This is a genomic window from Agaribacterium haliotis, from assembly GCF_002312815.1.
GTDB lineage: Bacteria > Pseudomonadota > Gammaproteobacteria > Pseudomonadales > Cellvibrionaceae > Agaribacterium > Agaribacterium haliotis.
This window is the reverse complement of the sequence record NZ_NKQJ01000002.1, coordinates 115,344-346,029: the sequence shown is the minus strand read 5'-3', so window position 1 is coordinate 346,029 and position 230,686 is coordinate 115,344. Positions and strand designations below refer to the sequence as shown.

The window sequence follows — 230,686 nt, the reverse complement described above, 5'->3', positions numbered from 1 at the left end:
AATAAACCGCGTCGATAACAAAGCGGTAAATCTGGCCACTTGTTCCATCGTCGTAGTCGACGTCTGAGCCTTCGATCTTAAATGCCGCTCCCGGAGTAAAGTCCCAGCGCACTCCGAGCGTGTTGGTGGTGCGATCGACAACAGCAAAGCGCTCGGCGAGCCCGTTTACTGCAAGTTTTGCCCCTGCACTTTGCGCCGAGAGCTCAGCGCCCCAAACTCCCGGGTCCAATACGGTGATGGTATCGGCGATTGCCGCCACGTCGTCATCAGCGCGGCTCTGAGTAACATGTAGCAGCACCGGGCCGATGTTGTAGCCGAGACTGACGTAGTTTCGATTTTGCTGATCAGTTAGGCCGGATTCAGCTTTGAGTTCGGTTGCTTCGGCAACAAAAAGAATATTGTTCCATTCAATTTTAATGGCGATCTCATCAAAGGTGTATTCGACGTCCTCAACACTTAGGTTTGATGCAGCTTGGGCATAACCCTGATCTCCGGTAACCGCTGTCAGTGTCTCCAAGCCATCTTGTAAAGCGCCAATGCTGCCGACAACGGGTATTGGGGCATCTTCAAGGCCAACAAAGTTTACCTTGGCTGCGTAGTGGTGGCTCGCTCTGAGTGTCAGCCACTCCCAGTTTAAGGTTAGTGCGAGGCCGGCTTGGTTGCGGATATCGGTTTCGACGGGCTCGCCGCTAACGGTAAATTCGCTGTCGACTGAACCGCCGTAAAACTGTGCAGTGAAGTCGGTGGCGCCAAGCGGGGTGTTGTAAACAACGTCAAAGCCGTCGATGCTATCTGCTGGAAGAGAGTAAACATCATTCGGTGGGCTGATCCAGTGGTAGGCATAACCGACTTCGAGAAAGTCAGAATAAAGATAAAAAGGAGTTCGGAAGCGCCCGAGCCTGAGTGTTGTTTTATCCGTGGCTTTATAGCTCAAATAGGCCCAGGAGACGTCGACCTCCATATCTTCGTCGCCGCGTGCGACGATCTGGCCTGTGGCGCTGAGTTTATCGCTAATATCCCCGGTTAGTTGCAGGCCGAGTATGCTTTCATTGTTGAAGGTCAGGTCTTCTTCGTAGCCGAAAAGGCCGTCCTCTGAGGCCATACCGCCGCCAGCGGTAATAAAGCCGTTCCACTGTAGCTCGGCTGAAGCTTGCGCTGCAGCGAGGCCAAGGCATAAGCTTCCCGCCAGTGCAATGCTGGCTTTATTATTGGTGCTCATGTAAATCTCCTTTTTATTAAAAGAGGGGGGTTAAACTTTGAATTGACTGGTGATGTGTTTGAGCTGCTCGGCCTGGGTGTGCAGGGCTTCACTGCTATGGCTCAGGGCTGCGGTTTGCTGATCGGCCTCAACGGCGATGCTATCGACATGCTCAACGTGCTCTAAAATGCTTTGCGCTAGTTGTTTTTGGCCTTCGACCGCGTGGGCAACCTCTGCGCTAACGCCTTGAATATTGGCCATTGAGTTGGCGATGAAATTCAGTTGCTCGCTCGCCAGGTGAGCTTCTTCGACACTTGCGCGCGCTTGTTCGGTTGAGCTTTTCATCGAGCTGCTAGCGCGCACCGCATTTTGCTGCAGCTGGCTGATTAGAGTGTCGATCTCTTCGGTGCTCTGCTGGGTTTTGGATGCAAGTGAGCGCACTTCATCGGCAACAACGGCAAAACCACGGCCCTGTTCGCCAGCGCGAGCGGCCTCGATGGCGGCGTTTAGAGCCAGTAAATTTGTCTGTTCGGCAATGCCGCGGATGACCTCGAGTATCATGCCAACTGAGCCAGTATCGGACTCGAGTTGGCTGACAACACTTGAGGCTTCTTCCATCGCATCGGCGAGCCGGCTGATATTGTCTGCAGTGCTGTTAACAACTCGCTGACCTTCGCTGACTTTGTCGTTGGCGAGCGTGGCTTCGTGAGAGGCCTGATCGGTATTGCTGGCAACGCCGCCGATATTGTCGTTGACTTCCGCCGCAGCGCGAGCCGCTTCGCTACTTGCCGCCCGCTGCTCTGAAATTTGCCGCGTAGTTTGGTCAACAACGCGGTTTAGTTCACTGGCAACATCGCCAAGTGGCGCCGCGCTGTGTATCACCTCTTTAAAGGTTTGCTGCAGCTTTTCCATAACGTTGTTAAATTGGCGAACAAGCTGGCCAACTTCGTCTTGGCTTGCCTGGTGGATGCGGGTAGTTAGGTCGCCCGAGCCCTGAGCCATATTTTTTAATGAATAGCGAACGGAATTTAGGTTGTGGCGAACATTAAGTGCGATAGGAATGCCAACCATGCACAAAATAATGAGCGTGCCGATGCCGATGCTCACGCCCATCATCAGGGCCCGGCTATTGCTTTCATTGGCCTCGTCAACCAGTGCTTGTAGGCTTTCTTTTTGAACTTGCTCGAGTTCGGTCAAGGCTTCGGTTACCGACCTAAATGCACTGGCTTTATTTTGTGAAAGCCCACCCACTTGACTGAAATCAATGGTGTCTTGAACGATGCCGCTGCTGAGTTCGTGAGCTAAACGAAAGTAGTGTTCTTCAGCGCGAATCAGGCTGTCGATTCGTTCGCCGGGAAATAAAGACTGGATATTGCGCAGGCTTTCATCGAGTTTGGCTTTGGTGGTTTCGGCTTGAATAATTTGTTCGGTCTCACCGGTTGTTACCGCCAGCTGTAATTGATCATCAATGCGCAGCAGCAGGTTTGAAGCGTTCTGAGCTTCAAGTAGCAGGGGTACCTGCACCTCGCCAATTTGTGTCAAATTATTTTTGTTGACCGAGGTTGAGAACATATTTGCCACAACGTACAGAGCAAAACCTAAGCTCGCGGTGACAATAATTAAAATGATTTTGTTAAAAATACTTAAGCGCAAAACAAGCCTCGTGCTCTAAAACGCGATATACCATTTAGGTATAGTCGAAGCTTGCTAAATGCGCGAGTGTTTAGCTCAATTGTAATAATCGATGGCGCCGAGACCGAGTTCGCGAATTTGTTCTTGCAACGAGGCAAATTCATATTCGCTCAGGCCACAGTATAAAAGTACGTTGTCTTTTATTTGCAGCCACTCGTGATCGATTTCTTGTTGGCCGAGTACGCGGTAACTGGCGCAGCAGTGCTCTGCCATCTTGAGTATGGTCAGCAGGGTTTTTTTAGTGCTATCAGCTTCGTCCTTTTGCAGCACCTTAAGCACGTGATGGTGTTCGTGGATGGCTTCGCACATATAGCGCGGAAGATTCCAGCTTTTGCCGACGTAATAACCGACAACAGCGTGATTGGTTTTTATTAGTTGGTTTTCGGTTTCGGTGATGCGGCGGTACTCGCAGGCATAGGACTGTTGAATAACGTCGGCGTAATTATTGATGCGGCTCATCAGTAAGGGGACACCGGCATTGTGAAAGAGGCCGAGCGTGTAGGCTTCATCAACTTGATTAAAGCCGATTTGTTTGGCGATAACCGTCGACGCTTGGGCAATCTCCATGGCGCTGTCCCAAAAGCGGCCGAGAGAAATAATATCGTCGTCGCTGAGTGCCCCTTTAATTGAGTGGGCGTTGACAAGATTAACCACACTGTTCACGCCAAGCAGGCTAACTGCCTGTTGAATGGAGGTGATGGTGTTGCTCAGTTTGTAAAACGGGCTGTTGACGATTTTTAATATGGCGCCGCTTAGGCCGACGTCTTGCGAGATGAGTTTGGCAATGTTGCTAATGTCGCAGTCGGGGTTTAGTTGTTCCATTTGCAGATCGACGAGGATCTGCGGTTGAGGCGGAATGCTGATGCCCTGAAGAATGCTTTGTATTTGTTCCTGGCTGAGTTCTGGAGGCATGGCCACTGCTCGACACGCTGACTCTTATGAGTCTAGCCTAGCCTAACCGAGCAGCAAGCTTGCCCAGTGCTTAAATCAGTGACTTAAGTTGCTTGTAAAACGCGCTTAAAACTTGCTTTTGCTGTTCCGCATCCAGGCTTTGCATGTGCTCTGCCTGCAGCTGGCTCTGGCTTTGTTTTATGACTTGCGCAAGTGCGTCGTATTCGGGGTTGGAGTAAAAAGCTAAGGCAGCATTAAAGCTTTGCACCTTGCTCACCTGGCTTTGAAAGGCTGCAAACAGAGCTTGCTGAGCCTCGCTGTCTTCAGTGTTGCTGAGTTGCTGTTGCAGTTGGCCAAGCGCCAGCAGTGTCTGCGTGAGCCCGGCAGAAATTGCCGTGCGAATAGATTGCACCTGTTGCTGCGGAGTTAGTAGCTGCCAGCTTGCTCGGCTTTGTTCTTGTTTGCTGAGGCTCTGTTCTAGTCGCTGGCAGTCCTTGACCAGCAGTGAGGCCTGCAGTTTTAACAGTTGCCTGCGGCGCATGCTCGGCAGCTCATCGACAGAGCTAAACTGCTGCTCAAGCATTTGCTGGTCGAGCTCAGTATAAGCCCGGTAATCTTCGCTGCCGCGCTTTTGCTCTTCGCCAAAAAGCATAAATTCGATAGCGTAGAGGCCGAGTACGACCTCTTCGCGGTCGGTGAGGCCGTGCTGGTTGCGCAGTTGGGGCTCGTTGAGTTCAACTCCGATATCGTAGACCAGGCCGGAATATGGGTAGGGGCCAAAGCGGTCTAAATAACCGGGTTGGATCGGCTGTGCGGCGACATCGTAAAGTCTTAACTGAACCGGGCCAAAGGCGGTTGCTTCTACCAGGCTTAGTTGCTCAAGTAAGCTGAGCTGTAAAAAGCTCTGTTCGGCATCGCGCCAGGCTTGCTGGGCGGCGACAAGATGCGCTTGATCGCTGTTTTGTAATAGGGCGTCAATGGCGCTTTGTAAAAATTCGGCGCGCAGCAGGGCTTGTTGCGCTGCCGCTGCAAAACTTGCCCAAAGTGTGCTGTTGGCTGAATCGAGGTTTAACTCCGTTTGAGTTACCTGAGTTTGTTTTTGTTGCTCTTGTTTTTCGCAGGCGCTGAGTATGAAGGCAAAGCTCAGGGCAATAACGATATACAGCTGTTTCACGCGGTGATCCTGGTTGGGCATTAGGCTTGTTCGCAGCTAACGCAGGCTGAGTATAGGCCATGAGGCGCTTGTCGCGCTTTGCTTTAGCGTCGGGTCTGGGTCGACCGCCCTGGGTTTGCCAACCAGCTTCAGCAGCGGCAGATCGTTGAACGAGTCGCTGTAAAAATAGGCCTCGGCCAAATCAAAGTCACACTCTTGTTGTTCTAGCCAGGCGTTGAGCCTAATAACTTTGCCTCCGGCGTAACACGGCGTGTCTGCAATATTGCCGGTGTAGCGGCCGTCGATTATTTCGCCTTCACTGGCGAGCAAGTTGGGGATGCGCAGCTTGTTGACGATGGGCTCGGTTACAAATCGGTTGGTGGCGGTAATGACTAGCAGCGTGTGCCCAGCCTGACGGTGCTCGTCGACCAGGGCCTCGGCCTTGAGCAGCCAGATAGGCAGGATTTTTTCTGCCATAAATTCGCTGTGCAATGTGTTTAGCTGTTCGCTGCTGAACTGAGTGAGGGGCTCGAGAGCAAAACGCAAATAGGCTTCTATATCAAGCTCGCCACGGCAGTAATCTTCGTAAAAACGATCATTGCTTTGTTTGAAGCGCTCGCTGTCGACAAGCTGTTTTTCGACAAGAAACTCTCCCCAGAGGTGATCGCTGTCGCCCGCGATCAAAGTGTTGTCGAGATCAAAAATGGCTAAGGTCACGGTGTGCTTAATTCCTGAATCTGGCTCAAGCCGAGCTTGCTTATCTAAGTAAAATTGCTGATGAAGAGCGATATTTGTGAAACAATAGCGGAGGATTGTAACAGTTATAGGGGGAGCAAGGGTGCTCGATGCTGATGGTTTTCGCCCAAATGTAGGGATAATACTTGCCGACCAGCAAGGGCGTTTACTGTGGACCCGACGCATAGGCGGTCAAGACGCCTGGCAGTTTCCTCAGGGTGGTATCGATAACGACGAGGCGCCTGAAAGTGCTCTTTACCGCGAGTTAATGGAAGAAGTTGGGCTGAGCCCGGCCGATGTCAAAATGCTCGGGGTGACCCGCGGCTGGCTGCGTTATCGATTGCCAAAGAAACTTGTGCGGCCTAAAGAGCCGCAGTGTATTGGCCAAAAGCAGAAGTGGTTTTTGCTTGAGTTAGTAAGCGAAGAGCGGGCCATCGACCTGAATACAAATGGCAAACCTGAGTTTGATACCTGGGATTGGGTTAGCTATTGGTACCCACTTTCCAAGGTTGTCTCTTTTAAGCGCGAAGTTTATCGCAAAGCCTTAAAAGAGCTCAGCCCCATCTATCATCGCCGTTTCGGCGAGCTTAAATCCGGGCACAGAAGCGGTACACATTAATGCTCGACTCATTGCGACGCATAGTTCAGGAGGTCAATACGGCCGCCAGTTTACGCGAGGTGTTAAACATCATCGTCGCGCGTGTGCGCTCGGCAATGGATACCGAGGTGTGCTCGGTCTACCTGCGCGAAGGCAAAGAGCATTTTGCGCTGATGGCGACCGAGGGCTTGCGCGCTGAAGCTATAGGTAAAGTCAGGCTTGAGCGCGGCGAGGGCTTAGTCGGTTTGGTTGCCGCTCGCGAAGAGCCGCTGAACCTCGATAAGGCCGATTCCCATAAAGCTTATCGCTATTTCCCAGAAACCGGCGAAGAGGTGTTCAGCTCGTTTCTCGGTGTGCCGATTATTCATCACCGCCAGGTTCTCGGGGTGTTGGTGGTACAGGAGACCAAAAACCGCAAGTTTGACGAGGGCGAAGAAGCTTTTTTGGTGACCATGTCGGCGCAGCTCGCTGCGGTGATTGCTCATGCAGAAGCGACCGGTGGTTTGGCGGAGATAGGCCAGAAGGCGGAGGCGCGCTTTCTCGGGGTCGGCGGGGCACCTGGGGTTGCGATTGGTAAGTGTGTAGTGATTACGCCGGTGGCCGATTTAAAGGCCGTGCCGTTTGCAAAAAGTGACGACGTCGACGCCGAGCTTCAGTATTTTTACGACAGCATAGAGGCTGTTAAGAAAGATATCAGCGGCTTGAGCGCCCAACTTGAAAGCCACCTCAATAAAGAGGAGCGCATCCTCTTTGACGCATACGCCGGCCTGCTTGACGATGCCTCGGTTGGCGGAGAGGTGGCCGAGCGTATCCGCAGTGGCTTAAGTGCTCAGTACGCCTGGTCGGAAGTGATACTCGAGCACGTTGCGGTTTTCTCGCGTATGGATGACCCATATCTGCGTGAACGGGCCAGCGATGTGCGCGACTTGGGCGCCCGGGTGCTGGCTTATTTGCAGCAAGCTTCGCCAGAAGACAAGCAGTATCCCGACAACACCGTGTTAGTTGGCGAAGAACTGACGGCGTCGAACTTGGCCGAGGTGCCGGTCGATAAGCTGGCGGGCATTGTGTCGATACGCGGGTCTTCGAACTCCCACATCGCTATTTTGGCGCGCTCGCTCGGCATACCGACGGTGATGGGGGCTGTTGACCTGCCCTTTACCCGCCTCGAGGGGCACGAAATTGTTGTCGACGGTTATCGCGGCGCGGTATATAGCGATCCAAGTGAGCAGGTAAGGGTCCACTACGAAGAGATTCTCAACGAAGACAAGCAGCTGGTTGCGAGCCTTGAATCGATAAAAGATTTGCCGTGTGAAACGGTCGACAAGCACCGCGTTGAACTGTGGGTCAACACGGGCTTGGTGGCGGATGCGATGCTGTCGCTTGAGCGCGGGGCCGAAGGTGTTGGCCTTTATCGCACTGAAATACCTTTTATGTTGCGCGAGCGCTTCCCCAGTGAAGAAGAGCAGCGCGTGGTTTATCGCGAGCAATTGAGCACCTTTGCGCCGCGCATGGTCACAATGCGCACCCTCGATATTGGTGGCGATAAAGCCCTGCCGTATTTCCCTATTAGTGAAGACAACCCTTTTCTCGGTTGGCGCGGTATTCGGGTGACGCTCGATCACCCTGAAATTTTCCTCGGTCAAGTTAGAGCCATGCTCAAGGCCAGTGAGGGGCTCGATAATTTGCGCATTATGCTGCCGATGATCAGCAATGTGCCCGAGCTCGAAGTGGCGCTCATGCTTATTTATCGCGCCTACGACGAAATCAAAGACGAGGGCTATGAGGTTAAGATGCCCCCGGTTGGGGTGATGATTGAAGTGCCCGCGGCGGTTTATCAAATTGACGCTATTGCCGACCGGGTTGATTTCCTCTCAGTCGGCTCCAACGACCTGACCCAGTATTTACTTGCGGTGGATCGCAACAACCCGCGTGTGGCGGATCTGTATCACAGCTTGCACCCGGCGGTGCTCAAAGCGCTGGCGACTATTGCCGCAGATGCGCGGGCAAAAAATACGCCGGTCTCCGTCTGCGGTGAACTCGCCGGTGACCCGGCTGCGGCACTGTTGTTGGTGGGCATGGGATATGACATGCTGTCGATGAACGCCACAAACCTGTTAAAAGTTAAATCCGTTATTCGCGCCGTCAGCTCCGAGCAAATCCGCATCTTGCTCAGCGATGTGCTCGGCCTTACCGATGCCCCCAGCGTTAACCGCCGCCTTGAAGAAGCGTTCAAGCGCGCAGGTTTAAGCCGGGTCATGCGTTTTGGCTCGGAATCTCATTTTGTCGATTAAAAGTCATCTTTAACGCGCAGACTGAGCCTTTTCTATTTATGGAGCCCCTATGTTTACCTACCCGGAAATAGACCCCGTTGCGATAGCGCTCGGGCCGTTGAAAATTCACTGGTACGGAATTATGTACCTGCTGGCCTTTGCCTCGGCGCTCGGTCTTGGCCTGTTGCGCGCGCGCAAAAGCTGGAGCCCGGTTAAGCCCAAGCAGATGGAAGACGCGGTGTTTTACGCTGCTGTTGGTGTTGTTGCCGGGGGCCGCATCGGCTATGTGGTGTTTTACAATTTTGCAGATTTTGTTGCCGACCCTCTGTGGTTATTCCGTTTGTGGGAGGGCGGCATGAGCTTTCACGGCGGCATGCTCGGTGTGGTGGTGGCGATGTGGCTCTATACGCGCAAGATAAAGCAGCCGTTTTTGAAGATGATGGACTTTGCTGCACCTTTGGTGCCCGCGGGGTTATTTTTTGGCCGTATTGGCAACTTTATTGGCCAGGAATTGTGGGGGCGGCCAACGGACAGCGCTTGGGGCATGATTTTTCCTAAAGATCCCGAGCAGCTTAGTCGCCACCCATCCCAGCTTTACGAGGCTTTTCTCGAGGGCATTGTTATATTTGTCGTGCTGTGGATTTACTCGCGCAAACCGCGCCCAACGGCGGCGGTCAGTTCGCTGTTTTTGATTCTCTATGGCAGCTTCCGTTTCACGGTTGAATTTTTCCGTGAGCCGGATGCCCATATTCAGTTTGATCTGTTTGGCTGGATGACTCGAGGGCAAATCCTCTGTGTTCCGATGGTGATCATAGGGCTTATATTTTTTGCAGGTGCTTATATCAAAGCAAATAGAGATGGGGCGGCCAAGGTGCAAGATAATAGGAGCAACGCGTGAAACAGTATCTCGATTTAATGCGCCACGTTCGCGACAACGGGGTTAAAAAGTCAGACCGGACAGGCACCGGTACCATCAGTGTTTTTGGTTATCAGATGCGCTTTGACCTAAGCGAAGGCTTTCCCCTTGTCACCACAAAAAAATGCCATTTAAAAAGCATTATTCACGAGCTGTTGTGGTTCCTAAAAGGCGATAGCAATATCAAGTACCTCAACGACAATGGCGTTAGTATTTGGGATGAGTGGGCGACAGAGACCGGCGAGCTCGGCCCGGTGTACGGCGTTCAGTGGCGTTCTTGGGCGCGTGGCGACGGCACTACGATTGATCAAATTTCTGATGTTATTGAACAGATAAAAAATAAGCCCGATTCGCGCCGTTTGATTGTTAGTGCGTGGAATCCCGCGCTGTTGCCCGATGAAGGTGTCGCACCGAATATCAATGCCGAGCGAGGGCTGATGGCCCTGCCTCCGTGTCACACACTGTTTCAGTTTTATGTGCTCGATGGCAAATTGAGCTGCCAGCTCTACCAGCGCAGTGCCGATGTATTTCTCGGGGTGCCATTTAATATTGCTTCGTATGCTTTGCTTACCTTGATGGTGGCCAAGGTCTGCGACTTAGAACCGGGGGATTTTGTGCACAGCTTTGGCGATGCGCATTTGTATTTGAACCATATGCAGCAGGTTGAAACGCAGCTCCAGCGCGAGCCTTTTGCCAAGCCAACGATGCATTTAAACCCGTCAGTTAAAAATATCTTTGATTTTAGTTACGACGATTTTGAACTGCGCAATTACCAGTGTCACGAGCGCATCAGCGCGCCAATTTCGGTGTAAATATTATGGAAATGCATATTGTTGTAGCGATGGCGCAGAACAACGTTATTGGAGTTAACAACAGCTTGCCGTGGAAATTACCTGCGGACCTGAAGCATTTTAAGGCGTTGACGATGGGGCACCCGATGGTTATGGGGCGCTTAACCTATGAAAGCATCGGCCGACCGTTACCGGGGCGCACCACCATAGTCGTAACCAGGGATGAAAAGTGGCGGGCAGCGGACGGTGTCATCGTTTGTCACAGCTTAAATGAGGCGCTTTCCTGTGCAACCGAGCTCGCAGCGGACGACGGTTTAGACAAGTTTATGATTGTAGGTGGCGCCAATATATACACTCAGCTTATCGAAAAAGCCGATGTTCTACATGTTACCGAAGTTGAACTTGACATTGAGGGCGATGCATTTTTTCCGCAAATAAACAAGGCTATTTGGAAGGAATTTGATCGACAGCAATATCCCGCCAGCTCTGGCTCAGAGCCGTCTTACGCCTTTGTAAGCTACAAAAAAATGGCACCCTGAATAGAAACTGAGCTAGTGTTACCTCGGTGTTACCCGGTGCGGTAACTGGGTCTGATTGTGTTACCTTTTGTTATGCTTGGCGTGACCTCTTATAGGGCTTCCTTATTAAGGTTTGAATGTTACAAAGAGGTCTTATTAGAATCGTTCGTCTGAATTTTAGGCTCCGGGCTGACTATACTTCAGTGATATTTGGCCTAGAGTCAGTAGTTTGCCGTTCCAAGTTATTGGAATTCTTTTTTTGTCTTAGTACCCAGGTTGGGGGGAATATGAACAAACATCAGCGAGTAAAGGCGGTACTCTTGGGTACAGCCGTTTCTGCCGGGGCAATGTTTAGCAGCGTTGCACTTGCAGATAAAGATATCGACAAGGTTTTGGCTGCCAGTCAGTCAAAAACCGTTGCCGCACAAAAATCTCAGCAGCGCATTAACAAAATGGCTGAGGAGTCCGGTGATCTGCTGCAAAAATACAAATTGGTCAGCAAAGACATTGAAGGCCTCAAAGTCTACAACGCTCAGCTGAGCAAGCAGATCGAAAAGCAGCAGCAAAAAATCCAGGAGCTAAACGACTCCATCAATAACATTACCGTGCTGCAGCGTCAGATTCCGCCTCTGGCTGTCCGCATGCTTGATGCCCTGGAGCAGTTTGTTGAGCTCGATATGCCGACTCAGCTGGATATGCGCCTTGAAGAGATTGACAAAGTCCGCGACAACATGGATCGCGCCGACTTCTCTATCGCTGAAAAATTCCGCCAAGTTCTTGAGCTCTACGCTATTGAAGGCGAAAGCGGCCGCAAGCTTGAGACCTATACCGACACGTTGAACATCGGTGGCCAGGATCGTGAAGTAGACGTGTTGGCCATCGGTCGCATAGCCCTTGTCTACCAAACTAAAGACACCAAGTTGACCGGTGCCTGGAATAAAGAAAACGGTGCTTGGGAAGAACTCGATGCAGGTACTTACCGCAACGCCATTCGCCAAGCCATCAAGATTGCTAATAAACGTGCGTCTATCGACGTTCTGCAACTGCCTATCATCGCTCCGGAGGCTGCGCAATGAGAACTGTTAAATCCGCAATTGTAGGTCTCGTTACCGCCGGCCTGATGTCTATGTCTTTTGGCGCCTTTGCCCAGGATGACAAAGCGGCCTCTCTCGATGAGCTGCTGAAAATGGTAAATCAGAGCAAGATCGGTGAGACCAAAGAAAGTCGCAGCCGCGAAGCTCAGTTTAAAAAGCAGCGCGCTCAGCAAGCTAAGTTGCTCGAGCAAGCAAAAGCCGAAAAGGCCGCTCAGGAAAAACGCTCCGAGCAGTTAGAGGCACAAGCAAAAGAGCTTGAAGCTGAAATTAAAAAAGCGCGTACTTTGCGTGAAGAGCGTTTAGGTGCTCTGAACGAGCTCTTCGGTCACATGACTTCAACCGCCGGTGACTTGCGCTCTAACATTGAAAGCTCTCTGGTCAGTGCTCAGTTCCCCGGTCGCGAAGAGTTTCTGAGCGAGCTGATTGACAAAATGAACAGTGAAACCAAGCTGCCTACTACGGCTGAGCTTGAAAAGCTGTGGAGCCTCTTGCTTCAAGAAGTTATTGAGTCGGGCAAAGTGACCAGCTTCAGCGCCAGCGTGAGCGACCCTTCTGGTAACCAGAATCAGCGCACTGTTGTTCGCATCGGTAATTACAACCTGGTTTCAGACGGCAAGTACCTCGAATTTAACCCTAAGTCGGGCAACTTAAGTGAGCTTGCTCGTCAGCCTGCCAACAACAACAGCTTGGCTTTGCAGAACGCGACTTCTGGTTTTACCAAAGTCGGTGTTGACCCTACCGGCCCTGCTGGAGGTCAGCTGCTCAAAGCCTTGATCGATACACCTAACCTCAAAGAGCGTTGGCAGCAAGGTGGTTTTGTTGGTACTTACTTCATTACCCCAATTTTTGTTATCGGTCTGTTGATTGCATTCATTCGCTTTATTGCCCTCGGCGGTATTGGTGCGAAAGTAAGCAAGCAGCTTAAGTCTAAGAAGGCCAACCCGAACAACCCACTTGGCCGCGTGTTGAAAGTTGCTGAAGACAACCCTGGCATCGACACCGAGTCACTTGAGCTCAAGCTTGAAGAGGCCGTATTGAAAGAGCGCCCGGCAATCGAAAGTTTGCTGCCAACGCTGAAGATTATCTCTATGGTTGCACCTCTGCTGGGTCTGCTCGGTACGGTTACCGGTATGATTGTGGTCTTCCAGGCCATCACCATTTACGGTGCGGGTGATCCTAAAGCTATGGCTGGCGGTATCTCTAGTGCTCTTGTAACCACGGTAATGGGTCTGATTGTTGCGATCCCAACCGTACTGCTGCACACCTTCTTGAGCGGTAAAGCCAAGCGCATCACTCATATTCTCGAAGAGCAAAGCGCCGGTATCATTGCCAGAAAAGCCGAAGGCTAAGAGGAGAGTCCCATGCTCGTATTGATGGACCTGTTTGCCGATGTTTTAGATTTCGTCAACCGGGGCGGATGGGTTCTCTATGTGATTGCCTCTGCGGCATTCATTATGTGGACCCTACTATTCGAGCGCTTTTGGTTTTACAAGGGAGAGCTGAACCGTGTTGTTAACGGTGCGCTCTCCAGCTGGGAGGCGCGTCCTGAGCGTAAAAGCTGGAACGCGCAGCAAATCCGCCGCTCAATGATCTCTGAGGTCAATGAGAAAATTAATGCCAATCTCGAGTTGATTGCGACCATTGTGGCTCTTTGCCCTCTGCTCGGTCTGCTCGGAACCGTGACCGGAATGATCGAGGTCTTCGGTGTATTGGCTGCTACAGGTGGTGGTGACGCCAAGTCTATGGCTTCGGGGGTGTCTAAAGCGACGATCCCAACGATGGCCGGAATGGTGGCAGCGCTGTCAGGCGTATTTGGCCAGACCCTTGTTAACCAGATTGCGACTCGTGAAAGTCAGTTGCTTGAAGATCATCTGACGATGGATCACTAAGGCACTGGAATCGAGGCTAATTAACGAGAAATCTTATGGCTAGAAGTCAATCAGCAGGAGATGAGGAAGCAGGGGCCATTGACCTGACCCCGATGCTCGACGTGGTTTTCATCATGTTGATCTTCTTCATTGTGACTGCATCATTTGTAAAAGAGCCGGGCATTGAAGTAAATCGCCCGGACGCGACGATGGTCGACAAAGTCAAAACCCCGATTCTGATCGCCATTAGCGATGAAAACGTAGTCTGGGTAAATAAGAACGAAGTCGATGTTCGCGGCGTGAAGCGCCAAGTCGAAGCTCTGCTAGCTGAAACCCCTAAAGGCAAGGTTGTGATTCAGGCTGATAAAGAAGCCAATATCAAAACTATGGCGGAAGTGGCTCAGGCGGCACGAGAGGCTGGCGTTGGTGAAATCACTGTCTCAGCCGGTTCAAACTAGGAGGAAATACCCATGTTAAGAATTATTTCCTCCGCTATTCCCGCCGTCATTGTGACGATGGGTTTGTTGCTGACGATGCATTTATTGATCGCCAGTAATATGACCGAACCGAAAGAGGTAGAGGAGTTTAAAATTCCTGAAATTACGATGGATAATCGTGAAGTCAGTGAAGAGTTCGATACAGCTAAGGTTGAAAAACCGGAAGAGGTTGAAGAGCCGCCACCGGAAATTCCCGAGCCCGAGTTTGAAGCGCCAGACATCGACAATAGCATCGCTATTGCCCCTGAAGTTGGTGTGAAAGTAAATATCGGTGCTGTTGGTGGTTTTTCTTCTGACGGTGATTATTTGCCTATCGTAAAAGTTGCGCCGAAATACCCAGCTCGTGCTGCGAGTCGAGGTGTAGAGGGTTACTGTACTGTGAAGTACACCGTAACGACGACGGGTGAAACCAAAGATATTGTTGAGGCAGACTGCCCGAACCGCATCTTCTTGAGCGCCTCTATCAAGGCCGCAAAGAAGTTTAAATATAAGCCTAAAGTCATTGACGGTCAGGCTATTGAGGTTCCGAACGTGCACAACCGCTTCACTTATAAGCTGGCTGAATAGGAGAGAGTATGAAATCTTTGACGATGACGGCAAAGTCGCTCGCTTCTGCAACCGCCCTTGCTGCTGCTTTATTTGCCGGCCCAACGCTGCTTGATAACCTCGCTCGCCAAAGTGGTGGCGAGCTTGGTTTGGCCAGCGCTGAGGCTCAGGCGACACAGCAAAAGCGTCGAGCTCTGCCTGGTATTAGTGAAAAAGTATTTAAAGGCCTGGGTAAGGCCAGTGAATACGCAAACCCGGATCAGGAAAAAAACCCTGGTAAGAAGCCGGATTTCCCGCGCGCATTAAAAGAGTTGAAAAAACTCGAAAAAGCTTGTGAAGAGTGTAATCGCTACGAGAAATCGCAGATATACAACATGAACGCCTATGTCGCGTATTCGATGGAAAAGTACAACGACGCTGTAGAAGCCTACAAAAAAGTCGTTGCTCAGAGCCCGGAGATTCCGATTGCGGTTGAGTTGCAAAGCATGATGTACATCGCTCAGCTGAGCTTCCAACTTGAGAAGTTTCAGCAGAGTATTGATTACCTCGATCGTTGGATGAAGCTTGCTAATGAGACAGGCACCGAAGTTGGCGCTGAAATCTGGCAGTTGAAGTCGGTGATTTGTTACCAGAACAACCAGCAAAAATGTGCTTTAGACTCGATTAATAAAGCGGTAAGCATGGTCGAAGCTAAAGGCAAAATTGCTGAAGAAAGCTGGTACAACTTGCAGCGCGCGATGTACTTGGACAAGGAAGATTTTAAAACTGCGACCAAGATTCTCGAAAAGCTGATTCGCAACTACCCGAAAAAGTCTTACTGGGCTCAGCTCGGTTCGATGTACGGTATGATCGGTCGAGAGAAAGACCAGTTGAACTCAATGGAAGTTACCTACTTAATGGGTGGCTATACCAAAGAGCGAGACTTGGTAACTTTATCGAAAATCTACCTCGCTGAAGATGTGCCTTATAACACTGCAAAAATTCTCGAAAAGGGAATGAAAGAGAAAAAGATTGAGCGCAATGAGAAAAATCTCGAGTTGCTTGCTCTAGCTTTGCAGCGCGCCAAGGAAAGCAAAAGAGCGATTCCTGTTTTGCAGGAAGTTGGGAAAATGAGTAAATCTGGTAATTTTTACGGTCAGCTGACCGGCGTTTACCTGGATTTAAACAACCCAGCAGAGGCGATTAAGGCTGGCAAGAGAGCCCTGAATAAAGGCAACTTTACTCGCGATATGGACGGCGAAGTACATATCAATATGGGTATCGCTTATTTTGATTTGCACCAGTTTGGCAATGCAATTAGTAGTTTTGAAAAAGCTGCAAAAATCAAAAAGCACCGCCAGTTTGCCAACGGTTGGTTGCGTTATGCTCGAAATGAGAAAAAACGCTACGACGTGTTGAAGAACTCGCTCGCTGATGATGGCCTTGATATTGAAGAGGTTATTCGATAGCGCTAGCTTATCTTCAGAGCTAAAAACGCAGCACTAAGCTGCGTTTTTTTTTGCCCGGTGTTTATGCTTCTGGGCTTTTATATGCAGAGATGCTTATTTGGGGAGATGGTAAGAGAGGCGAGCTGAAAGGCCCGCAGAATGGGCAAGGCTCGAAGCGCATAACAGGTGGCGCGAGCGCCCAATAGGACGCATCGATTAAGATGCGCCCCATTAGTTGGCTTTATTAAATATCTTCGAGTTTAGTTAAGTCGCGCACGGCGCCTTTATCTGCGCTGGTGGCGAGCATGGCGTACGCTTTCAGCGCGGCACTGACAGCGCGGGGGCGCGCCTGAGCTGGCTGCCAGCCAATTTTATCCTGCTGCGCGCGGCGAGTGGCGAGCTCCTCATCGCTGAGAAGAACGTCAATGCTGCGATTGGGGATGTCAATTTTAATTAAATCACCGTTCTTCACTAAGCCGATCGCTCCACCAGCAGCAGCCTCCGGCGAGGCGTGGCCAATACTCAGGCCCGAGGTTCCGCCGGAAAAGCGCCCGTCGGTTAGCAGGGCGCAGCTTTTGCCGAGGCCCTTGGATTTGAGGTAGGAGGTGGGGTAGAGCATTTCCTGCATGCCCGGCCCGCCCTTGGGACCTTCATAGCGAACAATGACAACGGCGCCGGCTTTAACCTTGTCATCGAGGATATCGGCAACCGCTTGATCCTGGCTCTCGCAAATATGGGCGGGGCCTTCAAACACAAGAATACTCTCGTCGACACCGGCGCTTTTTACAACGCAGCCGTCTTCGGCGATATTGCCTTTGAGCACAGCGAGGCCGCCTTCAAGGCTAAATGCATTGTCGAGTGAGCGTATGCAGCCCTCCGCTCTGTCGGCATCGAGACTGGCCCAGCGCGTGCTTTGGCTAAACGCCTGCTGGGTAGGGATGCCTGCCGGCCCGGCTTTAAAGAATTCAGCGACGCTAGCATCCTGGCTTTGCATAATGTCCCACTGTTTGAGCGCATCGGCCATCGTGGCGCTGTGCACGGTGCTGCACGAGCTGTCGAGCAGGCCAGCGCGATCGAGCTCACCCAAAATAGCCATGATACCGCCGGCGCGGTGCACATCTTCGATATGGTACTTTTGAGTATTCGGCGCAACTTTACAAAGCTGGGGGACTTTGCGGCTCAAGCGGTCGATATCTTCCAGATCAAAATCGACCCCGCCTTCACGGGCGATGCCGAGCAGATGCAAAATGGTATTGGTGGAGCCGCCCATGGCGATATCCAGGGCCATGGCGTTGTTAAACGCGGCTTTGTTGGCGATGTTGCGCGGCAATACAGATTCGTCATCGCCCTCGTAATACTGTTTACAGAGTTTTACTGCAAGGCTGCCGGCGCGTTCAAACAGCTGGCGCCTGTCGCTGTGGGTGGCGAGTGTTGTGCCGTTGCCGGGCAGGCTAAGGCCCAGCGCTTCTGTTAGGCAGTTCATCGAGTTAGCGGTAAACATGCCTGAACACGAGCCGCAGGTCGGGCATGCGCTGCGTTCATACTCGGCGACTTTTTCATCACTGGCTGAGCTGTCCGCGGCGATAACCATGGCGTCAACGAGATCCAGGCCGTGATCGGCGAGCTTGGTTTTGCCCGCTTCCATTGGCCCGCCGCTTACAAATACACAGGGGATATTAAGGCGCATAGCGGCCATTAGCATGCCCGGCGTGATTTTGTCGCAGTTGCTGATGCATACCATTGCGTCGGCACAGTGGGCATTGACCATGTACTCGACACTATCGGCAATCAGATCGCGGCTCGGCAAGCTGTAAAGCATGCCGTCGTGGCCCATGGCGATGCCGTCATCAACGGCAATAGTATTAAATTCTTTGGCGACACCGCCGGCTTTTTCAATTTCGCGGGCAACCAGCTGGCCCATATCCTTCAGGTGTACGTGGCCCGGTACAAATTGAGTAAAGGAGTTGACCACGGCGATAATCGGTTTTTGAAAATCGTCGTCTTTCATTCCGGTTGCGCGCCACAGGGCGCGGGCGCCGGCCATATTTCGTCCTTCGGTAGTGGTGCGGGAGCGATAACGAGGCATAAACTTTCCTGAAGTGGGCTGTAGAGCAAAAGGGGGAGCAAGTTTAGCAAATTTGCTCAAGGCAGGGCAGAGTTGCGCGCTTTAGGTGCCAGGACTGCGCTGCAACTACAGTAGGTCGGGCATAAACTTGCCGACTTGCTTAATAATGAAACTGTAGCGTTTATGGGCTTTGTGCTGCTCGTCGAGGCTGCCGATCGCTTTGAGGCTGCGCCTGACCAGCCCCGTGGTGTGGTCGTCGCGACCACTGCGCTCGACGTGGGCGAGCACGGCCTGAATCAGGTTGAGGTTTAAGCCTGTGTGATTGGGGTAGGCGGCTAGGGCTTCATTAAAGACTTCAACAGCTTGTGCATAGTCTTTGCTGTCGTAAGCGCCAATGCCGTCTTTGGTGAGTTGAGTGGCGATGGCGCGGCCTTCATCGCTGATGGGCTCGCTGGTAATGCTGTCGATAATGCCCATTAACTCTTCGTTTCCACTGTGGCGCAGGGCCAGGTCTTTGAGCAGAGAGCGAGCTTCATCTTCTTCGTCAAAGGCGTGCAGCGTGCGCGCAAACTCCAGGCTCGCGTCGACATTTGGCGTTTCGAGCTGGCCGTACATGGTGCGCGCCTTGCTCAGCGCACTGCTGGCTCTTTTCTCATCGCCAGAAGCGCGCGCGAGCTGGCTTTCAACCATCTGCGCCTGCACTGCAATTGCATCATTGTTGCTGTAGCGCTTGCGGGCCCGGTCGAGCACACTGTTAGCTTGCTTGATCAGTGCTTTGCTGTCGCTGTTGCTGCTGCCCGAGGCAACATGTGCGGCTTTGCGCGCGTAGTTAAAATAATCCTGGTCGCTCTCGTGAACGGAATTCAGCCCCCACTTAATGGTCTGCTGATAGCTTTTGAGTGCTTGGTCGTCGTCGTTATTGAACTCGGCGAGCTTGGCTAAACGGCGGTGGCGCAACACACTTTTGGGGCTGACTTCTGTGGCTTTTTCCACGTGGCGCTGCGCTGCGAGAAAGTCTTTTTTGCGCTCGTTGAGCTCGGCGAGCATATCGTGAGCTTCGACATAACGCTCGTCTTCATCGAGTATGCTCTGAAACATCTCTTCGGCGCCGTCGAGCTTGTCGAGCTCAAGCAGGGTCTTGCCCATGCCGAGTTTGGCCCAGACCACGGGTTTTTTACTGAGTATGCTTTCGTAGACCGATTCGGCTTCTTTTAACTGTTTTAACAAAAAGTGCAGTTGGCCTTTTATTTTTAAGATTGCGGTGCCGTAGCGCGTGCCCTCTTTGATGGCGTCGTTGCAGTACTGCAGGGCCTGGCGGTAGTCGCCATCGCTGATGGCTTTTTTAATGTGCAAAAGCGCTTGATGGCGCACAACGGCCTTGTTCAGGCGAACCTTAAGCGAGGCCTGGGTGTAGGGTTTGGTAATGTAGTCGTCTGGCTGGCATTCAAGCGCGCCGAGCACCATTTCCCGGCTCTGTTCACCGGTGATCATCACAAACAGGCTGGTCATCATCAGCACTCGTAAAAAGCGCACTTCTTCGAGCACTTGTTGGCCGTCTTTGCCAGAGCCGAGGTTGTAATCGCAGATAACGATGTCGTACTTTTTATTTTGGCAGAGCTTAATGGCCTCTTCACCGTCGGCGGCGGTGTCGACAGCCTGGGCGCCAAAGTTTTTTAGGGTGCGGGTAAGAGAGCCTCGAATTTCTGGAAAGTCATCGATAACCAAACAGCGCTTATCGCTGAAAATCTTGACGATGTCGATTTGTTTTAAGCCGTCTGCCGCCTGAAGCATTCAAAGTCGCCTGTTATTTGCCCACAGTTTGGGATCATTAGCAGAAGTTTAGGCGAGGTTTAGCGGCTTTGCCGCCGCGCACTAGGCATCGAGCGCGGCTTATTCGTTGCTGTTTAAATCGATCGTGGTTGCTGTGACATTGATACGCTTGCTAAAAACTTTGCTTTTGCGCTGAAAGTTGTAGAGCTTTTGACGTTCTACCGGCAGCATATCGAGCGCTGTCTCAATAAAGCCCTGCTCTAAAAACCAGTGAGACGTTTGTGTTGTTAATACAAACAGGGTCGAGGCTCCGAGGCGGGCACTCTGGCGCTCGACGTGGGTTAGCAATTTGCTGGCGCGGCCGCCACCGCGGTAGTCCGGGTGCATTGCCACACAGGCGATCTCGGCAAATTTACTGTTGGCAATTGGGTAAAGTGCCGCGCAGCCAATAATCATGCTGTCCTTTTCCATGACGGTAAAGCAGCTGATTTCGGTTTCAAGCAGTTCGCGCGAGCGTTTGACAAGCACGCCCTGTTGTTCGAGCGGTTCGATCAGCCCGAGTATGCCGGCAACGTCTTCGATACGCGCGCGGCGGATGGTTTCATAACTATCGCGGTAAATCATGGTGCCGGCGCCGTCGCGGGTGAATAGCTCTTTGAGCACGGCGCCGTCTTCGCGAGCGCTGACGATATGCGCGCGCGGTACGCCCAAATCACAGGCTTGGTGGCAGGCCTCTAGGCTGAAATAGCTGTGGCTCTCACTGTGGCGCTGGGTCTCAACTAAAAACTTCTTACACTGCAGCAGGGTCATCTCCCGAAAGCAGTGATTGTTGGCATCGCGTATGCGCCCGTCATCGTTGTAGGCGATAAGTTTGTCTGCTTTCACTGCCTTGGCGACAGCAACGGCAACATCGGCAAAACTGACATTAAACATCTCGCCGGTAAGCGAATAACCGAGCGGGCTGATCAAAGCCAGCGAGCCGTTGTTGATCTCTTCAATAATGCCTTCGCCGTCGACCGAACGCACTTCTCCGGTATATTGGTAATCGATGCCGTCGATAATGCCGCGCGGTTTGGCGCTGACAAAATTTCCGCCGCGAACTTTTAAGCGTGAGCCGTGCATGGCTGAATTGGGCAAGCCGCTGCTGAGCTGGGCTTCGAGTTTAAAGCGCGTTTCGCCGACGGCCTGAATAACGGCATGCATGTGTTCGCTGGCGGTGATGCGCACGCCGTTGTGGTAGTCGGTATCGAGCTTGGCGTTTTTGAGGGCTTGCTCAATCTGCGGTCGCGCACCGTGCACAAGCACAAGCTTGATACCGAGGCTGGTTAGCAGGGCGAGGTCACTGGTGATATTGCACAGGGCGTCGTCGTCAACAAACTCCCCGGGAAGCATGATCAGGGCAATTTTGCCGCGGTGTTTGTGAATATAGGGAGAGGCTTGTCTGAGCCAGCTGATATCACTCATTTCCTGCACGAGTGCCTTCCTTTTAGTTAGTTCGCCTGGGCGCTATTGTGCTTGAACTGCATCTATAAGCAATAGCGTTTTATGGCGCTTTTGACGATGTTCACGGCGGGTTTTATCTGGTCAAAATGCAAAAACTCATCGGGTTGGTGGGCCTGGTCTATGCTGCCCGGGCCGAGTACAACCGTCTGCATGCCGAGTTTTTTCAAAAAGGGCGCCTCTGTTGCAAAGGCGACAGTTTCAGCGCTGTGGCCGCTGAGCTCTTCGGCCAAGCTGATCAGCTCGCTGTCTTTGTGCTCGGCAAAGGCGTCGACCCCGTCAAAGAGCTTGTCGAGCTGAAGTTCAACGCCGCGGCGTTCAGCGATAAGCTGTAAGCGTGCATCGATAGCTTCTTGCAGTTGCTCCAGCTCCATGCCCGGTAGCGGCCTTAAATCAAAGTCGAGTTCACAGCTGCCGCAGATGCGATTTGGATTGTCTCCGCCGTGCACACAGCCTAGGTTCATGGTTGGGCTGGCAATAGCAAAGGCCGGGTTTTGATGCTGTTTTTGCATGTCTGTGCGAAAGCTCAGCAGTTCGCCGATGACCTCGTGCATTGCTTCGATGGCATTGTTGCCGAGCTCGGGGTTGCTGCTGTGGCCTGCGCGGCCTTTAATATTCAGCCGGTGCATGCCTATGCCTTTGTGCATGTAAATTGGCACAAGCCCGGTGGGTTCGCCAATGATGGCGTAGCGGCTGTTGAGCAGGTCGGCGGCGCACAGCGCGCGCGCGCCACTCATGGAGCTTTCCTCGTCGGCCGTCGCCAGCACGATCAGCGGTTTTTTTAGCTCGCTGATCGTTAGTTGAAGTTCGTCGAGCGCTGCCAGTATGACCGCAAAAAAGCCTTTCATATCGCAGCTGCCGAGGCCAAAAAAGCGCGAGTCTCGCTCGTCGACAGCAAGCGGGTTAGATTGCCAGCGGCTCTCGTCAAAGGGCACTGTATCGCTGTGGCCACTGAGTACCAGGCCGCCGCTGCCCCGGCCTAAGCAGGCAATTAAATTGGCTTTGTTTGGCTGAAGTTCTTGAATGCGGCAGTCAAAACCCTTGTGTTCGAACCACGATGAGAGCAGATCGATAGCCGGCCTGTTGCTCATATCGTGAGAGGCGAGTGTGCAACTTACCGACGGTGTTGCGATCAGAGAGCCAAGGCGTTGTTTAAATTGTTTATACATTGTTGTGAGCCGCGTTTTTGATTAACGTCCTGTTAATGAGTGGAGGCATAAAAATCACTTGCGAGCCAGGTTTGCTAAAGCTAGGGGCCAGGTTCAAAAATCCGGAAGCTCCATGGTGCTTTGCATTAAGCTCAGGGCTTTGCCGCTGATAAAAATTCTATCCCCTTGCAGTTCGAGGCCAACACTGCCGCCGCGCTTGCTTAATTGTCGTGCGCGCAGGCGCTTTTTGTCGAGTTTATCGGCAAAAAGCGGGCCGAGCTTTGTGTAAGCGGAGCCGGTGACGGGGTCTTCATCAATACCGTAGGCGGGGGCAAAGACTCGGCAGGCAAAGTCATAGCTCTGGCCGTGGGCTTGCGCTGCGATAATCAGGCCGCGATACGGCAGCTTGGCGATTGCCGGCAGTTGCGGTTCGAACTCGCGGACCTGCTGCTCGTCGGTAAGAATTGCGATGAGGTCTTCGTTGGCATACAGTTCCGCCGGTCTGGTAGCGAGGCAGGCATTGATCACAAGGTCATCGCCCAGCTTTTTTGGGGCTTGCAGGGGAAAATCCATTGATATCTCAGCGCCGTCGAGCATGCAGACAAGCGTGCCGCTGAGGCTGTGAAAACGGATTGGTATCGCGGCGTGCTTAAAGTGCTGGTAGAGCACATGGGCACTGGCGAGCGTTGCGTGGCCGCACAAATTGACTTCTCGATTTGGCGTAAACCATCGAATACGGTAGTCGCCGTCGGCGCGGGGCACAACAAAGGCTGTTTCGCTGAGGTTGAGTTCGGCGGCAATAGCCTGCATAAGTGGCTCGGGCAGCCATTCGTCGAGCACAGCGACGGCCGCTGGGTTGCCGGAAAATACCTGTTCGGCAAATGCATCGACGTGGAAGAGCTTTAGTTTCATCATCAATTTCCCGGACGGTAGCTTTTGCTTGGCGTAAGCGCCTAAACTATTTCTACAAATTTATAACTATTTTATTAACCGGGCTTGGCCCAATTATTTTCTGCCGCCCACGTTTTTTTGCAGGCTTTAGGTTTAAGCATGATAACAGCCCCCGATCGTATATTGGATTTACGCAACACTCTAAAAGACCTGGTTGAAGACGGTTTGCTCAGCCAGGGTGATGCGAATGTGTTGCTCGGCACTTCGCGCAGCCGCGAGCAGGCAGCGATGCACCCTCTGACTTATATCGCCAGCCAGCGCCTCGATCACGCCTCGGAGCCCGGCGTGCTGTTAAATGAAATGTACCTAAGCCAGTGGTTGGCGGACAAAGCGCGAGTGCCGCTGTTTCATATCGACCCGATGAAAGTGCCGGTGGCCAAGGCGAGTGCGGTGATGGGGTTTAAGTTTGCCAAAGCGCACGGCCTGCTCTGCGTGGATGTTAACCCGGATGTTGTCACTATCGCATCGACCCAGCCCTTTGCCCACGAGTGGGAGCTGCAGTTGGCGCAAACGGTGCGACAGAGCATTAAACACGTTGTTGCACTGCCGTCTGACATCGAGCGCTACCGCATTGAGTTTTATTCGCTTGCCCACTCTGTTACCGGGGCCGAGGACAACAACAGCAATAAAAGCTCGGGGGTGACAAACTTTGAACAGTTACTAGAGCTCGGCACGCTTAAAGACCCTGAGGCCAATGATCAGCACATCGTTAATATTGTTGATTGGCTGCTAAATTACGCCTTTGATCAGCGCGCCAGTGATATTCATATCGAGCCGCGCCGCGAACACAGTCGCATGCGCTTTCGCATCGACGGCGTCCTGCACAATATTTACGAATTTCCGGCGACGGTGGCGACGGCGATTGTCAGCCGTTTAAAAATTCTCGGTCGCATGAATGTCGCCGAAAAACGCAAGCCGCAGGACGGCCGCATAAAAACTGTTAGGCCGGATGGCTCTGAAGCCGAACTGCGACTGTCGACGATGCCGACGGCTTTTGGTGAAAAACTGGTTATGCGCATTTTTGACCCTGAAATTTTATTGCGTACCTTTGAGCAGCTCGGTTTACTCGGCGACGATCTCGAGCGCTGGCAGGGCATGGTCAAAAAACCTCACGGCATTGTCTTGGTTACCGGGCCGACCGGCTCGGGCAAGACCACCACGCTCTACTCAACCTTGCGCACCCTGGCCACCGATGAAGTCAATGTCTCTACGGTTGAAGACCCGATAGAAATGCTCGAGGAGTCATTTAACCAGACTCAGGTGCAGCACAATATTGAGCTGGATTTTGCCGCGGGCATACGCACGCTGATGCGCCAGGACCCAGATATTATTATGGTTGGCGAAATTCGCGATGTTGAAACGGCGCGCATGGCTGTGCAGGCGGCGTTGACCGGTCACTTGGTTATCTCCACGTTACATACTAACGACGCGAGTTCGGCTATCAGCCGCCTATTGGATCTCGGTGTGCCGAGTTATTTGTTGCGCGCGACAGTGCTTGGGGTAATGGCCCAGCGCCTGGTCAGAACCTTGTGTCCGCACTGTAAAAAAGAGACGGCGCTGCAAGAAAAAGATTGGCAGGACCTGGTGAAGCCCTGGAAGGTTGGCAAGCCGGCGCAGGTGTATGAGGCTGAAGGTTGTCTTGAGTGCCGCAACACGGGTTATCTCGGTCGCCAGGGCATCTATGAAATTCTGAGCTTAAGCGAAAGTGTGCAAGAGCTTATCGACGACAACTGCGATTTGATGAAAGTTCGGCAGTTGGCTATGCGCGAAGGTATGCGCACCTTGCGTTTAAGTGGCGCACAAAAAGTTGCCGCAGGTTTGACGACTGTCTCTGAAGTGTTGAGAGTGGCTCCCCCTGCGGAAAAATATTAAGGAAGGTTAGTGGATATAATTTACGGTGTTTTAGCTCTGCTAAGTGCAATGCTTGTCTCTTCTTATTTTGAAAAAAAAGTGATGCCGTTGTCGAAAAAAATTGCGGCCGCAAGTGCAGTGCAGCTTGTTTTTTTACTGTTGTTAGGTGGGCTCTGGAGTTTTTTGGGTTGGGGGTTCTTTGCCGAGCTCAACAGTGTTGAAGATAAAATAAAACGAGTCGTTGGTTTAAGTGTTTTTGTTGCGTTTTTAGTGGGAATGAAAACCTGGAACAAATCTCGAATTCGCGAACAATAAGCTTGCTAAATCTTGCGATTTGTTGCTCTGATCAGTTGGACGTTAGCTTTTCGGCGTTTGTGTTGCGGCAACATCAAGCCCCAGGGCTGGGCTGGTCAGTGGCAGCTTGAGCTCAAATTGAGCGCCGTTAGCATTGGCTAAACAATCTATACTCCCTCCTAGCTGTTGAATTAAATTAAAGCAAATATGCATGCCCAAACCGCTGCCGCCCTCGCTGCGGCGGGTGGTGAAAAATGGGTCAAATATCTGTTCGCGCACAGCGCTGTCAATGCCGCAGCCATTGTCTCGATAGAGTATGCGGCAACACTCATCGTCGCTGTCGGCACTGATATATACGCGCGGAGAGCTTTGCTCGGCAAAGGCGTGCACCATGCTGTTCATAATTAAATTGGTAATGACCTGGCTTAGCATGCCGGGGTAACTATCGAGTTCAAGGCTGTTGTCGATATCGAGCTGCAGTTCTATGCCCTGCTGTTTGGTGTGGTGGTAAAGCGTATCCCAGATTTCCAGGCAGTAGGCGTGCAGGTTGAAGTGACGCCGTTCTTCGCTGCTCTGATCAACGGCGACTTGCTTAAAGTTGCGAATAAGATCGCTGGCGCGGCTGAGGTTTTTAAGTAGCAGCTCGCCGGCATCTTCATTTTGTTCAATAAACTGTTCAAAGTCTGAGCGCTTGAGTTCACCGCTTTGATAGAGTTTTTTAAAGTGTTCGAAACTGTCGCTGAGGTGGCTTGCGGCAGTTACGCCGACGCCGAGCGGCGTGTTAATTTCATGGGCAACACCGGCAACCAGTGAACCCAGCGCCGCCATTTTTTCAGACATAACGAGCTGCTGCTGCGTTTCTTTTAGTTTAACCAGGGTGTGTTCAACTTGTTTTTTACTCAGCTCAAGCTTGTCGTAGGCATTTTTGCGTGCGCGGCTAATTCGATAAAGTGCGGCACCAAAGGCGAGCACAATAAATAACGTGATGGCAGAGCCTGCGAGCAGGTAGGTTTGTAGGCGAATTTTACTGCCCTGGTTTTTGATTGCTTCGAGTTGGGACTGCAGCTCCTGCTCCTGGCTGCCAAGTGCTGCGCGCTGTTGCTGAAGTTTATTGGCCTGCTCGGTCAGCATATTTTTATTTTCGTCGATAAGCCGGTTGAGCGCACTGATGGAGCTCTCTTTGTGCGCGAGCTCATTTTGTTGGTTGCTTAGAATGTTGTTGTTCTGCAGCAATTGCTCGCGGCTGCTATCCAGGTTTTGAATAAGTTGTAGGTATTCGCTTTTAAGCTTGTCAAAGCGCGTTTGAGTGCTGGCAATTTGCTGCTGTTGCTCTGTCAGGGCCTTGCGGTTTTGCTGAAGCTCGTGCTGCAGTTGTTTTAGTTTTTTTCTATCGCTACCGAGTTCGTCGAGTTGGCGCCTCAAAGTGTGATTGAGTTCGTTCAAGGCCTCGGCAATGTCGACTTCAGAGCCGCCGAGTAACAATATATCGTTGCTCAGTTGCAGCCCGGCGCTGATGATCTGGTAGCGGTTTAACTCAAAACTGATGCGTTTTTTATCCGGGTAAATAAAATTCACCATCAGCAGATTCTTTTGTTTGGCGGTATCGCTTATCACTAGAGTGCCCTGGCGCTGCATGGCGGCACTGACTTGCTCGAGGCGCTGGCTAAACTCGGCGTCGAGCACCAGCGCCTCGAGATTTTGCGCATCGGCGAGCTTGTGCAAACGCTGCAGTTTTATTTGGCGGCCGTGCAGGCTTCGCTTGTGCAAAAGCTGCAGCTGCTGCCACTGTTGCTTGTCGGCGCCGAGATAAGCAAGGTCAAAGGTTTCGCTGCTCGGCGGCCACTTTATTTGCTCGAGGATCTTGTAGACCAGGGCGGCCTTGTAGGTCTCGCTGCGGTTTTGTGCATGGCTCGGCACACTCGCCGCAGTGCACAACAGGGTCAAGTAAAGGGCGCTCGCCCGGCAGCCGCATATTCGTTTTATTTGCCGTGCGGGCGTGGGGTAAAAGCGTAGGCGTCGGAGCATTGCGAAGAGCATGGCGGCTCGATAGTCCTGCGAATGGATATTCTCGTTTTTATTGCACCTATCAGTGTAGACCGAATACAGCGCGGCTAGGGTCGTCTGTGCTAGAATCGCGCGCCAGAACAGTCAACGAGTAAAGCCATGCATTGCCCTTTTTGCAGCGCCAACGATACCAAGGTTATCGACTCCCGCCTCGTCAGTGACGGCGCCCAAGTTAGGCGCCGCCGCGAGTGTGTTGCCTGCCACGAGCGTTTTACCACTTTTGAGGCGGCAGAATTATTGATGCCGCGGCTGATCAAACAAGATGGCTCACGCCAACCTTTTGATGAAAACAAGTTGCGCGCAGGTATGCAGCGCGCACTCGAAAAGCGCCCGGTTAGCGTTGAGCAGATAGAAACCGCCATTGCCAATATCAAGCACGGCCTACAGGCGATGGGCGAGCGCGAACTCGACTCGCGTCGAGTCGGGGAAATGGTTATGGACGAGCTGCGCAAGCTCGATCAGGTTGCCTACGTGCGCTTTGCATCGGTCTATAGAAGTTTTCAGGATTTAAGTGAATTCCAGCAGGAGATCGACCGGCTGCAAGCGAGCGAAGGCAAATAAGAAGGCAAGCAATGAGTTCAGAAATATTAGCCAATTCCGCCCCCAGCTTATCGGCCACAAAAGCTGACCGCGACTTTATGCAGCAAGCCATCGCGCTCGCCAAACACGGCTTAAACAGTTGTGCGCCCAACCCGCGAGTCGGCTGTGTCTTAGTGCGAGACGGCGCCGTTGTCGGGCGCGGCTGGCACCAGCGCGCGGGCGAAGCGCACGCCGAAATCAACGCTCTGGCCGATGCCGGTGATAACGCTCGCACGGCTACCGCTTATGTCACGCTAGAGCCGTGCAGTCACCAGGGGCGCACAGGGCCCTGCGCCGATGCGTTGATCGCGGCCGGTATCAGCCGCGTAGTCTACGGCATGCTCGATCCGAATCCCGAGGTCAGCGGCGCCGGCCTCGCTAAATTGAAACAAGCCGGCGTCGAGCTGCTCGGGCCGCTGCTGGAGGATGAGGCGCGAGCCTTAAACCCCGGTTTTATTAAGCGCATGGAGCTGGGCCAGCCCTATATACGTATTAAAAGTGCTATGAGCCTAGACGGCCGCACAGCCATGGCCAGCGGCGAGAGCAAGTGGATTACGGCACCGGCCGCGCGCGAAGATGTGCAAAAATTGCGCGCGCGCAGCTGTGCGTTGATCACCGGTGTCGGTTCGGTCGTTCACGACGACCCATCGCTGACGGTGCGCCTTGGCGACGATGACAGACAGCCGCTCAGAGTTATTGTCGACAGCAGCGCGCGCTGCCCGCGCCGCGCACAAATCTTCGAAAAGCAGGGGCGCACAGTGATCGCCTGCCTGGAAAGTGCTGAAATTGCCGCCGATGACGAGCGCGAATTTTGGCGCTTGCCCGAGCGCGACGGCAAGGTTGATTTACACGCTTTGGTTAAGCGCCTGGCCGCTGAAAACTGCAATGAGATTTTAGTCGAGACCGGCGCCGAGCTTGCCGGAGCGTTTGTTGGCGAGGCCTTGGTCGATGAATTTATTGTTTATATCGCTCCGAAGTTTATGGGCTCTCATGCGCGGCCGCTGTTTGAGCTGCCAATCTCGACCATGAGTGGTCATCTGCCGCTTATTATCAAAGATATCAGAGCCGTCGGTTACGACTGGCGCGTTACTGCGCTGCCAGATCCCGACAGTTAAGGAAGGCCATGTTTACCGGAATTATTGAAGCAGTCGGTACCGTTAAAGCCAGCGAACGCCAAGGCGGTGACCTGCGTTTACATATCGAGGCAAGTGAGCTCGACTGGGGTGACGTACAGCTCGGCGACAGCATAGCGACAAACGGCGTATGCCTGACTGCGGTCGAGTTGCCGGGCAACGGCTTTGTTGCCGACGTCAGCATAGAAACGCTTGATTTGACTTCGATTGGCCAGTTAAAAGTTGGCTCCAGAGTCAACCTTGAAAAGGCGATGATGCCCAAAAGCCGCTTTGGCGGCCACATAGTCAGCGGCCATGTCGACGGATTAGGAGAGGTCGTCAGCCGCCAGCCTGATGCTCGCTCCGAGCGTTTTGTTTTGCGTGCGCCGGCGGAGTTGGCGAAATACATCGCTCACAAAGGCTCAATTACCGTCGATGGCACGAGCTTGACCGTTAACAAAGTTAACGGCGCCGAGTTTGAGTTAAATATCGTGCCCCACACCATCGCTCACACCATTATTGGCGACTACCAAAGCGGCCGCCGTGTGAATTTGGAAGTGGATGTGATCGCGCGCTATCTCGAGCGGCTGCTGCTTGGTGAAAAAGCCGCAGAGCCCGAAGGCAGCGCTAAACTTACCGAAAGCTTTCTCGCCGAGAACGGCTACCTGCGTTAAAAGGCCTTAGTATGGAATTGGACAGCATCGCTGACATTATTGACGACATTCGCCAGGGTAAAATGGTCATCCTTATGGATGACGAAGACCGTGAAAATGAAGGTGATTTGGTCATGGCCGCCGAGCAGGTCAGGCCCGAAGATATCAACTTTATGGCGACCCATGCGCGCGGTTTGATCTGTTTGACGCTGACGCCCGAGCGCTGTCGGCATTTAGAATTGCCGCTGATGGTTCGTGAAAACCACAGCGCCCACGCGACAAACTTCACGGTGTCGATTGAAGCGGCCGAAGGTGTAAGTACTGGCATTAGCGCCGCCGACAGGGCGCGCACGGTGCGCGCGGCAGTGGCCAAAGAAGCCTCCGCTAAAGACATTGTGCAGCCGGGCCATATTTTTCCGCTGATGTGCCAACCCGGTGGTGTGCTCAGTCGCGCCGGCCACACTGAAGCCGGCTGCGATCTCGCCCGCCTTGCAGGCTATGAGCCGGCGGCGGCAATTGTTGAAGTTATGAACGAAGACGGTACGATGGCGCGCCGGCCGGAACTGGAGCAGTTCGCCAAGCAACACGGCATTAAAATAGGTACTATTGCCGACTTAATTGCCTACCGCGCGATTAACGAGCGCACGATCGAGTGCATCAACGAGCGCCAGGTGCAAACCGCCTACGGTGAATTTAAGCTTAAGACCTACCTGAACAAGGCCTTGAACGAGCGTCACTTTGCGTTAATCAAAGGCGACATCAGTCAAGAAGAAGCCAGCTTAGTGCGGGTACATGTTGGCAACACCGTTCGCGACGTGCTGAGCATCAGGCCAAATTCCGATGATTACAATGTCTGGGATTTTCACGCGGCGATGAAATATATCGCCGAGCACGGGTCGGGCGTGCTGGTCTATATCTGTCACAGCGAAACCACGGAAGAAATTGAAGAGGGCATAGACTGGCTTTTAAGTGGCAAGCAAATTCGCCCAAAACAGGATGTAGCTTACAAGCAGGTCGGCACCGGTTCTCAGATTCTGCAGGATCTTAAGGTGCACAAAATGCGCTTGTTGAGCGCGCCGTTTCGCTTTAAAGCGCTGAGCGGCTTTGATTTGGAGGTTGTGGAATATATCTGCAACGAGCAATAAAGACTTAAAAAGAGATGACTATGTCTATCACCACCATCGAAGGAAATTTTCAAAATTGCAGCGGCAAATATGTATTGCTGGTAAGCCGCTGGAACAGCTTTGTGGTCGAACACTTAAAGGACGGCGCGATTGATACCTTGCGCCGCCACGGCATCGCCGACAGTGATATCGACGTGGTATACGCACCCGGTGCTTTTGAGTTCCCGCTGGCGGCGCAGAAGCTGGCTGAAAGCAAAAAATACGATGCCGTTATTGCGTTGGGCGCGGTAATTCGCGGCGGCACGCCTCACTTTGACTACGTCGCCGGCGAATGTACAAAAGGCCTGGCTCAAGTCAGCTTAAATACCGGCCTGCCTATCACCTTTGGTGTATTGACGGTCGACAGTATCGAGCAAGCTATTGAGCGCAGCGGCACAAAAGCGGGCAACAAAGGCGCCGAGGCTGCCAGCACAGCGCTGGAAATGGTCTCTTTGCTAAAAAATATCTGAGTTTAATTTCATGAAAGTAAGTGCAGCTGCGCGCGGTCGCGCGCGCCGTATTGCGATGCAGGCGCTCTATCAGTGGCATATGACTGCCAATGCCCTGCACGTGATTGAAGCCGAGTGCCATGTCGAAAACGAGATGGACAAAGTCGATACCGAGTACTTCTCGGCAATTTTTCACGGTGTCGCTAAAAACAAAACCGAGATCGACGAGATCTTCCGCCCCTATCTGGTCGGTGTGACCTTAGAACAAGTTGACCCGATCAGCTTGGCTGTATTGCGCATGGCTACCTGGGAGTTAAAAGAGCGCATTGATGTGCCTTACCGGGTGGTTATTAACGAGGCGATCAACCTGACTAAAAAGTTTGGCGCCGCCGACAGCCACAAGTTTGTTAATGGTGTGCTCGATAAAGTTGCGCCAAAGCTCAGGACAGCGGAAACCCAGGCGGGTAAATAGTGGATGAATTTGGCCTGATTAAGGCGTTTTTCAGTGCTCACGGCAGCGGCGCTAGTGTGCGCCAGGGTGTCGGGGATGACTGTGCCGTACTGACGCCACCTTCGGGTCACGAGCTGCTGTGCAGCGTAGATACCGTCGTCGCCGGGCGCCATTTTCCCGCCGAAGCGCGGCCCGAACTGGTTGCCTCGCGGGCAGTGCGCACGGCTTTAAGTGACCTCGCGGCGATGGGCGCTGAGCCGCTGTGGATGACACTTGCGTTGACACTGCCGCACGCTGACGAAGCGTGGTTAAAGCTTTTCAGTCGCGGTTTGTATGAGGTTGCCGAACACTACGGCGTGAGCCTGGTTGGCGGCGATACCACCAAGGGGCCGCTGTGTATCAGTGTGCATGTCACTGGCTCCGCGCCTCAAGGCTCGGCCCTGTTGCGCAGCGGCGCCAAGGTTGGCGATGAGATTTTTGTCAGCGGCAGTCTCGGTGATGCCGCGGCAGGTTTGCAGTTACTGCTCGGCGATTTGGATACCGATGCGCAAAGTGCTCAGCAGCTCAAGCGCGCGTATTGGAAACCGGAGCCGCGTATCAAGCTCGGGCAAGAGCTGCGCGCTCGTGCCAGTGCCTGCATCGATATCAGTGACGGCCTGCTTGCCGATCTCGGCCACTTGGCTGAGGCCAGTGCGGTCAAGGCCGTTGTTGACAGCACCCGTATTCCGCTGTCGCAGGCGCTGTTGGCTTCCGCGCCAACACGCCAGGCGCTCGAGTACGCCTTGAGTGGTGGCGATGATTACCAGCTGTGCTTTACCGCCGGCGGAGCCGAAGCGGAGCAGTTAAAACAGGCCGGGCGCAGTCGTTCGCTCGATGTGACCCGCATCGGTGAGATCGTCGAGGGGCAAGGTGTGGTCGAGGCATCCAGCGGCGCGCCGTTTTTTGTTAAACAACAGGGGTTTCAGCATTTCTGATGGCTTATAAACGCAGCCCCATGCCACCTGCGCGACAGGTCTTTAGTGACTGGCGCATGTTCTTAGCTTTTGGCTTTGGTTCCGGCCTGGCCCGCATTATGCCGGGTACCTTTGGCACCCTGGCGGCGGTGCCTTTGTATTTGTTGTTTGCCGAGCTGCCGCTGTGGCTTTACGCTGCGCTTGTGGCCGCAGCTTGGCTGTTTGGCAACCACATCTGTACTTACGCCTCTAACAAGCTCGGCGTGCACGATCACGGTGGCATCGTCTGGGATGAGTTTGCCGGTTTTTGGCTGGCAATGTTTGCCGCGCCGGCTGGTTGGCACTGGTTACTGATTGGCTTTGTTCTGTTTCGCTTTTTTGACATGGTCAAACCCTGGCCAATTAGCTGGCTCGACCAGAAGGTCAAAGGCGGTGCCGGAATTATGATTGACGACATTGTCGCCGGGCTCTTTACCTTTGTTTGTATACAGGCTTCCGTTCATTTTTTTGCTTTGTAGGCCATACTTGATTCAAGCACTTGTGCTTAGTGCTTTTGAATAGAGATTGGTCACATGCATCGTTCCGCCGTTCTGCGCATCTTTTTGTGTTTGTCGTGTTGTTTGGCTCTCGCGAAGGGCTTCGCCCAGCCGCAAGCTTCGCGGCCAGATATCGTCGTCAAAGGCCTGATGCCCAATGCTGCAGTGCTGGTGATAAACGGCCGTCAGCACTTTCTCAAGGCCGGGAATAGCTCGCCTGAAGGGGTCAAGCTTATTCAGGCAACGAGTAAACAGGCGCTTGTGTCGTATCAGGGCCAGCGTTTTGAGCTCGGCTTGAGCCGCCAAATTGGCGCCAACTATAAACAAAATGAAGCGCGTGAAGTCAGGCTTGCCAGCCAGCGCCAAGGCCACTATTTCGGAACGGCAGTGATTAGAGGTTACAACGTGCCTTTTCTTGTCGATACGGGGGCGACGTCGATTTCTATGAGTTCGCGAATGGCCGATAGGCTCGGTTTGCGGTATAGGGATGGCGAGCTGATTCGTGTTGCGACGGCGCAGGGAGTAACTCTGGCTCACGAAATCCTGATTGCCAGTGTCAACGTTGGCGGCATTGTTGTAAACAACGCCAAAGCCACTGTGATCGAAGGGGATTTTCCAATCGACATGCTGCTTGGCAATAGCTTTTTGTCCAAGGTTGATATGCGCGTCGAGAGCGGCGTCATGATTCTGCAGAACCGCATTCTGCCCTGACTTGACGCTCAGCCGAGCAAAAGAGTATCGTGCCGGCCTTGCTGTAAAAGCTGCGGCGACCTATTGGAGTTTTTGTGTCGGTCAAATATGTAGAGTCATCCAAATTGCCCACCCCTTGGGGCGTATTTAGCATGCACGGTTTTGTTGATGAAACCAATGACAAAGAGCACGTGGTGCTCAGCTACGGTGATTTACACAACAGCGAAGAGCCGGCGCTGGTGCGCATTCACAGTGAGTGTCTAACTGGCGACGCTCTGTTCAGCCTGCGCTGTGACTGCGGCGCTCAACTACAGGCCGCCATGCACAAAATTGCACTTGAAGGTCGCGGTGCGATTTTTTATCTGCGCCAGGAAGGTCGGGGCATCGGCCTGATCAATAAGATCCGGGCGTATAAACTGCAAGACTGCGGGCTCGATACTGTTGAAGCAAACGAGAAGCTTGGTTTTGGTGCGGACATGCGCGACTACAGCATGCTCAAGCCTATGTTTGAACACCTCGGCATACAAAAAGTCCGGCTGATGACCAACAACCCTCGCAAGATTAAAGCTCTGGAACAGATCGGCGTTGAGATAGTCGAACGCCGCCGCCACGAAACCGGCCGCAACCCACACAACGCCCAGTACCTCGAAACAAAAAAAGGCAAACTTGGCCACTTGCTTGACGGCGAAGAGAGCGAGCCCTAGCTGCTAATAGTCGCTTTTTATTGATTTGAATATTTGCGTGCCAAAAAAAATTTTATTAATATCGGCGCGCAATTCTTCTTGTATTGAATGGATCTAGCACCGTAACTACAAATTAGTTGCGGCCCTGCAAATGGAACTTGGAGCGCGTAGTTATTTTTTAGGCGTTTTTTTCCTTTCTGTAGTACTTCTCTATTGCTCTATTTGAGTTGCGCATATCTCCCACGTTAGCGTTAAGGCGGCTGGGTGTTTCACAATTAAAAGTAATTAAATGGATATAAATAATGCGTATTTTATTTATTGTTTTCTTTGGGGTTATTTTTGCCAGTGGCTGTGCCACGACTAAACAGCAACCGATCAACTATAGCGAAACAACTTTACACAAGGATGCCAAGATTGGTATTGCGGTAGCGCCGCTGCCAGATGTGCAGATTACCTATCCCGGGGCAAGTTGCTTACTGTGCTTAGCTGCTGCAGCGGCTGCAAATAGCAGTTTAAGCAAACACGTAGATAGCTTGAGCGCTGATGATTTGAAAGAAATCCCTTTGCTGATTAAAGCAAAAGTGGAAGAGCTTGGTTACGACGCGAAGATTATTGAAGCCCCACTTGAGTTGAGTGAGCTGCCTAAGTATTCCGGCAAGCTGCCCAATACCGCACCGCGAGACTTTTCGTCTTTTAAGCAAAAGTACGACGTAGACTACCTGATTGGTGTTGAGCTTAATTATGTTGGGGTTCAGCGTAACTATTCTTCGTATGTTCCAGTAAGCGACCCGCAGGCGCTAATTAGCGGTCTGCAGTTTGTTGTTCGAGTTGAAGACAATACTTTTACCTGGTTTAAACCCTTGGACTTTCGCAAGGGCGCTGAAGGTGAGTGGAAACAAAAACCTGATTTTCCAAACTTAACTAACGCTTATTACCAAGTTGTCGAGTCAACCCTGGATGAGGTTGTAAACACCAAGCGCGGCAAAATTAATGAAGGTGAAGTCATTGACCCTGAAACAGGGGAAATTGCCCAGGTTGACTTGAGCAAGCAATAAAAGAAAAGGCCTGCATTGCTGCAACACTGTTCACTTAATGATGGAACGAGATGGTAGGAGCGAAGCTGAAGTGGGTTTGATTGGGTCTCTGCCGCACGGATGCGGCGGCGAAGCCCCCATGGACGGGTTTACGGCGTCCCGAGAAAACCCGCATCAGCTTCGTTCCGGGAAGTTTGCACTTAAGTGAACAACATTGAGGTAATGCTGGTCTTTTTTTGGGGGGGGTTGTGAATGAAATTTTTAGTTTATATTGCCATACTATTTAATGTTGTTGCATGCGGCAGCCAAAACCCAGTAAAAGAATCATATGAAGCGTTGGAGCCTGTTGACTCCAGTCGTGTTTACCTGCGTTTTCCTCCGCTGGAGGAAATTGCCTTCTACGGCAAGCCCGATAGTGACAACGAAGCTAGATCTAGCGGAGCCATGCTGTACCCAGGCTATGACATGGTTAGCTTTATTGCTGGTATTGCCACTCACGCGGCAGTTCAATCGAGCATGGAGGCGCAGCGAGATAAGCAGCGTGAAGAAATGGCCAATCGTATAGTTGATGGCTATCGTTCTGTTGTCGAACGTATCAACGCAAAGAGCATTGTGGGTTCAGGCCGTTTTATTGAATACGGGCAAGAGAAAGTTGAAGTTTTTTTGGCCTCTCAGGAGGCACATATTCCAGAGGCCCATGTTTATATAGCGCAGGTTGCACCAGCATTTTATCTTACCCAAGACAACGCGGATCTTATTGCACTAAATACGGTTGTTTTTGTTTCGAATAAAGACGATTCGCTAAGGTCTAAAAATATACAGGTCGAATATCTTATTCCGGCCAAGTCCCCTGACCCCCAAGCCTACTGGGCGCAAGATGATTACCAGGTGTTTCGCCAGGCGGTGCGCAGCGCGTTTCTGAAAACCATTGAGATTGCCTACAGTCAATATCGACAGCAAGGTGCTGGCTTATCGATGAAGCAGAGGACCGTGCGCTACAAAGAAGACGGTGAAAAGCGTGTGGAGCGCGGTTGGGTTGTTAATGAAAGTTGTGATCGAATAGAGTTTGTTACGCTGAATAAGTCTTTTAAGTCGGTGCCAAAGTTTCGAGCATCAGCGTGCGAGCTTGAGCCGGTCGCGCAGCTTGATTCAAGTCAGTAAATTAATGCCCGTTCACGGGCATTAACAAATTTAGCGCATAGCACAGTAGTTTGGCAGCTGCTCAATACGCTTAAACCAAGTTGTGATTGCGCGGTAAGGTGTTAAGTCAAAGCCGCCTTCATCGGCGACGTGGGTGTAAGCATAGAGACTGATATCGGCAATGCTACAGGTGTCGCCACAGAGAAAGTCGCATTGTTGTAGCTGCTGATTCATAAGCGCAAGGGCGCGATAGCCCCCGTCTTTTTTACTTTCGTATTCGCCGCGGCGCTCTTCGGGCAGACCGAGATAGGTTTGAATGAAGCGGGCGACAGCGATATATGGCTCGTGACTATATTGCTCAAAAAAAAGCCATTCAAAGACCTTGGCTTTTTGATAGCTATTTTGCGGTAAAAAATCGGTGTTGTCGGCGAGAAAAGCCAGTATCGCATTGGATTCACTTAAGTAGCGACCGTCGTCGAGCTTAAGTACTGGCACTTTTGCGTTGGCGTTCATTGCCAAAAAATCTTCGCTGTGCGTTTCTTTTTTTAGAATGTCGATATCTTGCCAGTGGTAGTCTAGCCCTAACAATTCGAGCATTAATTTTATTTTGTAGCAATTGCCGCTAATTTTGTCGCCGTAGACGGTGTACATAAAATCACTCTTGTTGTGTGAGGCTTTGGCCGCCAAGTTGGAAGCAATAAACGTAAGCCAACGATACAGTGGCCTTGTAGCTGTGCCAAGGGTGAAGTTATTCTGTTGGGCTGAAGGCTGGCCTAAACCAGGGCCTGGTGAAAAATAAATACTCTAGGGTGCTGGTGCTTGTTTTAAGTTACTGTCTTAAGGTAGTTAATCTAAGCGTCTTTACTTTTGTGAGCTAGAGTAGCGGCGTTTGCTTCCCAGTTCCTTCCGTCAAATTTATTTATATGTACGCTCTTGGGCTTTTGCTCCAGGCAGCGAAGGTTAACGTCAATGCCGTCGGGGTTTGAGCGGGGGATGTAAAAAGCTTTAATGCCACAGACCGAGCAAAAGTAGTGCTTGGCGATTTTTTCATTAAACTGATAGCAGCTTAGATATTGCTCGCCGCTTAAAAGTTTAAATTTGCTTCGTGGAAGAATCAGGTGAAGAAAGCCTGTTTTCTCACAGATCGAGCAGTTGCAATCTTCAACCTCAACGTATTCTGGGGCTTCGATTGAAAATTGCACCTTGCCACAGTGGCAGCCGCCGTTATATAGCATATTACCTATCTTCCTTGTCTGGATTCTGGCCGAGTATTAGTGGCTCAGGTGTGCTGTCGCGCTGTTGCCTGTAATTGTCAATCAGTTCACACATAAGTGTCGCACCTTCGGCAATGCGGAATGTGTGCCTGTGCAGTAAATCGGGGTCGATGGTTTTTAACTGCTGATTTTTTACTGCACTTAAGCTTGTGAAGCGCAGCCACATATCGAGCTTGTCATCGTTATCTTTCGAGCCGGTAATAATTATCTCGGGGTCTGCGCTTAGCACACTTTCAAAGCTTAAAGTGGGGGCGACAGCTTTTGCTTGGGCGGCAATATTTGTTCCGCCACACAACTCGATGACCTGGTGAATAAGTGTTGTATTGTTTAAGCTTTGCAGAGGGTCGTGCCATACCTGATATAAAATACGCACCTTAGCTTGGTGTTGATATCTTTGTCTTAGTGCGGCAATTTTTTTATCAAAATCGTCTGCGCGAAGTTGGCCTATTTGAGGTTTTTTTGAGAAAAGTGAAAGCTTGCGGACATTGTTGCTAATGTCATCAAAGTTGTGTGCATCGCTGGTGTAAACTGTTAGGCCTAGATCTTTCAGGCGCTGCATTTCAATATCTTTATTGGCTCCGGCCCAAGCGAGAATCAAGTCAGGGTTTAAGCTGACTATGCTTTCAATGTTGATAACCGAACTGTTGCCTACGCGAGGAAGTTTTTGAACGGCTTTGGGGTAGTCGGCATAGTCCACTGCGGCCACCAGAGCCGTACCGATTTCGGCAGACCACGCTTGTTCAGCCAGATGTGGAGCAAGAGCGACTACCCGCTTGGCTGGTTGCTTGAGGTTTACCTGTCGGCCGCTATCGTCTGTTACTACAATGTCAGCAAGGCATGAGCACGCAGCAGCTGCAGCTGTAAGTAACGCGAATAAATATCTAATCATAAAAACTCAGAAGCTTTTTCCCCGTGATTGGGTGTTGAACAAATAGTGCTTTTTTTTCAAATACATCACTAAACAGTTTTTCATTGAGGCAGGTCTCGGTTGGGCCGTGCTGTACTAAATGCCCCCGATGAAGCATCAATAGTGAATCTGCATATTGGCTAACTAAATTAAAATCGTGCATCACACAAATAATGCTGCATCCCTCGTTAGCCATCTCTTTGAGTTGGTTCATCAGGTTGTATTGATGTTTGATGTCGAGCGCACTACTGGGTTCGTCCAGTAGCAAAACCCTGAGTGTAGAATCTTGCTTGCGCCAGAGCTGAGCAAATATGCGGGCGAGTTGGCAGCGCTGCTGCTCGCCGCCACTTAGTTCGGTATAGGCTTTATATTTTAGCTGTATTAAATCGCAGCTTTGCAGCGCTGCGTGCACCACATCGTTATCTACCCGTTGACCACTGCTGTGCGGTGTGCGCCCGAGTTTGACAACTTCTTCGACGCTAAATGCAAAGTGTAAATTGCTTTTTTGTGGCAGTACTGCAAGCGATCGTGCCCTTAGTTGTTCAGGCCAAAGCTCAAGTTCTTTATCTCCGAGCTGTATATGGCCGGCGCTTATTTTTAACTCGCCGCTTAAACAATTTAATAAAGTACTTTTGCCTGCGCCATTGGGGCCGAGTATGGCGTGTAGGCCAGGGCCTAGGTCAAAACTAATATTGTTTAATATTTGGCTTTTTTCGCGCTTAAAACTTAAGTTTCGGCAGCTTAACATTTCGGGGCCTAATAGCTGTATGCAGGGCGTTTGCGCAGTAATACAAGAAAAAACGGTGCACCGATAAATGCGATAAGCAAACCAACGGGCAGTTCGCTGGGCGCCAGTAACAGGCGCGCGCCGATATCTGCTGCCAGTAGTAATAGCGCACCGCAGACCGCTGACACCGGTAATAAAATACGGTGGTCGGGGCCCACCAGTAAGCGACACAAATGGGGGATAATCAAACCGATAAAGACGATGCTGCCAGCCAGTGCCAGCGCTGAGCCGGTTGCCACCGCGACAACAACAATAAGCAAATGTTTGCTCTGTTCAACTTTGATGCCTAGGTGGCGGGCTTCACTTTCTCCAAGTAAAAAGATATTGAGTACGCGGGCTTGGCGATACAGTAAAACAAAACACAGGGCTGCTAAGCTAATCGCCGACACTGCGCGCAACCAGTCGCTGCCGCTTAAGCTGCCCATGTGCCAGAGGCTCATTTGGCGCAAAATTTGATCGGTTGAAAAAAATTGCAGCAGCTGATTGATGCCCGCGGCAAGCGCACTCAAAGCCATGCCAGCCAGAAGCATGGTGCTGACACTGACATAACTTCGGTGTTTGGCGATGTGGTAAACCGCAAGCACCGCCAGTGCTCCGCCGAAGCTTGCCCCTAAGGCTGAGCCACCGAGACTGCCAATGTGGCCTATCGAATACGGAGCGAGTTGGGCGCTAAAAAAAATAAATAAGCTGGCACCGAGTGAGGCGCCGGCACCGACGCCAATAATCGACGGGTCGGCTAAGGCATTGCGAAATAAACCCTGCATCGCGCAGCCGCTTGTCGCCAATAAGCAGCCGACACCGATTGCCACCAAGGTGCGTGGCAGGCGCAGTTGCAGAACGATGTTTTGTTGCTGCTCGGAACTAAATAGTAAGCTGAGCTCGAAAGAGCTAGAGCCCAGACTGAGCGACGCGAGAAGTAAAATCGCACCGAGCAACAGCAAAGTGATGGTCAGCTTTGTTGTTGCGACGCGGCCCATTAAAAGTCAACGCCCCGGCGGGCTTTTATGCCGGCCTTAAATGCGTGTTTTACCTCTTTAACTTCAGATACCGTATCAACTAAATCTTTTAAGGCGGAGCCGCCGCCGCGCCCGGTGACAACAACACTTTGCTGCTCGGGGCGGTTTTTGATGTAGTTGAGTATCATCTGCTCATCTAGATATTTATAGGCGATCATATAGGTCAGCTCGTCGAGCACGACCAGGTCGATACGGCTGTCTGTCAGGGCCTTTTCTGCATGCGCCCAGGTGGTTTTGGCCGCGGCAATATCGGCTGTTCTATCTTGCGTATTCCAGGTAAAACCCGTGCCCATTTGATAGAAGTCGATATCGGGGCAGCAATCGCGAATATAGATTTCTTCGCCGCTTAGCTGCTGGCCTTTAATAAACTGGATTACGGCCACTTTTTGACCGTAACCCAAAGCGCGCATGACCATGCCAAAGGCCGATGAGCTTTTGCCTTTGCCGCTGCCGGTTAGCAGCACACTAACGCCGCGCTCGGTAGAGGCTTCGGCAATATGGGCATCGACTTTGGCTTTTTGTTTTTGCATCGCCTGGCGATGCTTGTCATTGCGCTTGTTATCGTTCATTAGAAATCAAAACGTATGCTAACTTTAGCGGCCTGGCCGGGAACACTGTAACCGTCGCTCAAGGTGTAATCCTGGTCGGCAACGTTGCTAATTTTCCCCGCGAGGCTCAGGTTTTGATTGACACTGTAATTCATATACAGGTCAAACACACCATAGTCGGCAATGTCCTTGTCGCCGTTTTCCCGCTTGCCCTGGTACAGGCCAATCACACCGTAGTCAACTTTATCGCGCTGGTGCGAAAGCACAAAACTAAACTTTTCTTTGCTGCGTTTGGTCAGTGTTTCACCGGTTGTTTTGTTTTCGGGTTCCACATAGCTGGCAGTCGCGCTGAGCTTAATTGCACCAAAGCTAGCTCCGCTGCTAATGTCGATGCCGCGGATGGCCGCTTCATCGACGTTTTCCGGCTGGGTAATACCGCTTTCGCTATCGGTGCTGCTGAGAATTAAGTTGTCGATCTCGTTGCGATACAGAGCGGTTTCAATATGCCAGTTGCTCTGGCGGAATTTATAGCCAATTTCGTAGTTTAACGATTCTTCCGGTTTTAAATCTGGGTTGCCTTTGTAGCCCCAGGCTTCGGGCCAGTAAAGCTCGTTAAAGTCCGGAGCTTTAAAACCTTCGGCGACGCTCATGTAAAGGCGGTTGTTATTATTCACGGCAAGGCCGAGATTAAACGACGCAGTGGTGTGAGAGCCAAAGGCGCTGTTGTCGTCGCTGCGTACACCAAGGCTGTATTCAACGATGGAAACTTGCCCGAGGTACTGAGCAAATACCGCGGTGTTGTCGCGCTCGTCTTCGGTATAGGCGGTTGAGCTATCGACTTTATCTTTGTTGTAGTCGAGGCCCAGGCTCAGGGTGTGAGCTGCGCTAAAACGAAAATCGTTTAACCACAGCGCAGATTGGCGCTTGGTTTCAAATTTACTGGTCTCGCCGATAACAGTGCTGCCATTGACAAAATCATAGTTCTTGTTGCGGTCTGCACTTAAGCCGGCATTTAAGCGGCTTGCATATAAACCGCCGTTGTCGAAAGCGAGGCTCAGCTGGTTGGCGCTTAATTGTTGTTTGGTCGAAGGCAGCTTGTCTGGGCTCCAGAGATTGTCATAACTGCTGTCTGCGCGGGCATTGAGTGAAGTAAAGCTCAGTTCAAAGGCGGCGCCCAGCTGTTGTTGCAGGCTCAGCTCTGCCGAACGGTTGCGGTAGCCGTCGTCATCTTTGTTGTTGCCGCTGTTGTCGACGGTGGCGTCAAAGCCGTCGCTGTCTGTTGATGCAAAGCCGATGGAATAATCGGTACTTTCAGCGAGCTTGCCTTTTGAGCCGGCAGCGGCGCGGGTGCTGTTAAATGACCCCGCTTCAAAAAGGCCCCAGCTGTTGTTTTTATCTTTGTCGCTGAAGGTAAAAAATTGAAGTACACCACCGATGGCTTCGCTGCCGTAAATAGATGAGCGCGAACCTTTGACATACTCGGTTCTGGATATCAGAGCTGGATCAATAATGCGAAACGATGATGTGCCGCTGGTTGCCGATGAAAAGCGCTGGCCGTTGATCAGCATCAGAGTTTGATCGCTGTTGGTACCGCGTGTGAAAACGGAGGTAACCGAACCCGGGCCGCCGTTGCTGGTCACATCGGCACCACTGCTAAGAGCAAGCACCTGAGCAAAATCCGTTAATTGCAGCGCTGCGATTTGTTCTTTGTTATAAACATCAACCGAAGCCGCGGTTTCAAACACGCTGCTTTCTTTTAAATTAGCGGTGACAACAAGCTCTTCCGTGCGATCAGTATTTTCCGCTTGAGCTAAAGCGCTAGTGGCAGTACTAACCGCGAGGCTGAGTAACAGGGGTTTGGTAATGGTCATGGTAGCATCCATATTTGCTGAAAATATGATGCACGGGAGGGAAACGAAGGCGGCGCCAGGTACTTGTTGTTTCTGCGGCGCTGACTACGGATGTCGCCCACCGCAACATCGTGATTAAGGCTAAATCGCCTTGCTATTTTCAGGGCCGGTATCCGGGCTTGAGGCTTGAAGACTTTCTTCGTTTGTGTCGCCTTCCCGTGTGTTTACACAGTGGCCAAAGACACAAATTTACCTCTTACCGTTGCGGGGGCAGCGCAGGATTTACACCTGCTTCCCGTTTAACTGCGCAGAGACGGTTGGCGTTTGCGCAGCACCTTAAAAACGGCGGCATTATAAGCTGCATAAGAGCGAATGCAATAATAGGTGCCTAAATATAGTTGCCCCCGGGGCTAATAATTTGAGGCAGGGCAAGTTAAGCTAGCAAGCTTTAATAACAGCCCTAAATCGCAAATATATTAACGTCAGCTTGTTGTTTTAATGAATCGTGGATTCACTCTGATAGAGTTAGTCGCCGCGCTAGCGTTGCTGGCGATATTGGCGGCAAGTATCGCCTCCCGTTACGCGGATCTGCAGCAAGAAGCTCGCTCCGTGCAGCTTCAGGCAATGGCCGATGCTGCCGGTGCCGGCGCCAGGCTTATTCACGCCCAGGCGGCGCTCGAGGGGCTAATTGAGGGGCGCCAGAATATTGATCTGGACGGCACGGTTGTACAGTTGCACAGCGGGTATCCGCGCGGGCACTGGAACAATGCTGTGCGTTACATGATTACGCTCGACAATGTGCGTTTTACAAATGCCACAACCGTTTGCGCAGATACCTGGTGCGGGCGGGGTAATCAGCGCAATGTGCCCGGCTACGGATCAACGCCTGGCCGAGGCGCAAAAATCTGGCCCAGAGGTTATCGCTGGAGCGATCGCTGCGGTGTCTTTTACATCAATCATGAAGATGGGCGCGACCCGGAAGTCGGCGTAGATGAACTCGGCTGTTAGCCGGTTTGCATCTTTGGGCCTGGAGCTTTGCCGTGAGCCTACTGACGCTTGGCCCTAAGGGGGTAGCATGAGCAATGTACAACTTATTCTCGGAGATATTTCGGCGGCCGGCTGCGATGCCATCGTCAACGCCGCCAACCCAACACTGCTCGGCGGGGGCGGTGTCGATGGCGCTATTCACCGGGCGGCGGGGCCCGCTCTATACGAGGCCTGCTTAGCTGTACCGCCGCTAGGCAAACAGCGCTGCCCGACGGGCGAGGCGCGTATTACCGCAGCTGGCAAGCTGAACTGCCGCTACGTGATTCACACGGTCGGCCCGGTTTATCACAGCGACGAGCACAGCGCGCCACTGTTAAAGCGCGCTTACGAAAATAGCCTGTTATTGGCGCTGGCCAACGATTGCCGCAGCCTTGCTCTGCCCGCGATTTCTTGTGGTGCCTACGCTTATCCGCTGACGAAAGCGGCGGCCATCGCGCTAGGTCTTGCGCTGGAGCCTCGCTGGTCGCAGCTGGACCTGCGTTTTTATCTCTACGAACAGCAGTCCTTTGACAGCTGGCAGCAGGTGTTTAAGCGGCTTACTTGAGCTTAAAGCGCTGCATGATTAAAAAACTGACGACAAACAGGCCGGCGAGTATCAGTTTACTAAAGGCCAGGGCGCTGCCGATGGAGACATTGCGCGGGCCCTGATTCTGGATTAGCCAGGTCAGGCCAAGTGCCAGCGCGGCGCTTATGAAGGCCTGTTCGATTTTCATGGCATTGCGGCCATAAAAAACCCAAGCAAGTGCCGGTGCGCATAACCAGATTGGGCCTTGGCTCCAGTTGAAGTATGGGCTTACATCGCCGAGGCTGCGCAGGCAGACAATCATAAATAAGGTGCAAATTAGAGTGTCAAATACGGTTTTCACAGGTTGCCTCGCTCAGTCTGGGGCGACGATTATGCTAAGCTAGGCGTTTTTTACAAGCCCGCTGTTATTGTTGTTGGCGTCGATAGCGCGGCAGTTTCTGTGTGCAGGCCTCGGAGGCTTTGTTTTGCCTTTTCTAAAAACAAGCTCGCGGCTCGCCCAGTTTACGGTGTCGCAGCGGCGCGAGCTTAGCTACCGCTGCTTAATAAATAAATCCTGGCCGGTCATTCTCGCCAATGCCGCCGTGCCCCTGTTGGGTTTGACCGATACCGCAGTTATCGGTCACGTCGGCAGCACCAGTGAACTGGCCGGGCTCGCCGTCGCCGCGCTGTTGTTCAATTTTATTTATTGGACGCTCGGTTTTTTGCGCATGGGCACTACCGCTCATGTTGCCAAGCTAGATGGCGACAACCGCGCCATCGCCGTGGTGCTGGCACAAAGCGCTTTGATCGCGCTGTGTTTGGCTTTGCTTATATTACTTGCACAGCGCTATCTGTTACTTGGCGGGCTGCAATTATTGGCGCCGCCAGCTCAGGTCGGCGCTACGGTTGAGGATTATTTTCAGCTGAGAATCTGGGCCGCCCCTGCAGTACTTCTGAACTATATTGCTCTTGGTTATTTTATCGGCAGTGGCCACAGCCGCACCTTGTTGTTCTTTCAGCTGTTGTTAAATGTCAGCAATGCTGTGCTCGATATTTTGTTTGCGGTGTATTTTGATTGGGGCTTAAAAGGCATTGCCCTGGGTACAGTGATTGCGGAGTATGTGAGTGCAGCGCTCGCTTTAGTCGTGGTTATTCGGCGAGTTAAAGCGCCGTGTTTTCTGGCGCTAAAGAAAGCTCAATTATTTGAGCAGCAAGCGCTGTTGGCGCTTTTTAGCCAAAATCGGGATTTGTTTATCCGCACCTTGTTTTTATTGCTCGGTTTTGCCTTGTTCACCCATATCGGCGGCAGCTTTGGCGAGGCGACACTCGCGGCTAATCACCTGCTGCTACAGTTTCTGGCTTTTGCGGCTTTTTTTCTCGATGGATACGCCTATGTACTCGAGGCGTACGCCGGCCGGGCTTTGGGGCGCGGCAACTGGCTTTATTTGCGCGAGGCCTTAGTGCGCACTTCACTGCTGGCTTTAGTGACCGCGCTGCTACTGGCCTTGGTATTTTATGGTTGCGGGCCAAGCCTGGCTTTACTATTTACCGATAAAAGCGATGTGTTAGCGCTTATACCAGCGCTGTTGCCATTTTTAGCTCTTTATGTGTTGTTGGCGGTCGCAGCATATCAATTTGACGGTTTGTTTATCGGTGCAGGCTTTGCATCGGCGATGCGAAATTGCTCGCTGATATCTTTTACAGGTTTTGCGGCAGTGTATTACGGGCTGGGTTCAGCGTGGTTAAACCTTGGCTTATGGTGGGCCTTTATTGCTTTTGCTTTGTTTCGCGCTGTTAGCTTGGCGCTGTATTTGCCGGCACTAAAACAACGAATACTTACTTATGTTTGATAAACAACAGTTAATAAAAATAGCAAATTTTCGTATGCCTTTTGGCAAGTACAGTGGTACACGCTTAATTCACATTCCCGAAGAGTATTATTTGTGGATGCGGGCCAAGGGCTGGCCGGCCGGTGAACTCGGCGAGCTGATGTCGCTGTGCCTTGAAATAAAAGTTGAAGGCCTGGAAAAACTGATTGAGCCGCTTGTGCAGTATGAGCCGAGCGAGCGCGATGATTACCCGGGTTAGGAACCTAGAGCGAATAAGAGCGGAGCAAAGAACATGCAAGTGCTAACAGAGAAAACCGTACTCACCACATCAAGCGGCGATATGCAGGTGGAGATCTTCCGGCCAAACGCGCCCGGGCGCTTTCCCAGTATTATTTTTTATTCTGAAATATTTCAGATTACCGCGCCGATCGCCCGCAGCGCCTGTTTAATGGCCGGTCTAGGTTTTGTTGTTATTGTGCCCGAGGTCTTCCACGAGCTTAATGCCATGGGCACGGTGCTGGCGTACGACGATGCCGGCAAAGACAAAGGCAATAGCGACAAGTTTACCAAGGCGCTGGAGAGCCACGACAGCGATACCCAGGCGATTGTCGAGTGGAACCAGCAGCAGAGTTTTACCGCTGGCTCAATCGGGGCAATGGGGGTATGCATAGGCGGCCACCTGGCATTTCGCGCGGCGTTAAATAAGAGCATCGCCAGCGCTTTTTGCCTGTATGCAACGGATATTCACAGCAATACTCTACCCTGCAAAGAAGGTAACGACAGCCTTAGCCGCGCCGCCGATATTAACGGTGAAGTTTTTATGGTCTTTGGCAAGCAGGACCCCCACGTTCCGGTTGACGGGCGGCTCAAGCTCTATCAGCATTTTCAGGCCTGTGGTTTGAATTTTAACTGGTTGGAAGTCAACGCCGTGCACGCTTTTATGCGCGATGAGGGCGACAGGTATGACCCGGCATTGGCTCTGGATATGTATGCGCGCGCGCGCGAATTTTTCCAGCGCACACTCTAATTAATTTGTGGCAGGGGGCTTAGTAGGCAGCGTATGTTTATAGTTGATTTAACTTATATTGTCGATTTAGAGCTGGTCGAGCCTCATATGCAGGCGCATATGGCCTGGCTAGAGCAGAATTATCAACAGGGAGTGTTCTTAGCTTCGGGAAGAAAAAATCCGCGCAGCGGAGGGGTGATTCTGGCTAGTTGTGAAGATCAGCGGCAACTACAAAAAATACTTCAACAAGACCCCTTTGCGGTGAATAAGCTTGTTCGCACCAACATTACTGAAGTGTTGTTAAACAAGTCCGCCATTGGCCTTGAGCCGCTTATTAATTGTTAAATCTATGACAACAGCGTTAGACGTATTACAACACACCTTTGGTTACGATCAGTTTCGTGGTCAGCAACAGGAAATTATCGAAGCGCTTGCAGGCGGCGAAAATGTTTTGGTGTTGATGCCAACCGGCGGCGGTAAAAGCCTGTGTTATCAAGTTCCAGCGCTGCTGCGGCCCGGTGTCGCAATTGTTGTATCTCCGCTGATTGCACTGATGCAAGACCAGGTCGATGCACTTGATGAGCTGGGCGTAAAAGCCAGTTTTTTAAATAGTAGTTTGAGCTTTGACGAGTTAAAACAAGTCGAAGCTCAGCTTTTAAATGACGAGCTTGATCTGCTTTATATTGCCCCGGAACGCCTGCTGCAAGAGCGTAATCTGGCCTTGCTTGAGCGCTGCCATCTATCGCTGTTTGCGATAGATGAGGCGCACTGTGTCAGCCAGTGGGGGCACGATTTCCGCAGGGATTATTTGGCATTAAATCAGTTGCGTCAGCGTTTTCCGGCCGTGCCGATGATTGCGTTAACGGCAACGGCCGACGAGCGTACCCGCGAGGAAATTGTTGAGCGCTTGCAGCTTCAAAACGGGCGCCATTTTGTCTGCGGTTTTGACCGGCCCAATATTCAATATCGCATTCAGCAAAAACAGCGCAGTCGCGAGCAGTTGTTGAAATTTCTTGAGCAGGAGCAGCAGGGCAATAGCGGCGTTGTCTATTGCCTGTCGCGCAAAAAAGTTGAAGAAACTGCGCGCTGGTTGAGTGAGCGCGGCTACCGCGCTCTGCCATTTCACGCAGGCCTTGGCAGCGAAGAAAAAAAGCAAAACCAAACGACTTTTTTGCGCGAAGAGTCTGTGATTATTGTTGCGACCATCGCTTTTGGCATGGGCATAGATAAACCCGATGTACGTTTTGTTGTGCATATGGACATGCCCAAAAGCATTGAGGCGTATTATCAGGAAACCGGGCGCGCGGGTCGCGATGGTGAAGCGGCAACGGCATTGATGTTTTACGGTATTGAGGATGTGGTAAAACTCAAGCAGATGGCTTCGGCATCTGAAGCCGGCGAGCACTTTAAACGCCTGGAACAACAGCGCATCAATACGCTCTTGGGGCTGTGTGAGTTGCACACTTGTCGGCGCCAGCTGCTGCTGCGCTATTTTGGTGATGAGCTCGACCAGGCCTGTGGCAACTGCGACAACTGTCTAGAGCCGCCGCGCAGCTGGGATGCGACGGAGGCGGCGCAAAAAGCACTGAGCTGTGTCTATCGCAGCGGTCAGCGCTTTGGTGTCGGCCACCTAATTGATATTTTGCGCGGTGCCAACAACGAGCGCATTCACAAGTTTGGCCATCACCGGCTCAGCACCTGGGGCATAGGCAAAGAGCACAGTGCTGAACAGTGGCGGGTAATTTTCCGCCAGTTGCTCGCGCGCGAATTGCTTGCGCTCGATGATGAGGGCTGGGGAGTGCTGCACCTGACTGAGTCCGCCAGGCCTATTTTGCGCGGCGAGGAAGTGCTCGAACTGCGCGAAGACGTTAAACAAAAACCGAGCCGGCGCGAAGCCCGGCGCATTATCGATGAAATCGAGCCGGCGGATATGCCTCTGTGGCAAGCGTTGCGCGCCTGCCGCAAGCACTTGGCTGAAGAGCACGGCGTGCCGCCCTACGTGATATTTTCTGATGCAAGCTTAAAAGAGATGTTGGTGCACCGCCCTGTCAACGCCGAAGCCATGCTGGCAATTAACGGAGTTGGCGATAAAAAAATGCGCAATTTTGGCCAGGATTTTATTGATGTTGTAATCGCACACCAGTACGAATAAGCCAGCCCGGAGCCTGTTTGTTTATTGCCGTGTTTTATTGCACTGAAATAAGTATTAAATATTTGACTATATCTTAGCTGCTTCATCCTGAAAGTAATAACTGCTTGCTTCAATTTGACCTCGGTCAAGCCTTTCATGCATTGTCGAGATAACGTAAGCTGAAACTCCAGCCCCAGTCTTGTTGCCACAGCGTATTTGGCAGGGATGTTTTTACTCTGGAGTTTGAAGCACTACGAGAGATGGATATGAAAGAACTGATCACCCTTGGCGAATTTGTCATCCAGCAGCAGCACAAACACAGTGATGCAACGGGCGACTTAAGCCAGATTTTTGGTGCGATTAGGCTGGCGTCGAAGCTGGTTCATCGTGAAATTAACAAAGCGGGCATTGCTGACATTACCGGTGCTATTGGCCAGGAGAATATTCAGGGCGAACAACAGCAGAAGCTGGATGTCTATGCCAATGAAAAATTTAAGGCCGCTCTGGCCGCGCGCGGTTTGGTCTGTGGCATAGCCTCTGAAGAAGAGGAGAGTTATGTTTCGTTTGATCAGGACATAAACCACGGCAGTAAATATGTGGTGTTAATCGACCCGATTGACGGCTCGTCAAATATTGATGTCAACGTTGCGGTTGGCACTATATTTTCTATTTATCGGCGCAAATCCCCTCACGATGGCCCGGTGCAGTTGGAGGACTTTCTGCAGCCGGGCACGGCGCAGGTCGCCGCCGGTTACGTTATATTCGGCACCAGCACGATGCTGGTCTACACCACTGGTGAAGGTGTCAATGGCTTTACATTTGACCCGAGCATTGGCGTGTTTTATCTCAGCCATGCGAATATGCAGATCCCCAAAACCGGGCGTATTTATTCGGTGAATGAGGGCAACTACGTTCATTTTCACGATGGTGTTAAACGGTATATCAAGCACTGCCAGGAATTTGATCCGGCGACAAACCGGCCCTATACCTCGCGTTATATAGGCTCGCTGGTTGCCGATTTCCACCGGAATTTATTAAAAGGTGGTATTTATTTTTACCCGAGTTATGCCAACCACCCTATGGGCAAGCTGCGCCTACTTTACGAATGTAACCCTATGGCCTGGCTGGCAGAGCAAGCCGGCGGTCGCGCCAGCGACGGCAGCGGCACGCGCATACTCGATATCAAGCCGATGGAGCTACACCAGCGAACGCCTTTTTATGTTGGTTCGAGCTCGATGATGGATGATGTAGAGGGTTTTATAGCGAAGGAAAAAGCCCGCCTACAGCAGATGGCGGAGCTGGTCTAAACGAGTGAGATTCCGGTTCCGCCGCGCGCAGTTGCTGTTGATTTAGCTTTCAGCTGGCCCGCCGCAAATTTTATTTATCGAGCGGGCCGGGTTTTTCTTGTTTGTTTTTTTGAATAGCTTGTCTTTGCCTTCGGGCTTACCTTTCCAGGGCTTCTCGCATTTGTTTTTCTTTTAAGCGCGTTTTTATGCGCTCTATCGTGCCTTGGTCGGTATGGATCTCAAGTGCGTGGGTGGCGGCGCTGACGGTTGCCGAAACGATGACCCCGGTAAACATAATGCCGAGCACAGCAATGAGCACCGCCATAATCCTAGACGGCCGGTGCAGCGGCCGCATATCGCCGTAGCCGACGGTGGTGGCGGTTATCGCGGCCCAATAAAGGGTGTTTAACAGGCTCCACTTTTCATAGCGCTTTGCCACAAATGCCGCAGCGACAATAAGCACAGACAGTAGCAGCAGTATGGGAGACAGCAGCGCCAGGAAGGCTAGCAGCAGCTCAATAAACGATATTGCAAAATCCATGTATAAGTTCTAGTTGATCAGTCGACAATGGTGTTAAGTTTGAGCAGCTGGCCCTGGCGCCATACAGAAACGTCAATGCGCTCGCCCTTTTTGCGGCTTTTGAGGTAATTCCAGATATAAGCCAGGCCCTCTTCATCAATGCTGACAGGCTGATCGCCGATGCTGATAACAATATCGCCGCCGAGCACAAGCTCTATGCCGCCGAGATTGGCCGGCAGCTCGCCGCCCTGAATGCCGAGCTTAGCGCCGAGGCCGCTCGGCGCGGTGTGTTGCACCAATAAACCGTTTTTATAGGGCACGTTGAGTGCACGCATCAGCAGGTCGTTAAGTGGCACCTGTTCCATGCCCATCCAAACCGGCGGATTATTGAGGAAAATAGTTTTTGCCATATTGATACTGCCGGCAAAACCAAGGCCTTCACTGCCACCGCTTTGGCTCAGTATGTGGCTGACGATGCCGATCACTTCGCCGCGCGAATTAAACATAGGCCCGCCACTGTTGCCTTTGTTAATGGCTGCGTCGGTTTGTAGAAACTCAAGTTCAAATACATGGGCCGGGCCTTGTTGCTGGCGGCGGCCACTGATGTGGCCAATGCTGAGGCTCTGGCTGACACCGTAGGGGGCGCCGATAATCATAATCTCTTCGCCAATCTGGGCTTTGTCTGAATCGCCAATTTTAGCGACTTGTAAATTATCCGGCGCGTCGAGTAAACGAATAATGGCAAGGTCGGCCGGTGCAATCGAACTGATGGTCTGAGCTTTAAAGCTGCGCCCGTCGGTCAGTTTAACTTCGAGTTTGTCTTCGGCGTGGACAACGTGTGCGGCGGTAAGAATATGGCCGTTGCCGACCAGCACGCCCGAGCCAAGGCTCGATGAACTGGTATCAACTTTACCGCTTACCGTCTGCGCAGCACTTGTGCGGCTAGTATGAATAGTGACAACGGTGTCTTTAACCTGTTTATAAGCTCGGCTGTAGTCGCGAGCGTAAATGTTGGTGCTAAGCAGGCTTAATAAACAAATCGATAAAAGGGTGCAGCGAGTGAACATCTTTTTTCCTTCGCACAGTTGTTGTGGTGAGCCTGCTTAGGGCTTGTAGCAAGCTTTGTTATGATGCGGCAGATTATATGCTAAAGCCGTAGTCGAAAGGGGATTCTGTGAACCGACATTTGAGCATTTCTTATCTGGGGCTTCGCCGCCTAATTGGTGTTATCGCCATCGTGCACCCAGCGCTGCTGTACTTCGGTGGTTTGTTTATTTTTGGCCTGAGCCTGCAGCCGTCGATGAGCCACTACTATTACACTGGCATGAGGGATGTATTTGTCGGCATCGATGTGTGTACCGGTGTGTTTTTGCTCTGTTATCACGGTTACAGTTGGCAAGATAGACTGTTATCGCTGCTTGCCGGCGTCTCGGCGATTATTGTTGCCCTCTTTCCTACCTTGCCACTTGGCGAGGCGAGCGATTTACAGAAAACCATCGCCGCTGTGCACGCTGCAGCGGCAATAGTGTTTTTGATATGCCTGGCTGTTTTTTGTTTAGTTTTATTTGTGCGCAGTGATGCCGGGCAAGTGATAAGCCGGCAAAAGCGCTGGCGCAACCGCCTGTATCGCTTGTGCGGGGCTAACATTGTTTTGGTTTTAGTTGTGCTCGGGCTTTATGGCTGCTGGCCTACAATGCAGGATCGCCTCAGTCAGACGCCATTTATTTTTTATTTGGAATGCCTGGCATTTTTGAGTTTTGGTTTGGCGTGGCTGGTTAAAGGGCAGGCTTTGCTTGCCGATGTGAACCAGCAGCACGCCAGCTCGCGCTAACGCGGAGCTGGCTGAATGCAGCGCATCAGGTAGTTTAATTCTGCACTGTTTAAGCTCGGTTGCTTGAGAAATTCCGGGTAGTATGTAGGTGCGCTGACAACTTGGCGTTCAACCAGCTCATCAATCACATCCAGGTAGGCAAAACCGGTTTTACCGACGTAGAGGTTGCGAATATCGCGCTGACTGTGCAGCGCGAGGGCCTGACTGACACCATTTAAATACAGGTAATCCTTGGTGAAGCCGCCGCCGCGATGCACCCTCACAGCGAGCGTCCAGGCTTCGTCGTGTGCCATACGCTGCTCTTCAACCAGGTAGGCCCAGGTGTGACGAAAATCGCCGTGCTTGAGCATGGCTTTTACCGCTAAAACTCGAAGGCCCAGGCCCTGCAGGCGTTTTAAATTAATATTGCCGCTTTGGTATTCATTGAGTATGGCCAGGCCCTCTTGGCTTAAGGTATTGCCGGGAAGGCCGAGCGAAAATACTTTTAAGCGCTGTTGCAGTGCATTTAAGGTTGTTGCCATATGCACGCCGAGCTCGTGGTGTAGCAGGGCATTGGCTTCAAGCTCTGACACTTTTATATTTTTAGAAATAATTACCGCGCGGCGGCTGTTGCTGACCATGGCGGAGGCGACAAGCTTGTTGCTGATCTCTGTTTTGCATTGCATGTTCCACTCTAAGGCCTTCTGCTTAAAGCGATCTAGTAATATTTTGCAGTCAATATCTCTTTGTTGTTCGCTATCATCGAACTGGTTTGCGTGTAATAAAAAGCCTGCATTCTGTTCGTCTGCGAGACTGGGCTCGCCGTAGTATGCCAGCGACTCGTAGACAAAACCCGGTTTACCCGCGCGTACCAGCATGGCAATTTTCTGGCTCAGCGATTCAATTACATCGCGGTAGAGGTTTTGTATGGTTGGGTCGCGCAAGTCGTCGATGGGTAAACGATACAGCTGCTCGCGAAAACGATAGGGGTCAATATCTAATTGGCGATAGTGGAAGTCGGGCTGGTAGTTCGCATTTTTTTTGAAGAATTGTTTTTTTTCTGCGGCAATATTTATCGGGTTGATGTAGTGCAAAGTATCGAGCTTTTTGGCCAGCTGATACAACGCGCGATCAAACTTTATAATCGCAGGTTCGATGCCATCCGCTAGCATGTCGGTTTTGCGCGCTCGGCGCTTACTGGTAAAGCGCCTTGCAAACCAAGTGCTGAGCTCAACCAGAGCGTCCTTCATTTGCTGCTTCAGTGCCTGCATTACCAGCGGGTAGGGTTCACCGCTAAGCTCATCAATAAAGACTTTTTTTATCGCAAGAGGCAGAACCAGGGTGTTTTCATAGCGGCTGCTGACATGCAAACTAAGATAATTACTTGCTTGTACGTGCTGTTCTGCGACATTAACGGGCAAATTGGGCAGCTCAATACGACTTAGATATTGCAGACACAGATCAACCGCTTTGGGCCAGCGTTCGCTGTTAATATGTTCGCTTAACAGTTTAAAGCTCGCGTCATTTGCAGTGCCGCTATCGTTTGGGTACGCATTGATATCAAATATAACCAGTGCGCCAAAACGGCGCTCAAGTTCGCTAATCAGAATATCGAGTATGCGATAAAATGCTCGGTGTTTATCTACGCTGATGCCTCGCTCTTTTGGCGGTAGGCGTTTGTGCCAGAGCTTTTTGCCGTTTATTTCATTGTGGATGCAGTTGGAAAGCGGTCGGCTGAGGTCGTACTCTAGGTGAGAGTCCTGAGCGATCAGGGTAATAGGCATGGCTTGAATAAGCTGATCGCTGTACGGTGCTTCGCTTTTCAGGCGCAATTCTTCACTTGCCGCGCACAGGGGGTGAAGTTTGCCGCGCAGCTTGTGCCCGGAATTTAACGCTGTGCACAAGCTCGGTGCCCAACTTTCAATTTTTAAACTAAAGCCCGAATCGCTACTTTCACATTCAAAACACTGACCGGCGTGAATCAGCTCAATAATTTTTTGTTCAGAGAGTTTCTGCATCTTCGATGGCCTTGCGGAAGGCATTCTTTCGCTCAATTACGAGATCGCGCGCGGAAACGACGTTCTCAATAAAATCCATAATTTGTTTTTGTAACTTACAGCGATTTAATTTATTGATGCGGGTAATGCCGCCAGGGCTGAGGACATTTACCTCAATTAACTTGCCGTTGATTATGTCGAGCCCAGCAAGGTACAGTCCGTCGCGTACCAGTTGCGGGCCGAGTGCTTTACACAGGGCTTTTTCTTCTCGGCTCAGGCTGTGCTTTACCTCTTTGCCGCCAGCGCTGATGTTTGAACGTATATCCTTAGAGCTGGGGACGCGGCGCATTGCGCCTATGGGTTCGCCGTTTAACATCAAAACACGTACATCACCTTGGTCTGCACCTTCAATATAATCTTGCAGGATGACATAGTTGCCCTGATCACTACCGATATAAAATTCAAGCAAAGAGCGGAAGTTCTGTTGTGCGCTTTTTTCAATAACAATCACACCCTGGCCGCCAAAACCGTTCAGAGGTTTCATAATCATCTTCGGGCTGTCGCTTTCATCAAAAACTTGCTCAAGGTAGTCCTGGCTTTTACTCACGTGAGTGGCCGGTATAAAGCGAGCGGCCTCACCGCTGAATGACGCGGGGTAAAGTTTGTTGTTGGCGATGCGCAAGCCGTCAATGTCGTTCATGATAAAAACGTCATTGCGCACCGAATCGAGAAAGTTTAATGCTGTTGTGTCCAGCGGCGGGTTTGCACGCATAACAATCGCGTCAAAGCCGGCGAGCGGCAGCTTGCAGCGCTTAAAGCTCGCATTTTTATAGAAGTTTGGAACGCTGGCACTGACCTTGTCGCCTTTTTTTAACACATTGCAAAAGGCGTACGGCACGCTGTCGCGGATTGATAGATTGTTTGGTGTGGTTAGCGCGACGGTCATTGAGCGGCTGGCCGCTTCGTGAATCAGGCGCAAGGTGGAATCGTTTTCGGCATCGATACGATCCCACGGGTACATTAAAAAACAAATTTTCATCTTACAGTTCTTCTAGGTCCAGGGCGGTTTCGCCGTCGTTATCTGAATTGCTGGGCGCTTGTTGTTTGCCTTGGCTGCCAAAGGCAGATATAGACAGGCGGGTATCGGTCTTTTGGCAAAAGCGCAGCCAGGCCAGTTCGTGTTCGCTTTCAGCGCACAGTTCGCCTTTGCAGACGAGTACAAAGCGCTGTTCTTCATCATTTACCGGTTTGCGCTTACCGCTACTGAGCTCGGCGTAAGCTTGACCGCAGTTTTCGAGCAATGCGCTTTGTTTACTGTTGTAGTCGCCGCTGCGGGCCAGTCCGTAGGGGTAGTGGTCGTTTGCGTAGAACTTTCTGCTACTGTGAAATGAGGCTGGATTGGACATATCGATAAATATACTCAATCGTTGGGTGAACAATAGGCGCGATTATCTTGAAGCACTATTGGGGTGTAAAACAAAGAGTTTTTGTGGTTGACGATAGAAAATTTTGATTGAAAATGGGGGTATGAATACTGAGTTATTACGCACCTTTCTTGAGGTGGCTAAAACACGCCATTTTGGCCACGCTGCCGAGAATCTCTTTCTCACCCAAAGTGCGGTGAGCTCCCGCATTAAACTGTTGGAAGAGGCGCTCGGCGTGCCTCTGTTCACCCGCAAGCGCAACAATATTTTACTGACGCCAGCCGGTGAGCGCCTGTTGAGCCACGCCGAAAACATGCTTGCCACGTGGCAACTGGCGGTGCAGGAAGTCGGTGTGCCGAGCAAAAAGAATATGCAACTTGCGCTAGGTGGCACGTCAAACTTGTGGGATACCTTTTTACAGGCCCTGTTACCACAGCTGGCTCAGCGTTTTCCCAAGCTGTATATGCGCACGGAGATTAATAAACCCCAGCATCTGATTCGCTCCTTACTCGGGGGGCGCTTGGATGTTTTCACTGTGCTTGATGCGCCGAGCAGTCTCGATATTGAAGCGCGTAAGATAGGTGAGTTGCAGCTGATAATGGTGAGCAATAGCCGCGGTGTGCGTTTGCAAGATGTACCGGCATTGGGGCAGGTATTTGTCGACTGGGGCACGGCGTTTAATTTCCAGCAGGCCAGGCTTTTTCCAGAGCCGGTTGCGCCGGTGCTGCATACGGGGCAGAGCCATATCGCCCTGGAATTTATTTTGAATCATCGCGGCGCGGCGTTTTTACCCAAGACTATGGTTGAGCAGCACCTGCTCGATCGGCGCTTGTTTCAAGTTGAAGATGTGATACAGAGCAACCAGGCTGTGCACTTGGTTTATGCCAAGGGTGCAGATAAATCACCGGCTCTGGGGCCGGTGATTCATTTTATTGAAAACTTAAGCCTCGCGGCGACTAGGCGCTAATGAAAAGCAGCTGGCACCATCTTGATCAAGCACTTTCAAGATTGGCTTCAGCGAGTTGCTGCAGGGCTTTTTCTAAATAGTACTGAACCACATCCGGACACTCCTGCAAGAGCATGTCCACATCGCGAGCCGCTGGTGAGCGCTGGCGTTCAAGTGAACAGAAGTTATGTGCCGCGTTTTCGAGCAGTTCACTTAAATTTAAACCCTCGTCAAATTGTACATTTGCATATTTTTCACAGAAGCGGGTAAAGGCCAGCAGGGTTTCAATAATTGCGCTTTTGTAATAGTGCGGATGTAACTGCTGAATACTGTCATCGATCAGCTTGGCAAATATCTCTTCGCCGCTGGTCATTGAGCGGCGCACAACATCGCAGTCAATAACACATTCCTGGCTGCCGGCATCACCAAAGACCATGGTGCGTGTATGGCTCATGCTCTGCCATATCGCTTCGAGAAAGTCCCTGTCGAGGCTGACAATTAAACCGCGTTCAACTCGCCACTCAAACCAGTCGGTGTCGACTGCGCTCTGGGCTTCGCCGCTTTTTAATGCCGCCGTTGGGAATTCTTTTTTCAGGCCTTCTTTGTAAACGCTGCGCTGCTTGTCGAGTACGGTTTCAATATTCTGGAACAGCGCCCCGGGATTTAGCTCGCCGAGCGCCATCGCCGATTCCGCCGTCCAGTCGTCGGCCGGGTGTTCGCTAGAATAGCGCAGAAGGTGCTGCAGTTGTATCGAGCGCAGGCCGGCAAATAAACGCGGTTGCGTGCGCTGCAAAGAGCCAATGGCGGCCAGAGTTTCCTGCAGTAAACAGTGCTCGATTTCGCTATTGCTGACGTCTCTTAGGCAGCTGACAATTTCATCGTTGCTCATGCTTGGGTTTAAACCAAATTCACCGCTGTCGCTGCTGCCGATAATAATATTAAAGTGGCGTGCGGCGAGCACAGTCATATAGTCGGCGAGGTCGGCGTGCTCTTTGCCGCGCAATATAAAAGCCAGGCGCGCAATTAACCACAGATTTTTTCTCTGCGCCTGCTCGTAAATATAAGTGAGCCAGTACTGCTTGTCTTTGTGGCTGATTGGTTCGTTTTCAACAAAGTTAAGTAGTTTATCGTAGGCCTGGCGCTGGTCTTTGCAGCTGAGCACGGCGTAGACTTGTTTGGGGCCGGTGTTTATTTGCGGTACTTGCTCGCCGGCACTGCGTATTGGGTTTAGGCAGATGTTAGGCGCGTGCAGCTGGTTTTCACGCGATGCGCGATAGGCCAGGCTCGCCGAAGCATAGCCGACATTACTGTGTTGGGTTCGCAGCTGTAGGCCCTTGAGTGTGGCGTAGAGCATATGGGCATTTTTACTTTCGCACAGCTCTTCGGTCATCATCAAGGTAAAGACAGCGGCCTCAGAGTTCAGCCAGTGTTTGCGAATATGGGCAATTTCTTTTTCGAGCTTGTCACAGACGAGTTGCGCATCGCGCATGCGGTAGTCGTCTTCTTCACTTTGAATCCAGCTTAAGCACAGGCAGCGTTGATTGTTGATGTCGTAAGTTTGTGACGTGGCCAAACTCTGTAAGCGCCGGCGCGGGCGCCCGGTTAAATTGAGCGCCGCGTTGGCACCCACCTGGGCGTAAGCTTCAACCAAATGCGGTGCGCTGATCACTTTAATCGGTGCGATATCGTCGATGCTTTCGGCGATAATGCCGTTTTCGGCCAGCGTGTGTTTAACCTTGTCGCTCTCGGCGAGCACCACAAGCGCAACCTGGGAGTGATTAAACTGAGTGGTGTTGGAGCGCAGTTTGACACCATCGAGGTCGTCGAGCTCGATTAAACCCTCATCGATCATCAGTGCCGTGTAATAAATGCTTTGCGCCCATACCAGTGGCAGGTTGTCGTTGGGCACTCGCTCTTGCGAGCCCGGATCGTGTTTTTCTGCGGCGACATTTTCTTCCGGCAAATAATAAAGCTCGGGGATCAGTTGGCAGCCGTCCTTTTCGACCATAACGGTTTCGATTTTGTGGCGATAAAACTTTGCGGTGGCTTCGTTTTTGCGAAAGAGCGCATTGATATAGAGGTAACAGAAAAACAGCGGCCACTCACTTTCAACGTGCTCAAAGTTTGCAAGTTCTGAGTGTTCGTAATAAAGGCGGTTTGGGTCTTCAATACTGGTTTGATGGCCGTCCCACAAAAAGCGCTTGCAGCCGTATTTGCCGCCGAGTTTCTTTAGAATTTCATCGCGCGTTTTGGTGACCAGCTCGTTGTCGCCCACAGCAAAAGCTGGAAAACCAATAACACTGAGCAGGGCGGAGTCGACTTCTTTTGACATCGATTCGCGCGGCAAAAGCTGTGCGAGGCTGTTGCGGGCAAGAGAAATGGAGTCGGCAACGGTGTGCACAACAGCGCGTTCGCTTGCGCCTTTGCCAAACAGGTTCAAACCATCCAGCGCTTGCAGAGCGGCTTTGGCCATGCCGAGTGAGCTGGCGTTAATTTCAGTTTTGCCGTTGTTAATTTTATTGCCGCGCTCCCAGATGCCGTAATCGGGGCTGCGATAAGCAGAGCTTACGTAATAAATTAAGTTCTGTACAAAATCGACTTCATCATAGGTGCGCACGATACGAAGGCCGCTGACCGTCATCTGCGCCATCATCAACAGAAAAATAGATGTCGCGTCAATTTGCAAGTGGCCCCAGGCGTCGTCGGCGACAACGGTTAAACCGGTGGCGGTTTCGTACTTTGCGTGCAGGGCGTCGAGAGGATTGAGGCTGTGTTTAAACTGCTCGACTTTATCGGCCTGGCGCATCATAGATTGCAACAGGCCGTGCATTAATTTAATAGTGGCCTGTTCTAACTCATCCTGGCGCTCTTTATGTCCTGCTCGTTTCATCGCCATGCTCAGCGCCCAAGGGGCGAGGATAGAGTAGACGTTGTCTCTGACCCAGGCGTCGGTGTAATCACCGTGGGCGTTGACGGCGGTGCTCGCCGGTAACAATCCTGTGACCGGGTTTTGGCGTTTTAAGATGACGGTGTTTATCTCTGCGTACAGCTTATTGAGTCTATCCTGAGCGTTCATCATGCGTCTTCTATCTGTTGGGGCGGCGATAATGTGGCAGTGTAAGCTGCTCGTCAATGCTGAATTTGACGCCAGCGATCAGACTTTTATTATGTGTCCTCGGCAAGCGTTTATCGGCAAATTTATTGTCGAGCCATCGTAGTTTAGCTCAGACTGTGCTGCATTGATTTGACCGAGCTAATACAGCGCAAAGCGATACTCATCAGCGTTTGCTTTATTTGCGGCTAAATTTTAATGGCGTGTACATAAAAGGCCGCACGTTCTCACGATAACGCTTCTTTATTAAACACCTTAACGTATTGCAAGGAATAGGCCCATGAGTCGTTTAGCTCGGCTGAGCAATGTTATTTTTGTATTATTTCGCCACTATGGTCGACGCTTGCTGGCGGCGATGTTTACCCTGGCCGTGCTGATGATGCTTACCTTGGCTGGCGGCAAAATCTACCAGCATATAGACAGGCATCCCGACCGTGGTGCGATGGCGCTCTCAGATAGTGCGTTTGGCGATCACTACACAACGCCGATGTATCTCGACCAGGGCTGGGGCCGAGCCGATAGCCTGTGGTTTTACAACACCACCCAGGGCTCGAACCTGTTGCCCTACGCTATGTTTTTGGCGCTCGAAGATGCCGATAGCCAAGAGCCATTTGTGCGCACGGAGAATATTGACCGCTGGCGCTATTTGCCGCAGGTGGCGACTATCTTCAACCCCGATGCCCTGCCGGTTGGTTTTGTTAAAGATAGTTATCGCGGTAAAGACTATGTCGGCTTGACCTGTGCGGCCTGCCATACCGGGCAAATAAATTATCGCGGCCAGGCGCTGCGTATCGACGGTGGCCCGGCGCTGGCAAATATGGCGCTGTTTATGGAAGAGCTTGAGCGGGCATTGCGCGAAAACTTGCAATCGCCTGAAAAACAAAAGCGCTATCTTGATAAGGTTGTTAAAACCGGTGCGTACGAGAGCTCGCAGCAGGCGCTTGAACAGCTTGAGCTGTGGTACAAAATTCGTCGCCAATACAATATCGTCAATCACAGTTCGGTCGATTACGGTTATGGCCGACTCGATGCCTTTGGCCGTATCTACAATCGTGTACTGCAATACGTGATTGACAGCCAGCAGCTGCATAGTCATCTGCGCACCGCTCGGTACGCCAATGGCGAGCGTATGTTTAGCGCCGCTCAGGTCGACAAAATGATGGACGGTATCGACCAGTCGGTTGTCACCCGCGATCAGTTTATGCTGTTGATTGAGCGCCTGATGAGCGATGCCGAAGGCATGCCCAAACTCGGCTTAAAACACTTATTGCGCTTGCGCGATCAGGTATTTAATGAGCCCAACGCGCCGGTGAGTTATCCGTTTTTATGGGATACCGCTCACTCTGATTATGTGCAGTGGAATGGCATAGCCAAAAATGCTGGCGCCGGCCCGCTGGGCCGCAATGTTGGCGAAGTGACCGGGGTGTTTGCCAGCCTCGACTGGAGTGCCGAGCAGCCCTGGTATGCACCGTTAAATATTGCCGCGCGGGTCAGTGGTCAAGACAGCAAAAAAGAAATTATTAAGTTTCGCTCGTCTGTTGATTTAATTAATTTACAGCGCCTGGAAAATGCCCTTAAAAATTTGAAATCGCCCAGCTGGCCGGGGGCCGATACCGTTTTGGCTAACGGCCAGCCCGGGCCACTACCGGCCATAAATAAAAAACTTGCCGACAAGGGCCAGGCCTTATTTGCAGAATACTGCCAGAGTTGCCACCAGCTTATCGATAGAAATGATTGGGATAGAAAAGTTGTCGCGTCGATGTCGTCGCTGGCGTCGATAGGAACAGATCCTGCGATGGCAGAGAATTCGGTCAACTATGTTGGCAGCAGCGGCAACTTTAAACAAACATACCAAAAAACCGCCGTCGGTACGGTGATTATGCCCGAGCAGGCGCCGGTAGCGATGATATTGTCGGCTGCAACAGCCGGCCTTGTCGCTACGCCCGATAGCGATAAATGGTGGATACGCCGGCAACTCGACTGGCTGTATTTAATGGCGGCATCGTTTTTTGACAACGATATCGAGAGCAGTGTGCAAAGCGGCAACTATCAGCCCAGTACAACAGCCGAGCCATTTCGCAACTTACTGGCGTACAAAGCTCGCCCTTTAAATGGTATTTGGGCCACGGCTCCGTACTTGCACAATGGTTCCGTGCCGACACTTTACGATCTTTTGTTACCAGTAAAAAGAGAGGGCGACCCGGAAAACGGCGAATACCGACCCGACGAGTTTATGCTCGGCAGCCGCGAGTTTGACGCCGCCAAAGTGGGTTTTGTATACAGTGGTTATCAGGGGCAAAAATTTAGCACCGCCGGCAGGGGCAACCTTAACAGCGGCCACGAATATGCCGCCGGCCGCACGCCTCAGCTCAACGGCGAAGTTCTACCGGCGTTAAACCGCGAGCAGCGCTGGGCCCTGGTTGAATATATGAAAACCCTATAGCGATCTTGCTTTCACAAAAATGGGTTAAATACTGCTGCCGCGCTGTTCAAAGATAGTTAGCGCATCTTTGTAGGCGCGAAGCAGCAGTAAGCTTATTAGCAACCAGGCGACGGTTAGGGCAATATTAAAATACATTAACTTGCTCCACGGCAGTGCTAACCAGTGTATGCCCAGAGCCACCGTCAGCGCGGCAAGGCCATCGCCGAGGCGAACATAAAGCGTGTCGATGGCCGGCTTGCAGTGAAACTTAGTGCTCGAACTGATCGGCAACCACAAAACCTGGCGGGCTGTGTTGTTGATGGAGTAGTCGCAGGCATCGTCGGCTACTTTCATAATTTTGACCATCAGCAGCGCCGGTATAAACGCAATGACACTGTAGGAAATTAAACTGACTACAGGCATTAGCAATAAAACTGCCGCAAAACCGCCAAATTTCAGTAAGCGCGAAGCTACAAAAGCCTGCAGCACAGTTGCACAGATGTTGACCCAAAAATAAAAACTACCATAAAAACTTGTTGTGCCATCGCGAACAAAGTGCTGCGTATCGCTGCCACTAGCAACACCTAGGCTCTGAGCTTGCTGGCTTAAATAATCTTCGACAACACTGAAGAGCAGATTTTCACCATTGGTATTTACCCAGCTGGTTAACAGCGTGGCGATTGCGGCGAGCAAAAGTAACTTGTTGGCACTGATCAGCTTTACACCGGCGAGTAAACCCGCGTGTTTTTCTGGCTTTTTTTTGCTGGCGGTGGTGCGGTTCAGGTCTATGCAGCGCATAAGCGCGATGGATAAAAATAGTGGTATGGTTGCAACTAATAACAGCCACTCGGTAGGTACAATTTTGTGCTCGATTAATAACTCAACGCTTAGCGCACCGAGCGCGGCACCGGAAGTGGCGCCGAGCGCTATAAATGGCAGTAGCCGTTTACCGTCGTCATCGGCATACAAATCTGCGCAAAATGTCCAGAACTGGGCAACGACAAATACGCCAAAAATACCAACCCACAAATAATACGCGAGGCCGGAATAGGGCAGGTGCTCGATAAAAAAATTTGGCTGAATTAACCAGAATATCAGCATGTTGCTGATACAAAAAAGTGTGGTGCGAGTGAACAGCTCACTTTTAAGCCAGCGATCAGATAAGCGCGCGTAAAAACCTACAATAAATAGCAGAGCAATGCTCTGCAAAAAGCTCGAATAGGCCTTTACTTCAACACTGCTAAGGCCCTGCACCTCAGAAATTGCGATCCAACCCTCACGTATTGGTTTGACAAAATAGTAGGCCATTAAAATTAAAAACACGTTGGTAAACATCAGCCAGGCGGTTCGGCCTTCGCCAGGTTTTATCTCGGTAAATAAGCGGAGAAGTTTTTCTCCGGTGTTAAGCTGCGACATTGTTCGACTGCGGATATTCAAAAATTGTACGACATATTATTGGTTTTATTGGGGCTTTTATCTTCTTCCGGATCAAGCTGTGTATTCAGTACAGCCGGGCCCGGCTGGTGCTCTGCTGCATGGTTTGGCTGAGTGTTGGCGAGCGTTGCTGTAGCGCTCGTGTTTGAGCTAGTTTTAAGGCCGGGCTCGGTAGTGGGGCTGGTTTTGGAGCTGGGTTTTGCAGTAGGCTTGGGGCTAGGCGGCGCATGTCTCTTTTCTATCAAGCGGTGAATACGTGTTGCCAGTGTTTGATGGTCGACAGCTGAGTTCTTCTTAAGTACATTGGAGATCAGGGTAACAATGTAAAATAAATCGGTTGTGCCAGCTGGGCTCTCGACGATGGCAACCGAGTTCATATAGTTTTTGATATTGCCCATATATTTACCGCAGTGAAAACCCTCTTCTTTTTTACAGCTGTATAGCGAGCCCGATTTAAAATACACCGCAGAGCGGTACAGAGCCGGTGACGAGGCATAGCGAATACGGTGCTCGGTAACATACAGCAAGCGTTTGATTTGCAGGCTGCTCCAGCTATCAACCAATAAACCCTGCTCGAGTTTTAAGCTGTAGTGCATCAGCGCTTTTGCGGTGCCGTAGCTGTTGCCGCCACCCCAGAGTGCGCTGTTGCCGCCGGAAGTAAAAAAACTGCCCTGGCGCAGCTGCTCAATATCGAGGCCGTTGTCGGTCACCGGTTGCCAAAACGTTCGTTTGTAGAGTTCGGTCAGCTGTGATCTCGGTGTTTGTTTAAAAAATTCGTGAATTTTTTCATTGCTGAGGGGGTAGTCTTTGCCGAAATGGCGCAGCAACAGCGATTCGCGCATCATCATCGACGCGGCGGCGTTGGAGCTGACCGAAAGCATCCAGTCGAGGTATTCCCACAAATTGCCGGTATTGCCAATTTTCATCGGTTGGCGGTGCATGACCTGAGCTTCGACATCGTAGACTTTTATTGGGTGGATATCGCGCTGAGAAAAAGCATCGGCCGTTACAATCGTGTTTTTTAGTATTTGTTCTCGCTTGTCAATATCGTTGGGGTAGGCGTCGGCCAGCGCTTGAAAAAAACCAAGGGCGACAACCAACTTGCCGACACTGCCAACATTTTGTTTGTAGTCGGCATTGTACTCGGCGTAGCTCGGCTGCTCCGGGTCACTCAGATCAAGTACAGCTATGCCGTAGTCATCTTTTTTTTCACCGAGCAAAGCAATGATCGCTGCGGCGAGATCTTCATCGTTATCCGGCAGCGTTAAACCTTGCTGCTGATTTAAACGCAGTTGTACTTGCGAGGTATTCAGGCGCGCACCAATGGGTTCTTTGGGGCCTTTGACTTTGCCTTCGCTCATCAAGCGATAGCCCTCTACGCGGCGTATACCCGTATCTTCATAGCCATCTAGTGGGTAGGCTGCACACAGCGTGCTCAACAAGCAGGTCAGCGTGGTAAAGTTTGTTAGCGCGAATACAATGCTGTTTTTAATCATGGTTCACTGGCCTTTGCATATTTACGTGCTGTTGAGGATGGTTTTGCGCCTGTTGATCTAATTGGCGCAGATAGAGGTTGGCTTGTGCTTGCTGGTTTTGTAAAAACGGACGCAGTTGGAACAGGTGCAGCTCGCCATTTAAAAAGCCAAATTCGACATCAGCGGCTGCGCTATTACCTTTGGCATCGACGATGGGGGGAAAGTGCTGGGGAAGATTTTTGGCAAATTCAACCAGCTTGTTTATTTCGTCTTTTTTTAGTACCCACTGCGAACCGCTAACCGGTAATTTTTCCAGGCCGCCGCTGGCTTTGGGTTCGCGGCGCCACGGCGCACTTGCGGTGGCGAGTAATTTAACCTTGGCGCTGTCCATATTTATACGCAGGGACTCGGCCGACTGGCCGTCGACGGCGCCGCCGACGCCTTCATTGACCGCAACGGAAATAGTATTGCGATCGCCGTTGTCGACGTCTTCGGTCACCATGACGCCGGACTTGTCGTTGGCGACACTTTGCAGCAATAACACCGCCGGGTAGACGTGTTGTGGCTCTTGCATATGTGACTGGCGCCAGGCAAAAGCCCGTTCAGTAAATGGCGAGGCCCAAACTTGTTTAATAGCAGTTAACACATTTTCAAAGCCGACGACATTGGGCAGGGTTAAATTTAGGCCCGCGCCGGTAAAACCGGGTAGGTCCTCAACGTTGGTGTCCGAGCGCACAAATACGCCAAGCTCGGTGCTGGCAAAGGTAGTTTGCATGCCGCTTTTAAGTTGGCTGACAAAACTTCGGCTAAATTCGGCGTTGGCAATCAGGCTGTAGAGTTCGCTGCGAAAAGCCTCGCTTTGTTTGGCGCGCTCGGTGGAGTTTGCCGGCAGACTTTGTAGATGTTTATATTGATCGACCATCCAGTCAAAAACACTCTGTTGTTTGTTGCCGCGCTCACCTAAATACAGTGTTCCACTGTAGCTTTTATCGAGCACCGTCTCGCGAAATAAACCAAAGGGGATGGCCAGGCCTTTGGCAACTTTGTCGGGGTAGTGATGAGCGAGCTCGCCGAGTTTGGCCGCCTTGGGGCCGACAATTCGGCCGGAGTCTTCGGCTCTGAGTTCACGCAAGTTAATAAACTTGCGCACCGATAAATCGAGCTTGTTGAGATCGGGTCGTATCACCACTTGCTTATTATTTTGTTGTTTAAACAGTGTTTGCCAGCGCGGGCCGTCGGCAGCGAGTTCAACCAAGCCGGAAGGGCTGACCGCAAGCACCACTTTTTTACCGTCGTATTTGGCGAGTTTTTTAATTAAGCGAGTATCGACAGTGACATTGGGAATACCGAGGTTGCGCGCTAAAAGCTGCACATGCGATAAAGGGTTGCCTTCGCCCGCAGTTAATATGCCAGCCAGTGGCGGTAGGTCAGATACCGTCTCGGGCAAGACATAAATGCCATCGCTTTTGATGTCTTGTAATTGACTCATATCGGTCTTGATATGTAAGGTGCCGCGCGCGAGCCCTGGGTTTAGCGCGTGGAAGCCACTGTCAATGTCTTCGCCAAACACATGGTGTTTAATACCGGCGAGTTGGTTGGCGTCGCGCGAAAGAGCATCGAGATTTTGCGAGAAAAACAACAGCGCACTGCTGCGCAATTGGTTTTGAATAAAACCCATGGCCAGGGGCTCTATCTCGGCCAATTTATTCATGGATTCATAAAACTGAAAGCGCAAGCTCTGGCTGGCCCAGCCGGGCACCCTACCCAGGTATTTAAGTTGTTGGCGATAAAGGTTAAGTTCAATCTCACTGCTGTTGAGTTTCTGCATGGCCTCTTGCGCTGCCTGCAGGCTGCGCTCGTTAATAAGCCCAGTGCCGTAACTGGCCAACAGCGAAGCCTGCATATAGCTGAGTAATTGCTGGCGCTGTCCGCGTTTGATCTCGGCGCGCAGGCGGCTGGCAGCTTTGAGGTGTTCGTTTTCAATATTGAGGCTAAGATCCAGCAGTGCGAGGCGACTTTCGCTCGAACTTACCTTTTTTATCTGCTGGCGAATACTGGCCAATACATCTGCCGTGAGAGCGAGTTTTTGTGCATCATCGGCTTTGGCAAAATCTGTCGCTGCTGTTTGCAGTTTTTGTTTAAGTGCCGAAGGGCCTGTAAGCTTGGCACTTAGCTGCGACAGCTGCTTCGCGAGCTTGTCATTTTGATAAAGTTTATCGATGTCGTCGGCGAGCTTTAAATAAGCTTCGGGGCTTTTTTTGTTTTTTGCATATTGGCGAACCCGCTCGGCATCACCGGCATCGGGTGAGCCGTGAATTTTCACCCGCAGTGGCATAAAAGCTTTATCTTGTTGCGAGAGTGTTTGCGCCTGTTCCCTGACGCTTTCAGCAGAGGCGCTGTCGCGGCCGTGGGCAAGCAGGCGCGCGCCGCTGTACAAACCCGCGTAGCGCAAACCCAACCACTCGTCTTTGGCGCTTAACAATAACAGAAGTTTGCGCGCAGACCTGCGCTCGCCTTCTTCTTGCAAAGCGCCGCGATAAAACTGTGCTTTTCGCAAAATCCAGCCGTCGTCGGCACCGCGTAAAAAGCGTTCGATCAATAACTGGTTGTAGCGGTCGTTAAAGTTTGGCTCGGCGATCAGTGCCGGCAGGTCAACACCGGATAATATATTGGCGATGTAATAACCCTGCTGGCGCAAGGTTTTAGTTTGCTCGGTGTACTCACCGTGCTGAGCGCCACCGCCGTGTTCGCTGCAGCCGTAGGGTTTGGGGGGAAGTACAGTACCGTCGGCGCAGAACCAGCGGATGCGCAAGAACGGGCCGCGCTCGGCCTGCTTCATCGCCTGTATCCATTGGCGATATTGCTCAAGCTGGCTGTCCGCAAAAGCGGGGTTAATCAAAACAAAGTAGCTTAATAACAGTAGCAGTTGTTTTTTCATGCTTGTGAAGGCCTTTTTGCAAGCAGTGGGCTTAGTTTATGGTTTTATTTTCCTGGCTATAGTGTGTTGCAATAATTTGTTCGAGCGGCAGGGCCAGCTGTTCAAGCCAGCGGCCGCCGTCGCGACTCTGGGCGAGACCGACGGCGATGTAGCGGTAATTTTCGGCTTCGACAAGTACGCTGTCGGCGTGAAAGTGTTTCCAGGTGCCCGATTTACGATATAAATTCAGCCCCTGAACTTGGCTTAAACCTTTGACAAATTTGTGATTGATACCGGGCTTGACCAGGATTTCTTTCATCTTGGCGCTCAGTTCGGGCTCTACCAGGCGACCGCTTTCAAGCAGGTAATAAAAACGTGCTGTCTGCATGGCACTGGCGCCGTGCGATAAGTTATTTAAAGGGTCGCGCGCATAGGCGGGGCTTTTGTCGTAGGCTTTGCCCAGCCACAGGCCACCGCCATGTTGGCGATCGTAGAGGGCAAAATCTTGTTCCTGTAAAATGTCGATAAGTTGTTCGCGACCGACCTTATTTAATACCCGTGTTGCCGCGGCGTTACTCGAATGGCGAATCATGTCATTCATGTCGCGCCAGAGCTTATCGCTAAGTGTTAACTGTTTGCGCTCAATCTCGACAAACGCGGCAAGTAAAATAGTGAGCTTGGGCAGGCTGGCAGCGTAATACATTTGTTCGCCATTCACGCTTGCAACCCGGGGCTTGTCGATGTCGGTGATGTCGACAAAGCTCACCGCCAGTTTATCTTCGGCGACGGCGCTGCCCAGTTGGAGTTTGCTGATGACCTGTTCAAGCTGCGCTTGCAGCCGCTCATCTTTGGCTTGCCACAGGGATGCTTGCGCCAACAAGTTGCTGCTGGCTATAGACAAAAGCACAGTTAAATACAGGCTGAACGCTGTTTTCATTTCCTTGTACCGCCTTCCGTTTGCGGTGAAGCGAAAAGACACCCTCACCGTGGCGTAAATAGTTGCTATAAAGCAGCTGCCCAAAGGCCCGGCTGCCAAGCCCTGCTAAGTAACTCGTTAAGTACCTTGTGTTCTCGCCCTGTAAACAGCAGCCGGGCGAGAGATTAAGCGCCATATAGAGCGCTTGCCGAGCGTGTCTTACTGTAAATATCTTAAATTGCGCATACGTTACTGTATAGCTTTCTTTTATTTTGATTTGATTTTGTTGGGTTTTGTTTATTGGCTGAAGCCAGTTTGTGTCACTTTGATACAGGCTCCCCGTCGAAGCGTTGAGCCATAACGGACTCTTATTGTCGACTGGGCTGGCACCTGATTTGCTCTTAGCTATATGCAAGCGCAAAAAAACGCCGTGCAACAAAACTATCGCACCAGCTTTGCGCGCTTGCACTTTGGGCTGCACTTATCTGCAGCGCTCTACCTTTAAATTGGTTTGTAATTTTTGTTAAAGAGGCAGGTCTATGGACAAGCAATTAATGACAGATATCATCATTAGTAAAAAAGCGGAAAAAGGTTTGACCTGGGAGGCAATAGGCGCCGAACTGGGTATGAGCCCCGTTTGGCTCGCCTCGGCCTGCCTGGGTATGAACAGCGCACCGCCGGAAAAAGCCGCAGCCATTTGCAGCTTTTTTGGCCTTGAAGACGAAGTTAAAAGCGCGCTTGAAGCTTTTCCAACAAAAATTTGGGATCAAGCGGTACCGACCGACCCGCTTATCTATCGCCTTTATGAAGTGGTTGGTGTCTATGGCGATACCTTAAAAGAAGTTATTCAGGAAAAGTTTGGCGATGGCATTATGAGCGCCATTGATTTTTCAATGGAGGTCGACAAAATCGAAGACCCGAAAGGCGATCGGGTACTGCTGACGTTAAACGGTAAATTCCTGCCTTATAAGAGTTGGTAACGATGTCGGAAGCTCGCCCCCCTCTGCCGCCTTTTAGTTTTGCCGATGCTCTGGTAAAAGTTCGCAAAGCAGAAGATGCCTGGAACAACAAAAACCCCGCCGCTGTTGCGCTTGCTTACAGTGAAGATAGCCGCTGGCGCAACCGCAGTGAATTTATTCAAGGTCGCGCTGACATAGCCGATTTTTTAACTCGTAAATGGGCTAAAGAAAATGACTATCGTTTAATTAAGGAGCTGTGGGCACACGGTAAAAGCTGTATTGCAGTGCGCTTTGCTTACGAGTGGGTTGATAACAGTGGGCAGTGGTTTCGAAGTTACGGCAATGAAAACTGGCGCTTTGATAATCAAGGTTTAATGTGTGAACGCCACGCCAGCATTAACGATCTTGAAATTAGTGAAGAGCAGCGCTTATTTCGCTGGCCAAGTGGGCCGAGGCCAGAAAACCACCCGGGCTTGAGTGAGCTCGGACTTTAGCGTTTTTTGTTCGCAAATCCTAACGAGCTGACATTTATGCATGTCTATGCGCACAGCAAGCTGCTGTGCGCTCAGCATAAGAGTCAGCTTATTTGATTTTTATTTGCTGTCGCCTTTTTGTTTTTCGATCGTTTCTTTGGCTTGCCTAACCGCTGTAAAGGCTTCGTCGCGATTGGCAAATTCAAATATTTTATCTATCGGGCAGCGGCCGTTGCGGGTAGTAATATAGGTGCTGCCGCCACAGGCTTCGCTGAAGCGGCTGTCAAACAGCGCGCGCGGTGCGAGATCTATATTCTGGCAGGTGTAGAGGGTTGTGGCGATGTAGTATTTGGGGCGCGCATCAATATTAATTTGATTCTGGCCGTCCATGCCGTAGCCGCGAATATCGCTAGTGCGTATGCAGGCGCGGCCGTTCTGGCCGGTTTGCTCAGCAAGGGCCATGGCCAATTGCTGGCTGCTGGTTTTGCTGCTGCCACTACTGCTGCAGGCACCGAGATTGAAACTTAGGCCGAGTGCTAGCGCACTTGTTAGCGCCGCTTTTACTGCACGCTTTGTATTCATAAGGCTCTCCCTTTGCCGATATTCGCCCACTGTTGCGAGGTACTACAAAAAACGCTGACCCGGCGCTGCGCTGTTTTGCAGCGCCGACTATTACGCACAGCCACTAAATTAGAGGCTGGTGTTTTTCTCTACTTTGCGCTCGGTGTCCAGCCAGGAATTTAACTGAACAACATCGTCTTCAACCAACATGCCGGCGACTTGTTTCAGAGTCAAGCTACTGATCACATAGGTGTAAAGCGCCGCATAATAGTCGCGCTTAGCTTGGTAGAGACCGCGCTGGGCGTTGAGTACATCAACCAAGTCGCGGGTACCGACACTGTAACCGGCCTGAGTGGCTTCAAGTGCACTGGCGTTGGAAACAATAGCTTGTTTTCGCGCTTTTACTGTAGCGACAGTGGTGGTGACCGCAAGGTGTTGGGTGCGCGCAGCTTGCACAACGTCGCGCTTGGCTTTTAACCACAGCTCGCGCGCCTGGATGCTCTGTTGCGCAGCCTGGCGGCGCGAAGCGCTGACGCCGCCACCGTTGTAGATGGGGATGGTTAGGGTCACGCCGATCTGGGTGCTGTCGGTGTCGTAGTCATTTTTACCGGCGGGGTTGTCTTGGTAGGTAAAATCGCCATCGTTATTTCTGCTGCTGTAACTTCCGTCGAGGCTGAGCACCGGGTAGTGGCCGGCTTTTGCGGCCTTGGCTTGATGACGACTGGCTTCGGCATTGGCTTCGGCGGCGGCGAGATCGTAGTTGCCTTCAATAGAGCGCTTGACCCACTCTTCGCGCGCTTCAGGCTGGGGTTTGCTGACCACAAAATCGTCTTTGAGCGGGTTGATTTCGTAATAGGTTTCACCGGTTAATACTTCAAGGGCCTCAAACGCGATGCCGAGCTGGCCGATGGCAATTAATTTTTCTGCAACAGAGTTGTCGTACGAAGCCTGCGCTTCGTGCACATCGGTAATGGCACTTAAGCCAACTTCAAAGCGCTGTTGCGTCTGTTCGAGCTGATGCTTAAAGGCGTCTTCTTCGGCGACACTGGTCGATAAATTATCGGCCGCTTGCAGGGTGTCGAAGTAGGCTTGAGCCGTGCGGATAATCAGGCTTTGTTGATCGGAGCGAAATTGCGCTTCGGCAATATTAGCTGCGTCTTTGCCAGCTTGATAAGTATTCCACGCGGCCATATCAAATAGTGGCTGAGAGAGCGTCAGGCCGTAACCGCTGTCGGTTGCGTTGGTTTCATTGGGCAAGAGCAATTGTACGCTCTCGCCGTCTTGTTCGACGTCGTTATTGGCGTACGATGCATTGGCATTAAATTTCGGCAAAATACCGGCGCGGCCCAGGCCTTTGTTTTCCAGGCCCGCTTGATAGGCGGCGTTTGCAGCGGCAAATTCGTGGTCGTTTTGTACCGCTAATTGGTAAATACTGTATAGGTCTGTAGCAAAACTGCTGCTCGATGCGAAGCTCAAGCAAGCAGTGAGGCCGAGGCGGCGAAGGACAGTGATACTCATTGATCTTCCTAGTCAAATTAAAGGCGGGATCCTTAAGCGGCCTATCATAACGCGAGAGTTTTGCCTACGTCAGCACTTTTGCGACTGACTGCAGCGTGGACAGGCCGAAAAGAGCTGCCTACACTGGCGCCTTAACCGGAGAGTGAGCGATGACCGATCTGCAACAAAGTGAACTCGGCCGAGCTGATGTTGAGCTCGTCGAAAAAAGCACCATATTTCAGGGCTTTTTTTCCATGCTCAAGTTCCGCCTTCGCCACCGCCTTTTTCGCGGAGGCTGGAGCGAAGAGATCAGCCGTGAATTATTCCAGCGCGGCGAAGCCAGTGCCGCGGTTCTTTACGACGCTGAGCACGACCTGATTGGGCTGGTAGAGCAGTTTCGTGTCGGCGCGCTCGACTCAGAGTTTGGCCCGTGGTGCCTCGAAGTTGTCGCCGGCATGATAGAGCAGCACGACAGCGCCGAAACAACCATCGTCAAAGAGATTCGCGAAGAGGCCGGTATCACTGAGCTGAAGCTCGAGCCAATTAGTGAGTATTACAGTACTCCCGGCGGCTGCAGCGAGAAGATTCATTTATTTTGTGCGCTGTGTGACCTAAGTGAAGCCGGCGGCATTTACGGTTTAGATGAAGAGGGCGAAGATATTCGCTTTCAGGTTTTTAAGCCAGACGAGGTCTTTGCCCAGATGTATCGCGCGCGCACTAACAACGCCGCTACCTTAATTGGCCTGCAGTGGCTGCAACTCAATCGCCAGCGCCTGCGCGCGGAGTGCCAGGCATGAGCCAGTACCGGGCAATTAAAGCGCGGCGCGCGGCTTATTCCGTCGACCTAAGCGGTCACGTTCACACGTGTGAGCTCAATTACCAGCGCCTGCTTAGCATGTTGCCTGGGTTGCGCGATGGCACCGAGCACTGGCAGTTTGAAGCCGGTGATAAAGCCGCCATTCTTATTAATGTTGAGCTAAAAGAAAGTGCGCCTTATACCTCGGTGGTTGAAATCAAACAGCAGCGCGAGGGCATGACTTTGCCGTCGCTGCAGCTGCGCATCTGCCACGACGCTGCGGTAGCCGAGGTGATTGTTTTTGAGGGGCACAGGCACTGGCAAAGTCGCTATGAGTACCCGAATAAACGCATGTATCACCGCGACGAAAAGCTCGAGCTCAACCGCTTCTTATATGATTGGTTGGTATTTTGTCGCAGTCATGGCTTAATGCAGCCAAGTAATTGTGATTTAGTTCCCATTCAGGCAAAGAGATAGCTTAATTTTTCAGCGTTTCGAGCGACACTGTGGCGTATGAAACCGGAGATGGACGCTCTTTTTAACCTATCATAGGCCAAAACGGTGTCAGCCCCAGTGGCTTACATAGCAATTTGGTCTTTGCAATTGGCCAACTCGGACGGACAATGAATAAGAACATCGCTCCACTGAGCACACGTGCGCGCAATTCCTCGATGAATCGATTTAGGCTGTTACAAATTACTGATTGCCACCTTGGCAGCTCGCCTAGGGAGACTCTTCTGGGTATGGATACCGATCAGAGTTTCTACGACGTATTGGCAACCGCCCAGGCCGCGGAACAGCCCGATATGATTATTTGCACCGGCGATATTAGCAACGATGCCGGCGCACTTTCTTACGCTCGTTTTTTGAGCATGATGGAAGACTATTTCCCCGATGTGCCGCTGGCTTGGTTGCCCGGCAATCACGATGACCCGGATAATATGCTGGTGGTCGGTCGCCACCCGATCTCTCACAGCCACTGTGTCAACGGCTGGCAGATGATTATGCTTGACTCGCGTATTCCGCGCGAAGAGGGCGGCCGCCTCGGGCCCAATGAACTGGCGCGACTAAAGCGTTTGTTGGATGCTCACCCGGATATGCCGACGGCGATTTTTCTTCACCACCAGCCGGTTCCAGTTGGCTGTAAATGGCTCGATCAATACGTTGTCAGCGACGCCGATGCATTTTTTGAACTCGTTGATCAGTACCAGCAAGTGAAGATGATTAGCTGGGGCCACGTGCACCAAGAGTTTTATCGCGAGCGCAATGGCGTAGCGCTAATTGGTACACCATCGACCTGCATACAGTTTCTGCCCAATAGCGACGAATTCAAACTCGATACGCGTATGCCGGGTTATCGCAACTATGTGTTAAATGAAGACGGCAGCTTTGAAAGCGAAGTGCGCCGCAGCGAAGCCAAAGCCTATGCGGTAGATATGACGGCAACCGGTTATTAATTAAGCGGCTAAATTTTAGCTAAAAAAATTACAAATAAAAAAGGCGCTGAATGCGAATATCGCTTCAGCGCCTTTTTTATTTGCAAACGTCTGTGCGGCGGCTTTAGAAAGCCCAGGTTACACCCGCGGTCAGTTGCTGTTGCAGCCACAGGCTACCGTCGATGCCGATAAAACAGCTGTTGTTTTGACAGAAAATCGTGGTCGAACTATCGATGACCGTACCAAAGACACGGGCGTCAAGGCGAATAGCGAGCTGGTCCATTACCCAAAAACGGGTGCCGAGTGCAAGGCTGCCCGACAGATACGTTTCGCTGTCTGAACTATCTGGGCTGTAGTGGCTGCCGCCGATGGTCATGGCGAAGTAGGGGTCAAAAACTTTTGGGTTTTCTGCCCACTCGTAGGTGCCGCCAATTTGAAAGTGCTTGGCCGCTATGCTGCTGTCGTAACTGTCGGAGCCGGCTTCAACATCAACATCAATACTGTTTTGGGCGTAGAGAAATTCGTAATACAAACGTGCGCCGTCGCGGTTGCCTTTTTGAAACTTGTGCGCGACAAGTTGCAAGGCGGTGCCGCTGTCCAATTCCATTTCACCGTTGTCATCCTTTGACGGATTGCTCGCATAGCTTGGGCCGCCAGCGACGCTGAGGCGCCATTCCTGTTGAGCGAGGGCGGGGCTAGTTACAGTCGCCAGCAGGGCGGTAGCAGTCAGCAATTTTTTCATGGTTATTCCGTGTTTGCGCGCTATGGGCTGTTATTGAGCTGCTATTGTAGCCGCTCTTGTGCGCTTTTGGGGCGATGTTTTTGTGAGCTTTATTGAATTGTGAGGCTTTTACAGAGCTTTAGCAGTGCCTTTGTCGCTTGATCTTGGTTGAGCTTTTCGCAGTCGAGCCGCTGCTCGGCCCAGTGGCTATAAAGTTTTTGGCGCTCGAGGTAGAGCGCTTCAAGGTCTTGCCCCGGCGCCCTTGCCAGGCCGCGGCTGGCAAAATTGGTGATGCGCTTGTCGATGCTGCTCAAGCTCAGGTCGAGGTGGACCAGGTGGCCGATATGTTTGAGGTGCTGCATGGCTTCGCTGCTGTATACGGCACTGCCGCCGGTTGCAACTATGCTGTTGCTGCAGTTGAGCTCGCCGAGCACCTCGGCCTCGAGTTTGCGAAGCGCCATATGCCCGTGTTGGTCGACAATCACTTGCAGCTTTTGTTGGGCGCGTTGTTCAATTAATTTGTCGGTATCGATAAACTCGCGTTGCAGCTCACTGGCACAGGCGCGGCCCAAGGTGGATTTACCGGCGCCGGGCATGCCGATCAGGATCACGTTGTTTTTCATATCTTTACAGCTGTGTTGGTGAGCGAAGCACTTGTTACTAACAGGTAAGGCTCTGGTGTTAACAGGCTCTAGAGCTTATTGCTTGCGGCACAAGATAATAAGTGAAAACCCGGCTGGGTGAAATACAGCGGCGCCACTGTGCGTGTTTTGCTCGAGATAGTGATATGTATTTAAGTTTGTTGCTCGCAAGCTGCCTGGCCTGGGTCGATGCTTGCCAAGTGACGAGCCAGGAGCAGCGGCTATAAGTTAGCAGGTCGTTGCAGTGCACAAGCACTCACAAATTAAAGTAAAGTGTATGAATGATAAACACCTTGTATATATTCACGGCTTTTTGAGCTCCCCGCTGTCAAAAAAAGCCGAGCTGACTCGGCTCTGGTTAGAGCGGTATCGGCCCGATATTAGCTTTTACTGCCCTCAGTTGAGCTCGTATCCAGATTTGGCTCGCGATGAGTTAAGCGCTTTATTTAGCCGGCTTGATCAGGCTGTTGCCATTGGCTCTTCCCTTGGCGGTTTCTGGGCTTCACATTTTATTGAGGCGGGTAAAATAAAAAAGGCTGTGCTGGTCAACCCTGCGGTAGCACCCCACACACGTTTTCAACACTATCTTGGTCAAAGCCTTAAAAGTTATTACAGCGATGATCACTACGTGCTTGAACAAAAACATCTGGATGTATTAGCGGCCTGTGAAAGCCGGGCGCTGGCAGATAGCAGCCGCTATTGGTTGATGCAGCAAAAAGGCGATGAAGTACTCGACTGGACGATGGCGCAAAAACGCTATGCCCAGTGCCGCAGCTTAATTGAGGACGGCGGCTGCCACAGTTTTGACGGCTACGAAAAGCACTTGCCGCAAATCATCGATTTTTTGTTTGAGAGCAGGCCCTAATTCTGATTTTGTTTTTTGTATTCCAACCACGCTCTCCAGCCGCCAAAATCAGTGATGTCTCTGGCGCCCTCTAAACCTGAGTGTTCGCAGATAAAGCCGCTCAGCCATAAACCGTCGCTGGTTTCGACTTTGCCGATGCCAAGGGGCGCGGGGATGCCATCGACAAAACTGCCAAAATTTTCTTCCGGCACGGACCAAACCTCTATCTCTATTTTTTTGCCGTTGCGCTCATCGCGGGTCATCGCCGGGCGCTTGCCATCACGTAAGGCCCAGAGTTTATAAGCTGCGGCGCTTGTGCCGCGCTGTTTGATGCTGGCGCCGCGTTCAATTAATTGCCAATTTAATGCCTGCCCGCTTAGATGGGCGCCACAGACGATCACATCAATCGTTTTACTTTGCTTAGCTTGAGCATATAAGGGCGACGCTGTATGCATTTTGCCAGAGTGTGAGCTTTCAGGTAGGGCATGGCCTGTTGCGCCCATGCTTAGATTTAAATTTCGCTGCAATTGGGCGCCAATGTTCAGCAATTTAATATCGTTAAATGCGTAACTAAATAAGGTGACGCCCCAGTGCACTTTATTTTTACAGGCGCCGACAGGCACAGCGACAGCGCTGTAATCAAGCAAATTCATAAAATTGGTATAGGTACCTAAGATACTATTGTTTTTAATTGGCTCGGCATCAATCTCTGCGCGAGTAAACTGTGTGGGTGTTGTTGGTGTTAAAACAAAGTCGACGTCGCTAATGCGCTCATCACACAGGCGTTTGTACTCAGCCAGTTGGTACTGTGCGGCAAATACCTCTGTTGCAAGGGCCTGATTGCCGCCGCCAATAATGCTTTGGATTTCAGTTAGCATTGCATCGAGCTTAACTCTATTTGAACCGACAGTGGCCAGCCAGCGCTCGGCGACCCAGGGGCCCTCGTAAAGTAACAAGGCCGCCTTAACAAAAGGCTCAAAATCAATACGCGTTAGTTCACCACCGAGTTCTTGTAGCCGGGCAACGGATTGTTCAAACAGAGCTTCACATTCATCATCGCCAAAAAAGTTAAGCTTCTGCGGAATTGCAAAACGAAACGATGTTTTTGTAGCTGTTCCTTGATTGGCATTTTTTTCTAAGCTTTGTTTTGAACTGGCCGAGAAAAAACGCGAACTATTAGTAAGCGTATTTTCCCTGGCATAGGCATCGTGTTTGTCGTAGTTGGCTGCGATATCAAATACCTGGGCCGCGTCCTCGCAGTTCAGTGCAAAAATACTTACCGCATCTAAGCTGCGGCACGCGGGAACAACACCTCGGGTACTGATTAAACCCTTAGTTGGTTTTAGGCCTATAAGGTTGTTAAATGCTGCGGGCACCCGGCCAGAGCCTGCGGTATCGGTGCCGAGCGCAAAACTAACTTGACCGAGGGCGGTGGCGATGGCCGAACCGGAGCTGCTGCCGCCGCTGATATAATCTTTGTTAAATACATTTTTTGCCTGGCCCCACGGCGAGCGCGTGCCAACCAGGCCTGTGGCAAACTGATCCATATTGCTTTTGCCCAGGGGGATGGCGCCTGCAGCGATTAGATTTTTAACTACCTCGGCGCTTTGCTCCGGTATATAACGGAACTGCTCGCATGCTGCAGTGGTGGGTACGCCGGCAAGGTCGATATTGTCTTTTATCGCAAATGGAGCACCGTACAGCGGCAGTTGATTGATGTCGGCTGAATCCAGAGCGCCAAAATAAGGCTCGAGCTGCTCCATCGTTAGCAGTGTAATCCAGGCCTTGTACTCGTGCTGTTGCTCTGCTTGAATTAAAAGCTCAGCGAAGAGCTTGCGCACTTGCAGCTCACCGCTAAGATAGGCTTGGCGTAAATTCTGTAAACACAAGTTAAACATTGCTGGCCTCCAACCAAAAAAGGCTTGATCCGGTTTGTAGGGCCTGGCCCTGTTGGCGATGAACTTTTAATATGCGTGCGGCGCACGGAGCGTGTATTTCAATTTCCATTTTCATCGACTCAAGCACCATTAGTACCTGGCCTTTTTCTACCTGTTGGCCCTCATTTACTTGCACTTGCCAGACACTGCCTGCGACGGGGCTATCGACGGATATCGCCTGTTCGGGTAACTGTTCATCGTGCTTGTCGCTGTTTTGCTGCGGCGGCGCTTCGAAACTGAGCTGGCCGTCGATGCGCCACTGTTCGAGCTCCCGCTCAAAGGCGGCCTGCCTTAATTGCTGGAAAGCCGCTATTTCATCAGCTTTATCGCGAAGCATGGTTTTATATTCGTCGAGGCAGAACTGCTGCTCTTCAATGCGAAGTTGGTATTTGCCGAGGGGAAAGTCGCGTCGAATTTGCTCAAGTTCTGCGTGGCTGACTGGATAAAATTTAATTTGGTCAAAAAATCGCAACAGCCAGGGTTGTTCAAATTCACGCGTTTTACGATAGCGGTTCCACATCTGTAGGGTGCGGCCAACAAATTGATAACCGCCAGGGCCCTCCATGCCGTAGACACACATATACGCGCCGCCGATGCCGACAGAATTTTCTGCCGTCCAGGTGCGCGCCGGGTTGTACTTGGTGGTGACCAGGCGCTGAGTTGGATCAATGGGCGTTGCCACCGGCGCGCCTAGATAAACATCACCGAGGCCCATAACTAAGTAGTTGGCGTCAAACACAATATCTTTGACGGCTTCGACTGAATCTAGGCCGTTAATGCGGCGAATAAATTCGAGGTTGCTTGGGCACCACGGCGCCCCCGGCCTTACACTTTGCGTATATTTTTCTATCGCTTCGCGGCAGGCGCTGTCATCCCAGCTAAGTGGCAAATAAATAATGCGGCTCGGTAGTTTGTTTTGTTTGTTTTCTTCTAGCTGCTCAGCTGCCTGTTTTACCAGTTGGCAAAGCTGTGCACAGCTTAGTTGCTGCGAATCGTAGTGAATTTGCAGCGAGCGAATGCCGGGGGTGAGCTCGCGCATGCCGGGGCGGCGCAATTGCTCAAGCTTAAGCATGAGTGCGTGAATTTTAAAGCGGCGTTCAATATCCAACTCGAGCGGTCCGAGCTCAACTAATAAAAAATGATCGCCAGCTGCACGCATACAGAGTTTTTCTTGCTGATAACGCGCCTCGAATACTATTGGTGATGTTATGTATTTTGTTACTGGGTATTCTTTCGCAGAGTATTTTGTTACTGGGCCTTCACTAAAGCTCAGCTTGTTAATTTTTTGTTGCTGCAGCTGTTCGGCTTTAACCGCTTGTTCAAGGCTGACAGGAATAAAACGCACACTTGCTCCGGCTTTGAGCTGGCCGAGTTTCCACAGGTCCGCTTGAATAACGGTTGCCGGGCAGACAAACCCCCCGAGAGAGGGGCCGTCGGGCCCGAGGATAACAGGCATGTCTCCGGTGAAATCTATACTGCCAAAGGCGTAGGCATTGTCGTGAATATTTGATGGGTGCAAACCGGCTTCGCCACCAGTTTCGCGCGCCCAACTCGGTTTCGGGCCAATTAAGCGCACGCCGGTGCGGCTGCTGTTGTAGTGCACCTGCCAGCTTGAGGAAAAAAATTCGTCGATGGCCTCGTCGGTAAAAAAATCCGGAGCGCCGTGAGGGCCATAAACCACACGAATTTGCCACGAGTCATCAATAAACGGGCGCTGTGTTATAGCTAGGCTTTTACTGCTGCTGATGTCAGTGGCAGTGTTTGTATTGGTTGCCTGGCCCAGAGGCAATACATCGCCAACGGCTAAAGCGCGGCCATTGTGGCCGCCAAACTGCCCGAGGCTAAAGGTGCTTTTTGAGCCTAAATAATCCGGGCACAAAAATGACCCGGCAACGGCGAGATAGCTGCGTGCGCCGGCGCCGATAATATTTCCAAGTTCGAGCAGTTGGCCCGCTCTGACTTCAATTTTTTGCCAAAATTCAATATTTTGGCCATCGAGTGTGGCCTGCATCGCTGCGCCACAAAGTGCGATGCTGGCATCGCTTAAAAAACGTAGGCTCGGGCCATTTAAGGTCAGCTCAAGTGCCGCAGCCCCTTCACTGTTGCCAACCAGTAAATTTGCCAGCCTGAAGCTTGCGCTGTCCATGGGGCCGGATGGCGGCACGCCGATATGCCACAGGCCGCTGCGCCCCGGCCAGTCTTGTACGGTGCTCATGGTGCCGCCAGCTTCGACGCGAATTGCCGCCTTGCTGAAACTAAAGTTGGCAAGAGTCGAAGTTAATAATTGGCCCGTTATTGCCTCAGCACTGGCCAAAATAGCCTGTACATAAGCGCTGTTTGTTTCGATGCCGTACAGGGTAGTGTTTGCCAGCGCTTGTTGCATGGCCGCCAGGCTTTGCTCGCGGTTTTCGGCGTGACAAATAAGCTTGGCTAACATAGGGTCAAACAGCGCCGGTACCTCAGTGCCGCTCTCAACCCAGGTATCTACACGCAAAGCATCTTGCTTCGCAAAATCAACCTTAGATAGCAGCCCCGCACTTGGGCGAAAATCCTGTTGGCTGTCTTCGGCGTAAATGCGAACTTGCAGAGCGTGGCCGCGACATCGGTATTGATTTTTTAATTGATTAAAATCTTGCTGCTCAGCGGCAATAAGCAGCATTTGTTCTACCAGGTCTATGCCCCAGACTTCTTCGGTAATGCCGTGTTCAACCTGCAGGCGGGTATTGACTTCAAGAAAATAAAAGCGCTGGCTGTCGACATCAAAAATAAATTCAACCGTGCCGGCGTTTAAGTAGTTGACCGAGGTCATCAGTCGCTCGGCGGTAGAGCACAGCGCGTGCCTTAGTTCATCACTTAAGTTTGGCGCAGGTGTTTCTTCAATAACTTTTTGGTTGCGCCTTTGGGCTGAGCAGTCGCGCTCGCCAAAACTAAGTGCCTGGCCTGAGCCGTCGCCAAGTATTTGCACTTCCAGGTGGCGAGCCCGGGCAATGTATTTTTCAATAAAGACGCCGTCATTGGCGAAGTAGTTTTGACTGAGGCGTTTAACACTGGACCAAGCCTTGCGCAGTTCGCTGTCGCTGTGACAGACCTGCATGCCTATTCCGCCGCCACCTGCTGTGCTCTTGAGCATAACTGGGTAGCCGATGTCGGCAGCAAATGCGCAGGCTTGGCCCTGTTCTTGTAGTAACGGTGAGCCGGGCACAAGGGCGACGCCCGCAGCTTGCGCCGCCTCACGCGCCTGGTGCTTTAAACCGAAGAGTTCGATGTGTTCACTGCGCGGGCCAATAAATACTAAGCCTTCTTGCTCGCAGCGTTTAACAAATTCGGTATTCTCACTTAAAAAACCGTAGCCTGGATGTATGGCTTGAGCGCCGCTTTGTTTTGCTGCATCGATAATGACATCGATATTTAAATAGGTTTGTGTCGCTGAGCCAGCGCCGAGGCAAATGCTTTTTTTAGCTCTTTGTACGTGCAGGCTCTGCCGGTCTTGTTCGTGAAAAATGGCAACACTGTCGATGCCAAGCTTATCTAAGCTGCGGATAATACGCGTGGCAATGGCGCCGCGGTTGGCGATTAATACTGTATCAAACATAAGTTCCGTTTTGTGGGGCCGTCCCCTAAGGTGTTCTCGCCGCGGGTCGTCCCGCGAGCTGAATTAAATTGGCTTAGCATCACAGGCCCTAGTTGTGCCAAATATGAATGGCGACCGGTGTTGGGTTGTAACCATTGCAGGGGTTGTTGAGCTGCGGGCAGTTTGACAGCAGCACGATGCTGTTCATCAGTGCGCGCAGCTCAACGTATTTGCCCGGTGCGCTGATGCCATCTTCAAAACTCAAACCGCCTGTTTCAGTCACCGGGACATTCATAAAAAAATTAATATTGTGAGTGATGTCGTCTTTGTTTAAACCGAGCTCTTCATGTTCCTGTATGGCCAGCATCCAAGAATCGCGACAGGCGTGCATGCAGCGCTTTTCCAGATCGTAGCGCACGGTATTGCTTTCTGTTGCGCAGGCGCCGCCGACGGTATCGTGACGACCACAGGTATCGGCGACAATCTCTAGCAAGTCGCGGTTTTCATTTGTTTTTAACACACTGCCGGTGCTGAGATAAATATTGCCTTGTTCGCGAACGGTATCCATGGCGCTATAGCGTTCGCTCGGGTCGTCTGCGTTATAAAACAGCGTATCGGCCGCCTGATTACCGTACAGGTCGGTAATACGTATGATTTCGCCGGCCTTAACTGTGTGGATAAAATAGTCGCCCGCAGCGACTTCAAATTGCTTGTCGGAAAGTTCGGTTTTTAATGTGCTTTCTTTAATCATTGTAAAGTCCCGTTTAGTTTTTTCCGTAATTTAACTGCCGAGGTGATACAGTGCATTATTTTGAAAGCCGCGTTTGTTTTCCTCGCGGAAGTTCATGCAAAAATCGCCCTCGCGTACGGGTTCGGCTAAGCTCAGCTGTAATTTAACTGGCGTGTGTGGATATTCACTTGCGTTATTTAATGGGTGAGGGCAGGTATGCAAGAGCACCAGGGTATCCATTTCAAAGCGCAGGCAAAGGCTGTCACCGGCTTCTGCCTGGCGCGCTAAGCGTAACTCGCCACTGGCATCGCAGCGCACTTCGCTAAACAAATTTAAATTGGCAGCCATGGCTTTGCGGTCGAGGCCGTATTTTGCCAGCTCAACCAAAAACGCATCGTAGCCGTTTTGTTTCCAATTATTGCTGTCGCACTGATAATCTCGCGCGCCCCAACGCTCGCGAATATGTGAAGCGTGACTGTTGCCGCAAACACTTTCGTGCCAGCCAAAAGTATCTTCAATGATTGATGCGAAAATTCTGCCCATGTCTGAATACAGGCAGTGGCCGGAGCTTAATTTAAATGTGTGCTGGCACTTAAGTGTATCGGGAGCGTTGTATTTTTCGTGCAGCAGATAAGGGTTGTAAAATAGAACGCCAACATTGGCGCCGCCTTGAATATCTTCAATTTTTAGCTGGGTACCGCGCCTGGCGATAAAGCTCCAGTGGCTGCCGCCAGCAATAGTCGTTGAGTAGTTATCCAATTTCATACGCTCAGCTCTGTATAGGTGGGAGAGGGTGCACTTGCGGTAAAATGGCACTGCTTAGTTGTAACTTTCCGGTAATAACTCCCCGGTTGGCCTTCATTTTATTTAGAATTCGTTTGAGTGTGGCGCCAGGGCCCTGAACCAAAATAACGCTTAAGGTGTAGGGATGGGTAAGGTTTACATTCAGGCTGCTAATGACTTCGTCTAGATATTTAAATTGAAGTTCGGCCAAGTTGTGCTGCAGCTTGCTGACGCTGTGGTCGTAGACCAGGGTAATTGTTCCGGCCATTATTTCGTTGCCGAGCTCTTCTTTGTCGGCAATGAGCTCTTGGCGAATTAAGTCATTTAACACTTGCGAGCGATTGGCCTGTTTTCGCTCGGCGATAAGCTCGTCAAAACTGGCGAGTAGTTGCTCGGGCACGGTCATGCTAATGCGCACAAGTTTTTCTTTATCGTTCATTGTTAACGCTGTTTGTTGGCAGGTGCTGTCAGTTTTAGAATACGCTCGGCACATCGTCGTGTACGTGTACCATGCGCACCATATTCAGGTGATCTTTATTCATCTCAGTTTCGTCGTCGGGGTGCACCAATGCTTCAAGCCGGCGCTTGCAGGCTAAAAATTCCTGGCTGTGCAAGTGCCCGGCGTTGCGCGGCTGCGGAACCGCCACTTCGATGACCTCCTGTACTTCACCCGGATGAGCTTTGAGCACCAATATGCGATCGGCTAAATACACAGCTTCGTCCAGATCGTGGGTAATAAAGACAATGGTGATATCAATGTTCTGCCAGATTTCCATTAGATGGCTTTGCATCTTTGCCCGGGTTTGCGGGTCGAGCGCGCCAAAAGGCTCATCCATTAAAAGAATCTTGGGCTGATTGGCCAATGCTCTGGCGATGGCAACACGCTGTTTCATACCGCCGCTGAGCTGAGAGGGGTAGTTTTCGGCAAATTTACTTAGGCCAACCAGGTCTATCCACTGCATGGCCTGCTCTTCTGCCTGGGCTTTGCTGTGGCCGGCTCGGCGCAAACCAAACATGACATTTTGTTTGACGCTAAGCCACGGAAACAAGGTGTAACCCTGAAATACCATGCCCCGATCGGAGCCCGGGCCTGTTACTTCGCTGCCGTTGACTAAAATGCTGCCCTCGCTGGCTTGTTCGAGCCCGGCAAGGGTTCGTACAAATGTGCTTTTGCCACAGCCCGAGGGCCCGATAACACAAACAAATTCACGGCGGTACGCTTTAAAATTAATATTGTTAAGAGCTGTTACCTCGCCTTTGGGGCTTTGAAAACGCTTGCTTAAATTTTTCACTTCAAGCGCGACGGGGCGCTTTTTTAGGCGCTCAAAACGGTTTTTAACTGCGGTGCTTTGTTGTAAGTATTCTAAATCTTTCATAGCCTAAGCGTTGCCCCCTAGTTACCTGCGTGTGTTTGTTGCCACGGGAATAGACGCCGGCCCAGGGCTGCGAGTATTAAATCGATGGTGAGGCCGATAATGCCGATAATAATGATGGCGGCAAAGACGTTGTCGAAGTTTTTGTAGCGCGCTTGCTGGGTAATAAACCAGGTAATACCCGAGCTGGTGCCGATCAGTTCGGCAACAATTAAATAAGTCCAGGCCCAGCCGAGTAAGATGCGCATATCGCGATAGAGATCGGGTAAAACGCCGGGTATCACGACCTTAAACAATTGTGCGCGACGATTTGCGCCGAGTGTTTGCGCCGCTTCGAGCAGTGACTTATCGAGCTTTCGTGTGGTATTGGCAATCACCAGTACTTGCTGAAAAAACGTGCCGATAAAAATAATCGCTATTTTAGGTGCGTGGTAGATGCCGAGTATGGCAACGGCGAGCGCGCCAAAAGCCGGCGCCGGAAGATAGCGGAAAAATTCGATAAACGGTTCAAATAAACGCGAGAAGAAATCAAAGGTTCCGGCCAAAATTCCCATCGGTACGCCAACCAGTGACGACAACAAAAACCCCCAGAAAATGACTTGTATGCTGTCCCAAAGGCTTTCGTGCAGCCATTTTTCGCTGCGGCGCTTGGGCTCTGTGGTGAACGAGCTGTAAAGCGCAATGACAACTTCGTGTGGCGCGGGCAGGTAGATGGGGTTTGCCCGCTTGCCACTGGGCAGTGCTGTGCCATCTTGTTTTTTTTGTTCAAGCTCTTGCTCAAAAACAGCCCGGTCGATCAGCATATCTTTTTTAAAGTAGGCGACGCTGCCGGGCTGCTCGATTTTAATCATCGGGTGCCATATAAACGGCGTGTAACTGACAATGGCCCACAGAGTTATTGGGACTAAGAAACTCAATAAAGCCAGCGTCCGGCGCTGTTTGCTTGGCAGCGACGTTCGAACGTTAAGCAGCGAAGCTGTGCTCATATAGTTTCCTTTATCGAAGTGTTAACGGCTTTTAAGTTTATTGCGCGGCGTTAATTCAGCTTGTTTTTGCCAAGTGCTGTTAATCTGCGTTGAGTAGTTGTTTGCTGTTACCTTACAAGGCTTTATTGCCGATTGAGCAACAATAAAGCCCGCTGGTTCTTTACAGTGACTTCATTAAACTAAGGTCGATGTAGTCATCGATATTGAGCGGTGTTTTATACACGTCGTTGGCGACATTAAATTCATCTGAAATTTTTGATGAGCCGTAGAGCGATGTAAAACCTTCGGTTTTACTAAAAAATGCTTTGGCTTCATCTAGCGTCAGGATTTTGGTGCCGGCGATAAACTTCTTATAGGCTTCGGCTTCGAGGCCGACACGTGCAGCCATAATTGCTACGGCTTCTTCGTGGGTTTTGGGGTCGTTGAGATAAGCTACAGCCTGATACCAAACCTTTACAACTTTTTGCCAGTCTTGCTTGCGCGCGGCCAGGCTTGCAGGTGAAACCGAGAGCGCATCGTAAATAAGCCCCGGCTCGTCGGCGCTGGTGTAGATGGCTGTTGATCCAGGTACAAGTTCAAGTGCCTGGCCGGAATTTGGCTGCCAGGCGACAATTGCATCGACGTCGCCACTGGCGAGTACTTGCGGTGTCTCGTTGGTCGGCACATTGACCAGCGTCACATCACTCTCTTTTAAGCCGGCTTTTTCCAGGGCGTTGAGTAAAAGCAGGTGGCCGACAAAACCAATCTCGACACCAATTTTTTTACCTTTAAGTTGTTCAACGTTCTTAATGCCAGGCCGGGCAACCAGCATGTCGTTGCCGTTGCTGTAATCGTTGATCAACACCATAACACTCGGAGCACCGGAGGCACCGGTAACTAAAGTGTCGCCGTTGGTCATGGTTACCGCGTCGAGCTGGCCGGCGGCAAAAGCGTCCATCGAAGCGACGTAATCAAACCATTCAAACTGAACGTCGACGCCGGCTTTTTTGAACATGTCTTTTTCAATGGCAATTTCCCAGGCTACCCAGCCGGGCCAATCGGAATAGCCAATTTTTAACGGTGCGGCTGTGCAGTTTGCCGCGCTTAGTAAAACAGCAAAAAAAGTAGCTGCAATAGCCTGTAGCAAGTTCTTAGTCATACGTGCCCCCTGAGTACGCTATCGGTATTACAAAAATTGAAATTCGTAATACCAATAGCGCAATTCATATGCCAGCCCCGGGGAGGGCTTGTTAAGCGTATGTTTTTAAAAGAGAAAGTTACGTGGGCGAGGCTGGGCTGGCAGGCAGATGGGCGCGGGCTTATCCCAACTTAAGTGCGCATAGACAGTGTTGTGCAAGATTTGGGGGCAGGAAAGGGGCGTTTAACTTGTGCTGTTTGCGGGCAAAGTTAAACGCCTTTTTTGGTAGTGCTAAAGCTGGGTTTAGCTCGCTTCGACAGCAAGTGCTGCCAGCTCGTCGTCGACGATGGCGCCGAGCTCGGGCACACAGGAGCCGCAGTTGGTGCCACATTTGAGCAGCGCACCGAGTTTTTCTACACTGTCGGCACCTTCAGCGATTGCCGCGCGAATTTGGTTTTCACCAACCTGGTAACACGAGCAGATAATGGCTCCGGGACTCTGGCTGTCGTCGGCGGGGCTGCCGGCAAGCACGGTAAAGCGGTCCTGCAGGCTGATTTCTTTGCCGAGCATCGAGCTCAGCCACTGCATATTCGGCAGCGCTTGTTTGTTTTTGTCGATCAGCAGGGCAACGCTGAGCACGCCACCCCGAAAGCCGGCGTGGCGAACAAAATGGCCATCGCTGTCTTCGAGGCTGATCCAGTCTTCAATTTGCGGGTAGAGCTCGTTTAACCACTCGGCCCAGTTGGCAACGCCCCGACTGTCGGCAATTGCGTAGTTAAAACCTGCGTCGAGGGTCATCTTGGCCCAGTAATCACTTTTTGGTGTGACTTCAAAACTAGACAATAAATAACCCTGCCACGCCGCTGGGTAAGCCTTGGTCTTGACCGGGCTGTGTTTAAACTCGGGCTGGCCGCAGATCGGGTCGGTAATGGCGTTGACCAGCGCATCGGCGCGGCCGTGGGAGGCGTAGACCTTGTTCCAGTGCATCGGTACAAACGCTTCGCCGCGGCGCTGATCGTCGCTGATTAATGCGCGCCCCAGATAGCGGCTGTTTTGATTCTCAAGTTCAACCAGGCCGCCCTCTTTAATGTTAAAAAGCTCGGCGTCTTTAGGGTGCACCTGTACATAGGGCTCTTCGGTGTGGGCGAGCAGACGCGATGCCTTGCCGGTGCGGGTCATGGTGTGCCACTGATCGCGAATGCGGCCGGTGTTCATCACCAGCTGGCCCGTTTGAGCTTTGAGTTTGGGCAGGCGGGCGTTAATCGGAATAAACTGCGCGCGCTTATTGGGGGTAAAAAACTGGCCGTCTTCAAACAGGCGCAAAGTGCCTTCGGGTTTGTTGGCGGTTAAGGGCCAGCGGCGCGGCGCAAAGTTTTCGTAGTCGTCGAGGCTGATATCGGCCAGGGCGCTGATATTAAAGGCGCGGGTATCGTTGTTGTCGAGGCCGCTGAGCTCGGCGTGCTCGCGGAAAATTTCAACCTGGTGTTGATAGTTAAAAGCATCGCCAAAACCTAAGCGCCTGGCGAAGTCACACATAATGTCCCAGTCGTGGCGGGCCATGCCGGCTGGCTGCATAAAACCTTTTTGCAAGCTGATGCAGCGCTCACTGTTGGTAACGGTACCGTGCTTTTCGCTCCAACTGGTTGCCGGCAGCAGCACATTGGCGGTGGCGGCAGTGTCGGTATTGGCCATGCAGTCGCTGACAACCACCAGCTCACACTTTTCCAGGGCCTCTTTAACTTTGTTGGCCTCTGGCATGGACACCACCGGGTTGGTCGCCATGATCCAGATCGCCTTGATCTTGCCGTCGTTAACGGCTTGGAACATGTCGACAGCTTTCAGGCCCTCTTTTTTGGATATATTGGCCGCATTCCAGAATTTCTCAACTCGCTCAATGGCGTCTGGGGTAAAGCCCATGTGTGCGGCAAATTGATTGGCGAGGCCGCCGACTTCGCGCCCGCCCATGGCATTGGGTTGGCCGGTGATCGAAAACGGCGCTGCGCCGGGCTTGCCGATTTTGCCGGTGGCCAGGTGGCAGTTGATGATGGCATTGCCCTTGTCGACACCGGAACTGCTCTGGTTGATGCCCTGGGAAAACAGCGTGATTACGCGCTCGTTATCGGCAAACAACTCGTAGACCTTGGCAAGCTGCTCTTGCTCCAGCTCGCAAACCTCGGCAGCGCTTTTTAAATCGGGCACCTGAGTTTGCGCGGCCTCGAGTGCCGCTTCAAAACCGTCGCAGTGTTTGGCGATGTAGTCGGTATCGAGTTTGTTGTTAGCCGCTAAATAACTTAGCAGGCCGTTAAAGAAAAACGCATCGGAACCGGGGGCCAGCGGCAGGTGAATATCGGCGATATCACAGCTGGCTGTGCGGCGCGGGTCGAGCACGATCACTTTGAAGTTGCGCTCTTTTTTGGCTTTGACAATGCGCTGATAAACAATCGGGTGGGCGTAGGCGGCGTTGGAGCCAACCATTAGCAGCACATCGGTCTGCTCCAGATCTTCGTAGCTGGCCGGCACCGCGTCGGAGCCAAAAGCGCGTTTGTGTGCAACCACGGCGCTGGCCATGCACAGGCGGCTATTGGTATCGATATTTGAGGTGCCGACAAAACCTTTAAGCAGCTTGTTGGCGACGTAATAGTCTTCGGTAAGTAACTGCCCACTTAAATAAAAAGCGACGGAATCCGGGCCGTGTTTGTCGACAATGGCTTTCCAGCGCTCGGCAATGTGATCGAGCGCTTCATCCCAGCCGGTCTCGCGGCCTTCAATCTGCGGCTTGAGCAAGCGGTTGTCGCTGTCGAGGGTCTCGTGCAGGGCCGAACCTTTTACACACAGGCGGCCTTCATTGGCGGGGTGGTCTGTGCGACCTTTGACGCCGACCAGGACATTGTCTTTGACTTCGGCGCTAACGCCGCAGCCAACACCACAATAGGGGCAGGTTGTGTGGTGGGTTCCGCTTTTTGCAATCAGTGAGCTCATGGTGTAATCGGTCCGCCTTAGGCTGCTAATTCTTTATCGCCGGGGCTTTCGGCAAATTCCTGGCCAAAGATAAGCTGCGGTAAGTCCGCACTTACATTTTTGCCGGCCTGCATTAAATCGAAGTAGTGGGCGCCGGAGCGTACATCACCAAAGAGCACAACACCAACGATACGGCCCTGATCAATGATGAGTTTGCGATAGATGCGCGCTTGTTTGTCTTCGATCACAACAGCGCGCTGCCCGGCTTGCTCTTGCACCTGGCCGGCGGAGAAAACCTGTACGCCGCTGACTTTGAGCTTGGTGGCGATGGCCTGGTTTTCAAATGGCACAAGCTCGCGATTAACCAGGCGTGCGGCCAGCGTTTCAGCTTGACGCCAGAGTGGATCGACAAGGCCAAAGGTTGCGCCCCGGTGCTCGATACACTCGCCCAGAGCGCTGATATTGGCGGCGCTGCTCTGCATAAAGTCGTCGACGTCGATCGCGCGCTGACCGTTGAGCCCGTGCTCGAGGCCGAGCTCGGCATTCGGGGTAATGCCGGTGGCGACCACGGCGAGTTCGGCGCGCAGCTCGCGGCCACTTTTCAGGCGCGCGCCACAAACGCTGCCGTTTTGTTCGCGGAAGCTGGCTATTTCATCGCCGAGACAAAACTCTATGCCCATGTCCTGCATGACGGTTTTGAGCATGGCGCCGGCTTGTTTGTCGAGCTGGCGATTTAGCAGCCAGCCGCTGCGGTGCACAAGCGTGACCTTGATACCGAATTTGGCCAGGCCGTAGGCCGCTTCAAGGCCGAGTAACCCGCCGCCGACAACGACGGCACTGCTGGCACCAGCGGCAACTTGCATCATGCCCTCGGTGTCGGCGATGGTGCGAAATAAGAAGATGTTGTTGAGGTCCAGGTTTTCCGCTGGAATACGCGCAGCGCGCGAGCCGGTGGCGAGTACCAGCTCGTCGTAACTAACGCGCTGGCCGCAGGCCGTTTCAACCCACTTGGCTTCGCGCTCGATGGCCGTTACCGGGCTGCCGGAAATAAAACGTATGCCTTTGCTCTGATACCAATCGTGGTCTTTTTGTACGATGGCTTTGACGCTGGTGTCTTTGGCGAGCACTGAACTGAGCATAATGCGGTTGTACGAGCCGTGAGGCTCGGCGCCGATAACGGTAATCTCGTAGTGTTTTGCACCGTCGCGGTTTTGCCGCTCGAGCAGTTCGTCGAGCAGGCGCCCGGCCACCATGCCGTTTCCGACTATCACAAGAGAAGGTAGAGAAGTGCTGTGTGCGCTCATAAATATCTTGGGCCTCTTGGGCGATAAAACTAGCTCAGTCCGCCGCCATCGGCGCGGCTTTAACGTGTCTTACTTTGCATTGCCCTAGATGGGCGCAAAGCCTTTGCTCGAAAGGGCAGGAATTGTACCAACTTTTTAGGGTTGGGCAAAAAATACACAGGGTGGCGTGTCTTGGCGCTATTTTGCGTAATATTGGGGCGCTTTTCTAGTTCTGGCTTAGGCTGCTCAACTGGCTCTGATACATGAGCCTTAACTTTTTAGCTTTGCAGTGTTCTTAGTTGGTGCGCTTTGCCTGCTGTGTTTGTTTTTGGTGCAATTCGCTGTGTGGGGGTTTCTTGTGGCGATTGCTGATGGCCGTCTCTTTACTTCGATGCTGCCCCCGCTATGCTATGCGCTTTTGCTTAACTACATTGCTTAACTCGTCGCTTAACTACAACGAGAACGAGCGACACCACTGGCGCAGAGCACTATGGCGAACTACTCAGCTGAAGACATTGAAGTCCTATCGGGCTTGGACCCGGTCAAGAAACGTCCGGGCATGTATACCGAGACCACGCGGCCCAACCACTTGGCCCAGGAAGTTATCGATAACAGTGTCGACGAAGCGTTGGCCGGTCACGCCAACAAGATTGATGTTGTGGTTTACAAAGACGGCTCCATCAGTGTCGCCGATAACGGTCGCGGCATGCCGGTCGACATACACCCGGAAAAAGGCGTGCCCGGGGTTGAGGTGATACTTTCTACACTGCATGCAGGTGGTAAGTTCAGCAATAAAAACTATCAGTTCAGTGGCGGTTTACACGGTGTCGGCATCAGTGTGGTCAACGCCTTGTCGAAGGTACTTGAAGTGACCATTCGCCGCGACGGCCAGGTTCATCGCATCGGTTTTCAAAACGGCGACAAAGCCAGCGATCTCGAAGTGATAGATAGCTGCGGCAAACGCAATACCGGCACCACGGTGCGTTTTCTGCCCGACCCTTCATATTTTGACAGCGCCAAATTTAGCATTGCCCGGCTAAAACACTTGCTGCGAGCCAAGGCGGTACTGTGCCCGGGCCTGGAAGTGAACTTGCACGATGAAGCCGGCGCAGAGAAACACAAGTGGTACTACGAAGACGGTCTTAGAGACTATTTAGTTTCGGCGACGCAAGGCTGGGAAAACCTGCCAGCTGAGCCGTTTATCGGCAGTTTTAAGGGTAATACAGAGGCGGCCGATTGGGCGGTGCAATGGCTGCCCGAAGGCGGCGAGCTGACCCAGGAAAGCTACGTGAACCTGATTCCGACGGCCCAGGGCGGCACCCACGTCAACGGTTTGCGCACCGGCCTGATGGATGCGATGCGCGAGTACTGCGAGATTCGCAACTTGATTCCGCGCGGGGTCAAGCTCGCGCCGGACGATATCTGGAACAACTGCTGTTATGTGCTCAGTTCAAAAATGGCCGACCCTCAGTTTAGCGGTCAGACCAAAGAGCGCCTGAGCTCGCGCGAGGCGGCGGCTTTTGTCAGCGGTGTTGCCAAAGATGCGTTTAGCCTGTGGCTCAACCAGCACACAGATGAAGGCGACAAGCTCGCCGAATTTTGCATAAGCAATGCGCAAAAACGCGTGCGTTCGAGCAAAAAAGTTGCGCGCAAAAAAGTCACCCAGGGCCCGGCCCTGCCTGGCAAACTTGCCGACTGCTCCAGCGCCGAGCCCGAGCGCGGCGAGCTGTTTTTAGTTGAGGGTGACTCGGCCGGCGGCTCGGCCAAGCAAGCCCGCGACCGCGAATACCAAGCGATTATGCCGCTGCGCGGCAAGATCCTAAATACCTGGGAAGTCGACAGTGCCGAGGTGCTCGCCTCGAAAGAGGTGCACGATATCAGCGTTGCGCTGGGCATCGACCCGGGCGTCGACAACCTCGAAAAGCTGCGTTACCACAAAGTGTGTATTTTGGCGGATGCCGATTCCGACGGTTTGCATATCGCAACGCTGATTTGTGCCTTGTTTGTTCGCCACTTCCCGGCTTTGGTTAAGGCCGGCCACGTATTTGTGGCAATGCCACCGCTTTTCCGCATCGACATCGGTAACGACGTTTACTACGCGCTGGATGAGGCTGAGAAAAACGGTGTGCTTGATCGCATTGAAGCGGAGAAGAAAAAAGGCAAGGTCAATGTGCAGCGCTTTAAAGGCCTGGGTGAAATGAACCCGCTGCAGCTGCGCGAAACCACGATGGCGCCGGATACGCGCCGTTTAGTGCAGCTTACAATGGAGCCGGGCGACGATACTCATTCGGTGATGGATATGCTGCTGGCTAAAAAACGCAGCTCGGATAGAAAAGCCTGGCTCGAGAGCAAAGGCGACTTGGCTGAAGTTGGTTAAGTTGTTAATAAGATTAAAGGTGCGTATCGCACCTTTAATCTTTGCTGCGCTTTTGGCGCTTAGCCCTCTGGCATTTGCGAAGAGTGGTGCTCAACAATCTTCCACTGCTGGCCGTTCCAGCGGTAAACATAAGTGAAGCGCGCTTGAACTTTAGCGCCGTCGCCAAAGGTAAAGGTATAAACCCCGGAGTTGATAGCGACATCACCAAAGCTGCGAATGTTGGCTTCGTCGATCTTTCCGACCGGTTCTTTGGCTAAGAACGCAACAAAATAATCCTCAATTTCTTCATGGTTATGGCGAACCTTGTTGGAAACTGTCGGCAGTAAAATGGCATTGCTTTCATAAAGGGCAGCAACTTTTTTCGGGTCTCGTGTTTGCAGGGCGCTGTTCCAGGCGTCGAACAGGGCTGAGATTTCGTCTTTATTGACCACGGTTATGCTCCTCGTGAATTGGTTGACAAGAATCGGTCGGGCAAGGGTACATAGGACTGGCGCATTTTCAAGGTTTTTTGGCACTGTTGTAGGCGTTTAGCGCAGGTATGGCCGCTAATAAAAGAGCCGCTACCGCGATGCTGAGCAGCAGGTAAAGGCTGTTTGGCGAAAAGATATTACTGCTAATGCTCAGGCCAAAGTGGCTTAAAATAAAACTGTGACTGAGGCTCAAGCTTGCAGTGAGTGTCAGAGTTGCCAACAGCATGCTTAGCAAGCAAATTATCAGAGCCTCGAGTTCGATTAATAAAAATATAAAACCCGGCGGTGCGCCAATAATTCGCAGCAGGTGAATTTCGTGCTTTCTATCGCGAATAGAGGCCATAAGCATGGCACTTAAACCGAGAATCGCAGCGACAAAAACCAGGCTGGCAACAAAGCGCAGGCTGTTTTCCATCAGGCTCATCATCTGCCAGAGCTCGGCGAGCGTGGCACCGGGTAAAATTGCGCTCAATGCTTCGCCGCGATAATTATTGATTTCGCGCTGAGTTTTAAATACCGCTAAGCGCGAGTTTAAGCCAAGCATAAATGCGGTAATGCTCTCGGGTTTTAACTGCTGTGTTGGTGTGCCGTTTACAGCTGAGCCGGGCTGTTTTACTCCGTGTTGCCAGCCTGTGTGAATGGCTTCGATTCCGGCGAGGCTGACATAGAGACTCTGATCAATCGGTGTGCCCGTTGCTTCGAGTATGCCGACCACAGTAAAAGGTTTGTCGTCGTGCATGCTAAAGCTGGTTTTGGCAACGCCGTGAGCGAGCACAATTTTGTCGCCCAACTTGTAATTCAGTTTGGCGGCAAGTTCAGCGCCGATAACAACATCGTAGAGTTTTTCAAAGGCTGCGCCTTCGGAAAATTTTAATTTGTGTTTATTGCCATAACTAAAGTGTGTGAAAAAATCAGTGCTGGTGCCGATAACCCGATAACCTTTGTGGGAATCGCCGAGAGAAATCGGTACGGCCCAATCGACTTGTTTAATTTGGGCTATTTTTTCGTAGCTGGCCCAGCTGATATTGTTGCTTGGTGAGCCGATATGAAAAACAGAATAAAGCAGCAAGTTCAGGCTGCCGGTTCTTGCGCCGACAATTAAATCGACGCCGGATACCGTGCTGGCAAAACTTGCCTTGCTTTGTTGGCGAATATGTTCGACCGCCAAAAGTACAAAAATGCTGACGCTCATTGCCAGTACGGTTAGTACAACTGAGCCGGCGCGATTTTTCAGGCTTTTTTGAGCTAACTTAATAAACATCTCAGTTGGCCTCAACCCGGTTAATATCTGTCATGGCTTCAACTCGGGGAAAATAATGCTTAAGGCTCATATCGTGGCTGACAAATAACAAGCTTATATTGTGCTCTTTGCTTAGCGACATCAGCAGCTTCATAAACATATCGCGGTTGTGGTAATCAATAGAGCTGCTGGCTTCGTCGGCAATAAGTAATCTCGGTTTGTTGACAAGTGCCCGCGCAATAGCGATGCGCTGTTGCTGGCCAATGCTGAGCTTGCTACATGGTTTGAGCCACAGGTTCTCGGCAATATTCAACTCTTTTAGTAGCTCTTGAATAAATCTTTTATCAGCTTTTTCACCGCTCGCGAAATAATTGCCCAGCTCTATGTTCTCGATAGCGTTAAGGTAGGGGATTAAATTAAACTGCTGGAATACGTAGCCGATATTCTGTGCGCGAAAACGATCGCGCTGGCGGCTTTTCATTTGGTGGAGCGCGTGTTTAAGTACATAAACGTCGCCACTGTCGGGGCTTTGCACTCCACTGATTATATTAAGCAGGCTTGACTTGCCGCTGCCGGAGGGCCCGTGAATAAATACCTGTTCTTGCTCGCCGACCTGCCAGTGATCTATATGTAATACTGTTTGATTCGGGCTGTCTTTATAGGTAAAACGCAGATTGCTCAGTTCAATACTCATGGACTACATTCACTGTTTTTACGTTGAACAAGGCGAATGATACACGCTATCATTCTGGCGCGTAATGCTTAAGCTCGGTCGTGTTAGTGGTGAGGTCAGTAATGATGGTTGGTTTGATATGAACTGTAAATATGTTGTTATAAGCCTCACATTTAGCTTGTTTCTAAGTGCTTGCGGCCCAAATAATGACCAGGCAAACGACGCAGACCAGGCGAACGATGCCGAACAGGAGCCGGCACAGGGCAGTGCGGCGCTGCAAAAGCCGCTCGATAAATCTGCCTATCAACAAGTTGAGTGGGTTGAGCTGATGCCCAAGGACGACCTTGACGCCCTGCTAAATCCGCCCGCTTATATCAGTGAGATCGAAGAGGGTTCGAGCGACGATCAGCTGATAGATGAATTGCAGGGCAGTATTTCTTCCGAGGTCAGTGAAGACAGATATCAACAGGCTTTGGTGTCTACGCGTATTATCGAGGCGATGGATGGTCGCGCTATTCGTATCCCCGGTTTTATTGTGCCCTTGGAATTTAATGATGAACAGGCGATCACCCAGTTCTTTTTGGTGCCGTTTTTTGGCGCCTGCATACATTCGCCGCCACCGCCGCCAAATCAGATTGTCTTTGTTGAATATAAACAGGGCTTGGCGATGGATGATTTGTACGACCCGTTTTGGATTTCCGGCATTTTAACCGCATCGGTAACCGAAAATGAGCTGGGTACGGCGGCGTATTCAATGAGCCTGGATTATATTGAGGCCTACACCGATTATTAGGTGTAATCTTCGTTCAAACACGCCATCAATTGTTCTTGCCAGCTTGCGTCTTCCCGGTCGGCAATAATTTCGATGCGGCTTTCGAGGCAGTCGTCCAGTTCCATTTCGGTCAGGGCATCAGAGCTTAAATTGTAGGCAAAAACGCCTTGCTCGGTAATAAATACCGCCTTCATACGCTCTGCATGTAAACCACTTAGAAAAGCAAATAATTTGTCGTAGCTAAAAACGTGCTGGGGTGAAATGCGCCAGCCACTGCTGATAAAACCTTCCCCTTTGTTACAGGCTTTAAGAAAACCACTATCAGGCATGGGTAGGTCTGCGACAAGCTCTTTATTTGCAGTGTGGCCCGAGTGGTGATGGCTAGAACTTGCCGTGGCAATAGAGGCGGATGTTGCGCCATCAAGTAGCTGGGGGGCAAACTGGCCGTTTTGGCTAAAGACTAGCGCCACTTCTGGCCGGGCATATTGCCTGGCGTAATCCTCGAGCAAGAGCTGTTCATTGCCGCTATATAGATCCTGTTTGTTGGCAACCAGTACATCGGCGATGGCAATTTGCTGCTGAAAGGTGCTGTGTTCGCGGTAGCGGGCATCGGCAAGCTTGCGGGCATCAACCAGGGTAAGAATTTTTTGCAGCGAAAGCACATCGCGGTAGTGTTCACTGGAAAGTACTTCAAGTACTTCTTTGGGGTGGCCAAGGCCGGTTGGCTCAATTAATAAACGGTCTGGTTTGGCGCGGCTTAGTAATTGATTTAATGCGATTTGCATCGGTAAACCCGCAGCGCAGCACATGCAGCCACCGGGAACTTCACGAATAAATACTTCTTCTGATTCCGGGTGTTGCCCTGCAAATAAACTGCCGTCGACGCCTATTTCACCAAACTCATTTACCAAAACCGCCCAGCGCTCGTCCGCCGCTTTGTTTTTTAATAAGTGCAGGATGGCTGAGGTTTTACCCACACCTAAAAAGCCGGTAATGATGTTTGTTGGTACTGCGTGGATGGCTGTTGTGTGTGCTTTCATGACGGCTGCGAATGTTGTGGCTATTGCTATTCTCAGTGCTGCTCTTAGCTCTGCCCAATGCTGTGAAACTAAGTTCTGCGGTCGTGTGTTTGGTTACAGCGGCGCGCTAAACAAGGCTTGTAAAACTTAGCTGCTTTGAATGCGAGCGCGCTGCTGATCGGCTTCGATATGTAAATAAAAGCAGTGCTTGCGGCCGGTGTGGCAAGCTGCGCCGCGCTGCTTGACTTTGCACAGCAGTGTATCGCCATCGCAGTCGAGCTGCATTGAGACAAGCTCTTGAATGTGGCCGCTGCTTTCACCTTTTTGCCACAATTGTTGGCGGCTGCGAGACCAATATACCATGCGTTTGAGCTTTATTGTCTGGCTAAGTGCTTCGCGGTTCATCCATGCAAACATCAATACTTCACTGGTGTTTGCGTCCTGACAAATGACGGGCAGCAGGCCCTGGTCGTTAAAGGCAATATTAGCCAGCAGCTCGTCGAGCTCGATTAAGCTGTTATCGGAAAGTTTTTCGAGCTGCTCAAAATAGGGGCGTTTCATAAACTAGCTACTGTGCTTAGTGATCTGTGCAACGCTCATGGGTGTCGCAGTTTTGGCTTTGGCGGCACAGGCGATAATTTAAAAAGTGGCCGGTGGCAATCAATACTGAACCAACAGCAGTAAAGATCTTTTCACCCCGCTCGCCTAACACGCTTTCGCCGAGCATCACCGCCAGTACCAGCAGGCTTAGCCCTGCGGCGCCAATGGCGAGCAAATAGTAGCGTTTGTGTTTTTTGCAGCCCATCGTCAGCGCGTATATGCTTGTTGGTAATACTGCGGCAACCATCCAAAGGTGAAAGGCTTCGTTATCGAGGTGTAAGGCGGCAAGGCTGGGTAGTAATATCAGCATTAATGGCATGGCCAGGCAGTGCAAGGTGCATAAAAAACTTAAGCTGATGGCAAGTTTATCGGCAACAATCGATGGGTTTTTCATAATCTAATCCTGTTTAATGGTGCTTTTTTTTGCTGCTGTTTTGTTGTTTTTTTCGTTAGCGCAGTCTTTGCAAATACAGCTGATCTCAAGTTGTGCTTTGGCTATTTGGAAGCCTGATTTTTCAACATTGTTGTGTACTTCGTTGCAAACCTCGGCACTTGAGCTAATTTCTTTGACCTTCTGGCACTGACTGCAAATAAGAAATTGGGGTTGGCTGTGTTGATAGTCACAGTGAATATGCTCACAGGCGACATATTTATTGGCCAGCTGTAAACGGTGAGCAAGCTGCTTCTCGTCGAGAAAATCTAAAATACGATAGACCGACATCACCGGTATGCTTTCTTCAAGCTCAGTCTGATAGTTCTCTACAAGCTCATATGCAGAAAGCGCTTTGCCGGCTTTTAATAAAATGCGCAAAACATTTTTACGCTTATCGGTTAATCGGCTACCTTGTTTTTTACACTGGATCTCAGCGTGCTGGATTAGGCTGTCTATGTGGCTTGGTGCTGTCACGTTTTTCATGTGTTGCACTGCGGTTTTGTTCACAGCCGAATATCGGTGTTTTGCCGATCCAAATGAGCTGCGCCCTGTTGCGAGCTAATCCACTGCGCTTCGATTCGTTCGAGTTTGGGGAATAAATCAAAGAGCTTTACCGAAACGGTTTTGGTTGTTGTGGCTTTTTTGCAAATAAAGCGGTAGTGCGCACTTATTTCGCTGTGCTCACTGTGTTTATGCTTGTTGTGGCTTTCGGAGTTGTGTTGATGTGCGTTATCTAAATACTCTGAAGCTAAGAGCTGCGACACGTCAACGTCGGCCATGTTTAGTTTGCAGTGCTCGGGCTTTACTATAAAAATTTTATCGGCCTGCTGTAATTGATGCTGAACCCGGCGCACAGTTTCTATCTCTTCAGTTTTTTGCGCGCGGTGTTCAAAGCCGACTAAGTTGGCGGCTGGGCTTTCAAATAAAATTTCAAGTGTATCGCCTTCTACAGCGAGGCTTAAATCGGCAAGGCCGTGCGCGTGGGCCTGGTGCTGCTCATGCTGATGCTCTGTGTGCTGTTCTGTATGTTGATGCTCGCTATTGTGTAGGTGTTCACTACTGTGTTGGTGTTCACCTGCTAAGGCACTATTGCTAATTAACAATAAAAAAATCTGCCCTGCAATTGCGAGGGCAGCATAACGGAGCGCACTAGTTGCTCGACTCGTGTACAGCACGGTGTTACCTATTCTGAAAAATCCAGGGTTAATAAAAGGCGCTGCTCATCGGTGCCCAAAGCCGGAGAGCGGTGCACAAGGCCGGCGCCCTCGTTGCCGAGCCAGCGCTCGCCTTTTAACAGGGCGACATCACCGCTTGTTAAGCGCTGGATATCGTCTTGCTGTTTAAATAGCCCTGAGTCTTCATCTGCCAGACCACGGCTGCCGGCACCGAGCTTGCTGCGCTCGACCTTGCTGTGTTCAAGCCATTCGCTAGCCCGTCCTGCGAAGGTTGAGACTAGACGGCAAGGCACCTTATCGACGTGAAATTTGGGGCACATGGCGCGGTCGAGAACCGTCAGCCTTAAACCCGCTCGCTTGAGCTCAAACAGGCAGCAAAACATATCGACCAGGTTGGCAATGTCGCGGCTCAACAACAGGTAACTCGTTTTTTCACCAAAGGCGTCGAGCAGTTGCTGCTCTGCCTGTTCCGGAGAGAGGCTCAGGGCCAGTTGAAAGCCGGGCTTGCGGCTGAGCAATTGTTTGATTTCGCTTTGCAGCGCTGAGTCTAATTGGCGTTGCCATACGGCCAGGTTGACATCATCGCGATAAATATCGGTTAAAACCTTGGCTTGAGTATGCTGCACTGCGTGACGCGAAGTGCTGATGGCGGCGGCTGTGTTCATTTGTAAAGCTCTTAGGTTTGCTTTTACCGGTATTGGTTGAGCGTTCCGGGCTGGGTGGAATAGCTGGATATGTTACAACGTATCATTTTTGTTGGAAAGTATGAATTGATGTGCTGTGAACTGGTGGGGGTAAAATCGCCCTATAGCACCGGTGCGGGCTATAGGGCTGGGCTCGGTTTAGCTAGTCAGTCTAGCTAAGCTGCTTAGTTATGCAGGTCAAAACGATCGGCATCCATCACTTTGACCCAGGCTTTGACAAAGTCTCGAACAAACTTTTCTTTGTTATCGTCTTGCGCATAGAGCTCGGCGATGGCGCGCAACTGGGAGTTGGAGCCGAAAATTAGATCGACCCGGCTCGCACTCCACTTGGCTTTGCCGCTGCTGCGCTCGTAGCCGGTGTAGACTTCAGCGTTTGGACTGTCGGCCTTCCACTCAATATCCATGGAGCAGAGATTCACAAAAAAATCGTTGCTAAGCAGGCCGGGCCTGTCGCTTAGTACACCGTGTTTTGAGCCGTTGTAGTTGGCTCCGAGCACACGCAGGCCACCGATAAGTGCAGTCATTTCGGGCGCAGTTAAATTCATCAATTGCGCTTTATCCAGCAATAGTTCTTCGCTTGCGACTGAATAGGTGCCTTTGCTGTAGTTGCGAAAGCCATCGGCGATTGGCTCGAGCACTGCAAACGATGCCGCGTCGGTTTGTTCCGCGCTGGCGTCGCCGCGGCCCGGGTTAAACGGTACTTGAATATCGTAACCGGCACTTTGCGCGGCCTGCTCAATGGCGGCGCTGCCTGCGAGCACAATTAAATCGGCAAGCGATACGTGTTTGCCAAAGTCTCGCTGGATATTTTCAAACACGGCCAGTGCTTCTTTTAATTGCTCGGGTTCATTGACCGGCCAGTCGATTTGAGGCTTAAGGCGCAAGCGCGCACCGTTGGCGCCGCCGCGTTTGTCGGAATTCCTGTAGCTCGACGCCGAAGACCAGGCGGTGTAAATCAAGCGGCTGTTGCTTAAGCCGGAATCCAATAGCTTTTGTTTGAGCTCGGCAATATCGCTGTCGCTGAGTTGGCTGCTATTTTCGGGGATGGGGTCTTGCCACAGCAGTTCTTCACCGGGCACCTCTTTGCCAAGGTAGCGACAGCGCGGGCCCATATCGCGGTGGGTTAACTTGAACCAGGCGCGGGCAAAGGCTTCGGCAAACTGCTCAGGGTTTTGGTGAAAGCGCTTGGATATCGGGCCGTAAATCGGGTCCATACGCAGCGCCATATCGGCGGTGGTCATAATGGTGCTGACTTTTTTGCTGGCGTCGTGGGCGGCCGGGGCGAGGTGCTTGTCGTCAACAGCAACAGGAATCCACTGCCAGGCGCCGGCCGGGCTTTTTACTAAATCCCAGTCGTAGCCAAACAGTAAGTCGAAATAGCTGTTATCCCAGCGGGTGGGTGTTGGTGTCCAGGCGCCTTCAATACCGCTGGTAATGGTGTCGTCGCCTTTGCCCGACTCGTATTGGCTCTGCCAGCCGAGCCCCATCTGCTCTATCGGCGCGGCTTCAGGTTCGGGGCCGAGCAGGGCGGCATCGCCGGCGCCGTGGGTTTTGCCAAAGGTGTGGCCGCCGGCAATCAGGGCGACGGTTTCTTCATCGTCCATGGCCATGCGGGCAAACGTTTCGCGTATATCTTTACCGGAGGCAAGCACACTGGGTTCGCCGTTGGGGCCTTCGGGGTTGACGTAAATTAGCCCCATTTGAACGGCGGCCAACGGCTTTTCGAGATCGCGCTCGCCGCTGTAGCGCTCGTCAGCGAGCCACTCAGATTCGCTGCCCCAGTAGACATCTTCCTCCGGCTGCCAGATATCTTCGCGGCCGCCGCCAAAACCAAAGGTCTTCAGGCCCATCGATTCGAGTGCGACATTGCCGGCGAGAATAAATAAATCGGCCCAGGATATGCTGTTGCCGTATTTCTTCTTTACCGGCCAGAGCAGGCGGCGAGCTTTGTCGAGGTTGGCGTTATCGGGCCAGCTGTTTAGTGGCGCAAAACGTTGATTGCCGGTAGAGGCGCCGCCGCGGCCGTCGGCGCTGCGGTAAGTGCCGGCGGCGTGCCAGGCCATGCGTATCATAAATGGCCCGTAGTGACCGTAATCCGCAGGCCACCAGCTTTTAGAGTCGGTCATTAGCTCGGCGAGCTCTTGTTTGAGCGCATCTAAATCAAGTTTGTTAAAGGCCTCTGCGTAGTTAAAGTCTGAGTCTTCCGGGTTCGCCTTGCTGCTGTGCTGGTGAAGAATATTTAGATTCAGCTGCTGCGGCCACCAATTCATATTTTTTGTCTGAGTACCACCTAGCTGCGTATTGGCGCCGTGCATGACAGGGCACTTGCCTTGGTTGTTGCCGTTTTGCATGTTAAGTCCTCTTTAAAATTGTTAGCTTGGCTAAGAGCCTAAGTTGCCGGGGCTGCTGAAGTACAATTCAATATCTATATTTGGGCGATCAAGAATATTAATGGTGCCAGTACAGTTTTTTGCTTTGGCCAAAATGGTGATAAAAAATGTAGTTTATAAGAGGCTATTTGAATATTGGCGCCGTATTGTTAGTTTTTGATTAAGCGTAAGCAGAGTTTTTTGCGCAGAACACTCTCTTTTAAAGCCGCTAAGCAAGGCTGGCCGATATTGTGGTTCTTTCTGTTTTTTTCGTCGTTATTCACTGCAGCATTAAGATTTATTTTGGCAGCTGTTTTCACAACACCGCCACGATTTAAAGGAGTGAGTGTCGTTGCAGCGCCGCAGCCCCATGTCAGAAATTATTCAGCCGCCAAGTCTTGCACCCTACCTTGAACAACTTGTTGAGCTTTTGTTAGACAGTGTTAACCACGGCGCCTCCATCGGCTTTATTGCACCGCTTAGCAGCGAGCAGGCTCGCGGCTATTGGCGCGCTTTGGAGCCGGAAGTCGTTGCCGGTCATCGTAAAATTTTGCTGGCGGTGAATGCACAGAAGCTTGTTGGCAGTGTGCAGCTTGCCTTGTGCACAAAGATGAATGCATTGCACCGGGCAGATGTAGAAAAGCTGATGGTGCACACCAGTGCCAGAAAGCAGGGGCTGGCGTCATTGTTGATGCAGTACTTGGAGCAACTTGCTCTTGCCCATCAGCGCCGGCTGTTGGTGCTCGATACCCGCAAGGGGGATGTCGCTGAGAACTTATATCGTGCCCGAAATTTTCAGTTGGCAGGAGAAATACCGGGTTTTGCCGCAAACGCTGAAGGCGGCTTTGATTCGACGCTGTATTTTTATAAGGCCTTGTGATGTTTCTCTAGGTTTAAGCACCTGCAAACTGTTTATGACCTTGCTGCTTATCTGAAACTACATTGACAATTGTTCAGCTGAGCGTAGTCTTCGCGCAAGTTTGTCTCTGATGCGCGTGACATAACGACACGCGGACTATGCAAGCTTTACTATGCAGGCTCAATTCAGGTGCAGCTTTATTAATATGCATTTTAAGCCGCATTGCCTTCGCAGTATTGTTTAAAGCCAAGCTTTGAGCTCGCGATCTTAAACGGTGTTTTTCAATCGGTGACTTAAAAAGCAGCAGGCTGAGAATATAGGTAAAACAAAGATGGAGTAGTTATGCCCGGCAAAAAAGGCAACAAGCGACAAAGCAACCCCTATGCTTGCCACCCGATGTTAAAAAAGGGTGGCTGTCACGAAAAGAGCAAAGGGGCAAAACGAGCAGCGGCCAAGCGCGAGACTCGCCAAACGGCGAAGGAGTGGCTTGGCCCTTCTTGTATTTACGGCTTGTGTTTTTTTGTATGGAGAGTTTTGCGAGTTCGGCGCTAGTAATCTAGGCGGAACTTAAAGCTCGTGAAAGCGCGGTCGCAACCGAATTAGCTGTAACAGAGGCAAGAGGCTGGCAGTAGTAGCGCTTTGCTGCGCTCAGGTGGGCAAACAGCTTAAACAGATGAGCTGAGAATAAGAGCTGGAGCGGGGGGAAATAAGAATTAGAACAGGGCGAATAACAAGCGTTGCATTCCCAGGCGCAAGGTTGCACCTGGAAAGCAAAATCACGTTGTACGATTAAAGTACGGTGATTTCTTCAGCTTGAGGGCCTTTGGCGCCTTGAGTTACTTTGAACTCAACCGCTTGACCTTCAACCAAGGTTTTGAAGCCAGTGCCGGTGATGGCGCTGAAGTGAGCAAATACGTCTGGGCCAGACTCTTGCTCGATGAAACCAAAACCTTTTGATTCGTTAAACCATTTTACGGTGCCGGTAGTTTTATCAGACATTACAGATTTCCTGTAGAAAAATTAACATTGCCATCGCTGGCGTGGGTAGCGGGAAAATGCGTACAAAAATTTAATCCCTACAGGACGAAGAACTGAGCAGCTACTGCGAAACGGAGAAGATAAACAAGGCGCATACGTTCACGCTGGGCCTACCTTATAGGCGGTGCATTCATAAGTCAATGGCATCTTGTCGAAGACTTACAAGAAGGCAAAATCTTCGATAATTGTGTGCTTTGATGCGCCTTGTGGGCCGATTGTCAGCGAGTATATTGCTGCATTGTGACACCTTAGGGTGAATACTGGCATCAAAGCATACATTCGTACTTTTGGCAGTGGCAAAGGTGATATCGACCGGAGACCCTAGAGCTTAGCCAGTGCGGCTTCGAATTGATTGACCGAGCTCTGTTTGGCAATGACCTTGCCATCTTTTAGCAGTACCAGAGTCGGCATACTGCGAACACCATAGTCAATAAAGGCCTGCCCGTTTTTATCGATAGCGATCGGGCTTTTTATATCGTAGAGCTCCCTATAAGCTTCGACGTCCGCATCAGCTGTCCACATATGGCTGACGACGATGCGCCAGTCGATACCGGGGTACTTCTGTTGCAGGTTGTTAACGGTTTTTTGCCCCTCGATACAGGCGGTAGATGTTGCCGGCCTGCTGTCTTTTAAATACCAATCACACCAGGTAGAACTAAAGTAAATGGCCTGCTTGGCGGCCGCATTGTTGTTCAGAGGTTGTACCGAAGGTGTATCTTTTTTGAGGACTTGTTTGGGCGCCAAAGCTTGCGGCTGCGCCTTAAGTGTTTTGTTTTGCGCAAGCATGGCAAGTTTGTGCTCGAGCGCTGTATCGGCTTCGTGGCCGCTATGCACAATTTGGCCATCTTTATTAATTAGGATGTGATAGGGCGTACCGACAAAAGCCAGGCTTGCCGCGAGTTTGCCATCTACATCTTTGGCAACCGGCACATCGAGCTGATACTTTTTGATTACCTGTTTGATCGCCGTGTCACTTTCGCTGAGGTTGATATTAATTGCATAAAAATCAACATCTTGCCCGTATTGCTTGTAGGCCTGTTGCAGCTGGGGCATTTCTTTGAGGCAGGGTTGGCACCAGCTAGCCCAGAACTTTAAGTACAGGGGCTTTTGCCCCAGCTGTTGTTCAAGATTAAGCGGCTGACCTTGCATATCTTCGACCGTGGCGCCGCTATCAAATGGGGCTGGCTTGTGCTCTTTGCTGGCCGCAAAACCAGAAGGCGGCGCCAGGCTGATTAAAGCAATGCTTAAAAATGCGCCAGCTATGGTGATGCGGGTAAAAAGCCTGTGCGTATCGCTGCTGTGATGTCGAAGATGCATTTGTTTAAATAACATGTCTTAACTCCCTATTTTTTGCTAATGGCATTGGCTACTTGGTTTTTGTTGATGTCAGAGCCTTCAGCGCAATTGAGCCCTCAGCCTTCAGTATGTTTGAGCTTTTAATGTGTTTGCGCCGTCAATATGTCTTTGCTGGGCAGCTCAAGTTGATTGTGTTTTACTAACTGGCCGCTTAATAGAGCCAGTTTTGTGAAAAATGATGGGGCCAGTACTGGATTTACTGATCGAGCTCGAGGGTGTGCCAAAGGGCTCACTGACAGCTGCAATTAGCTCGCAGATTAAGCTCGCTATTGTCGATGGGCGCCTTGTTGAAGATTTAAAAATGCCGTCGACAAGAGCTTTAGCCGATGCGCTTTCTATCTCTCGCAATACCGCCAGCGCCGTTTACGACGAGCTTATTGCGCAAGCTTTTTTGTACACCATTCCAGCCAAAGGTACTTTTGTAAAAAAGCGCGCGGTACTCGCTGTAAGTGAGCGTCAGGAGAACAAACAACAGCGCCTGGGCCATTATTTTAAGCATCATGCACAGGCGGCTATTTTGCCGGGTGGCGACACAGGCCAGTATGACTTTCGTGTCGGCCGGCCGAGCATGGCTTATTTCCCCTACGCGGACTGGCGCAGGGTGCTCGGCAGGGCTGCCCGCCAGCACCGGCAGTTGGCCTACCAATCGGCTCCGGCGCAAGGTCTGCTTGAATTGCGCCAGGCGGTGGCAACACACCTGAGTTATTCTCGCGCCATCGCCTGTGAAGCCGAGCAGGTGATTATCAGCGGCGGCGCTCAGCACGCCTTTGATTTGATCTGCAAAGTATTAGTTCAACCCGGAACGCGTGTTGCGATTGAGACGCCGGGTTACCCAATGGCCAAGCACTGTTTTTTAATGCACGGGGCGGAGTTAGTTGAGCTGCCCGTGGACGAGCACGGCCTGTGTGTGCAGTATATTCCAGAAGATGTCGACCTTATTTATACCACGCCGTCGCACCAGTTTCCGACCGGAGTGGCCTTAAGCGAAGCGAGGCGTAGGCAACTATTAGATTTTGCCGAGCGGCATCAGGTGAGCATTATCGAGGACGACTACGACTGTGAATTTTGCTTAAGTGCCAAGCCGATTAATGCACTTAAGTCGCTCGATGAACAGCAGAACGTTATTTATGTCGGTACTTTTTCTAAATCGTTTTTGCCCGATGTTCGTTTGGCTTATTGTGTTGCGCCGGATTGGTTGAGGGCGGCACTTGCTCACGCTGCTTTTTTAAGTAGTTGGCATCAAAACACCGTCAGTCAAATGGCGCTTGCAGATTTTATGCAGCAGGGTTTATTGCTGAAGCACCTTCGGCGCATGAGAAAAATTTACAGTGCTCGTTATCAGCGCTTATTTAATTTGTTGCACGAGCGGCTCTCGGCCTATATGCAGCCTTTGCCCGCTTATGCCGGTGTGCACTTAACGGCAAAACTCGATAAAAATATCGATGCTTTTGATCTTGCCGAGGCCTTGCAGCAGCAGGGCCTGCTTATTCATTCACTGCAGCATTTTCAGCAGGAGCCGTCTTGTTTAAATGCGCTGGTATTTGGTTACGGTGATATAGAGCTGCAGCAACTTGATGCAGCAGTTGATATTATTGTTAGCACCTTGGCATCCTGGCGCCACTAAGCTTGTGAGCTTAGGCCATCTAGATGGCTTGTAACACAGTTAATGCATATGCAGGCGGCGCCCTGTTCGGCTTTGGGCAGGCGCTCAATTAAGTCTTTGGGGAAAGTTAAGCTGCTGTCCTGGCACCAGCAGCCGCTTTGATAAAATTTATCGTTGTTGCAGGTACTGTTACTGTTGTAGGCGTTGTTACAGGCGTTGTCGTTGCCACACAGTGGGCAGCGAGTCGGCTTAAGTTTTTTATTGTCGGCTTGGGTCATATTTTGGCGCGGCTAGCTGCGCGGAGTTAGGTTTGTGTATTAGCGTACCGCATTCGCGTGCTGTGTTAACGAGCTGTATTAACGTGCGATGTTAACGTCCTATGCGCTCATGCATTAAATAAGTGGTGTAACCACCGGTGAGGTTTTTTACGTTAAAGCCGTGTTGTACCAGCATGCGGTATGCAACATAACCTCTAAGGCCGACGGCGCAGTAGACAACGATATTTTTGTCTCTGGGTAGCTCATCGAGGCGCTTGCGCAATTGGTTGACGGGGATATTAATGGCCCCATCGATGGCGCCGAGCTCACCAATTTCCTGAGGGCTGCGCACGTCGACAATTTGCATATTTGGCGAGCAGTTGAGCACACGCTCGGCCTGGCAAATTTTCATATCTTGGCGAATGACATTGGCGGCGACAAAACCGGCTTGGTTGATAACGTCCTTGGCTGAGCCAAAAGGTGGGGCGTAGCACAGTTCGCTCTCTTCAAGATCAAATACGGTCAGGCCCGAGCGTATGGCCAGCGCCAGGACATCGATGCGTTTATCGACACCTTTCTCGCCGACAGACTGAGCGCCGAGCAAGCTTCCAGTTTGGGGATCAAACAACAACTTCAGCGAGACCTGGGTGGCGCCGGGATAATAACCGGCGTGATCTTTTGCGTGCACGTATATTTTTTCGTAAGCGATGTTGGCGCGCTTGAGATTTTTTTCATTTTGCCCGGTTGAGGCGGCGGCTAAATTAAACACTTTGCAGATCGAGGTGCCTTGCGTGTCTTTGTATTCGGTGTCGCGACCAAAGATATTCTCGGCAACGATGCGCCCCTGGCGATTGGCCGGGCCGGCAAGAGGCACGGTTGTCATCTGTTGGCTGACAAAGTCTTTGACTTCGATGGCGTCGCCAACGGCCCAAATGTTGGCAACACTGGTGCGCATATGAGCGTCGACAGCGATACCGCCGCGCTCACCGAGTTTGATATCGGTGCCGCGAATAAGCGAGGTTTCCGGGCGCACTCCGATGGCCATAATCACCATGTCGGTATCGATAACTTTACCGTCACTGAGCTCAAGCGTTAGTTGTTCGTCGCCCTCGCTTATTGCAGAGAGTGACTGGCCGAGCTTAAGGCGCACACCGTTGCGGCGCATCTCGGTGTGTAAGGGGGTGGCCATCTCTGCATCGAGCGGGCCGAGTACCTGATTGGATAATTCCAGTAATGTTGTTTCTATGCCCCGGTGAATCAGCGCCTCGGCCATTTCGATGCCAATAAAACCACCGCCGACAACCACCGCCGATCGCGGCGCTTCGACATTGATGTAGCGAATGATGTTATCCATATCGGGAATATTGCGCAGGGTAAAAACCTTGCTGTTCTCGACACCGGCAATTGGCGGTACAAACGGCACCGCGCCCGGCGAGAGTATAAGTTCGTCGTAGCTCTCTTCGTAAACTTTACCGCTGCCAAGCTCGTGTACGCTGACGGTTTTTTTATCGGCGTGAATGGCGGTAACTTCGGTTTCTATACGCACATCCAGATTAAAGCGCGCGCCCATGGATTCCGGTGTTTGCACAAGCAGCTTAGCGCGCTCTTTAATTTCGCCACCTATGTGATACGGCAGGCCGCAGTTGGCAAAAGAGATAAAACGATCGCGCTCAAAGATAATGATTTCAGCATCTTCCGACAGGCGCCGCGCACGCGCAGCAGCCGAGGCGCCGCCTGCAACACCACCTACGATAACAATCTTTTTGGCTTTTTTGGGGGCCTTTGTTACTGCGCTTGTTGTTGCTTCGGGCTGAGTCATGGGCTGCTCCTTACATTTGCCACGTTGGTGGCATTGGCTACTAGTCGCGGGCGTATATTAACATTTACTAATATATGATGTGAATGATGATTGAGCAAGCTGATTTTAGTCTGGTTCAGAGTTTTGCTTGATATTAATCAAGGCCTTGGCGTGCAAAGTAGAAACAGGAACGTTAAGCGGGGGCTTGTTGAGAAGGCGGGGCGCAGAGGCCACTGGCTAGTGCCCGAATACATGCAGGTTTTGCTCTGACTTATAGCGTATTTGTCTTAGAGCAATGGAATTTTTTATTTGTCGCGCTTTCAAAGTGGTGAATTAATTTGAAAGTCTTATCTTGAATATCCCGGCCGCAAAGTTTGGATCAGAGTCTCAAGTGTATTTCAAAGCATGCTTTTCACGCCTTGGTTTTTAGGTAGCTATTGTCAGGTTTTTACTATGCAGATAAACAGCGCTTTTCATCCCCCATCGTCAATTATTCGCGAGTTAGGAGAGGCAACTAAAAAGAATGTGCCAGCCTCGCAAAACGACGCCTCACTGATAACACCTGAGCAAATAAATGAGCGTGTTGATCAGCTGCAGCAGCAAGTATTAAGTGAGCAGCAGGCTCAGCAGCAGCAACAAGAAAATACGCGCACATTTGCATTAAACATATATGACACTAACAACAAGCAAGAGTTGATTGATATTTATTTACAAGTTGCCACTGGGGAAAGCAGCGATAGTGACAGCGATGTAAGATATCAAGCACTTGCGGATATTTATCAAAGTGAAGATTTTTCTCAAACCGAGCAGCTGCTGGATAAACTGCCGGAGCAGAGTCTGCCTGAACGGAATTTACAAGAGCGAATTGACAATAGGCCCTCTATCCCTGAGCAAGGAGCCTATAACCTCGTCGCTGCTGATTCCCGGCCAGGCCAGCTCTTGGACCTTGTTGTGTAGCCGAGGGTCTGCGGCTGATTAAAACTGTCGTTAGAAGCATAAAAATAAATGTTGCATATGGAATGCATGTTATGTAGATTAACAGGCAATGGATTTACTCCTACACGGCGTTTGGCGGATTTTATGTGGGGCGCAGCTAAGGCAATTGAGCGCAAAGCAGAAAAGCCACACAAAACAAAAAGCCACGCTAAATAAAAAGCCACAAAAAACAAGGTAGGCGCCTGTGCAACTTACGCAGTTTACGGATATCGGCTTGAGGGTGTTGATGTATGTTGCTCATCGCCAAGATGGTGAGCTGACTCGTTTAGCCGAGCTGTCCGATAAATTCCAATTGTCTCACAACCACCTTGTTAAAGTGGTTAACCGTTTAATTAAGCTCGGCTGGATAGCGTCAACTCGCGGGCGCAATGGTGGCATTGAACTGGCAGTTGACGCTCAAGCTCTATCTTTGGCTACTATTGTGCGCGAGCTTGAAGGCGACTTTCCCTTAGTCGACTGTCATAAAAATCACTGTGTCTTAGAAAGTGCCTGCAACTTAATTGGTATTTTAGATCGCGGTTTGAATCATTTTTATGACTATCTTGATAACTACTATTTATCAGATTTAGTGCAGCCGCCGACGGCTCAGTTGATATCCAAGCTTCAGCTTGTTTAGTTTTTATCGCAGTCGTTCAGATTGACGACTGCGTGTAGATAAATATTGCTCCCCTCCCTTTTTTATTATTTTCCTAATAAGGAGAAGTTATGTTATCGCCATCAACAATTGAAGTTGTAAAAAATACCGTTGAAGTTGTTCGCGAACACGGCACTGCGATTACCGGTGAATTCTACCGGTCTATGTTTGAGGCTCACCCCGAACTGACAAACTTGTTTAATATGAGTAATCAAATAAAGGGCGAGCAAAAACAGGCGCTGGCTTCAGCTGTTTATGCTTACGCAGCAAATTATGACAACGCGGCGCTGCTCAACCCTATTTTAAATCGCATTGCTCACAAACATGCCAGTTTGGGAATTCAACCCGCACAGTACACGATTGTTGGCAAGTATTTACTGGCTGCGGTGAAAACAGTGCTCGGCGATGCGGTGACGGACGAAGTTGCCGTTGCCTGGGATGAGGTTTACTGGCAACTAGCCTGTGATCTTATTTCTCGTGAAGCCCAGCTTTACGCTTTGGCCGGTTGTCGCGCAGATGATGGCTACTGGCAGAGTCTTGTGCTTGAGAAAAAAGTAAAAGAGTGCGATGGGGTCTATTCACTTTATCTGTCACCTGCGGGTACAAGCCGCGACGCTAGTACTGCGCTGGCTGTTTTACCTGAATTTAAGCCCGGTCAGTATTTGAGTGTCGCTTTGGAGCATCAGGGGCAGAGGCAGATCCGCCAGTACAGCTTGTCGCAGTTAAGTGTGAACGGCAGTTGGCGTATTACCGTAAAGCAGGAACGCGCAGGTTCTGGCAGTGATATTGACGGCTGGTTGAGCAACAAGTTAGTTGCGCTAGAAGAGGGCGCGCTTTTGCAGGTTGGCCAGCCTTTTGGGGATTTTATCGATGAGCAGCAAGACAAAGATTTAGTCTTGATCAGTGGGGGCATTGGTATTACACCAATGGTTGCTTTGTGGCAGCAGCGCGCAGCTAAGCGAAGTGCTGCACGCACGATGTTTATTCACGGTGCGCGCAGCGCTGACAATATTGCTCTGCTTGACGATGTGATGGACGCTGCCCCTGCGTTAAGTAACGGTCAATTGATTGTATTTGCTGAATCGGGCAGTCGTGCTGGCCTCGATATTATCGAGGGCGTGCTTGATTTGAGTGAAATAGAGCTGCCGAAGAAGGCAAATTACATGCTTTGTGGGCCAGTGGAATTTATGCGTGTACAGCGGCGCTTTTTATTGGGCTGTGGTGTCGATGCTGAAAATATAAAATACGAGCTATTTGGCCCGGATATGTTTGCAGGTTTGAAATAGGCATTTGTTTTAAGTTGTCGCAGCGGCGAGGCTATGCTCGCTGCCGCAATTATGGGCACTTGTTTGTATTAGACGGTTTTTGGTATTGGACGGTTTTTGGTGTTAAGAGCTTTTAGCCTTAACAGGCTCAACTGAGAAATCAGTTTTTTCTGTTTTTTTGCTTGCCTGCTTTGCTTGCACAAATAAAACCAGTGCAAAGATAAACTCGATGGCGGCGCCGCTAAACGCTCCGATATACGTTCTGATAACGGCCTCGGAAGAACTGCTGGCCTGATACAAAAGAGTCAGGCCGGCAGCAAGAACCAAGGCAAAAGCAAGCAGATAGAAGCTTCTTAAACCGTACAGGGTTCTGAAACTTAAATAACGCCCTGCAATAATCAGCAGCATGGCGGGGAAAAAATATTGGGGGTGAAGCATGGCTAAAGCGACGGCAATGGCTATGGTCAGCAACATCCAGATTGTGCCTTCGATGGCTAGAGGCGCTAGTGCATTGCCCTGTTGGTGTTTACCGCGATAACCGAGTAGCTTACAGAGCGCAACGGATGCGGGAAAAATTAAGCTGCCGGCAAAAACCAGGCACCATATGCCAGCTATCGGGCTGATAAGCATGCTTGTGAAAGCGGCGCTTAGCCAAACGCAAGCGGAACAGAACACGCCCGGCACACCCCAGAAGTAGGCATCGCGCATATCTGCCTGGGCATCTTTGATTGAATCCATAAATTTCCTTAACCGTGCGCCGATGCTGCTCGCAGATTAGGGCGCTGTTTCTTTATTTTTATTACTCAAGCGTGAGGCGCTTTAGTTGCTAAGTGTGACCCCGCCGCCAGACTATTATTATCAAGTTCATATCGGCGGCTATCGTTTGGCTATGGTACCGCAGCGCCAGGGCTGCTCAATAGGAAATTTGGCGGGTGCACTTAAAAACAATAGCGTGAACACTAAGCTTTGAAGCGGGCAATGCCCAGATGGGATAAAGAAAGCGGTACTTGATAGAGGGGGAGAAAGACAGGCGCGGAGAGCTCCACGCCTGTTCAAATAAAAAGCTTAGATCGCTTTTAAGGCACCGACGGTGTTGATTTCCATGCGGTTGGTCTTGCGCTGTGAGCCTGGAGCGGCCTTGGCGACAACAACCAGGCTGTCATCTTCAAGCGCGCCTTTATCGGTCAGCGGGGTCAAAGCCTTGTTCAGAATTTCTGAGCGCGTTTTATATGGCTCAATTTCATAGGCATCAACACCGTAGCTTAAAGAAAGCAGGCGCATTGTTTCAACTTCAAAACAGGCGGCGTAAATAGGTGCAACCGGGCGGTGTGAAGCGATCATGCGGGCCGTGGTGCCTTTGCGAGTCGGTACAACCAGCGCATCAACATCCAGATCGCGAGAAGCTTTGGCCGCGGCTTTAGCAACATAAGCCTGCAGGTTGTCTCTATCGTTGTCGAGATTAAAGTTGATGTTGTGCTTGGTTTTCTCTTCCGTGTGCAGGGCGATACGGGCCATGGTCTCAACGGCTTCAAACGGGTAGTCGCCGTAAGCGGACTCACCGGAAAGCATCAGCGCATCGGTACCGTCGAGTACGGCATTGGCAACGTCAGATACTTCGGCGCGGGTAGGGCGAGGGTTTTGAATCATGCTTTCGAGCATTTGGGTTGCAGTGATAACCGGCGCGTTGGCGGCAACACATTTCTCGATCATCTCTTTTTGCACCAGCGGTACTTCTTCGGCTGGTACTTCGATGCCGAGGTCGCCACGGGCAACCATAACGCCGTAAGTTACTTCGAGGATCTCATCGAGATTCTCAACACCTTCGCGGTTCTCGATTTTAGAGATGATTTTGATCGGTGAATTCTTGGCGTCGAGGATTTCCTGAACGTCGAGCACATCTTGTTTGGTGCGAACAAAAGAGTGGGCGATAAAGTCGACACCGGCGTCGATCGCCATTTCAATAAAGCTCTTGTCGCGCTCGGTAACCGAGGGCAGTTGAATTTCAACACCGGGTACGTTAACGCTCTTTTTCTTTTTGATCTTGCCGTTGTTTTGAGCGGTGGTGTACAGCGCTTCATCGTCTTTGCTGTCTACAACCAGCTCAAGCAGGCCGTCGTCGATCAGGATGCGGGCGCCAACGGGAACGTCTTTGACAAAACCCAAGTAGTTAACCTGAACCGCTTCACGGGTGGTGGCGACGTCGAGGCCGTCGGCGCGGAAGGTGACTTTATCGCCAGTTTTGATATCCAGATCTTCTTCGATCTTCAAATTGGTACGCATTTCAGGGCCTTTGGTGTCAACCAGTACGGCCAGCTGAGGACTTGCCTTGCGCACGTTCTCGATAACTTTGCGGGTATCTTCAGGAGTTTGGTGGGCGGTGTTTAAACGGATAACGTTTACGCCGCGCTTGTGAAGCTCTGAAATAAATTCAACGCTACCCTTTAGGTCGGAAACGGTGGCTACAATCTTTGTCTTCTTGCTCATATCTACCAATCAGTGTCGTGAGGGGAGGATTTCGAGCGCGTATTCTACTGATTTGGCCGAGGCATTTATAGTCATAAATCAAACGCTGGTGTGCTTTGGTGCCAGCACTGTGATGGTTATTAGTTTAGCTGCAGGCCGCGCAGTGAAAGGTGTTGAGTTACCTTTGGCTAGGTTTTTTGTTGTCTGTGGTGAAGTAACTAGTGAAGTGTTTGATCTATGTTTCTGCTTTGATCATTCCTAAACCTAGGTTCAAACGCATGTATGCCTCATATTGAGGCATTTTAATCTTTTCTCTATTGCGCTGCTTAGACCTGAATAAGTTGAAAACCTTCATGAGCCTGAGGAGCCATAAAATACTCAGTCACCGCATAAAACATCGCTTCATTATCCGTTACTGCCTGGCTGCTTTGTTGTCTGTGTCTGATTTGCTTAAGGCAGGTTTCGTTATCTCGCTCAAGATAATATAAGCAGTGGGGCGCCTGGATTTCGTCGCAGATAGTTTTGAGCCAAGCTCGCTGTTTCAGGGTATTGGCGGGGAAGTCGAGTACAACGTCAGTCCCGACTACTAAGATATTTTGTACCAGTGTTTTGATTGGGCTTTTGAGCTTGTTGGCGCAAGCCAAATAATCTTGCAGAGAGTCGATTTGATTGGGGTACAAAGCCGCTAACCATTGGTCTTCACTAATCAATACCGCGCCTTGCTCACTGGCCAGGTGTTTGGCTAAGGTGCTTTTACCGGCGCCCATCTTGCCGCAGAATAAGCTCAGTTTCCCCTTTTCCTTATTCATCGCGGCTTTAACTTAGTTGTACTAATGCTTGCAATCATCGTTGTTGCCATTGTTGTTGTCATAAGAGCCCTTGTACTGCCGGTTTGAGCTGCAACGAGCATTGTAGGATATGCGTTTTTTGTCGCAGCGCAAGAAACGGGTTGTCGTCAGGGCTGTGCTTGGCGCATGCTCGATATCTTTCCGGCATGTTTGATGCCCTTCCTGCTTAGGTGAGTAAGATAATTTGTGATGTCCAGTAAAAAACTAAGGCCCGATCAGCGCCAGCTTGATTATCAGCGTGTAGAACAGGCGATTCATTTTATACGCAATAACTATAAGGCTCAGCCATCGCTGGAGCAAATTGCCGACGCTGTAGGGCTCAGTGCCTTTCATTTTCAGCGCATGTTTACTGAATGGGCCGGTGTTAGCCCTAAGCAGTTTATACAATTTCTAAGTTTGAATTACGCAAAAACCTTATTGCAGCAGCGTAAAAGCCTGATGCATACCGCTTATCAAAGTGGTTTGTCGGGCAGTGCGCGCTTGCACGATATGTTTGTACGCATAGAAGGCATGACGCCCGGCGAGTTTAAGAGTGGCGGTGCCAATTTAAGTATTAACTATAGTTTTGCGCAGAGCCCTTTTGGTTTAGTGCTGATTGCGTCGACCGCTAAAGGTATATGCTATTTGCATTTTGAGCAGGATAAACAGCAGGCGCAGGAGCGCCTGCGAAACTACCTGCCAAATGCGCACTATGTTGCCAAGCGAGATAGCATTCAGGAAAACGCACTTGCAATCTTCCACGGCGACTGGCGCGCACTCGATAAAATAAAACTGCACCTGGCGGCGACGGATTTTAAGCTTAAAGTGTGGCAGAGCCTGCTAACGATTCCACTTGCGTCGCTGGCCAGTTACAGTGATGTAGCCACCGCTATTGCCAGGCCGGGTGCTTCGCGCGCCGTGGGCTCGGCTGTTGCTGCAAATCCTGTCGCGTTTTTAATTCCCTGTCACCGGGTTATTCAGCAAAGTGGCGCCATTGGGGCTTACCGCTGGGGTGAGAATAAAAAAAGTACAATTATCGCCTGGGAGGCTGCATTAGCGGCTGTGAGCCTAAAGGACAATTTGTAGCGCGCAGTTATTTTTTGGCTGAATAAACTTCGTCGGATTGCTCGGCTTCTGGGTCGGCCCAGAAGTTAATATTAAATTGCGCGTCATCGCTCATTTCGATGCGGTGCCAGTACTGCGGCGGGCTGGTGCCAAAGCTGCCAGCAGCAATAACAATGCTTGTCTCCGGTTCGCTGGCCGCTTCGTCGGCAAAACCGTGATACGTTACTTCGCCTTCCATAACACAGAGCTGGCCAAAAACGCCGGCGGCGGTATTGTGATGGCTGAGCAGTGCTTCGGGCACGTTGTCTTTGGTGAAAAACGGGGTCGAGCGCCGAATACGCCAGTGCTTGGGGATGCGAAGGTGGCTCATAAATATCGTCCTGATTTAAACCGTTGAGTGTGAATGCCAGCTGGCAAGCGTACTATTAATGCGATGCGCAATCATCAATGCAGCAAATTTTTGTGACGATTATATTTCGAAAAACAAAGTTCTGGCCTTGAGTTACCTGCCTGCAGTAGGCTTTGTCTTTTTCATATTCATTTCGGCAGTGCCCGGGGAGGCCATGTGCAATATAGAAACTTAGGTAAATCGGGTTTTAAGGTCAGTGAAATTGGCGTCGGCTGCTGGCAGCTCGGTGGAGATTTTGGTGCCATGCAGGCTGAGCGTGCCGAAGCGGTACTAAAGCAGGCGGATGCCTGTTCGATTAATTTCTGGGACACTGCCGATGTTTACGGCGCCGGTTTGAGTGAGCAGCGCATTGCCTCACACTGTACTAACTACCCTTGCAAACAGCGCATCATTGCAACAAAGGTTGGCCGCGATAGTCGTTTGTATCCAGACAATTACAGCAAGGCCGCAATCAAGGCAAATATTGAGGCGTCTTTGCAGCGCCTGAAGCTAGAAAGCCTGCCGCTTATCCAGCTGCACTGCCTGCCGGAGCCAGTACTTAAAGCGGGTGATGTACTGGCTTATATGGAAGATTTTCAGCAGCAGGGCTTAATCCAACATTTTGGTGTTAGTGTTGAAACCCTTGACGAGGCTTTGTTTGCAGTAAAACATCCGAAACTTAGTTCGATACAAACAATTTTTAATTTATTTCGCCAAGACCACAGCAGCGAGCTCTTTCCTGAAGCCCAGGCCAACAACGTTGGCATCATTGTGCGCCTGCCGCTTGCCAGTGGTGTATTAGCTGGGAAAATGAAAAAAGATCAGGTTTTCTCTGAGCAAGATCATCGCAATTATAATAAAGACGGGGAATTTTTTAGCGTCGGAGAAACATTCTCCGGAGTTCCATTTGAGTTAGCTGTTGAGCTGGCTGAAGAGTTAAAACTGCTTGTGCCCGAAGGTATGAGCCCTGCCCAGATGGCGATGCGCTGGATACTTGATCACGCCGCGGTCAGCTCCGTTATTACCGGAGCAAGTACGGCTGAACAGGTTAAAGAAAATGCTTCAGTTAGCGCTCTGAAGCCGCTGGATAAAGCACTACACCAAAAACTCTCTGATTTTTACTTTGACAAGGTCAAACAGCATATTCGCGGTGTGATGTAGTACTTGTCGTAGTTTTTGTTTTTGTTGTGTCTTTATCTGATCTTGGCTGGGGCTTTTGTGGCAGCAGGCCGCAAAAGCCCCTTTGCGAAAAATTAGTTGTCTGAAAACACCGCTAAGCATAGATCCGCTGCCCGATCGCGAAGATCAATAAGCGCTTGATATTCCGCTGAGTTGTACCAGGCCTCAATTTTATTTTCGTCTTCAAATTTGACGACAGCGTGGGTTTGCCACTGCTGCTCACCGCTTAGCATCTTGCTTATCGCTCCGCGGGCAATAAATTCTGCGCCGAACTTTAGCATGCTTGGCCCGGCTTGCTGGGCATATTCACTAAAAAGCTCTTTGTCTTTGATATTCAGAGAAACAATTAGATATGCGCTCATAGTTATTTCCTATTTGAGTTAAGTTTTTTGAGAGTTAAGCCGGTTGTTCACTGGTGTTTTGTTGCACCTGCTGCTGTTTTGCCAGTGGGTAGTCGCTGTATCCTTCCGCTCCCAAACTGCTATCGCTTGTATAAAAATAATCGGCCCGAACCTCATTTAAGCTGAGTTTATTTTTGTAGCGATAGACTAAGTCTGGGTTGGCTATAAAAGGCACCCCAAAAGCGATGGCATCGGCTTCATTGTTGTTAAGAGCCTGTTCTGCTCGCTCTTGGTCAAAGCCCCCGTTTAAAATAAAGGTGCCGCGATAAAGCTTGCGCAGCGTCGGTGCCAGTGTTGCTACGGTTTTGATAACGTGGCCAAACTCTGGTTTGGGTTCAAGTACGTGCAGATACGCAAGCTTGCGCGAGTTTAATTGCTCAACAAGATAGCTAAATAACTCGAGAGGTTGGCTGTCAGCAATGCCCCACATTGCGTTGCTCGGTGAAAGGCGAATGCCTACGCGCTCTTCGCCAATGGCATCGGCAACAGCATCAATAAGTTCTAAAACCAGGCGGCAGCGTTTATTGATGCTGCCACCGTAAAGATCGCTGCGCTGATTACTGCCGTCGCGAAGAAACTGGTCGAGTAAAAAACCATTGGCGGCGTGCACCTCAACCCCGGAAAAACCTGCGTCGATAGCCGCTTTGGCGGCGACAACAAAGTCCTGCTGTGTTTGTTGTATTTCATCCAGCTGCATAGCTCTCGCTTGCCTTAGCTGCTTTTTTTCACCGCTCGGTGTGTGCACTTCGCCGCTGAGTGTGCAATCGGATGCAGATAGAGCGTCTTTGCCGCCGAGAAAGTCAGGGTGCACACAAGCGCCCATGTGCCAAAGCTGCATAAAAGCGTGGCCTTGTTCAGCATTGATGGCCTGGCCAACAGTCTTCCAGGCCCGCTGTTGTTCGGCGGTGAATATTCCCGGAGCGCGCCACCAGCCCAGGCCGTCTTTGCTAACCGCTACTGCTTCAGTGATGATTAGGCCGGCCTCGGCCCGCTGAGCGTAATACTTAGCCATTAATTCAGTTGGCACGCCGTCTGGGCTTGCGCGTCCCCGCGTCATAGGCGCCATAAAGATGCGGTTATTTAACTGCTGTTGTCCCAGCTTGATCGTATCAAACAGTCTGCTCATCTTTGCTCCGTTTTTTGCCTGTGCCCTGCTGTGCAGGTTTTAGCTGTAGAGGGTTTGCTGTGTTGTAAAGGTTTTGCTGCACAAGCTTTAGCCTGCGCTTGTTTAGCGTTGAGTGAGCATTCTATAATTGCCGGCCCTGATCAAAAATTATCAAAAAAAGCACATAGGCTGTGCGTATTTGCATATGACAAACTGGGACGATCTTCGTTTTTTCCTGGCGATTGCGCGCAGTGGAAGCCTTTCTGCTGCTGCGCGTGCATTGCAGGTCAATCACACAACGGTGGCGAGGCGCTTAAGTTCACTTGAGGCCGAGCACGGTGTGGCCTTGTTTGAGCGCCACAGTAAAGGGTTTGAGCTGAGTGATGCGGGTGCGCAAATACTTGAAATTGCTGAAGCCCTGGAGCAAAAACACCACAAAATTTCACGTAAATTGATGGGCCTGGATCAGCGTGTTGAGGGCAAACTACATATAACCATGCCGCATGACTTATATGACGAAGTGCTCGCTGCTGATATTGCTGAGTTAAACCGCCGCTACCCAGATATAGAGCTGCGCCTTAGTGTGTCAAAAGGCGTGCGAAATTTAGCCAATCGCGAGGCGGATATCGCCGTGCGCATGAGCCCGGCGCCACCAGATTACTTAATTGGCAAGCGCGTCAGTTATTTGCGTCATGCAATTTATTGTCACCGCAGTTTTGTCGAGCCGTTCTTAAGTGGCGAGTTTAGTCAGCGGCCGCTGCCTGTTATTAATTGGGGGGATGAAGATCAGCTTAAAAGCTGGGCGAGCTCACTTAGCCCAAAGGCCTATGTTGCTTTTTCGATCGACGATTTGACGAGCATGCATGCCGCCGTGCAGAGTGCCGTTGGTTTTGCGCGAATGCCCGTGTTTTTCCCCGATGCTGTGAGTCATCCAGATGTTGTAAAACTACCGATAAGCCTGCCAGCATCCGACTGGGGGGTGTGGGTACTGAATCATATAGACCTTAAAGCAACGGCGAGAGTGAAAGTATTTCGCCAGGGGTTGATCGAAGCGCTAGAGCGCAAGAAACATCTTTTTTTAGGCTTGGATGCCAGAGCCTAAAGTGACGGATTAGTCCTGAGTGCTCAAACTTATACCAATACAGATTAGATAGACGGCGAGTTAACGATATGAATAAACAAGAATTTTTAGACAAATTAAACAGTGATCCCGAGTGTATTAGCTTTGCCGACACCATGGCTGTCATTGACGCGAACTATAGATATACGCCTGTGAGCTTTAAAAATGGCGAAGCCGAAAATCCGGCTGGTAGCAATGAGGGTTCATGTAAGTTGTTTGCATTTGCTCTGTTAAATAAGCTAGACAAACAGCAGACCCTAGCGTGCTTTGGTGATTATTATCGCAAAGATGTACTGCAACACCCCGATGCTGAAGATCACGCAAATATTCGAAATTTTATGCGAAGCGGCTGGCAGGGTATTAGCTTTGAGGCGCAAGCCTTAGAAGATAAATAATCTAAGCCTGATTGCCCCTTCGGCTTGTATCCATTCAGGTCGCGAATACGCACAAGCGCCTGTGATATATGTGCAGGCCTTTTTTCTTCCTGGCGCTGGGCGCTGCATATTTAGCTGACACTGATGTTTCTAGCATAGATGGGGGAGAATAAGGGTGAGTATCAAAACTCACCCTTAGTTGAACCCGTTAGTGATAAAAAGGCTGGCGTAGCCCTCTTACGCGGGTCTCAATCGCATAGAGGCTATCCTCTGCAGCTATAAATAATAATTCTAGGTCATAACCACCAAAACTTAAGCTTGAAGGTTTTTTGACTAAGCTGATATGTTCAAGCTCTTCGCCGTTAATTGTTTTGACGCTAACAAAATTTTGGTCGGTACTGGCGAAAGCTAAATAAATGTTGTTTTCACAATCAATGAGCATATCTTCAGCCGCGTAGTCAGCAAAGACCGAGCGATTACTAAGGCTGCCGTCTACTTCGATATCGTATTTATAAACACGACCTTCGTTGTGTGCATCTGAAACAAACAATACTTTGCCATCGGCAGTGCCCAACAGGGTATGTGCTCGGCCCAGGTCATCGCTTAAGCGCTGCGCTTCAATACTGCCAAATGGCAGTAAGAAGATCTGTTCCGCATTTTCGCTTACTGGGCAGTCAAAACATGCCGCAGTAAAATACATATCTGCATTGGGGGCGATCCAAATGTCGTTGATTTTATGAAAGCGTTGACCTTTGTAGCTAAAAAACAGGCTTGTTGTGTTGCCGGCTGGGTTTTCTTTGTCGATTAAATACGAGGTGGTCTTATTTATTTGACCAATATCTTGAGTGATATACAGCTCATCATTTGCATCAACCAAGAGTGACTTAGTATGCGGGCTGCTTGGCAGGAGAAAATTGAAACCACCATCAATCGAGTATGTAAATATTGCTTTGTTTGGCTCACTGCCATCAGATAAATATAGTGTGCCGTTGCTGTCAGATGCGAGGCCAACAATATTTGAGAAAGTGGTAGCATGTTTGGCCGCTACGTCTTCTAGGTGTGTGCCTGAAATAAAGACTGAATTCGCACCACTTAATTGGCAAAAACCTGCTAGTTGGCCAGCGGAGCAACCGTGAATATTTACAGTGCTACCGAGTGGGCTGTGGGGACAGTGATCCATCGAAGATAAAACGCCATCTTCATCGTAATCGGAATTTTTTAGACAGGTCACAGTCGTTTTGTTGTACTCACGATGTACGTCACAGTGATAATCACCACTGTCGATGATTTCAAACATGAATGGGATTTCCGGGTCACCGCTGCACCAGCCGAACCAAACGTTATCCTGCTTGATATTTGAAAAATGCTGAGGCGTATGGCTGTTCCATTTTGCCTCGATACTGTCGCCGCCCTCTAGACCCGAAATTTCAATGCTTTCCCAGCTGTCGCCGCAGATTTTTGGTGAAGGAGAGTCACTGGGTATTGGGCTAGGTGAGTACGGGGGGCTTTTCTTGCATGTTACGAGGGTGGTAAATGGTTCACGTTTGACATCGCAGCTATATCCATTGCTATCGGTAATTTCAAATAAGTAGGGGTATGGGGATTCTTCGCTTGGATAGCCACACCAACCGAACAGTAGACCCTCGTGGCGCTGGTTACCCATACGACGAGGGGTATGGCTATTCCATTTAGCCTCGATTGTATCGTTCGCTTCTAGGCCTCGTATTTCAAAGTCCTCCCATCTATCGGAGCAAATTGGTGATTCTGTAGACCCAGGGCTAGGTATGCTCGTTGGGGAAAAAGATGGAATGCTTGTCGGGCTTGGCGACGGAGAATAAGACGGCGTAGCGATAGGGCTAGGGCTTGGCGACGGCCCGGATGACGGTGATACCGACGGCTGAGGCGGTGAAGGAAGTGTCAGATCGAGGTCTTCGCCGCTACATGCGCCTAGTGTGACGCTGGTGAAAATGGTTGTAACCGTTAATAAGCGCTTCAACATAGTCATGTTGATACTGCGTGCTATTGGCATAAGAGATTATCCATTACTAGTTATGCAGAGTTATCGAGAGAAATATGAACAAGTCTAACAGTACTTCTGGTCAGCTTGTTTGGCAGATAAGTGTCAATAGGTGTCAGCTGCTTTAAAGTGTGACTCAATGGTTATTTTGATTGTAGGGGCCGGCCTTTATAGTGCTATTGCGCCTAAAAGAAATATGACAAATGTCACAAGCTATTGATGATATTTGTCTCTCTGCTGTTGTTGATTTTTTCTTCATTATGCTTGCCTAGGCCGTGCGCTAGCGCTGTGCTTTGTCAAAAATGCTTTATGGAGAAACTATGGCTGCCCAACAGGATTTGTCTTTAAACGAAAAATGCTCTCGGTACGGTGCTGCACAGAGCATCGCTTCAGTAATATCGCTTAATAAAAAGTTTGGTGAAAATGTGGCACTTAGTGATATCAGCTTTGATATCCAAGCAGGTCAAGTACTGGCGGTGCTTGGGGCGAATGGTGCGGGTAAAACAACTTTGCTGAAGATTTTTCTCGGTCAGCTGCAGGCGGATTCGGGAGCTGTACGCTTTGGTGCTTATCAGCCAGGTGATGCCGGCATGAAGCAGCAGTGCGGGGCGATGCTGCAAGTGGCAGCGTTGCCGGATAACTTGAAAGTCAAAGAGCATATCGAATTATTTAGCAGTTATTATTATCAAACACTGCCATATAGTGAGCTAATTGCGTACGCGGGGCTTGAGCATTTACAGCATCGATACACTAAAAGCCTTTCCGGTGGAGAAAAACAGCGTCTACTTTTTGCTTTAAGTATTTGTGGGGCACCCAAGATTTTATTTTTAGACGAGCCTAGCGTGGCGATGGATATCGATGCCAGGCAAGGCCTGTGGGCTGCAATTTCGGCGCTAAAACAGCGTGGAACGGCGGTGGTGCTGACAACACATTATCTTGAAGAGGCCGACGCTCTAGCCGATGAGCTGTTATTTCTGCAAGAGGGTAAAGTTGCGTATTCAGCCTCGATTGAGCAGGCTAAATCTCAGCTCGGCTCCAGTCTTATACGCTTTATTGATACGGGTACTTCACTAGACTTTCTATCCGTGCCCGGGGTTGTAAATGTCACCCGCGAGGGGCCGTTTACAGAACTGCACAGCAAGCAGGTATGCGAGACTTTGCGGGCACTGCTGCAGCATCAGTTACCGCTTGAACAGTTAAGTGTACGCCGCCCAAGCTTAGAACAGGTTTTTAATTATTTATCTAAAAAAGAAAACGGAGTTTTACCGCTAGTAGATCGGGGGGCTGCAGCATGAGCCGCGCGCTAGTGAATGCCGGATGGCTTGATCAAACAAATAAAAGCCGTGTTTGGCGGGAGAGGCTTGCTCACCTTGTAAGGGTTTACACACTTGAAACTAAGTATGAGTGGCTAAAAACGCTTCGAAATCCAGCATTTTCATTGCCGGTTGTTTTATTCCCACTGATGTTTTACCTGTTTTTTGCTGTTGTATTAAATGCCGATAATGTCGAAGCGGCGACGTATTTGCTGTGCACCTATGCAAGTTTTGGGGTGATGGGGCCTGCGCTGTTCTCATTTGGTGCCGGCTTAGCTGTTGAGCGTAGCAAAGGCTGGCTGCAGCTTAAAAGTATTTCACCAATGCCTGCCTCAGCGCAGATACTCAGTCGAACTTTGGTGTCGATGTTATTTTCGCTGATAATTGTTCTGTTGATGATGCTGGTTGCGCAGTTGTTTGCGGGCGTTACACTCGCTTTTGGCCAGTTGCTGTCGCTTGTAATAACACTTGTATTAGCCAGCTTGCCTTTTTGTTTGATGGGCCTGGCTCTGGGTTTATTGCTAAAAGCCGAAAGTGCCGCGGCAATAATCAATGCTATATATTTGCCGATGTCTTTTCTTTCCGGTTTGTGGTTGCCGATAGCGATGTTGCCAGAATTTTTACAGGGCTTTGCGTATTTTTTGCCGTCTTATCACTTGTCTCAATTGGCGTTGATTCATATCGGGCAATCACAGGGCGGATCTGTGTTAGCGCATGTGGCTATGCTTGGCGTTTTCTCACTGCTGTTTTTAGTTTTTGTTGTGATGGCCTACGCCCGTCAACGGCGACTGTAAGTAGTACGCAGGTGTCGATAACGTATATATGCCAGTGCTAACTTAGCACTGGCATAAACTTCAGAATTAATAAGTCCTTGTTTTATTTGGCACAAGGGCTTTTATTACAGGCTGCTCTTTAGCGAGAGTTTAAGTTAGCTTACTGCTGATAAACCTCGGTTTCACCGTCATAGCTTAACGAGTAAGTTGAGCAGTTCAGGAAAGTAATTTGCATAACAGACATAGTTGAACCTTCACTTACGTCGATAGTGCCGCTTTGAAAGCTTTCGCCATCTTCACACTCAACCAGGTCGTTGCCGCTAATCGTAATTGCGCCCATGCCTTTAATTGAAATGGTTGCGTCAGTGTCCAGGCCATTATCGTCGCTGCTAACACTCATATCGCTGATGGTGATGGCTTCATCACCGCTGCTGATGGCAAGTTTACTCAGCTTAAACTCGCAGTTTTGCATATAGTCACTGCAGACAACGCTGGCATCAACTTCTGAGTTCAGGGCGTCGCCAGCATCGTCGATAGTCATGCTGAAGTCGATATCCAGTCGCAAATCTTTGGGGCTATGAGTTTGCGGCTCTAAGCCGCCGGACCATGACACACTAATCGAGCCATCTTGAGTGATGCCAAAGTCGTCAACACATTGATCAAAGTTGACACCAAACTCGCCAGAGCCTGCATCCAGTTTGTTTTCGCCGTTTAGGTCATCGTCGAGGCCGGTAAACTCAACCTTGCCACCCAAGCTGCACTCATAGTCGGCAATACTTTTTTCATTGCTGCCAAACTGAGTTTTTGACAAAGAGCCGCTCTGTGCTGTGCTGCCTGTGTTGCGAAAACCTGCGCTATTTAAGAATTGCTCAGAATCGAAGCTGTTCGCAGCGGCCAGTGCGCCGATGGCCGCACCGGCAAACTCTTCTTTATTTTGCTTGGTGATATTGGAATTGGACGTTTCGCCTTCATTTGAAAGGCCGTCACTGCTGCCACCGCCACAAGCTGCGATGCTGGCAACACACAGGGATAAAGCGATGCGATTGAATTGCTTGTTCATTTGATTTCCTTAGCTCAGACAAGATCAACATATTTAGGGCTGGGCTTACCGCTCAGCGTGCTTGGGCGCCAATATGTCATGCTTTAGTGTGGTTTTAAAGTGCTGTTTGTCGTTTTATTAATATCAGTGTGTTTGTTGTGGTGCTGCTGTGATCGTTTTGAGTGTGCAAACAGCAAATAATGGCACCAGTACCCCTGATGCTGTCGTCCATAAGCTTGTTGTTTTGATCGCTGCTTTGAGGTTTTTTATATAATTTTCGTCTTATTTATTCTGCCAAGAAAGCAGGATGTCTTAAATAAGCCGATTGGCTTGCCAGAAAAAGGGAGATTGTAAGTGGTATTTAGCAGTAACCATTTTGTTGTCGCTGCCCGAGCTTTAATGCCGGCTGCTGTTTGTTTGTGTATCAGCGCTTGTGGCGGCGGTGGAGGTGGCGATCAGCCTTCCGTTACAGAGCCCAGCCCAACGGCGGTGCCGAGCGCCACGCCCATTGTTGTTGAACCCAGTGCATCACCCAGGCCTAACCCCGAGTTGACCGCAAGCCCCGAGCCGACATTGAGCCCGGTACTACCTGAGCCAGGCACAAGCGAATCGCCTGAACCGGGTTCCAGCCCTGTTGTAACACCTAGCCCGCTTGTAACACCCAGCCCTATTGTAACCCCCAGCCCCGACGTAACACCGAGCCCTGTTCAAAGCCCCGTTGGTGATGGTTTTGATGCAAGCTACTGCCCGGATTCGACGGTGGTGGCTAGCTCTGCAGTCAACAATGTTTATCGCTACGAGGCTACCGGAAATAATTGTTTTGGTGTGTTAAACGATGATGCGCAGAAGCTCAGCGTGCCGCTATATAGCGACGATGAGAATGAATCTTTAACTATCGGCTCTGAAATTAAGATTTATAACAGCACTGAACAGCGCGAGAGGTTCCGTCGCCTTCTGTTTGCTGTTGAGGTAAGTAATGTCAGCGCCGAGCCTTTGTGTTTTATCCGTCCCGAAGAATATAGCGTTACATTATTTAATGATCTTGACGAACAGCTGGCAGTGGTTGGCGGCGGTTGGTTTTTTGACGGGGCTTTATATGATTTGGGCTCTGCTACAACAAATACCTGCCTGGCGCCTGAGCAAAGCATGGTTTATGTTGATCACAGCGACGGTGTTGCCCACGCTCTGTTAGAGCAAGTTGCTTACGCTAAGTTCACCGGCTTTTCGCTGGACAAGCGCGCAGATGTTGAGCCCCTGCCAAATTTGGCGGCGATAGAGATGTCGGTAAGTGCAGGCGAAGTTGAGGCAACGTTTATTAATGACAGTGGTCGCGATCTCGCGTTCATATTAGAAGTCGTGCCCATTAACTTCTTTGATGACTTTGGCTACCCGGTGCACTCCGGTTTTATTCACTTACAGGGTGTCGACAGCGTGCCCGATTTAAATATAAGTATTCCGGGTTTGTCTGCGTATTTAATTGAGAGTGGTGATGAATTTACCTTGCGCAATATCGTCTTGAGTGAGGGTGTCTGGCCTGCGACTGCAACTAAAGCGGTGGTCCATTTAGAGTGGGAGTTTGTGCAGTAGATTTTTCACTGTATCTTAGAAGCAGTAGCTGCTCGATAACGATACGAGCAGCTACTGCTTAGCAACTAAAAAATAATTACCGAGCCTTCGTTTTTAGCTTGCTCACTGCTGTAGCTGTATTTTTTTTCTATTGTTCCGTCAGCTGATTTAAGTGTGATTTCACCTGCTTTATTTCTAAGCACGCCTTGTTGAGCGGGGATTTGAAATTTAAATATATCTCCGGGGTGAAGGCCTTGCTCTGCGAGAGTGAAGCTGCTGCCGTTTGGCGCGATGATCTGCCAGCCCTGGAGTGAGGCGACTGCCGAAGTGCAGTTGATAAGTTGAATAAACTCGCGCCCACCTTCTGGGGCAGGTGGGTTCACCATTGCCGCAATAATTGCAAAGCTGCCTATATTCTTTTTATCGTCATCTGCTTCGAGATTGAGTGCTGGTGTCGCTGCTGGCGTAGAAGGTGTCGATGAGTTATCGCTGTTTGTTATGATAATGTCGTCAAGCTCGGCTCGGCGAAAGCGCGGGAAAAATGTTCGAATAGCATTGGGTTTGGCATCCAAGCGGTGCAGGTCTAACTGATATTCGGCGTTGTTGATGACCGTAATTTTTCCAGCGTTTGTACGGCAGCGTACTAAACCAAGCGCAATAAGGCATTCAGGGCTGCAGCCGACAAAAAAGCCACCGATGGGTTTTTTAAGTTCGAGGCTTTGCAGGTTTGCTGGGTTATCTCCGGCTGGTGCAGTCCATACCAGCGATAGAGTGACTACTTCTGGGATTAAAAGCCCCTCTTCTGGAGAGCTTGCTCCTTGATAACGTGTGCCTTTGTATTCGATACGGTCGATACCCTCGTCGTCGGCGCTAATTTGCCCTGCGTCGTCGAGATAGTATTTAAACCAAAAATGGTAGCCGCCAACTTTACTGCTCTTGCTGCTTTGTTCACCAATAAATACGTGTTCAAAACCCGATGCCTGATGCTGACTGCCGGCGCGGCCTAATTCAAACCACGTTTCTTTTATCATTGCTGCAAGCAGGTTGTCGGAAATTTGCAGGTTTAAGGAGCTCTCCATATAAGACTTGGCAACCTGGATCGGTGCCGTATCTACAATGGCATTAATAAAATCGAGTTCTTCTTGTTCTTCTTCTGGACGGACAATTTCTCTTGCTGCCCGAGCCAGAGCGTAGTTGTCAAAAAGCTTTTTACACAGCCGGTAGGTGTGCATTTTATTTTCGGGGATCAGTACTTCTTTTAACACCTTAAAATCATCGCCGACGTTTTCTTTTCGTTCATCAACAATAACATAGCCCAGGTCTGAATTTGTTTCTTCGCCGGGGCGAAGCGCGGCAATGCCGTTGCCTTGTTGATCAGCGTTCCATATTTGTTGGTAGATATTTGTCATAACGTCCACGTCCTTTAATTATTGTGTATTCATTATTGCGCCAGGTAGCTGTAATGTACGGTGGTTCTAGCCAAAGCCTAAAGTCCAGCTTTTTGAGCGCAAAGTCTTTTGACCGAAGTCTGGATTGATAATGTGGCAAATTAATGACGCTGACAGATCAATAGGAAATATAGGACCGTGCTTTAAACTGTTCCGAAAAATAATCGATAAATGCTATTACCTTCGGCGCTAGTTACCTCGAGCTTGGGTAGACGGCCCAGATGGCGGTATCGCTGCTTAGCTTGTTGAGGTGGGCGCATACAGGCGGTGCTGGTTTTGATGTTATTTACGATACGGTCGGCGGCGAACACTTAAACAAGTCTATGCAGGCGGCGGCCTTAAATGCTCAGATCGCAACAACGGTGAGCATGGCCGAACTCGATTTAACACTGGCACATATTAAAGGCCTGTCTGTGCATGTGGTCTTTATGCTTATTCCGATGATCCACAATGTCGGGCGCGAAACGCACGCGCAGATACTCGGTAAAGTTAAAGCTATTGTTGAGGCTGGTGCTTTGAAACCGGTATTAAGCGAACAGCAGTTCAGCCTGGAGCAGGCCGCTGCCGCACACGACTACGCCGAAGCGGGTACCGGTATGGGCAAAGTGGTTATTAATATCGATTCATAAAACGGCCCGCCCAACCAGTTTTATATGCCGTGTTTTTCATCTAAATTAACAAGTATCGGCTCAGGCGCAAAAGCTAACCCAGCTAGCGGCTAAAGCGCTTATGCCGCTACTTGTTCTAAATACCGCCAGGCCTAAGGGAAAGTAATGAATACGCGTACTCACAAAACAATCTTAGTTACCGGTGCAACAGATGGCATCGGCTTGTTAACGGCGGAAAAGCTAGTTCGGCTCGGCCACAAAGTTTTGCTGCACGGGCGCAGTAAAGAGAAACTTCTGGCTGTTGAAGAAAAATTAAATAAACTGGCTGCACAGAAAGTGCAGATTTATCAAGCGGACTTTTCTGAGCTTCGGCAGGTGGCGGGGCTTGCCGGGACCATCGTTCAGCAATTCACGCAAGCTGCCGAGCAATCCCCCGAGCAATCCCCCGAGCAATCCCCCTCGCAAGCTGCGCCAACGTTAGACGTTGTGCTGAACAATGCCGGTGTCTATAAAACAGCGTCTACTCAGACCAGTTTGGGTATAGATTTGCGTTTTGTTGTGAATACTTACGGGCCCTTTTTATTAAGTAAAAAGTTACTGCCGCTACTTAGGCCCGGTTCGCGTGTTGTTAATCTGGCTTCGGCAGCTCAGGCTCCGGTAGAGCTTGAGGCCCTGCTCGGCAGGCAAAGCATTGATGATGACTTTACCGCATACGCGCAAAGTAAACTTGCGCTTATTCACTGGAGTAAAGATCTTGCACTTAGCGCCAGTGCTGCTGCGCCGATATATATCGCCGTAAACCCCGGCTCGCTGTTGGCTAGTAAAATGGTTAAACAGGGTTTTGGTGTTGCCGGCAAAGACTTAAACATCGGTGCCGACATTCTTGTGCGTGCAGCGCTTGGTGACGATTTTTCCTCTGCCAATGGTTTGTATTTTGATAACGACAGCGGCGACTTTGCCGAGGCGCACAGTGATGCGGCTGATGTTAAAAAAAATGCGCAGGTACGCGAGGCGCTTGAACAAAAACTAAAAACCCTGGCACTGCTGTAACTGGTTGTTTTAAAGCACTATGCGCTAGAATCTTAGTGCCGGGCCTGCCCGGTTTTACAGTTAGTATCAGGAAGCGCGCATATGGCAAGCCTCGACTCTAGGTCAAATACCCGCCCGGGCTCGAACCGGGTTCTTATTCTCTTTGCGCACCCCGCGCAAGATCAGTCTGAAATTAATACCCCTATGTTTACTATGGCCTCTGCCGTAGAGGGCGTAAGCTGTGTCGATTTATATGGTCAGTATCCGCGCCACGATATCGATGTTGCGGCTGAGCAGGAGCGTCTGCGTCAGCACGACGTCATTATTTTTATGTTTCCGCTGTACTGGTATTCAACCCCCGCTTTGCTAAAAGACTGGATGGATCTTGTGCTTGAATACGGCTTCGCCTATGGCAAAGATGGCACGGCGCTAAAAGATAAATATCTGCTGCCAGTTATCAGTGCCGGTGGCGCTGAAGCCGCTTATCAACAAAATGGTTACAATCATTTTAGTATTCGCGAGCTGTTAAGGCCGCTTGAGCAAACCGCAAACCTGTGTTTGATGAAATTTGTTGCGCCGTTTGTTTTGTTTGGTTCGCGAACCGCGGTTGAAGATAAGCGAGTTGAACAGCATTTCCAGCAGTGGCGGCACTTGCTGCAAGCTTTGGTTGCGGGAAAAGTGGATCTAAAAAAAGCAGCGAAGCTTGAGCACCTGGCTTGCGATTTTGAGGGCTTAATCAAATGACTCACTATTTTGTTCAGGCCTTTATTTATCTTGTCGCAGCGGTAATTGCTGTGCCGATTGCCAAGCGCCTCGGCCTCGGTTCCGTACTCGGTTATCTTATTGCCGGCGTAGTTATCGGCCCGCTTACGGGTCTGGTCGGGTCAGAGACCGTCACCATTCAGCACTTTGCTGAATTTGGTGTGGTGATGATGCTATTTTTGGTCGGCCTGGAGCTCGAGCCGCGCATGCTCTGGGCGATGCGCAACAAACTTGTCGGCCTCGGTGGTTTGCAGTTGGCGTTAACCAGCCTGTGTTTTGCTGCGCTGGGCCTTGCCTTCGGCTTGGATTGGCGCATCGCGGTGGCAATTGCGTTGATGTTGTCGCTGTCATCGACCGCCATTGTTTTGCAGAGCCTGCAGGAAAAGGGCCTGGCGAAAACAGAGGGCGGGCAATCTGCCTTTTCAGTTCTGTTATTTCAGGACATTGCTGTTATCCCCATGCTGGCTCTGATTCCTCTATTGGCCCTGCCGGAATTAATAGCCGCCGCCGGGGCCGGTGCAGGGGCAGATGAGCACCATCACGAATCGTTGAGTTTGGTGGCGCACCTGCCCGGCTGGCTGCACGCGAGTGTGGTGCTGGCCTCTGTTGCCGCCGTTGTTGCCGGCGGGCGCTATTTGTGTAACCCGCTATTTCGTTTTATTGCCAATACCGGCCTTAGGGAGATGTTTACCGCAGCGGCATTAATGTTGGTGATTGGCATTGCCGCATTAATGAGTTTGGTTGGTTTGTCGCCGGCACTGGGCGCATTTTTAGCCGGCGTAACCCTCGCTAGTAGTGAATTTCGTCACGAGCTTGAAACCGATATCGAGCCTTTTAAAGGCATTTTACTCGGTTTGTTTTTTATTACAGTTGGTGCCGGAATCAATTTTGGCATTATTAGTGAAAACCTGCTGCTTGTGATTGGCGCTGTTGTTGCGGTGATGTTAATTAAAGCGCTGGTGCTTATGTTGTTGGCCAAGCTCTTCAAAATACACGCCAGTGATTCGTGGCTGTTTTTCTTAAGTCTTGCTCAGGCTGGTGAATTTGGTTTTGTATTGCTGAGCTTTTCGCAGCAGAATCATGTGTTGCCTAAAGACTTAGCCGCTATTCTTTCCCCGGTCATTGCCCTGACAATGTTTTTAACGCCGCTATTGTTTATTTTTTACGAAAAATTTGTTGTCACCCGTTACCAGAAACATGGCGCTGAGCAGCAGGATGAGCGTGTTGATGAACAGGGCACGGTCATTATTGCCGGCATAGGGCGCTTTGGGCAGATTATCAACCGGCTATTACTTGCCAACGATGTACCAACGGTGGTGCTTGATCACTCGGCGTCAATGGTTCAGCGCGTGGCCAAGGTCAATATTAAAAGCTGGTTTGGCGATGCCAGCCGTCCGGATTTATTACACAGCGCCGGCATCGAAGAGGCGAGCATGCTGGTTGTTGCCATTGATGATAAAGAGCGGGGCCTGGCGCTGGTTCATCACGTCAAAAAATTTCATCCCAAAGTTACAATTTTAGCGCGCGCTTTTGATCGCTCTCACGGTTATGAGCTCAGCCATGCCGGCGCAGATATTGTGATCTCTGAGACCTATTATTCGGCGCTGGAGCTCGGCGGTGAGGCGTTAAAAGCCTTGGGGCAACACGCTTTTAAGGTCGAGCAGATGAAAGCGGCGTTTGATAAAACTGATAAACAAGCGCGTGAGCATATGTACGCCGAGTGGGCAAAAGGTGATGAAGAGCAGCGTTTTACGCGCAGTTATCTGGATTTATTCCTCGAAGTCGAGCGGCGCTTAGCGAAAGCAATCAAACGCAATCGTGTTGAAGGCCACGATAATTCTGAGGGGGGCTGGACACCACCGCCGAAAGCGTATTTAGATGACTTTGACTGAGTTTAAATATTGATCTGACGATTCGCTCGCAGCGTAAAGATGCACTCTTAGAGTTAATCTTGAAGGTTGAGGTCAGGCTTATGTTTGCAGTCTTTAAACGCAGTAACGGTATAGAGAAGTTAAAAAAACAGCGCGCTCTACTGTTAGAAAAAGCCATGCGCGCCCAGCGCAACGGCGATATCCGGGCGTATTCAGAACTAAGCTTTGAAGCCGAAGCTGTTTACAAAAAAATAGGCGAATTAGAAACTGCTAACAGGTCTTAAAAAGTGGCTTGAGCCTTGTCCAAGCCATGATTAGGCCATGACTAAGCCAAGATTTATTCAGCGCGGGTGACCTTTGGCACCCGCTATCTGTTTAATCGGAGTTTAAACGGCAGTGCTTGTTTCAAGTACTGGGTAATCGGTATAACCTTCAGCGCCCGGGCTGTAGAAGGTTTCCGGGTTGGCGTCATTTAATGGTGCTCCGTGCTGCAAGCGCTCGGGCAAATCCGGGTTGGCAATAAATGGCACACCAAAAGCGATGGCATCGGCCTGGCCCTGTTTGATGCTCTCGCCTGCTTCTGAGGCACTGTAAGCCATATTAAGAATTAAATTTCCGCGATAGTGCTCTCTTACCGGGCTGATAACATCGCCCTGCTGTTCCCCCAGGAAATCACCGCGCATCAAGTGTAAATACGCCAGCTCAAAGTCGTTTAGGCGCTTGGCGAGCCAAGTTGCCAATGCTACCGGGTCGCTGTCTATCATGCTGTTAAAACTGTTAAGTGGTGACAGGCGCACGCCAACTCGCTCGCTGCCCCATACCTCGCTCACGGCTTCTATAACTTCAAGTAACAAGCGCGCTCTGTTTTCTATTGAGCCGCCGTAGGCGCCGTCTCGTTTGTTGGCGCCGTCGCGCAAAAACTCATCGAGTAAATAGCCGTTGGCGCCGTGCACTTCAACACCGTCAAAGCCGGCTTGTTTGGCGTATTTGGCGGCGTTTTTAAATCCCTCAATGATGGCCGGGATTTCGTCGTCTGTTAGGGCCCGTGGCACGGTGTAAGCCTGTTTGCCTTCGGGGGTGTGTACTTCGTCATTGGTGATGGCCAGGGCCGATGGTGCTACGGGCTCGCGGCCGTCGTTCAGGGCCGGGTGACAGGCGCGGCCACCGTGCCAAATTTGCAGGAATATTTTCCCGCCTTTTTGGTGTACGGCATCGGTGACAGTGCGCCAGGCTTTAGCGTGTTTGTCTGAATAGATGCCCGGTTCGCGCCAGAAGGCGGAGCAGCCCGGCATTGCCATGGTCGCCTCGGCGATAATTAATCCGGCAGAGGCGCGCTGGGCGTAATACTCTGCCATTAGCGGAGTTGGCAAGTGCTCGTCGTCCGCTCGGCAGCGTGTTAATGGCGCCATTAAAATCCGGTTCTTAAGCGCGACTGCGCCAAGTTGCATAGGATCAAAAATTTGACTCATGGTTTTCCTCACCCTGGTAGGTATTAGTGTGTATAGCAAGCAGCGTTTTTTAACATATGGAGCTTGTTTGCCGTTGTTCAAGTGCCCGCGCTGCCGAGTTGCATAGTTGGCAGTAAAAGTGTTCTGAAACAATGCGCCCGCGTGTTTACGAGCGTTGGCAGCACTTAGATTGCTTGTTGTACTTTTGTCATTGCCGCGCTTGCAGAAGGCCTTGTTTTTGACGGTTCATTGTGACGAAAGTGAACGTACTAAGAGGTTTTTATATCGCTTTGCGCTAAGCCCTATTTTGGCCTCACTTTCATTGGCTTCGCTCAGGCAGGGCGGATAAGCTAGTCTTAATTGGCCTTAAAAAAACAAGCACCTGTTTGGTTTATGTCTGCGAAAGCTGCTTTATTTTTTTTGTGTGTGTTACTTGTGCCGGTACTGCCTGTCAGTGCTTGCAGCTTTGAGCTGAGTCACCAAAAACTGGAGTCGGAAAAAGACTTTTTGATTTTTTCGCTGCTGCAATTGGCCATGTCTAAACTCGAAGAGCCGGTGTGCTACAAAGAGCTCGTTGACCCCCACTCCGACGGTCGCAAAACCCAGGAAATTGCCGCCGGGCGCTTGAGCTTGAAGTGGGCCAGCGCCAGCCCCAAGGTCGAGCAGCAGTTGCGCGCAGTGCGTATTCCGATCTTCAAAGGCCTTTTGGGCTATCGCCTGTTGGTGATTCGCAGCGGGGAAGAAAAGCGCTTTGCCAAGGTCGAGACGTTACAGGATTTGCGCAGGTTTCGCGCCGGCATGGGCGAGCGCTGGGGTGACAGGCCGGTGCTTGAAGACGCTGGTATTCCACTGATCTTGAGTTCGCGAGGGCGCTACCTTTGGAATATGTTGATACGTGGGCGCTTTGATTATTTACCTCTGGGTTTGCACGAGCCGTGGCAGGATTTATTGCGTTTTGACAAGCAGCTGTCGGTCGAGCCGAGTTTGATGCTGGTTTATCCGATGGCGCTTTATTTCTACGTCAACAAGAACGATGAGCGCTTGTTTCTGGCATTAAATGAAGGCCTTGAAGCCGCCATTGCTGATGGCAGCTACGATCGTTTGTTATATAGCTCAAACATCATGCAGCAAGCGGCGGCTAAAGCCAGAGTTGGGCAGCGCAAAATTATCATGATTCCCAACGCCTACCTGCCGGAAGATACACCGTTTCACCGCGGCGAACTGTGGCTCGACCCAAAATCATTTGAGGCGGCTGTCGCGAAAGTCAGTTTCGCATATTAAGCCACTTGTATAGTTCAGCGGGGCTTTTGGTATTGCTACCGCTAGGCTTTGGTATCGCTAAGATTATCGCTTGGCATCGCGGCTGAGTTGTTTGGCGGCGCTTCCACAGACCGCGGCGCCGCTTCTGACATCCATGCGCTTGCCGTGCAATAGGGAAAAATAGCGCACATCACCCGGGGCGTGTGAGATTAAGCTGGCCAGTAAAATAACAACAAGCACAATGTTTGCTTGCTCGGGGTGGTAATACAAAGTACCGAGCAGGGCGAGCTTGATAAAAATCACCGCGCCGCGCAACTGAATTAGGTTCATGGCATTGCAGTAAATATCGAGTAAAAAATAGGCGATGCCGGTGCTGATGCACAAGTGTAAAAAACCTATCCAGCTCGACTTATCGACACCAAAGAGTATGCCGCCGCTGAAACCTGCGACCCCGACCAAGTGCAAACTGCGCAGGCTGATTTGCAGCCAGCGTTTACCTTTGAAGTTGCGCGGCCGCGGTGGCAGCAGTGTATCGATTAAGTGCTTCATTAAATTACTGTCCTTTTCTGTTTATGCTGGGCGATATCTTGTGTAGCGGTATTGATTTGTCTCAAGCGCTGCTAGGGCAAGTGCTTGGAGCCTATTTATGCCGTGGGGCCCGGAGCATCTAAATTCGCTAAAACCTAAGGCTTGATAGCTCTACCCTTGAAATAAAATTGTCACCAACAGTTGTTATTTTTAAGAGTTGTTTGGCGTTGTATTTGGGGGCCTGGGTGCGCTTATATTGTGCTGCTGTTGTAGCCGCGGTTTTGCTTGCAGGTGGGGAGCTTACAGTTGAGTTAGAGCGCCAGCTGGTCTGGTCCGACCTGGAAGACTACCGCGTCTTAAAGCGCTTTAATCAAGACTTGTTTAATTTGCTCGAGCGCAGTGAGCAACTGTTAATTGAGACCGCCGTGCCAGACGCTCGTGCGGGCTACGCTTTTAGTTGTTTGCCTGCAAGCTGTAAATACTATTCCTAGCGCTTTTTGAGCTTCGGCGTTTTTTTATTCTTGGGCCTGGCTGCGTTTGGCAGTGTTAACTCTGATGTTTTGTTGGGTTTTGCTTTGGCTTGGATGTCTGCGGATGTTTCTCGAGTGGGCCAAAGACATTTGTTCTTAAGTCTTCGAGCTCGGCGGCGGTCTGTTTGACGTTGCGGTGCTGCATAAAGTTGACAAAGATTTTGGGGGTTTCGCTGCTAAAGCGTATGTCGCTGTCTCTATCTAAAAACTGAATACCGCCGGGGCTGGCGTAAAATAATTTGGCAACTTCGGTATTGACCTTATTTTGCCCCCTGACCGCGCCGGTGTGGGCCGGTACGCGCACGAGGGTGCTGCTGAAGGCACGCTGAAACTCCTCTGAGGCGATGTACAGTAGCAGTGTCTCCAGAGCTGGGCTCCAGCTGACGTAGCTCGGCACCATAAATACATTGGTTGGGTGCACGGTATAGAGCGGATGTTTGTCGTTGATGCGCGGGAAGTTGCTAACTTCAATATCGATACCCGGAGGCAGGCGCACAAACTGCGGCAGCCCCTCACATAAAGAAAACGCCGATTTTCCTAAAACCACCCTCGGGAAAGACTCCCAAATAGTCAGGTTGGCGTGGTTTTGGTTAAAGCACTCAGCGTCCAGTAGTTGCTTCCAGTGTTCAAGGCTGCTGAGCACGCGGGCATCGGTGAAGCTGATGTTGCCGTCTAGCAGTTGCTGATAGAAATCCAGGCCGTGCAGGCGCAAGTTGATATAGTCAAACCAAGCGTGGGTTGACCACTGCGTGCGGCTGCCAAAGGCCAGTGCGTCTATGCCTCTGGCCCGCAATATCTTGCAGCTTCGCAGCAAGTCCTGCCAGGTTTCAGGTGGTTCCAGTTGCCACTGCTCGAGCTGTTGTTTGTTGTAATGTAGGGCCCACAGCAGTGTTGCTGCTGGAATCGCGTGAGCGCGCCCGCGAAAGTTTACTGCCTGCTTGCTCGCCGACGTGATGTAATTGTCGAGCTCGTGGCGCTGCCAGAAATCTTGCAGGTCGGTAATCTTGCCAAGTTCGGCAAACTGAGCGATGCGTTTACCACCGTACCAGTAGACAAGATCTGGGCCTGCGCCTGTGCTCATCCATTTTTCAACCTTGTTTGCGTAGCTATCTATGCCGCGGTGCACTGCGGTGGTGAGTTCGATATCACTGTGGTGTTCGTTAAAGCGGCGAAACAGGCTTTCAACCTGGCGCCGGTGTTGGGCGCCGTCGATGTAAACCGCAACATGCAGGCTCTGGGTGCTGGAGGCCTGTAGTTTGGCTGCAGCTATGGGGGACAGGTAGCACAATAAGCAGAGCAATAAGCCGGGGCGTCTTGCGAGGCCGATAAGCGCAGATCGCTTGATGAGCTGGCGCAGGTAGCCTAGGGCTTGCATTACGGCTCGCAAAAAAATCTCCTCTAGTGAGGCCAGGCCTCTTGGTTACTGGCTTACATGCTTAAGCTGGCGTTGCGTTTGCGTTGGTCTAGCCTAGCTAGGTTTTGCGCCGCTCGCTAACAGCTGCTCAAATAATAATAGTCGTATCTGAGTCGGTGTTTTGCGCTTTGTTGTTGCCAGTTTGATGTTTTCAGCTCTGCGGGTGGCCCCGCATGTGTAAATCTTTATTGGCGCGGGACGCGGTCGGCGCAGCCACGCAAAACCGCCCCTTGCTAAGCATAGTATGGCACGTAAAACGTCGAGTCGCGCAGGCGTACTGAGCTATTCGTCTGTGGTACAAGCTGTGCAGTTGCCAAGCTTTGCAGTGGCTAAGATGAGCAGTGGTCAAGGTAGACTGTGACGACGCTGCGCTGTGACGGATTTGCCCGGCAGCGCAGGGAGCTGATATCGCATGAGGTGGCGGGTGCTATGTTGCGGTGCCCGAAGTATCGAGCTTAGATCGCCAATTTACAGCAAGCCAGTTTGGGCTGGCGAAGTCAAAACTAACTGAGACAAAACTAACTAAGCCAAAGCCAGCTGAGACAAAACCTCAAACTGCGCTAGCTTTGGCGATATTCACCGCTACGGATTTAAATGCCGGGGTGTGGCTGCGGCTGTCTGTTGTGCGCGGAATCAGTACATTGGCCTCTGGGTAATACGCTAATACATTGCCTCTGCGCACATCAAAAGCGCTTAGTTCAAGCGCTTTCATTTCACCGGTATCGGTGCTGACATCAACTTTGTCGCCGGGCTCAAAGCCAAGCTCGCGAATATCGTCTTTGTTCATCATCAGTACCCAGCGATGGGCCTGGCCCCTATAGCTGTCGCGCTCGTCAAAAACGATGCTGTTGAACTGAGCTTCGCTGCGTATGCTTGACAGCACAAATGCCTGCTCGCCGCGCTTGGCAAAATCGTGACTTTTAAACTGCGCTTTGCCGTCAGGGGTATTGAACTTGGGTTCGTGAAGAATGCGCCCGCTAATATGGAATTCTTTTTTGTTGTTGTCGATATCGGCCATTTTATCCATACCGCTGACAACCTTGGCGGTCAGTTGGCGAATCGCCTTGTGTTCGCGCAGCTGGCTAAAATCAAATACCTGTTTTGGCACAATACGCGAAGCCAGGTCGGTAATTAAATCCACTTCCGAGCGCAATTGGGGAAAGCGATCAATACCGCCGTCGCTCATGCGCACAAAGTTAAACATGCTCTCTTGTGTGGTTGCCTGTTTTTCTTCGTCGCGCACGCGAATGGGCAGCACTATCACCTCTTGATCAACGCCGTTGACATGACTCATATTCAAAGTGCTGTTGATATAAAGTTTAAACGGAATATTGTTCAGCGCTTCGCTTGCGTACTGGGTATCGGGGTTGGAGGCGAGCAGGTTGCCGCCGAGGTTAATAGCCACGTCCATATCACCGTTGGCTGCTGCGTTCATACAGGCCATCGTATCGAGACCGGGCTCTTCGCTAAAGTGGTGGCTCAGCTCTTTTTCAAGCGCCGCTTTTACCGGCGCCTTTAACGACGGTGTAAAACCCATGGTGCCGGTGCCTTGAATATTGCTGTGCCCACGAAGCGGCATAAGGCCCGCGCCTTTTTTGCCGAGCATGCCGCGCAGCATCGCCAGCGCGGCCAGGCTTTCTATATTGCCGACGCCGTGCAAGTGATGGGTCAGGCCCATCGACCAGGTAAACACGGTATTGTTGGACTTGGCATAAATAGTTGCGATTTGGCGAATTTCTTCTTCGCTGACACCGCTGGCTTCAACCAGTTCGCCCCATTTCTGTGCCCTGACATGGGCGTCAAACACACTGAAACCTTCGGTGTGATGTTTAATAAACTCGTGGTCGATCTGGCCTTTTTCAATAAGCGCTTTGGCTATGCCGAGCATTAGTGCCAGGTCGCCGCCTAAGTGGGGTTGGCAGTAGTGGCTTGCGACTTTTTCACCGCCAACCAACATGCTTTTTATATCGCTGGGCGAGGCAAAACGCTGCATGCCGAGTTCTTTGGCCGGGTTGATCACAACAACCTGGCCACCGCGACGGCGGCATTCAATCAAGGTTTTTACAAAGCGGGGGTGGTTTGACGCCGGGTTGGCTCCAAAGACAAAAATGGTATCGGCGTCGTAGAGGTCGTCGTATTCAATCGTGGCCGTTGAGGTGCCGACGGTGGCGGTCAGGCCTTCACCACTGGCCTGGTGGCAGTAGTACGAGCAGTTGTTAATATTGTTGCTGCCCCACAGGCGCGCCATCAGTTGCATGCTAAAAGCAGCTTCGTTGGAGCTGCGCCCCGAGGCATAAAAAAAGCTGCGCTTGGGTTCGGTGTTTTGAAGTTTGGCGCTAATCTTTTCGAGCGCTTCGTCGTAGCTGATGGGGCTGTAGTGGCTATCGCCGGCTTGTTTATAAAGCGGGGTGACTAGGCGGCCGAGGTCTTCGAGCTCTTTGCCGCTGAGTTTGCTGAGCTCTTTAATTGAGCGCTGCATAAACACCGGGTTGGCAATGCCTTCGCGAATATCGCTGAGGTGGGCTTGAATATTCTTATTGCAAATTTCAATGCCGTGGTGGCGTTCGTTCCAGATGCCCCCGCTTTGACCGCCTGTACCAAAAGCACAGGCTTTACAGGCGTTTTTGGAGGTTACGGTTTTATATAGGTTGATAGGCCCTATCTTCAACGCGTAACGCCAAACACTTCGAATTGCTTTAAAGCCACCTGCTGTAGCCATAGTCCACCTCGTATTACTATTTGCAGCTTATCCAACAGAATCCTGCACATTTGTTGATGCAGTGCTTTGGTGTTTGCTGACGGGGCCGTCGATAGCATGGAAGCTATCGTCGAGCCTACATGGATGTATTCACGGCGAGTCCGGCAGTGAATAGCAAAGTGCTGTCGCACGATATTTTGCGGCAGCTATTTATTTGTATATGTGGCTAGGGGTCGGTAAAGCCTGTTGAGACACGCCGTACATACATCCATGTAGGCTTGGCATCGGCTTCCTGCCTCTGACAGTCTCATCAGGCTCTACCGCCCCCTAGCTTTGACTAATGTGCCATGTTCAGTCGGTAAAGCCTGTTAAGACACGTCGTACATACATCCATGTAGGCTTGGCATCGGCTTCCTGCCTCTGGCAGTCTCATCAGGCTCTACCGACCCCTAGCTTTGACCAATGTGCAATGTGCCAGCTTCGGAGTGTGCTGAGGCTGAGATCTTAGCCTTTATTAATTTCATCAAAGAAGCGCAAGGTATCTTCAATATGTTTGTTCCAGTAGGGCCATTCATGGCCGCCGGGGAACTCTTGGTAAGTAAAATCTAAACCGGCTTGTTCAAGGCGGGCTTTGAATTTTAGATTGCCCTGGTAGAGCTGATCTTCCGTGCCGCAGTCAAAACGCATTGGAGGCATAGAGTTTTTGTTCTTCTGCATCCAGTAAACAATATCGGCTTCAGCTTCGGCAGCGTCGGCGGCAAGTTCGTAAAACTCAGGGCCTTCTTTATTGAAATCCTGAATCTCGTTAACGTCGGTAATCGAGCTGTGACCGCTGATGCCGGCAAATTTGTCGGCGTACTTTGCACCCAGGCGCAGCGCGCCGTAACCGCCCATGCTCAGGCCGGTGATAAACAGCTTGCTGTTTTCACTGACGCAATCGACGCTTTGAATTACGCCTTCGAGCATGTCGTCGACTATCCACTTGTCGAAGTCGAAGTTTTTAAGGGGCAGGTAACCGGAGCCTGCGTAATACGAACCGTCTTCAGGCATTACCAGAACAAATTCGCCGAGGCCCTGCTCGCGAAGTTTGTTGTAGACCTCGTGCACGCCGCCTAAGTGCATCCACACCCAGTGGTTGCCCCAGACTCCGTGCATCAGAATTACGATTGGTAAGTCTTTACTGTCGCTGTAGGCGTTGTAAACACTGATATTGCCACGGCCTTTTAAGGCCGAGCTGTGAACGGTGAGCAGCATCAGCTGCTCGTCGCTCATATATTCGGGGTTGGACTTTTCAATCTGCTGAATAGCCATGTCTTACTCTCCAGCAGGTCTTAGTCGTCGTGTTCGATAACAATCACACCCTTGGCAATACGGCCTTTGAGCATGTCGTCAAAACCTTCGGCGGCGGTTTCGAGGGTGTAGGTCTTGGTTACCAGCTCGTCGAGCATGTACTTGCCGCTGTTGTAGAGCTCTACAATGCGCGGGAAGTCGCGGTCCGGGTTGCACTGGCCGTAAAGGGGGTTGATGTAGATTTTGTCCCACTCAAACAGTTCGCAGTCAAAGTCGATATGCTCTTCAATGCCGCTAACCTGCACGGCGGTACCGCCGGAGCGAATCAGCGCCAGCGGGGCTGAGCCTAGGGCGGGTACGGCAGTGCATTCAAAGGCGTAGTCCGCGCGGCGGCCGCCGTTAATTTCAGCGATTTTTTCGCCGACCTTTTTAAAGTCACTGTCGCCTTTGCTGGCGAGGATGCCGTGGGTGGCACCAAATTTCTTCGCCTGTTCCAGACGCTCTTCGCTCAGGTCGATTGCGATAATGCGAGCCGCACCGCTGTGCAGGGCGCCCTGAATGGCATTGAGGCCAACACCGCCACAGCCGAGTACAGCAACGGTCGAACCGGCTTTTACTTCAGCGGCGTTGACAACAGAACCCCAGCCCGTCATCACCCCGCAGCCCACAATAGAGGCTGAAGTCATAGGAAGTTTGGTATCGCCCATCTTTACCACGGCGGCTTGCTGAACCACGGTGTACTGAGCCATGGTGCCGAGGTGGAAAGAGCGCTCAAGGTTTTCGCCTTCGAGTTTGGTCGCCTCGCCGTGGGCGTGGCCGCAGAGGCCGTCACCGCAAACAGGGCTGTTCTTTTCACAGATGTGGGTATAACCCTCGAGGCACTGAAAGCACTCGCCGCAGGGAATGGCCCAGTTCAAAATGACTTTGTCGCCGACTTCTACGCGGCTAACACCTTCGCCGATGGCATCGACAATACCGGCGCCTTCGTGGCCGACAACAAAAGTCTTGTTCCAGTTTGTGATGCTGTCCCAATCCGTGTGACAGATACCAGAGGCCATTAGCTTGATTCGAACCTCTCCCGGGCCCGGATCGCCTACCTCAATTGTACGAACTTCAAAGTGGCCTTGGCCGTCTGTAATTAGAGCTTTGGATTGACGCATAACAAAGTTTTACCTGGGTTAATGTGGTTGGCATTAGACCACTGCTCGAGGGGTCTTACTGTAACTTTGGGAGGCAAAAATGGCAGATCCTTGCCTGAAAAGCTAAGGTTCTTGGCGAGTTTAGCGGAAAATTTGTATTTAGATGACATATTCCGTGAGAAATATGAATAATGCTGGGTTAAAGTATGAGCAGATGGACCGAGGGGCAGGGATGGAGAAAGTCGATCTGTGAGTAGTTAACGGTCTGAGGCTAGTAACAAGAGATGAAAAAGAATAATACCTATTGCGAGCCCTTTTGCATTAAAGAAGGTTATAACTTCGAAATTCACTATGTCAGCTATACCGAGCAGGATCCGTATTCCTGTTTTATGCATTTTCACGAAGTGCACGAGCTGATCGTATTTGAAGAAATCGAAGGCAGCTTTTTTTACCACCAGGGCAAAAGTGAGCTGCAAGACAATGATCTGGTGTTTACCCCCGCGCTTGAGACTCACGATTTTGAGTGTTCGGACAGACCCAAGTCTTGGTACATCGTTCAGTTTTTGCCGTCGTTTTTAGAAGAGCACGGCCTGGCGCAGGCTGAGGCGTTTTTTAAATACGGTATGCACCTGCGCTTAAGTGAGGCACACAAGGACAATATTCGCCAAGTGGTTAGCTGGTTGCACGAAAGTTATCAGGCCGACCCGTTTAGCGATAAAAGCCAGAGCCTGCTGAAGTTATTGCTGGCGTGGATAGCGGAAGTGGCGACGCCAGTTAAGCAGCCACACACCGACAGTGTTGCGCGGCCGATGAACGATGTGCGGCTTGAGCCGATATTAAATTTATTTCGCCGCAATAAAAGTGTTGACTTAAGTTTGAATGAAGCCGCTGAGCTGTGCCACTTAAGCCCGAGCTATTTTTCCCGGCTTTTTAAATCCGTATTTCGTTACAACTACAGCGAATACAGTATACGCCACCGTTTATACAGCGCTGCACGATTGCTGTGTCAGAGCGACTACAGTGTTACTGACGTGAGCTACGAGTTAAATTTTTCCAGCCCGTCTCACTTTATTGCTTTGTTTAAAAAACAATTTGGTGTGACGCCGAAAAAATATAAAAAGAGTTTTGTTGAGCGCGGCTCAGAAAACCAGGCGCTTGCTGCGGAGGAGTTGCCCTAGGGCTACTCTTCTTCGCCAAAGCACTCATCGTAGCTTGTGCAGTTGTCGCAGCTCGGTGAGCGGCAGATATAGTGTCCGCCTTGCTCGCAGAGCTGTTTGTAAAAGAATTTTTTCCAACGCATTTTTTTTGTATTTTGGCTGGCGAGGCTGTAAAAGTTATCGAGCAATAGTACTTTTAAATCAGCGCGACTTTGCAGGCCAAGCGCTCGCCATAGGTGGCTGTTATCGAGGCTGGCGGCGGCGATTATTTTAGCGATCCAAAGCTCAGCTTCATCTTCTTCATTTCTTGCACCGGCTAATAAATTAAATAAATCTGCTCGCTCTAGCTCTCTTAGTTCGAGTAGCTCCAGGCGCAGCTTGTCGTTTTTTGTATTGCCAATGGCCAGCGCCGAATCCTGACACTGGCAATACATTAACAGCTGCTGCTTTTCCGCTAAACTTAAGCCCAGGCTAGATGGCAGGCTACTTTGGCCTAAGTGTTGGGATTTTAAAATATCCAACAATAACTCAGCGTTGCTGCTTAAATTTTGCGAAGCGGGCAGGCGCCCACCGCCGGGCTCACTTTCACTGCCGGCCCCACTCTCATCACCGGTCCCACTCTCATCGCCGGGCCCACGAATAGTCTCAGCCGTGTTTACGCTGCTATTTTTTTTGTTTGACGGGTTTTTAATCGCTAGATTCATTCTTGCTTAAATTCGCGGCTTGAGTTTGGGCTCGGGTTTAGGATTGGCTTCGGTGCTTGTCAAAACTCAAGTGGCACTTGCGCGAGCTTCTCGGGATATATTCCGGTCAGTGAACCGGGTGGGTTAAATGCCAAACCCTGGCTGTCTAATATGGCCCCTTCAACTGGGCACACACTTGCACACTGAATGTCTGCATAAAAGCCGTTACATTCGCTGCATTTTGTTTTATCGACTTGCATCTGAGTCTTGCTCTCGTAGATCGCTTGGCTCGGACAAACGTCGAGGCAGGCCCAGCAGCTTACGCAGCTATTCACAATACTTACTGACATACCATTCCCCCGGCGCTAAGCGAGCTGACTGAGCTCGGCGCACGTTTGCTGTTGTTGATTTAACTCCTTATAAATTGCCGCGACGGCGGCGTCGATGCGTTCCATTGCATGATCGCTAGAAGGGCGAATGCCTGCGGCTTCAAGTTTTTGCCACGGGCCCCAGCCAATTTTTGCACACAGCACCGCTTCACAACCTTCGAGGCAGGCGATGCTTTGCTCGAGTAAGTCCTGTTGTTCATCGCAGTTCTCGCTGCCATGGCAGTAGGCGCTGACGCGGCGGCTACCGACTAATTGCACTGAATCAGCATCGGCGCGATAGAGCAAAAATTCTGTCGCATGGCCAAAGTGCTGGTTGACTAAGCCCTGGCCCTTGCTGGCAACCGCAATCAGGCGGCTGCTGTTTGATGAAATTTCCGTGTTCGAGTGCACAGACTCGCAATATTCTGGCTTAAGTTTGTTAAGAATATCTTTCTGTACAGCGGCGCGCCTCACTTGCGCTTGTTTGTAATCGATGTCTTGTTCTGCGATTTTATCCAGGCTGAACTCTGCGCCGCGATCTTCATTGAGCATGCCGACGGCATCGGCGCGACACTGGCGGCAGTGGCGCATCAGCTTCATATCCACGCCGCAGGCCTGTTGCGCTTGTTCGAGCTCTTCAGCGCTCGGGGCGCGTTGCCCCATTAGTCCAAAATACGAGCCGTGCTCTTTCTCGGCAATGAGCGGCATCAAATTATGTAAAAATGCCCCGCGTTTTTTAATTTCTTTGCTGAGCTCGGCTACGTGATGGTCGTTAATGCCGGGGATCAGCACGGTATTGACCTTGACCAAGACTCCGCGTTCAGTCAGCAAACTGAGCCCGAGCAGTTGCTGCTCGATCAAGATCTTAGCGGCTTTGCGGCCGCGTATACGGCGGTTTTTCCAGTAGATCCACGGATAGATCTTCTGCCCGATATCGGCGTCAATACAATTAATGGTGATCGTTACATGATCAATGTTAAATGCACAGAGCTCGTCGATGAGCGGCGGCAGCATCAGACCATTGGTCGACAGGCACAGTTTCAGATCGGGGGTTTCCTGGCTTAGCAGTTTGAATGTTTCGAAGCTGCGCTTGGCGTTGGCCAGTGCATCACCGGGTCCGGCGATGCCGAGCACGCTCAGTTGCGGAATTTCTGCTGCCACGGCTTTGACTTTCTTAAGCGCTTGTTCCGGCTGCAGTACTTCCGAAACTACACCTGGGCGGCTCTCGTTAGAGCAGTCGTATTTGCGGTTGCAGTAATTGCACTGAATATTACAGGCCGGCGCCACCGCCACATGCATACGCGCAAAGTGGTGATGGGCTTGATCCGAATAACACGGGTGGGTCTCAATTTTCTTCTGAATATGCGCAGGCAGAGCCGCGCGAACACTGGCAGCCGCTCCGGTATCACCAGCGCCACAGCTTGGCGCTGAGCCGTCATCGCAAGAGCTTGCAATAATATTTAGTTCCATACATCGCCAACCTAAAAAATAAAGTCTTTTACAGAGCAGAGCAAAGCCTGTGCCGCTATCTAGGTTGTTGATTTGTATGGTTTTTGCTGGCGTGTTCGATGCTTTTTGTTACAGGGCTGACAATTAAAATGTTTGAACTGCGACAGGGGGGCTTGTGTTTACTTCAGGGAGAGGAGGGTTCGTTGCTTCAACGGTCGGTTTACGGACTTGCGTTTTTGTATAGGGCTTCGATGCTGTTAAGTGAGAACGAGAATCGGGCTTTTGATTGGAAGGTCTAAATTAATAAAGTTGTGTAGCTGACTATTTTGCATATGTATAGCCAGCTGCACAGATTTATCTGCGGCCTTAAAGTTTTATTTATTAAAATAAATACGCCGCGCCTGATTTTTCAATTTGGCCTATGCGTTCTTTATCTGCGACGGAGCTGATGGCTTCTCGGGTAGCATCAGCATCTGCAGACGCGCCAATAATTACGTCGCCCCCGTCTGGGCTGATAGCTAAAGAAAGCCCGTATTTGTCTAGGTATGTTCCTTCGCTTGGGTCCAGGTATTTTTCTTCGCTTGATTTGCGGGTACTTATATTGCCAGCCTGCAGTTCTTGCCAGCTTGACGGCCCATTTGAGGCGTACATAAAGACCGGTTTTTGCAGCCGCGGATCATCTGCACCGGCCACGAGATATTGATATTGGCCGCTCCAGCTTAACGCGAGTGAATAACCAAAGTACGTATCGGCAGCTAGTTCAGGTTGCAGTGTTGTTACGTGAGCCCACTCTTGTTTGTCTTGCGCAGTTTGGCGATATAAGTGAATGGCCCCCACATTTTCTATTGTTGTATCGCCTTCAATTCTACTTTCGGACGGTACCCCGACGGCGAGCAGGCCATCTACCAAAGCGATTGGTGAGGAGTAGCCAATGTCGCGAACCTCTCTAATGATTTCGTGTTTATGTTGCCATGCATCCTGGCTACCGGCTCGCTGATAGATATTCACACGTAATTGATTGTTCCCTACAGTTGCAATTGCAAAGCTCGTGCCGCTGGAGTCGATTGCGATAGTGCTAGAAGCAAGCGCATCGAAGCCAGGGCCGCCTTGTTGTTGCCACTGCAGTTGCCAATTACCTTCTGAGGAGCGCTGGAACACTGCAGCCGATGAATTACCCCAGCCATTGCTTAATATAATCGTGTTGTGATCGCTTATTGCCACGTTGGAGTCGGGCGTGGCAAGCGTGCCCTGGGTATCCAGACTTAGTGTGGTATCGTAATTCCAAGCGTTTTCTATTGAATTTTGATATACATGCGCCATTAAACGGATGAAACCTCCATCAATCACGCTGATGCCTGAAACAACAAGCTGCCCTGCAAGGAATTGCATATCCAGTGATGAGCCAAATTCCGAGTTGGGAACCGGGTTAGTTAATTTCGCCTGCAGTTGCAATTGGCCGTTAGATCTTCGGTATATATAGACGGCGCCTTTGATATGTTGATCCGGGTCTATGACTTCCTCCGGGGCGGAGATCGCAAAATCACCATTTGCCGAAATAGCTACGGCGGCACCGTATGATATACCTTCGCTTACATATTCTGCCGGGGCTTTAATGTGGGCGATGGTCTTACTTGCCGCCACATTAAGTGGCATACTCAGTTCGCTACAGATCGTTTCATCTTCATCACAGGCTTGCACACGATAACTGTGCTGCGCTGTATTATCTTCTGCATAAATAAACTCAGTGGTTTCAATAATCTGCGAATGAGATTTTGCGATAAAATCCAGTGGGAGTTTTTCGCATTCAGTTTTGCAGCGAAATAGGTGGTAGTGATGAGCACCGTCGACCTGAGGCCACTGCAGCTTAATTTGTTTTATTTGCGCATTAGCACTTAGCTGGGGTGGGGCTAAGCGTTGGTCTTTTTGTACAATCAGGCGAAAGCTTGCAGAGGATGCTAAATAATATTCATCAGCCTCGCTGTGGGCGCTGATGGTGGTTTCGCCTTCAGCAACAAGGGTAATGACACCTTGTTGGTCAATCGTTGCAACCGCCGTATCGCTGCTTGCATAGCTTAGTGTGCCGCTGCTCTTTACTCCGTTGAGTGTGTTTGAGAACGTGCTTTCATCGAGATTTAGTGTCTTTAGCAGTTCTCCGTGCTCGGCAAAACTAAGCTCCTGAGTTGCTCGGGGCTCTGGTGTGCGCTTATCTTTAGTTTTGCTGTTATCGCTTGTACCGTCGCCAGATGAGCCCCCGCAGGCGTTTAGCAGTATAAAGCCAATTATTAATATAAATCTTGAAATAGAACGGGCGGGCAAAAAACTTAGGTGCCGATACATGGTAATTCTAACTCCCTGATATCGTAATAAATGAAGAGTGAGATTATGCTGTTATTCTCTCACTGGACAATAAAACAGATGCGGCGCAAACCTTCTGCGCACGCAGCATGCAGTATTTAAAAGTAGTGTTTGAAAGCAATGTGCGACGTTTGCCGCATAGAAAAATTTTTGCATCATAGGGAAATTTATGAAATTACACTATCTCGAAATTGTTACAAATGACGTTAATAAGCTATGTGCAGCTTATGAAGCCGCGCACGCTGTTGAGTTTTCTGAGCCTGAAGTTTTGCTTGGTGGCGCAAGAGTTTGCACCCTGGCAGATGCTTCAACGGTCGGTGTGCGCGCGCCTTTGCGAGATACAGAACAGCCTGTGGTGCGGCCGTACTGGTTGGTTGATGATATTGAAAAAGCGCTAAAGGCTGTCGAGGCTCAGGGGGCAGAAATTGCCGTTGACGCGATGGAAATTCCCGGCAAAGGTCGTTTTGCCATTTATATCAACGGCGCTATTGATCACGGTTTTTGGCAGCTTTAACAAAGCTTAAATTTTTCGTACATTAATATTTAAAGTCTGGATTCGATAGGCAATTTGCCTCGGTGTCATATTTAACAGGCGAGCGGCTTTGGCCTGTACCCAGCCGGCTTGCTCCAGCGCCGCGATGACTCTTTCGCGCTCGTCGAGGCTGTTATCGTGCAAGTCCGTTGGGTTGAGTTGGCTTGGCGTGAGTTGGGTTTGCTTGAGTTGAGCGTGGGGCACGATCGGCGCCTGAGTATATTGCACACCGCTAAGAGAGATCACGTCGCTGTCGATATTACCCTGTTCACTCATAACCGCAGCGCGCTCAAGGCAGTTTTCGAGTTCGCGAACGTTGCCCGGCCAGTGATAGTTCATCAGCATGCGCACGGCGCTGTTGGTTAATTTAAGTTCGCGTTTTTGTTTTTCCGCAATTTTGCCAAGTAAAAACTCAGCCAGTTCGGGAATGTCAGCTTTGCGCTCGCGCAGCGGCGGTATCTGTATCGGCATAACATTTAGCCGGTAATAAAGGTCTTCACGAAATTTACCTTTGTCTACTTCAGCTTCAAGTGTACGGTTGGTGGCTGCAACAATGCGCAGGTCCACTTTGATGGTCTGGGTACCGCCAACGCGCTCAAATTCGCCTTCTTGCAAAATACGTAATAGTTTGGCTTGAAACATCGGTGAGATTTCACCGATTTCATCGAGAAAAAGCGTACCGCCGTCGGCCTGTTCAAAGCGACCTTTGCGCTGTTTTACCGCACCGGTAAACGCACCTTTTTCATGGCCAAAGAGTTCTGACTCAAGTAGAGTCTCTGGCAGTGCGGCGCAGTTTAGGCGCACATACGCCTGTTTAGCTCGCGGCGAATTGTAGTGAATGGCGGTGGAAATAAGCTCTTTGCCGGTTCCCGACTCGCCGAGCACAAGCACGGTACTGTCCCATTTTGCGACGCGCCGCACTTGGTCAAATACTCGCCTCATTGACGAGGTGTGGCCAATAACCAGTTTTTCAAAACCAAAATTGGCGCGCACTTCGCGGCGCAGTTCGTCGCGCTCGCTGGCGAGTTCTTCACCGCGTTCAACGTTGATAACTAGGCGCACGGTCTGCGACAGCATGTGGGCAACGGTTTCCATAAAGCGCAGGCGCACGCTGAGCAGGTCATCGGCGGGTGTACTCGGTTGTGCGGCTAAGACACCGATGGTTTTCCCCGCGCAATTTTCTATTGGCACAGCGATAAAAGGCAGCTCGTAATCGTATATCGCCAGCCTGTCTAAAAAGTTGGGTTCGGATGAGATGCGTCCAAGTACGATGGGGTTGCCGTGGCTGAGTATGCGGCCGATGATGCCTTCTCCGCTGCGGTATTTAACACGCCCTGGTTTAATGCTGTTGTCGTCGCCGGTATAGATGGATGTTAGCTGCACCGCGCTGTGCTCGGCATCGGAGATAGATATTAAACCGTAGTGTAGGTCGGCAACCGTATGCAGGACTTGCAAAACCTCATCAAAGGTTTTTTCTATATTATCTGAATGGCAAACAATTTGGCTTATTTTATTCAGCGCCGAGGTTTCATTTTCCAACAAGCTTGCGCGGCTAAGCGCCGGTGTTGCACTTAATAAAGAATCTTTGCTCATCATCATTGGCTGGCCTCGCTACAGCTGGGGCTGCTGTGTTTGTGTTCGGCGGCGCTGTGTATGTGGGGCAGCTCGATTAATACACTGCAGCCGGCGCTGTAGCTGGTATCGATGCACACAGTGCCAGCCATATCTAATACGGTTTCCTGCACCATAGACAAGCCCATGCCCGTCGCGCCGTTACTTTCGGCGCCGGACTTGGTGCTAAAAAAGGGTTCAAATACTTTGTAGCGCATGGATTTGGGAATGCCGGGGCCGGTATCAAAGACTTCGATACGCACAACATCTTTTTTGGCTAGCGTGCGTATATTGAGCTCGCGCAGTTCCGTTTCAGCTGCGCTCATCGCTTCAATAGCGTTGTCGATTAATTTGCGCAGCGCGCTGACAATTTTACCTTCGGGGCCAAGCACCTGGGGCAGGTGCAGGGCGGGTTGCCAGTCGACAACAATGCCAGCACTTAACAATTTAGAGGTGCTTAAACTAATGGCGTTGCGAATGACCTCATTTAAATTTAGCGGGCTATTGCGCTGTTGCTGCGCGGCTGGAGTGATCGACATCAGTGTTTCTAGTGCCGAGCTGCCGGCTGCTTCGGCTTGTTTGAGTGCGGCGACGAGCGGGTCATCTTGTTCAAGGTTTTGTGCGCGCTGTTCAAGCATGCGAAGCGCCGCGTTGATTAAATTGACCGGTCCCTGCAGGCTGTGAATGGCGCCGTTAAACGCTTCGCGTGTTGCATGCACTAGTTCTTCTTCGGCAATTAAGGCTTTAAGTGAATTTAAACGTGAATCTTCCTGGCGTTTTTTAAGCTCGCTAATGTCGTTAATGGTAAGCAGTATGTGCATGTTTTCCTGCTGATTAAAAAAGTGCTGGGCATCTTCGTTTTCAAGGCTGACAGCGGTGCCGTCACAGACAAAATAACGCGGGCTGTATCCGCCGCTATCCAAGCAAATTTCTTTATTTTGGAAAGATTGGTAGTGTTGGCGAAGCTGGACCAGATCGTCGCCAAGCATGTTAAATAAAAGCTGTTTGGCTTGCTCCTGGCTGCCGCTAGGTGCTAAATCACAGATAAGCTGCTGAAAGCTCGGGTTCATCAACACGATATTGTCGCTGCTGTCTATCAGTGTTGTGGCAATTGGTGAGCGGTTAATAACAGTCGATATCATTTCACCAAGATTGGTAACGCGCTGCTCAAGTTCGTGAATGTCACTCGAATCCCTATGCATGCCGAGGTAATACTGCGCTTCGCTGTTTTCATTGAGTACTGGCGATACATTTACCTCGGCAAGGTAGAGTGAATCATCTTTGCGTTTGTTAACCAGAAGGCCAGACCAGGATTTTTTCTGTAGCAATTTGCTCCACAGTGTTTGATAAGCGGCTTTGGGGGTTGTGTGATTCGATAAAATTGATTCGTTTTGTCCAATGACTTCTCGCTGATCGTAGCCTGTCACTTTGCTGAAACTGCGATTGGCGTAGAGAATATTGGCGTCAAGATCGGTAATTGAAATGGCAATGGGCGCATGTTCAACAGCCTGATAAAACGCATCAACGCTTAACTTATTTGCTGTATTCGACCTGGTCGATGAATCAGGTCGTGTCGGCTGAGTTGAAATATTTAACTCGTTGAGTGCAGAAGGTGTATGCAGATAGCGCTCAGTATTGCTCATAGTGAATGTCCACGGCAGGTTTGCTGTATCTATAACAGCCCCACTATGGGGTGCAATGTTAGTTCACTTAGGTGCAAGCTTCGCTCCAACCATCTCGTTACATCATCAAGTGAACATTGTTGCACTATGGGGTGGGGCTGTTATAGATACAGCAATAACTGTGCCGCGAGCAAAGCGCCCGATTGAGCTTTGGATTAAAGCTAACAATCAAAAAAAATGTTGTTTAAACAACATAAATATAAAAACAGTAAAAATATTTTTGTAGCAAAAACGACAATGCGACAAGTTGTTTAGTTTTGACTGTGATCGTTTATTTTGTTGTGAAAATTTAAGGCAGGTCAAGTTTTTTTCTTGCAATTTTTATTGTCTTTATTTCTTTTATGTTTTTTTTCGCGAAACACGGGGGCTTAGGCCTTTGGCACACTTGCTGCACTTTCAGTTATAAAAAGCACTTCTAAATCGGTATAAGTGGGCGCAGGGTTTAGGTGTGGCGCTTGATACAGGGTTTTTTAGTTTGACTTTGCATCACTAGAAAGTACAGGAGCGAAAAGTGGAATATTTGAGTCTGCTTATTGGTGCAGTGCTGGTAAATAACGTGGTTCTGGTGCGTTTTCTCGGTTTGTGCCCTTTTATGGGGGTATCGGGCAAGCTTTCGACGTCGGCAGGTATGAGCGCTGCAACCACCTTTGTAATGAGTTTTGCCTGTGCCTGTAGTTGGTTGGTAGAAAACTATGTGCTGCAAAAGTTCGGTATCGGCTTTCTGCGAGTGCTTGCTTATATTCTTGTTATTGCAAGCCTGGTTCAATTTACCGAAACCCTAATTCGAAAGTTTAGCCCGCCCCTACATCGCTCCTTAGGTATTTATCTGCCGCTTATTACAACAAATTGTGCTGTGCTCGGCGTGCCCTTAATCAGTGTTCGTGAACAGCAAAGTTTTTTTCAGGCCTTGGTTTTTGGTTTTGGTTCGGCGCTCGGCTTTTGTCTGGTGATGGTTATTTTTGCTGGTATGCGTGAGCGTTTACAGTTGGCGAATGTGCCCAAGTCAATGAGTGGGGCGCCGATAGCGCTGGTGTCGGCAGGTTTGCTGGCGATGAGCTTTCTCGGTTTTAGCGGTTTGGTCAAGGTTGGCTAAGGGAGAAGGTAGATATGTTGATATCCATGCCCTCGTTGTTGTCGCTCGCGACATCGGTAATGTGTATCGCTGCGCTCGGCGCTTTACTCGGTTTATTGTTAGCGCTGGCGGGGAAGTATTTTGGCGTCGATGATGAAAGCCCTCTGGTAAAAGAAATTGTTTCACTACTGCCTGGCAGTCAGTGTGGTCAGTGTGGATATCTCGGCTGCGCTGATGCGGCAAAGTCCTTAGTTGACGGCGAGGTGGGTATTAATTTTTGCCCGCCGGGGGGGCGTGCCTTGGTTGATGAATTAGCTTCGTTAATGGGTGTCGATGCCCGTGAGCTAGGTGAACTTGCCAAGCCACAGCTTGCTCAGATTGATGAAAAGCTCTGTGTTGGCTGTACCCGATGTTTAAAAGCTTGTCCGACGGATGCGATTGTCGGCGCGAGCGGACAAATTCATGTGGTATTGGTAGAGGCCTGCAGCGGTTGCAAGCTCTGCTTAAGTCGCTGCCCTGAAGACTGCATTAGTTTAAAGGAAGAAAAATTAAGCCTTGAGAACTGGGCCTGGCCCAAACCGCAGTTATTAAGCCATGCGGCGGCACTGGAGTAAGGCCTATGTTTAGAGGTTTATTAAATTTAGCGGCGGTGCGCGGCGGTGTGCACCCACACAGCCACAAAGACAGATCGTCGGCCTTGCAGATTCTTAAGGCACCAGTGCCCAAGCGCCTGTACTTACCTTTATTGCAGCATGCAGGTGAAGCGGCAGTGCCAATAGTCGAGCGCGGGGCTTACGTCTTTAAAGGGCAGTTATTAGCCTTGGCGCCGTCGGATTTGTCGGCGCCGGTGCACGCTTCAAGCTCCGGCCATATTGTCGATATTTGTGAGGTGGCAGCCGCGCACCCTTCGGGTTTAACTGCTCCGGCCATCGTTCTCGAAACCGACGGTGAAGATAAGTGGGCGCCTGCTGACGAGGGCGCAGCGTTGACTGATGCCTACAGCGAAGATGCGATGACACTTGCCAATCGTGTTGCCAATGCCGGCATTGTCGGCATGGGCGGCGCTATTTTTCCTGCGGCGGTGAAATTAAAGCAAGGGGCAAAACACGAAATTAAAACACTGCTTGTCAATGGTAGTGAATGCGAACCGTATTTGAGCTGTGACGATAGGCTGATGCGAGAGCAGGCCGAAGCTATCGTCGAAGGTGCACGCTTAATTCGTCATATCCTCAAAGCTTTTCGGGTGGTGATTGCCATTGAGGACAACAAGCGCGAAGCCATCGCTGCGATGCAAGCGGCGGCCGAGCCCTATGGCATGGTTGAAGTTGAGGTGGTGCCAACGCGTTACCCCATGGGCTCGGCTAAACAACTTATTCAGCAAATTACCGGCCGCGAAGTTCCCGCCGGCGCGCGCAGCACATCAGTTGGGGTGCTGGTGCACAATGTCGGTACTGTCTATGCCATTTACCAAGCCCTGACTCGCGCGCGTCCATTGATTTCACGTGTGGTTACAGTTGCTGGAGCCTGCATAAAACGCCCGCGCAATATCGAGGCGCGTATCGGCACGCCGGTACAAGATTTAATTGATTTGTGCGGCGGTTTTATCGACAAGGCTGAAGTTTTGCTACTGGGTGGGCCGATGATGGGCATCGCGATGCAATCGACCGAGGTGCCGATAATAAAAGGGGCGACCGGCGTGCTGGCGCTGGCCAAACACGAACTTCGGCGCGAACAGAGTTCGGCGTGCATACGCTGTGCCCGCTGTGTATCTGCGTGCCCGATGGGGCTGTTGCCTCTCGATATTGCCGCCCAGATAAAACAAGACAATTTTGAGGCCGCCGCCGATTACGGTCTGAACGACTGCATTTTATGTGCTTCGTGTTCGTATGTTTGCCCATCTCAATTACCGCTGGTGCAGTATTTTCGTTATGCCAAGGATCAGCAGGCACAGAAACATCGCGCTGCTAAAAAAATGAATTTAACGGTGAGCATGAGTCTCGCCAAACAGCAGCGTTTAGCTGATGAAAAACAGCAAAAAGCCGAAGAGAAGGCGGCAAAGCGTGCTGCGAAGAAAAAGACACGCACGAGGTCAAAGCAAGCTCTACATGAAAATGGCATTAAAGAAGCTAAAGCAGACTCTACGCAGATTGGCGAGGCTAAGGTAATTACCGAAAAAACTGCAGCAGAAAAAGAAATAACTAACGAGGCGACAACACGTGAGGAGCTTGCACATGAATCCTAGCCTAGTTCACTGCGGCCCCTATGCACACGACGGTAGTTCCGTTTCCGGCATAATGATGCAGCTTTGTTTGGCGCTACTGCCCTGTACTTTGTTTGCTTTTTATATTTTTTCCTGGCCGGCGATTTTTCTGTTTGTTGTTTGCTGTGGCAGCGCGTTGATATTTGAAGCCGTTTGTTTGTATATGCGCGGTGACAGTATAAAGAAAATTGCCGACGGATCGGCGCTGGTTTGCGCTTGGTTATTGGCGTTGACCTTGCCGCCGTGGGCACCGTGGTGGATTGGCATTACGGCTTCTTTTTTTGCAATTGTTATCGGCAAGCAGCTTTACGGTGGCCTGGGCCAGAATATATTTAACCCGGCAATGCTGGCGCGTACAGCTTTATTAATTACCTTTCCCGTACAAATGACAAGCTGGTATGCGCCCATGCCTTTCGCTGATGCGGCCAGCCCAGGTTTTTTTCAGGCACTTGCCTTAACGTTTTCTTCAGTTAGCCCCGAGCAGCTAAATATAGATGCTTACAGTGGTGCCACAGTTTTGGGGGAGCTAAAAACGTCGCTGGGCATGGGCTTGTCGGTGGATCAGGCGCTGCAAAGCGTCGATAACAGCTTCGAGAACAGCGTTGCCATGGGGTTTGATTTAAGCCGTGCGTTGATGGGGTTTAGCTCGGGAAGCATGGGCGAGACTTCAGAGCTTATGGTGCTGATTGGCGGTATTTTCTTATTGTGGCGCGGCATTATCAGCTGGGAAATACCCGTCGCTATGTTGGCTGGCGTAGCGCTGTTTAGCGAAATCGCCCACCTGATTGATGCCCAGTCATTTGCCGGCGCGAAGCTGCACTTAAGTAGTGGTGGGCTGTTACTGGCGGCGTTTTTCATTGCTACCGACCCTGTCACCTCTCCGTCTAGTCGCAGTGGCAAGCTGGTCTTTGGTTCTGGCTGCGCACTGCTTATATTTATTATCAGAAATTGGGGCGCTTTTCCCGAAGCTGTGGCGTTTTCAGTACTGATTATGAATGCCTTTAACCCGTTGATTGAGCGCTACTTTAAACCGCGTGTGTACGGGCGCCTACCGAATAAACAGGCACTGCCATCAATGTCATCATTTGAGTTGGCGCAAAAACTTCAGAGGCAAAAATAATGACTTCCAATCTTGCCGTATTGCGCGAAAAAATAAGTTATCAAACGATGGTGCTGGCTACCTTGTGTGCACTGGTAACGGTAGTGCTTGTTTTAGTTCAGCTTTTAACGGCAGATAGCATTAAACAGCGCTTGATCGAAGATCGTTTGTTTTTATTAAATCAAGTTTTACCAGCAGAGCTCTACAACAACCAGCCTTTTGATGAGCACGTTTTTATTTCGGACAGCTCAATGTCACCGCAGTTGATGGAGTTATTTGTTGCTCGCAAAAATGCAGAGCTCAGCGCCTTTGTATTTGAAATCGAAACTCAGGCCTATGGCGGCAAGATGGTATTGCTTATTGCTATCGATAGGCAGGGGCAGATACTTGGCCTGCGTACGCTTAGCCATAAAGAGACACCTGGCCTTGCCGATAAAATTGAAATTGAAAAAAGCGACTGGATACTGAGCTTTAATGGTGAGTCACTTGAACGTACGAGTAATGATCAATGGGCGGTAAAAAAAGATGGTGGTAAATTTGATCAGTTTACCGGGGCGACCATCACGCCAAGAGCCGTAGTGAATGTTGTGAAACAAGCGCTGGAGTTCTATGCGCGAAATAAACACGATCTATTAATGCAGCTAGAGACAAAAAATAAAGTGAGTCACTTAGCTAATAGTGAGGGGCATTAAATATGTCTGAAAAAACGTCTGTTAAAGGTGATGCTGGATCTGGGCGCGCTGATCAGGAGGAGAGCTGGGTTGAGAGCACTGGGCTTGAAGGCGCGAGAACTGCGGCTGGCGGCATTAGAGATCCACTCCAAAATGAGCATGCCGAGCAAGATAAAAACCAGATTGATTCGCCCTGCCAGCAGTGCCCAGGAACAAAAAATATCGAAGCGGGCAAGTTTAGAGACTATTTTAATCTGGGTTTGTGGCAAAACAATATTGCTTTGGTGCAGCTACTTGGTCTTTGCCCGGTAATGGCTGTGACAACATCGGCAAGCAATGGTCTGGGCATGGGATTGGCAACAATGTTGGTATTGGTTGTGGCAAATGTTTTGGTATCGACGCTAAGAAACTTTATCCCTGAACAAATTCGCAACCCAATAATGATCGCCATTATTGCCGGCACCGTGACTTTGGTTGACCTAATCTTTAACGCCTATATGCACGAGCTCTATAAAGTGTTGGGTTTGTTTATTGCGCTAATTGTTACCAACTGTGCAATTTTAGGCCGCACCGAATCATTTGCGATGAAGCAGCCACCGCTGGCTGCGCTGGTAGATGCTTTGGGCATGGGTTTAGGTTTTACCTGGGCTCTGGTTGTGCTCGGTGGTGTACGAGAAATACTCGGTAGTGGGACTTTATTTGCTCACGCATCGTTGTTGTTGGGTTCCAGTTTTAGCTGGCTGGAACTAAAGCTGTTTGACTTTGATTCCGGTTTGTTACTTTCTATTTTACCTCCGGGTGGTTTTATTGTGCTCGGTTTGCTAATTGCTTTAAAGCGCCTGATTGATGATTGTGTTGAGCGAAATCGCAACAGTGATCTGAGCGAAGATCAAGCCCTGGTGCACATCAACTAAAAGAGATTGTTAAGGAGCAAGCTTGTGCAGATTACTTTAGTCTACGCCGCCAGCAACCCTGTTGTTCTAAAAACAAATTGTGAGCCTGAAACTTCCGTTGCTGAGCTTATTGATAAAAGTGGTTTGTTGGCGATGAAGAAAAATCTAGACCTAAGTACAACAAAGGTGGGTATTTTCGGAAGGTCGGTATCATTAAATCAAATTGTGCGTGAAGGCGACCGTGTAGAAATCTACCGGAAGATAACTCGTGTTGTTGATAACGATAGCGACGAAAAAGACGACTGCGATTAGTGTTAGAGCGAGTTATTGATATCTAAATTACACAAGTTTATCGGAGTATAGTATGCATAGAAGTACGGCATTTGCCATTGCAATGGCAGCCAAAGAGACAGCGTTGGTTGATGTGAAGAGCCTGATGCAGGCCTTGTTTTTATGGGGCGGAGAGGCCTTAGATGAAAAATTACCATCTATTAGTGCCGCTGATTTAAAAAAAGCGCTAACCGAGCTTAGGTTTGAGCGCGCCGATACTCTAAGTCAAAGCACCCTGGCGGGGCTTGTTGCGGTGTTGAAACGTGAAAGTAGTAGCGATATTGCGCCTGTGCAAGAGAATACTGCATCGCCTAAAGAGAGTTTGCGTATTGCCATTGCATCAAATAGTGGCGACAAGCTAGATGCCCACTTTGGTTCGTGCTCACGGTTTCTTGTGTATGAATTAAATCACGTGCAAAGCCAGCTACTTGAGCTTAGACCGGTGCCATCAGGCAGGGGCGTTGATCATAGCTTGTTACGTGCAAACTTAATATCCGACTGCCAATTAGTCTATGTGTTGTCGATTGGTGGCCCTGCCGCTGCGAGCTTGATACGGGCGGGTGTGCACCCAATTAAAAAAGCGGCACAGCAGAAGGCCGAGTACTTGATTGGTGAACTACAGCAAGTGTTATTAGATGGTGCACCGCCCTGGTTAGAAAAGCAGTTAAAGTGCCGCGCGGAGCGAACGGCTTAAACCTATATTGCTATATCTCGTCAGGTTTGAATGATACTTCTGTTGTTCAACTTGTTTGGCGCTGGGCTTATTAATATATGGGCTGCGCTTTGCTCGGGATATGTAAAAGCATTAGACATAGTCAATACTTATCTCGGCGATGTAAAACTTAGCGTAAGGCTCTACATCTTCCGGTGCGTGATTGAGCTGAATTACACTAATTAAGTAGTATTTATCGCTGTGTTTAAATATTTTTGCGCCGCGCAATAAGATGGCATCCTCGAGCAGGGTGCGCCCATCGAGCTTTGATTTGATGCTAAAGCGCGTGTAGTTTTCGGAGAAGCCGTTGGTACTTACGGTAAACGGTAAGTGCACGCTGAAGTCGATCTCCTGTGTTGCCCCAAAGCTTTCTACCCGATAGGGCTTGAGCTTAATATCAACGCCATTGTGGTAGCCGAGCTTGGAAATTTCTTCGTTCGCCAACTGGCCGACAATGCGCTGGCTGTCTTTGGATACAACAAGCAGGCTGCCTTTTTGCTCCGTCAAACTCAGGTGCCTGCTTTTTCTCAGCGCATTAAGCTGTGCTTCACTCGGCGCCGGGTGCGCTTGCTGATGGCTTTTAAACTCCAGGTGCACCGGTCTTCCTGTATCCGTGTCGACGGCATACCAGCTTTCGGCGTTTGGGTTGACGTCGCTGCTGAGGTTAAATTTGGGGTAGGCCGGGCTCGGTTGGGGCAGGTATTTTTCAAGCTCGCCGTTTAACCACCAGGACAAGCCAATCAAGATGGCGGCACTACCTGTGACTTTCAGCGCCCCCAGTGTGAACGATGCTTTGTCGATACCGCCCAAAAATCGATAGAGCAGCGCGGATACGGCGATGCCGAGGAACACCGAAATAACCGGCGGCGGAATCAGAATGGGTTTTTCGAGGAACCACAGCGCGGTTAACAGTGGTGTCATCAGCAGGGTCAATACGATAGCGACAATAATCACTATGTCTTCCGCAGTGAGGCGCTCGCTGATACTAGTGTGGTCCTTGGCGTCCGGCATGTAAGTCCTTACTTATTTACGCGTTGTTGCCTGAGGTGCCAGTATAACTTGTGCTAGCGGGCCTGAAAACGTTGCAAGTTTTGCTGCAACTACCTATGTCGAGAAGAGGCTCGAGCCAGGAGAACCGTTGGGGGCAGCAGCTATTTGGCTTCGGTGGTGAAAATAGCGAGCGCTGTTAATCTTGATGACTAAAAATATCCTGAAAAATGATTTTGGACCAACGGTAAGCTTCCAAAGTGCAAGCCTTGACTCACATCAATAATAAGCCGATGTCTAAGTTCTGTTTTATCAGTTTGATAAAACCTTCCTCGCTTCATGCCGCGATTAGTATTTTTATAGATGGAAATAATGTTTTTTCGGTAATTCGCTAATTCGAGTTTTCTAATTTCAATTTTGAATATAAATATTGGTTATCTATTTCAATTTATGGTTTTTCGCAGCTTGATTGAGCTTGGCTGTATTAATTGAATTTTTAGCTAGCTTATTAATTAGTAGTTAGCTGTTTAAAAATACTAACTTTGTTTCTGTTTTATTTGTTTGTTTGAACGTCTGTCGGAAAATATGTGATTTTGATCACGGCTTGCCTTGCAAAGTATACATTGGCGCCGAGGATGTTTTTAAAGTTGGTAATGTGTGCTGGCTAAAATAATTTCTATATGAATGCACGGCCAATATCTTCTTCAGTTTTTCTGAGGTTTTGATGTTTAGATGCGTGTAGATAATAAATGTGCAAGGAGCGTTTCTAATGAAAGCTTTGTTTTTTGTCCCTACTGTTTCCGTACTTTTTGTTGTTCAGTTGTTGTCTTCGCTTGTTTTGGCGCTTCCGCAGGCGCCTTCGGGTAAAAGTTGGCAGAGTGTTGATGCTCTGACAGATGACTTTAACTATTTTGATAATAATAAATGGCAAAAAAAGCATCCTTACTGGAATGGTCGTCAGCCCAGCCAGTACAACAGTGATAACGTTTCCGTTGTCGATGGTAAGCTGGCCTTGGCAATGACAGTTCGCAACGCAAACCAGCAGGGAAATTGGATCTGGGCATCTGTCGTTAGCTCTAAGAGCAAAGCATTTAAAAAAGGCATGTATTCGGAAGCAAAAGTTAAGATTGCCAATTTATCTGCGGTGACAGCGTTTTGGATGCAGGAGCCAACCTATAGTGAAATTGATGTTATTGAGAACTACGGCACTGTGAAAAATGATCGCTGGCGTTATCTGGATTACACAATGATGAGCAATACGCACTATTTCACCAACAATTGGGCAACCGATGAGGTAACTCCAGGGCACTACACCAACCCGGGAAAAGCGCGGAACGCCGATAAATATTATACCTATGGTGTATGGTGGAAAGACGCTCAAACGGTGATATTTTATCGCGATGGGGCCGAGGTCGGTCGGGTTAAGCCAAAGGCAAACTTTAACGATAACATGTATGTATTTTTTGATATGGAGCCTTTTACCTGGGGGCCGGGCTTACCTACGGTGGCAGATCTTAACAACGGCAGCATCAATACTTCATATTTTGATTTTATTAAGACCTATGAGCTTGTTGACTCGGGCTCGAGCAGTAGCTCGTCGAGTTCTTCAAGCTCTTCGAGTAGCTCGTCAAGCAGTTCAGGCGCTTTGCTCGATCAGTGTGATACCACTGCGCAGTGTAAAACAATTTATGGCAACCAGGCGAACGACTGCAAAAATAGCGCTAGTGCCAGCAGTGTTTGTATGTGTGGCAGCAGTGCCTGTGAGCAGTCGTCAAGTAGCTCTTCGTCAAGCTCTTCTTCGAATTCCTCATCAAGCTCTTCATCAGGCGGTAGTGTAAATTTTGTAAGTCTGAAAAAGGCCAATAGCAGTTACTACGCCTTGGACGGAGGTGCCGGTGCAGAAAATGGCCAGAACATAGCGCTGTGGCCCTATAGCGCCAACAATCAAAATCAGCAGTTCCAGGAGATCAACCGCGGCAACGGCTATTTTTCCTATAAAAAGAGAAATAGTAACCACTGTATCGACGGAGGTAATGGCGGCGCAAACCTAGCCAATATTTATCTGTGGAGCTGTGGTGAGAATAACTTTAATCAACACTGGAAAAAAGTATCCCTCGGCAACAATAAATTCCGCTTAGAAAAGCGCAATGCCGGCAGTTATTCCATCGACGGCAATCACGGCGGCGCATCCGCTCAGAATGTCTATCTGTGGTCATCTGATAATAATAACGGCAATCAGCAGTGGATTATTAACTAGCTGAGTTTTCACTGCCGCTATTGCTTAATTTCAATAATATCGAAGATCACTATATCAGTTTTAGTGCAACCGGAACTTGTTAAATCGAAGTTCTTATAGATAAGCCTGGCAACGCAGGCTTGAGTTTCGGTTGTGCTAAAAACTGGCCTACAGATCTGTTTTGTTGGTTTGTTGGTCGGCTGGCCCCTGTTGTCACGGGCATTTTGGAACTTGAGTGCGCTGCAGATTAAATGGCGTCCAAGTTGCGCTCATAGGGATTAATCATTTAAGTTCGGGTTTATAATAATGAAATACGTTATCTCAGTAATAACCGTAGTTACTTTATCTTTTCTTTCCGCTACTGCACTCAGTCAGGATCAGTGTAATACCACTGCCCAGTGCAAATCTGTTTACGGCAATCAAGCCAATGACTGTTTTGATAGCCGCAGTAATAACAGCGTATGCATGTGTGGATCGAGCCGCTGTGACGCTCTTGGTGCTTCGTCCTCTAGTTCCTCGTCTTCAAGCTCTAGCTCCAGTTCATCTAGCTCCTCAAGCAGCTCCGGTGGCAGCATTGATCAGTGCAATACTACTGCTCAGTGTAAAACCAGCTTCGGCAACCAGGCGACTGACTGTAAAAACAGTGCAAGCAACAATAGTGTTTGTATGTGCGGAAGCAGCCCCTGTGAGCAGTCATCGAGTAGTTCGAGCAGCTCCAGTTCATCGTCAAGTAGCTCATCAAGCTCTTCGGGTGGCGGGGTAGGTATGCTTGGTCGTTTTGATAAAGCTAAGGATCTACTGTTGTGCAACTACGATGGCAAACCCGATGAAGATGATCTACACGCTGTGGCTGGCTTGGCAACTATGTTGAGTGACTCGCGTTTTTCAGGTGTACAAATTCACTGCACGGCCGGTGCTTACGGTTGGCAGGGGGGAAGCTTCCTTAAAGAAAATCATCTGTTTAATTTGGCCTTCGGCAATCGCTGGGCCAGTGCTCACGACAACTACAGTAATGCTGTGAATCAGGCCGTAGCCAAAGCGCGTAATGCAATCAATGCCGGTGGAGATATTTGGGTGGCAGAAGCGGGGCAGTCGGACTTCACTGCCGATGTGGTTCGTCAAATTAAGGCGCAGATGCCGGGAATTAATAGCCGGGCGCGCATTCATGTTGTTCAACACAGCCAGTGGAATGAAGACAAAACGACAGCGGCGGACTTAACTTATGTGCGCAATAACACTGATTACAAAAAGATCTCAGATGGTAACTCATCGGGCAATGGTACCCCGGGCTTAACCACTAAAAGTTCTTCATACTGGGCTCGTGCGACGTCTGACAATCAGGTTGGTCCGGTCTGGATTGAGGCGCGCGCTGCAGCACTGCGCTGGATGGGTGTGAACTGGGACAACGATAAAATTAAAAACGGTGGCATGGACTTTTCAGATACCGTTGAGATGATGTGGATTTTTGGTTTTGAATCCCAATCTGGCGGGGTGAACGGTTTCTTTAACGCCTACCTTTAATCGCGAAAGGCAGGTTTGCCATTCTCGTACAAAGCGGTAGATAAAGTGCGTAAAGGCGCGAGACGGCTTTCTGGCAACAATTAATCGCTGCTGATTTATTGCTGCTTCAATGCTGTTTCGACACTGTTTCGATGCCAAGATTCGCATCTTTATGTATCGTTTTGTATGGATGTAAAGTTGACGACAATGTAATTTTGTGTGAGCAATGACAAACGAAAAAGCCCGGGGTACAAGCGAGCCTTTAATGAAGAGTAGCATGGGGGCCTATGATCAGCGCTGGGTTACTGATGGTGCCTGGCTTAGTGGCCTCGGTGGCGCTTTCGCTGTTGTTGCCCTTGCGGTGTATTATCACAGTGCTTCTGTGCTGGATAAGGGTTTGTACCTCGGAGCTTGGCGTATCTGCGTTACTCGCACAGACGGCCTTATTTTCGCTTTGCTTGCGGTTTGCCTATCGATGCTGATTATTGAGTTCACTCGCCTCAATTATTGGCATCGATCTCGTGGCATAAAGTTTTTTAAATTACATCCTAAGTTACGCAAGCGCTCATATTTCTATTTTGTACTGGAGTCTCTGGTACTGTATTTTTCTGGCTTACTGTTGCTGACCATTATTTATGCGTTTTATCGCTATGCAGGCGAATATGGTTTTCAGAATCAAGCGCTTTATTACCAGCCGTGGTTTCGTTTTGTAGAGCTATGTTACAGTGCTTATCTTTACGCTGGTTTCCCGTATGTATTAATAACCCGGGCTTTTAAATACAGTATTAAAAGTGATCGTATGGATTACGGCTGGTATATGTTGCGTTTAATCTATACCCCGCTAAAAAATTTGTTATCGCTCTCGCCATCAGGCTTAAACTTAACTAACAACGATAAGAAGCTGACACTGTCTATTCTTGTAAAGGTGTTTTTTGCACCGTTAATGACGGTGTTTTTCTTTGATCAGTTTCCTCATTTTATTAACAATGTTGGCTATTTGTCCGGTGTTTTTTGGGGCGATTTCTGGCAGGCCGAGCAGTCTGCTAACTACAGCCACTCAAACTTTAACTCCGATCTCTATAACATATCAATTTCGTTTATATTTTCTATTGATGTTGCCTTAGCTTGGTGTGGATACATCGTCTCATCTCGATGGGTAGATAATCAAACACTGTCAACCGAAGCAACAGCGCTTGGCTGGTTGGTTTGCCTGCTTTGTTATCCGCCGTTTCAGCGCGAATTGGGATTGTATTTTTCGCCGCCCTCGGAGAGGCAGTTAATGTATTTGTTTGAGCAGCAGTGGCTTATCAGTGTTTTTTTAGTGCTGATGTTACTTAGTTATCTTTTATATATGTTGTCGACCCTGTGTTTTGGTGTGCGTTTTTCAAACTTAACAAACAGGGGCATCATTCGTTCAGGCCCCTATGCCTATATTCGCCACCCAGCCTATGCCAGCAAGAATTTTGCGTGGTGGTTTTTGATGTTTCCGGCACTTTTGTACAGCGCCATTAGTTATGAAGTTATTCCGGCTCTATTGCAGTGTTTGGGCCTACTGCTTATGTCCTGGTTGTACTATTGGCGAGCGTTGACGGAAGAGCGCCATTTGCAGGCGGACCCGGCATATCGAAGCTACTGCCAGCGTGTGAAATATCGGTTTATTCCTGGGTTTTTGTAACACGCTTAGATTGATCCGTGGTATTAAAGCCTGGAAATTAACAACGCTAGTGAAACAACTACCATGTGTTGGTAAATAAATGAAAACTATACAGAGCTATAATTACATTACTCCCGCTTATCTTTTGTCGATATCGGTCGCTTTTATTATGGGGTTTATCTGTCACGCAGTTTTTTTCTCGGCTAATGAAGCATATCGAGGCTACACAGAAGCGGCCATGGTGAAAGAGCAATATAATCACAGTGAAATCAAAGCCCTGCGTATTGCTGATGAACTCGTTGCTACGCCTGAACAAACCACACATGTGCTCAGCGCAGATGAAAATGGACTCAGTGCTGACCCGTATCGCAACGCCGTGGAAACCTTGGCCCGCTCATCTGAAAATGTACTGAACTTGTCGCAGCTTAATATTGCTGTTGCGAAGTGGGCTTTGCAGGCACCGCTTGAGGTATTTGAGTATATACAAGGCCTAAGTGAAGATAAAAAACAACAGCTGATGCCCGTGTTAATGGCGGTTGCAGGGCAAACAAAAAACCCGGAATTACAGCAGTGGCTGCACCGGAACCAGCAGCACGTTAAACACGATTATTGGGCCCAGTCGTATTACCACGCTTACGCAGATAAAGCCCCCAAAGAAGCACTGTTATTTCTTGAAAAAAATTATTCTGGCAATAAGCAAGCCGAACTTGTCTTGGCGGTGGTGGATGCGTGGGCGACAAAAGACGTCGGCGATGTTTTTGAGTGGTTGCAGGGGCGTGAAAATAGTACTTTAACCAAAGAGTTGCGGCTGCGGGCGCTAAAACACTATATCAAAAAAGAGCCAGAGCAGGCCGCTGCGATGGTGGCGCAGTTGAATTCAGGTGATGACAAAAACCAGTTGGTAGCGCAAACCGCCGAAGTCTTAGCGCAGATAGATATCTACGATGCGATTGATTGGGCTGAAACACTATCTGAAGATGAGCGCGCAGCGGCTTTGTCGAGCTTAATGCACTCTTGGGCCGCAGAGGGTTTGCCGGAGTTGGCGCTTGACTATGTGCTTGCAGATGAAAAGCTGCAAGACAATAACGATGTGTTACTGGCCGCCGTAAGCAGTGTGGCAAGCTTGGACTATCAAGTGCTGGTTGCAAGGTTGCCGGATTTTAATGACAAACACAAACAAACCGTTGTGCAACAGATATCCAGTGCGCTTATGCACAGTGGCCGCGTTGAGGAATTTGAGGTGTGGTATCAGAGCTTACCTATCGGTGCGCAACGAGAAGCTGCGAGTCTTCCGGCTATCAGCGCTAACGTTCGCACCCGGCCCGATCTGGCGTTTAAGTACGCAGAAAATATTATTTCCGCGCAAGACCGGCAGCGCTATTTAAGTGAGGCGGCACAGTCGTGGGCCAATTCAGAACCGAGCTTAGCCAGAGCGGCTATCGAGTTTAGCGAGGTGCTAAGTGAGCAGCAAAAACATAAAATACTTGCCGAGCTGCCCTAAGCTTCCCCGCGCGGGACTGATTTTGAAGCGCTGCTTATTCGGGCTTATTCTGCAAGGCCTTTGATTTTATCCCCGCTAGCATGATTTAACAGACGGTGTAAATCGTGCCATACAAAATAATAGGTTGGCACGGCGCTTCCGTCGGGCGCATGCCATATCGCAGATTCGGCCTTGTTTGCACCAAGCTTTTTATAAAATGCCTGGGCCTTTTGGTTGTCCTGGTTGACCAGTAAATACATGCCCTGTTTGGCCTGTTGTTGATAGCTGATGCGCGCGGCTTCACCAAGTAGGGCTCTGCCCAGGCCTTGCCTATGATGGGTGCGCAGCACGTGTAAATTATCTATATAAGAGCCCCAGTGCTGGTGGGCAGATAAATACATACAAACAAAAGCACAAAGCTGCCGGCCGTTATCAGCAACAATAACGCGTTGATTCGCCTCGGGCGTGTGCAGCCGCGTTCGCCAGAGCTGCTGGCGTTCTTTGGTGGCGCCAGTCGCTAGATATTCTGCACTGAGTGCGTTTTGATAGTTCTCTTTCCAGCTGCGGCTGTGTATGGCTGCGATGTTATCGGCATCGTTTGCGGTGGCAAGTCGTAATATCATTGTGCGATGGCCAATCTGTTTTACTGAAGGTTATATGTGCCAAATGCCCCATTAAGGCCAGTGGCGCAGGATAAGGTCGTGCTGCTTAACAAGCATTAAATATGCCCGCTTGCCCGGTGAAACTCAAACATAGTTTGTAGTCCAAGCCTTAAGCCCACGCCCTTAACCCAAGCCCTTAACCCAAGCCCGTAATCAATAGCACGGCGATCCTCTTTTGGTGTTGAAAAATTAGCTAACTTTACATGCCTTAAATCTGTCGTTGTTTAGCTAATAGGTTGTGATTTTAAGTTTTGCTTTCACGGATAGATTTTGGCAAGCTCATACTCGTATAAGAATAAATATGGCCGGTAAGCGCTTCTACTGAAGATCTGCAGTGCGCTTAGGTGGCCTCAAAAACGAGAATAACAAGTTATGGGTATTAAATATCAAGCTGATGCTGAGCTTATTTTTTCACATCGTACCGTATTGCTTATTCTTCTTTGTGTATTACTGGCGTTTTTCGCCGGTTTTGCTACGCACAAACTTATGTATGTAAGTGCACTAAGTAGTCAACAATATTCAAGCGAGCTGGCAGTTAGCCTCCGCGCTGATGACACGCACGCTTTGCAGAACACTAAAGTTATCACGTTAGAAGAAGGCTCTGGCAAGCAGAAGCCGGTATCGACTGAGAAGCATGTCAAGCAATTGCTGATACGCGATGATGATTTTCTACAAGCTGAAAGGCTAAAACTATCTATTGCTGAGTGGGCACAGCAAAACCCAATAGACGCGTTAAATTTTTCTTTAAGTAAACAGCGGTACGAGTTGTTGCAAACGATTGCATTTATAGCGGGTTCCAACTTTGATGAAGCCTTTATTGCGTGGCTAAATAAAAACAGTGCGCACAGTCAATACGCCTATCTGGTCCACGCCTTTTTCCAAGGCGCAGCTAAAACTTCACCGTCAAAGGCTCTTGAAGTGTTAGAGAGCATTGACGATGACGGTCGGGATCTGGTTCGCACAACGGTTATTGAAATGTGGGCCAAGCAAGATATACAAACCGCCTATGATTGGCTTGCGCAACAACCGCAGAGCATCAGCCGCCGCGATATGCAGCTAGGTCTGTTTCAGCAATTAATCCAGCACGAACCGATGCGCGCAGTTGCAGAGTGGGGCAGCCTAACAAATGGCCAAAAACAGCAGCTTGCGCCAATTTTGGCAGAGAGCTTATTTAAAGAGGATGTTTACAGTGCGCTAGATTGGGCTGAACAACTACCAAAGCAGCTGCGAACGGGGGCCATGGCGACAATTTTGGATGCCTGGGCAGAGCGAGATATTCCAGAAGCCGCGCTCGATTATTTGTTAACGCAGCCGGAGCTGCTTCACGAGCCTGAAATTCTTAGCGCCGCTGTGGCGAGCTTATCGCGGCAATCTCCGCAGTTGTTAACCGAGCGTTTAGATGAATTCCCTCACAAGCTAAAGCTGCAAGTTATAGAGCATGCGGCTAGTGGCATGGTTGATAGCAGTGTTGATGATTATGAGCGCTGGCTGCAGAGTTTGCCAGAAGGATCTATGCGTGACCAAGCTAGCCTTGCTGGAATCAATGCGCAGCTACAAAAAAATCCCGAGCAAAGCTTAGCGCTTGCCGGGTCTTTAAGTGATGATTACCTGCGTGCAATTTACGCAGAGGGAGCCTTACTGCAGTGGGCGAGTTTTAATCCACAAGCTGCGATGGCCGCCCTGTATTCGCTAGATCGCTTAAGCGCTGAACAAAAACAGATTATCGAGAAAAAAATACAGCAAGAGCTTAACTAATTGTTGACTGTAAATATTACTGAAAGTAACAGGGTTTTATCGGCGCAGTAACGTTCGATGTTTTAGGGTGGTTTATAAGGCAAATTGCCAAGTTTATTAATCAAAAAAATTAATTTACAAACTATAAGTGCTGCCTGTTTGTATTAAGTGATTATTTTTACCCAAAACCCGATTCGGGATTTAAAAGATTATTGTTAATTTATCACAAAAGCATATTGCTGATATTGCCTGTCAGCAATATGATAGTCTTTTATGTATGCGTAATATACCTTGAGGCTGGTTCTTAGCCAATCTGGCTGTTCTAAAGACCTTCGAGTTTTTAAGCAGTAGGCTGTTTCGCTTTTTCCCGCGATGTATTCTCCGTGCTAATAATCATCATGGATTGTTTTTGGTGCCAATCTTTGGCCCCGATAACAACTTTTATTCGAAATAATAAAAATAAATATTGAGGAAAGTACAAGATGAAAAAATCTTTATTTGCTCTGTTTGTCTCAAGTATTGCTATACAAGCTCAAGCTGCCGAATGGGATAGTTACCCCGTGCCGGCAAATGCAGGCGCTGGCAACACCTGGCAACTGCAGTCGTTGTCTGACGATTTTAACTACAACTCTACCGCAGGTAATCGCCCTTCTCAGTTTACCAGTCGCTGGAAAGAGGGTTTTGTTAACGCCTGGACAGGCCCGTCTTTAACGGAATGGAATGCCGGGCATGTGTGGTCGAATGGCGATTTGCTGGCCATTCAAGCTCACCAAAAACCCAATAGCAACAAGATCTATATGGGGGGGATTACCTCCAAATCAACAGTGCAATACCCGGTGTATTTAGAGGCCCGTGTGCGCTTATCTGATTTAACCACGGCCAACAATTTTTGGATGCTAAGTGCCGATTCGAATGAAGAGATTGATATTCTTGAAACCTACCCAAGCAGTCGAGCGGGGCAAGAGTGGTTTGATCAGCGTATTCATTTAAGTCACCACGCCTTAGACCACAGTTTTACTCCGTTTTTGGATTATCAACCGCGTGATGAAGAGGGCGTATCGGGTACCTGGTACTGGGAAAGCGGGCGCGATACCTGGCGCGGTGAATTTTTCAGAATAGGTGTGTACTGGAAGAGCCCGTGGCACCTTGAGTATTACATCAACGGTCGCTGGGTACGAACGCTGAGCAGTAACTCCTACTCCTATTTAGATGAAAATGGCTCGGTGATCAACAAGACGGCAAACTTTAATGTAATTGATAAATACAATTACACCAAAGGTACTGGCCTTAGTAAGCCGATGCACGTAATTATTAACATGGAGCAGCAGTCTTGGCGCACTGACAATGGCGATATTCCTACCGCAGTAGAGTTGAGCGATGCCAATAATAAAAATATTTATTGGCTCGATTGGGTGCGTGTATACAAGCCCGTTGCCAGCGGTTCAGGAGGCGGTGATAACGGCGGCGGAGACAATGGTGGTGGGGACAATGGTGGTGGGGACAATGGCGGAGGTTCAGTTTCGGTTCCCGGCGGCATAACGGAGTTGCGCAACAAAAACAGCAACCGCTGTGTTGACCTTGCAGCCGGTTCATCGGCAAACGGTACCGCTATTCACCAGTGGGGTTGCAGTGCCAGCAATACTAACCAAGATTTCCGTTTTGTGTCTAAAGGTGGTGGCTGGTATGAAATTAACAGCAAACACAATAAGTGTGTCGGTGTGGCTGGCGGTTCGAATTCAAATGGTGCCGAGCTAATTCAGTGGGATTGTTTTGCTAATAACCTCTTCCAGTTTCAGCTCGTCGATAAAGGCAATGGCTGGTTTCAGATGAAAAACCGCAACAGCGGAAAGTGTGTTGCGATTAATGCTTCGTCGAAAAACAACGGCGCAAAACTGATCCAGTGGACATGTAACAACAATGCCGATCAGCAGTTTAAGTTTGAATAATCATCATTGATGCTCAAGGCCGGTAATGCCGCAATGTTGTTCACTTAAGTGTAAGCTTCGCTCCTACCATCTCGTTACATCATTAAGTGAACAGTGTTGTGGTAATGCCGGCCTTATTAATCTTTACTCTTTGTTCTGGTGCCGTTTGCAGTTTTGTTCCCCAGGCACATATCGCCTCTAAGATCGGCGCCAGCGTTTTTCCATAATCCGTGGTGTTGTATTCAACTTTGGGTGCTACCAAAGGATAAACGGTTCTTTTTACAGTGCCCTCGCGCTCCAGCTTTCTGGCTTGTTTTCGGCAGTTTACAGTGTTTGTCGACGCAACATGCGGCTCGCCAGCTTGTACATATAGCTGGCGGCTCAGTTTGAGCAGGCCGGCTGCGTTAAGCAGCTTTACGTTGACCGGCTTGCGCCCATGTTGTGTAGGCTTCTGGGGGACTTTACTCTGGCGATCTTATAATTTTTGTACATTTTTTCTCCAATTGCTGCAACTAAAGTACTATAATGGCGCTTCTGACCTCTTTAGCTGTATTCAAAAGGAAGCCTGAATGTTGAATAAAACCTGCGTAAGCTGCCACAAACCCATGAATGGTGGCGTGTACCGCAAGCCCAATATGTGCCCGTGGTGTGGCGAGTTGCAAGACCCTAGTTTGACGAGCAGTGGCAAGGCGTTGCAGGGCGCAGCCGCAGTGCACAAGCAGCCAGCTCGAGCCCAAGTGTCGTCTTCTGTGCAGGCTGTTACTGCTGTGCAGGGCGCGGTTGCCGATGCGCCTAAAACAAGTGCCGATGCGCCTAAAACAAGTACTGAAGCGGCGAGTGTCGATAAACAGGGCTCGCAAGACGGCGATGCCTATAAGTCTGTTGTACTCACCGCCAAAGAGTCTGGGGACTTTGAAATTACCGGTAACTTTGGTGATGTAAAAGCTGAGCTGATGTTTTCTCTCGAGAAAATGCTGGCCAAGTCGCCGCAGCAGAATAAACAAAGCCTGTTAAAAGTTGCACAAAAAAATGTGCTTTTATCACTGAGAAAAGAGGCGCACGCGCTCGGTGCAAACGCCGTTGTTAAAGTTGCGGTAAAGCACAATGAAGTTTCCTACAAGGGAGAGCCTCGGGTGCGCTTTTCTGCCGTTGGCAGCGCCGTTGCTATCAGCCGTTAGGCCTTCTACGAGCATTGCGTAAGCTAAAAGCTGCTTTAGCTTACGCAGATACGCGCTTTGTTTTCTTTTCCCCTTTCCCTCCTCTTTTCTCCACACCCCTTTTTATTTTTTGATTGTTTCTGCGCTAAAAACTCTTGGCTTTCAGCCAGGGGCTGAATTGCTAGCTAAAGACTTTAGAGCTCTCAGCTAAGGGCTATTGCTAGCTAAGGGCTTTAATCTCTCGGCTTAAGGCCTTAATTTTTTAGCTGTGCCTTAGCTCGCTTTTGTCATGTAAATAAATAGTTGTTGTTGTCGTTTTGTTGTCAACGAGACATGCTGCTAGACCTCTTGTCGCACAAATGTTCTGTATCAGTTTTATTCTTCAATTGAAAAAGTATATATAAATCAATGGCGTACGTCGGATGGTGGCCGCTGGCACAAAGCCTGCTCTAACTCTAGTGTGCGCTCGTACAAACTGCGGGCATTAAGCAAAGACGTTAGAGACCCAGGAGGAATTCAAATGGCTATGCGTCAATGTGCGATTTACGGTAAAGGCGGAATTGGTAAATCAACAACAACTCAGAACTTGGTTGCCGCGCTTGCGGAAGCCGGTAAGAAAGTCATGATTGTTGGCTGTGACCCCAAGGCTGATTCAACGCGCTTAATTTTGCACGCCAAAGCCCAGAACACCATTATGGAAATGGCGGCAGAGGCGGGTACAGTTGAAGATCTGGAGCTCGAAGATGTATTAAAAACCGGTTTTGGTGATGTGCGCTGTGTCGAATCGGGCGGGCCTGAGCCCGGCGTTGGCTGCGCAGGGCGTGGTGTTATTACCGCGATTAACTTTCTTGAAGAAGAAGGCGCCTACGAAGAAGACATCGATTTTGTTTTTTACGATGTACTAGGTGATGTGGTCTGCGGTGGTTTTGCGATGCCTATTCGCGAGAACAAAGCTCAGGAAATCTACATTGTTGTTTCCGGTGAAATGATGGCGATGTACGCGGCTAACAATATTTCTAAAGGCATCGTTAAGTATGCCAACTCCGGCGGTGTACGCTTGGCGGGGCTTATCTGTAACAGCCGTAATACCGACCGCGAAGATGAGCTGATTGTTGCATTAGCCGAGCGCTTGGGTACGCAGATGATTCATTTTATTCCGCGTGACAATGTTGTGCAGCGAGCGGAAATTCGTCGAATGACGGTGATCGAGTACGACCCGAATGCTCGCCAAGCTGACGAATACCGTGCCTTAGCTCAGAAAATCATTGCCAACCAAAAGTTTGTTGTGCCAACACCGGCATCAATGGATGAGCTCGAAGAATTACTTATGCAGTTCGGTATTCTCGAAGAAGAAGATGAAAGCATTATCGGCAAAACGGCCGCTGAGCTTGGGGCCTAATTTAGCAGTACATCCTGACTGGGCAGCGCTGTTAGTTGTTTAACGCGCGGCTCACCTGGTTGCGGGGGGACAGTGAATAAGCTGCTTAGGTAGGTGTAGAAAATACCTAGTACCCGATCTTAGAAATGCAGGAGAGACATATGTCAGATTTAACACACGAAGAGGTTGAAGCCCTCATATCGGAAGTTCTGGAGGTTTATCCAGAAAAAGCGAAAAAAGATCGTGCGAAACACCTTAGCGTAAACGATCAAGAAATAGAGCAAAGTAAAAAGTGCATCGTCAGCAACAAAAAATCGCTACCGGGTGTTATGACTCAGCGAGGCTGTGCGTACGCGGGTTCAAAAGGGGTTGTCTGGGGGCCAATTAAAGACATGGCACATATTAGCCATGGCCCGGTTGGCTGTGGCCAGTACTCGCGTGCCGGCCGGCGGAACTATTACGTCGGTACTACTGGTGTCAACGCCTTTGGCACAATGAACTTTACCTCAGATTTTCAAGAGAAAGACATTGTTTTCGGCGGTGACAAAAAGCTTGAAAAATTAATTGATGAAATTGAAACGCTGTTCCCGTTAAACAAGGGTATTAGTGTGCAATCGGAGTGCCCGATCGGTTTGATTGGCGACGATATCGAAGCGGTGTCTAAGGCCAAACAAAAAGAGCACGGAAAAACGGTTGTACCTGTGCGCTGTGAAGGTTTTCGCGGTGTGTCGCAGTCGCTTGGCCACCATATTGCCAACGATGCCTTGCGCGACTGGGTGATTGGCGCGCGCGATGATGATCAGAGTTTTGCCGCTGGCGATTACGATGTTGCCATTATCGGCGACTATAACATCGGCGGAGATGCTTGGTCTTCACGTATTTTACTCGAAGAGATGGGCCTGCGTGTTGTTGCGCAGTGGTCCGGCGATGGCACACTGACAGAAATGGAACTGACACAGAAGGTGAAGCTCAACCTTGTGCACTGTTACCGATCAATGAACTATGTTTCTCGGCACATGGAAGAAAAGTACGGTATTCCGTGGATGGAGTACAACTTCTTTGGCCCGACTAAGACGATTGAATCGCTGCGCGAAATCGCTTCGCATTTTGATGACAGTATTAAAGCCAAGTGTGAAGAGGTTATTGCTAAATATTCACCCGAGTGGCAAGCCGTTATCGATAAATATAAACCCCGCCTCGAAGGCAAAAAAGTCATGCTTTATGTCGGCGGTTTGCGCCCTCGCCATGTGATCGGAGCATATGAAGATCTTGGCATGCAGGTGGTCGGTACCGGTTATGAATTTGGTCATGCCGATGACTATGATCGCACCATTAAAGAAGTCGACAATGCAACCTTACTTTATGACGACGTCACTGGCTATGAATTTGAAGAGTTTGTCAAGCGTGTGAAACCAGACCTAATTGGTTCCGGTGTCAAAGAGAAATACATTTTCCAAAAAATGGGCATTCCATTTAGGCAGATGCACAGCTGGGACTATTCCGGCCCTTATCACGGTTTTGATGGTTTTGCCATTTTCGCCAAGGATATGGACATGACCTTAAACAACCCCTGTTGGGACAAGCTCCAGGCACCGTGGTTGAAAGTGCCACAACAGGAGAGTAAAGCGGCCTAAACCGCCAGTGATTACGCAGTAAAAAATGTTTAAATTCGCCCTTAGTGTGCGGCTAATAGTTGGACTTAAGGGCATAACCGCAAGCCTGTTCTAGGGCGCGGAAGGAGTATTGTTATGAGTCAACAAGTCGAAGACATCAAACAAAGTTACCCTCTGTTTCTCGATGATGACTATCAAGAAATGCTGGCTAAAAAGCGCGATAACTTTGAAGAGCCGTGGTCTCAAGAAAAAATTGACGAGGTGTTCCAGTGGACAACCTCGGAAGAGTACAAAGAGCTGAATTTTCAGCGCGAAGCGCTAACCATTAACCCCGCCAAGGCGTGCCAGCCGCTGGGTGCGGTGCTTTGTTCTCTAGGTTTTGAAAAAACTATGCCGTATGTGCACGGATCTCAAGGTTGCGTGGCTTATTTTCGAACTTACTTTAATCGCCACTTCAAAGAGCCTGTTGCGTGTGTGTCGGACTCGATGACTGAAGATGCTGCTGTTTTTGGTGGCCAACAAAATATTAAAGACGGTTTGCAAAACTGCAATGAAATTTACAAACCCGACATGATTGCAGTATCGACTACCTGTATGGCCGAAGTGATTGGCGATGATTTAAACGCGTTTATCGCCAACGCTAAAAACGAAGCTTATATTCCCGAAGATTTGCCGACACCATTTGCGCACACGCCAAGCTTTGTCGGCAGCCATATCACCGGTTGGGATAATATGTTTGAAGGTATGGCGCGTTATTTTACCCTTAACGCAATGGACGATAAGGAAGTTGGCAAGAACGGAAAAATTAATCTAGTACCGGGTTTTGAGACCTATTTGGGCAATTATCGTGTACTTAAACGCATGATGGCTGACATGGGGGTTGATGCAACACTGCTTTGTGATCCAAGTGAGGTGCTGGATACGCCTGCCGACGGTGAGTATCGCATGTACGATGGCGGTACAACTCAGGATGAGATCAAAGATGCGCCCAATGCTAAAGATACCCTGTTACTGCAGCGCTGGCAGCTGAATAAAACCAGCAAGTTTGTCAAGAACACCTGGAAACACCAGGCACCGGCCATCAATATTCCGATGGGGCTGGAGTGGACCGACGACTTTTTGATGAAAGTCAGTGAGATATCTGGCAAAGATATTCCCGCTGAATTGGCCAAAGAGCGCGGCCGCCTTGTCGATATGATGACGGATTCACATTCGTGGTTGCACGGGAAAAAATATGCTCTGTGGGGTGACCCTGATTTTGTAATGGGTTTAAGTAAGTTCTTGATGGAGCTCGGCGCGGAGCCATCAATTATCCTTTGTCAGAATGCCAACAAGCGCTGGAAAAAGGCTATGGAAGCACTACTGGCAGAATCGCCGTATGGGCAGAACTCTGAGGTTCATGTTGGCAAAGATCTGTGGCACTTGCGCTCACTGGTATTTACTAACAAACCAGATTTTATGATCGGCAATAGCTACGGAAAGTTTATTCAGCGCGATACATTGCACAAAGGTAAGCAATTTGAAGTACCGCTAATACGCCTGGGCTTCCCTATTTTTGATCGCCATCACCTGCACAGACAAACTACTCTTGCTTACGAGGGCGGCATGCAGATTCTAACAACATTAGTGAATGCGGTGCTGGAGCGCCTGGATGACGAAACTCGTCTAATGGGCGAAACCGATTTTAACCATGACTTAGTTCGCTAGCTTCTATATCTGCAGTTGTTTTGTATTTGACTTAAAAAAAGATATAGAAGCTTATTTAAGCAAACGTTAAATTTTTTGATGCAACTGGTGTTAAAGCTGGGGCCGAAAGCCTGGGGCACAGATGCCCCTTAACCCTGAAATCAAACGCAAGTCGACCGCCTGTGTTTTGGGGGCCTAAGCCTGTTTCCTCTAAGTGCATCGTTTCACCGGAGAACCCGTACCCCAGGTTGAGGGGGATCCGGTGTTTTTTACTTCAGTATATTAAGGGGGCCCTATGCCCAGTGTGATGATACGTAGAAACAGCGATGGTAATTTAAGTTTATATATCGCTAAAAAAGATCTTGAAGCCTCTATCGTTGCACTTGAGCACAGCAGCGCAGAGCAATGGGGCGGGCGCGTCGAGTTGGCCGATGGCTCATTTTATTATTTAGAGCCGATTGCAGAGCCGAAGCTGCCAATTACTTTAAGAGCCAAGCGTCTTTAACACCAAGAAAATTAGGTTTTGATTTTGTTAAGTATAGAGGGTTGATCTGCCTATGTTAACGCCAGAACATGTTGCTAGTGTCGTTAGCTTTATTGACCAGTGCGCGACGGATCAGTTAGTTGAGAGCGAACTTCGCAAGCGCTTTCCGGAGCAGCACCTTACTCTTTGCTCTATAGATGATATATATGTTGGTACAGCGGTATATGAAAACAATCGCTACGCCTTATTTCTTGTTGATTCCAGTTCTCACTGCGCTTCATTGACGTCGGATCTGACAAGCGCCAACGGTTTTGTTATCGCACAGATGTAGTGGCACAAAAAATAGCGGCGGAGTAAAGCTAATGCAGGGTACGATAACAATTGAAGAGAATTTAACGCTGGGGCAGTCTCAGAAAGGTTCAGAGCAATCCGGGGTAGGGTTTTGTATAGTATTTGCTTCGGCTAATGGAATATGCGTTGACCAGCATTTTGGTTCGGCCAAAGCCCTGTTTCGCTTCAGCCTAAGTAAAACGGGTTTTTATCAAACAGATTGTAAGTATTTTGGCAGCGAAAAACACGATGGCAATGAAAACAAGTTAATCGCTAAGCTCAAGTGGGCCGAGGGGGCGGACTTACTTTATTGTCGAGCAATAGGCCCTTCAGCGGTAAAGCAGCTTATGGCTCTTGGCGCACGGCCTATATCTCTGAGTGAAAACCAGCCTGTTGAGAAGCTACTTGCTCAACTTCAAAGGCAGTTGATAAATAAAAGTGAAACTTGGCTAAATACTTTATTTATAAAAAAGCAGCGAGAGCACCAAGGAAAGCTGCGTTTTGATACGTATGACAATGAATGCTGGTGAAAAAATAGCTCATCCCAGATCATAGTAACGGACCGATAAAAACTCACGGTAAACATAGACTTCTCGCTTAGGTATCTAGTAGACAGTAGTATAAAGATGAGCTCTGTCACAGTTTTGTCGGTTTACCGATTGTTTTGTCTAATACTGCTCACTAGCTTCTCCTGAAAGGGTTTAGGTCTTGATAAAATCACAAGGTTGCGGGTGGAGGATGATTTTATTGTTTGCGAACCGATTAATTATCTTTGTCTGTATGTTGGACAACTACGCCTTTAGGTTAGGTTCGTTAGTAGTAAAAAGGCTTTTGTAGGATCTGTGGATGAAAATTTCTCATGACTTGTCAGTTGGTCTTAGAATCGCTGGGCTAATTTCGATACTTGGAATCGTTGTTATTCATTATCATACCCAACCGTTTACAGGGACTTTTACTGTTAACTATGTTGTTCAAGAGTTTCTACACAATATAGTCGCTCGATCATCTGTCCCAGTATTTGCTTTCTTATCTGGGCTGTTTTTCTTTCAGGGAAATAGCTTTTCGCTGGAAGGTCTTGGGAAAAAACTAAATAAACGTATTCATACCATACTGATTCCTGTCCTTTTTGTGGTTATTTGCATATGGTCTTGGGATGTGTTTCAGGTAGTGGTATTGCAAGGAGGTAAGATCGATTGGAGTATAAAGAATATACTGGTTAAGTGGTTCTTTTATCCATCAGGAAGTCAGTTTTGGTTTGTTCGAGATCTGTTTATACTGTTCTTTTTTTCACCTTACATATATTTGCTTCTGAAAAAATTTAGATTGCTATTTGTTTTTTTCTTAATGATGTTGTGGGTGCTAGATTTTCAGCCGTTCCCGCGGTGGGAGCACTTTTATTTTATTAATAATGATACGTTTACGTTTTTTACGCTGGGTGCATATATTTCGCTATTTGGTAGTGAAGCCAGGGTTCGATCCTGTTTGACGCCAAGTTCGTGGAAATTATACGTCTTCGTTCTTATATATTTAGTTGTTGCATGCATTAGAATATATCTTGAGCCTAGAATGAGTACCTGGTACGTGCCTGTATACAAATGGCATACGCTTTTAATGCAGAAGTTTGTTACATTGGAAGGGGTCTATTTGTGCATTGTTTTATCATTTGCGCTGGCGAAAAGTAAGGCGAGAAATATAATTTTTCGATTATCTGGCTATTCATTTTTTATCTTTCTGATTCATGATTACCCTCTGAAATCGTATTTGTACTCATTTCTCGCTGAAGCGGGCGTGAGCTCGATCTGGATGTTTTACGTTCGATACCTTGTTGCAATATTGTTTATGTTTGTACTGGCTATTGTCTTGGAATATCTCTTTCCTAGGTTCTTTACATGGTTGAATGGTGGAAGAAACATCAGACTTGGGGGCTGGGATAAAAGAGTTGATGTGCAGGAGAAAGCATACAATGGCTAGCTTTTGTACTTCATCGAGTGGCGTTGTACTGTAATTACTTGTAGTCTAATACCTTGTTCTGCGTGTGCAATAAATGGATATGCAAGAGTATTTTTATGACAATAGAGACTGATGAAGATCTTCAGCAGCTAAAGCACATAGGGAAGATTGTTGCGCTTGTGTTAAAGGAGATGCAGCGCCGTACGGAGCCTGGAATGACAACCCGGGAGCTCGATCAAATCGGCGAGGCTTTGTTGGACTTTTATGGTGCTAAATCGGCGCCTAAGATTACCTACGGTTTCCCCGGGCATACCTGTATTAGTGTAAATGAAGAGGCTGCTCACGGCATACCGGGTGCCAGAGTGATCCAGCCCGGTGATGTCGTTAATATTGATGTGTCGGCAGAGAAAAATGGTTATTACGCCGATACGGGCGGCAGCTTTGTGGTGCCACCGAGTACTTATCTGAAAGATAAGCTTATTGCCTCAACCAAGTTGGCTTTGGCGCGGGCTTGTCAAAGTGCGAGGGCTGGCAGCCCGATTAACGCCATCGGCAAATCCATACAGGCTGTGGCGAAGCAGCGAGGTTTTAAAATTATCAGAAACCTCTGTAGCCACGGAGTCGGCAAGGCGCTGCATGAAGAGCCAAAAGAGATTCCCGGTTATTATGATGCGAGTGATCGGCGCCGTTTGCACGATGGACTTGTAATCACTATCGAACCTTTCCTGTCAACCAAAAGCAGTTTTGTCGACGAAACATCAGACGGCTGGACGCTAGTTGGTCATAAGAAAAATCTTTCTGCGCAGTTTGAGCATACGATGGTTATTCGTAAAGGCCAGCCGCTATTGGTGACGCTCGCGTAAACTAGGACTATCGAAGTGTCAGGCCCAGAGTTAGAGCCAAGTCTAAACCCACACCTAAGCCCCGACCCGACGATAAAAGCATATACTGGTGCACAAGGTGGCTATGTGCGCAGTGGCCAGGATGGATTTGCGAGCTTGGTTGCTTATTTAAATAGCTTGGCCTGCTTTTCTGACGCGGAGGTTGGCCAACTGTGTACACTGTTCAAGCTAAAGCCGGTAAAAAAATCAGAGACTTTGCTTGGTGCTGGTGAGCGTTGGGATACGATTTATTTTGTTAAGCAAGGTTTACTTCGACTGTACTATTTAAGCCCGGACGGCAAGGAATTTAACAAGGGCTTTTTTGCTGATAATAATTTAGTTTGGCCCATATCAAGCACGGCCCAGAGGCAACTGAGCAAATTTAGTATTGCTAGTTTGGAGCCCTGTGAGCTTATGGCGGCTCCGTTTAGTGTATTTCAGAAGGCGGTTGAAAAAACGGGAAAGTGGCTAGAGTTTTCTGCGCCGTTTACCGGGGCACTGTTGGATCTAAAAATACGTAGAGAAGAGCAGTTTCTGCTAAATGACGCCCAGAGTCGTTATCGACAAGTTCACAGTGAAATGCGCTCGTTTATAGACCGTATTCCTGATTATCATATCGCCTCCTATCTGGGTATTACCCATATTGCCTTCTCCAGAATGAAGCGCTCAATGAAGTTAACCTAGGTTAACGTGTAAAAAACAAAGTGCTGCCAGAATTTCTTATCTTGTTTACGTAGATGAGAAAGACTATGTACAATTTTGATAACAAGCATGTGGTGATAAGCGGTGCTACTTCGGGCATAGGCTTGGTGATGGCCGAAAATTTTCTCGATGCTGGCGCGCAGGTAACGGTTATCGCGCGCTCAAAAGAAAAGCTTGATGCCATGGAGCGCTGCCGCGGGCTTCGTATCGATTTAATTGATGCGCAAGCTATCATGAACGTTGGCAAACAACTGGAAACACCTGTTGATCACCTAATTAATAACGCTGCTATTGCAGAATTTACAGACTTCCCTTTGTGCTCGCTTGAGCAATTACAGCAGCATATCGCTATTAACCTGGTAGCGCCTTTCTTGTTATCTCAGCAGTTGTTACCGCTATTTAACGAAGGTGCTAGCATCTTGAACGTCTCTTCATATTTTTCCGATCGCATGTTGCAGGGCCGGCCTTCTAGCATGTACTCCCTAAGCAAGGGCGGTTTGTACTCGCTAACTAAAGCACTGGCCTTTGAGCTTGGTAAAAAAGGTATACGGGTAAATGCCATTGCGCCCGGTTCAGTGAATACCCCGCTGTTTAAGGCAAACCTGGAAAAAATGGCTGTCGATGAGCAGGCCGGGTTCTATCAGCGCATACAAAATTTGTATCCATTGGGCTGCATAGGCAGTAGTCAGGATGTGGCAAATCTCGCCTTGTTTATGTGTTCAAACCAGGCTGCGTGGATGACAGGCAGCATTGTGAATTTAGATGGCGGTTTAACAACGCACTAATGGAGGTAAACAATGGTTAGCAAGCTAGTTGTATTTAAAGTGAAAGAAATTGAGAGACTTGAAGAGTTAGAAAAGCAGCTGATTATTTTTAAAAAAAGTACTGATGCTGAAGCGGATTGTTTTAATTTTATTTTTTACCGCAATGAAAATAATCCGGGCAGTTATGTTTTATATGAAACCTTTAGCGATCAGGCTGCACTAGAGGCACACTTAACACTGCCACACGCCAAAGTCTTTTTTGAGCTCGATTTAATAGAGACTAGCGAAGTGATTTCACTGCAGGAGCTAGTTTAAGTTTATCTCACTATGCTTAATAGGGCGCCAATAAATGACGCCGTCTTTATTTAAGTCGCTCAAGCGCAGCGTTATTTTACCGTAACCCTTACCGCTTCAGAACTCTGAATAGCCTTGCTCTTGGCTTCGTCTACGCTGTCGCCGAGAGCAAGTGCGACGCCCATTCTACGTTTGCCGTCGACTTCGGGTTTACCGAATAAACGCAAATCTGTATTGGCTAGTGCCAGCGCGCCGGCTACATTGTCGTAAGTGATTTCGCAGCCTTTACCTTCTACTAGCAGTACGCAAGAAGCGGCGGGCGCGTACTGGCGAATAGCGGGAATCGGCAGGCCCATAAAGGCGCGAGCGTGAAGGGCAAACTCGCTTAAATTTTGGCTGATCAGTGTCACCATGCCGGTATCGTGGGGCCTGGGTGAGACTTCGCTGAAGATCACCTCATCACCTTTAATAAACAGCTCGACGCCAAAAATGCCGTAGCCACCCAGGGCATCGGTCACCGTTTGGGCTATCTGCTCACTGCGTTTGAGCGCAAGCTCTGTCATTTGCTGGGGCTGCCAGCTTTCCTGGTAGTCGCCGTCTTCCTGTCTGTGGCCGATGGGCGCGCAGAACGATGTGCCGCCAATATGGCGAACCGTTAGCAAGGTTATTTCAAAATCAAAATCGACAAAACCTTCAACTATTACACGGCCACCGCCAGCGCGGCCGCCTTCCTGTGCGTATTTCCAGGCCTGCTCAATATCTTGCTCTGACTTCAGCAGGCTTTGCCCTTTGCCGGAAGAGCTCATAATTGGTTTGCTGATGCACGGCAAGCCGATAGTGTTCACAGCAGCCCGAAACTCGTCAAAGTCACTACAGAACTGGTAGTTGGATGTTGGCAGGCCCAGCTCTTCAGCCGCCAGGCGGCGAATACCTTCGCGATTCATGGTCAGCTGGGCTGCGCGCGCGGTGGGTACAACGTTTAGCCCTTCAGCCTCTAGCTTAACCAGTAAGTCGGTGGCGATAGCCTCAATCTCCGGAACAACAAAATCCGGCTGCTCTTTTTCAATGACCTCTTGCAGGGCGCTTTCGTCGAGCATGGAAAAAGTGTAAGCGCGGTCGGCCAGCTGCATCGCCGGCGCGTGTTCGTAGCGATCACAGGCAATGACTTCGGCGCCGAGTCGCTTGCACTCAATCACTACCTCTTTTGCAAGTTCCCCCGCGCCAAGTAATAAAACCTTGGTGCTCACCTTGGAATAAGGCGTGCCGATGCTTGCAGCTGAGCCCAAATGATGCATGGTGTGTCCCCTGAAAGTAGAAGTTTGGCCGGAAGCATACTCAAACATGGGCTTAAGTACTAGAAGCGCAGCTGAGACTTTGGCGTGTTTTAATGCTGTTTGTGAGACAGCGGCTTGGGGCACTTATCTAAGGTAGTTTGTTAATTCAGAGAATTGATCAATAACAAAATCTGGGTCAAAGGCTGTAATAGGTACGCCGTAGTTATATCCGTAGCTGACGCCTATCGACGTGACATTGGCCGCTTTGGCGGCAAGGATGTCGTTTTTAGAGTCGCCAATCATTACGCATCGCTCAATGTCGACATTAAGTTTTTCCGCTGCATACAATAGTGGTTCGGGGGCGGGTTTGGCTTGTGGCAAGCTGTCGAAGCCAACAAGTACGTCAAACAGCCCCGACATATCTAAAGCATCGATAATTGGTGCGATAAAGCGGTCTGGCTTATTGGTAATGATGGCCAGCTTGTAGTCACCGGCTAAGTTTCTCAGCGTTTGTACAACACCATCATAGGCTATCGTTTCAGCGCAGTAGTTTTGTTCGTAAAAGCTAAAGAAGCTTGCCAGCGCCTGTTTAACCAACTGGGGGCTTAGCCCGGTTTGAACGTCACTGGCACCGCTTAATGCACGTTTCACCAATTGCTCTGCACCATTGCCAACCCACTTACGTATTTCATCAACACTGTATGGCGGCCTATCCAGGCTGCTTAGCATATTATTTACTGCAATAGCCAAGTCGGGAACACTGTCCACCAAGGTGCCGTCGAGGTCAAAAAATAAGGCGTCAATATTATTAAGGGCGAGCATATGGGGCCAAATACCTTGTTTATTGGGGTTAGGTGGTCAAGCTTTTGTTTAGGTGTTTTTTTCGTACTAGCAGGTCGGTTGATTTCAGGCCTGTCTGACGCTCACCATTTTAACAGCAAAAGCAATAAATGTGATTCCTGTTAAGCCCTTCAGCCCTTTTATCCAGTAGGCAAAGCGTTCTTTGCTGAGCTCTACAAACTTATAGGTAAACAGCACCATGGCAGAGAACCACAGAACATTAACAAGGCTGTGCAGTAGAACTAACAAGTAGGCTGACAATAAGCTTAGCTCTGTGGATATAAACTGCGGAAACGCCGCTAAATAAAACAAAGAAACTTTGGGGTTTAGCAGGTTTGTAATAAAACCTTCTAAGAAGGCTGCTTGCCCTGACGTATTTTTTCCTTTGCACAAGTGAGAGGGCAGAGCCTGATCTACCTTGTAAATGGATAAAAGAGATTTAACGCCTAGCCAGCATAAATATAAAGCGCCAACTATTTTAATAATAGAGAAAAACATAGAGGACTGAACTAATAACGCTGCGATGCCCAGAATGGATAGTGTGCCGTGAAAAAAGAATGCGACAACAAAACCGAGAATATTTAAAAAGCCGTTTTTTTTGCCTGAACTGGCGACGGTTTTTAGTACAAGCAAGCCATTTGGCCCTGGTGATACAACGAGTAGGGCCGCTAAAAAAATAAAGCTAATTATTGTGCTTGTATCCATAGTTTAATGCCTCATCTAGATGCTCAGGTCGGCATAGTAAAGCATGATATGTGATGACAATGTAAATAACCTGAATGCCTGGATAACTTGCGGTGGCCAGTTGAAACCAATTTTGCTGGTGGCTTTCAGTTGTCAAGCAGCCCTTATCCTTGTCGTGGCTAAGACAGCACACTTGTTGCAGATACGACAAAAAACAATAGCTACTAGTAAATATCCCTTGCAAATCAACTCTTTAGCCATTGGCCCGGGCTTTGCAATTTACTGCTTAGCTAGGTGCTTGGCCCGCGCTTATTAACAGGGTGGCTTCGCCAAGTTTGTAGAGGTTAATGCTTTAGACGGGGCTAGGGGCGATTACATGCGGGCAAAAGAATTAGCTGAACTGCGCGATGAGCCGGCGTGCCAGCACAATCACAAAGAAAAAGCCGCGTGTGCGCGGCCCAAGCCTGGGGCGACAGCCGGTGGCTGTGCTTTCGATGGCGCTCAGATTGCGCTGCTGCCGGTGGCCGATGTTGCGCATATTGTGCACGGCCCGATAGCCTGCGCTGGAAGTTCCTGGGACAACCGCGGCACGTGCTCGAGCGGGCCGGAGCTTTATCGTATCGGTATGACAACGGACCTCAGTGAGCAAGACGTCATTATGGGGCGCGGGGAAAAGCGTTTGTTTCACGCGGTGAAAGAAGCGGTAAACAAATATTCACCGGCGGCGGTATTTGTGTATAACACCTGCGTTCCAGCCTTAATTGGCGATGATATTGAAGCGCTTTGTAAGGCGGCGGCCGAGCGTTTTTGTTTGCCGGTTATTCCCATTGATGCGGCGGGTTTTTACGGTACTAAAAATCTAGGCAATCGCATTGCCGGTGAAGCGATGTTGAAATACGTCATTGGTACGCGCGAACCGGAAGCTAAACCTGTTCACCCCGTTGATGCCGCCATCCCCATTTACGATATTAATTTGATTGGCGAATTTAATATCGCCGGAGAATTTTGGCATGTGCTGCCGCTTCTTGACAAGCTCGGTTTGCGAGTATTGGCCAGGCTTTCGGGCGATGCGCGCTTTCGGGAAATTCAAACGATGCACCGCGCCGATGTAAATATGATGGTGTGCTCAAAGGCTATGTTAAATGTCGCGCGCAAGCTTCAAGCTAACTATGGTACGCCGTGGTTTGAAGGCAGTTTTTACGGTTTGAGTGATAGCTCAGCTGCGTTAAGAAAAATTGCGCAACTATTAAACGATGAAAACCTGCAACAAAGAACAGAATCTTTAATACGGCAAGAAGAACAGAAATTAGCACCAGTGATGGCAGCCGGGCGAGCGCGTTTGCAAGGAAAAAAAGTATTGCTTTATACCGGCGGAGTAAAATCGTGGTCGATTATTTCTGCGCTGCAAGATTTGGGCATGCATGTTGTCGCCACGGGCACAAAAAAATCCACCGAAGAAGACAAGGCCCGTATTCGCGAGCTCATGGGCGCTGACGCACTGATGCTGCAAGATGGCAGCCCTAAGGTGTTGTTAAAAACAATGAACGATTGCGGCGCCGATATGCTAATTGCTGGTGGACGCAATATGTATACCGCTCTTAAAGCTCGGGTGCCTTTTTTGGATATTAATCAGGAGCGGGAATTTGCTTACGCTGGCTACGCCGGTATGAAAACTTTGATTGAGCAGCTGTGCAAGGCACTGGAAAACCCAGTGTGGCAGGCCGTGCGCAAGGCGCCACCCTGGCAATGCGGCGCTTATGCTGCCGATCTCCCAGCGCTTTCAGCAACGAGCTCGAAGCTCCAGCCTGAATTTGCCGGTGCTGATAAATTAAAAAACAAGCTCGCTTCACAAGATCGCGAGTTGGGAGTGAAACATGGCTGACGTTGTCAGTTTTCATAAGGCCCTCGTCAGCAGCCCGCTTAAAAATAGCGCCTGTTTAGGTGCAGCGCTGCTGTTTCAAGGGCTCGGGCGAAGCACTGCACTTATGCATGGTTCACAAGGCTGCACAGCCTTTGGCAAGGTGTTTTTTGTACGCCATTATCGCGAGCCAATCCCCTTGCAAACAACGGCAATGGATCAGGTTAGTTCGGTGATGGGCGGCGATGAAAATGTATTACAAGCGCTGGCGACTATTTGTGAAAAAAGTACGCCGTCGTTTATCGGCCTGTTAACAAGCTCCCTGGTTGAAACTCAAGGCAGCGATATCGCGCGCTTGGTCAAAGAGTTCCGCCAGCGTCACCCGGAATTTAAAGATATTGCGGTTGTTCCGGTCAATACTCCAGATTTTGACGGTGGTTTTGAGCAGGGTTACGCCGCGGCGATGCAGGCTCTGATTCGCACTCAAATACCTGTAAGCGAGCAAGCGGGGCTTAGAAAAAAACAGGTGAATGTGTTGGTCGGCGCCCACCTAAATGCCGCTGACTTAGAGTTTGTGCGTGAGAGTATAGAAAGTTTTGGTTTGCGAGCCTTGATGATTCCTAACTTGGAGCATTCTCTTGATGGTCACCTCGAGGCAAGTGATTTTTCAGCTTTAACTACTGGTGGCTTGGCGAAGGACGACTTTGCTCTTGCAGGCCAGAGTCTGGCAACGCTGGTGATTGGTGCGAGTTTAACGACCGCGGCTGACACACTTAAAAACTTAACTCAGGTACCGGATTGGCGCTTTGATCACTTGATGGGGCTCGATCATGTTGATGCTTGGTTGGCTTGTTTAAGTGAATTAAGTAAAAAAGAAATACCGCTTAGCTGGCGTCGCCAGAGGGCACAACTACTCGATGCCATGCTCGATTGTCACTTTATTTTGGGCAAGGCCAAAATTGCTATCGCCAGTGAGGCCGATTTAGTGATCGCCTGGCAGGACTTGCTGCTCAGTATTGGCGCCGAGTTAGTAACGGCGGTGGTACCGCAGCGCTGCGCGAGCCTGGTTAAACTTAAACGCGATAAAGTGATTGTTGGTGATTTTTCTGACCTTGAACGTGACGCCGCTGAGTGCGGCGCGCACTTACTGCTAGGCAGCAGCCACGCTTTAGCCAGCGCTGAGCGGCTATCTGTGCCACTACTGCGCACGGGTTTCCCCCAGCACGACTGGCTTGGCGGTTTTCGAAGCTTAAGCAGCGGTTATCGCGGCAGCCAATTAAGTTTATTTGCTCTGGCTAATTTATTAAGTGCTCAACATGTAGCCCTGCCTGCATACAATAGCTACTTGCGCCCAGCTGATGTTTCGGTTTCCTAAAACAAAAAGTTTTGCTTTAAGCAAGGTTACGGTCAAAAACAACACAAGTTGGTGCAGTAACAATTATGACAGGATTAAAACGCAGTTTTACGGTGGTATCGCTTCCGCGCCAAGCGACGCTCTACGCCGCGTTTGCCAGCGACGACGGCCTTGTTGTCAACCAGCACTTTGGTTCGGCAACTGGCTTTGTTGTTTACGGTGTAAATGATAGCGGCCACTGGCTAGTTCAGGCAGCGCAGTTTGACAGGCTGGCCGAGTGCAGCGCTGAGAGTAAATTGGCGGACAAACTGCAGCTCTTATCTTCGTGCAGTGTGCTGTTTTGTCGAGCCTGTGGTTCCGCTGCACAGCAGCGCCTTGATGAAAAAGCCATCCGCGTGATCAGGGTGGCCGAAAGAAGCAAAATATTGAGCTTATTACAGGAATTAACTGATGAGCTAAAAGAGGGCGAACCCAATTGGCTTGAACTGTGTGGGGTTAAATATGTTTAGTGTTAGCAGGTGTTCAGGGTACAGGGGTTTGCCGTGGTAAATAATGTGCTTACGTCGAGCTCTATCAACGATGATTTTCAGCGCTACTTACTGATCCAGTTGAGGGCGCTCGGAGGTTTTCGTGTTCGCGATAGCTGGAGCGACGAGCGAGTAATGCAGAGTTTAATTCTCAGTAAAGAGCAGCGCAGGGCACTGGGCATCGTTGCCGACCCCGATGAAGCCAGTATTAACCGGCTCAAGGCTTATTACAACGCCGTTGCTCAGTGTCTGGAACAAGAGCTCGGTTTATTTGCCAGCCCATTTGTGCATGTCAGCAGCGAGGGGTTTGGCCGCGCCTTGGTTGTTGTTGGCCGTTTGCTTGTTATCAATAAAACCCTGCGCGATGTGCATCGTTTTTCGTTTATTTCGAAGGAGCAGTTATTAAACAGGGCTAGTTCAAGCATCGAAGATGCGCTGTTGCTTGCGCGCAGTTTGCCAGAAGCCGCGCGCTGTTAATTATCTTTTATTGTGGGTACACAAACATGAGCGATAAGTACTTACTTGGTCAAACGCGCGCCGGCAAGCCGTGGACACCCGAGTTTATTGAAGAAATTGATGCCGCGACCTGCATAGGCTGTGGCCGCTGCTACAAGGTTTGCCCGCGCAATGTCTTTACTCTGGTAGAGCGTTCAAGTCTGGTGGAGGATGATTTTGACGACGATTACGATGACGACGATGAAATGATGGTGATGGCGCTGCAAGACAAACTAGATTGCATCGGTTGTAAGTCCTGCGCGCGAGTTTGCCCCAAAAACTGCCAGAAGCACGCAGCGGTAGCGGCGTAGATTGCGCGAGAAGTACTTTTCCGGCACCAGAGCTTGTTCGCAGCTGTGCTATTCTGGCGGCCTTGGCTTGAAAAGCTCAAATATGCTGTTTGCCGGAAGCTGCGCATCGTGTCGCCGTTAATCTGTGCCGCTAATTTCTGTGCAACATAGCGCGCTTTTGATGCCATAGAGAATGCTATTCTGTAGTTATTGCATACCTTATGGTTATCAAACGTGGGTCTTCGATTTTCAACGACATGCTTGTTTAGCTGCGCGCGCTCAGGGCTTGCGCATGCTTTGTCGCTTTTGAGCGCCGCTGTCACGGTTTGTGCGCTATTCATTTCGCAGCCTGCCTTCGCTGAAAAAACCGTTGTCAGCGTGGGGATTTATCTCAATGGTGGGCGTCAGCGCTCCACCGTTGAGAACATGGTCGCCTCGTTTGAGCGACAGAACCCCGATATAGATATACAGCCGCGTTTTGGCACGGGCAAGGCCTATGTTGACGGTGTAAAGCGCTGGTTTGCTGAAAAACAAGGCCCCGACATTATCTATTGGCTCGGTGGCAAGCGCCTGATTGAGTTTGATGACTACGGTGGGGTGAAAGATCTCAGCTCGTTGTGGGAGCGCTATGCCCTATATGAACACTTTGTGCCCGGCGCCGAGCGAGCATCGTCGACGGCGGGGCGGCCCCATGCAATTCCCATCACTTACTCGCTGCTCGGTATGTATTACAACCCCGAGGTATTTGAAAAGTACGGCGTCGATGTACCTGAAAACTGGGATGACCTGCTTGTGGCCTGTCGCGCTTTTCGCAAGCATGACGTCGACTTGCTCAGCATAGGCCTCAGGCACCGCTGGGTAACGCACGGTTGGTTTGACTACCTTAATCTGCGCATTAACGGTCTCGAGTTTTACCAGCAGTTGTTAGCCGGCCGGGTTGCCTACACCGACCCGCGTGTGGGCAAGGCCCTGGCGTATTGGAAGCAGTTGATAGCGAGCGGTTGTTTTAATCACAACGCTGATAAATATGGGCGCTGGCAGGCCTTTCCGCGCATGGTTTACGGTTTCTCAGCAATGATGCTTATTGAGGGCACGCCAGAGCAGATGCCTGTTGAAAAGAGCAAGCATTTGCGAATTATGAATTTCCCACCTATTGAGAAGGGCCTGCCACAGTACAGCAACGCATCGGTTGATGTATTTGTTGTACCTAAATATGCCAAGTTGACAGCCGAGGTTGAGCGAGTGCTGCTATTTTTGGCAAGCTCGGAGTTTCAGGTTGGTTACAATGAATCGATAGGCCGCTTGCCGGCCTATCAAAATGGCCAGAGCTACAGCGAGGGCCCGGCCAAGGATATGTACCGGCTTGCTTACCACCAGCCGTTTGGCATTCAGTATTTTGATCGCGATACCAGTATTAAACTGGCCAGTCGCACGCCCGATATATTTTACGATTTTTTTTACGAGCTGGATGTAGCTAAAACTCAAGCTCAGTTAGAAGCACTGCGCCAGGAAGTGTACGGTGATTTACCGGTAAAAGAAGCCGGCGAAGCGCTGGGCTCAGCAGAGAAGGCCCGCCAAAGCCCTGCTGCTGATGTGCTTAAAGGTTCCAGTTCCAGCTCTGAACAAATAAAAACAGGCCTGGGTTTAGCTGAGGCTGATGCACCTAGCAAACCCAGCCCTTAATTTATTTTTTTACACCCGTCCCACCTTTTATTCTTTAGCCGTTTCAGACCTTCTGGTTTTTAACTACTTATTTTGTCGCAACTGCGACAAAAAAACCGCCTGCTTTCACGCGCCTTTTTCTTTGTCGCAGTTACGACAATGCCCTCCGAGTTAATTGCTTGATTTTATTGGTTTTTACTAGCTCTGTCTGTGGCATGTGGCTTGCAGCTATCGCTATTAGTGTTAACAGGCCCTAGCAGGCTGAATATTTTAGGCTAAAAAAATGTAACGCCAGTGCAGGAGTTCACGATGATTTCGTTAACGAGTCGGGCCGTCAGTGCCATCGAAGAGTTTATTGCTCGGTCAAAAAATGATGTCTTAGGGCTGAGGGTAAAAGTTGAGGCGTTGGCTTGCTCCGGTTTTAAATATTCTTTGAGCTTAGTCTCGCACGCTGATTTGAGAGACAAACTCTATCGCTGTGAAGGTTTGACCTTGCTTGTCGATAGCGATAGTGAAACCTTGCTGAAAGATGCGGTGATGGATTTTGTGGACGATGACAGTGGCACCGGTTTTAAATTTGACAACCCCAATACAACAAAAGGCTGCTCGTGCAGTGGTTCTTGTTAAGCCGAACTGGAGATAGGTTTATGTGGCAATACTCCGATAAAGTTAAACAGCATTTTTTTGAACCTAAAAACGCCGGCGCGGTAAGTGGGGCAAACGCAGTTGGTGACGTCGGTTCACTCAGTTGTGGCGATGCGCTGCGTCTAACCTTAAAAGTTGACCCTGAAAGTGAGCGTATCGAAGCTGCTGGTTTTCAAACCTTTGGTTGCGGTTCGGCGATTGCTTCGTCATCGGCGTTAACGGAGTTAATTAAAGGTCTGACCTTGGATGAAGCGCTCAAAGTCGACAATCAAAAAATAGCTGATTACCTCGATGGTTTGCCGCCAGAAAAAATGCACTGCTCGGTAATGGGCCAAGAAGCCTTACAGGCCGCTGTGGCAAATTATCGCGGCGAGCAGCTTGTCGATGATCACGATGAGGGCGCGTTGGTTTGTAAATGTTTTGCTGTTGACGACCTTAAAATTAGAGCGACCATTCGTCAAAATAACTTGAGCACGGTTGCCGATGTTACCAATTTTACAAAAGCGGGTGGTGCCTGTTCGTGCTGTCACGAAGTGCTGGAAAACATCCTTGAAGATGAGCTTTCGGCTCGCGGTGAATTATTTCAGCCAGCGCCAATACTCAAAAATAGCAAGGTGGCGACTGAGATAGTTACTGAAACAGCTACTGAAAAAAGTATTGATCTTAGTATAGGGCAAGCAACTTTAGCGGTTGCCGATAAAAAGCAAGATACTGTTTTCGCGGCAAGTAGTGTTGGCAATAAGCGCCTTACCAGTATTCAGCGTATGAAGCTAATTGAAAAAACCATAGAGGATTTTCGGCCCACACTGCAGCGTGATCACGGTGACCTTGAGCTGGTTGAGATTGATGGCAAAAGTATTTATGTCAATTTAATCGGCGCCTGTACTTCTTGTCAGCTTGCCGATACAACACTTGACGCTTTGCAGCAGGCGCTTATTAAAGTGTTGGGCGAGCTTGTTGAGATATCGGTGCTGTCGCAACAGCAACTAGCCAGTTTAAGCGAGGTGTGATGTGAGTGATATCTATATGGATAACAATGCGACAACCATGGTCGCGCCAGAAGTGCTTGATGCGATGCTGCCCTTTTTTACCGAGCAGTTTGGCAACGCTTCTTCGATACACCGCTTTGGCAACAAAGTAGGTTTGGCTCTGCGCGAAGCGCGCCAGCAAGTACAAACCCTATTGGGCGCTGAATATGATTCAGAAATTATTTTTACTTCCTGTGGTACGGAATCAGATTCCACCGCACTGTTATCGGCATTGCGTGCACAGCCTAATAGAAAAGAAATCATTACTACCGAAGTTGAGCACCCGGCTATTTTAAGCCTGTGTTCAAATCTCGAAACTCAGGGCTATAAAGTTCACTATTTAAAGGTAGATAAGCTCGGCCGCCTTGATTTAGACGCCTATAAAAAATTATTGAGCGAGCGAGTGGCGCTTGTCAGTATTATGTGGGCAAACAATGAAACCGGGAATATTTATCCAGTGGAGCGTATGGCGGCGATGGCCGAAGCGGCCAATATAATGTTTCACAGTGATGCAGTACAGGCGGTCGGTAAAGTACCTATCAACTTAAAAAACTCCTCGATACATATGTTGTCGTTGTCGGGGCACAAGCTGCACGCACCTAAAGGTATTGGTGTGCTGTACTTAAAACGCGGTACGCGTTTTAGACCCTTACTTCGCGGTGGGCATCAGGAGCGCGGGCGCAGAGCGGGAACAGAAAACAGTGCCGCTATTGTTGGTCTCGGCAAGGCGGCAGAATTAGCATTAGCGCATATGGCCTACGAAAATTCAGTGGTTGCCCGCCTGCGAGATAAGCTCGAGCAGGGCATACTCGAGAGAGTGCCTCACTGTTTTGTTACCGGGGATACTGATCAGCGCCTGCCCAACACATCCAGTATCGCCTTTGAATTTATTGAAGGCGAAGCCCTGCTGTTGCTGCTAAATAAACACGGTATCGCCGCCTCGAGCGGCTCGGCCTGTACTTCAGGTTCGCTCGAGCCCTCGCATGTTATGAAGGCGATGGCTATTCCGCTGACGGCAGCTCACGGAACTTTACGCTTTTCATTATCGCGCTACAACACGGATGAACAGGTTGAGCGAGTTATTGCTACTGTGCCCGATATTGTCGAGCGCCTGCGAAATCTATCGCCTTACTGGGATGCCGAAAACAATGTTGCTTCGATCGTATCAGAAAACAACACCACTGGTTTTGATCCGGTGTACGCGTAGTGGATCTTTAGTGCTGCTTTTGGTGGCGGTGGTCTAGTAAGGGTGTGGCAAATTGATGGCAGCAAAAAAAATCAATATCGACGATACGACTTTGCGCGATGGTGAACAAAGCGCCGGTGTTGCCTTTAGCGCCGATGAAAAAATTTACATTGCCACAGCGTTGGCCGGGCTTGGTGTACATGAGCTCGAAGTGGGCATACCGGCAATGGGTAGCGAAGAGCGCGAGGTAATGCAGAGCATTGCCAGTTTGAGCTTGGGGCCAAATTTATTAGCGTGGTGTCGTTTAAATAGAGAGGATCTAAACTGCGCTGTGGGCATAGGCATTGATATCGTCGACTTAAGTGTACCGAGCTCGGATCAGCATATTTACAATAAATTAAATAAAGACCGTACCTGGGTTTTAACACAGATTCGAAGATTAATTCCGCTTGCGTTAGATAAAGGTATAGAGGTGTGCATAGGCTGCGAAGATGCATCGCGCGCAGATGTCGACTTTTTAGCTGAGATAGCTGAAACCGCTGAACTTGCCGGAGCGAGGCGTCTGCGTTTTGCTGACACACTCGGCATATTAGAGCCATTTACGTGCTTCGAGCGCATTAGTCAGCTGCGAAGACAAAGCTCGCTGGAGCTTGAAATGCACGCACACGATGACTTTGGTTTGGCTACAGCCAATACCCTTGCGGCGGTGCGCGCTGGAGCAAGCCATATAAATACGACCGTCAACGGCCTCGGCGAGCGCGCCGGTAATGCGCCGCTAGAGGAGTGCGTGTTGGCATTAAAGCATCTTTATAACTACGACAGTGGCATTGATACACGAAAGCTAACACAGCTGTCGGATTTTGTAGCTCGTGCGAGTGGTCGCGCTATCAGTTGGAATAAAAGCATCGTCGGTGAGGGGGTATTTACTCACGAGGCGGGTATTCACGTCGACGGTTTATTAAAAGACAGGCGTAACTATCAGGGCCTGGATCCACGTGAGCTTGGCCGCCAGCACAGCTTGGTGTTGGGCAAACACTCGGGTTCGACACTGTTAAAAAAGCACTGTGATGCCCTTGGCTTGGAGGTGAGCAAGCCCGTATTAAATGAACTTTTGCAACGCCTTAGAGTGTTTGTCACTCACTATAAGCGAAGCCCGAGCCGGAGAGAGCTAATAGAGCTTCACCGCCGCACCGGAATCAATCAAGCCTGGGCGAGTTAAGAGCACTTATTATTAAGGAGCGCCAATTATGAATTTTGACGAGCTAGATTGTGCCGAAGATTTTATGAACTATTTTGGCTTGAACTACGATGAGCGTATTGTTCAGGTGATGCGTTTACATATTATGCAGCGTTTTCACAACTACTTATTGAAAGAGTGCTTGAGTTTAAGTGAAAACATGAGTAGCGAAGAGCACGTCATGTGCAGGGATTTGTTGCAACAAGCCTATAGTGATTTTGTTGATTCGAGCGCTCAGCAGCAAAAAGTGTTTAAAGTTTTTCAGTCGGATCAAAAAAATCATTTAGTTAGCATAGATGATGCAGCGGGAGTTTGAGGTGTTGCCCGAATACGATTTTGGCGATGAAGTTCGCCTGGTAAAAAATGTTCGCAACGATGGCAGCTATCCGGGAAAGCGGCGTGGTGAATTACTGCTTAAACAAGGTGCCCTTGGTCATGTACGTGATGTTGGCGTTTTTTTGCAGGATCAACTTATTTATCAAGTGCATTTTTTTGAGCAAGGAAAGACTGTTGGTTGTCGGGCAGAAGAGCTCATTGCCGCTGGTAAACCTTGGTTGGCTTCGATCTTTGAACAGCGCCAGCGGGTAATAAGCCGACTCTTTATACCTGATCGTTCCGGGCGTTTATACAAAAAGGATATTCACTGTGGTGATGAGGGCTGGGTTGTTAACGTCATTAGGGATGTTGTCAACAAGCGCATTCATTATTTAGTAGATTTTTCCGGGCGCCACCTGCAGCTGCCCGAAGCTGCTTTGCTAGCGGCAAAAGGCAGCGCGAACTATTGCGATTCAAAAACTATTTGAGGCGGGATTGATGTACAAACAAGCCATCTTAGATTACGAACTATTTAAAAGTGCGCAAGAGCTACATCAAAGTGCACCAGGGGCGCTTGATAAGAAAACGGCGGAGCATTTAAAACAGTTAGTACAGCGCAAGCTTAAGCTTGAGCAGATGGTGTTAAGTAGTCCTGAAGCCCTTAAAGTAGGGCTGCCGAACTCCCATATAGAAGATGCCTACAACAAGCTACGTATGCGCTACGAATCTGAGCAAGAGTTTGTCACAGATATAAATGCTATGGGCTTGCAAGTGCAGGACTATAAAGCCGCCCTGGCTAGAGAGCTGAAGCTGGAGGCGGTTATGGATCTAATCTGTGCCGACTGCAATGAGATTAGCGATACCGATGTCGAGCTTTTCTATTATATGCACTCGGCTAGATTTATAAAACCTGAGCTGCGTAAAGCCAGGCATATACTTATAACGGTCAACGAGTCGTTGGCGGATAATAGTCATGCGCTGGCTCAAAAAAAGATATCTGAAATTTATCGGCGTCTTATTAAAAATACGTCGCGTTTTGCTGAACAGGCACTAAAACATTCGGAGTGCCCAACGGCGCTCGATGGGGGGTATCTGGGTGAAGTGAAACGAGGTTTGCTGTACGCAGAGCTCGAGCGTGAATTATTTGCATTAAGTGCTGGGCAGCTGAGCGATATTATTGAGTCTCCTCTTGGTTTTCATATTCTCTACTGCGACGAGGTCATTCGCGAGCAGCAGTTAGCTCTTGATCAGGTTGCGGAGAAACTGCGCGAGACTCTTAAATCGCGTCAACGTAAAAGTCTCCAGCGTCAATGGTTAACGGCACTTATAAAAAAGAGTGGTGTACAAGAGCTGGCGCTAGAAAAGCAAGTGGAGCTGCTTGGTTATGCCTGACACACAGGGCACAGCGTGCTCGTTTTGTGGCGTTGAAAAAAGTGCTGAAGTACCGCTAATTTCAGGGAATGCTGCGTGTATCTGTGAGGAGTGTGTAAAGCTGGCCTTTCGTGTGGTGTCGAGTTGGGGCCATACGGCAAAAAAGGATGATACAACGGCCGGCGCTGGTGACGGCGTAACGCACGAGCGATTGCAAACGCCGTATGAAATTAAGCAGCATCTTGATCAATTTGTTGTCGGTCAAGAGCGAGCCAAAGAAACACTTGCTGTCGCGGTATACAGCCACTATCTGCGTTTGTTTTTTAATCGCCAGCACAGTTTAGAGCCTGATGACTCGTCGGTTGAGCTGGAAAAATCCAATATTTTATTGCTGGGCCCTTCGGGGACCGGCAAAACTTTACTGGTGCGCAGCCTAGCGAAGGCGCTGGGCGTGCCTTTACTCATTGTAGATGCAACCGCACTAACTCAGGCGGGTTATGTTGGTGATGACGTTGATAGCATTATGCAGCGCCTGCTAGAAGCCGCCGATGGCGACGTACAGCGAGCGCAGTGGGGCGTGGTATATATTGACGAGATCGATAAAATAGCGAAGCGCGGCGGTGGCGAGGCGAATGCGCGCGATGTTTCCGGTGAAGGTGTGCAGCAGGCCTTATTAAAACTTGTTGAAGGCTCAGAATTGAAAATCAGCACTGACGAGCGGCGCCGACATAAATACGAAGACTGTTTAATGACTAGTACAAATGTACTGTTTATTGCCGGCGGAGCGTTTCCCGGTATTGAGCAGCAGATATGTCAGCGCTTACAGCCTGAAGGCGCCAAAATAGGCTTTCACGCCGAACCTAGCTCTGAAACGCCCAACATCAATAAATTACTTGAGCACCTGCTGCCTGATGATCTGCAGGCTTTTGGGCTTATCCCTGAGTTTATCGGCCGTTTCCCTGTAATCAGTTTTTTAAAGCCTTTGGATGAACAGGCCCTGTTGGCGGTTTTAACTGAACCTAAAAATGCCTTGGTAAAACAATATAAAAAATTATTCGCTTATCAAGGTTTGAGCTTTGATATTAGTAGCGAGGCTTTAGCTTATATTGCACAGCAGGCCTTGTTACGAAATACCGGGGCGCGCGGCTTGCGCTCAATAATGGAATCGGCTTTGCACTCAACCTTATTTGATATTCCCTCAATGGAAAATATCACCGCCTGCTATTTACAGTTGGTTGATGATCCACAAGGTAAAAAATTGCAGGTTCGGTATTCTAAGGATCTTGCTGATGGCGCAGCCTCTGAGCTTGGTCACAGTTCAATATCTGGCGCCGGTTCGGGTGTCAATAGCAAACAGAAAAGTGCATCGACTTAAGTTATAACAGATCCTGGTTGCTGTGAATGGCTCTGGGTATTCAGGTTTTTCTATCTACGCTTGTGCCAGCAATGTCGCTACTTTTCAAATTTTTGTCATAAAAACAACAGTCGTAAATGTATCTTGTTGTTTGTCTTTTTCCCTGCATAAAAACCTTGCCAGAGATATCAATGATATTCACTTAAGTGAAAGCTTTCCTGGGTGAAAGTAAGGTGGGCGTTTTTTTGGGGAGGGAAAGCTACTACGGGGGCTTCGCCACTGCGTGCTTGTGGCAGCGTCCCAATCTATTCACTTTACTTTTCTTCTGGGTTTGTGGTGCCACATCAATTGAACTGCAATGCGCTTAGAAGCCGCCGAATACTGAAGTACCATCTGGCTTGATTTTCGCAATAACAGTATGTGGCAGTTTCGTCGGTTTATATATTGTTGTTAGGAGATTTTTATGGCAAAGGTAGGTGTTTTTTTTGGTTCTAATACTGGCAATACCAGGAAGGTCGCTAAATTTATTAAGCGTGGTTTTGACGATGAGTTAATGGCAAAACCCGTCAATGTTAATCGGGTTGAAGTTGAAGACTTTGCCCAATACGACTTTTTAATTCTCGGTACGCCGACGCTGGGAAGTGGTGAGTTGCCCGGATTATCGTCGGACTGTGAGGCTGAGAGTTGGGAAGAGTTTTTGCCAAAAATTGAGCATCTGGATTTTAGTGGTAAAACGGTTGCGCTTTTTGCTTTGGGTGATCAGGTAGGCTACCCGGATGAATTTGTCGATGCAATGATAGAGATTTATGACTTTGTTGAAGAGCGCGGTGCAACCATTGTTGGTGCCTGGCCAACTGACGGTTACGACTTTGAGAGCTCTGAGAGCGTTGTCGATGACAAGTTTGTAGGTTTGGTTTTGGATCAGGATAATCAGAGCCATCTAACCGAGCAGCGTTTAGCTACGTGGCTAAAACAAATAGCTGAGGATTTTTCATTGCCACTTTAGCCTCATTTGAGGTGTTGTTTGCACTAAAATTTTCCTTTTTTTGATGCAGAAGATGTCAGCAGCGTGGCAGTAGTGTTGTTCGCGTTTAAGCGCTTTGCTAACTCAGTGCTATGCAGTTGGCATCAATCTAGTTACTATCACAGCACTTTAAAGCTTCGGTGTTGGATAGATGGACTCGATACTTAGCATTCAAAATTTAAACAAATATTACGATTCGGGCTTTCAGGCGCTGAAGTCGGTTACCCTCGATATTGAGCGCGGTGAAATTTTTGCGCTGCTTGGCCCGAATGGTGCCGGTAAGACAACCTTGATCAGTATTGTTTGCAGTGTCGTCAAACCCAGCTCGGGTTCCATTTCTGTTAACGGTATGGATTTGCAGGCTCAGTATAAAGAGGCGCGCAAACAGATTGGTGTTGTGCCACAAGAGCTCGCTGTGCCTATGTTTGAAACCGTGTGGGCGAGCTTGTGTTTTTCGCGCGGTCTGTACGGCAAAGCGCCAAATCCTGCGTATCTTGAGCAGCTACTCAAAAGCCTTAGCTTGTGGGATAAAAAAGATAATAAAATTATGACGCTTTCAGGTGGTATGAAGCGTCGGGTACTGATTGCTAAAGCGTTAGCCCACGAGCCCTCTTTATTGTTTTTAGATGAGCCTACCGCAGGTGTCGACGTTGAGCTGCGCAAAGATATGTGGCGCATGATTGATGAGCTGCGCGCCAAAGGCACAACCATTATTTTAACGACTCACTATATTGAAGAAGCTGAAGAGATGGCCGATCGCATTGGCATTATCAACAAAGGCGAGATTTTATTGGTTGATAAGAAAGAGGCGCTGTTAAATAAGCTTGGTAAGAAGCAGTTGCGTATTGAACTGAGTGAGGCTTTGAATGAGGCGCCGCCATCGCTGCTGAATTTTGGTTTGCAGCTGGAAGAGCAAGGCAAAGTATTAAGTTACCACTACGACGCTTCTGAGAAAAAAAGCATTAATAGCCTTTTGAGTGCGCTCGCCGAGTTACCGATTGAGGTGCAGGACATTCAAAGCAAACAGAGCAGTTTGGAAGAGATTTTTGTATCGCTGTTAAACGACGCCGAACAGGCCAAGCAATCGCTGTAACAGGGGAAACTAATGAACGTTTACGGTATTTGGGAAATTTACAAAAGCGAAATGGCGCGTACTTTTCGCACGATTGGCCAGAGCCTGGCTTCTCCGGTGCTTTCTACTTCGCTGTACTTTATTGTTTTTGGCTCTGCTATTGGTTCGCGCATGGTGGAGATCGACGGCATCCCCTACGCGGCCTTTATTGTGCCTGGTTTAGTGATGCTTTCACTGCTGTCTGAAAGTATTAGCAACGCAGCTTTTGGCATTCATATGCCGCGTTTCACTGGCACTATTTATGAGTTGTTCGCAGCGCCCCTGTCAGCATTTGAGCTGGTAATTGCATTTGTTGGCGCTGCGACAACAAAGTCTTTGCTGTTGGGTTTGATTATTTTGTTAACGGCCAGATTATTTGTCGATTTCGAAATCGAGCACCCGCTGTGGATGCTGGCATTTTTGTTACTGACCTCGCTGAGTTTTAGCATGTTTGGTTTTATTATCGGTATCTGGGCCGATGGTTTTGAGAAGTTGAATATCATTCCGATGATGGTGATTACGCCGCTGACTTTTCTTGGCGGTACCTTTTATTCAATAAAAATGTTGCCGGAATTCTGGCAGACGGTGACCCTGTTTAACCCGGTGGTATATTTGATCAGTGGTTTTCGCTGGGCTTTTTATGGTCATGCAGATGTTGCGGTGGAGATCAGTTTGGTGATGATTTTTGTGTTTATGCTGCTGTGCGCCGCTGCAATTGCCTGGATCTTTAAAACGGGTTACAAACTAAAGAGTTAAGTTAGGAGCGTTTAGTATTTATTAAATAAGTCGCCCATAAAAAACGGCGCAATTGGCGCCGTTTTTTGTGCTTGTGTTCTCTTGCAAGACTAGTCTTGCAGAAGATTGCCCGGCTTAAACTCAACCGAATTATCGGCAATCTTGGTTTTATCTACTTTGTTGCGAGCTTTAATAAACTTGGTGCCGAGCACATAGGCCTTGGCGTAGTTGACTGCGTCGACTGAGAGCAGTTCGTCGCCTTTGAAATACCAGACCGAAAAGCGCTTGTCGTCATCGGCTTCTTCGCGAACGATGATGTCATCATAACCCTGGCTCAAACCCACCATTTGCAGTTTTACATCGTACTGATCCGACCAGAACCAAGGAATTGTGTCGTAGATAGGGGCCTTGCCGCAGATAGCAGCCGCGGCAACCTTGGCTTGATCGACAGCGTTTTGCACACTCTCAAGGCGAATATTGCGATCGTAGTGCGGGTTGCGGTGTAAGGTACAGTCGCCGATAGCGTAGATGTTTTCATCGCTGGTTTGCGCCGCTTGGTTAACGACAATACCGTTGTCAACGTCGAGGCCTGCTTCTGTGGCGAGTTCGGAGTTAACACGAATGCCGACACCGACAATAATAAGGTCGGCGGGGAAGCGTGCACCGTCGTCGCAGCAGACGGTATTTGCGCCGTCTTCGCGCTCAATGCCACTTACATTTTTTGCGGTGAGCACTTGCACGCCGTTATCGCTGTGCAACTTCTGGAAAAAAGCGCTCATATGTGGCGCGGTAACACGTTGAAGGATGCGCTCTTCGCGCTCCAGTACGGTTACAGTACCGCCGAGTTTTTTCAGCGATGCCGCGGTTTCAAGGCCGATATAACCGCCACCGATAACAACCACACGCTTGTGCTCGCTGGCATTAAAGCTTTCGCGTATGCCCTGAACATCGGCGGCGCTGCGCAGTGCGTAGCAGTTTGTTGCTTGGTCTAGGCCGGGAATTGGCGGGATAAACGGGCGCGCACCGGCGGCGTATACCAACTTGTCATAAGCTTGTTCGGAGCCGTCGGCCAGAATAATTTTTTGGGCTTCTCTGTCAATTTTGCGAACGGTCGCGCCAAGACGCAGGGTGATATTGTCTTTTTCGTAAGTTTCGGCGCTTTTGAGCAGATTCTTGTCGATGGCGTCGTCGCTGGTCAAATAAGCTTTTGACAGCGGTGGGCGGTGATACGGAAGTGTTGCATCGCTGTCGAACAGAATAATCTCTCCGTCCCAGCCCTCTTTGCGCAGGGCAAAAGCGAAATTCACACCGCCGTGACTGGCGCCGATAACGACACAAACTTTGGAATTAGACATTTTTTATCTCTTTGAACTGCGTGTTGATGGGGCTGCAGAGAAGCTGGGCTGGCCTGGCAGGCAGTGCCGAAACACCTTCGGCACTGAGTTCTCGCCTTGCTTAGCTTTTGGCGACGCGAAATACCGCACCGTCGATGGCGTCACTTACTTCCAGTTGGCAGCAGAGGCGACTGTACTCATCGGCGTCGTCGTCGAGTTCAAGCATGTCCTGCTCAATTTCGCTGGCCTCACCGGTTTTAGCCGTGTGTTCTGGTAAAACGTGAACGTGACAGGTGGCGCAGGAGCAAACGCCGCCGCAATCGCCGTCGATACCTTCAATGCCGTTGGCAACCGCCGCTTCCATCACGGAACCTGAGCTCGCCTCAACAGTGATTTGTTCATCGTTGTTAGTAATAAAAGTAAATTTAGCCATCGTTGTCTCTCAAAAATTCAGAGTTATAGTTTCGGTGGGAGTTATACCCCCGAGATAATATGCGATAAAGCTTTACAGCTGTAGTGCGCCGGATAACGCCAGATTTAACGGGCGTTAAATTGAGCCGTAATACTGTCAAAGCCGACCTTGCGCTTAAACTGATCCAGGTCTTCGATATTGTCTTTGTGCTCTAGGATATCGATGCTCTGAACTTTTTCGCACAGCACTTCAATTAAAATGGCCATAATCGCGCGGGCATGAGTGGAGCCCAGGCAGTTGTGGGTGCCAAAACCAAAGGCCAGGTGCGGGTTAACTTTGCGATCGAGTACAACTTTATCGGCGTCCGGGAAGACTTTTTCGTCGCGGTTAGCTGAGGCCCAGCACAGGCCAACGCGGGTGTCTGCCTTGACGGCGTGCTCACAAACTACTTGGTCTTCCGTGGCAACGCGGCCCATCTGGGTCAGCGGTGAAAAGTAGCGAATCAGCTCTTCAATGGCACTGTTGCGGATTTCCGGTTCCTGGCGCAGGCGCTCGAGCGATTCGGGATGATCGGCAAAATACGCGATGCTATTGGTCAGGGTGTTAATAACGGTATCGCGGCCACCGGCGAAGGTCAGGATCATGACTCCCTTGACTTCTTCTTTGCTCATTTTCTTGCCGTTTACATCGGCAGCAAGCAATACGCTGTAGAGATCGTCGCCGGGGTTGGCAATGGCGCGGTCGATTTGCTCATCGATATAGTCGTAGAGGATGGCGGCCTTGTCGCCGTCGAGGTCGCTGTCTTCACTGCGGAATACGTGGGTGCCCCAGTCAATCCAGACCTTGGACTCTTCATAGGGGATGTTCAGCAATACGGTAAGCGCGCGACTTTGCAGCTTGAGGCTGAAATCGCCGACAACTTCGACTTTGTCTTGTGCCAGTACATCGTCGATGCAACCGTTGATGATCTCGCGCAATTTGTCTCGATAGGGCTCTTCGGTTGGGCGCTTAAACCAGGGCTCAACAAGGTCGCGATAGCCTTTGTGCTCTGGTGGGTCCACCTCAAACGGGATCTGGCGAGTTTCGCGGATCGCAACTTCAGACGGGATAACGATGCGGCCAGGCTTGGCGCCACTTTGCAGGCCTTTCCAGTTGTGCGCGCCTTTGCGCACATCTTTTAGGCGCAGGGCCATCAGTACTGGATCGTCCTGATCGTTTTGGTGGCCAACGCCGCTGCCTTCGCGCGCTTCTTTGAACGGATCGGGTAGTTCACTGATTTTCATAGCTCATCTCTTTATTTGTACTGCTATTGCTGCCGCCTACACCGCATCGTCCGTGCTCAGTGGGCTCGCTGATAAACGCCGCTCATAATAAGTTCTGATCCAGGTCAAAAATACCGTGGCCTTGAAGAAAAAATAGCATAATGATGCTTTTAGAGGCGCGTATTTTTGGGTAAATGGCAGCTTATTTACTTTTGTTTGCAGGCAATTGTAGAAGACTTCGCTTAGAAGTGCGCCAAAAAAAGCATGGTACTACTATTTTATGACATGCCTTTTGTTATCAGCGCTAGAAATGGGCCATAAGCCTGATAAAGCTAGGAAATGTTAAATGCTTGTACTTTGAGGGCCGAGCATGGGCCGCTCGTTTTGGCAGTAATTTAGTTGGCTAAGCTTTCCGGAAGTTGGTGGTGGCTGTGGCGCAGCATATAGATGCGGCCGCGTATACCACTGATGTCGTAGCGCGATTTATCGGTGACGATGTAACCGTTTAAGCGCTGACCGCGCTGAACAAGGCTAAAACCATAGCCGGGCCCGAGTTCGCTGATATGGCCTTTAACACTGAGGCCGCGCTGATCTAACTCACATCTGTGTATCTCGGCAAAGAGTGAGTGTTTTTGCCCTGGCAGTTGAAATTCCAGCAAGCTGCCCGCCTGGCTGTCGCTGAGTTGTTCGGGGTTAAATTGAATCACAAAGACCTCACTGGCGTCTAAACCTGCGCTCGCGGCAATGCGCTGCATATCTTTATCGATGTTGTTGATTTGGGTCTGCGGCGCTGTGCTTTTGTCAAAGTAATTAAACAGTGTGGGTTTGCTGTGCAGGGGCTGGTAAGGCTCGGCTTGTTTAGTGCTGTTTGCTAAGGCGATAGGCTCGTTTTTGTTGCCGCCAGTGACTGGATAAGCTTCGGCTAGTTGTAGTGTTTTTTGTGCTGTTTTTGGTGTTGTTGCTTGGCGCTGGTTTGGCTTGTCGTTGCCATAAATTAGCGGCTTTTGTCTGTTGAGTGCGGTGATTAAAGCGAGCACACATAGAAGCGCAATAGCTATTAAAACGACATATTTAAGCGCTTTGCGTTGATACGGTATTGAATGAATGAGATGGTTTTTCATTGCAGAAAACGTTTTGGGGGGGAAGAAAGCCGGCTTGCTCTCAGTTGTTACGGGCAAGCCGGCGCGCTGTTATAGCGAAGACCAGCGCGATGAATAGGCGCTGGCGCTTTCATCAAAAAATAGTTTGATACCTCGTGCGGCGTCCGCCTCTTCGCTGCCACATTGACGAAGCTCTGGCCCACACTCGTTTAGGCGGGGGTTGGAAAAGAACTGAATGCGCGGGGCGTAGTTAAAATAGGCGGCATAAGCCATGGTGGTGCGAAACTCGCCGATCACACCGTAACCCATGGACCAGGGATAAGGGCGGCCGGGGCTCAGGCCATCGACGGTCTGGCCGTGGCCGGCGCCTAAGTTGTGGCCGAGTTCGTGTGCGACCGAACTTGTGCAGTGGGCCGAGGTTAGCGATATGGCATGAATATCCGGGGTGCTGCTCGGGTAGTAGGCGATGCCGCAGTTTGGCCCGTAAACGGGGCTGATATAGGCGAGCAGGTCGGGGCGGAACTCCCGTTTTAACGCGGCAGCATAAGTGTTGTCGCGCAGGGAATAGAGGCTCTCGTGGCTGATGTCGGTGTGCCCGGCACGGCCTAATAACTCTAACGGCAGCATGCCAACGAGCTCAAGCTCAATACCGGTATTACTGTTGTCAAACGTGGTTTGACTGTAGTCCATTAACATATGGAGCTGAGCTTCGGCCTCTTCAGTGCTGCCGTAATAAGTTAGCATTTCATTTGGGTAAACCAGCAGGATGCGCAGTTTGTTTTGGCCGACGCTGGTACTGGCGATGGGGCCGTAGTGATAACCCAGGTAGGGGCTCAACTCATAGCTGCGCAAGCGATATTCGTAGAGGCCTTCGGCCATACTAAACTCGACGCGCAGGTAGTTGTTTGGCGCGCCGTCGGCACTGCTGTGTACCACCTGCCAGGGGCCACCATTGACCCTGCGCTCAAGCTCGGCGTTGGCATCATTGCTATTCCAGCGAATGCTGATGCTGCTGTTTACCGGCAGTTTTGCCGGCAAGCTCACCGCTGGTAGGCGCGAGGCGACGGTTACCAGGGTCTGATCGCTGTAGGCATCGCGGCCTTCATCTGGAGCTGGGTCGTAGATGCGAAACCAGTGGCGCCCCGGGGCGAGGCTCAAGCTTTGCCGCGTGGTTATTTGGCTCAAATCCGAGCTGGCGAGGTCAAACCAGTTGCCACTGGCATCGCGCTGTTGCAGGTACTGAAGCTTAAAGTTGCTGTCCCAGTGAATATCGAGTTCAGTGCTGTCGCTAAAGCGCGGCGCACTTGGCGGTGCCAGGCTCGAAGGCCTGATGTCGACATGCACCGTGGCAGAGCTTAGCGTGTTGCCGTCATCGATGCTGTAGCTAAAACTGTCCTCGCCACTGAAGCCGGGTTTCGGGCTGTAGATGATCTTGTTGTTATCGATTTTCATGCTGCCGTGCTGGGGCCAGAGCGCGCCGCCAACTTGACTGAGCGCGACGCTCGATGAGTGGCCGGCAAGGTCATTGGCGAGCGCGTCAATGGTGACGGGCAGGCCTGCGCTAGTGCTAGCGCGGTCATCAACGGCCGTCCAGCTGGCCGGAGGCAGCACTGTTACTGTGACTTTAGCGGCACTGAGCACCGCGCCGTCATCAATGCTGTAGCTGAAGCTGTCGCTGCCATACCAGCCCGTATCGGGAACGTATTGCAATACTGAGTCAGAAAGTTTGTAGACCTGGCCGTGGGCCGCTTGTTGCAACTGGTTAAATTCGGAAATAGTTGCCGGCCGGGCCAACTGGTCGTTGGCGAGCACGTCGATATCGACGGGTGTACTCGCCGCTGTGTTGACAAAGTCGTTGATTGCCTGGCTTTGTGTTGCAACGGGAGTGATTTCGATACGGTCCATATTCCATTCCCAATTTGACCCACCCGCGGCGGTGATGCGCATAAGCTGAGCTCCTGCTTGAAGCTCGACCTTCTGCCAAATAACAAGTTCGTCAAATTTATCCCAGTCGCCATTGGGTGAGACCGCTACGGTTTTATCCAGGCCGGGCAGGGAGAGTTGCACCGCTGAACCTGTGATGGGGCTGCCAACAAATACCGAGACGCGGTAGTGGCCCGCTTCATTTAAATTAAACTGGTATTCCCCCCAGTCGCTGCTTTGCACGTGGTTGACAGCGCCGACCCCGTCGCCGGTGACGTAGCGACTAAAGCCCCCGGCGCCACCGCCGCTGCGAATAAAATCTTCCGCTTCTATGGTTAGTGCTTTAGTTGAATGGGCGAGTACGGCACCGAGGCACAGGCCGGCGATGCCAAGTTTGCTTTGGCGTAAATTGTTCATTGTTAAACTCCATGTATACGAAGCACAAAAGGCAAATACGGTTTTGCTTTTTGTGCACTCGTTTAAACTACTTCTCAGCGCAATTGCACTGAACGATGTCCATGTAGCACAGGCGCAAGTTTGCCTGCCAAACGAGTTGGCACTTGCGTTGTGTTTGAAAAGATTATTGTTGCAAGCGAGAGGACACCCGCTGCGGATTTATTATTTGTGCCCTGCGAAAATTCAACTTCCCTTGGCCAATTCAGTTTACTTAAAGCCGGGGCTTTATTTGAATGGCTTTTAAGCTTTAAGAGAAATTATTGGCGCTGCTTAAGACGGCTTGGCGCAGAGTTGGATTGTTGGTTTTATTTGTGAGCTCTGTGCATGCGTAATTGGGTTGTTTGTACATGCATTATTTGTTTCATAAAACTCTGATTGCTTTCAGAGAGGCAAGCGCATAATGTTGCTTTGTCTAACCGTAAAGCAGTATGCAAATGAAAAATATAATAATTGTAGGTGGTGGCACATCGGGCTGGATGACTGCAGCTATGCTCAGTCACGCTTTACCAGAATATATCAATATACGTTTGGTTGAGTCTGAGGATATTGGCACTATTGGTGTGGGTGAGGCTACTATTCCCCACATCGGAAAGTTCAATGCCATGCTTGGTATCGACGAAGCTCAATTTATGAGAGAGGTGCAGGCGACATTTAAGCTTGGAATTGAGTTTGTTGATTGGGGGGCTTTAGGCGAGCGCTATATGCATCCATTTGGGGCGTTTGGCATGCCTCTGAACGACTTGCCTTTTCACAATTACTGGTTGAGAGCTCGTAAAACCCAGGGCGATTTGAGCCTTGAAGCATTTTCTCTGAATACCGCGGCGGCGCGCTCGGGGAAATTTATGAAACCCAATCAAGATCCAACATCGTTAGCTTCTAAAATTGCTTATGCCTACCATTTGGATGCGGGATTATATGCAAAGTTCTTACGTCGTTTTGCCGAAGCTAAAGGGCTAGAGCGCATTGAGGCAAAAGTTGTTTCGACGGAACTAGACCCGGCAAGTGGCTTTATTCAAAACATTGTCTTGGACTCTGGAGAAAAACTAGCGGCGGACTTGTTTATTGACTGCAGTGGCTTTCGCGGAGTATTAATTGAAGAGGCGCTGCATTCGGGCTACGAAGATTGGTCGGACATACTGCCAATGGATAGCGCAATTGCCGTACCTTCAGCGCTTGAGTCCGAGCCCTTGCCCTATACCGTGTCGCATGCGAGAGAAGCCGGCTGGACTTGGCAGATTCCCCTACAGCACCGAATGGGCAATGGCCATGTGTTCTCTAGTAAATACATGGATGAGCAGCAAGCAAGAGATATATTGTTACAGAATATTCATGGTGAGCTTCTAGCCGAGCCGCGCTTGTTGCGTTTTAAAGTCGGCAGAAGAAAAAAAACCTGGGTAAATAACTGTGTCGCGATTGGCTTAAGTTCCGGTTTTATTGAGCCGCTGGAGTCAACAGCCATTCACCTTGTCCAGGAAGGTATTACCCGCCTTGTGGCTTTTCTCTCTGATTTAGAGTTTAGCCCTGAGAGCCGAGACGAATACAATCGTACAATGGCGCTTAACTACGAGAGAATTCGCGATTTTATTCTTCTTCATTACCATGTGACCCGCAGAGATGATAGCGAGTTCTGGCGAGATGTACGGGCAGTAAAGCTTCCGGATGTACTCGAACGTCGTTTGCGCTTAATGAAACAGGCGGGAGTCCACGCAGATTATGAATTTGATATTTTTGGTATAGAAAACTGGCTTGCTGTTGCGATTGGGCAGGGCATTGTGCCGCAGAGTTATAACCCTGTAGCCAATACGATGCCGTCAAAAGAGTTCGATTATCATATTTCTCAGTTTCAGCATGCCGTGCGAGAGATTGCCCGCCAAATGCCTAGTCATCAGGCGTTTATTGATCACTATTGTAAAGCCTGATTGAGTTTTTCCTGGCCAGTTATAGATACCCCCGCTAAGTAGAGGGGGTATCAGGCGAAAGCTATTATTTAAAATACACAATGCGGCTGGCGGCTTTGCTTGCACCAAGTGCTTGACTGCGCTTGCTTGGTAGTGCATTGGCGACATAGAGTTTGTATTTACCGCTAAGTTTTATTTTTTTGCCCTGCATGTTTATACGCGTGAGTTTATCTGCAGGGATTTCAAACCTAAGTGTTTTGCTCTGGCCGGCTTCAAGTGCGACGCGCTTAAAGTCTTTGAGTACGTAGAGCGCTTCTTGTTTGTCGGCCTCAGTCGGTGCTAAATAGACTTGGGCGACATCTTCACCTGCTACTTCCCCGGTATTGCTGATGTTTACGCTAACCGAGAGCGCGCCGTTTTTTTGCAGCTCTGCCTGGAGCTGACTGTATTTAAACTCGGTATAACTCAGGCCAAAACCAAAGGGGTAGAGCGGCTCTTTTTGCATAAATTTGTAGGTGCGACCGACCATCGAGTAGTCGCTGTAGTCCGGCAGTTGCTCAACTGATTTTGGAAAGGTCAGGGGCAGGTGGCCGCTTGGGTTGATATCGCCGAAGATTACATCGGCGACGGCGTTACCACCTTGCTCACCCGGGTACCAAACCTGCAGTACGGCATCGGCTAGATCGTGCAATTCTCCAAGTGCCACGGGGCTACCACTTGCGACTACGAGGATTAGCGGGCCGGTTTTGTTTTTTGCGATGGTTTTGATGTAGTCAACCTGGTTTTTAGGCAGGCTGATATCTACCCTGTCACCCTTGTGTTGGCTGGCAATTGCATCGACTTCCTCGCCTTCCATATCGGCACTGATGCCGACAACCGCAATGGTTGCATCGGCGGTCTTGGCAACCATCGGCGCCCAGTTCAGCGGGTTTAAGTTTTCGTGAAACGGCAGGGCGCCCATGCGGTAGTTGAGCGATGAGGTCATGCTTAACTTGTTGGCGATGCCTTCAAGTATGGTCACCATATTGCCGCTGATACCGTAGTAGTTGGCCATTAATACATCGCTGGAACTGGCGAAAGGGCCGGTGACATAAGGTACTTTAATATCTTTTTTCAGCGGTAAAGTGTTGTTGTCGTTTTTTAGCAGCACGATGGATTTTTGCGCGACCTCTCGAGCCAGCGCGATATGCTCTTGGCTATTTACTACATCAATGCTGACATCGTTGTATGGGTTTGACTCAGGTTTATCAAAAAAGCCGAGGCGAAAACGAATCATCAGCAATTCTTGCAGTTTTTCATCGATAAGTTTTTCATCGATAAGGCCCTGCTTAAGAGCGTCGGCTAAAGCGGGGTAGGTAAAACCGCAGTTTAAATTGACTCCGGTTTGAAGGGCGACGGCAGCGGCCTCGGCCTCAGTTTTTTTGTATTTGTGGCCGTGGTGAATATCGTAAAGTGCACCGCAGTCAGAAACGATATAGCCGTCAAAGCCCCATTGTTTTTTTGCCAGCTCATCAAGTAAGAACTCAGATGCACAGGCGGGCACACCGTCAACGGCGTTGTACGCACACATTAGCCCTGTGACCTTGGCATCTGTGATTAACGATTCGAACGCCGGCAGATAGGTTTCATATAGGTCTTTGGCTGAGGCGCGGGCATCGAAGCTGTGGCGCTCCGCTTCCGGCCCGGAATGTACGCCAAAATGTTTTGCTGCGGCGGAGGTTTTTAAATACTTGGGGTGATCGCCCTGCATGCCCTTTACAAAGGCTCCGCCGATACGGGCGTTAAGCAGTGGGCTTTCGCCCGAGGTTTCCTGGCCTCTGCCCCAGCGCGGGTCGCGAAAGATATTGACGTTCGGCGACCAGAACGTCAGCCCGGTATATTGGCTGCGGTTACCGTGCTGTTGATTTAAGTTGTATTTCGCGCGCGCCTCGGTGGAAATTGCATCGGCCATACGAAAGGCGAGATCGTCATCAAAACTTGCTGCTAAGCCGATAATTTGCGGGAAAATTGTCGCTCGGCCGTTGCGTGCAACGCCGTGTAAGGCTTCATTCCACCAGACGTATTCATTTAGCCCAAGGCGGGCAATGGCGGGTGTCTTTTCACTGAGCTGGGCGATTTTTTCTTCGCTGCTCATTGCTGCGACAAGTGCTGCGCTGCGCTGCTCAAAACTTAAATTTTCGTCAAACCAGATGTGCTCGGCATGTTTGTGTGCTTGGCTGGCATAGCTGGCTGCACTCAGGCTGAACAGTGCTATGCCTGAAGCAAGTTTTATGTTTGTAATTAGCTTGCGCATGAGTTGTTCTCAGGTTTTCCTTGGTAAGCTGGTTGTGATTAAAAAAACAGGTGCAGTGTAATAATCCGGCTAATCCAAATTGCCGTAATAGCGGCGCCTGTACATATTTTTATGCAGCTTTTGCGCGGCCTCGACCATGTCCTGGTAGGGGACATCGGTTACACGTACAAAACCCACATTGTAGTTTTCACCGTCATAGGCGCGGCCGGTCAGCGGCGAATCTATGTATTGGAACCAGTGTGCGCCAACCATATAAGGGTTGTCGATGACACTGTGCATATATTCGGTATAAGCGCGTGCACGATCGGCGTTGGATGCGGCGAGGGTCACACCGGGGTGATACATGCCCGACTCAAGCGAGCCAAAATGGAATTCGCCGATAATGCTGGGTTTGTCATATTTTTCTAAGAAAGCCCAGCGTTTGGCGGGCATGCCGTCTTTGTAATTGTTGTAACTGACAACATCGACGTTGTCGGCTGCAGCCTGCACCATGGGCCAGGGCATGCCCCAGTCGGCAAAGCGCGAACCCAAATAAAGGTGGTTGGGCATCAATTTTTTCATGGCCTTGTTGACAGTGCCATAGTATTTAGCGCCGTAGGCATAGAGAAGATCTTCGTAGTCTTTAATTTGCTGGCTGCGCTGAGCGCTGCCTTCATTTGCAAGGCTGGAATCTATACCTTGATTAAAAGTCTGCCAGCTTGTGATCTGTTTCCCCCAGGCCTTATTTAACTGAGCGATGTCTCGATATTTTTCTTTCATTAAGCGGGTAAATTCGGCTTTGCTTGGCACATCGTTGCCATCGCGCGTTAGGGTATGCAAAACGATGCCGAGTTGGCTTTCGGTGCTTTCTGCGCGGCCAAAGCTTTTTTCGTTGTCGATAAAGACACCGACACACCACGGCGTGCCTTTTACTTCGTCGGCGACTTGCTGCACTGTGGCAAACGCGCGCCGCTCAAATTCGGGGTCAAACACATCGGGTAGCGCTGCCCAAAAGTCATTGCCTGAACTTACGGTTTTGTAATTGCCGATGATCCAGCCATTGGCAAAAAATGGAATGCGTTTATTGTCGTAAAAACTTGGGTCGGTCCAGTTGCCGAGCGAGGCAAAACCCCAGTTCAGCATTCTGTCTATGGTGACGTTGCGCCAGGCCTGCATATAGTCGGCGCCGTCTTGGCCGTATTTGCGTTCGAGGTTGGCGCTGTAAAAACTGAACACTTCGCCTTTGGCCATCGGGCCACTGTGCGCTTCGCGGCGATAACCAAAGTGTTTGCCCAGCGGTTCGTCGTAGCTCGGTAGCCAGTTGAACATATTGGCGCGTAAGTCGCTGACCTTGTGGCGTGTTTTCACCGCGGCATCGGGTGCGCGATTTAGGCCTTCGCTATCTTCGGGAGTCAGGTCGTCGGCGCTGCGCTGTTTAATACTTGCAGGGTCAAAATCGTAGCCGGTCATGGTTGTCGAGTTCGACAGGCGAATAATATCTATGCCGGTGCCAAAATACAGGTAGCCTTCCGGGTCGACCAAATACCACTTGCCATCGACTTTTTCGGTACGGAAATAACCGCTCGCTTTGAGCTTGGGGCCCTCGGCCCAAGCGTTAAATTTACTGCGCCCTTTAGGCTTGCCCGCTTTTAGGCGGCTTAGCTCGGCATCGCGTTGGGCAAGTAATTCGGCGTCGCTGTGAATCTTTCCGGGAAATTCTTGTTTGGCATTTTGACCGTACTGGTCGACGATGCCGCTTAGAAAATTGGCATCGGCTTTAGGGTTTTGAATCAGGCGCACATTGTCGATGGTAATTTCCCGGTCTCTCAAAGCGTAATCAACACTAAAGCTGATCTGTTTGATATTGCTGATATCGAGATCTTTTTTCCCCCACATCGAGACAAACATATTGTCGTCGCTGGGCCAGGTCGGCGGGTTTGAGCGCAGGCCACTTTCGAAATTCAGCTCGATATTGACCTTGTCAGATGGCGAGGCGAGGTCGTGGCCAGCTAATTTGCCGTAATACGTTTGTGCCGGGCCAGTGGCAACCGATGTTGCGCGTGTATAAGTTGCACCGTGGCCGTCGCTGGTATTGATCCACAGCGAGCTGCTGACATCACCGGCGTTGGCAATGTCGAGGGCAAAACTAATGTCGCCGAGTTCGCGCCAGTCCCAGCCGGGTTCCGAGCTAATCGCAAAACTTGTATGCAGGTGTTCTTTGCTGCCGAACTTAATATTCAGTGCTTTGCCACCGGAACCATCATCGACAAGTGATGCTTTACTGTTGTGAAAGCTAAATTCCGGTGGAATCTGGCCGTCGTCAAAATCAAACAGAACTTCGACAACGTTTGTCGCTGCAGCTTGTTTGCTGAAAAGTGCTTTTGTTTTTGTGCTGTTTTCACTGCCGCTCGAGAGAGCAGCTGAGCGGTGATCTGAATTCTCCTCCGAGCTGCATGCGCAAAGTGTTCCGGCAAGGGCGACTAGGCCACTTAGAGCGAGCTTGTAGGTCATTGTTTCAGTCTTTGAACTTAGTTGTTTGGCTTACTAATTATTTGCCTGCTAAAACGGCGATAACAGCGACTTTACAGGCCACCTTAGCATGAAAAAACCAGGCTATTGTACGAAGTTGTTGTTTTTGTGACTATAAGCCGGATTGTTTTATTTAACTCAATTCGCAGGGCAACGTTGCCTGTTGTTTTCTATCAGAAACTAGGCGCATTAGCGGCCGTATGCCGATAATGCGCTTGAACTCGCTTAGCTTGCAGGCGTGTCGAATTTACCTCGATACGGCCAGCCCGCAAATTGTTTATCTGTTTGTGGGTTGGCGTTGTGAGGCCAGCACTCCAGGACATAGTTTTGGCGGTCCGCAGCGATGCGGGCAATGCCGTAACCCTCGGACTTTAAGCTGCGATCGTGCAGGAACTTGCCCCATTCGACGACGTTGTCATCCTGGTAGTCGGCGTGGCTGATTGGTGGGTTGGCGACAGCGAGAACACGCATTTTGTTGCCGAAGGTATCGGTAAAGTCGCCGGTGTTCGGGTCGTTATTGCGCTTGTTGGGCAGTTTGCCGGCACCTTCAAACCAGCGCTGCCAGATACTTTGCACCGCCGGGCCGGCAAAAAACACCGGGCCGTCGTCAAAGCTATTTACCCCTTGGCGGCAGACCATGCCGAGGTGTTGATCGCCGGTAAGTACCAGGGCCCCTGCTTTTTTGACAAGTTTAACTGCGCGCGTGCGGCCGTCGGCGGGGTAGCCATTGGCGTCGTAGTCGAGCAGGGCTTTGCCGTCGGGGCCGGTTTGCGCAGAGCCCCACACCGATGCGGTAATCAGAATCTTTGGCAAGCCCGGTTCCATATCTGCCCAGGCATCGAGAAAAGCTTCCTGGCGCTGACCGAGCAGCACGCCTGTTTTGCTCTTGGGGTCGCCGTCGTAATCCGGCGGTGTTTTAAACTTGCGATCTTCGATCAGGGCAAAGTTGATACCGCCATAAATAAAATTGCCGAAAGTGACGGGAATATCGTACTTAATGGGCTTGGGGTCGTAGGCGTCGGGGTTGTGGCCGTGCTGCATGCGATAGACCATGCGCACAAGGTCTTTGTTCCACTTGTAACCGCCGTCTTCTTCTTTGGGCATGTCTGAGTTTTTACCGGCATTGCCCCAGAGGTTACCCTGAAGTATGTCGTGGTCGTCGGCGAGCATAACACTGGGGGTGTTGCGCACGGCGTCGCGGAAAGTCCAGTACCACAAGTACCAGCGGTAAAGTGTATCGAGCTTGGCGTCGGGGGTGTCGCGGCCAAAGCGCGTGGGCGAGCCCTCGTAATACTGGTCGCCACAGAAAACATAGAGGTCGGGCTTGTGGCTGGCACAGTAGGCTGTGGTTGCGCGGTGAGGGTTACAGATGTTTTCAGGGGTGTAGCGCCCGTACAGGGTCTCTTCGGGAATGATTTTGGTGTAGTGGCTTTTATCGAGACCGTTGACGCTTGGCGTGATGCACGAGAACAGCGCGATATTAAGCTCTTTGCTGTTGTCGGGGTCGCTGACGATGCGGCCCTCAAAAACACTTTTACCCTGATAGATAATGCGGTAGGTCGCCGCTTTTTTGCTGTTCCACTTGTCCAGGCGAAACAGCGCGCAGTAGCCATTGCCGATGTCGGCGCTTTGCGCTTCGACCCATTTTGTGCTGCCGTCGATTTTGTAGTCGAGTCGGGCGCTGCCTTCGGCTTCGCCGGCGATGGGCATAAACTGAGCGCTGAGCTTTAATACATCGTTATTTAAGCTGTACATGCAGCCTATAACGGGCCCCAGGGCGCGCTCCGGGTGCACACTCATCTTGTCGCCACCTGTTGCGATATCGCTAAAAGCCCAGCGCGCGCCTGCCGCTTTGGCGCTCGGAGAGCTCAGTAGCATCAAGCCGCCCTGTAAGGCAGAAGCGGGCAGCTGCGACTGGCTGATCGAACTTAGCTGTTCGCCGCTTTGTGGATCACAGGCGCAGAGCTCAAGTGTAAATGTACTTTGTTGCCCTTTGCTGTCGGGGCGTATCGTGCAGCGCAGCAACAGGTCGCGAGTGGCGAGTTCACCCAGGGCTTTGCTCGCCTTTGGGCCGCGATTGAGCCTGGCGTAGTGCAGCGGTTTATCGGCGTTGTTAAAATCGTCAATGCTGAGCCGGCCCTCGTGATCAACAAGCGCGGCGAGGCCGCCGTTTTCACCGGAAAAGCGCTGGGCCATTGCCGCGCCGGCATAGTCGAGCTTGCCGGCGCCGACTCCGAGCAGGAAGCCGGCCACACCGGTTTTGCCGGGAGTTAACAGTGAGACTCTGGCTTCGATGCAGGCCTCTTGCGGCTTGTTATTTAGCTCGCGAGTAAGCAGTGCAACGCTGCGCCCTTCAAAGCTCTGTTCGCCGCGAAGGCACTCGATTCGATTGTTGTTGAGCTGCCAGTCTTGCAGGCGGTTGGCCCAAAAGTCGGGGCCTAACCACGGGCGCTGCACGGCTGTATCCAGAGCTATTTTGTCTTTTGCACAGAGTTTTTCGGTGTTGGCGCTGCTGCTAAGGGCAAGGCTGCCAGAGGCTGCTGCGGCGCCGAGGCCGCTTGCGCTGATTTTTAAAAAGTTGCGGCGTTTCATGCTTGGCTCTCACGGGGTTATTGTTATATCGCTGCGCTTTGGTTTGCACTTGCATCGATAGCTAAACGTGTTTGGGCTAATTTAGTGTCATATAGACTATATGTAAATGCTCGGCGCAATTTATTGATTTATATCTTGTGTTGAATGCAGATACAGAAACGCCGGGCTGGGCCCGGCGTTTTTGTGTAATAAGCAAAAGCTTGATGCTTATTTAACTTCTTTGAGGTAGACAGTTTTCTTCTCGAGGTATTGCTCAAGACCAAACTTACCATCTTCACCGCCGAAGCCACTTTGTTTCCAGCCGTTGTGGAAACCTTGGTGCTGTTCACCCATGCCGCGGTTTACATAAACTTCACCAACCTCAAGCTCTTCGATAAAGCGATTGATGTCGTAGAAGTTTTTGCTGAACACGTAAGCGCTTAAGCCGTAGATGCTGTCATTGCAGTTGGCAATGGCTTCGTCAACGTCTTTAACCTTGACGATAGGCAGAACAGGGCCGAAAGTTTCTTCGTGAACGGCGATGTTGTCTTGCTTAACATCAACAAGAACAGTTGGCTCGTACCAGCAGCCGCCTTCCATGCCGTCAACTTTGGCAAGCTTGGCGCCGGTGGCAACCGTAGCACCTTGCTTGATGGATTCTTGCACGATGTGATCGATATTTTCGATTTCACGCTGGTTGCACTTGGGCCCCATTTGCGTGTCGCGGTCCATAGGGTCGCCCACTTTCAAGCCTTCAACCGCAGGCAGGAACTTGGCCATAAACTCGTCGTAGATGCCTTCTTGAACGTAGAGGCGCTCAACACAAGTACAAACCTGGCCGCAGTTGGCAAAGCGGCCCCAAAGTGCCGCATCAACAGCTTGGTCGAGGTCGGCGTCGTTCATCACAACCATTGGCGCTTTACCGCCAAGCTCAAGCATAACTGGCGTCATGTACTCAGCAGAGGTTTTGTAAATCATCTTGCCGGCAACGGTAGAGCCGGTCATGGTGATGAATTTGGTTACAGGGCTTTCACACAAAGCCTGACCAACAACAGAACCAGAGCCGTTAATAACGTTTAGTACACCAGCTGGAATACCCGCTTCGTTGGCGATGCGGCCGAGTTCGGTCGTTGCCAAAGGCGTTTCTTGCGTTGGCTTAAGAACGATGGAGTTACCTGTTACCAGGGCCGGGCCGATCTTACGACCAGCTAAAGCCAGTGGGAAGTTCCAGGCAGTAATACCGACAACCACACCGCGAGGTACTTTGTGGATGTAGATTTTTTCGTTTTCGTTGTCAGAAGGCAGAATGTCACCTTCGATAGTCAACGCCCAGTCGGCAGCGTAGTCGATAAAGGTAGCAGTAACGTCAACTTCCATTTCGGCAACACTGATCAACTTGCCCTGCTCGGCAACCAGCATAGGTGCGAGAATATCTTTGTTTTCACGAATTTTGTTGGCGAAGTTGCGCAAGATGCCCTGGCGCTGGCGCGCGGTCATTTTTGCCCACTTCCTTTGCGCCGCGTCGGCGACTTCCAGCACGTGATTGGCGTCGTCGGCACAACCCTTAGGGATAGAACCGATTTTTTCGCCAGTTGAAGGGCTCAAAATATCGATAGTGCCGTCTACTTTAGAAGCAACGTACTCACCACCAATAAAGTTAACATTGTTTTGAAAATTCATAATTAGCGTCCCATCCAGCCGCCATCTACTAAGAGAACGGCGCCGTTAACATAGTTTGCGGCTTCAGAGGCCAAGAATACTGCAGGGCCTTTGAAGTCTTGTGGTTCACCCCAGCGCCCTTGAGGAATACGGCCAAGAATTGCATTGGCGCGCTCAGGGTCGTTGCGCAGGGCTTCAGTATTGTCAGTTGAAATATAACCGGGAGCGATGGCATTAACGTTAACACCTTTGCTTGCCCACTCGTTCGACAAAGCCATAACCAGCTGACCAATGGCACCTTTTGACGCAGCGTAACCAGGAACGGTGATACCGCCTTGGAAAGTTAGCAGCGAAGCGGTAAAGATAATTTTGCCGCTGCCGCGCTCAACCATGTCTTTGCCGATCTCACGGCTCAGAACAAACTGCGAATTTAGGTTAACGTCGATCACTTTATCCCACAGCTCGTCGCCGTGTTCGGCGGCGGGGGCGCGCAAAATAGTACCGGCGTTATTGATCAGAATGTCGATAACCGGGAAGTCTGCTTTTACTTCTTTAATAAAAGCGTACAGCGCTTCTCTATCACCAAAATCACACTGATAAGCTTTAAAAGAACGACCGAGCGCGGTTACTTCTTTTTCAACTTCGGAACCTTCAAGTTCCAGGCTCGCACTTACACCGATGATGTCTGCGCCGGCTTCGGCCAGACCCAGTGCAATTGCTTTACCAATGCCACGCTTACATCCTGTTACCAGCGCGACCTTCCCCTCTAAACTAAACTTATCCAGCATCTCTCTTAGCTCTCTTTCTGGAATTTACTTATCAAATAAGCAATAAAACATGCGCGGGCTCAAGACCCCTCAAGTGCCCGCGCATACGAACTACATTAAATGTATTTATTCTTTGTCAGTACATTTAACCAGGGCTTTCATGCCCTCTGGGTTTCCGTCCATACCTTCGAAGGCGCTCTGGATGTCGCCGAGCTCGGTAACAGAAGAAATAAATGGTGCGAGATCGATTTTCTTCTCAGCAACCAGTTGAATCGCCCAGTCGTAGTCGGCGGCTTCGTAAACACGGGCGCCGAGTAACTCGAGCTCTTTCCAGAAGAACTTGAACAGGTCAATTTCTGGTTTAGTGCTGTGAATGGCAACCATAACAATGCGGCCGCGAACAGCTGCGATTTCAGTCATGGCGTCGATGGCGGGCTTAACACCGCTGACTTCAAATACAACGTCTGCGCCGGCAGTGCCGGTCCACTCGTTAACAATGGCTGCCAAATCTTCTTCGATGGGGTTAACGGTTTTAATTCCCATGCCTTCGGCAAACGCGCGGCGTTTTTCGTTGGGCTCGGAGACCAAAACTTCAGCGCCAACACTCTTGGCAACGGCTGCAACCAGCTGACCGATGGGGCCGCCGCCGAGAACAACGGCTTTTTCACCAGCTTTTAAGCGCGAACGGCTGACATCGTGGGTCGCAACAGAGAGGGGCTCGATCAGAGCGCCTTCTTGCAGGCTGACGCCGGCAGGAATTTTGTGCAGGGTGCGGGATTTTACTGTCCAGTAGTTTTGGAAGGCGCCGGCGGAGTCGATGCCCATAAACTTCAGGTTGTGGCAAATGTGGGTGTTACCCGCTTTACATGCAGGGCACTCTCCGCACCAGTCGAGAGGGCGAACAACTACGTTTTCGCCAATTTCAAAACCTTCAACACCCTCGCCAATAGCGACAATGGTGCCACTCATTTCGTGGCCAGTGGTTTTAGGTGGTGCTACGCGCGCGTCCATCACCCCGTGGTAAATATGCATGTCGGTACCGCAAATACCAACGTAGCCAACTTGCAGGCAAACTTCGCCGGCCGCAGGCTCTTTTTTTGTGCCTTCGACTACACGAAAGCTTTTATCACCGATATATTCTGCCGCTAACATGGCTGGCTCCTATTTAAGTTGATTTCTTATTAATTGGACTTCACGAGGTGAGCTTTGATCAGATCCTCATCGAAGATTACGCCGGTGCCCGGAGTGTTTGGCGCCACCGCTCGGCCGTCGACAATACGCAGCGGTTGAGTGGTGTAGTGCTCGATAGGGAAGCTGTGTACTTCAAGGTAGCCCGAGTGAGGCAGGGCTGACAAGTAACTTACGTGCAGTTCTTGCATGCCGTGAGTACATACGGGTAGGTTGTGGGCGTAGGCCAGTTCGGCAACTTTCATCAAACCGGTAATACCGCCGATATTTGACGCATCCGGCTGTAAAAAGCCGAGCTTGCTGTAATTCACCGCGTGGGTGAATTCGTGGATGGTGTGCAAGTTTTCACCCATGGCCAGCGGAATATTGGTGGCTTGGGCAATTTCGGCATAACCTTCAAAGTCATCTGGAATGGTTGGCTCTTCAAACCAGGTGATGTCGTACTGTTCTATTTCGCGAGAGAAACGAATTGCCGTCTCGCGGGTCATGCTGTAATTGGCATCAACCATAAATACGACGTCTGGGCCGATCAGCTCGCGTACGGCTTTAACACGCTGCACATCTTCTTTGTAGTTGGGCTTGCCCACTTTGATTTTGACGGCGTGGAAACCTTTGTCGAGATAACCCTGAATGTTCTGCAGCAGTTTCTCTTCACTGAAGTTCAGGTCGATGCCGCCGGCGTAACACTTAGTGGTGTTGCCGTGGGCGCCGATCACTTTCCACATAGGCAGGCCCATGCGCTTGCAGCGGATGTCCCACAGGGCAATATCGACAGTTGAAATGGCGAAGCTCAGCAGGCCGCCGCGGCCGACGTAGTGCAGCTTCCACTGCATTGCTTCCCAGATTTCGTGGATGTCAGAGGCGTCGCGGCCGATCAGCCAGTCGCGGTACTCATCGAAGATAAGCGAGTAGATCGCCCGGCCGCCGGTGCCGCCAGTGTAGGTATAACCCACACCCTCGGTGCCATCGGCGCAGATGATACGCGTCAGTATCAATTCAAAGTCTGTGTGGGTGCCGTGCTTGGCGTCGGCCAGCGCTTCGGCGAGGGGGATGCGATAGTATTCAACTTTCACATCGGCGATTTTATGACCGGCAACCGTCGCCAGATCACGCTCTGCGTTCACATCGAGGGACATAGTCGTTTCTTCTTTATATATAGAGTAGGCAGAAGCGCATTGTAGATTGTATACAATGCTTGTCAATTATAGCTGGAGGCACCCGGCGCCAAACTTGATTTCAAACATTATTTTGAAATATGGCGCGCAGTTCTTCAGTGGCTTCGGTAATTGATATAAGACAATGAATGCAAAAAACCTGACTTCGGCTGTTACTAATCGTGAGCTTTTGATCTCGGTCTGGGGAAAAAATTGAGTATGGCGCGCTCAGTTTGTATGCGCGATCAAGCGCAATTTTATGCTCAATTATTACCATTCGTAACACTCTTTTTTTGTAAACAATCGACTATTGACAATGCTAGGTGCAGAGCCCACCATGGCCGAGCCAGTCTCTACCAATCTATTAAAAAAAATAGAAATGCAGACAGGTGAATAACAAAAAAGTTACAGGAGTGCGCTTACAAAAAGCGTGCGCATAAAAATAAAACCAAGTGGAGAGCTTAACGATGTCTAACATCTCTCGTCGCTTTAAACTGTCAGCCCTTTCTACGGCAGTTTTAGCGGTAAATGGTGGCTTTGCCTATGCCCAAGATGGCCAAGAAGGTGGAGCTGCGCTCGAAGAAGAACTAATCGTAACCGGTATTCGTGGCGCGATGATGCGCTCCATTGACGATAAGCGTGAAGCTAAAAATATCGTCGACACGATCAACGCCGAAGACATGGGTAAAACCACCGACCAGAACATTGCCGACTCACTCGGTCGTGTGACTGGTGTAACGGTTGTAAGTCGTGACGGTGAAGGTTCTCAGATTACCGTTCGCGGTGCTTCTTCAAACCAGAACCAAATTACTTTAAACGGACAAACCCTTACATCTACAGACTTTAACCAAGGTGTGGATTTAAGTTCGTTTTCATCTGATATTCTTTCTAAGTTGGAAGTCGTTAAGACTCCGAGTGCTGACCACGATGAAGGCTCACTGGGTGCGAGCGTAAACTTGGTAACGGCTCGTCCACTTGACCAGGCTGAAGATATTTATACTGGTACCATTCAAGGGCGGTATAGTGATTTCAGTGAAGAGTTTGATCACAAGCTTCAGTTTTCACTATCGAAAAAGTTCCTCGACGATACTTTGGGTGTAACAGCCACAATTTACGACGAGACCAATACTTATCGTAAGGATCAGTTCCGTGTTGAGCGTTATCGCGAAACTAATGCGGAAATAACTCAGGCGACGGACCAAAACGGTAACATCGTGTCTGGCTTTAGAGCGATAGAGCCTGAGAATACCGGTTATGAACTGCATCAAAATACCAGTGATCGCTACGGTATTAACGCTGGTATTCAGTGGGCGCCTACTGATCGCACTGAGTTGATGTTTAACGTAACTTACAGTAAGCAAGAGCAGAAGCGCGAGTTTGACGGCGTTAAGACCCGCTCTCCGGATGCCAATAAAAACTTTGTAGAAGATACTTACTACGGCAACTCTCAGGAGTCAAATGCTGATAGGGCTCAACTGGCGGGGTTCTCTGATCCGCAAGCTAGCTGGTATAGCGTTGACACGGATACTTATACACTGACCAAAAAACTATCTCGCGGCACCGTCGGTGATATTACTCGTTCAGTTGGTGGTGACGAGAGAGACAACATTGCTACAACTCTGGAGCTGACCCAAGAGTTGACCGATCGTTTTCGTATGAGTGCTCAGGTCGGATACTCATCCAGTAAATCTGAGAGTTTGCCCAGTGCTTATACTAATATGCAGAATTTCGCTCAGATCAACGATTTGTTGATTTCTGAGGGTGGGGCTGACCATATTCCAGCCGGTTATGATTGCACAGGTTCTCGCTGTGTTGTTATTGCTGGTGATTCTGTCATCGACTACGGTGCCCAAGATTCTGGTGATTACGATGATAATGGCATTATCCGTCAAGACTGGTTTGACAATACTAATGTGTTGACCGGCTTTAACCCTGCTGACAGCAAGTCTTTCCACCTTGGTTCAATTGTTGAAAATGATTCTGACGTTGAAGATACTCTGAGCTCGGCGCAGGTTGATTTTGACTTTGATCTTGATATGTTTGGCCTGACGACCACTGAGTTTGGTGCGAAGTTTACGTCACGTGAAAAAAGTGTTGATGATCAGAGTTATGAATACACCTCTATCACATCGACAGATATTATTTACGATGAATACGGTAACCCAGTTTCACGCCCTGCCGGGCCTCTGACCGGTATCCGCGCCAATATTATCGCGGGTGACCCGCTGCCTTACGATAACTTTATGTCATCGCTTGGTTACAAGAGCAGTAACGTCACCAAGGGCTGGACACCCATCGACGTTGATAAAGCCTTTGATTTAATCACCGACGACCCTGAGCTGGTTCGCACTGCGGATGATACCGAGACACGCTCAACTCAGCTCGATACTGGCGCGCTGTATTTAAAGCAAAACTTTTCTTACTTTGACGATCGTTTAACGGGTGATGTTGGTTTTCGTTACGTTCGTACGGAAGTTGAAGCAAGCGGTTATTCCGGTGCCTCGTTCCACGATTTCTCGGATAATACCGATGAGAGCGAATTTGACTTGGTGTTGATGCGTGACCTGCGCAACAGCAGCATAGGAACGGCTTGTCGTCAGCCCAATTATACGATTGATGGCGACGTGAATAGCAGGCAGGCTTTTGAGCAGAAGTTTAATCGTATTGATGGTGTCGGCTGGGATACGAGCGTCGGTACTTCTTATGATGCTGACACAGATACTTGGACCATCGATCCAAGCCAGTGGACCCGAATTCCCGCTCAAGAGGGTAAGTGTTACGACCCGGATTACGCCTTATATGCTGAGTTGGTGCAGGATGATATTGACGATGCTACGCAAGACATCCCTATTATTAACTGGGTGACAATGTGGCGCTATGCCGACGTTCACACCAGTCGCAACAATGCTTGGGATTATTCTGATGCGGCGAACCCCAGTAACATTACTTGGGATGGCCCGGGTACTCAGATCAGTGACTTTACTATCACCGGTCAGGTCGATCGTACTGTTCAGGCGTTCCCGGTATCAAATAGCCATAGCTACAATAATATCCTGCCAAGCTTGAACTTGAACTTCGCGTTTACTGATGACTTGGTTGGGCGCTTTGCGATTTCCAAGACAATGACTCGCCCTGAGCTTGAAGATACACGCGCAGGCTTTTTTGTTGACTCCGGCGCTTATTGGGGGACAGGAAACCCGCAGAACGGTTCCGTCAATATGTACAACACCAAGCTGGAGCCATTGGAATCTAATAACTTAGATATCGGCCTTGAGTGGTACTTTAATGACGTTTCGATGATCAGTGCTGCCGTTTTCCATAAGGATATGAGCAACTTCACCGAGCGTGAAAACTTCCTGTCCTATGTAAGTGATGTTCGTGGCGTCAGTGATGACTTCGACGCATCTACCCTGCTTATGCGTGTAGATGAAAGTGACTCCGCTTCGGGTAACTACGGTCTGGAAGGTTGTTTGCCTTTGCGTGCTACAACCGACTTCTTTAATTGGCCGACTGATGTGAACCGCTTTAGCAACGATTTGAGGGATCTGTGTGCCCTGACTTCTGTTTCGAACACCATTAATGGTAAGTCTGCGAAGATTACTGGTCTTGAGCTGGGTTATAACCAGGCCTTTGATTTTCTGCCGGGTTACTTCTTAAGTGGCTTGGGTGTTAACGCCAACTACACCTACCAGGAAAGCGAATACGAAGCGGATGTATCCGAAGCGACTGGTCAGGAGCTACCTTCGCTGCCGGTTGCCGAAACACCAGAGCATACTTACAACTTGACTGCGTTCTGGGAGCAGGATGGCCACCAAGTGCGTTTAAGTTATCGAGGTGCAACCGACTCTCTGGTCGGGCGTGACTGGAATACTGGTCTCGATGGCCGAACCTGGAATCGCGGTTCACTTTGGAATGAAGGTCGCGACACGCTTGACCTGAGTGCGACATACAGCGTTAACGACTATGTCGATGTTACTTTCCAGGCTATTAACCTTACAGATGCCGCGTATCGTCAGTACTACACCAGTCGCGAGTTGCCGGTCGTTAAGTCTGTTAATTCTGACGGTGCGGTTGAGTACACCGAACTTAATGAGGGTAGCGCGTTTGATGGGGCAACTGATTCGCGCACAGTTTACGAATACAAAGTCGGTACCACTTACCGTCTTGGTGTGCGCGTAAACTTCTAACAATAATGTTGCGAGAACGCCCTGTTGTAGGTGCGTTCTCGCTAGAAAATATGGTGTTGAAAATGAAAAAATTTCAAAAATCATCACAGTACTTGCTCGGTAGTGCAATTGTTACGGCGCTTGCAGCATGTGGTGGCGACAATGACAATGTTTCCCGTCCTGACGCTGTTGTTGCGCCTACGACGGATACTCCAGATGTGGTTATTGATCTGCATGAAAAAGATGCGTATACGGAGTTTTATTTGCAGAATGGTGTAGTGGCCGATGGTTTTCTTTATACGGAAAATTTGGCTAC

The 230,686-nt window shown here is 50.1% G+C and carries 208 protein-coding genes and 1 riboswitch (1 of these 209 running past the window's edge); of the genes, 110 read left to right on the top strand and 98 right to left on the bottom strand.

Going from position 1 to position 230,686, the window contains the following annotated elements; genetic code table 11:
- The 5 genes from CFK45_RS04390 to CFK45_RS04370 form a co-directional block, all read right to left on the bottom strand.
- Positions 1–1,219, bottom strand: the 5' portion of a protein-coding gene (locus tag CFK45_RS04390; protein WP_096085202.1) for a hypothetical protein. The gene continues 2 nt to the left of window position 1, outside the view; the window shows 1,219 of its 1,221 coding nt (coding positions 1–1,219); the start codon lies at positions 1,217–1,219; only part of the stop codon is in view: it crosses the left edge, with 1 base visible at position 1.
- A gap of 30 nt (positions 1,220–1,249) precedes the next feature.
- The gene (locus CFK45_RS04385; RefSeq protein ID WP_096085201.1) at positions 1,250–2,851 is read right to left on the bottom strand and encodes a methyl-accepting chemotaxis protein; all 1,602 of its coding nucleotides are present in this window, start codon (positions 2,849–2,851) and stop codon (positions 1,250–1,252) included.
- Positions 2,852–2,926: 75 nt separating this feature from the next.
- The gene (locus tag CFK45_RS04380) at positions 2,927–3,802 is read right to left on the bottom strand and encodes an HDOD domain-containing protein (RefSeq protein WP_096085200.1); all 876 of its coding nucleotides are present in this window, start codon (positions 3,800–3,802) and stop codon (positions 2,927–2,929) included.
- A 70-nt stretch (positions 3,803–3,872) separates the two neighbouring features.
- Positions 3,873–4,955, bottom strand: coding sequence for an imelysin family protein (locus CFK45_RS04375; RefSeq protein ID WP_158224601.1), 1,083 nt, complete (start codon positions 4,953–4,955; stop codon positions 3,873–3,875).
- Between the two features lie 36 nt (positions 4,956–4,991).
- Positions 4,992–5,651 (bottom strand): histidinol-phosphatase, encoded by a 660-nt coding sequence (locus tag CFK45_RS04370; protein ID WP_096085198.1) that lies wholly within the window; start codon positions 5,649–5,651, stop codon positions 4,992–4,994.
- 121 nt (positions 5,652–5,772) lie between these two features.
- Between CFK45_RS04370 and CFK45_RS04365 the strand changes: the two genes are divergently transcribed.
- From CFK45_RS04365 to CFK45_RS04315, 11 genes are all read left to right on the top strand, one after another.
- On the top strand, positions 5,773–6,288 hold the full coding sequence (locus tag CFK45_RS04365; protein ID WP_096085197.1) for an RNA pyrophosphohydrolase: 516 nt from the start codon (positions 5,773–5,775) through the stop codon (positions 6,286–6,288).
- Complete coding sequence (gene ptsP / locus CFK45_RS04360) at positions 6,288–8,558, top strand: phosphoenolpyruvate--protein phosphotransferase (RefSeq protein WP_096085196.1); 2,271 nt, start codon at positions 6,288–6,290, stop codon at positions 8,556–8,558. The genes CFK45_RS04365 and ptsP overlap by 1 nt, the downstream gene beginning before the upstream one ends.
- A 49-nt stretch (positions 8,559–8,607) precedes the next feature.
- A complete protein-coding gene (gene lgt / locus CFK45_RS04355) occupies positions 8,608–9,435 on the top strand; it encodes a prolipoprotein diacylglyceryl transferase (RefSeq protein WP_096085195.1) in 828 nt (275 codons plus the stop codon).
- A complete protein-coding gene (locus tag CFK45_RS04350) occupies positions 9,432–10,265 on the top strand; it encodes a thymidylate synthase (RefSeq protein ID WP_096085194.1) in 834 nt (277 codons plus the stop codon). The genes lgt and CFK45_RS04350 overlap by 4 nt, the downstream gene beginning before the upstream one ends.
- Before the next feature lie 5 nt (positions 10,266–10,270).
- A complete protein-coding gene (locus CFK45_RS04345) occupies positions 10,271–10,783 on the top strand; it encodes a dihydrofolate reductase (protein WP_096085193.1) in 513 nt (170 codons plus the stop codon).
- A gap of 266 nt (positions 10,784–11,049) precedes the next feature.
- The gene (locus tag CFK45_RS04340) at positions 11,050–11,838 is read left to right on the top strand and encodes a DUF3450 domain-containing protein (RefSeq protein WP_096085192.1); all 789 of its coding nucleotides are present in this window, start codon (positions 11,050–11,052) and stop codon (positions 11,836–11,838) included.
- Positions 11,835–13,205 carry a MotA/TolQ/ExbB proton channel family protein gene (locus tag CFK45_RS04335; protein ID WP_096085191.1) on the top strand — a complete coding sequence of 457 codons (1,371 nt, stop codon included), beginning with the start codon at positions 11,835–11,837 and terminating at the stop codon, positions 13,203–13,205. Before CFK45_RS04340 ends, CFK45_RS04335 begins: the two co-directional genes overlap by 4 nt.
- Positions 13,206–13,217: 12 nt before the next feature.
- Complete coding sequence (locus tag CFK45_RS04330; protein WP_096085190.1) at positions 13,218–13,745, top strand: MotA/TolQ/ExbB proton channel family protein; 528 nt, start codon at positions 13,218–13,220, stop codon at positions 13,743–13,745.
- A gap of 35 nt (positions 13,746–13,780) precedes the next feature.
- Positions 13,781–14,182, top strand: a complete 402-nt coding sequence (locus CFK45_RS04325; protein WP_096085189.1) for an ExbD/TolR family protein — start codon at positions 13,781–13,783, stop codon at positions 14,180–14,182.
- 12 nt (positions 14,183–14,194) lie between these two features.
- Positions 14,195–14,788, top strand: coding sequence for an energy transducer TonB (locus tag CFK45_RS04320; protein WP_239923548.1), 594 nt, complete (start codon positions 14,195–14,197; stop codon positions 14,786–14,788).
- Positions 14,789–14,796: 8 nt separating this feature from the next.
- Complete coding sequence (locus CFK45_RS04315) at positions 14,797–16,215, top strand: tetratricopeptide repeat protein (RefSeq protein WP_143247480.1); 1,419 nt, start codon at positions 14,797–14,799, stop codon at positions 16,213–16,215.
- A gap of 223 nt (positions 16,216–16,438) precedes the next feature.
- On the opposite strand, the gene ilvD is transcribed toward CFK45_RS04315, so the two are convergent.
- The 5 genes from ilvD to CFK45_RS04290 form a co-directional block, all read right to left on the bottom strand.
- Positions 16,439–18,280 (bottom strand): dihydroxy-acid dehydratase, encoded by a 1,842-nt coding sequence (ilvD, locus tag CFK45_RS04310; protein ID WP_096085186.1) that lies wholly within the window; start codon positions 18,278–18,280, stop codon positions 16,439–16,441.
- 105 nt (positions 18,281–18,385) lie between these two features.
- Positions 18,386–20,050, bottom strand: a complete 1,665-nt coding sequence (locus CFK45_RS04305; protein ID WP_096085185.1) for a tetratricopeptide repeat-containing response regulator — start codon at positions 20,048–20,050, stop codon at positions 18,386–18,388.
- A 99-nt stretch (positions 20,051–20,149) separates the two neighbouring features.
- A complete protein-coding gene (gene argA, locus CFK45_RS04300; RefSeq protein WP_096085227.1) occupies positions 20,150–21,493 on the bottom strand; it encodes an amino-acid N-acetyltransferase in 1,344 nt (447 codons plus the stop codon).
- Positions 21,494–21,555: 62 nt separating this feature from the next.
- A complete protein-coding gene (gene argE / locus CFK45_RS04295; RefSeq protein WP_096085184.1) occupies positions 21,556–22,698 on the bottom strand; it encodes an acetylornithine deacetylase in 1,143 nt (380 codons plus the stop codon).
- Between the two features lie 93 nt (positions 22,699–22,791).
- Positions 22,792–23,589 carry a PhzF family phenazine biosynthesis protein gene (locus CFK45_RS04290; RefSeq protein WP_204378413.1) on the bottom strand — a complete coding sequence of 266 codons (798 nt, stop codon included), beginning with the start codon at positions 23,587–23,589 and terminating at the stop codon, positions 22,792–22,794.
- Positions 23,590–23,727: 138 nt separating this feature from the next.
- Between CFK45_RS04290 and tfpB the strand changes: the two genes are divergently transcribed.
- Complete coding sequence (gene tfpB / locus CFK45_RS04285; RefSeq protein WP_096085226.1) at positions 23,728–25,500, top strand: type IV pilus assembly ATPase TfpB; 1,773 nt, start codon at positions 23,728–23,730, stop codon at positions 25,498–25,500.
- A 9-nt stretch (positions 25,501–25,509) separates the two neighbouring features.
- Entirely contained in the window at positions 25,510–25,794 is a 285-nt protein-coding gene (locus tag CFK45_RS04280; protein ID WP_096085182.1) for a hypothetical protein, read from the top strand.
- A gap of 42 nt (positions 25,795–25,836) precedes the next feature.
- On the opposite strand, the gene CFK45_RS04275 is transcribed toward CFK45_RS04280, so the two are convergent.
- Positions 25,837–27,717, bottom strand: a complete 1,881-nt coding sequence (locus CFK45_RS04275) for a YfiR/HmsC family protein (RefSeq protein ID WP_158224600.1) — start codon at positions 27,715–27,717, stop codon at positions 25,837–25,839.
- A gap of 219 nt (positions 27,718–27,936) precedes the next feature.
- Here CFK45_RS04275 and nrdR point away from each other — a divergent pair, with 219 nt between their 5' ends.
- The 12 genes from nrdR to CFK45_RS04215 all read left to right on the top strand — a co-directional run bounded on the left by nrdR (position 27,937) and on the right by CFK45_RS04215 (position 37,301).
- Positions 27,937–28,398: a transcriptional regulator NrdR gene (gene nrdR, locus CFK45_RS04270; protein ID WP_096085180.1), complete on the top strand. Its 462-nt coding sequence runs from the start codon at positions 27,937–27,939 to the stop codon at positions 28,396–28,398.
- Between the two features lie 11 nt (positions 28,399–28,409).
- Positions 28,410–29,531 (top strand): bifunctional diaminohydroxyphosphoribosylaminopyrimidine deaminase/5-amino-6-(5-phosphoribosylamino)uracil reductase RibD, encoded by a 1,122-nt coding sequence (gene ribD, locus CFK45_RS04265; RefSeq protein ID WP_096085179.1) that lies wholly within the window; start codon positions 28,410–28,412, stop codon positions 29,529–29,531.
- 8 nt (positions 29,532–29,539) lie between these two features.
- Complete coding sequence (locus CFK45_RS04260; RefSeq protein ID WP_096085178.1) at positions 29,540–30,202, top strand: riboflavin synthase; 663 nt, start codon at positions 29,540–29,542, stop codon at positions 30,200–30,202.
- Positions 30,203–30,213: 11 nt separating this feature from the next.
- Entirely contained in the window at positions 30,214–31,326 is a 1,113-nt protein-coding gene (gene ribBA / locus CFK45_RS04255; RefSeq protein WP_096085177.1) for a bifunctional 3,4-dihydroxy-2-butanone-4-phosphate synthase/GTP cyclohydrolase II, read from the top strand.
- A gap of 20 nt (positions 31,327–31,346) precedes the next feature.
- Positions 31,347–31,814: a 6,7-dimethyl-8-ribityllumazine synthase gene (gene ribH, locus CFK45_RS04250; RefSeq protein WP_096085176.1), complete on the top strand. Its 468-nt coding sequence runs from the start codon at positions 31,347–31,349 to the stop codon at positions 31,812–31,814.
- A gap of 10 nt (positions 31,815–31,824) precedes the next feature.
- On the top strand, positions 31,825–32,265 hold the full coding sequence (nusB, locus tag CFK45_RS04245) for a transcription antitermination factor NusB (protein ID WP_096085175.1): 441 nt from the start codon (positions 31,825–31,827) through the stop codon (positions 32,263–32,265).
- Entirely contained in the window at positions 32,265–33,218 is a 954-nt protein-coding gene (gene thiL / locus CFK45_RS04240; RefSeq protein ID WP_239923546.1) for a thiamine-phosphate kinase, read from the top strand. Before nusB ends, thiL begins: the two co-directional genes overlap by 1 nt.
- Positions 33,218–33,715 carry a phosphatidylglycerophosphatase A family protein gene (locus CFK45_RS04235; RefSeq protein WP_239923544.1) on the top strand — a complete coding sequence of 166 codons (498 nt, stop codon included), beginning with the start codon at positions 33,218–33,220 and terminating at the stop codon, positions 33,713–33,715. The genes thiL and CFK45_RS04235 overlap by 1 nt, the downstream gene beginning before the upstream one ends.
- Before the next feature lie 54 nt (positions 33,716–33,769).
- A complete protein-coding gene (locus CFK45_RS04230; protein WP_096085173.1) occupies positions 33,770–34,444 on the top strand; it encodes a TIGR02281 family clan AA aspartic protease in 675 nt (224 codons plus the stop codon).
- 74 nt (positions 34,445–34,518) lie between these two features.
- On the top strand, positions 34,519–35,127 hold the full coding sequence (gene ribA, locus CFK45_RS04225) for a GTP cyclohydrolase II (RefSeq protein WP_096085172.1): 609 nt from the start codon (positions 34,519–34,521) through the stop codon (positions 35,125–35,127).
- 281 nt (positions 35,128–35,408) lie between these two features.
- The gene (locus CFK45_RS04220; RefSeq protein ID WP_096085171.1) at positions 35,409–36,161 is read left to right on the top strand and encodes a hypothetical protein; all 753 of its coding nucleotides are present in this window, start codon (positions 35,409–35,411) and stop codon (positions 36,159–36,161) included.
- A gap of 231 nt (positions 36,162–36,392) precedes the next feature.
- Complete coding sequence (locus tag CFK45_RS04215) at positions 36,393–37,301, top strand: hypothetical protein (RefSeq protein ID WP_096085170.1); 909 nt, start codon at positions 36,393–36,395, stop codon at positions 37,299–37,301.
- A 30-nt stretch (positions 37,302–37,331) separates the two neighbouring features.
- Here the strand turns inward: CFK45_RS04215 and CFK45_RS04210 are convergent, their stop codons facing one another.
- The 7 genes from CFK45_RS04210 to CFK45_RS04180 all read right to left on the bottom strand — a co-directional run bounded on the left by CFK45_RS04210 (position 37,332) and on the right by CFK45_RS04180 (position 43,683).
- Positions 37,332–37,931 carry a glutathione S-transferase family protein gene (locus CFK45_RS04210; RefSeq protein ID WP_096085224.1) on the bottom strand — a complete coding sequence of 200 codons (600 nt, stop codon included), beginning with the start codon at positions 37,929–37,931 and terminating at the stop codon, positions 37,332–37,334.
- 200 nt (positions 37,932–38,131) lie between these two features.
- Complete coding sequence (locus CFK45_RS04205) at positions 38,132–38,515, bottom strand: GFA family protein (RefSeq protein ID WP_096085169.1); 384 nt, start codon at positions 38,513–38,515, stop codon at positions 38,132–38,134.
- A gap of 1 nt (position 38,516) precedes the next feature.
- Complete coding sequence (locus tag CFK45_RS04200; RefSeq protein ID WP_096085168.1) at positions 38,517–39,443, bottom strand: cobalamin-binding protein; 927 nt, start codon at positions 39,441–39,443, stop codon at positions 38,517–38,519.
- The gene (locus tag CFK45_RS04195; RefSeq protein WP_096085167.1) at positions 39,436–40,209 is read right to left on the bottom strand and encodes a heme ABC transporter ATP-binding protein; all 774 of its coding nucleotides are present in this window, start codon (positions 40,207–40,209) and stop codon (positions 39,436–39,438) included. The genes CFK45_RS04200 and CFK45_RS04195 overlap by 8 nt, the downstream gene beginning before the upstream one ends.
- An 8-nt stretch (positions 40,210–40,217) precedes the next feature.
- Positions 40,218–41,225, bottom strand: coding sequence for a FecCD family ABC transporter permease (locus CFK45_RS04190; protein ID WP_096085166.1), 1,008 nt, complete (start codon positions 41,223–41,225; stop codon positions 40,218–40,220).
- Complete coding sequence (gene cobO / locus CFK45_RS04185; RefSeq protein ID WP_096085165.1) at positions 41,225–41,833, bottom strand: cob(I)yrinic acid a,c-diamide adenosyltransferase; 609 nt, start codon at positions 41,831–41,833, stop codon at positions 41,225–41,227. Before cobO ends, CFK45_RS04190 begins: the two co-directional genes overlap by 1 nt.
- Positions 41,833–43,683: a TonB-dependent receptor domain-containing protein gene (locus CFK45_RS04180; protein WP_158224599.1), complete on the bottom strand. Its 1,851-nt coding sequence runs from the start codon at positions 43,681–43,683 to the stop codon at positions 41,833–41,835. The genes cobO and CFK45_RS04180 overlap by 1 nt, the downstream gene beginning before the upstream one ends.
- Positions 43,684–43,809: 126 nt before the next feature.
- Positions 43,810–44,016, bottom strand: a riboswitch (cobalamin riboswitch).
- Positions 44,017–44,160: 144 nt separating this feature from the next.
- On the opposite strand from CFK45_RS04180, the gene CFK45_RS04175 reads away from it, so the two are divergent.
- Both CFK45_RS04175 and CFK45_RS04170 read left to right on the top strand, forming a co-directional pair.
- Positions 44,161–44,670 (top strand): prepilin-type N-terminal cleavage/methylation domain-containing protein, encoded by a 510-nt coding sequence (locus CFK45_RS04175; protein WP_096085163.1) that lies wholly within the window; start codon positions 44,161–44,163, stop codon positions 44,668–44,670.
- A 67-nt stretch (positions 44,671–44,737) separates the two neighbouring features.
- Positions 44,738–45,253, top strand: a complete 516-nt coding sequence (locus CFK45_RS04170; RefSeq protein ID WP_096085162.1) for a macro domain-containing protein — start codon at positions 44,738–44,740, stop codon at positions 45,251–45,253.
- Here CFK45_RS04170 and CFK45_RS04165 read toward each other — a convergent pair.
- The gene (locus CFK45_RS04165; RefSeq protein WP_096085161.1) at positions 45,246–45,575 is read right to left on the bottom strand and encodes a hypothetical protein; all 330 of its coding nucleotides are present in this window, start codon (positions 45,573–45,575) and stop codon (positions 45,246–45,248) included. The two genes, CFK45_RS04170 and CFK45_RS04165, sit on opposite strands and share 8 nt — an antisense overlap.
- A 124-nt stretch (positions 45,576–45,699) precedes the next feature.
- On the opposite strand from CFK45_RS04165, the gene CFK45_RS04160 reads away from it, so the two are divergent.
- From CFK45_RS04160 to fbp, 6 genes are all read left to right on the top strand, one after another.
- Positions 45,700–47,064: an MATE family efflux transporter gene (locus CFK45_RS04160; RefSeq protein WP_158224598.1), complete on the top strand. Its 1,365-nt coding sequence runs from the start codon at positions 45,700–45,702 to the stop codon at positions 47,062–47,064.
- The gene (locus CFK45_RS04155) at positions 47,057–47,302 is read left to right on the top strand and encodes a DUF3820 family protein (protein WP_096085159.1); all 246 of its coding nucleotides are present in this window, start codon (positions 47,057–47,059) and stop codon (positions 47,300–47,302) included. The genes CFK45_RS04160 and CFK45_RS04155 overlap by 8 nt, the downstream gene beginning before the upstream one ends.
- A 33-nt stretch (positions 47,303–47,335) precedes the next feature.
- Positions 47,336–48,070 carry a dienelactone hydrolase family protein gene (locus CFK45_RS04150; RefSeq protein ID WP_096085158.1) on the top strand — a complete coding sequence of 245 codons (735 nt, stop codon included), beginning with the start codon at positions 47,336–47,338 and terminating at the stop codon, positions 48,068–48,070.
- A gap of 33 nt (positions 48,071–48,103) precedes the next feature.
- Positions 48,104–48,394: a YciI family protein gene (locus CFK45_RS04145; protein ID WP_096085157.1), complete on the top strand. Its 291-nt coding sequence runs from the start codon at positions 48,104–48,106 to the stop codon at positions 48,392–48,394.
- A gap of 4 nt (positions 48,395–48,398) precedes the next feature.
- The gene (gene recQ, locus CFK45_RS04140; protein WP_096085156.1) at positions 48,399–50,201 is read left to right on the top strand and encodes a DNA helicase RecQ; all 1,803 of its coding nucleotides are present in this window, start codon (positions 48,399–48,401) and stop codon (positions 50,199–50,201) included.
- Between the two features lie 245 nt (positions 50,202–50,446).
- Positions 50,447–51,487, top strand: coding sequence for a class 1 fructose-bisphosphatase (gene fbp, locus CFK45_RS04135; protein ID WP_096085223.1), 1,041 nt, complete (start codon positions 50,447–50,449; stop codon positions 51,485–51,487).
- A 136-nt stretch (positions 51,488–51,623) separates the two neighbouring features.
- On the opposite strand, the gene CFK45_RS04130 is transcribed toward fbp, so the two are convergent.
- Together CFK45_RS04130 and CFK45_RS04125 are read right to left on the bottom strand one after the other, a co-directional pair.
- On the bottom strand, positions 51,624–52,007 hold the full coding sequence (locus CFK45_RS04130) for a potassium channel family protein (protein WP_096085155.1): 384 nt from the start codon (positions 52,005–52,007) through the stop codon (positions 51,624–51,626).
- A 17-nt stretch (positions 52,008–52,024) separates the two neighbouring features.
- Positions 52,025–53,053, bottom strand: coding sequence for a S1C family serine protease (locus CFK45_RS04125; protein WP_096085154.1), 1,029 nt, complete (start codon positions 53,051–53,053; stop codon positions 52,025–52,027).
- Between the two features lie 107 nt (positions 53,054–53,160).
- Between CFK45_RS04125 and CFK45_RS04120 the strand changes: the two genes are divergently transcribed.
- The gene (locus tag CFK45_RS04120) at positions 53,161–53,817 is read left to right on the top strand and encodes a DUF998 domain-containing protein (RefSeq protein ID WP_143247479.1); all 657 of its coding nucleotides are present in this window, start codon (positions 53,161–53,163) and stop codon (positions 53,815–53,817) included.
- Here CFK45_RS04120 and CFK45_RS04115 read toward each other — a convergent pair.
- Genes CFK45_RS04115 through CFK45_RS04105 form a run of 3 tightly spaced genes read right to left on the bottom strand, consistent with a single transcriptional unit; the run spans position 53,814 to position 57,199 of the window.
- Positions 53,814–55,814 carry a flavohemoglobin expression-modulating QEGLA motif protein gene (locus CFK45_RS04115; protein WP_158224597.1) on the bottom strand — a complete coding sequence of 667 codons (2,001 nt, stop codon included), beginning with the start codon at positions 55,812–55,814 and terminating at the stop codon, positions 53,814–53,816. The two genes, CFK45_RS04120 and CFK45_RS04115, sit on opposite strands and share 4 nt — an antisense overlap.
- Entirely contained in the window at positions 55,798–56,832 is a 1,035-nt protein-coding gene (gene gshB / locus CFK45_RS04110) for a glutathione synthase (RefSeq protein WP_096085151.1), read from the bottom strand. Before gshB ends, CFK45_RS04115 begins: the two co-directional genes overlap by 17 nt.
- 1 nt (position 56,833) lies before the next feature.
- Complete coding sequence (locus CFK45_RS04105; protein WP_143247478.1) at positions 56,834–57,199, bottom strand: MaoP family protein; 366 nt, start codon at positions 57,197–57,199, stop codon at positions 56,834–56,836.
- Positions 57,200–57,320: 121 nt separating this feature from the next.
- On the opposite strand from CFK45_RS04105, the gene CFK45_RS04100 reads away from it, so the two are divergent.
- Positions 57,321–58,184 carry a LysR family transcriptional regulator gene (locus tag CFK45_RS04100; RefSeq protein WP_096085149.1) on the top strand — a complete coding sequence of 288 codons (864 nt, stop codon included), beginning with the start codon at positions 57,321–57,323 and terminating at the stop codon, positions 58,182–58,184.
- A gap of 25 nt (positions 58,185–58,209) precedes the next feature.
- Here CFK45_RS04100 and CFK45_RS04095 read toward each other — a convergent pair whose 3' ends face one another.
- A complete protein-coding gene (locus CFK45_RS04095; RefSeq protein ID WP_096085148.1) occupies positions 58,210–61,242 on the bottom strand; it encodes a phosphorylase b kinase regulatory subunit alpha/beta in 3,033 nt (1,010 codons plus the stop codon).
- A 313-nt stretch (positions 61,243–61,555) separates the two neighbouring features.
- Here CFK45_RS04095 and CFK45_RS04090 point away from each other — a divergent pair, with 313 nt between their 5' ends.
- Positions 61,556–63,718: a di-heme-cytochrome C peroxidase gene (locus tag CFK45_RS04090; RefSeq protein ID WP_096085147.1), complete on the top strand. Its 2,163-nt coding sequence runs from the start codon at positions 61,556–61,558 to the stop codon at positions 63,716–63,718.
- A gap of 24 nt (positions 63,719–63,742) precedes the next feature.
- Here CFK45_RS04090 and CFK45_RS04085 read toward each other — a convergent pair whose 3' ends face one another.
- The 5 genes from CFK45_RS04085 to CFK45_RS04065 are packed head-to-tail and all read right to left on the bottom strand — an operon-like array spanning position 63,743 to position 70,908.
- Positions 63,743–65,113: an NTP/NDP exchange transporter gene (locus CFK45_RS04085; RefSeq protein ID WP_096085146.1), complete on the bottom strand. Its 1,371-nt coding sequence runs from the start codon at positions 65,111–65,113 to the stop codon at positions 63,743–63,745.
- 17 nt (positions 65,114–65,130) lie between these two features.
- Positions 65,131–66,627 (bottom strand): serine hydrolase, encoded by a 1,497-nt coding sequence (locus CFK45_RS04080; protein WP_192870733.1) that lies wholly within the window; start codon positions 66,625–66,627, stop codon positions 65,131–65,133.
- Positions 66,620–69,544 (bottom strand): PEP/pyruvate-binding domain-containing protein, encoded by a 2,925-nt coding sequence (locus tag CFK45_RS04075; protein WP_096085145.1) that lies wholly within the window; start codon positions 69,542–69,544, stop codon positions 66,620–66,622. The genes CFK45_RS04080 and CFK45_RS04075 overlap by 8 nt, the downstream gene beginning before the upstream one ends.
- Positions 69,545–69,575: 31 nt before the next feature.
- Entirely contained in the window at positions 69,576–70,400 is an 825-nt protein-coding gene (locus CFK45_RS04070) for a serine hydrolase (RefSeq protein ID WP_158224596.1), read from the bottom strand.
- A complete protein-coding gene (locus CFK45_RS04065; RefSeq protein WP_143247477.1) occupies positions 70,366–70,908 on the bottom strand; it encodes a hypothetical protein in 543 nt (180 codons plus the stop codon). The genes CFK45_RS04070 and CFK45_RS04065 overlap by 35 nt, the downstream gene beginning before the upstream one ends.
- A 70-nt stretch (positions 70,909–70,978) precedes the next feature.
- On the opposite strand from CFK45_RS04065, the gene cynS reads away from it, so the two are divergent.
- Together cynS and CFK45_RS04055 are read left to right on the top strand one after the other, a co-directional pair.
- Positions 70,979–71,419 carry a cyanase gene (gene cynS / locus CFK45_RS04060; protein WP_096085142.1) on the top strand — a complete coding sequence of 147 codons (441 nt, stop codon included), beginning with the start codon at positions 70,979–70,981 and terminating at the stop codon, positions 71,417–71,419.
- 2 nt (positions 71,420–71,421) lie between these two features.
- Complete coding sequence (locus CFK45_RS04055; RefSeq protein ID WP_096085141.1) at positions 71,422–71,892, top strand: nuclear transport factor 2 family protein; 471 nt, start codon at positions 71,422–71,424, stop codon at positions 71,890–71,892.
- A 99-nt stretch (positions 71,893–71,991) separates the two neighbouring features.
- On the opposite strand, the gene CFK45_RS04050 is transcribed toward CFK45_RS04055, so the two are convergent.
- Both CFK45_RS04050 and CFK45_RS04045 read right to left on the bottom strand, forming a co-directional pair.
- On the bottom strand, positions 71,992–72,453 hold the full coding sequence (locus CFK45_RS04050; protein ID WP_096085140.1) for a DUF6491 family protein: 462 nt from the start codon (positions 72,451–72,453) through the stop codon (positions 71,992–71,994).
- Positions 72,454–72,561: 108 nt separating this feature from the next.
- Positions 72,562–73,950 carry a TolC family outer membrane protein gene (locus CFK45_RS04045; protein ID WP_096085139.1) on the bottom strand — a complete coding sequence of 463 codons (1,389 nt, stop codon included), beginning with the start codon at positions 73,948–73,950 and terminating at the stop codon, positions 72,562–72,564.
- 149 nt (positions 73,951–74,099) lie between these two features.
- Here CFK45_RS04045 and CFK45_RS04040 point away from each other — a divergent pair, with 149 nt between their 5' ends.
- From CFK45_RS04040 to cpdA, 3 genes are all read left to right on the top strand, one after another.
- A complete protein-coding gene (locus tag CFK45_RS04040) occupies positions 74,100–74,726 on the top strand; it encodes an NUDIX domain-containing protein (RefSeq protein ID WP_096085138.1) in 627 nt (208 codons plus the stop codon).
- Positions 74,723–75,202 (top strand): DUF1249 domain-containing protein, encoded by a 480-nt coding sequence (locus CFK45_RS04035; RefSeq protein ID WP_096085137.1) that lies wholly within the window; start codon positions 74,723–74,725, stop codon positions 75,200–75,202. Before CFK45_RS04040 ends, CFK45_RS04035 begins: the two co-directional genes overlap by 4 nt.
- 146 nt (positions 75,203–75,348) lie before the next feature.
- Positions 75,349–76,182 (top strand): 3',5'-cyclic-AMP phosphodiesterase, encoded by an 834-nt coding sequence (gene cpdA, locus CFK45_RS04030; RefSeq protein WP_239923543.1) that lies wholly within the window; start codon positions 75,349–75,351, stop codon positions 76,180–76,182.
- Positions 76,183–76,285: 103 nt separating this feature from the next.
- Here cpdA and CFK45_RS04025 read toward each other — a convergent pair whose 3' ends face one another.
- Positions 76,286–76,903, bottom strand: a complete 618-nt coding sequence (locus tag CFK45_RS04025) for an outer membrane beta-barrel protein (protein ID WP_096085135.1) — start codon at positions 76,901–76,903, stop codon at positions 76,286–76,288.
- A gap of 89 nt (positions 76,904–76,992) precedes the next feature.
- The gene (locus CFK45_RS04020) at positions 76,993–77,505 is read right to left on the bottom strand and encodes a shikimate kinase (RefSeq protein ID WP_096085134.1); all 513 of its coding nucleotides are present in this window, start codon (positions 77,503–77,505) and stop codon (positions 76,993–76,995) included.
- Positions 77,506–77,800: 295 nt separating this feature from the next.
- Here CFK45_RS04020 and CFK45_RS04015 point away from each other — a divergent pair, with 295 nt between their 5' ends.
- Positions 77,801–78,388: a YqiA/YcfP family alpha/beta fold hydrolase gene (locus tag CFK45_RS04015; protein WP_096085133.1), complete on the top strand. Its 588-nt coding sequence runs from the start codon at positions 77,801–77,803 to the stop codon at positions 78,386–78,388.
- Here CFK45_RS04015 and atzF read toward each other — a convergent pair.
- The 10 genes from atzF to CFK45_RS03965 form a co-directional block, all read right to left on the bottom strand.
- A complete protein-coding gene (atzF, locus tag CFK45_RS04010; protein WP_096085132.1) occupies positions 78,385–80,265 on the bottom strand; it encodes an allophanate hydrolase in 1,881 nt (626 codons plus the stop codon). The two genes, CFK45_RS04015 and atzF, sit on opposite strands and share 4 nt — an antisense overlap.
- Positions 80,258–83,896: an urea carboxylase gene (uca, locus tag CFK45_RS04005; protein ID WP_096085131.1), complete on the bottom strand. Its 3,639-nt coding sequence runs from the start codon at positions 83,894–83,896 to the stop codon at positions 80,258–80,260. Before uca ends, atzF begins: the two co-directional genes overlap by 8 nt.
- 88 nt (positions 83,897–83,984) lie before the next feature.
- The gene (locus CFK45_RS04000) at positions 83,985–84,626 is read right to left on the bottom strand and encodes an urea amidolyase associated protein UAAP2 (RefSeq protein WP_096085130.1); all 642 of its coding nucleotides are present in this window, start codon (positions 84,624–84,626) and stop codon (positions 83,985–83,987) included.
- A gap of 30 nt (positions 84,627–84,656) precedes the next feature.
- Entirely contained in the window at positions 84,657–85,370 is a 714-nt protein-coding gene (locus CFK45_RS03995; protein WP_096085129.1) for an urea amidolyase associated protein UAAP1, read from the bottom strand.
- 4 nt (positions 85,371–85,374) lie between these two features.
- Positions 85,375–85,827, bottom strand: a complete 453-nt coding sequence (nikR, locus tag CFK45_RS03990; RefSeq protein WP_096085128.1) for a nickel-responsive transcriptional regulator NikR — start codon at positions 85,825–85,827, stop codon at positions 85,375–85,377.
- A 34-nt stretch (positions 85,828–85,861) separates the two neighbouring features.
- Positions 85,862–86,764, bottom strand: coding sequence for an ABC transporter ATP-binding protein (locus CFK45_RS03985; protein ID WP_096085127.1), 903 nt, complete (start codon positions 86,762–86,764; stop codon positions 85,862–85,864).
- A gap of 17 nt (positions 86,765–86,781) precedes the next feature.
- Positions 86,782–87,747, bottom strand: coding sequence for an ABC transporter permease (locus tag CFK45_RS03980; RefSeq protein ID WP_096085126.1), 966 nt, complete (start codon positions 87,745–87,747; stop codon positions 86,782–86,784).
- Between the two features lie 160 nt (positions 87,748–87,907).
- Complete coding sequence (locus CFK45_RS03975) at positions 87,908–88,885, bottom strand: ABC transporter substrate-binding protein (RefSeq protein ID WP_096085125.1); 978 nt, start codon at positions 88,883–88,885, stop codon at positions 87,908–87,910.
- Between the two features lie 282 nt (positions 88,886–89,167).
- A complete protein-coding gene (locus tag CFK45_RS03970; RefSeq protein ID WP_096085124.1) occupies positions 89,168–91,843 on the bottom strand; it encodes a nitrate reductase in 2,676 nt (891 codons plus the stop codon).
- A gap of 17 nt (positions 91,844–91,860) precedes the next feature.
- On the bottom strand, positions 91,861–93,126 hold the full coding sequence (locus CFK45_RS03965) for an NAD(P)/FAD-dependent oxidoreductase (protein WP_096085123.1): 1,266 nt from the start codon (positions 93,124–93,126) through the stop codon (positions 91,861–91,863).
- A 469-nt stretch (positions 93,127–93,595) separates the two neighbouring features.
- On the opposite strand from CFK45_RS03965, the gene parE reads away from it, so the two are divergent.
- Positions 93,596–95,482, top strand: a complete 1,887-nt coding sequence (gene parE, locus CFK45_RS03960; protein WP_096085122.1) for a DNA topoisomerase IV subunit B — start codon at positions 93,596–93,598, stop codon at positions 95,480–95,482.
- 59 nt (positions 95,483–95,541) lie between these two features.
- Here parE and CFK45_RS03955 read toward each other — a convergent pair whose 3' ends face one another.
- The 3 genes from CFK45_RS03955 to CFK45_RS03945 all read right to left on the bottom strand — a co-directional run bounded on the left by CFK45_RS03955 (position 95,542) and on the right by CFK45_RS03945 (position 97,886).
- Positions 95,542–95,913, bottom strand: a complete 372-nt coding sequence (locus tag CFK45_RS03955) for an SgcJ/EcaC family oxidoreductase (protein WP_096085121.1) — start codon at positions 95,911–95,913, stop codon at positions 95,542–95,544.
- A 67-nt stretch (positions 95,914–95,980) separates the two neighbouring features.
- Positions 95,981–97,213 (bottom strand): ABC transporter permease, encoded by a 1,233-nt coding sequence (locus CFK45_RS03950; RefSeq protein ID WP_096085120.1) that lies wholly within the window; start codon positions 97,211–97,213, stop codon positions 95,981–95,983.
- A gap of 1 nt (position 97,214) precedes the next feature.
- Positions 97,215–97,886, bottom strand: coding sequence for an ABC transporter ATP-binding protein (locus tag CFK45_RS03945; protein ID WP_096085119.1), 672 nt, complete (start codon positions 97,884–97,886; stop codon positions 97,215–97,217).
- Positions 97,887–97,950: 64 nt separating this feature from the next.
- On the opposite strand from CFK45_RS03945, the gene CFK45_RS03940 reads away from it, so the two are divergent.
- A complete protein-coding gene (locus tag CFK45_RS03940; protein WP_239923541.1) occupies positions 97,951–98,658 on the top strand; it encodes a DUF3299 domain-containing protein in 708 nt (235 codons plus the stop codon).
- Here CFK45_RS03940 and CFK45_RS03935 read toward each other — a convergent pair.
- From CFK45_RS03935 to CFK45_RS18615, 8 genes are all read right to left on the bottom strand, one after another.
- Positions 98,655–99,677: a CobW family GTP-binding protein gene (locus tag CFK45_RS03935; RefSeq protein WP_096085118.1), complete on the bottom strand. Its 1,023-nt coding sequence runs from the start codon at positions 99,675–99,677 to the stop codon at positions 98,655–98,657. The two genes, CFK45_RS03940 and CFK45_RS03935, sit on opposite strands and share 4 nt — an antisense overlap.
- Before the next feature lie 126 nt (positions 99,678–99,803).
- Positions 99,804–100,217 carry a phosphoribosyl-AMP cyclohydrolase gene (gene hisI / locus CFK45_RS03930; RefSeq protein ID WP_096085117.1) on the bottom strand — a complete coding sequence of 138 codons (414 nt, stop codon included), beginning with the start codon at positions 100,215–100,217 and terminating at the stop codon, positions 99,804–99,806.
- 16 nt (positions 100,218–100,233) lie between these two features.
- A complete protein-coding gene (locus tag CFK45_RS03925) occupies positions 100,234–100,650 on the bottom strand; it encodes a MerC domain-containing protein (protein ID WP_096085116.1) in 417 nt (138 codons plus the stop codon).
- A 3-nt stretch (positions 100,651–100,653) separates the two neighbouring features.
- Positions 100,654–101,172 (bottom strand): Fur family transcriptional regulator, encoded by a 519-nt coding sequence (locus tag CFK45_RS03920; RefSeq protein WP_096085221.1) that lies wholly within the window; start codon positions 101,170–101,172, stop codon positions 100,654–100,656.
- 20 nt (positions 101,173–101,192) lie between these two features.
- On the bottom strand, positions 101,193–101,792 hold the full coding sequence (locus tag CFK45_RS03915; protein WP_158224595.1) for a ZrgA family zinc uptake protein: 600 nt from the start codon (positions 101,790–101,792) through the stop codon (positions 101,193–101,195).
- Positions 101,793–101,872: 80 nt separating this feature from the next.
- On the bottom strand, positions 101,873–102,529 hold the full coding sequence (locus tag CFK45_RS03910; protein WP_096085114.1) for a DUF1826 domain-containing protein: 657 nt from the start codon (positions 102,527–102,529) through the stop codon (positions 101,873–101,875).
- Between the two features lie 203 nt (positions 102,530–102,732).
- Positions 102,733–104,919, bottom strand: coding sequence for a catalase/peroxidase HPI (gene katG, locus CFK45_RS03905; protein ID WP_096085113.1), 2,187 nt, complete (start codon positions 104,917–104,919; stop codon positions 102,733–102,735).
- Between the two features lie 188 nt (positions 104,920–105,107).
- A complete protein-coding gene (locus CFK45_RS18615; RefSeq protein ID WP_204378412.1) occupies positions 105,108–105,257 on the bottom strand; it encodes a hypothetical protein in 150 nt (49 codons plus the stop codon).
- 50 nt (positions 105,258–105,307) lie between these two features.
- On the opposite strand from CFK45_RS18615, the gene CFK45_RS03900 reads away from it, so the two are divergent.
- Positions 105,308–105,817 (top strand): GNAT family N-acetyltransferase, encoded by a 510-nt coding sequence (locus CFK45_RS03900; RefSeq protein WP_096085220.1) that lies wholly within the window; start codon positions 105,308–105,310, stop codon positions 105,815–105,817.
- A gap of 768 nt (positions 105,818–106,585) precedes the next feature.
- Here the strand turns inward: CFK45_RS03900 and CFK45_RS03890 are convergent.
- Together CFK45_RS03890 and CFK45_RS03885 are read right to left on the bottom strand one after the other, a co-directional pair.
- Positions 106,586–106,795 (bottom strand): cold-shock protein, encoded by a 210-nt coding sequence (locus CFK45_RS03890; RefSeq protein ID WP_096085111.1) that lies wholly within the window; start codon positions 106,793–106,795, stop codon positions 106,586–106,588.
- Positions 106,796–107,155: 360 nt separating this feature from the next.
- Complete coding sequence (locus CFK45_RS03885) at positions 107,156–108,166, bottom strand: TlpA family protein disulfide reductase (RefSeq protein WP_096085110.1); 1,011 nt, start codon at positions 108,164–108,166, stop codon at positions 107,156–107,158.
- Positions 108,167–108,365: 199 nt separating this feature from the next.
- On the opposite strand from CFK45_RS03885, the gene pdxR reads away from it, so the two are divergent.
- Positions 108,366–109,814: a MocR-like pyridoxine biosynthesis transcription factor PdxR gene (pdxR, locus tag CFK45_RS03880; protein WP_096085109.1), complete on the top strand. Its 1,449-nt coding sequence runs from the start codon at positions 108,366–108,368 to the stop codon at positions 109,812–109,814.
- Here pdxR and CFK45_RS03875 read toward each other — a convergent pair.
- Positions 109,811–110,071, bottom strand: a complete 261-nt coding sequence (locus CFK45_RS03875) for a cysteine-rich CWC family protein (protein WP_096085108.1) — start codon at positions 110,069–110,071, stop codon at positions 109,811–109,813. The genes pdxR and CFK45_RS03875 overlap by 4 nt on opposite strands.
- A 91-nt stretch (positions 110,072–110,162) precedes the next feature.
- Entirely contained in the window at positions 110,163–111,869 is a 1,707-nt protein-coding gene (locus CFK45_RS03870) for an FAD-dependent oxidoreductase (RefSeq protein ID WP_096085107.1), read from the bottom strand.
- Positions 111,870–112,301: 432 nt separating this feature from the next.
- Between CFK45_RS03870 and CFK45_RS03865 the strand changes: the two genes are divergently transcribed.
- The 3 genes from CFK45_RS03865 (at position 112,302) to CFK45_RS03855 (ending at position 114,764) form a co-directional block, all read left to right on the top strand.
- A complete protein-coding gene (locus CFK45_RS03865) occupies positions 112,302–112,805 on the top strand; it encodes a hypothetical protein (RefSeq protein ID WP_096085106.1) in 504 nt (167 codons plus the stop codon).
- A gap of 223 nt (positions 112,806–113,028) precedes the next feature.
- Positions 113,029–113,460 carry an RrF2 family transcriptional regulator gene (locus CFK45_RS03860; RefSeq protein ID WP_096085105.1) on the top strand — a complete coding sequence of 144 codons (432 nt, stop codon included), beginning with the start codon at positions 113,029–113,031 and terminating at the stop codon, positions 113,458–113,460.
- A gap of 89 nt (positions 113,461–113,549) precedes the next feature.
- A complete protein-coding gene (locus CFK45_RS03855; RefSeq protein ID WP_096085104.1) occupies positions 113,550–114,764 on the top strand; it encodes a globin domain-containing protein in 1,215 nt (404 codons plus the stop codon).
- Positions 114,765–114,866: 102 nt separating this feature from the next.
- On the opposite strand, the gene CFK45_RS03850 is transcribed toward CFK45_RS03855, so the two are convergent.
- The 3 genes from CFK45_RS03850 to CFK45_RS03840 form a co-directional block, all read right to left on the bottom strand.
- On the bottom strand, positions 114,867–115,481 hold the full coding sequence (locus CFK45_RS03850) for a DUF7010 family protein (RefSeq protein WP_096085103.1): 615 nt from the start codon (positions 115,479–115,481) through the stop codon (positions 114,867–114,869).
- 327 nt (positions 115,482–115,808) lie between these two features.
- A complete protein-coding gene (pyk, locus tag CFK45_RS03845; protein WP_096085102.1) occupies positions 115,809–117,227 on the bottom strand; it encodes a pyruvate kinase in 1,419 nt (472 codons plus the stop codon).
- A gap of 305 nt (positions 117,228–117,532) precedes the next feature.
- Positions 117,533–118,015: a P-loop nucleotide/nucleoside kinase family protein gene (locus CFK45_RS03840; protein ID WP_096085101.1), complete on the bottom strand. Its 483-nt coding sequence runs from the start codon at positions 118,013–118,015 to the stop codon at positions 117,533–117,535.
- Between the two features lie 228 nt (positions 118,016–118,243).
- On the opposite strand from CFK45_RS03840, the gene CFK45_RS03835 reads away from it, so the two are divergent.
- A complete protein-coding gene (locus CFK45_RS03835; RefSeq protein WP_096085100.1) occupies positions 118,244–119,119 on the top strand; it encodes a bifunctional transcriptional activator/DNA repair enzyme AdaA in 876 nt (291 codons plus the stop codon).
- A 7-nt stretch (positions 119,120–119,126) separates the two neighbouring features.
- Here the strand turns inward: CFK45_RS03835 and CFK45_RS03830 are convergent, their stop codons facing one another.
- Entirely contained in the window at positions 119,127–119,468 is a 342-nt protein-coding gene (locus CFK45_RS03830; protein WP_096085099.1) for a TehB family protein, read from the bottom strand.
- 195 nt (positions 119,469–119,663) lie between these two features.
- On the opposite strand from CFK45_RS03830, the gene CFK45_RS03825 reads away from it, so the two are divergent.
- Positions 119,664–120,647: an aldo/keto reductase gene (locus CFK45_RS03825; protein ID WP_096085098.1), complete on the top strand. Its 984-nt coding sequence runs from the start codon at positions 119,664–119,666 to the stop codon at positions 120,645–120,647.
- A gap of 92 nt (positions 120,648–120,739) precedes the next feature.
- On the opposite strand, the gene CFK45_RS03820 is transcribed toward CFK45_RS03825, so the two are convergent.
- A complete protein-coding gene (locus tag CFK45_RS03820) occupies positions 120,740–121,027 on the bottom strand; it encodes a DUF1330 domain-containing protein (RefSeq protein ID WP_096085097.1) in 288 nt (95 codons plus the stop codon).
- A gap of 34 nt (positions 121,028–121,061) precedes the next feature.
- Complete coding sequence (locus CFK45_RS03815) at positions 121,062–122,192, bottom strand: alkene reductase (protein WP_096085096.1); 1,131 nt, start codon at positions 122,190–122,192, stop codon at positions 121,062–121,064.
- Between the two features lie 184 nt (positions 122,193–122,376).
- Between CFK45_RS03815 and CFK45_RS03810 the strand changes: the two genes are divergently transcribed.
- Positions 122,377–123,273, top strand: a complete 897-nt coding sequence (locus CFK45_RS03810; RefSeq protein WP_143247476.1) for a LysR family transcriptional regulator — start codon at positions 122,377–122,379, stop codon at positions 123,271–123,273.
- A gap of 68 nt (positions 123,274–123,341) precedes the next feature.
- Positions 123,342–123,686, top strand: a complete 345-nt coding sequence (locus CFK45_RS03805; protein WP_096085094.1) for a HopJ type III effector protein — start codon at positions 123,342–123,344, stop codon at positions 123,684–123,686.
- 187 nt (positions 123,687–123,873) lie between these two features.
- Here the strand turns inward: CFK45_RS03805 and CFK45_RS03800 are convergent, their stop codons facing one another.
- Positions 123,874–125,670: an SMP-30/gluconolactonase/LRE family protein gene (locus CFK45_RS03800; RefSeq protein WP_158224594.1), complete on the bottom strand. Its 1,797-nt coding sequence runs from the start codon at positions 125,668–125,670 to the stop codon at positions 123,874–123,876.
- 332 nt (positions 125,671–126,002) lie between these two features.
- Here CFK45_RS03800 and CFK45_RS03795 point away from each other — a divergent pair, with 332 nt between their 5' ends.
- Entirely contained in the window at positions 126,003–126,977 is a 975-nt protein-coding gene (locus CFK45_RS03795; protein WP_158224593.1) for an ABC transporter ATP-binding protein, read from the top strand.
- Positions 126,974–127,789 carry an ABC transporter permease gene (locus CFK45_RS03790; RefSeq protein WP_096085091.1) on the top strand — a complete coding sequence of 272 codons (816 nt, stop codon included), beginning with the start codon at positions 126,974–126,976 and terminating at the stop codon, positions 127,787–127,789. Before CFK45_RS03795 ends, CFK45_RS03790 begins: the two co-directional genes overlap by 4 nt.
- Before the next feature lie 139 nt (positions 127,790–127,928).
- Here the strand turns inward: CFK45_RS03790 and CFK45_RS03785 are convergent, their stop codons facing one another.
- Positions 127,929–128,828: a hypothetical protein gene (locus CFK45_RS03785; protein ID WP_096085090.1), complete on the bottom strand. Its 900-nt coding sequence runs from the start codon at positions 128,826–128,828 to the stop codon at positions 127,929–127,931.
- Between the two features lie 333 nt (positions 128,829–129,161).
- Here CFK45_RS03785 and CFK45_RS03780 point away from each other — a divergent pair, with 333 nt between their 5' ends.
- Positions 129,162–130,394 carry a hypothetical protein gene (locus CFK45_RS03780; RefSeq protein WP_096085089.1) on the top strand — a complete coding sequence of 411 codons (1,233 nt, stop codon included), beginning with the start codon at positions 129,162–129,164 and terminating at the stop codon, positions 130,392–130,394.
- A gap of 65 nt (positions 130,395–130,459) precedes the next feature.
- On the opposite strand, the gene CFK45_RS03775 is transcribed toward CFK45_RS03780, so the two are convergent.
- Positions 130,460–131,782: a hypothetical protein gene (locus tag CFK45_RS03775; protein WP_143247474.1), complete on the bottom strand. Its 1,323-nt coding sequence runs from the start codon at positions 131,780–131,782 to the stop codon at positions 130,460–130,462.
- A 260-nt stretch (positions 131,783–132,042) separates the two neighbouring features.
- Between CFK45_RS03775 and CFK45_RS03770 the strand changes: the two genes are divergently transcribed.
- The 5 genes from CFK45_RS03770 (at position 132,043) to CFK45_RS03750 (ending at position 136,375) form a co-directional block, all read left to right on the top strand.
- Complete coding sequence (locus CFK45_RS03770) at positions 132,043–132,450, top strand: zinc-binding dehydrogenase (RefSeq protein ID WP_096085087.1); 408 nt, start codon at positions 132,043–132,045, stop codon at positions 132,448–132,450.
- 144 nt (positions 132,451–132,594) lie between these two features.
- Entirely contained in the window at positions 132,595–133,479 is an 885-nt protein-coding gene (locus CFK45_RS03765) for an SDR family NAD(P)-dependent oxidoreductase (RefSeq protein ID WP_096085086.1), read from the top strand.
- 81 nt (positions 133,480–133,560) lie between these two features.
- On the top strand, positions 133,561–134,202 hold the full coding sequence (locus CFK45_RS03760; protein ID WP_096085085.1) for an NAD(P)H-dependent oxidoreductase: 642 nt from the start codon (positions 133,561–133,563) through the stop codon (positions 134,200–134,202).
- Positions 134,199–136,112, top strand: coding sequence for a monovalent cation:proton antiporter-2 (CPA2) family protein (locus tag CFK45_RS03755; protein ID WP_096085084.1), 1,914 nt, complete (start codon positions 134,199–134,201; stop codon positions 136,110–136,112). The genes CFK45_RS03760 and CFK45_RS03755 overlap by 4 nt, the downstream gene beginning before the upstream one ends.
- Positions 136,113–136,192: 80 nt before the next feature.
- Complete coding sequence (locus CFK45_RS03750; protein ID WP_096085083.1) at positions 136,193–136,375, top strand: DUF6435 family protein; 183 nt, start codon at positions 136,193–136,195, stop codon at positions 136,373–136,375.
- Positions 136,376–136,477: 102 nt separating this feature from the next.
- Here CFK45_RS03750 and CFK45_RS03745 read toward each other — a convergent pair whose 3' ends face one another.
- On the bottom strand, positions 136,478–137,560 hold the full coding sequence (locus tag CFK45_RS03745) for an alkene reductase (RefSeq protein WP_096085082.1): 1,083 nt from the start codon (positions 137,558–137,560) through the stop codon (positions 136,478–136,480).
- A 372-nt stretch (positions 137,561–137,932) separates the two neighbouring features.
- On the opposite strand from CFK45_RS03745, the gene CFK45_RS03740 reads away from it, so the two are divergent.
- Positions 137,933–138,820 carry a type 2 periplasmic-binding domain-containing protein gene (locus tag CFK45_RS03740; protein ID WP_143247473.1) on the top strand — a complete coding sequence of 296 codons (888 nt, stop codon included), beginning with the start codon at positions 137,933–137,935 and terminating at the stop codon, positions 138,818–138,820.
- 63 nt (positions 138,821–138,883) lie between these two features.
- Here the strand turns inward: CFK45_RS03740 and CFK45_RS03735 are convergent, their stop codons facing one another.
- Positions 138,884–139,348 (bottom strand): hypothetical protein, encoded by a 465-nt coding sequence (locus CFK45_RS03735; RefSeq protein WP_096085080.1) that lies wholly within the window; start codon positions 139,346–139,348, stop codon positions 138,884–138,886.
- A 224-nt stretch (positions 139,349–139,572) separates the two neighbouring features.
- On the opposite strand from CFK45_RS03735, the gene CFK45_RS03730 reads away from it, so the two are divergent.
- Positions 139,573–139,818, top strand: coding sequence for a hypothetical protein (locus CFK45_RS03730; RefSeq protein WP_143247472.1), 246 nt, complete (start codon positions 139,573–139,575; stop codon positions 139,816–139,818).
- A gap of 55 nt (positions 139,819–139,873) precedes the next feature.
- On the opposite strand, the gene CFK45_RS03725 is transcribed toward CFK45_RS03730, so the two are convergent.
- The 4 genes from CFK45_RS03725 to CFK45_RS03710 all read right to left on the bottom strand — a co-directional run bounded on the left by CFK45_RS03725 (position 139,874) and on the right by CFK45_RS03710 (position 146,419).
- Positions 139,874–141,244 (bottom strand): ABC transporter substrate-binding protein, encoded by a 1,371-nt coding sequence (locus CFK45_RS03725; protein WP_143247471.1) that lies wholly within the window; start codon positions 141,242–141,244, stop codon positions 139,874–139,876.
- A gap of 577 nt (positions 141,245–141,821) precedes the next feature.
- Positions 141,822–143,990, bottom strand: a complete 2,169-nt coding sequence (locus CFK45_RS03720) for an FdhF/YdeP family oxidoreductase (RefSeq protein ID WP_096085077.1) — start codon at positions 143,988–143,990, stop codon at positions 141,822–141,824.
- Positions 143,991–144,473: 483 nt separating this feature from the next.
- Positions 144,474–145,280 (bottom strand): alpha/beta hydrolase, encoded by an 807-nt coding sequence (locus CFK45_RS03715; RefSeq protein WP_096085076.1) that lies wholly within the window; start codon positions 145,278–145,280, stop codon positions 144,474–144,476.
- Between the two features lie 20 nt (positions 145,281–145,300).
- Positions 145,301–146,419, bottom strand: a complete 1,119-nt coding sequence (locus tag CFK45_RS03710) for a Zn-dependent alcohol dehydrogenase (protein WP_096085075.1) — start codon at positions 146,417–146,419, stop codon at positions 145,301–145,303.
- Positions 146,420–146,682: 263 nt separating this feature from the next.
- Here CFK45_RS03710 and CFK45_RS03705 point away from each other — a divergent pair, with 263 nt between their 5' ends.
- A complete protein-coding gene (locus CFK45_RS03705; protein ID WP_096085074.1) occupies positions 146,683–147,576 on the top strand; it encodes a helix-turn-helix transcriptional regulator in 894 nt (297 codons plus the stop codon).
- 2 nt (positions 147,577–147,578) lie between these two features.
- On the opposite strand, the gene CFK45_RS03700 is transcribed toward CFK45_RS03705, so the two are convergent.
- From CFK45_RS03700 to CFK45_RS03680, 4 genes are all read right to left on the bottom strand, one after another.
- On the bottom strand, positions 147,579–148,259 hold the full coding sequence (locus tag CFK45_RS03700; RefSeq protein WP_096085073.1) for a nitrogen fixation protein NifQ: 681 nt from the start codon (positions 148,257–148,259) through the stop codon (positions 147,579–147,581).
- Between the two features lie 59 nt (positions 148,260–148,318).
- On the bottom strand, positions 148,319–148,588 hold the full coding sequence (locus CFK45_RS03695) for a 4Fe-4S binding protein (protein ID WP_096085072.1): 270 nt from the start codon (positions 148,586–148,588) through the stop codon (positions 148,319–148,321).
- A gap of 15 nt (positions 148,589–148,603) precedes the next feature.
- A complete protein-coding gene (gene nifB, locus CFK45_RS03690) occupies positions 148,604–150,076 on the bottom strand; it encodes a nitrogenase cofactor biosynthesis protein NifB (RefSeq protein WP_096085071.1) in 1,473 nt (490 codons plus the stop codon).
- Between the two features lie 360 nt (positions 150,077–150,436).
- Positions 150,437–152,392 (bottom strand): Ig-like domain-containing protein, encoded by a 1,956-nt coding sequence (locus tag CFK45_RS03680; RefSeq protein WP_096085069.1) that lies wholly within the window; start codon positions 152,390–152,392, stop codon positions 150,437–150,439.
- Positions 152,393–152,579: 187 nt separating this feature from the next.
- Here CFK45_RS03680 and CFK45_RS03675 point away from each other — a divergent pair, with 187 nt between their 5' ends.
- Positions 152,580–152,924, top strand: a complete 345-nt coding sequence (locus CFK45_RS03675) for a VOC family protein (RefSeq protein WP_096085068.1) — start codon at positions 152,580–152,582, stop codon at positions 152,922–152,924.
- 6 nt (positions 152,925–152,930) lie between these two features.
- On the opposite strand, the gene nifA is transcribed toward CFK45_RS03675, so the two are convergent.
- Positions 152,931–154,541 carry a nif-specific transcriptional activator NifA gene (gene nifA / locus CFK45_RS03670; RefSeq protein ID WP_239923539.1) on the bottom strand — a complete coding sequence of 537 codons (1,611 nt, stop codon included), beginning with the start codon at positions 154,539–154,541 and terminating at the stop codon, positions 152,931–152,933.
- A complete protein-coding gene (gene nifL, locus CFK45_RS03665) occupies positions 154,538–156,196 on the bottom strand; it encodes a nitrogen fixation negative regulator NifL (RefSeq protein ID WP_096085066.1) in 1,659 nt (552 codons plus the stop codon). The genes nifA and nifL overlap by 4 nt, the downstream gene beginning before the upstream one ends.
- Before the next feature lie 550 nt (positions 156,197–156,746).
- On the opposite strand from nifL, the gene rsxA reads away from it, so the two are divergent.
- The 8 genes from rsxA to CFK45_RS03625 are packed head-to-tail and all read left to right on the top strand — an operon-like array spanning position 156,747 to position 163,254.
- Positions 156,747–157,328 carry an electron transport complex subunit RsxA gene (gene rsxA, locus CFK45_RS03660; protein WP_096085065.1) on the top strand — a complete coding sequence of 194 codons (582 nt, stop codon included), beginning with the start codon at positions 156,747–156,749 and terminating at the stop codon, positions 157,326–157,328.
- A 14-nt stretch (positions 157,329–157,342) separates the two neighbouring features.
- Entirely contained in the window at positions 157,343–157,921 is a 579-nt protein-coding gene (locus CFK45_RS03655) for an RnfABCDGE type electron transport complex subunit B (protein WP_239923538.1), read from the top strand.
- A 5-nt stretch (positions 157,922–157,926) separates the two neighbouring features.
- Positions 157,927–159,549 (top strand): electron transport complex subunit RsxC, encoded by a 1,623-nt coding sequence (gene rsxC / locus CFK45_RS03650; RefSeq protein WP_096085063.1) that lies wholly within the window; start codon positions 157,927–157,929, stop codon positions 159,547–159,549.
- Positions 159,539–160,687, top strand: coding sequence for an RnfABCDGE type electron transport complex subunit D (locus tag CFK45_RS03645; protein ID WP_096085062.1), 1,149 nt, complete (start codon positions 159,539–159,541; stop codon positions 160,685–160,687). The genes rsxC and CFK45_RS03645 overlap by 11 nt, the downstream gene beginning before the upstream one ends.
- Positions 160,687–161,358: an electron transport complex subunit RsxG gene (gene rsxG, locus CFK45_RS03640; RefSeq protein ID WP_096085061.1), complete on the top strand. Its 672-nt coding sequence runs from the start codon at positions 160,687–160,689 to the stop codon at positions 161,356–161,358. Before CFK45_RS03645 ends, rsxG begins: the two co-directional genes overlap by 1 nt.
- A 2-nt stretch (positions 161,359–161,360) precedes the next feature.
- Positions 161,361–162,251 (top strand): electron transport complex subunit E, encoded by an 891-nt coding sequence (locus tag CFK45_RS03635; protein WP_096085060.1) that lies wholly within the window; start codon positions 161,361–161,363, stop codon positions 162,249–162,251.
- 24 nt (positions 162,252–162,275) lie between these two features.
- A complete protein-coding gene (locus tag CFK45_RS03630; RefSeq protein WP_239923537.1) occupies positions 162,276–162,542 on the top strand; it encodes an RnfH family protein in 267 nt (88 codons plus the stop codon).
- Positions 162,543–162,594: 52 nt separating this feature from the next.
- A complete protein-coding gene (locus CFK45_RS03625) occupies positions 162,595–163,254 on the top strand; it encodes a NifB/NifX family molybdenum-iron cluster-binding protein (protein WP_096085059.1) in 660 nt (219 codons plus the stop codon).
- Between the two features lie 111 nt (positions 163,255–163,365).
- On the opposite strand, the gene CFK45_RS03620 is transcribed toward CFK45_RS03625, so the two are convergent.
- Complete coding sequence (locus CFK45_RS03620; RefSeq protein WP_096085058.1) at positions 163,366–164,283, bottom strand: hypothetical protein; 918 nt, start codon at positions 164,281–164,283, stop codon at positions 163,366–163,368.
- A 745-nt stretch (positions 164,284–165,028) separates the two neighbouring features.
- Between CFK45_RS03620 and CFK45_RS03615 the strand changes: the two genes are divergently transcribed.
- From CFK45_RS03615 to CFK45_RS03600, 4 genes are all read left to right on the top strand, one after another.
- Complete coding sequence (locus CFK45_RS03615; protein WP_096085057.1) at positions 165,029–166,516, top strand: RICIN domain-containing protein; 1,488 nt, start codon at positions 165,029–165,031, stop codon at positions 166,514–166,516.
- A 285-nt stretch (positions 166,517–166,801) separates the two neighbouring features.
- Complete coding sequence (locus CFK45_RS03610; protein ID WP_239923535.1) at positions 166,802–168,016, top strand: hypothetical protein; 1,215 nt, start codon at positions 166,802–166,804, stop codon at positions 168,014–168,016.
- A 244-nt stretch (positions 168,017–168,260) separates the two neighbouring features.
- Positions 168,261–169,670, top strand: coding sequence for a methyltransferase family protein (locus CFK45_RS03605; RefSeq protein ID WP_096085217.1), 1,410 nt, complete (start codon positions 168,261–168,263; stop codon positions 169,668–169,670).
- A 79-nt stretch (positions 169,671–169,749) separates the two neighbouring features.
- Positions 169,750–171,150: a hypothetical protein gene (locus tag CFK45_RS03600; RefSeq protein WP_096085056.1), complete on the top strand. Its 1,401-nt coding sequence runs from the start codon at positions 169,750–169,752 to the stop codon at positions 171,148–171,150.
- 44 nt (positions 171,151–171,194) lie between these two features.
- Here the strand turns inward: CFK45_RS03600 and CFK45_RS03595 are convergent, their stop codons facing one another.
- Positions 171,195–171,752 (bottom strand): GNAT family N-acetyltransferase, encoded by a 558-nt coding sequence (locus CFK45_RS03595; protein ID WP_096085055.1) that lies wholly within the window; start codon positions 171,750–171,752, stop codon positions 171,195–171,197.
- Positions 171,753–172,163: 411 nt separating this feature from the next.
- On the opposite strand from CFK45_RS03595, the gene CFK45_RS03590 reads away from it, so the two are divergent.
- Together CFK45_RS03590 and CFK45_RS03585 are read left to right on the top strand one after the other, a co-directional pair.
- A complete protein-coding gene (locus CFK45_RS03590) occupies positions 172,164–173,546 on the top strand; it encodes a hypothetical protein (protein ID WP_096085054.1) in 1,383 nt (460 codons plus the stop codon).
- Between the two features lie 461 nt (positions 173,547–174,007).
- Entirely contained in the window at positions 174,008–175,471 is a 1,464-nt protein-coding gene (locus CFK45_RS03585; protein WP_096085053.1) for an RICIN domain-containing protein, read from the top strand.
- A gap of 82 nt (positions 175,472–175,553) precedes the next feature.
- Here the strand turns inward: CFK45_RS03585 and CFK45_RS18870 are convergent, their stop codons facing one another.
- Positions 175,554–175,835, bottom strand: a complete 282-nt coding sequence (locus tag CFK45_RS18870) for a winged helix-turn-helix transcriptional regulator (protein ID WP_414630744.1) — start codon at positions 175,833–175,835, stop codon at positions 175,554–175,556.
- A 184-nt stretch (positions 175,836–176,019) separates the two neighbouring features.
- On the opposite strand from CFK45_RS18870, the gene CFK45_RS03575 reads away from it, so the two are divergent.
- The 12 genes from CFK45_RS03575 (at position 176,020) to CFK45_RS03520 (ending at position 186,710) form a co-directional block, all read left to right on the top strand.
- A complete protein-coding gene (locus CFK45_RS03575; RefSeq protein WP_096085051.1) occupies positions 176,020–176,628 on the top strand; it encodes a heavy metal-binding domain-containing protein in 609 nt (202 codons plus the stop codon).
- Positions 176,629–177,127: 499 nt separating this feature from the next.
- Positions 177,128–178,006 (top strand): nitrogenase iron protein, encoded by an 879-nt coding sequence (gene nifH / locus CFK45_RS03570; RefSeq protein ID WP_096085050.1) that lies wholly within the window; start codon positions 177,128–177,130, stop codon positions 178,004–178,006.
- A gap of 140 nt (positions 178,007–178,146) precedes the next feature.
- Complete coding sequence (gene nifD / locus CFK45_RS03565) at positions 178,147–179,619, top strand: nitrogenase molybdenum-iron protein alpha chain (RefSeq protein WP_096085049.1); 1,473 nt, start codon at positions 178,147–178,149, stop codon at positions 179,617–179,619.
- A gap of 114 nt (positions 179,620–179,733) precedes the next feature.
- Positions 179,734–181,305, top strand: coding sequence for a nitrogenase molybdenum-iron protein subunit beta (gene nifK / locus CFK45_RS03560; protein WP_096085048.1), 1,572 nt, complete (start codon positions 179,734–179,736; stop codon positions 181,303–181,305).
- Between the two features lie 274 nt (positions 181,306–181,579).
- The gene (gene nifT, locus CFK45_RS03555) at positions 181,580–181,789 is read left to right on the top strand and encodes a putative nitrogen fixation protein NifT (RefSeq protein WP_096085047.1); all 210 of its coding nucleotides are present in this window, start codon (positions 181,580–181,582) and stop codon (positions 181,787–181,789) included.
- 52 nt (positions 181,790–181,841) lie between these two features.
- A complete protein-coding gene (locus CFK45_RS03550) occupies positions 181,842–182,099 on the top strand; it encodes a DUF6129 family protein (protein ID WP_096085046.1) in 258 nt (85 codons plus the stop codon).
- A 31-nt stretch (positions 182,100–182,130) separates the two neighbouring features.
- Positions 182,131–182,628, top strand: a complete 498-nt coding sequence (locus tag CFK45_RS03545; RefSeq protein ID WP_096085045.1) for a NifB/NifX family molybdenum-iron cluster-binding protein — start codon at positions 182,131–182,133, stop codon at positions 182,626–182,628.
- A 316-nt stretch (positions 182,629–182,944) separates the two neighbouring features.
- Positions 182,945–184,069: an acyltransferase family protein gene (locus CFK45_RS03540; RefSeq protein WP_096085044.1), complete on the top strand. Its 1,125-nt coding sequence runs from the start codon at positions 182,945–182,947 to the stop codon at positions 184,067–184,069.
- Positions 184,070–184,164: 95 nt separating this feature from the next.
- A complete protein-coding gene (gene map, locus CFK45_RS03535; protein ID WP_096085043.1) occupies positions 184,165–184,911 on the top strand; it encodes a type I methionyl aminopeptidase in 747 nt (248 codons plus the stop codon).
- A 15-nt stretch (positions 184,912–184,926) separates the two neighbouring features.
- Entirely contained in the window at positions 184,927–185,613 is a 687-nt protein-coding gene (locus CFK45_RS03530; protein WP_158224592.1) for a Crp/Fnr family transcriptional regulator, read from the top strand.
- 65 nt (positions 185,614–185,678) lie between these two features.
- Positions 185,679–186,416, top strand: coding sequence for an SDR family NAD(P)-dependent oxidoreductase (locus CFK45_RS03525; RefSeq protein ID WP_158224591.1), 738 nt, complete (start codon positions 185,679–185,681; stop codon positions 186,414–186,416).
- Between the two features lie 12 nt (positions 186,417–186,428).
- Positions 186,429–186,710 carry a putative quinol monooxygenase gene (locus tag CFK45_RS03520; RefSeq protein WP_096085040.1) on the top strand — a complete coding sequence of 94 codons (282 nt, stop codon included), beginning with the start codon at positions 186,429–186,431 and terminating at the stop codon, positions 186,708–186,710.
- Positions 186,711–186,781: 71 nt separating this feature from the next.
- Here CFK45_RS03520 and purT read toward each other — a convergent pair whose 3' ends face one another.
- From purT to CFK45_RS03505, 3 genes are all read right to left on the bottom strand, one after another.
- The gene (purT, locus tag CFK45_RS03515; RefSeq protein ID WP_096085039.1) at positions 186,782–187,984 is read right to left on the bottom strand and encodes a formate-dependent phosphoribosylglycinamide formyltransferase; all 1,203 of its coding nucleotides are present in this window, start codon (positions 187,982–187,984) and stop codon (positions 186,782–186,784) included.
- Positions 187,985–188,107: 123 nt separating this feature from the next.
- Complete coding sequence (locus CFK45_RS03510; protein WP_096085038.1) at positions 188,108–188,785, bottom strand: phosphoglycolate phosphatase; 678 nt, start codon at positions 188,783–188,785, stop codon at positions 188,108–188,110.
- Between the two features lie 84 nt (positions 188,786–188,869).
- Positions 188,870–189,508, bottom strand: coding sequence for a LysE family translocator (locus tag CFK45_RS03505; protein ID WP_096085037.1), 639 nt, complete (start codon positions 189,506–189,508; stop codon positions 188,870–188,872).
- Positions 189,509–189,863: 355 nt separating this feature from the next.
- Between CFK45_RS03505 and nifE the strand changes: the two genes are divergently transcribed.
- The 17 genes from nifE to CFK45_RS03420 all read left to right on the top strand — a co-directional run bounded on the left by nifE (position 189,864) and on the right by CFK45_RS03420 (position 205,700).
- Complete coding sequence (nifE, locus tag CFK45_RS03500; protein ID WP_096085036.1) at positions 189,864–191,369, top strand: nitrogenase iron-molybdenum cofactor biosynthesis protein NifE; 1,506 nt, start codon at positions 189,864–189,866, stop codon at positions 191,367–191,369.
- Positions 191,362–192,720 carry a nitrogenase iron-molybdenum cofactor biosynthesis protein NifN gene (nifN, locus tag CFK45_RS03495; protein WP_096085035.1) on the top strand — a complete coding sequence of 453 codons (1,359 nt, stop codon included), beginning with the start codon at positions 191,362–191,364 and terminating at the stop codon, positions 192,718–192,720. Before nifE ends, nifN begins: the two co-directional genes overlap by 8 nt.
- A gap of 65 nt (positions 192,721–192,785) precedes the next feature.
- Entirely contained in the window at positions 192,786–193,208 is a 423-nt protein-coding gene (locus CFK45_RS03490; RefSeq protein WP_096085034.1) for a NifB/NifX family molybdenum-iron cluster-binding protein, read from the top strand.
- A 33-nt stretch (positions 193,209–193,241) separates the two neighbouring features.
- Positions 193,242–193,703: a NifX-associated nitrogen fixation protein gene (locus tag CFK45_RS03485; RefSeq protein ID WP_096085033.1), complete on the top strand. Its 462-nt coding sequence runs from the start codon at positions 193,242–193,244 to the stop codon at positions 193,701–193,703.
- Between the two features lie 26 nt (positions 193,704–193,729).
- A complete protein-coding gene (gene fdxB / locus CFK45_RS03480) occupies positions 193,730–194,032 on the top strand; it encodes a ferredoxin III, nif-specific (RefSeq protein WP_096085032.1) in 303 nt (100 codons plus the stop codon).
- A gap of 357 nt (positions 194,033–194,389) precedes the next feature.
- Positions 194,390–195,694: an ABC transporter substrate-binding protein gene (locus CFK45_RS03475; protein WP_143247470.1), complete on the top strand. Its 1,305-nt coding sequence runs from the start codon at positions 194,390–194,392 to the stop codon at positions 195,692–195,694.
- A 288-nt stretch (positions 195,695–195,982) separates the two neighbouring features.
- Positions 195,983–196,300 carry a HesB/IscA family protein gene (locus CFK45_RS03470; protein WP_096085030.1) on the top strand — a complete coding sequence of 106 codons (318 nt, stop codon included), beginning with the start codon at positions 195,983–195,985 and terminating at the stop codon, positions 196,298–196,300.
- A 20-nt stretch (positions 196,301–196,320) separates the two neighbouring features.
- A complete protein-coding gene (nifU, locus tag CFK45_RS03465; RefSeq protein ID WP_096085029.1) occupies positions 196,321–197,328 on the top strand; it encodes a Fe-S cluster assembly protein NifU in 1,008 nt (335 codons plus the stop codon).
- Between the two features lies 1 nt (position 197,329).
- Complete coding sequence (gene nifS, locus CFK45_RS03460; protein WP_192870732.1) at positions 197,330–198,553, top strand: cysteine desulfurase NifS; 1,224 nt, start codon at positions 197,330–197,332, stop codon at positions 198,551–198,553.
- 55 nt (positions 198,554–198,608) lie between these two features.
- Positions 198,609–199,751 carry a homocitrate synthase gene (gene nifV, locus CFK45_RS03455; RefSeq protein ID WP_096085028.1) on the top strand — a complete coding sequence of 381 codons (1,143 nt, stop codon included), beginning with the start codon at positions 198,609–198,611 and terminating at the stop codon, positions 199,749–199,751.
- A gap of 28 nt (positions 199,752–199,779) precedes the next feature.
- Complete coding sequence (gene nifW / locus CFK45_RS03450; protein WP_096085027.1) at positions 199,780–200,085, top strand: nitrogenase-stabilizing/protective protein NifW; 306 nt, start codon at positions 199,780–199,782, stop codon at positions 200,083–200,085.
- Between the two features lies 1 nt (position 200,086).
- Entirely contained in the window at positions 200,087–200,572 is a 486-nt protein-coding gene (locus tag CFK45_RS03445; protein ID WP_204378411.1) for a nitrogen fixation protein NifZ, read from the top strand.
- A 10-nt stretch (positions 200,573–200,582) separates the two neighbouring features.
- Positions 200,583–201,476, top strand: coding sequence for a nitrogen fixation protein NifM (gene nifM, locus CFK45_RS03440; protein ID WP_096085025.1), 894 nt, complete (start codon positions 200,583–200,585; stop codon positions 201,474–201,476).
- A complete protein-coding gene (clpX, locus tag CFK45_RS03435; protein ID WP_096085024.1) occupies positions 201,469–202,830 on the top strand; it encodes an ATP-dependent Clp protease ATP-binding subunit ClpX in 1,362 nt (453 codons plus the stop codon). Before nifM ends, clpX begins: the two co-directional genes overlap by 8 nt.
- Positions 202,831–203,272: 442 nt before the next feature.
- A complete protein-coding gene (locus CFK45_RS03430) occupies positions 203,273–203,815 on the top strand; it encodes a flavodoxin (protein ID WP_096085023.1) in 543 nt (180 codons plus the stop codon).
- A gap of 169 nt (positions 203,816–203,984) precedes the next feature.
- The gene (locus CFK45_RS03425; RefSeq protein WP_096085022.1) at positions 203,985–204,926 is read left to right on the top strand and encodes an ABC transporter ATP-binding protein; all 942 of its coding nucleotides are present in this window, start codon (positions 203,985–203,987) and stop codon (positions 204,924–204,926) included.
- Positions 204,927–204,938: 12 nt separating this feature from the next.
- Entirely contained in the window at positions 204,939–205,700 is a 762-nt protein-coding gene (locus CFK45_RS03420) for an ABC transporter permease (protein ID WP_096085021.1), read from the top strand.
- 89 nt (positions 205,701–205,789) lie between these two features.
- Here the strand turns inward: CFK45_RS03420 and CFK45_RS03415 are convergent, their stop codons facing one another.
- From CFK45_RS03415 to CFK45_RS03395, 5 genes are all read right to left on the bottom strand, one after another.
- Positions 205,790–207,034 (bottom strand): NAD(P)/FAD-dependent oxidoreductase, encoded by a 1,245-nt coding sequence (locus CFK45_RS03415; protein WP_096085020.1) that lies wholly within the window; start codon positions 207,032–207,034, stop codon positions 205,790–205,792.
- 100 nt (positions 207,035–207,134) lie between these two features.
- Positions 207,135–207,446 carry a 2Fe-2S iron-sulfur cluster-binding protein gene (locus tag CFK45_RS03410; RefSeq protein ID WP_096085019.1) on the bottom strand — a complete coding sequence of 104 codons (312 nt, stop codon included), beginning with the start codon at positions 207,444–207,446 and terminating at the stop codon, positions 207,135–207,137.
- Positions 207,447–207,550: 104 nt separating this feature from the next.
- The gene (locus CFK45_RS03405; RefSeq protein ID WP_096085018.1) at positions 207,551–208,708 is read right to left on the bottom strand and encodes a cytochrome P450; all 1,158 of its coding nucleotides are present in this window, start codon (positions 208,706–208,708) and stop codon (positions 207,551–207,553) included.
- A 374-nt stretch (positions 208,709–209,082) separates the two neighbouring features.
- Positions 209,083–209,808 carry a hypothetical protein gene (locus CFK45_RS03400; RefSeq protein WP_096085017.1) on the bottom strand — a complete coding sequence of 242 codons (726 nt, stop codon included), beginning with the start codon at positions 209,806–209,808 and terminating at the stop codon, positions 209,083–209,085.
- Between the two features lie 69 nt (positions 209,809–209,877).
- Positions 209,878–212,127 (bottom strand): Ig-like domain-containing protein, encoded by a 2,250-nt coding sequence (locus CFK45_RS03395; RefSeq protein ID WP_096085016.1) that lies wholly within the window; start codon positions 212,125–212,127, stop codon positions 209,878–209,880.
- Positions 212,128–212,600: 473 nt separating this feature from the next.
- On the opposite strand from CFK45_RS03395, the gene CFK45_RS03385 reads away from it, so the two are divergent.
- Positions 212,601–214,085, top strand: coding sequence for a tryptophan halogenase family protein (locus CFK45_RS03385; RefSeq protein ID WP_204378410.1), 1,485 nt, complete (start codon positions 212,601–212,603; stop codon positions 214,083–214,085).
- Between the two features lie 64 nt (positions 214,086–214,149).
- Here the strand turns inward: CFK45_RS03385 and CFK45_RS03380 are convergent, their stop codons facing one another.
- The 7 genes from CFK45_RS03380 to CFK45_RS03350 all read right to left on the bottom strand — a co-directional run bounded on the left by CFK45_RS03380 (position 214,150) and on the right by CFK45_RS03350 (position 226,186).
- The gene (locus CFK45_RS03380) at positions 214,150–216,357 is read right to left on the bottom strand and encodes a glycoside hydrolase family 3 C-terminal domain-containing protein (protein ID WP_096085013.1); all 2,208 of its coding nucleotides are present in this window, start codon (positions 216,355–216,357) and stop codon (positions 214,150–214,152) included.
- 69 nt (positions 216,358–216,426) lie between these two features.
- Positions 216,427–218,847 carry a beta-galactosidase gene (locus CFK45_RS03375; RefSeq protein ID WP_096085012.1) on the bottom strand — a complete coding sequence of 807 codons (2,421 nt, stop codon included), beginning with the start codon at positions 218,845–218,847 and terminating at the stop codon, positions 216,427–216,429.
- Positions 218,848–219,090: 243 nt separating this feature from the next.
- Positions 219,091–221,457, bottom strand: coding sequence for an alkaline phosphatase D family protein (locus CFK45_RS03370; RefSeq protein ID WP_096085011.1), 2,367 nt, complete (start codon positions 221,455–221,457; stop codon positions 219,091–219,093).
- A gap of 207 nt (positions 221,458–221,664) precedes the next feature.
- Positions 221,665–223,116, bottom strand: coding sequence for an aldehyde dehydrogenase (gene aldA / locus CFK45_RS03365; RefSeq protein ID WP_096085010.1), 1,452 nt, complete (start codon positions 223,114–223,116; stop codon positions 221,665–221,667).
- 2 nt (positions 223,117–223,118) lie between these two features.
- On the bottom strand, positions 223,119–223,883 hold the full coding sequence (locus tag CFK45_RS03360) for a 2,5-didehydro-3-deoxy-L-galactonate 5-reductase (protein WP_096085009.1): 765 nt from the start codon (positions 223,881–223,883) through the stop codon (positions 223,119–223,121).
- A 105-nt stretch (positions 223,884–223,988) separates the two neighbouring features.
- Positions 223,989–225,014, bottom strand: coding sequence for a zinc-dependent alcohol dehydrogenase (locus CFK45_RS03355; RefSeq protein ID WP_096085008.1), 1,026 nt, complete (start codon positions 225,012–225,014; stop codon positions 223,989–223,991).
- 29 nt (positions 225,015–225,043) lie between these two features.
- Positions 225,044–226,186, bottom strand: coding sequence for a mandelate racemase/muconate lactonizing enzyme family protein (locus CFK45_RS03350; RefSeq protein WP_096085007.1), 1,143 nt, complete (start codon positions 226,184–226,186; stop codon positions 225,044–225,046).
- A 485-nt stretch (positions 226,187–226,671) separates the two neighbouring features.
- Between CFK45_RS03350 and CFK45_RS03340 the strand changes: the two genes are divergently transcribed.
- On the top strand, positions 226,672–230,391 hold the full coding sequence (locus CFK45_RS03340; RefSeq protein ID WP_096085005.1) for a TonB-dependent receptor domain-containing protein: 3,720 nt from the start codon (positions 226,672–226,674) through the stop codon (positions 230,389–230,391).
- The last annotated feature ends 295 nt before the right edge of the window (positions 230,392–230,686 follow it).

What these genes read in the sequence shown, in the direction of transcription:
- ribBA (WP_096085177.1), top strand. Translation starts at nt 30,214, where the DNA reads ATGGAATTGGACAGCATCGCTGACATTATTGACGACATTCGCCAGGGT.
- nrdR (WP_096085180.1), top strand. Translation starts at nt 27,937, where the DNA reads ATGCATTGCCCTTTTTGCAGCGCCAACGATACCAAGGTTATCGACTCC.
- CFK45_RS03490 (WP_096085034.1), top strand. Translation starts at nt 192,786, where the DNA reads ATGACAGGATTAAAACGCAGTTTTACGGTGGTATCGCTTCCGCGCCAA.
- nusB (WP_096085175.1), top strand. Translation starts at nt 31,825, where the DNA reads ATGAAAGTAAGTGCAGCTGCGCGCGGTCGCGCGCGCCGTATTGCGATG.
- katG (WP_096085113.1), bottom strand. Translation starts at nt 104,919, where the DNA reads ATGCAAAACGGCAACAACCAAGGCAAGTGCCCTGTCATGCACGGCGCC.
- CFK45_RS03785 (WP_096085090.1), bottom strand. Translation starts at nt 128,828, where the DNA reads ATGAACAAGCAATTCAATCGCATCGCTTTATCCCTGTGTGTTGCCAGC.
- CFK45_RS04050 (WP_096085140.1), bottom strand. Translation starts at nt 72,453, where the DNA reads ATGAATACAAAGCGTGCAGTAAAAGCGGCGCTAACAAGTGCGCTAGCA.
- CFK45_RS03945 (WP_096085119.1), bottom strand. Translation starts at nt 97,886, where the DNA reads ATGAGTATTGAACTGAGCAATCTGCGTTTTACCTATAAAGACAGCCCG.
- CFK45_RS04340 (WP_096085192.1), top strand. Translation starts at nt 11,050, where the DNA reads ATGAACAAACATCAGCGAGTAAAGGCGGTACTCTTGGGTACAGCCGTT.
- recQ (WP_096085156.1), top strand. Translation starts at nt 48,399, where the DNA reads ATGACAACAGCGTTAGACGTATTACAACACACCTTTGGTTACGATCAG.
- nifB (WP_096085071.1), bottom strand. Translation starts at nt 150,076, where the DNA reads ATGGAACTAAATATTATTGCAAGCTCTTGCGATGACGGCTCAGCGCCA.
- nikR (WP_096085128.1), bottom strand. Translation starts at nt 85,827, where the DNA reads ATGAACGATAAAGAAAAACTTGTGCGCATTAGCATGACCGTGCCCGAG.
- CFK45_RS04315 (WP_143247480.1), top strand. Translation starts at nt 14,797, where the DNA reads ATGAAATCTTTGACGATGACGGCAAAGTCGCTCGCTTCTGCAACCGCC.
- CFK45_RS03695 (WP_096085072.1), bottom strand. Translation starts at nt 148,588, where the DNA reads ATGTCAGTAAGTATTGTGAATAGCTGCGTAAGCTGCTGGGCCTGCCTC.
- map (WP_096085043.1), top strand. Translation starts at nt 184,165, where the DNA reads ATGACAATAGAGACTGATGAAGATCTTCAGCAGCTAAAGCACATAGGG.
- rsxC (WP_096085063.1), top strand. Translation starts at nt 157,927, where the DNA reads ATGTTTAGAGGTTTATTAAATTTAGCGGCGGTGCGCGGCGGTGTGCAC.
- CFK45_RS03385 (WP_204378410.1), top strand. Translation starts at nt 212,601, where the DNA reads ATGAAAAATATAATAATTGTAGGTGGTGGCACATCGGGCTGGATGACT.
- nifU (WP_096085029.1), top strand. Translation starts at nt 196,321, where the DNA reads ATGTGGCAATACTCCGATAAAGTTAAACAGCATTTTTTTGAACCTAAA.
- uca (WP_096085131.1), bottom strand. Translation starts at nt 83,896, where the DNA reads ATGTTTGATACAGTATTAATCGCCAACCGCGGCGCCATTGCCACGCGT.
- ribD (WP_096085179.1), top strand. Translation starts at nt 28,410, where the DNA reads ATGAGTTCAGAAATATTAGCCAATTCCGCCCCCAGCTTATCGGCCACA.
- CFK45_RS03750 (WP_096085083.1), top strand. Translation starts at nt 136,193, where the DNA reads ATGTTTGCAGTCTTTAAACGCAGTAACGGTATAGAGAAGTTAAAAAAA.
- CFK45_RS03900 (WP_096085220.1), top strand. Translation starts at nt 105,308, where the DNA reads ATGTCAGAAATTATTCAGCCGCCAAGTCTTGCACCCTACCTTGAACAA.
- CFK45_RS03965 (WP_096085123.1), bottom strand. Translation starts at nt 93,126, where the DNA reads ATGAGCGCACACAGCACTTCTCTACCTTCTCTTGTGATAGTCGGAAAC.
- CFK45_RS03715 (WP_096085076.1), bottom strand. Translation starts at nt 145,280, where the DNA reads ATGGCTATTCAGCAGATTGAAAAGTCCAACCCCGAATATATGAGCGAC.
- CFK45_RS03545 (WP_096085045.1), top strand. Translation starts at nt 182,131, where the DNA reads ATGCAGGGTACGATAACAATTGAAGAGAATTTAACGCTGGGGCAGTCT.
- CFK45_RS04260 (WP_096085178.1), top strand. Translation starts at nt 29,540, where the DNA reads ATGTTTACCGGAATTATTGAAGCAGTCGGTACCGTTAAAGCCAGCGAA.
- CFK45_RS03800 (WP_158224594.1), bottom strand. Translation starts at nt 125,670, where the DNA reads ATGACTATGTTGAAGCGCTTATTAACGGTTACAACCATTTTCACCAGC.
- pdxR (WP_096085109.1), top strand. Translation starts at nt 108,366, where the DNA reads ATGATGGGGCCAGTACTGGATTTACTGATCGAGCTCGAGGGTGTGCCA.
- argA (WP_096085227.1), bottom strand. Translation starts at nt 21,493, where the DNA reads ATGAGTGATATCAGCTGGCTCAGACAAGCCTCTCCCTATATTCACAAA.
- CFK45_RS04380 (WP_096085200.1), bottom strand. Translation starts at nt 3,802, where the DNA reads ATGCCTCCAGAACTCAGCCAGGAACAAATACAAAGCATTCTTCAGGGC.
- CFK45_RS04345 (WP_096085193.1), top strand. Translation starts at nt 10,271, where the DNA reads ATGGAAATGCATATTGTTGTAGCGATGGCGCAGAACAACGTTATTGGA.
- CFK45_RS03615 (WP_096085057.1), top strand. Translation starts at nt 165,029, where the DNA reads ATGAAAGCTTTGTTTTTTGTCCCTACTGTTTCCGTACTTTTTGTTGTT.
- CFK45_RS03745 (WP_096085082.1), bottom strand. Translation starts at nt 137,560, where the DNA reads ATGAGTCAAATTTTTGATCCTATGCAACTTGGCGCAGTCGCGCTTAAG.
- CFK45_RS03765 (WP_096085086.1), top strand. Translation starts at nt 132,595, where the DNA reads ATGAATACGCGTACTCACAAAACAATCTTAGTTACCGGTGCAACAGAT.
- CFK45_RS03870 (WP_096085107.1), bottom strand. Translation starts at nt 111,869, where the DNA reads ATGACTCAGCCCGAAGCAACAACAAGCGCAGTAACAAAGGCCCCCAAA.
- ribH (WP_096085176.1), top strand. Translation starts at nt 31,347, where the DNA reads ATGTCTATCACCACCATCGAAGGAAATTTTCAAAATTGCAGCGGCAAA.
- CFK45_RS03415 (WP_096085020.1), bottom strand. Translation starts at nt 207,034, where the DNA reads ATGTCTAATTCCAAAGTTTGTGTCGTTATCGGCGCCAGTCACGGCGGT.
- CFK45_RS03995 (WP_096085129.1), bottom strand. Translation starts at nt 85,370, where the DNA reads ATGAAATTGGATAACTACTCAACGACTATTGCTGGCGGCAGCCACTGG.
- CFK45_RS04325 (WP_096085189.1), top strand. Translation starts at nt 13,781, where the DNA reads ATGGCTAGAAGTCAATCAGCAGGAGATGAGGAAGCAGGGGCCATTGAC.
- CFK45_RS03355 (WP_096085008.1), bottom strand. Translation starts at nt 225,014, where the DNA reads ATGTTAGCGGCAGAATATATCGGTGATAAAAGCTTTCGTGTAGTCGAA.
- CFK45_RS03405 (WP_096085018.1), bottom strand. Translation starts at nt 208,708, where the DNA reads ATGAAAATCAGTGAACTACCCGATCCGTTCAAAGAAGCGCGCGAAGGC.
- gshB (WP_096085151.1), bottom strand. Translation starts at nt 56,832, where the DNA reads ATGAAAATTTGTTTTTTAATGTACCCGTGGGATCGTATCGATGCCGAA.
- CFK45_RS04085 (WP_096085146.1), bottom strand. Translation starts at nt 65,113, where the DNA reads ATGTCGCAGCTTAACACCGGAGAAAAACTTCTCCGCTTATTTACCGAG.
- CFK45_RS03980 (WP_096085126.1), bottom strand. Translation starts at nt 87,747, where the DNA reads ATGAGCACAGCTTCGCTGCTTAACGTTCGAACGTCGCTGCCAAGCAAA.
- CFK45_RS04215 (WP_096085170.1), top strand. Translation starts at nt 36,393, where the DNA reads ATGAAATTTTTAGTTTATATTGCCATACTATTTAATGTTGTTGCATGC.
- CFK45_RS03935 (WP_096085118.1), bottom strand. Translation starts at nt 99,677, where the DNA reads ATGAAAGCACACACAACAGCCATCCACGCAGTACCAACAAACATCATT.
- CFK45_RS04170 (WP_096085162.1), top strand. Translation starts at nt 44,738, where the DNA reads ATGAGCAATGTACAACTTATTCTCGGAGATATTTCGGCGGCCGGCTGC.
- CFK45_RS03875 (WP_096085108.1), bottom strand. Translation starts at nt 110,071, where the DNA reads ATGACCCAAGCCGACAATAAAAAACTTAAGCCGACTCGCTGCCCACTG.
- cobO (WP_096085165.1), bottom strand. Translation starts at nt 41,833, where the DNA reads ATGAACGATAACAAGCGCAATGACAAGCATCGCCAGGCGATGCAAAAA.
- CFK45_RS03865 (WP_096085106.1), top strand. Translation starts at nt 112,302, where the DNA reads ATGCAGATAAACAGCGCTTTTCATCCCCCATCGTCAATTATTCGCGAG.
- CFK45_RS04095 (WP_096085148.1), bottom strand. Translation starts at nt 61,242, where the DNA reads ATGATGAACGCTCAGGATAGACTCAATAAGCTGTACGCAGAGATAAAC.
- CFK45_RS03970 (WP_096085124.1), bottom strand. Translation starts at nt 91,843, where the DNA reads ATGAGCTCACTGATTGCAAAAAGCGGAACCCACCACACAACCTGCCCC.
- CFK45_RS03830 (WP_096085099.1), bottom strand. Translation starts at nt 119,468, where the DNA reads ATGAGCCACCTTCGCATCCCCAAGCACTGGCGTATTCGGCGCTCGACC.
- CFK45_RS03975 (WP_096085125.1), bottom strand. Translation starts at nt 88,885, where the DNA reads ATGACTAAGAACTTGCTACAGGCTATTGCAGCTACTTTTTTTGCTGTT.
- CFK45_RS03645 (WP_096085062.1), top strand. Translation starts at nt 159,539, where the DNA reads ATGAATCCTAGCCTAGTTCACTGCGGCCCCTATGCACACGACGGTAGT.
- CFK45_RS04175 (WP_096085163.1), top strand. Translation starts at nt 44,161, where the DNA reads ATGAATCGTGGATTCACTCTGATAGAGTTAGTCGCCGCGCTAGCGTTG.
- CFK45_RS03735 (WP_096085080.1), bottom strand. Translation starts at nt 139,348, where the DNA reads ATGAAGCACTTAATCGATACACTGCTGCCACCGCGGCCGCGCAACTTC.
- ptsP (WP_096085196.1), top strand. Translation starts at nt 6,288, where the DNA reads ATGCTCGACTCATTGCGACGCATAGTTCAGGAGGTCAATACGGCCGCC.
- CFK45_RS03510 (WP_096085038.1), bottom strand. Translation starts at nt 188,785, where the DNA reads ATGCTCGCCCTTAATAATATTGACGCCTTATTTTTTGACCTCGACGGC.
- CFK45_RS04290 (WP_204378413.1), bottom strand. Translation starts at nt 23,589, where the DNA reads ATGAAACTAAAGCTCTTCCACGTCGATGCATTTGCCGAACAGGTATTT.
- CFK45_RS03770 (WP_096085087.1), top strand. Translation starts at nt 132,043, where the DNA reads ATGGCGGTATCGCTGCTTAGCTTGTTGAGGTGGGCGCATACAGGCGGT.
- CFK45_RS03790 (WP_096085091.1), top strand. Translation starts at nt 126,974, where the DNA reads ATGAGCCGCGCGCTAGTGAATGCCGGATGGCTTGATCAAACAAATAAA.
- CFK45_RS03525 (WP_158224591.1), top strand. Translation starts at nt 185,679, where the DNA reads ATGTACAATTTTGATAACAAGCATGTGGTGATAAGCGGTGCTACTTCG.
- CFK45_RS03655 (WP_239923538.1), top strand. Translation starts at nt 157,343, where the DNA reads ATGTTGATATCCATGCCCTCGTTGTTGTCGCTCGCGACATCGGTAATG.
- CFK45_RS04210 (WP_096085224.1), bottom strand. Translation starts at nt 37,931, where the DNA reads ATGTACACCGTCTACGGCGACAAAATTAGCGGCAATTGCTACAAAATA.
- CFK45_RS04180 (WP_158224599.1), bottom strand. Translation starts at nt 43,683, where the DNA reads ATGACCATTACCAAACCCCTGTTACTCAGCCTCGCGGTTAGTACTGCC.
- CFK45_RS03700 (WP_096085073.1), bottom strand. Translation starts at nt 148,259, where the DNA reads ATGAATCTAGCGATTAAAAACCCGTCAAACAAAAAAAATAGCAGCGTA.
- nifH (WP_096085050.1), top strand. Translation starts at nt 177,128, where the DNA reads ATGGCTATGCGTCAATGTGCGATTTACGGTAAAGGCGGAATTGGTAAA.
- ilvD (WP_096085186.1), bottom strand. Translation starts at nt 18,280, where the DNA reads ATGCCTCGTTATCGCTCCCGCACCACTACCGAAGGACGAAATATGGCC.
- CFK45_RS03585 (WP_096085053.1), top strand. Translation starts at nt 174,008, where the DNA reads ATGAAAAAATCTTTATTTGCTCTGTTTGTCTCAAGTATTGCTATACAA.
- CFK45_RS03775 (WP_143247474.1), bottom strand. Translation starts at nt 131,782, where the DNA reads ATGACAAATATCTACCAACAAATATGGAACGCTGATCAACAAGGCAAC.
- aldA (WP_096085010.1), bottom strand. Translation starts at nt 223,116, where the DNA reads ATGAATTTTCAAAACAATGTTAACTTTATTGGTGGTGAGTACGTTGCT.
- CFK45_RS03925 (WP_096085116.1), bottom strand. Translation starts at nt 100,650, where the DNA reads ATGAAAAACCCATCGATTGTTGCCGATAAACTTGCCATCAGCTTAAGT.
- CFK45_RS04045 (WP_096085139.1), bottom strand. Translation starts at nt 73,950, where the DNA reads ATGAGTATCACTGTCCTTCGCCGCCTCGGCCTCACTGCTTGCTTGAGC.
- CFK45_RS03760 (WP_096085085.1), top strand. Translation starts at nt 133,561, where the DNA reads ATGGCAAGCCTCGACTCTAGGTCAAATACCCGCCCGGGCTCGAACCGG.
- nifM (WP_096085025.1), top strand. Translation starts at nt 200,583, where the DNA reads ATGTACAAACAAGCCATCTTAGATTACGAACTATTTAAAAGTGCGCAA.
- CFK45_RS03430 (WP_096085023.1), top strand. Translation starts at nt 203,273, where the DNA reads ATGGCAAAGGTAGGTGTTTTTTTTGGTTCTAATACTGGCAATACCAGG.
- CFK45_RS04105 (WP_143247478.1), bottom strand. Translation starts at nt 57,199, where the DNA reads ATGTCCAATCCAGCCTCATTTCACAGTAGCAGAAAGTTCTACGCAAAC.
- CFK45_RS03380 (WP_096085013.1), bottom strand. Translation starts at nt 216,357, where the DNA reads ATGCGCAAGCTAATTACAAACATAAAACTTGCTTCAGGCATAGCACTG.
- CFK45_RS04130 (WP_096085155.1), bottom strand. Translation starts at nt 52,007, where the DNA reads ATGGATTTTGCAATATCGTTTATTGAGCTGCTGCTAGCCTTCCTGGCG.
- CFK45_RS03740 (WP_143247473.1), top strand. Translation starts at nt 137,933, where the DNA reads ATGTCTGCGAAAGCTGCTTTATTTTTTTTGTGTGTGTTACTTGTGCCG.
- CFK45_RS04100 (WP_096085149.1), top strand. Translation starts at nt 57,321, where the DNA reads ATGAATACTGAGTTATTACGCACCTTTCTTGAGGTGGCTAAAACACGC.
- CFK45_RS04145 (WP_096085157.1), top strand. Translation starts at nt 48,104, where the DNA reads ATGTTTATAGTTGATTTAACTTATATTGTCGATTTAGAGCTGGTCGAG.
- CFK45_RS03595 (WP_096085055.1), bottom strand. Translation starts at nt 171,752, where the DNA reads ATGATATTACGACTTGCCACCGCAAACGATGCCGATAACATCGCAGCC.
- CFK45_RS03360 (WP_096085009.1), bottom strand. Translation starts at nt 223,883, where the DNA reads ATGCTGGATAAGTTTAGTTTAGAGGGGAAGGTCGCGCTGGTAACAGGA.
- CFK45_RS03410 (WP_096085019.1), bottom strand. Translation starts at nt 207,446, where the DNA reads ATGGCTAAATTTACTTTTATTACTAACAACGATGAACAAATCACTGTT.
- CFK45_RS03810 (WP_143247476.1), top strand. Translation starts at nt 122,377, where the DNA reads ATGACAAACTGGGACGATCTTCGTTTTTTCCTGGCGATTGCGCGCAGT.
- CFK45_RS04200 (WP_096085168.1), bottom strand. Translation starts at nt 39,443, where the DNA reads ATGATTAGATATTTATTCGCGTTACTTACAGCTGCAGCTGCTGCGTGC.
- nifL (WP_096085066.1), bottom strand. Translation starts at nt 156,196, where the DNA reads ATGAGCAATACTGAGCGCTATCTGCATACACCTTCTGCACTCAACGAG.
- CFK45_RS04025 (WP_096085135.1), bottom strand. Translation starts at nt 76,903, where the DNA reads ATGAAAAAATTGCTGACTGCTACCGCCCTGCTGGCGACTGTAACTAGC.
- argE (WP_096085184.1), bottom strand. Translation starts at nt 22,698, where the DNA reads ATGTATAAACAATTTAAACAACGCCTTGGCTCTCTGATCGCAACACCG.
- CFK45_RS03540 (WP_096085044.1), top strand. Translation starts at nt 182,945, where the DNA reads ATGAAAATTTCTCATGACTTGTCAGTTGGTCTTAGAATCGCTGGGCTA.
- CFK45_RS03890 (WP_096085111.1), bottom strand. Translation starts at nt 106,795, where the DNA reads ATGTCTGATAAAACTACCGGCACCGTAAAATGGTTTAACGAATCAAAA.
- CFK45_RS04230 (WP_096085173.1), top strand. Translation starts at nt 33,770, where the DNA reads ATGCATCGTTCCGCCGTTCTGCGCATCTTTTTGTGTTTGTCGTGTTGT.
- lgt (WP_096085195.1), top strand. Translation starts at nt 8,608, where the DNA reads ATGTTTACCTACCCGGAAATAGACCCCGTTGCGATAGCGCTCGGGCCG.
- CFK45_RS03470 (WP_096085030.1), top strand. Translation starts at nt 195,983, where the DNA reads ATGATTTCGTTAACGAGTCGGGCCGTCAGTGCCATCGAAGAGTTTATT.
- CFK45_RS04330 (WP_096085190.1), top strand. Translation starts at nt 13,218, where the DNA reads ATGCTCGTATTGATGGACCTGTTTGCCGATGTTTTAGATTTCGTCAAC.
- CFK45_RS04090 (WP_096085147.1), top strand. Translation starts at nt 61,556, where the DNA reads ATGAGTCGTTTAGCTCGGCTGAGCAATGTTATTTTTGTATTATTTCGC.
- CFK45_RS03985 (WP_096085127.1), bottom strand. Translation starts at nt 86,764, where the DNA reads ATGAAAGATTTAGAATACTTACAACAAAGCACCGCAGTTAAAAACCGT.
- rsxG (WP_096085061.1), top strand. Translation starts at nt 160,687, where the DNA reads ATGACTTCCAATCTTGCCGTATTGCGCGAAAAAATAAGTTATCAAACG.
- CFK45_RS04320 (WP_239923548.1), top strand. Translation starts at nt 14,195, where the DNA reads ATGTTAAGAATTATTTCCTCCGCTATTCCCGCCGTCATTGTGACGATG.
- CFK45_RS03855 (WP_096085104.1), top strand. Translation starts at nt 113,550, where the DNA reads ATGTTATCGCCATCAACAATTGAAGTTGTAAAAAATACCGTTGAAGTT.
- CFK45_RS03815 (WP_096085096.1), bottom strand. Translation starts at nt 122,192, where the DNA reads ATGAGCAGACTGTTTGATACGATCAAGCTGGGACAACAGCAGTTAAAT.
- nifK (WP_096085048.1), top strand. Translation starts at nt 179,734, where the DNA reads ATGAGTCAACAAGTCGAAGACATCAAACAAAGTTACCCTCTGTTTCTC.
- CFK45_RS04115 (WP_158224597.1), bottom strand. Translation starts at nt 55,814, where the DNA reads ATGCAGAAACTCTCTGAACAAAAAATTATTGAGCTGATTCACGCCGGT.
- CFK45_RS03550 (WP_096085046.1), top strand. Translation starts at nt 181,842, where the DNA reads ATGTTAACGCCAGAACATGTTGCTAGTGTCGTTAGCTTTATTGACCAG.
- hisI (WP_096085117.1), bottom strand. Translation starts at nt 100,217, where the DNA reads ATGAAACGCCCCTATTTTGAGCAGCTCGAAAAACTTTCCGATAACAGC.
- CFK45_RS03375 (WP_096085012.1), bottom strand. Translation starts at nt 218,847, where the DNA reads ATGACCTACAAGCTCGCTCTAAGTGGCCTAGTCGCCCTTGCCGGAACA.
- CFK45_RS04155 (WP_096085159.1), top strand. Translation starts at nt 47,057, where the DNA reads ATGTTTGATAAACAACAGTTAATAAAAATAGCAAATTTTCGTATGCCT.
- CFK45_RS04000 (WP_096085130.1), bottom strand. Translation starts at nt 84,626, where the DNA reads ATGATTAAAGAAAGCACATTAAAAACCGAACTTTCCGACAAGCAATTT.
- CFK45_RS04150 (WP_096085158.1), top strand. Translation starts at nt 47,336, where the DNA reads ATGCAAGTGCTAACAGAGAAAACCGTACTCACCACATCAAGCGGCGAT.
- CFK45_RS03820 (WP_096085097.1), bottom strand. Translation starts at nt 121,027, where the DNA reads ATGAGCGCATATCTAATTGTTTCTCTGAATATCAAAGACAAAGAGCTT.
- CFK45_RS04235 (WP_239923544.1), top strand. Translation starts at nt 33,218, where the DNA reads ATGGCTTATAAACGCAGCCCCATGCCACCTGCGCGACAGGTCTTTAGT.
- CFK45_RS04220 (WP_096085171.1), top strand. Translation starts at nt 35,409, where the DNA reads ATGCGTATTTTATTTATTGTTTTCTTTGGGGTTATTTTTGCCAGTGGC.
- CFK45_RS03850 (WP_096085103.1), bottom strand. Translation starts at nt 115,481, where the DNA reads ATGGATTCAATCAAAGATGCCCAGGCAGATATGCGCGATGCCTACTTC.
- CFK45_RS03420 (WP_096085021.1), top strand. Translation starts at nt 204,939, where the DNA reads ATGAACGTTTACGGTATTTGGGAAATTTACAAAAGCGAAATGGCGCGT.
- CFK45_RS04080 (WP_192870733.1), bottom strand. Translation starts at nt 66,627, where the DNA reads ATGATTAAAAACAGCATTGTATTCGCGCTAACAAACTTTACCACGCTG.
- nifW (WP_096085027.1), top strand. Translation starts at nt 199,780, where the DNA reads ATGAATTTTGACGAGCTAGATTGTGCCGAAGATTTTATGAACTATTTT.
- CFK45_RS04335 (WP_096085191.1), top strand. Translation starts at nt 11,835, where the DNA reads ATGAGAACTGTTAAATCCGCAATTGTAGGTCTCGTTACCGCCGGCCTG.
- CFK45_RS04305 (WP_096085185.1), bottom strand. Translation starts at nt 20,050, where the DNA reads ATGCTTCAGGCGGCAGACGGCTTAAAACAAATCGACATCGTCAAGATT.
- CFK45_RS03675 (WP_096085068.1), top strand. Translation starts at nt 152,580, where the DNA reads ATGAAATTACACTATCTCGAAATTGTTACAAATGACGTTAATAAGCTA.
- CFK45_RS03635 (WP_096085060.1), top strand. Translation starts at nt 161,361, where the DNA reads ATGTCTGAAAAAACGTCTGTTAAAGGTGATGCTGGATCTGGGCGCGCT.
- CFK45_RS04125 (WP_096085154.1), bottom strand. Translation starts at nt 53,053, where the DNA reads ATGTTCACTCGCTGCACCCTTTTATCGATTTGTTTATTAAGCCTGCTT.
- CFK45_RS03755 (WP_096085084.1), top strand. Translation starts at nt 134,199, where the DNA reads ATGACTCACTATTTTGTTCAGGCCTTTATTTATCTTGTCGCAGCGGTA.
- CFK45_RS03885 (WP_096085110.1), bottom strand. Translation starts at nt 108,166, where the DNA reads ATGTTATTTAAACAAATGCATCTTCGACATCACAGCAGCGATACGCAC.
- CFK45_RS03340 (WP_096085005.1), top strand. Translation starts at nt 226,672, where the DNA reads ATGTCTAACATCTCTCGTCGCTTTAAACTGTCAGCCCTTTCTACGGCA.
- CFK45_RS03680 (WP_096085069.1), bottom strand. Translation starts at nt 152,392, where the DNA reads ATGTATCGGCACCTAAGTTTTTTGCCCGCCCGTTCTATTTCAAGATTT.
- CFK45_RS04075 (WP_096085145.1), bottom strand. Translation starts at nt 69,544, where the DNA reads ATGAAAAAACAACTGCTACTGTTATTAAGCTACTTTGTTTTGATTAAC.
- CFK45_RS04015 (WP_096085133.1), top strand. Translation starts at nt 77,801, where the DNA reads ATGAATGATAAACACCTTGTATATATTCACGGCTTTTTGAGCTCCCCG.
- CFK45_RS03575 (WP_096085051.1), top strand. Translation starts at nt 176,020, where the DNA reads ATGTTGAATAAAACCTGCGTAAGCTGCCACAAACCCATGAATGGTGGC.
- CFK45_RS04195 (WP_096085167.1), bottom strand. Translation starts at nt 40,209, where the DNA reads ATGTTAAGCTGCCGAAACTTAAGTTTTAAGCGCGAAAAAAGCCAAATA.
- fbp (WP_096085223.1), top strand. Translation starts at nt 50,447, where the DNA reads ATGAAAGAACTGATCACCCTTGGCGAATTTGTCATCCAGCAGCAGCAC.
- CFK45_RS03920 (WP_096085221.1), bottom strand. Translation starts at nt 101,172, where the DNA reads ATGAAAAACGTGACAGCACCAAGCCACATAGACAGCCTAATCCAGCAC.
- CFK45_RS03395 (WP_096085016.1), bottom strand. Translation starts at nt 212,127, where the DNA reads ATGAACAATTTACGCCAAAGCAAACTTGGCATCGCCGGCCTGTGCCTC.
- CFK45_RS03425 (WP_096085022.1), top strand. Translation starts at nt 203,985, where the DNA reads ATGGACTCGATACTTAGCATTCAAAATTTAAACAAATATTACGATTCG.
- nifD (WP_096085049.1), top strand. Translation starts at nt 178,147, where the DNA reads ATGTCAGATTTAACACACGAAGAGGTTGAAGCCCTCATATCGGAAGTT.
- CFK45_RS04020 (WP_096085134.1), bottom strand. Translation starts at nt 77,505, where the DNA reads ATGAAAAACAACGTGATCCTGATCGGCATGCCCGGCGCCGGTAAATCC.
- CFK45_RS03950 (WP_096085120.1), bottom strand. Translation starts at nt 97,213, where the DNA reads ATGTTTATTAAGTTAGCTCAAAAAAGCCTGAAAAATCGCGCCGGCTCA.
- nifV (WP_096085028.1), top strand. Translation starts at nt 198,609, where the DNA reads ATGGCAGCAAAAAAAATCAATATCGACGATACGACTTTGCGCGATGGT.
- CFK45_RS03795 (WP_158224593.1), top strand. Translation starts at nt 126,003, where the DNA reads ATGGCTGCCCAACAGGATTTGTCTTTAAACGAAAAATGCTCTCGGTAC.
- CFK45_RS04190 (WP_096085166.1), bottom strand. Translation starts at nt 41,225, where the DNA reads ATGGGCCGCGTCGCAACAACAAAGCTGACCATCACTTTGCTGTTGCTC.
- CFK45_RS03840 (WP_096085101.1), bottom strand. Translation starts at nt 118,015, where the DNA reads ATGAATAAGGAAAAGGGGAAACTGAGCTTATTCTGCGGCAAGATGGGC.
- CFK45_RS04035 (WP_096085137.1), top strand. Translation starts at nt 74,723, where the DNA reads ATGAGCCAGTACCGGGCAATTAAAGCGCGGCGCGCGGCTTATTCCGTC.
- CFK45_RS03940 (WP_239923541.1), top strand. Translation starts at nt 97,951, where the DNA reads ATGCTTAAGCTCGGTCGTGTTAGTGGTGAGGTCAGTAATGATGGTTGG.
- CFK45_RS03590 (WP_096085054.1), top strand. Translation starts at nt 172,164, where the DNA reads ATGGGTATTAAATATCAAGCTGATGCTGAGCTTATTTTTTCACATCGT.
- CFK45_RS03605 (WP_096085217.1), top strand. Translation starts at nt 168,261, where the DNA reads ATGAAGAGTAGCATGGGGGCCTATGATCAGCGCTGGGTTACTGATGGT.
- CFK45_RS03520 (WP_096085040.1), top strand. Translation starts at nt 186,429, where the DNA reads ATGGTTAGCAAGCTAGTTGTATTTAAAGTGAAAGAAATTGAGAGACTT.
- CFK45_RS03505 (WP_096085037.1), bottom strand. Translation starts at nt 189,508, where the DNA reads ATGGATACAAGCACAATAATTAGCTTTATTTTTTTAGCGGCCCTACTC.
- nifA (WP_239923539.1), bottom strand. Translation starts at nt 154,541, where the DNA reads ATGATGATGAGCAAAGATTCTTTATTAAGTGCAACACCGGCGCTTAGC.
- tfpB (WP_096085226.1), top strand. Translation starts at nt 23,728, where the DNA reads ATGATAACAGCCCCCGATCGTATATTGGATTTACGCAACACTCTAAAA.
- CFK45_RS03805 (WP_096085094.1), top strand. Translation starts at nt 123,342, where the DNA reads ATGAATAAACAAGAATTTTTAGACAAATTAAACAGTGATCCCGAGTGT.
- pyk (WP_096085102.1), bottom strand. Translation starts at nt 117,227, where the DNA reads ATGAGCAAGAAGACAAAGATTGTAGCCACCGTTTCCGACCTAAAGGGT.
- CFK45_RS04055 (WP_096085141.1), top strand. Translation starts at nt 71,422, where the DNA reads ATGTCGGAAGCTCGCCCCCCTCTGCCGCCTTTTAGTTTTGCCGATGCT.
- CFK45_RS03370 (WP_096085011.1), bottom strand. Translation starts at nt 221,457, where the DNA reads ATGAAACGCCGCAACTTTTTAAAAATCAGCGCAAGCGGCCTCGGCGCC.
- CFK45_RS04205 (WP_096085169.1), bottom strand. Translation starts at nt 38,515, where the DNA reads ATGCTATATAACGGCGGCTGCCACTGTGGCAAGGTGCAATTTTCAATC.
- CFK45_RS04040 (WP_096085138.1), top strand. Translation starts at nt 74,100, where the DNA reads ATGACCGATCTGCAACAAAGTGAACTCGGCCGAGCTGATGTTGAGCTC.
- CFK45_RS03620 (WP_096085058.1), bottom strand. Translation starts at nt 164,283, where the DNA reads ATGCCGGACGCCAAGGACCACACTAGTATCAGCGAGCGCCTCACTGCG.
- parE (WP_096085122.1), top strand. Translation starts at nt 93,596, where the DNA reads ATGGCGAACTACTCAGCTGAAGACATTGAAGTCCTATCGGGCTTGGAC.
- CFK45_RS03835 (WP_096085100.1), top strand. Translation starts at nt 118,244, where the DNA reads ATGTCCAGTAAAAAACTAAGGCCCGATCAGCGCCAGCTTGATTATCAG.
- CFK45_RS03400 (WP_096085017.1), bottom strand. Translation starts at nt 209,808, where the DNA reads ATGAAAAACCATCTCATTCATTCAATACCGTATCAACGCAAAGCGCTT.
- cynS (WP_096085142.1), top strand. Translation starts at nt 70,979, where the DNA reads ATGGACAAGCAATTAATGACAGATATCATCATTAGTAAAAAAGCGGAA.
- cpdA (WP_239923543.1), top strand. Translation starts at nt 75,349, where the DNA reads ATGAATAAGAACATCGCTCCACTGAGCACACGTGCGCGCAATTCCTCG.
- clpX (WP_096085024.1), top strand. Translation starts at nt 201,469, where the DNA reads ATGCCTGACACACAGGGCACAGCGTGCTCGTTTTGTGGCGTTGAAAAA.
- nifN (WP_096085035.1), top strand. Translation starts at nt 191,362, where the DNA reads ATGGCTGACGTTGTCAGTTTTCATAAGGCCCTCGTCAGCAGCCCGCTT.
- CFK45_RS03600 (WP_096085056.1), top strand. Translation starts at nt 169,750, where the DNA reads ATGAAAACTATACAGAGCTATAATTACATTACTCCCGCTTATCTTTTG.
- CFK45_RS03350 (WP_096085007.1), bottom strand. Translation starts at nt 226,186, where the DNA reads ATGTCCCTCGATGTGAACGCAGAGCGTGATCTGGCGACGGTTGCCGGT.
- CFK45_RS03625 (WP_096085059.1), top strand. Translation starts at nt 162,595, where the DNA reads ATGCATAGAAGTACGGCATTTGCCATTGCAATGGCAGCCAAAGAGACA.
- CFK45_RS03710 (WP_096085075.1), bottom strand. Translation starts at nt 146,419, where the DNA reads ATGCGTCAATCCAAAGCTCTAATTACAGACGGCCAAGGCCACTTTGAA.
- atzF (WP_096085132.1), bottom strand. Translation starts at nt 80,265, where the DNA reads ATGTTTAACTTGTGTTTACAGAATTTACGCCAAGCCTATCTTAGCGGT.
- CFK45_RS03720 (WP_096085077.1), bottom strand. Translation starts at nt 143,990, where the DNA reads ATGGCTACAGCAGGTGGCTTTAAAGCAATTCGAAGTGTTTGGCGTTAC.
- nifT (WP_096085047.1), top strand. Translation starts at nt 181,580, where the DNA reads ATGCCCAGTGTGATGATACGTAGAAACAGCGATGGTAATTTAAGTTTA.
- CFK45_RS03910 (WP_096085114.1), bottom strand. Translation starts at nt 102,529, where the DNA reads ATGAACACAGCCGCCGCCATCAGCACTTCGCGTCACGCAGTGCAGCAT.
- CFK45_RS03610 (WP_239923535.1), top strand. Translation starts at nt 166,802, where the DNA reads ATGAAATACGTTATCTCAGTAATAACCGTAGTTACTTTATCTTTTCTT.
- purT (WP_096085039.1), bottom strand. Translation starts at nt 187,984, where the DNA reads ATGCATCATTTGGGCTCAGCTGCAAGCATCGGCACGCCTTATTCCAAG.
- CFK45_RS03705 (WP_096085074.1), top strand. Translation starts at nt 146,683, where the DNA reads ATGAAAAAGAATAATACCTATTGCGAGCCCTTTTGCATTAAAGAAGGT.
- fdxB (WP_096085032.1), top strand. Translation starts at nt 193,730, where the DNA reads ATGAGCGATAAGTACTTACTTGGTCAAACGCGCGCCGGCAAGCCGTGG.
- nifE (WP_096085036.1), top strand. Translation starts at nt 189,864, where the DNA reads ATGCGGGCAAAAGAATTAGCTGAACTGCGCGATGAGCCGGCGTGCCAG.